Annotated in this window: 230 protein-coding genes, 3 tRNA genes, 1 pseudogene and 1 riboswitch (2 of these 235 cut by a window edge); of the genes and pseudogenes, 111 read left to right on the top strand and 123 right to left on the bottom strand. The window is 62.5% G+C overall.

What is annotated here, in order from left to right; genetic code table 11:
• From yajC to NKJ58_RS08710, 5 genes are all read left to right on the top strand, one after another.
• A protein-coding gene (gene yajC / locus NKJ58_RS08730; RefSeq protein ID WP_023667680.1) for a preprotein translocase subunit YajC crosses the window boundary here: on the top strand, nt 1-293 show its 3' portion. The gene continues 55 nt to the left of window position 1, outside the view; only the last 293 of its 348 coding nucleotides appear in the window; its start codon lies beyond the left edge, outside the window; the stop codon is at nt 291-293.
• Nucleotides 294-346: 53 nt separating this feature from the next.
• Nucleotides 347-1,342, top strand: a complete 996-nt coding sequence (locus NKJ58_RS08725) for a SecDF P1 head subdomain-containing protein (RefSeq protein ID WP_023697614.1) — start codon at nt 347-349, stop codon at nt 1,340-1,342.
• Between the two features lie 217 nt (nt 1,343-1,559).
• Nucleotides 1,560-4,112, top strand: coding sequence for a protein translocase subunit SecDF (gene secDF, locus NKJ58_RS08720; RefSeq protein ID WP_023667677.1), 2,553 nt, complete (start codon nt 1,560-1,562; stop codon nt 4,110-4,112).
• A gap of 11 nt (nt 4,113-4,123) precedes the next feature.
• Nucleotides 4,124-4,513: an Mth938-like domain-containing protein gene (locus NKJ58_RS08715; RefSeq protein WP_023688226.1), complete on the top strand. Its 390-nt coding sequence runs from the start codon at nt 4,124-4,126 to the stop codon at nt 4,511-4,513.
• A 25-nt stretch (nt 4,514-4,538) separates the two neighbouring features.
• A complete protein-coding gene (locus NKJ58_RS08710) occupies nt 4,539-5,357 on the top strand; it encodes a phytoene/squalene synthase family protein (RefSeq protein WP_502902283.1) in 819 nt (272 codons plus the stop codon).
• 36 nt (nt 5,358-5,393) lie between these two features.
• Here the strand turns inward: NKJ58_RS08710 and trmFO are convergent, their stop codons facing one another.
• The 3 genes from trmFO to NKJ58_RS08695 all read right to left on the bottom strand — a co-directional run bounded on the left by trmFO (nt 5,394) and on the right by NKJ58_RS08695 (nt 7,633).
• A complete protein-coding gene (gene trmFO, locus NKJ58_RS08705; RefSeq protein WP_023751546.1) occupies nt 5,394-6,806 on the bottom strand; it encodes a methylenetetrahydrofolate--tRNA-(uracil(54)-C(5))-methyltransferase (FADH(2)-oxidizing) TrmFO in 1,413 nt (470 codons plus the stop codon).
• Between the two features lie 491 nt (nt 6,807-7,297).
• A complete protein-coding gene (locus NKJ58_RS08700) occupies nt 7,298-7,441 on the bottom strand; it encodes a DUF1127 domain-containing protein (protein WP_023667673.1) in 144 nt (47 codons plus the stop codon).
• Between the two features lie 51 nt (nt 7,442-7,492).
• Nucleotides 7,493-7,633, bottom strand: a complete 141-nt coding sequence (locus tag NKJ58_RS08695) for a DUF1127 domain-containing protein (protein WP_006335194.1) — start codon at nt 7,631-7,633, stop codon at nt 7,493-7,495.
• Nucleotides 7,634-7,868: 235 nt separating this feature from the next.
• Here NKJ58_RS08695 and NKJ58_RS08690 point away from each other — a divergent pair, with 235 nt between their 5' ends.
• From NKJ58_RS08690 to NKJ58_RS08680, 3 genes are all read left to right on the top strand, one after another.
• Entirely contained in the window at nt 7,869-8,981 is a 1,113-nt protein-coding gene (locus NKJ58_RS08690) for a DUF2157 domain-containing protein (protein ID WP_023691115.1), read from the top strand.
• Nucleotides 8,978-9,559, top strand: coding sequence for a GDYXXLXY domain-containing protein (locus tag NKJ58_RS08685; protein ID WP_031198171.1), 582 nt, complete (start codon nt 8,978-8,980; stop codon nt 9,557-9,559). The genes NKJ58_RS08690 and NKJ58_RS08685 overlap by 4 nt, the downstream gene beginning before the upstream one ends.
• Before the next feature lie 75 nt (nt 9,560-9,634).
• Nucleotides 9,635-11,083, top strand: a complete 1,449-nt coding sequence (locus NKJ58_RS08680; RefSeq protein WP_023691117.1) for an aromatic amino acid lyase — start codon at nt 9,635-9,637, stop codon at nt 11,081-11,083.
• A gap of 101 nt (nt 11,084-11,184) precedes the next feature.
• Here NKJ58_RS08680 and NKJ58_RS08675 read toward each other — a convergent pair.
• Nucleotides 11,185-11,269, bottom strand: a tRNA-Leu gene (locus tag NKJ58_RS08675).
• Nucleotides 11,270-11,621: 352 nt separating this feature from the next.
• Here NKJ58_RS08675 and tig point away from each other — a divergent pair.
• The 4 genes from tig to NKJ58_RS08655 all read left to right on the top strand — a co-directional run bounded on the left by tig (nt 11,622) and on the right by NKJ58_RS08655 (nt 15,825).
• The gene (tig, locus tag NKJ58_RS08670; protein ID WP_352518672.1) at nt 11,622-13,097 is read left to right on the top strand and encodes a trigger factor; all 1,476 of its coding nucleotides are present in this window, start codon (nt 11,622-11,624) and stop codon (nt 13,095-13,097) included.
• A 260-nt stretch (nt 13,098-13,357) separates the two neighbouring features.
• The gene (locus tag NKJ58_RS08665) at nt 13,358-13,738 is read left to right on the top strand and encodes a c-type cytochrome (protein ID WP_023667668.1); all 381 of its coding nucleotides are present in this window, start codon (nt 13,358-13,360) and stop codon (nt 13,736-13,738) included.
• Nucleotides 13,739-13,891: 153 nt separating this feature from the next.
• Nucleotides 13,892-14,824: a heme o synthase gene (locus tag NKJ58_RS08660; RefSeq protein ID WP_023716235.1), complete on the top strand. Its 933-nt coding sequence runs from the start codon at nt 13,892-13,894 to the stop codon at nt 14,822-14,824.
• 179 nt (nt 14,825-15,003) lie between these two features.
• Entirely contained in the window at nt 15,004-15,825 is an 822-nt protein-coding gene (locus NKJ58_RS08655; RefSeq protein ID WP_023716234.1) for a DUF2189 domain-containing protein, read from the top strand.
• 63 nt (nt 15,826-15,888) lie between these two features.
• Here the strand turns inward: NKJ58_RS08655 and NKJ58_RS08650 are convergent, their stop codons facing one another.
• The 7 genes from NKJ58_RS08650 to NKJ58_RS08620 form a co-directional block, all read right to left on the bottom strand.
• Nucleotides 15,889-16,287 carry a cytochrome C oxidase subunit IV family protein gene (locus tag NKJ58_RS08650; protein WP_023667665.1) on the bottom strand — a complete coding sequence of 133 codons (399 nt, stop codon included), beginning with the start codon at nt 16,285-16,287 and terminating at the stop codon, nt 15,889-15,891.
• Between the two features lie 9 nt (nt 16,288-16,296).
• Nucleotides 16,297-17,019, bottom strand: a complete 723-nt coding sequence (locus tag NKJ58_RS08645; RefSeq protein ID WP_023667664.1) for a heme-copper oxidase subunit III family protein — start codon at nt 17,017-17,019, stop codon at nt 16,297-16,299.
• 13 nt (nt 17,020-17,032) lie between these two features.
• The gene (locus NKJ58_RS08640) at nt 17,033-17,737 is read right to left on the bottom strand and encodes a cytochrome c oxidase subunit 3 (protein WP_023716233.1); all 705 of its coding nucleotides are present in this window, start codon (nt 17,735-17,737) and stop codon (nt 17,033-17,035) included.
• Nucleotides 17,734-19,503, bottom strand: a complete 1,770-nt coding sequence (gene ctaD, locus NKJ58_RS08635; protein ID WP_352852998.1) for a cytochrome c oxidase subunit I — start codon at nt 19,501-19,503, stop codon at nt 17,734-17,736. Before ctaD ends, NKJ58_RS08640 begins: the two co-directional genes overlap by 4 nt.
• 22 nt (nt 19,504-19,525) lie before the next feature.
• Nucleotides 19,526-20,410, bottom strand: a complete 885-nt coding sequence (locus tag NKJ58_RS08630; protein WP_023667661.1) for a cytochrome c oxidase subunit II — start codon at nt 20,408-20,410, stop codon at nt 19,526-19,528.
• 227 nt (nt 20,411-20,637) lie between these two features.
• Nucleotides 20,638-21,564 carry a DMT family transporter gene (locus tag NKJ58_RS08625; protein ID WP_023729892.1) on the bottom strand — a complete coding sequence of 309 codons (927 nt, stop codon included), beginning with the start codon at nt 21,562-21,564 and terminating at the stop codon, nt 20,638-20,640.
• A gap of 132 nt (nt 21,565-21,696) precedes the next feature.
• The gene (locus NKJ58_RS08620; protein ID WP_031203521.1) at nt 21,697-22,338 is read right to left on the bottom strand and encodes a glutathione S-transferase family protein; all 642 of its coding nucleotides are present in this window, start codon (nt 22,336-22,338) and stop codon (nt 21,697-21,699) included.
• A gap of 158 nt (nt 22,339-22,496) precedes the next feature.
• Here NKJ58_RS08620 and NKJ58_RS08615 point away from each other — a divergent pair, with 158 nt between their 5' ends.
• Complete coding sequence (locus NKJ58_RS08615; RefSeq protein ID WP_352852997.1) at nt 22,497-23,411, top strand: LysR family transcriptional regulator; 915 nt, start codon at nt 22,497-22,499, stop codon at nt 23,409-23,411.
• Nucleotides 23,412-23,436: 25 nt separating this feature from the next.
• Here the strand turns inward: NKJ58_RS08615 and NKJ58_RS08610 are convergent, their stop codons facing one another.
• The 5 genes from NKJ58_RS08610 to map form a co-directional block, all read right to left on the bottom strand.
• Entirely contained in the window at nt 23,437-23,793 is a 357-nt protein-coding gene (locus NKJ58_RS08610; protein ID WP_023729889.1) for a cysteine hydrolase family protein, read from the bottom strand.
• 11 nt (nt 23,794-23,804) lie between these two features.
• Entirely contained in the window at nt 23,805-24,056 is a 252-nt protein-coding gene (locus tag NKJ58_RS08605) for an isochorismatase family protein (RefSeq protein WP_023729888.1), read from the bottom strand.
• A gap of 173 nt (nt 24,057-24,229) precedes the next feature.
• Complete coding sequence (locus NKJ58_RS08600; RefSeq protein WP_023681625.1) at nt 24,230-24,628, bottom strand: RidA family protein; 399 nt, start codon at nt 24,626-24,628, stop codon at nt 24,230-24,232.
• Nucleotides 24,629-24,825: 197 nt separating this feature from the next.
• Nucleotides 24,826-25,593, bottom strand: a complete 768-nt coding sequence (gene radC, locus NKJ58_RS08595; protein ID WP_023705983.1) for a RadC family protein — start codon at nt 25,591-25,593, stop codon at nt 24,826-24,828.
• A gap of 113 nt (nt 25,594-25,706) precedes the next feature.
• Nucleotides 25,707-26,540 (bottom strand): type I methionyl aminopeptidase, encoded by an 834-nt coding sequence (gene map / locus NKJ58_RS08590; RefSeq protein ID WP_023705982.1) that lies wholly within the window; start codon nt 26,538-26,540, stop codon nt 25,707-25,709.
• Between the two features lie 279 nt (nt 26,541-26,819).
• Between map and NKJ58_RS08585 the strand changes: the two genes are divergently transcribed.
• The 3 genes from NKJ58_RS08585 (at nt 26,820) to NKJ58_RS08575 (ending at nt 28,539) form a co-directional block, all read left to right on the top strand.
• A complete protein-coding gene (locus NKJ58_RS08585) occupies nt 26,820-27,116 on the top strand; it encodes a DUF982 domain-containing protein (protein ID WP_023667653.1) in 297 nt (98 codons plus the stop codon).
• A gap of 146 nt (nt 27,117-27,262) precedes the next feature.
• On the top strand, nt 27,263-27,538 hold the full coding sequence (locus tag NKJ58_RS08580; protein WP_023681621.1) for a DUF6074 family protein: 276 nt from the start codon (nt 27,263-27,265) through the stop codon (nt 27,536-27,538).
• 332 nt (nt 27,539-27,870) lie between these two features.
• Nucleotides 27,871-28,539, top strand: coding sequence for a DUF2161 domain-containing phosphodiesterase (locus tag NKJ58_RS08575; RefSeq protein ID WP_023705981.1), 669 nt, complete (start codon nt 27,871-27,873; stop codon nt 28,537-28,539).
• A 311-nt stretch (nt 28,540-28,850) separates the two neighbouring features.
• On the opposite strand, the gene NKJ58_RS08570 is transcribed toward NKJ58_RS08575, so the two are convergent.
• The 28 genes and pseudogenes from NKJ58_RS08570 to NKJ58_RS08435 all read right to left on the bottom strand — a co-directional run bounded on the left by NKJ58_RS08570 (nt 28,851) and on the right by NKJ58_RS08435 (nt 55,655).
• Nucleotides 28,851-28,988: a hypothetical protein gene (locus NKJ58_RS08570; protein ID WP_352852996.1), complete on the bottom strand. Its 138-nt coding sequence runs from the start codon at nt 28,986-28,988 to the stop codon at nt 28,851-28,853.
• Between the two features lies 1 nt (nt 28,989).
• On the bottom strand, nt 28,990-30,042 hold the full coding sequence (locus NKJ58_RS08565; RefSeq protein WP_352852995.1) for a tyrosine-type recombinase/integrase: 1,053 nt from the start codon (nt 30,040-30,042) through the stop codon (nt 28,990-28,992).
• 35 nt (nt 30,043-30,077) lie between these two features.
• Nucleotides 30,078-30,191: pseudogene (locus tag NKJ58_RS08560) on the bottom strand (MerR family DNA-binding transcriptional regulator); the annotation flags it as partial.
• Nucleotides 30,191-30,640: a helix-turn-helix domain-containing protein gene (locus tag NKJ58_RS08555; protein ID WP_352852994.1), complete on the bottom strand. Its 450-nt coding sequence runs from the start codon at nt 30,638-30,640 to the stop codon at nt 30,191-30,193. The gene NKJ58_RS08555 and the pseudogene NKJ58_RS08560, both read right to left, overlap by 1 nt.
• 107 nt (nt 30,641-30,747) lie before the next feature.
• Nucleotides 30,748-31,953: a hypothetical protein gene (locus tag NKJ58_RS08550; RefSeq protein ID WP_352852993.1), complete on the bottom strand. Its 1,206-nt coding sequence runs from the start codon at nt 31,951-31,953 to the stop codon at nt 30,748-30,750.
• Between the two features lie 90 nt (nt 31,954-32,043).
• A complete protein-coding gene (locus NKJ58_RS08545; RefSeq protein ID WP_352852992.1) occupies nt 32,044-32,685 on the bottom strand; it encodes a trypsin-like peptidase domain-containing protein in 642 nt (213 codons plus the stop codon).
• 12 nt (nt 32,686-32,697) lie between these two features.
• Nucleotides 32,698-33,009, bottom strand: a complete 312-nt coding sequence (locus NKJ58_RS08540) for a hypothetical protein (RefSeq protein ID WP_352852991.1) — start codon at nt 33,007-33,009, stop codon at nt 32,698-32,700.
• Complete coding sequence (locus tag NKJ58_RS08535) at nt 33,006-33,428, bottom strand: hypothetical protein (protein ID WP_352852990.1); 423 nt, start codon at nt 33,426-33,428, stop codon at nt 33,006-33,008. Before NKJ58_RS08535 ends, NKJ58_RS08540 begins: the two co-directional genes overlap by 4 nt.
• Nucleotides 33,429-33,530: 102 nt before the next feature.
• Complete coding sequence (locus NKJ58_RS08530) at nt 33,531-33,734, bottom strand: Pam3-gp28 family putative phage holin (RefSeq protein WP_352852989.1); 204 nt, start codon at nt 33,732-33,734, stop codon at nt 33,531-33,533.
• Nucleotides 33,731-34,456, bottom strand: coding sequence for a glycoside hydrolase family 108 protein (locus NKJ58_RS08525; RefSeq protein ID WP_352852988.1), 726 nt, complete (start codon nt 34,454-34,456; stop codon nt 33,731-33,733). Before NKJ58_RS08525 ends, NKJ58_RS08530 begins: the two co-directional genes overlap by 4 nt.
• Before the next feature lie 61 nt (nt 34,457-34,517).
• Entirely contained in the window at nt 34,518-37,748 is a 3,231-nt protein-coding gene (locus NKJ58_RS08520) for a hypothetical protein (protein WP_352852987.1), read from the bottom strand.
• Nucleotides 37,748-39,229 carry a hypothetical protein gene (locus NKJ58_RS08515; RefSeq protein WP_352852986.1) on the bottom strand — a complete coding sequence of 494 codons (1,482 nt, stop codon included), beginning with the start codon at nt 39,227-39,229 and terminating at the stop codon, nt 37,748-37,750. Before NKJ58_RS08515 ends, NKJ58_RS08520 begins: the two co-directional genes overlap by 1 nt.
• Nucleotides 39,229-39,906 carry a hypothetical protein gene (locus NKJ58_RS08510; RefSeq protein WP_352852985.1) on the bottom strand — a complete coding sequence of 226 codons (678 nt, stop codon included), beginning with the start codon at nt 39,904-39,906 and terminating at the stop codon, nt 39,229-39,231. Before NKJ58_RS08510 ends, NKJ58_RS08515 begins: the two co-directional genes overlap by 1 nt.
• On the bottom strand, nt 39,906-40,673 hold the full coding sequence (locus tag NKJ58_RS08505; RefSeq protein ID WP_352852984.1) for a hypothetical protein: 768 nt from the start codon (nt 40,671-40,673) through the stop codon (nt 39,906-39,908). Before NKJ58_RS08505 ends, NKJ58_RS08510 begins: the two co-directional genes overlap by 1 nt.
• 107 nt (nt 40,674-40,780) lie before the next feature.
• Nucleotides 40,781-41,203 carry an endonuclease VII domain-containing protein gene (locus tag NKJ58_RS08500; protein ID WP_352852983.1) on the bottom strand — a complete coding sequence of 141 codons (423 nt, stop codon included), beginning with the start codon at nt 41,201-41,203 and terminating at the stop codon, nt 40,781-40,783.
• Nucleotides 41,194-41,613: a hypothetical protein gene (locus tag NKJ58_RS08495; RefSeq protein ID WP_352852982.1), complete on the bottom strand. Its 420-nt coding sequence runs from the start codon at nt 41,611-41,613 to the stop codon at nt 41,194-41,196. Before NKJ58_RS08495 ends, NKJ58_RS08500 begins: the two co-directional genes overlap by 10 nt.
• Nucleotides 41,613-43,625: a hypothetical protein gene (locus NKJ58_RS08490; protein WP_352852981.1), complete on the bottom strand. Its 2,013-nt coding sequence runs from the start codon at nt 43,623-43,625 to the stop codon at nt 41,613-41,615. Before NKJ58_RS08490 ends, NKJ58_RS08495 begins: the two co-directional genes overlap by 1 nt.
• A gap of 68 nt (nt 43,626-43,693) precedes the next feature.
• Entirely contained in the window at nt 43,694-44,392 is a 699-nt protein-coding gene (locus NKJ58_RS08485; protein WP_352852980.1) for a phage adaptor protein, read from the bottom strand.
• The gene (locus NKJ58_RS08480; protein ID WP_352852979.1) at nt 44,392-44,538 is read right to left on the bottom strand and encodes a hypothetical protein; all 147 of its coding nucleotides are present in this window, start codon (nt 44,536-44,538) and stop codon (nt 44,392-44,394) included. The genes NKJ58_RS08485 and NKJ58_RS08480 overlap by 1 nt, the downstream gene beginning before the upstream one ends.
• A complete protein-coding gene (locus NKJ58_RS08475; protein WP_352852978.1) occupies nt 44,538-44,942 on the bottom strand; it encodes a hypothetical protein in 405 nt (134 codons plus the stop codon). The genes NKJ58_RS08480 and NKJ58_RS08475 overlap by 1 nt, the downstream gene beginning before the upstream one ends.
• Nucleotides 44,943-45,035: 93 nt before the next feature.
• Nucleotides 45,036-45,698 carry a hypothetical protein gene (locus NKJ58_RS08470; protein ID WP_352852977.1) on the bottom strand — a complete coding sequence of 221 codons (663 nt, stop codon included), beginning with the start codon at nt 45,696-45,698 and terminating at the stop codon, nt 45,036-45,038.
• A gap of 61 nt (nt 45,699-45,759) precedes the next feature.
• Entirely contained in the window at nt 45,760-46,803 is a 1,044-nt protein-coding gene (locus tag NKJ58_RS08465) for a phage major capsid protein (protein ID WP_352852976.1), read from the bottom strand.
• Between the two features lie 19 nt (nt 46,804-46,822).
• Complete coding sequence (locus NKJ58_RS08460; protein ID WP_352852975.1) at nt 46,823-47,830, bottom strand: hypothetical protein; 1,008 nt, start codon at nt 47,828-47,830, stop codon at nt 46,823-46,825.
• Nucleotides 47,831-47,896: 66 nt separating this feature from the next.
• Nucleotides 47,897-49,984 (bottom strand): hypothetical protein, encoded by a 2,088-nt coding sequence (locus NKJ58_RS08455; RefSeq protein ID WP_352852974.1) that lies wholly within the window; start codon nt 49,982-49,984, stop codon nt 47,897-47,899.
• Nucleotides 49,984-51,624 (bottom strand): phage terminase large subunit, encoded by a 1,641-nt coding sequence (terL, locus tag NKJ58_RS08450; RefSeq protein WP_352852973.1) that lies wholly within the window; start codon nt 51,622-51,624, stop codon nt 49,984-49,986. The genes NKJ58_RS08455 and terL overlap by 1 nt, the downstream gene beginning before the upstream one ends.
• Before the next feature lie 266 nt (nt 51,625-51,890).
• Nucleotides 51,891-52,691 carry a sialate O-acetylesterase gene (locus tag NKJ58_RS08445; protein ID WP_352852972.1) on the bottom strand — a complete coding sequence of 267 codons (801 nt, stop codon included), beginning with the start codon at nt 52,689-52,691 and terminating at the stop codon, nt 51,891-51,893.
• A complete protein-coding gene (locus NKJ58_RS08440; RefSeq protein WP_352852971.1) occupies nt 52,684-54,390 on the bottom strand; it encodes a hypothetical protein in 1,707 nt (568 codons plus the stop codon). Before NKJ58_RS08440 ends, NKJ58_RS08445 begins: the two co-directional genes overlap by 8 nt.
• Nucleotides 54,387-55,655 (bottom strand): hypothetical protein, encoded by a 1,269-nt coding sequence (locus NKJ58_RS08435; RefSeq protein WP_352852970.1) that lies wholly within the window; start codon nt 55,653-55,655, stop codon nt 54,387-54,389. The genes NKJ58_RS08440 and NKJ58_RS08435 overlap by 4 nt, the downstream gene beginning before the upstream one ends.
• A gap of 131 nt (nt 55,656-55,786) precedes the next feature.
• Between NKJ58_RS08435 and NKJ58_RS08430 the strand changes: the two genes are divergently transcribed.
• Complete coding sequence (locus tag NKJ58_RS08430) at nt 55,787-56,554, top strand: M15 family metallopeptidase (RefSeq protein WP_352852969.1); 768 nt, start codon at nt 55,787-55,789, stop codon at nt 56,552-56,554.
• Between the two features lie 408 nt (nt 56,555-56,962).
• Here NKJ58_RS08430 and NKJ58_RS08425 read toward each other — a convergent pair whose 3' ends face one another.
• A complete protein-coding gene (locus NKJ58_RS08425) occupies nt 56,963-57,325 on the bottom strand; it encodes an HNH endonuclease (protein ID WP_352852968.1) in 363 nt (120 codons plus the stop codon).
• 270 nt (nt 57,326-57,595) lie between these two features.
• The gene (locus NKJ58_RS08420; protein WP_352852967.1) at nt 57,596-58,108 is read right to left on the bottom strand and encodes a hypothetical protein; all 513 of its coding nucleotides are present in this window, start codon (nt 58,106-58,108) and stop codon (nt 57,596-57,598) included.
• A gap of 208 nt (nt 58,109-58,316) precedes the next feature.
• On the opposite strand from NKJ58_RS08420, the gene NKJ58_RS08415 reads away from it, so the two are divergent.
• The 4 genes from NKJ58_RS08415 (at nt 58,317) to NKJ58_RS08400 (ending at nt 60,092) form a co-directional block, all read left to right on the top strand.
• A complete protein-coding gene (locus NKJ58_RS08415; RefSeq protein ID WP_352852966.1) occupies nt 58,317-58,505 on the top strand; it encodes a hypothetical protein in 189 nt (62 codons plus the stop codon).
• A 164-nt stretch (nt 58,506-58,669) separates the two neighbouring features.
• A complete protein-coding gene (locus tag NKJ58_RS08410; RefSeq protein WP_352852965.1) occupies nt 58,670-59,035 on the top strand; it encodes a hypothetical protein in 366 nt (121 codons plus the stop codon).
• 126 nt (nt 59,036-59,161) lie between these two features.
• Nucleotides 59,162-59,491, top strand: coding sequence for a hypothetical protein (locus tag NKJ58_RS08405; RefSeq protein WP_352852964.1), 330 nt, complete (start codon nt 59,162-59,164; stop codon nt 59,489-59,491).
• A 79-nt stretch (nt 59,492-59,570) separates the two neighbouring features.
• The gene (locus NKJ58_RS08400; RefSeq protein ID WP_352852963.1) at nt 59,571-60,092 is read left to right on the top strand and encodes an HNH endonuclease; all 522 of its coding nucleotides are present in this window, start codon (nt 59,571-59,573) and stop codon (nt 60,090-60,092) included.
• On the opposite strand, the gene NKJ58_RS08395 is transcribed toward NKJ58_RS08400, so the two are convergent.
• Together NKJ58_RS08395 and NKJ58_RS08390 are read right to left on the bottom strand one after the other, a co-directional pair.
• Nucleotides 60,030-60,560 (bottom strand): hypothetical protein, encoded by a 531-nt coding sequence (locus tag NKJ58_RS08395; protein WP_352852962.1) that lies wholly within the window; start codon nt 60,558-60,560, stop codon nt 60,030-60,032. The genes NKJ58_RS08400 and NKJ58_RS08395 overlap by 63 nt on opposite strands.
• Before the next feature lie 247 nt (nt 60,561-60,807).
• Nucleotides 60,808-62,859 carry a bifunctional DNA primase/polymerase gene (locus NKJ58_RS08390; protein WP_352852961.1) on the bottom strand — a complete coding sequence of 684 codons (2,052 nt, stop codon included), beginning with the start codon at nt 62,857-62,859 and terminating at the stop codon, nt 60,808-60,810.
• A 202-nt stretch (nt 62,860-63,061) separates the two neighbouring features.
• Between NKJ58_RS08390 and NKJ58_RS08385 the strand changes: the two genes are divergently transcribed.
• Nucleotides 63,062-63,313 (top strand): DUF982 domain-containing protein, encoded by a 252-nt coding sequence (locus NKJ58_RS08385; protein WP_352852960.1) that lies wholly within the window; start codon nt 63,062-63,064, stop codon nt 63,311-63,313.
• A 4-nt stretch (nt 63,314-63,317) separates the two neighbouring features.
• Here the strand turns inward: NKJ58_RS08385 and NKJ58_RS08380 are convergent, their stop codons facing one another.
• From NKJ58_RS08380 to NKJ58_RS08355, 6 genes are all read right to left on the bottom strand, one after another.
• The gene (locus tag NKJ58_RS08380) at nt 63,318-63,608 is read right to left on the bottom strand and encodes a hypothetical protein (RefSeq protein WP_352852959.1); all 291 of its coding nucleotides are present in this window, start codon (nt 63,606-63,608) and stop codon (nt 63,318-63,320) included.
• A 70-nt stretch (nt 63,609-63,678) separates the two neighbouring features.
• Nucleotides 63,679-64,566 carry a hypothetical protein gene (locus NKJ58_RS08375; protein WP_352852958.1) on the bottom strand — a complete coding sequence of 296 codons (888 nt, stop codon included), beginning with the start codon at nt 64,564-64,566 and terminating at the stop codon, nt 63,679-63,681.
• Nucleotides 64,563-64,901: a hypothetical protein gene (locus NKJ58_RS08370; protein WP_352852957.1), complete on the bottom strand. Its 339-nt coding sequence runs from the start codon at nt 64,899-64,901 to the stop codon at nt 64,563-64,565. Before NKJ58_RS08370 ends, NKJ58_RS08375 begins: the two co-directional genes overlap by 4 nt.
• Nucleotides 64,902-64,904: 3 nt before the next feature.
• Entirely contained in the window at nt 64,905-65,075 is a 171-nt protein-coding gene (locus NKJ58_RS08365; protein ID WP_352852956.1) for a hypothetical protein, read from the bottom strand.
• The gene (locus NKJ58_RS08360) at nt 65,072-65,728 is read right to left on the bottom strand and encodes a Lar family restriction alleviation protein (RefSeq protein ID WP_352852955.1); all 657 of its coding nucleotides are present in this window, start codon (nt 65,726-65,728) and stop codon (nt 65,072-65,074) included. The genes NKJ58_RS08365 and NKJ58_RS08360 overlap by 4 nt, the downstream gene beginning before the upstream one ends.
• The gene (locus tag NKJ58_RS08355) at nt 65,725-66,441 is read right to left on the bottom strand and encodes a hypothetical protein (protein WP_352852954.1); all 717 of its coding nucleotides are present in this window, start codon (nt 66,439-66,441) and stop codon (nt 65,725-65,727) included. The genes NKJ58_RS08360 and NKJ58_RS08355 overlap by 4 nt, the downstream gene beginning before the upstream one ends.
• A 35-nt stretch (nt 66,442-66,476) precedes the next feature.
• Here NKJ58_RS08355 and NKJ58_RS08350 point away from each other — a divergent pair, with 35 nt between their 5' ends.
• From NKJ58_RS08350 to NKJ58_RS08275, 16 genes are all read left to right on the top strand, one after another.
• Nucleotides 66,477-66,914, top strand: a complete 438-nt coding sequence (locus NKJ58_RS08350; protein WP_352852953.1) for an endonuclease VII domain-containing protein — start codon at nt 66,477-66,479, stop codon at nt 66,912-66,914.
• Nucleotides 66,911-67,108 carry a hypothetical protein gene (locus tag NKJ58_RS08345; RefSeq protein WP_352852952.1) on the top strand — a complete coding sequence of 66 codons (198 nt, stop codon included), beginning with the start codon at nt 66,911-66,913 and terminating at the stop codon, nt 67,106-67,108. Before NKJ58_RS08350 ends, NKJ58_RS08345 begins: the two co-directional genes overlap by 4 nt.
• Entirely contained in the window at nt 67,105-67,794 is a 690-nt protein-coding gene (locus NKJ58_RS08340; RefSeq protein ID WP_352852951.1) for a DUF6378 domain-containing protein, read from the top strand. The genes NKJ58_RS08345 and NKJ58_RS08340 overlap by 4 nt, the downstream gene beginning before the upstream one ends.
• A gap of 398 nt (nt 67,795-68,192) precedes the next feature.
• Entirely contained in the window at nt 68,193-68,696 is a 504-nt protein-coding gene (locus NKJ58_RS08335) for a crossover junction endodeoxyribonuclease RuvC (protein ID WP_352852950.1), read from the top strand.
• Nucleotides 68,693-69,991 carry an SNF2-related protein gene (locus tag NKJ58_RS08330; protein ID WP_352852949.1) on the top strand — a complete coding sequence of 433 codons (1,299 nt, stop codon included), beginning with the start codon at nt 68,693-68,695 and terminating at the stop codon, nt 69,989-69,991. The genes NKJ58_RS08335 and NKJ58_RS08330 overlap by 4 nt, the downstream gene beginning before the upstream one ends.
• 85 nt (nt 69,992-70,076) lie before the next feature.
• Nucleotides 70,077-70,643, top strand: coding sequence for a hypothetical protein (locus tag NKJ58_RS08325; RefSeq protein WP_352852948.1), 567 nt, complete (start codon nt 70,077-70,079; stop codon nt 70,641-70,643).
• A gap of 327 nt (nt 70,644-70,970) precedes the next feature.
• Entirely contained in the window at nt 70,971-71,429 is a 459-nt protein-coding gene (locus NKJ58_RS08320) for an HNH endonuclease (protein WP_352852947.1), read from the top strand.
• A complete protein-coding gene (locus tag NKJ58_RS08315; protein ID WP_352852946.1) occupies nt 71,422-72,696 on the top strand; it encodes a DUF2800 domain-containing protein in 1,275 nt (424 codons plus the stop codon). The genes NKJ58_RS08320 and NKJ58_RS08315 overlap by 8 nt, the downstream gene beginning before the upstream one ends.
• Nucleotides 72,697-72,744: 48 nt before the next feature.
• Nucleotides 72,745-73,389 (top strand): ssDNA-binding protein, encoded by a 645-nt coding sequence (locus NKJ58_RS08310; protein ID WP_352852945.1) that lies wholly within the window; start codon nt 72,745-72,747, stop codon nt 73,387-73,389.
• Nucleotides 73,389-73,646 (top strand): DUF2312 domain-containing protein, encoded by a 258-nt coding sequence (locus NKJ58_RS08305; protein ID WP_352852944.1) that lies wholly within the window; start codon nt 73,389-73,391, stop codon nt 73,644-73,646. The genes NKJ58_RS08310 and NKJ58_RS08305 overlap by 1 nt, the downstream gene beginning before the upstream one ends.
• A gap of 33 nt (nt 73,647-73,679) precedes the next feature.
• Complete coding sequence (locus NKJ58_RS08300; protein WP_352852943.1) at nt 73,680-74,303, top strand: YfbR-like 5'-deoxynucleotidase; 624 nt, start codon at nt 73,680-73,682, stop codon at nt 74,301-74,303.
• Nucleotides 74,300-74,446 carry a hypothetical protein gene (locus NKJ58_RS08295; RefSeq protein WP_352852942.1) on the top strand — a complete coding sequence of 49 codons (147 nt, stop codon included), beginning with the start codon at nt 74,300-74,302 and terminating at the stop codon, nt 74,444-74,446. Before NKJ58_RS08300 ends, NKJ58_RS08295 begins: the two co-directional genes overlap by 4 nt.
• A complete protein-coding gene (locus NKJ58_RS08290; RefSeq protein ID WP_352852941.1) occupies nt 74,443-75,153 on the top strand; it encodes a helix-turn-helix domain-containing protein in 711 nt (236 codons plus the stop codon). Before NKJ58_RS08295 ends, NKJ58_RS08290 begins: the two co-directional genes overlap by 4 nt.
• The gene (locus NKJ58_RS08285; RefSeq protein WP_352852940.1) at nt 75,150-75,689 is read left to right on the top strand and encodes an NUMOD4 motif-containing HNH endonuclease; all 540 of its coding nucleotides are present in this window, start codon (nt 75,150-75,152) and stop codon (nt 75,687-75,689) included. Before NKJ58_RS08290 ends, NKJ58_RS08285 begins: the two co-directional genes overlap by 4 nt.
• Before the next feature lie 13 nt (nt 75,690-75,702).
• Nucleotides 75,703-77,688 carry a DNA polymerase gene (locus NKJ58_RS08280; RefSeq protein ID WP_352852939.1) on the top strand — a complete coding sequence of 662 codons (1,986 nt, stop codon included), beginning with the start codon at nt 75,703-75,705 and terminating at the stop codon, nt 77,686-77,688.
• A 175-nt stretch (nt 77,689-77,863) separates the two neighbouring features.
• Nucleotides 77,864-78,082 (top strand): hypothetical protein, encoded by a 219-nt coding sequence (locus NKJ58_RS08275; RefSeq protein ID WP_352852938.1) that lies wholly within the window; start codon nt 77,864-77,866, stop codon nt 78,080-78,082.
• A 229-nt stretch (nt 78,083-78,311) separates the two neighbouring features.
• Here NKJ58_RS08275 and NKJ58_RS08270 read toward each other — a convergent pair.
• From NKJ58_RS08270 to phaC, 3 genes are all read right to left on the bottom strand, one after another.
• Nucleotides 78,312-78,386: transfer RNA gene (locus NKJ58_RS08270), tRNA-Glu, on the bottom strand.
• 324 nt (nt 78,387-78,710) lie between these two features.
• On the bottom strand, nt 78,711-79,832 hold the full coding sequence (locus NKJ58_RS08265; RefSeq protein ID WP_352852937.1) for a D-Ala-D-Ala carboxypeptidase family metallohydrolase: 1,122 nt from the start codon (nt 79,830-79,832) through the stop codon (nt 78,711-78,713).
• Nucleotides 79,833-80,192: 360 nt separating this feature from the next.
• Nucleotides 80,193-82,028 (bottom strand): class I poly(R)-hydroxyalkanoic acid synthase, encoded by a 1,836-nt coding sequence (phaC, locus tag NKJ58_RS08260; protein WP_023708456.1) that lies wholly within the window; start codon nt 82,026-82,028, stop codon nt 80,193-80,195.
• A gap of 97 nt (nt 82,029-82,125) precedes the next feature.
• Between phaC and NKJ58_RS08255 the strand changes: the two genes are divergently transcribed.
• The 4 genes from NKJ58_RS08255 to recJ all read left to right on the top strand — a co-directional run bounded on the left by NKJ58_RS08255 (nt 82,126) and on the right by recJ (nt 87,241).
• Complete coding sequence (locus NKJ58_RS08255) at nt 82,126-82,536, top strand: hypothetical protein (RefSeq protein ID WP_023667627.1); 411 nt, start codon at nt 82,126-82,128, stop codon at nt 82,534-82,536.
• A 90-nt stretch (nt 82,537-82,626) separates the two neighbouring features.
• On the top strand, nt 82,627-83,844 hold the full coding sequence (locus tag NKJ58_RS08250; RefSeq protein WP_023681615.1) for an LL-diaminopimelate aminotransferase: 1,218 nt from the start codon (nt 82,627-82,629) through the stop codon (nt 83,842-83,844).
• Between the two features lie 50 nt (nt 83,845-83,894).
• Nucleotides 83,895-85,208: a homoserine dehydrogenase gene (locus tag NKJ58_RS08245; RefSeq protein ID WP_023707143.1), complete on the top strand. Its 1,314-nt coding sequence runs from the start codon at nt 83,895-83,897 to the stop codon at nt 85,206-85,208.
• Between the two features lie 248 nt (nt 85,209-85,456).
• Nucleotides 85,457-87,241, top strand: coding sequence for a single-stranded-DNA-specific exonuclease RecJ (recJ, locus tag NKJ58_RS08240; RefSeq protein ID WP_023695459.1), 1,785 nt, complete (start codon nt 85,457-85,459; stop codon nt 87,239-87,241).
• Between the two features lie 15 nt (nt 87,242-87,256).
• Here the strand turns inward: recJ and NKJ58_RS08235 are convergent, their stop codons facing one another.
• The 3 genes from NKJ58_RS08235 to folE all read right to left on the bottom strand — a co-directional run bounded on the left by NKJ58_RS08235 (nt 87,257) and on the right by folE (nt 89,442).
• On the bottom strand, nt 87,257-88,228 hold the full coding sequence (locus NKJ58_RS08235; RefSeq protein WP_023667624.1) for a patatin family protein: 972 nt from the start codon (nt 88,226-88,228) through the stop codon (nt 87,257-87,259).
• A gap of 84 nt (nt 88,229-88,312) precedes the next feature.
• The gene (gene hisI / locus NKJ58_RS08230) at nt 88,313-88,771 is read right to left on the bottom strand and encodes a phosphoribosyl-AMP cyclohydrolase (RefSeq protein WP_023695458.1); all 459 of its coding nucleotides are present in this window, start codon (nt 88,769-88,771) and stop codon (nt 88,313-88,315) included.
• A gap of 35 nt (nt 88,772-88,806) precedes the next feature.
• Nucleotides 88,807-89,442, bottom strand: coding sequence for a GTP cyclohydrolase I FolE (gene folE, locus NKJ58_RS08225; protein ID WP_023710658.1), 636 nt, complete (start codon nt 89,440-89,442; stop codon nt 88,807-88,809).
• Nucleotides 89,443-89,683: 241 nt separating this feature from the next.
• On the opposite strand from folE, the gene NKJ58_RS08220 reads away from it, so the two are divergent.
• Together NKJ58_RS08220 and tolA are read left to right on the top strand one after the other, a co-directional pair.
• Nucleotides 89,684-90,130, top strand: coding sequence for an iron-sulfur cluster assembly scaffold protein (locus tag NKJ58_RS08220; protein WP_023710657.1), 447 nt, complete (start codon nt 89,684-89,686; stop codon nt 90,128-90,130).
• Nucleotides 90,131-90,190: 60 nt separating this feature from the next.
• A complete protein-coding gene (tolA, locus tag NKJ58_RS08215) occupies nt 90,191-90,586 on the top strand; it encodes a cell envelope integrity protein TolA (protein WP_156933737.1) in 396 nt (131 codons plus the stop codon).
• Here tolA and NKJ58_RS08210 read toward each other — a convergent pair.
• On the bottom strand, nt 90,583-91,518 hold the full coding sequence (locus NKJ58_RS08210) for a LysR substrate-binding domain-containing protein (protein ID WP_023710655.1): 936 nt from the start codon (nt 91,516-91,518) through the stop codon (nt 90,583-90,585). The two genes, tolA and NKJ58_RS08210, sit on opposite strands and share 4 nt — an antisense overlap.
• Before the next feature lie 372 nt (nt 91,519-91,890).
• Between NKJ58_RS08210 and yidD the strand changes: the two genes are divergently transcribed.
• From yidD to NKJ58_RS08185, 5 genes are all read left to right on the top strand, one after another.
• Nucleotides 91,891-92,259, top strand: a complete 369-nt coding sequence (gene yidD / locus NKJ58_RS08205) for a membrane protein insertion efficiency factor YidD (protein WP_023695455.1) — start codon at nt 91,891-91,893, stop codon at nt 92,257-92,259.
• 158 nt (nt 92,260-92,417) lie between these two features.
• Nucleotides 92,418-93,233 (top strand): class D beta-lactamase, encoded by an 816-nt coding sequence (gene blaOXA, locus NKJ58_RS08200; RefSeq protein WP_352518667.1) that lies wholly within the window; start codon nt 92,418-92,420, stop codon nt 93,231-93,233.
• Between the two features lie 128 nt (nt 93,234-93,361).
• Complete coding sequence (locus NKJ58_RS08195; protein WP_023681609.1) at nt 93,362-95,125, top strand: adenylate/guanylate cyclase domain-containing protein; 1,764 nt, start codon at nt 93,362-93,364, stop codon at nt 95,123-95,125.
• A 222-nt stretch (nt 95,126-95,347) separates the two neighbouring features.
• Nucleotides 95,348-97,321: a threonine--tRNA ligase gene (gene thrS / locus NKJ58_RS08190; RefSeq protein WP_023667614.1), complete on the top strand. Its 1,974-nt coding sequence runs from the start codon at nt 95,348-95,350 to the stop codon at nt 97,319-97,321.
• An 85-nt stretch (nt 97,322-97,406) separates the two neighbouring features.
• Entirely contained in the window at nt 97,407-98,345 is a 939-nt protein-coding gene (locus tag NKJ58_RS08185; protein WP_352518664.1) for a lysophospholipid acyltransferase family protein, read from the top strand.
• 59 nt (nt 98,346-98,404) lie between these two features.
• On the opposite strand, the gene NKJ58_RS08180 is transcribed toward NKJ58_RS08185, so the two are convergent.
• On the bottom strand, nt 98,405-99,367 hold the full coding sequence (locus tag NKJ58_RS08180; protein WP_023701214.1) for an RgsD C-terminal domain-containing protein: 963 nt from the start codon (nt 99,365-99,367) through the stop codon (nt 98,405-98,407).
• 165 nt (nt 99,368-99,532) lie between these two features.
• Here NKJ58_RS08180 and NKJ58_RS08175 point away from each other — a divergent pair, with 165 nt between their 5' ends.
• Together NKJ58_RS08175 and NKJ58_RS08170 are read left to right on the top strand one after the other, a co-directional pair.
• A complete protein-coding gene (locus tag NKJ58_RS08175) occupies nt 99,533-100,117 on the top strand; it encodes a nitroreductase family protein (protein ID WP_023701213.1) in 585 nt (194 codons plus the stop codon).
• 106 nt (nt 100,118-100,223) lie between these two features.
• Nucleotides 100,224-102,125 (top strand): CASTOR/POLLUX-related putative ion channel, encoded by a 1,902-nt coding sequence (locus tag NKJ58_RS08170; protein WP_023688283.1) that lies wholly within the window; start codon nt 100,224-100,226, stop codon nt 102,123-102,125.
• On the opposite strand, the gene NKJ58_RS08165 is transcribed toward NKJ58_RS08170, so the two are convergent.
• A complete protein-coding gene (locus NKJ58_RS08165; RefSeq protein ID WP_352499631.1) occupies nt 102,122-102,997 on the bottom strand; it encodes an HpcH/HpaI aldolase/citrate lyase family protein in 876 nt (291 codons plus the stop codon). The genes NKJ58_RS08170 and NKJ58_RS08165 overlap by 4 nt on opposite strands.
• Nucleotides 102,997-103,509 (bottom strand): MaoC family dehydratase, encoded by a 513-nt coding sequence (locus tag NKJ58_RS08160; protein ID WP_460221791.1) that lies wholly within the window; start codon nt 103,507-103,509, stop codon nt 102,997-102,999. The genes NKJ58_RS08165 and NKJ58_RS08160 overlap by 1 nt, the downstream gene beginning before the upstream one ends.
• A gap of 91 nt (nt 103,510-103,600) precedes the next feature.
• Here NKJ58_RS08160 and NKJ58_RS08155 point away from each other — a divergent pair, with 91 nt between their 5' ends.
• A complete protein-coding gene (locus NKJ58_RS08155) occupies nt 103,601-104,722 on the top strand; it encodes a DUF2336 domain-containing protein (protein ID WP_023751529.1) in 1,122 nt (373 codons plus the stop codon).
• A gap of 4 nt (nt 104,723-104,726) precedes the next feature.
• Here NKJ58_RS08155 and NKJ58_RS08150 read toward each other — a convergent pair whose 3' ends face one another.
• Both NKJ58_RS08150 and parE read right to left on the bottom strand, forming a co-directional pair.
• Nucleotides 104,727-106,796 carry an FUSC family protein gene (locus NKJ58_RS08150; RefSeq protein WP_023751528.1) on the bottom strand — a complete coding sequence of 690 codons (2,070 nt, stop codon included), beginning with the start codon at nt 106,794-106,796 and terminating at the stop codon, nt 104,727-104,729.
• A gap of 102 nt (nt 106,797-106,898) precedes the next feature.
• A complete protein-coding gene (parE, locus tag NKJ58_RS08145; RefSeq protein WP_352852936.1) occupies nt 106,899-108,953 on the bottom strand; it encodes a DNA topoisomerase IV subunit B in 2,055 nt (684 codons plus the stop codon).
• Nucleotides 108,954-109,210: 257 nt separating this feature from the next.
• On the opposite strand from parE, the gene cpaB reads away from it, so the two are divergent.
• From cpaB to NKJ58_RS08095, 10 genes are all read left to right on the top strand, one after another.
• Complete coding sequence (gene cpaB / locus NKJ58_RS08140; RefSeq protein ID WP_023681601.1) at nt 109,211-110,116, top strand: Flp pilus assembly protein CpaB; 906 nt, start codon at nt 109,211-109,213, stop codon at nt 110,114-110,116.
• Nucleotides 110,117-110,149: 33 nt separating this feature from the next.
• Nucleotides 110,150-111,595, top strand: coding sequence for a type II and III secretion system protein family protein (locus NKJ58_RS08135; RefSeq protein ID WP_502902278.1), 1,446 nt, complete (start codon nt 110,150-110,152; stop codon nt 111,593-111,595).
• Between the two features lie 4 nt (nt 111,596-111,599).
• On the top strand, nt 111,600-111,866 hold the full coding sequence (locus tag NKJ58_RS08130; protein WP_352852935.1) for a hypothetical protein: 267 nt from the start codon (nt 111,600-111,602) through the stop codon (nt 111,864-111,866).
• A gap of 44 nt (nt 111,867-111,910) precedes the next feature.
• Nucleotides 111,911-113,125 (top strand): CpaE/TadZ family protein, encoded by a 1,215-nt coding sequence (locus NKJ58_RS08125; RefSeq protein ID WP_023667601.1) that lies wholly within the window; start codon nt 111,911-111,913, stop codon nt 113,123-113,125.
• Nucleotides 113,122-114,543: a TadA family conjugal transfer-associated ATPase gene (locus NKJ58_RS08120; protein ID WP_352852934.1), complete on the top strand. Its 1,422-nt coding sequence runs from the start codon at nt 113,122-113,124 to the stop codon at nt 114,541-114,543. Before NKJ58_RS08125 ends, NKJ58_RS08120 begins: the two co-directional genes overlap by 4 nt.
• Before the next feature lie 4 nt (nt 114,544-114,547).
• On the top strand, nt 114,548-115,513 hold the full coding sequence (locus NKJ58_RS08115) for a type II secretion system F family protein (protein ID WP_352852933.1): 966 nt from the start codon (nt 114,548-114,550) through the stop codon (nt 115,511-115,513).
• A 1-nt stretch (nt 115,514) separates the two neighbouring features.
• Nucleotides 115,515-116,480: a type II secretion system F family protein gene (locus tag NKJ58_RS08110; protein WP_352852932.1), complete on the top strand. Its 966-nt coding sequence runs from the start codon at nt 115,515-115,517 to the stop codon at nt 116,478-116,480.
• A 146-nt stretch (nt 116,481-116,626) separates the two neighbouring features.
• The gene (locus NKJ58_RS08105) at nt 116,627-117,457 is read left to right on the top strand and encodes a PA3715 family protein (protein ID WP_352852931.1); all 831 of its coding nucleotides are present in this window, start codon (nt 116,627-116,629) and stop codon (nt 117,455-117,457) included.
• Between the two features lie 133 nt (nt 117,458-117,590).
• Complete coding sequence (locus NKJ58_RS08100) at nt 117,591-118,061, top strand: hypothetical protein (RefSeq protein WP_023667596.1); 471 nt, start codon at nt 117,591-117,593, stop codon at nt 118,059-118,061.
• 161 nt (nt 118,062-118,222) lie between these two features.
• Complete coding sequence (locus NKJ58_RS08095; protein ID WP_352852930.1) at nt 118,223-119,386, top strand: GGDEF domain-containing protein; 1,164 nt, start codon at nt 118,223-118,225, stop codon at nt 119,384-119,386.
• Between the two features lie 12 nt (nt 119,387-119,398).
• On the opposite strand, the gene gcvP is transcribed toward NKJ58_RS08095, so the two are convergent.
• The 3 genes from gcvP to gcvT are packed head-to-tail and all read right to left on the bottom strand — an operon-like array spanning nt 119,399 to nt 123,695.
• Complete coding sequence (gene gcvP, locus NKJ58_RS08090; RefSeq protein ID WP_352852929.1) at nt 119,399-122,209, bottom strand: aminomethyl-transferring glycine dehydrogenase; 2,811 nt, start codon at nt 122,207-122,209, stop codon at nt 119,399-119,401.
• Nucleotides 122,210-122,226: 17 nt separating this feature from the next.
• Nucleotides 122,227-122,595, bottom strand: coding sequence for a glycine cleavage system protein GcvH (gcvH, locus tag NKJ58_RS08085; RefSeq protein ID WP_023681591.1), 369 nt, complete (start codon nt 122,593-122,595; stop codon nt 122,227-122,229).
• 5 nt (nt 122,596-122,600) lie between these two features.
• A complete protein-coding gene (gene gcvT / locus NKJ58_RS08080; protein ID WP_023681590.1) occupies nt 122,601-123,695 on the bottom strand; it encodes a glycine cleavage system aminomethyltransferase GcvT in 1,095 nt (364 codons plus the stop codon).
• A 149-nt stretch (nt 123,696-123,844) separates the two neighbouring features.
• A riboswitch (glycine riboswitch) is annotated at nt 123,845-123,931 on the bottom strand.
• 199 nt (nt 123,932-124,130) lie between these two features.
• On the opposite strand from gcvT, the gene NKJ58_RS08075 reads away from it, so the two are divergent.
• Nucleotides 124,131-125,132 carry a hypothetical protein gene (locus NKJ58_RS08075; protein ID WP_352852928.1) on the top strand — a complete coding sequence of 334 codons (1,002 nt, stop codon included), beginning with the start codon at nt 124,131-124,133 and terminating at the stop codon, nt 125,130-125,132.
• A gap of 151 nt (nt 125,133-125,283) precedes the next feature.
• Here NKJ58_RS08075 and NKJ58_RS08070 read toward each other — a convergent pair whose 3' ends face one another.
• The 6 genes from NKJ58_RS08070 to NKJ58_RS08045 all read right to left on the bottom strand — a co-directional run bounded on the left by NKJ58_RS08070 (nt 125,284) and on the right by NKJ58_RS08045 (nt 130,160).
• A complete protein-coding gene (locus tag NKJ58_RS08070) occupies nt 125,284-126,075 on the bottom strand; it encodes a molybdopterin-binding protein (protein ID WP_023681588.1) in 792 nt (263 codons plus the stop codon).
• 1 nt (nt 126,076) lies between these two features.
• Complete coding sequence (locus NKJ58_RS08065; protein ID WP_352852927.1) at nt 126,077-126,952, bottom strand: cytochrome b/b6 domain-containing protein; 876 nt, start codon at nt 126,950-126,952, stop codon at nt 126,077-126,079.
• A 136-nt stretch (nt 126,953-127,088) separates the two neighbouring features.
• Nucleotides 127,089-127,781: a DUF1345 domain-containing protein gene (locus NKJ58_RS08060; protein ID WP_023688301.1), complete on the bottom strand. Its 693-nt coding sequence runs from the start codon at nt 127,779-127,781 to the stop codon at nt 127,089-127,091.
• A gap of 21 nt (nt 127,782-127,802) precedes the next feature.
• On the bottom strand, nt 127,803-128,276 hold the full coding sequence (locus NKJ58_RS08055) for a YaiI/YqxD family protein (RefSeq protein WP_352518661.1): 474 nt from the start codon (nt 128,274-128,276) through the stop codon (nt 127,803-127,805).
• Nucleotides 128,277-128,340: 64 nt separating this feature from the next.
• Nucleotides 128,341-128,910, bottom strand: coding sequence for an S-(hydroxymethyl)glutathione synthase (gene gfa / locus NKJ58_RS08050; RefSeq protein ID WP_023710637.1), 570 nt, complete (start codon nt 128,908-128,910; stop codon nt 128,341-128,343).
• Nucleotides 128,911-129,032: 122 nt separating this feature from the next.
• Complete coding sequence (locus NKJ58_RS08045) at nt 129,033-130,160, bottom strand: S-(hydroxymethyl)glutathione dehydrogenase/class III alcohol dehydrogenase (protein ID WP_023681583.1); 1,128 nt, start codon at nt 130,158-130,160, stop codon at nt 129,033-129,035.
• Between the two features lie 237 nt (nt 130,161-130,397).
• On the opposite strand from NKJ58_RS08045, the gene NKJ58_RS08040 reads away from it, so the two are divergent.
• From NKJ58_RS08040 to NKJ58_RS08025, 4 genes are all read left to right on the top strand, one after another.
• Nucleotides 130,398-132,410: an acetyl-CoA carboxylase biotin carboxylase subunit gene (locus tag NKJ58_RS08040; protein ID WP_352852926.1), complete on the top strand. Its 2,013-nt coding sequence runs from the start codon at nt 130,398-130,400 to the stop codon at nt 132,408-132,410.
• 261 nt (nt 132,411-132,671) lie between these two features.
• Nucleotides 132,672-136,199: a DNA polymerase III subunit alpha gene (gene dnaE / locus NKJ58_RS08035; RefSeq protein ID WP_023729858.1), complete on the top strand. Its 3,528-nt coding sequence runs from the start codon at nt 132,672-132,674 to the stop codon at nt 136,197-136,199.
• A 169-nt stretch (nt 136,200-136,368) separates the two neighbouring features.
• Entirely contained in the window at nt 136,369-136,767 is a 399-nt protein-coding gene (locus NKJ58_RS08030; protein ID WP_023667583.1) for a nuclear transport factor 2 family protein, read from the top strand.
• Nucleotides 136,768-136,917: 150 nt separating this feature from the next.
• The gene (locus tag NKJ58_RS08025) at nt 136,918-137,721 is read left to right on the top strand and encodes a potassium channel family protein (protein WP_023753322.1); all 804 of its coding nucleotides are present in this window, start codon (nt 136,918-136,920) and stop codon (nt 137,719-137,721) included.
• On the opposite strand, the gene NKJ58_RS08020 is transcribed toward NKJ58_RS08025, so the two are convergent.
• Nucleotides 137,696-138,610, bottom strand: coding sequence for a DMT family transporter (locus NKJ58_RS08020; RefSeq protein ID WP_023753321.1), 915 nt, complete (start codon nt 138,608-138,610; stop codon nt 137,696-137,698). The two genes, NKJ58_RS08025 and NKJ58_RS08020, sit on opposite strands and share 26 nt — an antisense overlap.
• 183 nt (nt 138,611-138,793) lie before the next feature.
• Between NKJ58_RS08020 and NKJ58_RS08015 the strand changes: the two genes are divergently transcribed.
• Complete coding sequence (locus NKJ58_RS08015; RefSeq protein ID WP_352852925.1) at nt 138,794-139,300, top strand: hypothetical protein; 507 nt, start codon at nt 138,794-138,796, stop codon at nt 139,298-139,300.
• Between the two features lie 6 nt (nt 139,301-139,306).
• Here the strand turns inward: NKJ58_RS08015 and NKJ58_RS08010 are convergent, their stop codons facing one another.
• The gene (locus tag NKJ58_RS08010) at nt 139,307-140,635 is read right to left on the bottom strand and encodes a DNA polymerase IV (RefSeq protein WP_023667579.1); all 1,329 of its coding nucleotides are present in this window, start codon (nt 140,633-140,635) and stop codon (nt 139,307-139,309) included.
• A 67-nt stretch (nt 140,636-140,702) separates the two neighbouring features.
• Here NKJ58_RS08010 and NKJ58_RS08005 point away from each other — a divergent pair, with 67 nt between their 5' ends.
• Nucleotides 140,703-141,278, top strand: coding sequence for a GNAT family N-acetyltransferase (locus NKJ58_RS08005; protein ID WP_023667578.1), 576 nt, complete (start codon nt 140,703-140,705; stop codon nt 141,276-141,278).
• A 100-nt stretch (nt 141,279-141,378) separates the two neighbouring features.
• Nucleotides 141,379-142,866, top strand: coding sequence for a hypothetical protein (locus NKJ58_RS08000; protein ID WP_023667577.1), 1,488 nt, complete (start codon nt 141,379-141,381; stop codon nt 142,864-142,866).
• A gap of 24 nt (nt 142,867-142,890) precedes the next feature.
• Here the strand turns inward: NKJ58_RS08000 and NKJ58_RS07995 are convergent, their stop codons facing one another.
• Nucleotides 142,891-143,544 (bottom strand): hypothetical protein, encoded by a 654-nt coding sequence (locus NKJ58_RS07995; protein ID WP_023681574.1) that lies wholly within the window; start codon nt 143,542-143,544, stop codon nt 142,891-142,893.
• Nucleotides 143,541-143,840, bottom strand: a complete 300-nt coding sequence (locus tag NKJ58_RS07990) for a DUF3572 domain-containing protein (protein ID WP_023691161.1) — start codon at nt 143,838-143,840, stop codon at nt 143,541-143,543. The genes NKJ58_RS07995 and NKJ58_RS07990 overlap by 4 nt, the downstream gene beginning before the upstream one ends.
• A gap of 239 nt (nt 143,841-144,079) precedes the next feature.
• On the opposite strand from NKJ58_RS07990, the gene NKJ58_RS07985 reads away from it, so the two are divergent.
• Both NKJ58_RS07985 and NKJ58_RS07980 read left to right on the top strand, forming a co-directional pair.
• The gene (locus tag NKJ58_RS07985; RefSeq protein WP_023667574.1) at nt 144,080-144,451 is read left to right on the top strand and encodes a response regulator; all 372 of its coding nucleotides are present in this window, start codon (nt 144,080-144,082) and stop codon (nt 144,449-144,451) included.
• Nucleotides 144,452-144,475: 24 nt separating this feature from the next.
• Nucleotides 144,476-145,849, top strand: a complete 1,374-nt coding sequence (locus NKJ58_RS07980) for a PleD family two-component system response regulator (protein ID WP_352852924.1) — start codon at nt 144,476-144,478, stop codon at nt 145,847-145,849.
• Nucleotides 145,850-146,257: 408 nt separating this feature from the next.
• On the opposite strand, the gene rpmG is transcribed toward NKJ58_RS07980, so the two are convergent.
• The 8 genes from rpmG to NKJ58_RS07940 form a co-directional block, all read right to left on the bottom strand.
• Nucleotides 146,258-146,425 (bottom strand): 50S ribosomal protein L33, encoded by a 168-nt coding sequence (rpmG, locus tag NKJ58_RS07975; RefSeq protein WP_006201775.1) that lies wholly within the window; start codon nt 146,423-146,425, stop codon nt 146,258-146,260.
• Between the two features lie 420 nt (nt 146,426-146,845).
• The gene (locus NKJ58_RS07970; RefSeq protein ID WP_352511631.1) at nt 146,846-147,301 is read right to left on the bottom strand and encodes a YqfO family protein; all 456 of its coding nucleotides are present in this window, start codon (nt 147,299-147,301) and stop codon (nt 146,846-146,848) included.
• 115 nt (nt 147,302-147,416) lie between these two features.
• Nucleotides 147,417-148,592 carry an MFS transporter gene (locus NKJ58_RS07965; RefSeq protein WP_352518654.1) on the bottom strand — a complete coding sequence of 392 codons (1,176 nt, stop codon included), beginning with the start codon at nt 148,590-148,592 and terminating at the stop codon, nt 147,417-147,419.
• Nucleotides 148,593-148,671: 79 nt separating this feature from the next.
• Nucleotides 148,672-149,412, bottom strand: coding sequence for an NUDIX hydrolase (locus tag NKJ58_RS07960; protein WP_352518653.1), 741 nt, complete (start codon nt 149,410-149,412; stop codon nt 148,672-148,674).
• An 87-nt stretch (nt 149,413-149,499) separates the two neighbouring features.
• Entirely contained in the window at nt 149,500-149,952 is a 453-nt protein-coding gene (locus NKJ58_RS07955; protein ID WP_027050375.1) for a DUF983 domain-containing protein, read from the bottom strand.
• Nucleotides 149,952-152,246 (bottom strand): ribonuclease R, encoded by a 2,295-nt coding sequence (rnr, locus tag NKJ58_RS07950; protein WP_352518652.1) that lies wholly within the window; start codon nt 152,244-152,246, stop codon nt 149,952-149,954. The genes NKJ58_RS07955 and rnr overlap by 1 nt, the downstream gene beginning before the upstream one ends.
• A 4-nt stretch (nt 152,247-152,250) precedes the next feature.
• The gene (topA, locus tag NKJ58_RS07945) at nt 152,251-154,914 is read right to left on the bottom strand and encodes a type I DNA topoisomerase (protein ID WP_352518651.1); all 2,664 of its coding nucleotides are present in this window, start codon (nt 154,912-154,914) and stop codon (nt 152,251-152,253) included.
• Between the two features lie 317 nt (nt 154,915-155,231).
• Complete coding sequence (locus NKJ58_RS07940; RefSeq protein WP_023725729.1) at nt 155,232-155,609, bottom strand: COG4315 family predicted lipoprotein; 378 nt, start codon at nt 155,607-155,609, stop codon at nt 155,232-155,234.
• Between the two features lie 217 nt (nt 155,610-155,826).
• On the opposite strand from NKJ58_RS07940, the gene NKJ58_RS07935 reads away from it, so the two are divergent.
• The 4 genes from NKJ58_RS07935 to NKJ58_RS07920 all read left to right on the top strand — a co-directional run bounded on the left by NKJ58_RS07935 (nt 155,827) and on the right by NKJ58_RS07920 (nt 160,941).
• Nucleotides 155,827-156,576 (top strand): cytochrome c biogenesis CcdA family protein, encoded by a 750-nt coding sequence (locus tag NKJ58_RS07935; RefSeq protein WP_023725730.1) that lies wholly within the window; start codon nt 155,827-155,829, stop codon nt 156,574-156,576.
• 122 nt (nt 156,577-156,698) lie between these two features.
• Nucleotides 156,699-158,072, top strand: a complete 1,374-nt coding sequence (gene glmU / locus NKJ58_RS07930) for a bifunctional UDP-N-acetylglucosamine diphosphorylase/glucosamine-1-phosphate N-acetyltransferase GlmU (RefSeq protein ID WP_352518650.1) — start codon at nt 156,699-156,701, stop codon at nt 158,070-158,072.
• 194 nt (nt 158,073-158,266) lie between these two features.
• Nucleotides 158,267-160,090 (top strand): glutamine--fructose-6-phosphate transaminase (isomerizing), encoded by a 1,824-nt coding sequence (gene glmS / locus NKJ58_RS07925; protein ID WP_023701181.1) that lies wholly within the window; start codon nt 158,267-158,269, stop codon nt 160,088-160,090.
• Between the two features lie 92 nt (nt 160,091-160,182).
• Nucleotides 160,183-160,941: a DUF502 domain-containing protein gene (locus NKJ58_RS07920; RefSeq protein ID WP_027050381.1), complete on the top strand. Its 759-nt coding sequence runs from the start codon at nt 160,183-160,185 to the stop codon at nt 160,939-160,941.
• Here the strand turns inward: NKJ58_RS07920 and recG are convergent.
• On the bottom strand, nt 160,893-163,001 hold the full coding sequence (gene recG, locus NKJ58_RS07915; RefSeq protein ID WP_352518649.1) for an ATP-dependent DNA helicase RecG: 2,109 nt from the start codon (nt 162,999-163,001) through the stop codon (nt 160,893-160,895). The two genes, NKJ58_RS07920 and recG, sit on opposite strands and share 49 nt — an antisense overlap.
• 308 nt (nt 163,002-163,309) lie before the next feature.
• Here recG and NKJ58_RS07910 point away from each other — a divergent pair, with 308 nt between their 5' ends.
• Both NKJ58_RS07910 and mfd read left to right on the top strand, forming a co-directional pair.
• Nucleotides 163,310-163,597, top strand: coding sequence for an FAD assembly factor SdhE (locus NKJ58_RS07910; protein WP_023738963.1), 288 nt, complete (start codon nt 163,310-163,312; stop codon nt 163,595-163,597).
• A gap of 10 nt (nt 163,598-163,607) precedes the next feature.
• Complete coding sequence (gene mfd, locus NKJ58_RS07905; protein ID WP_352852923.1) at nt 163,608-167,099, top strand: transcription-repair coupling factor; 3,492 nt, start codon at nt 163,608-163,610, stop codon at nt 167,097-167,099.
• Here the strand turns inward: mfd and NKJ58_RS07900 are convergent.
• Nucleotides 167,096-167,704, bottom strand: a complete 609-nt coding sequence (locus NKJ58_RS07900; RefSeq protein ID WP_502902277.1) for an AraC family transcriptional regulator — start codon at nt 167,702-167,704, stop codon at nt 167,096-167,098. The genes mfd and NKJ58_RS07900 overlap by 4 nt on opposite strands.
• A gap of 271 nt (nt 167,705-167,975) precedes the next feature.
• Here NKJ58_RS07900 and NKJ58_RS07895 point away from each other — a divergent pair, with 271 nt between their 5' ends.
• Nucleotides 167,976-169,349, top strand: a complete 1,374-nt coding sequence (locus NKJ58_RS07895) for a class II 3-deoxy-7-phosphoheptulonate synthase (protein ID WP_352852921.1) — start codon at nt 167,976-167,978, stop codon at nt 169,347-169,349.
• 58 nt (nt 169,350-169,407) lie between these two features.
• Here the strand turns inward: NKJ58_RS07895 and NKJ58_RS07890 are convergent, their stop codons facing one another.
• From NKJ58_RS07890 to NKJ58_RS07880, 3 genes are all read right to left on the bottom strand, one after another.
• Nucleotides 169,408-170,178 carry an RES family NAD+ phosphorylase gene (locus tag NKJ58_RS07890; RefSeq protein ID WP_352852920.1) on the bottom strand — a complete coding sequence of 257 codons (771 nt, stop codon included), beginning with the start codon at nt 170,176-170,178 and terminating at the stop codon, nt 169,408-169,410.
• On the bottom strand, nt 170,138-170,536 hold the full coding sequence (locus tag NKJ58_RS07885; RefSeq protein WP_023681556.1) for an MbcA/ParS/Xre antitoxin family protein: 399 nt from the start codon (nt 170,534-170,536) through the stop codon (nt 170,138-170,140). The genes NKJ58_RS07890 and NKJ58_RS07885 overlap by 41 nt, the downstream gene beginning before the upstream one ends.
• Nucleotides 170,537-170,641: 105 nt before the next feature.
• Nucleotides 170,642-171,712: a GGDEF domain-containing protein gene (locus NKJ58_RS07880; protein WP_023681555.1), complete on the bottom strand. Its 1,071-nt coding sequence runs from the start codon at nt 171,710-171,712 to the stop codon at nt 170,642-170,644.
• 338 nt (nt 171,713-172,050) lie between these two features.
• Here NKJ58_RS07880 and NKJ58_RS07875 point away from each other — a divergent pair, with 338 nt between their 5' ends.
• The 3 genes from NKJ58_RS07875 to NKJ58_RS07865 all read left to right on the top strand — a co-directional run bounded on the left by NKJ58_RS07875 (nt 172,051) and on the right by NKJ58_RS07865 (nt 173,536).
• Nucleotides 172,051-172,470 carry a GFA family protein gene (locus tag NKJ58_RS07875; RefSeq protein ID WP_023667555.1) on the top strand — a complete coding sequence of 140 codons (420 nt, stop codon included), beginning with the start codon at nt 172,051-172,053 and terminating at the stop codon, nt 172,468-172,470.
• A gap of 75 nt (nt 172,471-172,545) precedes the next feature.
• Nucleotides 172,546-172,905 carry a diacylglycerol kinase gene (locus NKJ58_RS07870; protein ID WP_023681553.1) on the top strand — a complete coding sequence of 120 codons (360 nt, stop codon included), beginning with the start codon at nt 172,546-172,548 and terminating at the stop codon, nt 172,903-172,905.
• Nucleotides 172,906-172,948: 43 nt separating this feature from the next.
• On the top strand, nt 172,949-173,536 hold the full coding sequence (locus NKJ58_RS07865) for a hemerythrin domain-containing protein (protein ID WP_023667553.1): 588 nt from the start codon (nt 172,949-172,951) through the stop codon (nt 173,534-173,536).
• Nucleotides 173,537-173,539: 3 nt separating this feature from the next.
• On the opposite strand, the gene NKJ58_RS07860 is transcribed toward NKJ58_RS07865, so the two are convergent.
• The gene (locus NKJ58_RS07860; protein ID WP_023688331.1) at nt 173,540-174,148 is read right to left on the bottom strand and encodes a DedA family protein; all 609 of its coding nucleotides are present in this window, start codon (nt 174,146-174,148) and stop codon (nt 173,540-173,542) included.
• Nucleotides 174,145-174,708 carry a DUF1003 domain-containing protein gene (locus tag NKJ58_RS07855; RefSeq protein WP_023681550.1) on the bottom strand — a complete coding sequence of 188 codons (564 nt, stop codon included), beginning with the start codon at nt 174,706-174,708 and terminating at the stop codon, nt 174,145-174,147. Before NKJ58_RS07855 ends, NKJ58_RS07860 begins: the two co-directional genes overlap by 4 nt.
• Nucleotides 174,709-174,799: 91 nt before the next feature.
• Here NKJ58_RS07855 and NKJ58_RS07850 point away from each other — a divergent pair, with 91 nt between their 5' ends.
• The 6 genes from NKJ58_RS07850 to NKJ58_RS07825 all read left to right on the top strand — a co-directional run bounded on the left by NKJ58_RS07850 (nt 174,800) and on the right by NKJ58_RS07825 (nt 181,849).
• Entirely contained in the window at nt 174,800-175,516 is a 717-nt protein-coding gene (locus tag NKJ58_RS07850) for a DNA-3-methyladenine glycosylase I (protein ID WP_352518646.1), read from the top strand.
• Nucleotides 175,517-175,578: 62 nt separating this feature from the next.
• Nucleotides 175,579-177,294 carry an NAD+ synthase gene (locus NKJ58_RS07845; RefSeq protein WP_023725738.1) on the top strand — a complete coding sequence of 572 codons (1,716 nt, stop codon included), beginning with the start codon at nt 175,579-175,581 and terminating at the stop codon, nt 177,292-177,294.
• A gap of 32 nt (nt 177,295-177,326) precedes the next feature.
• The gene (locus tag NKJ58_RS07840; protein WP_352839082.1) at nt 177,327-178,211 is read left to right on the top strand and encodes an SPFH domain-containing protein; all 885 of its coding nucleotides are present in this window, start codon (nt 177,327-177,329) and stop codon (nt 178,209-178,211) included.
• Between the two features lie 13 nt (nt 178,212-178,224).
• Entirely contained in the window at nt 178,225-179,175 is a 951-nt protein-coding gene (locus NKJ58_RS07835; RefSeq protein ID WP_352811363.1) for a diacylglycerol kinase catalytic domain-containing protein, read from the top strand.
• 264 nt (nt 179,176-179,439) lie between these two features.
• Nucleotides 179,440-179,655 carry a GNAT family N-acetyltransferase gene (locus tag NKJ58_RS07830; protein ID WP_352811362.1) on the top strand — a complete coding sequence of 72 codons (216 nt, stop codon included), beginning with the start codon at nt 179,440-179,442 and terminating at the stop codon, nt 179,653-179,655.
• Nucleotides 179,656-180,043: 388 nt separating this feature from the next.
• On the top strand, nt 180,044-181,849 hold the full coding sequence (locus NKJ58_RS07825; RefSeq protein WP_352811361.1) for an ABC transporter ATP-binding protein: 1,806 nt from the start codon (nt 180,044-180,046) through the stop codon (nt 181,847-181,849).
• Nucleotides 181,850-181,892: 43 nt separating this feature from the next.
• Here the strand turns inward: NKJ58_RS07825 and NKJ58_RS07820 are convergent, their stop codons facing one another.
• The 7 genes from NKJ58_RS07820 to NKJ58_RS07790 form a co-directional block, all read right to left on the bottom strand.
• Nucleotides 181,893-182,306 carry a GFA family protein gene (locus tag NKJ58_RS07820; RefSeq protein WP_023695410.1) on the bottom strand — a complete coding sequence of 138 codons (414 nt, stop codon included), beginning with the start codon at nt 182,304-182,306 and terminating at the stop codon, nt 181,893-181,895.
• Between the two features lie 20 nt (nt 182,307-182,326).
• Nucleotides 182,327-182,791, bottom strand: a complete 465-nt coding sequence (locus NKJ58_RS07815) for an SRPBCC family protein (RefSeq protein ID WP_023688339.1) — start codon at nt 182,789-182,791, stop codon at nt 182,327-182,329.
• Complete coding sequence (locus NKJ58_RS07810; RefSeq protein WP_352811358.1) at nt 182,788-183,108, bottom strand: ArsR/SmtB family transcription factor; 321 nt, start codon at nt 183,106-183,108, stop codon at nt 182,788-182,790. The genes NKJ58_RS07815 and NKJ58_RS07810 overlap by 4 nt, the downstream gene beginning before the upstream one ends.
• Nucleotides 183,109-183,293: 185 nt before the next feature.
• Nucleotides 183,294-183,791 carry an NUDIX hydrolase gene (locus NKJ58_RS07805; RefSeq protein ID WP_023667541.1) on the bottom strand — a complete coding sequence of 166 codons (498 nt, stop codon included), beginning with the start codon at nt 183,789-183,791 and terminating at the stop codon, nt 183,294-183,296.
• A 208-nt stretch (nt 183,792-183,999) separates the two neighbouring features.
• Complete coding sequence (gene gpt, locus NKJ58_RS07800) at nt 184,000-184,500, bottom strand: xanthine phosphoribosyltransferase (RefSeq protein ID WP_023667540.1); 501 nt, start codon at nt 184,498-184,500, stop codon at nt 184,000-184,002.
• A gap of 87 nt (nt 184,501-184,587) precedes the next feature.
• Nucleotides 184,588-185,421, bottom strand: a complete 834-nt coding sequence (locus tag NKJ58_RS07795; RefSeq protein WP_352518643.1) for a universal stress protein — start codon at nt 185,419-185,421, stop codon at nt 184,588-184,590.
• A gap of 97 nt (nt 185,422-185,518) precedes the next feature.
• Complete coding sequence (locus tag NKJ58_RS07790; protein ID WP_023714237.1) at nt 185,519-186,259, bottom strand: competence/damage-inducible protein A; 741 nt, start codon at nt 186,257-186,259, stop codon at nt 185,519-185,521.
• Between the two features lie 173 nt (nt 186,260-186,432).
• Here NKJ58_RS07790 and NKJ58_RS07785 point away from each other — a divergent pair, with 173 nt between their 5' ends.
• Nucleotides 186,433-187,446 (top strand): alpha/beta fold hydrolase, encoded by a 1,014-nt coding sequence (locus tag NKJ58_RS07785; RefSeq protein WP_023714236.1) that lies wholly within the window; start codon nt 186,433-186,435, stop codon nt 187,444-187,446.
• A gap of 51 nt (nt 187,447-187,497) precedes the next feature.
• Entirely contained in the window at nt 187,498-187,770 is a 273-nt protein-coding gene (locus tag NKJ58_RS07780) for a hypothetical protein (RefSeq protein ID WP_023681537.1), read from the top strand.
• Nucleotides 187,771-187,887: 117 nt separating this feature from the next.
• On the opposite strand, the gene NKJ58_RS07775 is transcribed toward NKJ58_RS07780, so the two are convergent.
• The 4 genes from NKJ58_RS07775 to NKJ58_RS07760 all read right to left on the bottom strand — a co-directional run bounded on the left by NKJ58_RS07775 (nt 187,888) and on the right by NKJ58_RS07760 (nt 190,086).
• Complete coding sequence (locus NKJ58_RS07775; RefSeq protein ID WP_023667535.1) at nt 187,888-188,127, bottom strand: DUF2188 domain-containing protein; 240 nt, start codon at nt 188,125-188,127, stop codon at nt 187,888-187,890.
• A 59-nt stretch (nt 188,128-188,186) separates the two neighbouring features.
• On the bottom strand, nt 188,187-188,465 hold the full coding sequence (locus NKJ58_RS07770) for a DUF982 domain-containing protein (protein WP_032891817.1): 279 nt from the start codon (nt 188,463-188,465) through the stop codon (nt 188,187-188,189).
• 84 nt (nt 188,466-188,549) lie between these two features.
• Nucleotides 188,550-188,864 carry an SH3 domain-containing protein gene (locus NKJ58_RS07765; protein ID WP_023681536.1) on the bottom strand — a complete coding sequence of 105 codons (315 nt, stop codon included), beginning with the start codon at nt 188,862-188,864 and terminating at the stop codon, nt 188,550-188,552.
• 124 nt (nt 188,865-188,988) lie between these two features.
• On the bottom strand, nt 188,989-190,086 hold the full coding sequence (locus NKJ58_RS07760) for an NADH:flavin oxidoreductase/NADH oxidase (protein ID WP_023681535.1): 1,098 nt from the start codon (nt 190,084-190,086) through the stop codon (nt 188,989-188,991).
• Between the two features lie 143 nt (nt 190,087-190,229).
• On the opposite strand from NKJ58_RS07760, the gene NKJ58_RS07755 reads away from it, so the two are divergent.
• Together NKJ58_RS07755 and NKJ58_RS07750 are read left to right on the top strand one after the other, a co-directional pair.
• The gene (locus NKJ58_RS07755; protein ID WP_023667531.1) at nt 190,230-190,808 is read left to right on the top strand and encodes an NUDIX domain-containing protein; all 579 of its coding nucleotides are present in this window, start codon (nt 190,230-190,232) and stop codon (nt 190,806-190,808) included.
• Between the two features lie 89 nt (nt 190,809-190,897).
• Complete coding sequence (locus tag NKJ58_RS07750; RefSeq protein ID WP_023681534.1) at nt 190,898-191,869, top strand: ATP-grasp fold amidoligase family protein; 972 nt, start codon at nt 190,898-190,900, stop codon at nt 191,867-191,869.
• Between the two features lie 1,286 nt (nt 191,870-193,155).
• Here NKJ58_RS07750 and NKJ58_RS07745 read toward each other — a convergent pair.
• Nucleotides 193,156-193,377 (bottom strand): hypothetical protein, encoded by a 222-nt coding sequence (locus NKJ58_RS07745; protein WP_352518642.1) that lies wholly within the window; start codon nt 193,375-193,377, stop codon nt 193,156-193,158.
• An 86-nt stretch (nt 193,378-193,463) separates the two neighbouring features.
• On the opposite strand from NKJ58_RS07745, the gene NKJ58_RS07740 reads away from it, so the two are divergent.
• Nucleotides 193,464-194,327, top strand: coding sequence for an ATP-dependent DNA ligase (locus tag NKJ58_RS07740; protein WP_352518641.1), 864 nt, complete (start codon nt 193,464-193,466; stop codon nt 194,325-194,327).
• Here the strand turns inward: NKJ58_RS07740 and NKJ58_RS07735 are convergent.
• The 5 genes from NKJ58_RS07735 to NKJ58_RS07715 all read right to left on the bottom strand — a co-directional run bounded on the left by NKJ58_RS07735 (nt 194,324) and on the right by NKJ58_RS07715 (nt 198,811).
• Entirely contained in the window at nt 194,324-194,572 is a 249-nt protein-coding gene (locus NKJ58_RS07735) for a hypothetical protein (protein WP_352518640.1), read from the bottom strand. The genes NKJ58_RS07740 and NKJ58_RS07735 overlap by 4 nt on opposite strands.
• A gap of 945 nt (nt 194,573-195,517) precedes the next feature.
• Nucleotides 195,518-195,709 carry a hypothetical protein gene (locus tag NKJ58_RS07730; protein ID WP_023667524.1) on the bottom strand — a complete coding sequence of 64 codons (192 nt, stop codon included), beginning with the start codon at nt 195,707-195,709 and terminating at the stop codon, nt 195,518-195,520.
• Nucleotides 195,710-196,954: 1,245 nt separating this feature from the next.
• Nucleotides 196,955-197,040 (bottom strand) — tRNA-Leu (locus NKJ58_RS07725).
• Nucleotides 197,041-197,168: 128 nt separating this feature from the next.
• Nucleotides 197,169-197,831 carry an outer membrane protein gene (locus tag NKJ58_RS07720; RefSeq protein ID WP_352518639.1) on the bottom strand — a complete coding sequence of 221 codons (663 nt, stop codon included), beginning with the start codon at nt 197,829-197,831 and terminating at the stop codon, nt 197,169-197,171.
• A 128-nt stretch (nt 197,832-197,959) separates the two neighbouring features.
• Nucleotides 197,960-198,811 carry an alpha/beta fold hydrolase gene (locus NKJ58_RS07715; protein ID WP_352518638.1) on the bottom strand — a complete coding sequence of 284 codons (852 nt, stop codon included), beginning with the start codon at nt 198,809-198,811 and terminating at the stop codon, nt 197,960-197,962.
• 261 nt (nt 198,812-199,072) lie between these two features.
• On the opposite strand from NKJ58_RS07715, the gene ade reads away from it, so the two are divergent.
• The gene (gene ade, locus NKJ58_RS07710) at nt 199,073-200,884 is read left to right on the top strand and encodes an adenine deaminase (RefSeq protein WP_352518637.1); all 1,812 of its coding nucleotides are present in this window, start codon (nt 199,073-199,075) and stop codon (nt 200,882-200,884) included.
• Between the two features lie 21 nt (nt 200,885-200,905).
• On the opposite strand, the gene NKJ58_RS07705 is transcribed toward ade, so the two are convergent.
• The 3 genes from NKJ58_RS07705 to NKJ58_RS07695 form a co-directional block, all read right to left on the bottom strand.
• Nucleotides 200,906-202,069 carry an alpha/beta hydrolase gene (locus NKJ58_RS07705; RefSeq protein WP_352518636.1) on the bottom strand — a complete coding sequence of 388 codons (1,164 nt, stop codon included), beginning with the start codon at nt 202,067-202,069 and terminating at the stop codon, nt 200,906-200,908.
• 133 nt (nt 202,070-202,202) lie between these two features.
• A complete protein-coding gene (locus NKJ58_RS07700; protein ID WP_023695396.1) occupies nt 202,203-203,276 on the bottom strand; it encodes an alpha/beta hydrolase in 1,074 nt (357 codons plus the stop codon).
• 146 nt (nt 203,277-203,422) lie between these two features.
• On the bottom strand, nt 203,423-204,826 hold the full coding sequence (locus NKJ58_RS07695) for an aminopeptidase P family N-terminal domain-containing protein (RefSeq protein ID WP_352518635.1): 1,404 nt from the start codon (nt 204,824-204,826) through the stop codon (nt 203,423-203,425).
• A gap of 124 nt (nt 204,827-204,950) precedes the next feature.
• Between NKJ58_RS07695 and ilvA the strand changes: the two genes are divergently transcribed.
• From ilvA to NKJ58_RS07680, 3 genes are all read left to right on the top strand, one after another.
• A complete protein-coding gene (gene ilvA, locus NKJ58_RS07690; protein ID WP_023715803.1) occupies nt 204,951-206,207 on the top strand; it encodes a threonine ammonia-lyase IlvA in 1,257 nt (418 codons plus the stop codon).
• Complete coding sequence (locus NKJ58_RS07685) at nt 206,204-206,782, top strand: DUF1697 domain-containing protein (protein ID WP_023713253.1); 579 nt, start codon at nt 206,204-206,206, stop codon at nt 206,780-206,782. The genes ilvA and NKJ58_RS07685 overlap by 4 nt, the downstream gene beginning before the upstream one ends.
• A gap of 145 nt (nt 206,783-206,927) precedes the next feature.
• The gene (locus NKJ58_RS07680) at nt 206,928-207,632 is read left to right on the top strand and encodes an outer membrane protein (RefSeq protein WP_352518634.1); all 705 of its coding nucleotides are present in this window, start codon (nt 206,928-206,930) and stop codon (nt 207,630-207,632) included.
• A 105-nt stretch (nt 207,633-207,737) separates the two neighbouring features.
• On the opposite strand, the gene NKJ58_RS07675 is transcribed toward NKJ58_RS07680, so the two are convergent.
• Nucleotides 207,738-208,031, bottom strand: a complete 294-nt coding sequence (locus NKJ58_RS07675; protein WP_023681521.1) for a DUF2218 domain-containing protein — start codon at nt 208,029-208,031, stop codon at nt 207,738-207,740.
• Between the two features lie 133 nt (nt 208,032-208,164).
• Nucleotides 208,165-208,605, bottom strand: coding sequence for a VOC family protein (locus NKJ58_RS07670; RefSeq protein ID WP_352518633.1), 441 nt, complete (start codon nt 208,603-208,605; stop codon nt 208,165-208,167).
• Between the two features lie 356 nt (nt 208,606-208,961).
• On the opposite strand from NKJ58_RS07670, the gene NKJ58_RS07665 reads away from it, so the two are divergent.
• The 6 genes from NKJ58_RS07665 (at nt 208,962) to NKJ58_RS07640 (ending at nt 212,375) form a co-directional block, all read left to right on the top strand.
• Nucleotides 208,962-209,558 (top strand): cold-shock protein, encoded by a 597-nt coding sequence (locus tag NKJ58_RS07665; RefSeq protein WP_031193130.1) that lies wholly within the window; start codon nt 208,962-208,964, stop codon nt 209,556-209,558.
• 113 nt (nt 209,559-209,671) lie between these two features.
• Nucleotides 209,672-210,244: a DUF192 domain-containing protein gene (locus NKJ58_RS07660; protein WP_352518632.1), complete on the top strand. Its 573-nt coding sequence runs from the start codon at nt 209,672-209,674 to the stop codon at nt 210,242-210,244.
• A 10-nt stretch (nt 210,245-210,254) separates the two neighbouring features.
• Nucleotides 210,255-211,022 carry an alpha/beta fold hydrolase gene (locus tag NKJ58_RS07655; RefSeq protein WP_352852919.1) on the top strand — a complete coding sequence of 256 codons (768 nt, stop codon included), beginning with the start codon at nt 210,255-210,257 and terminating at the stop codon, nt 211,020-211,022.
• Between the two features lie 101 nt (nt 211,023-211,123).
• The gene (locus NKJ58_RS07650) at nt 211,124-211,450 is read left to right on the top strand and encodes a hypothetical protein (protein WP_352852918.1); all 327 of its coding nucleotides are present in this window, start codon (nt 211,124-211,126) and stop codon (nt 211,448-211,450) included.
• A 70-nt stretch (nt 211,451-211,520) separates the two neighbouring features.
• The gene (locus NKJ58_RS07645; RefSeq protein ID WP_352852917.1) at nt 211,521-211,835 is read left to right on the top strand and encodes a hypothetical protein; all 315 of its coding nucleotides are present in this window, start codon (nt 211,521-211,523) and stop codon (nt 211,833-211,835) included.
• 39 nt (nt 211,836-211,874) lie between these two features.
• The gene (locus NKJ58_RS07640) at nt 211,875-212,375 is read left to right on the top strand and encodes a GNAT family N-acetyltransferase (protein WP_352852916.1); all 501 of its coding nucleotides are present in this window, start codon (nt 211,875-211,877) and stop codon (nt 212,373-212,375) included.
• On the opposite strand, the gene NKJ58_RS07635 is transcribed toward NKJ58_RS07640, so the two are convergent.
• Entirely contained in the window at nt 212,372-212,986 is a 615-nt protein-coding gene (locus tag NKJ58_RS07635) for an HD domain-containing protein (RefSeq protein WP_352852915.1), read from the bottom strand. The two genes, NKJ58_RS07640 and NKJ58_RS07635, sit on opposite strands and share 4 nt — an antisense overlap.
• 133 nt (nt 212,987-213,119) lie before the next feature.
• Between NKJ58_RS07635 and cysE the strand changes: the two genes are divergently transcribed.
• Both cysE and NKJ58_RS07625 read left to right on the top strand, forming a co-directional pair.
• A complete protein-coding gene (cysE, locus tag NKJ58_RS07630) occupies nt 213,120-213,968 on the top strand; it encodes a serine O-acetyltransferase (RefSeq protein WP_023667506.1) in 849 nt (282 codons plus the stop codon).
• A gap of 256 nt (nt 213,969-214,224) precedes the next feature.
• A complete protein-coding gene (locus NKJ58_RS07625; RefSeq protein WP_006200852.1) occupies nt 214,225-214,428 on the top strand; it encodes a DUF3126 family protein in 204 nt (67 codons plus the stop codon).
• 289 nt (nt 214,429-214,717) lie between these two features.
• Here NKJ58_RS07625 and NKJ58_RS07620 read toward each other — a convergent pair whose 3' ends face one another.
• Nucleotides 214,718-215,443 carry a hypothetical protein gene (locus NKJ58_RS07620; RefSeq protein ID WP_023805266.1) on the bottom strand — a complete coding sequence of 242 codons (726 nt, stop codon included), beginning with the start codon at nt 215,441-215,443 and terminating at the stop codon, nt 214,718-214,720.
• 110 nt (nt 215,444-215,553) lie between these two features.
• On the opposite strand from NKJ58_RS07620, the gene NKJ58_RS07615 reads away from it, so the two are divergent.
• Together NKJ58_RS07615 and NKJ58_RS07610 are read left to right on the top strand one after the other, a co-directional pair.
• Nucleotides 215,554-215,922 carry a DUF6949 family protein gene (locus NKJ58_RS07615; RefSeq protein WP_023805265.1) on the top strand — a complete coding sequence of 123 codons (369 nt, stop codon included), beginning with the start codon at nt 215,554-215,556 and terminating at the stop codon, nt 215,920-215,922.
• Nucleotides 215,923-216,007: 85 nt separating this feature from the next.
• Nucleotides 216,008-216,535: a gamma carbonic anhydrase family protein gene (locus tag NKJ58_RS07610; RefSeq protein WP_023805264.1), complete on the top strand. Its 528-nt coding sequence runs from the start codon at nt 216,008-216,010 to the stop codon at nt 216,533-216,535.
• 43 nt (nt 216,536-216,578) lie between these two features.
• On the opposite strand, the gene NKJ58_RS07605 is transcribed toward NKJ58_RS07610, so the two are convergent.
• Nucleotides 216,579-217,136: an ankyrin repeat domain-containing protein gene (locus NKJ58_RS07605; protein ID WP_245262623.1), complete on the bottom strand. Its 558-nt coding sequence runs from the start codon at nt 217,134-217,136 to the stop codon at nt 216,579-216,581.
• 174 nt (nt 217,137-217,310) lie between these two features.
• Here NKJ58_RS07605 and NKJ58_RS07600 point away from each other — a divergent pair, with 174 nt between their 5' ends.
• A complete protein-coding gene (locus NKJ58_RS07600; RefSeq protein ID WP_032905114.1) occupies nt 217,311-217,592 on the top strand; it encodes an HNH endonuclease in 282 nt (93 codons plus the stop codon).
• An 84-nt stretch (nt 217,593-217,676) separates the two neighbouring features.
• Nucleotides 217,677-218,336 carry a DUF2726 domain-containing protein gene (locus tag NKJ58_RS07595; protein ID WP_050587444.1) on the top strand — a complete coding sequence of 220 codons (660 nt, stop codon included), beginning with the start codon at nt 217,677-217,679 and terminating at the stop codon, nt 218,334-218,336.
• 188 nt (nt 218,337-218,524) lie between these two features.
• On the opposite strand, the gene NKJ58_RS07590 is transcribed toward NKJ58_RS07595, so the two are convergent.
• The 4 genes from NKJ58_RS07590 to NKJ58_RS07575 form a co-directional block, all read right to left on the bottom strand.
• A complete protein-coding gene (locus NKJ58_RS07590; RefSeq protein ID WP_023681509.1) occupies nt 218,525-219,133 on the bottom strand; it encodes a transglutaminase-like cysteine peptidase in 609 nt (202 codons plus the stop codon).
• A 288-nt stretch (nt 219,134-219,421) separates the two neighbouring features.
• Nucleotides 219,422-220,039: a PilZ domain-containing protein gene (locus NKJ58_RS07585; protein ID WP_023667501.1), complete on the bottom strand. Its 618-nt coding sequence runs from the start codon at nt 220,037-220,039 to the stop codon at nt 219,422-219,424.
• A 124-nt stretch (nt 220,040-220,163) separates the two neighbouring features.
• Nucleotides 220,164-220,802, bottom strand: coding sequence for a PAS domain-containing protein (locus tag NKJ58_RS07580; protein ID WP_023681508.1), 639 nt, complete (start codon nt 220,800-220,802; stop codon nt 220,164-220,166).
• A 118-nt stretch (nt 220,803-220,920) separates the two neighbouring features.
• A complete protein-coding gene (locus NKJ58_RS07575; RefSeq protein WP_155927147.1) occupies nt 220,921-221,160 on the bottom strand; it encodes a hypothetical protein in 240 nt (79 codons plus the stop codon).
• A 42-nt stretch (nt 221,161-221,202) separates the two neighbouring features.
• On the opposite strand from NKJ58_RS07575, the gene NKJ58_RS07570 reads away from it, so the two are divergent.
• Together NKJ58_RS07570 and NKJ58_RS07565 are read left to right on the top strand one after the other, a co-directional pair.
• Nucleotides 221,203-221,970 carry a rhomboid family intramembrane serine protease gene (locus NKJ58_RS07570; RefSeq protein WP_023706620.1) on the top strand — a complete coding sequence of 256 codons (768 nt, stop codon included), beginning with the start codon at nt 221,203-221,205 and terminating at the stop codon, nt 221,968-221,970.
• A 138-nt stretch (nt 221,971-222,108) separates the two neighbouring features.
• Nucleotides 222,109-222,317: the 5' portion of a CBS domain-containing protein gene (locus NKJ58_RS07565; RefSeq protein ID WP_023667498.1), read on the top strand. It continues 223 nt past the right edge of the window; 209 of the gene's 432 nt are visible here — the first part of the coding sequence; the start codon lies at nt 222,109-222,111; the stop codon falls past the right edge of the window.

Here is a 222,317-nt window from a genome sequence, read left to right as displayed (position 1 = left end):
GGGATATCGGCATGATACTCCCGTTCGTTCTGATCTTCGTGATCATGTATTTCCTCATCATCCGGCCGCAGCGCGCCCAGTTGAAGAAGCGCCAGGAGATGATCTCGGCCGTGCGCCGTGGCGACACGGTCATCACCGGCGGCGGCTTCGTCGGCAAGGTGACCAAGGTGATCGACGACAATGAGCTTGAGATCGACCTTGGCGGCGGCACCAAGGTGACGGCGCTGCGCTCGACGATCGCCGATGTTCGGGTCAAGGGCGAGCCGGTGGCCAACCAGAACGCCAAGAAGTAAGCCAGTTTCCCAAGCGGAGCGATCCGCGGGCAGAGCTCTGACAAAGACGGCGTATGGTCCATTTTTCGCGCCTGAAAATGATCCTGATCTGGCTTGCTATGGCCACAATGCTCGTCGACGCGCCCAGTCTTCACGCTGCCGGCGCGGACGTGCTGCTTCGATTGGACGCGACCGATGTGATCGATCGCCGGTTGGAGGCGACGCGTGACGAAATCAGGACGCTGCTGCGCGATGCAAGGATCGGCTATACTGGTCTTGCTAAGTCGGGTCGGGCCGTTCAGGTGCATATCACCGACGCCGCTCAGGTCGGCGCGGCCAAGATGGCATTGGAGGCGGTGACTGATCCTGTCCTTGGCAGCGCTGGTCCGGTCCAGGAAGTGATCCTGGATGATACCGGAGCAGCGTTGCTCAAGTTCACGGTAACAGACACAGGTATCAAGTATCGGATGTCGATCGCGCTTGCGCAGTCGATCGTGGTCATTAAGAATCGCCTGCGTGATCTTGGTGTAGCCGACCCAGTAGTGCGGCCAGAGGGCGAAGACGGTATGCTGGTCCGGACCTCGGGCGTTGCGGATTTGCAAAGGCTGAGGAGAATTCTCACCCGAACCGGAATGCTGACTTTTCAGTGGGTTGATGAGTCGATGCCGGTCGCTGATGCGATCAATGGCCGGACGCCCGCTGGCTCGGTGGTGGTTTATTCGAAGGACGATCCACCGGTTCCCTATCTGGTTGAGAGCCGAACGATCGTTTCCAGTGACGACATTGTCAATGCTCAGGCGACTTCCAACTCCGTCACAAATGAGCCGGCGGTTTCGTTCACCTTCGATTCCAGGGCAACGGCACGCGTTGCGCAGGCGACCTCGCAGAATGTCGGCAAGCTATTTGCGATGATCCTCGACAACCAAGTGCTTTCGGTGCCAGTCGTCCGCGAGCCAATTCTTAACGGCCGCGGCCAGATATCGGGCAACCTTACAAAGGAGAACGCCGATGATCTGGCCTTGCTTTTGCGTTCCGGACCGATGCCTGCACAATTGAAAATAGTCGAGTAGCGCACGATAGCGCCCGGCGGTGATCAGAATTAGAATGGAACCGACAGAGGCGATTGACGCCGAAACCGCTGCCGGCGGCAGCGCCAAATTGACCTCAGCGCGCTCGACAATCGGCGAAGTGCGGGTTAAGGGCGAGCCGGTGGCAAATAAGAACGCCAAGAAATAACCGAATTGTCGGCGGAACGATCCGCCAGTACGCCCTGACGGACAACGCCATATGCTGTATTTTTCGCGCCTGAAGATGATCCTGATCTGGATCGCCGTGGCCGTCACATTCATCCTTGCCGCGCCAAATCTCTTCCCGGCCAGCACATTGGCGCAATTGCCCAACTGGGTGCCGAAGCGGCAGATGACGCTTGGTCTCGATCTGCAGGGCGGTTCGCACATCCTCTTGCAGATGGACCAGAACGACCTGGTCAAGGCGCAGCTGGAAACGACGCGCGACGAGATCCGCACACTGCTGCGCGATGCCAAGGTGGGCTATACCGGCCTTGGCGGCACCGGCAGGACCGTACAAGTGCGCATCACCGATCCAACCCAGATCGATGCCGCCAAGGCGGCGCTTAAGCCGCTGACCGATCCGGTCGCCGCCGGCCTGTTCACCGGTGGCTCCATCCAGGAGATGTCCCTGGATGATTCCGAAGCCGGGCTGCTCAAATTCACCGTCACCGACGCCGGCATCAAATACCGCACCTCGGCCGCATTGGCGCAGTCGATCGAAGTCGTCGAGCGTCGCGTCAACGAACTCGGCACCACCGAGCCGATCGTGCAGCGGCAGGGCGACGACCGTGTACTCGTCCAGGTGCCGGGCCTGCAGGATCCGCAAAGGCTGAAGGAGATCATCGGCCAGACCGCCAAGATGACCTTCCAGATGGTCGATACCTCGATGTCGGTGCAGGATGCGCTGAACGGCCGCCCGCCGGCAGGCTCCTCGGTGCTTTATTCGCAGGACGATCCGCCGGTTCCGTATCTGGTGGAAAATCGCGTCATCGTGTCCGGTGAAGATCTTGCCAAGGCGACGGCAACCTATGATTCCCGAAACAACGAGCCGGTGGTTTCGTTCGTCTTCAACTCGCGCGGTGCGACACGATTCGGCCAGGCGACGCAGCAGAATGTCGGCAAGCCGTTCGCCATCATCCTCGACAATCAGGTGATTTCGGCGCCGGTGATCCGCGAACCGATCCTCGGCGGCAGCGGCCAGATCTCAGGCAATTTCACCGCCGAAAGCGCCAACGACCTCGCCGTGCTGCTGCGCGCCGGCGCGCTGCCGGCAAAGCTGACCGTGATCGAAGAACGCACCGTCGGCCCGGGCCTCGGCCAGGATTCGATCCATGCCGGCAAGGTCGCCGGCATCATCGGCTCCATTCTCGTCGTCGCCTTCATGTTCGTCGCCTACGGACTTCTCGGCTTCCTCGCCAACATTGCGCTCGCCGTGCACGTGGCGATGATCGTCGGGGTCTTGTCGCTGCTTGGCGCGACACTGACCTTGCCCGGCATTGCCGGTATCGTGCTGACCATCGGCATGGCGGTCGATTCCAACGTGCTGATCTATGAGCGTATCCGAGAGGAGCGACGGGCCGGCCGTTCGGTCATCCAGTCGATCGACACAGGCTTCACCAAGGCGTTGGCGACCATCGTGGATTCCAACGTGACGTCGCTGATTGCCACGGTCGTGCTGTTCTATCTCGGCACCGGACCGGTCAAGGGCTTCGCCATCACCTATGCCATCGGCATTTTGACCACGGTGTTCACCGCCTTCACCTTCACCCGTCTGCTGGTGTCGATCTGGCTGCGCCGTGCGCGTCCGAAGGAATTGCCGCGTGCGCCGGTGACCTTCGTTCCGGCCGGCACGAAAATCCCGTTCATGGGCATCCGCCGCTGGACGTTCGCACTGTCCAGCCTGCTGTCGATCGCGTCGGTTATCGGATTCCTGACCATCGACATCAACTACGGCATCGACTTCAAGGGCGGCTCGATCATCGAGGTGCAGTCCAAGCAAGGCGACGCCGATATTGGCGATATCAGAAGCCGGCTGTCGGAGCTCAATATCGGTGAAGTGCAGGTCCAGCAATTCGGCGCGCCGAATGACGTGCTGATCCGCGTTGGCACCCAGGATGGCGGTGAGAACGCCGAGCAGACCGTCATCGACAAGGTGCGCGGCGAGCTGCAGGACAATTACGATTTCCGCCGCGTCGAGGTGGTGGGTCCCACCGTTTCGGGCGAACTGGCCAAGCAAGGCACGATTGCGATGATCATCGCGCTGATCGGCATCCTGGTCTATGTCTGGTTCCGCTTCGAATGGCAGTTCGCGGTCGGCGCAATCGTGGCGACGGTGCACGATGTGGTGATGACGCTGGGCTTCTTCGTCATCACCGGGCTCGAGTTCAACCAGTCTTCGCTGGCGGCGATCCTGACCATTATCGGCTATTCGCTCAACGACACGATCGTCGTCTATGACCGTGTTCGAGAAGATTTGCGAAAATACAAACGAATGCCGCTCCCACAATTGTTGAACAACGCCATCAACGAGACGCTGTCGAGAACGACGCTGACTTCGGTGACGACCATCCTGGCGCTGCTGGCGCTCGTGTTGTTCGGCGGCGAGGTGATCCGCTCGTTCACCATGGCGATGCTGTTCGGCGTCGTCTTCGGCACCTATTCGTCGATCTTCATCGCAGCGCCCTTGCTGATCCTGTTCAGGCTCAGGCCGCAGGGAGCGAGCGCCGATGAGGAGAAGCCGGTTGGTGGCGGCAAGGCCATGGCGACCTGACGGCTGCGCTGGTGGCAAAAGGCATCGTCATCCGCGAGGCGCATTTCCCCGGACGGGCGCCGATCGAAGCCTACGGCAATGGCGGCTTCCGCTTCGCCGACATGTCGCATCGCGGCTCGCTTCTTTGCCTGCCCTCCGGCATCCATGGCTGGGAGCCGGCCGATCCGCTGGCCCTGACGGCGGCGGATTTCGACCTGCTGCTGGCTGAGGCCGGCAAGGTCGAGATCCTGCTGGTCGGTACAGGCAAGGATTTGCGGCCCTTGCCGACAGCACTTCGGGCGGCGCTGAAAGCGGCTGGCATTGGCTCCGACCCGATGTCTACGGGGGCAGCGGTGCGGACCTACAATGTTCTGCTTGCCGAAGACCGCGCCGTGGCCGCGGCGCTCATCGCCGTCGACTGACGTGACCGATACAGCTGACATCGTCATGGAGACGGTGCGCGCCGGCGACCATGACCGCTATGTCAGCGCACTCTATGCACCGGCCAACAAGCGCGCGGCGCTGTTTTCGCTTTACGCCTTCAATGCCGAGATTGCGTCTGTCCGAGACCGCATCCACGAGGCATTGCCGGGCGAAGTGAGGCTGCAATGGTGGCGCGATGTCATCGCTGCTGAAGCCGCAGCCACAGGCAACCCGCTCGCCGATGCGCTGAAGGCGACGATTTCTGCCCATGGCCTGCCCAAAACTGCCTTCGACAACATGCTCGAGGCCCGCATCTTCGACCTCTATGACGATCCGATGCCGTCGCGCACCGATCTCGAGGGATATTGCGGCGAGACGGCGGCCGCGCTGATCCAGCTGGCGGCGATGGTGCTCGATCCCAATCAGGCGCCGCGCTTTGCCGAACTGGCGGGCAGGGCCGGCTGCGCCCAGGCGATGACCGGCCTGTTGCTGCTGTTGCCGCTGCATCGCCGACGCGGGCAATGCTTCGTGCCGGCGGATATCCTTGCAGCGGCCGGCTCGTCGCCGGAGGAGTTCGTCAGCGGCGACGGCGGCCCCGGCGCTCAGCGCGCGGTGGCTGCGTTGATTGCATTGGCGCAGGAGCATCTCCGCGCTTTCGAGCAAGGGGCGTCCGCACTTCCGGAAACGCTGCGTCCGGCGTTCCTGCCGCTGGCGCTGACCAGCGCCTATCTCGGCAAGATGGCCAATGGCCGCTCGCCGCTTGGTGGCGCAGCCCGGCTTTCGGCTCTGCGCCGGCATTGGCTGTTGCTCAGGCGCGCAACGCGGGGTTGGCCAGCGAGTTGACGTAAACGTCAATCGCGTTAGGACTCTGAGACTTGGCTATTCAGCAGCTTCCGATGTTTGCGCCGGCAGCCCTAGCCACTCCCGACAATCTGCCCGCGCGCGTGAGGTGATCGCGTGGCGCTTGGCCACCGTCTTGTCCTTGCCGCGCAGGCGTTTGCCTTCGGTCTTCGGTGCTTCCACCGGCGGGAACAGGCCGAAATTGACGTTCATCGGCTGGAACGAGCGTTTGCCCGGCTCGTCGTCGGAAACGATGTGGCCGCCGGTGATGTGGTTGAGCAAGGCGCCGAAGGCGGTGGTGAGCGGTGGCAGCGATGGCGCGTGGCCGAGCCGCTCGGCGGCGGCGAAGCGGCCGGCGAGCAGGCCGATCGCCGCGCTCTCGACATAGCCCTCGCAGCCGGTGATCTGGCCGGCAAAGCGCAGGCCCGGCCGCGACTTCAGCTGCAGCGAGGCGTCGAGCAAGGTCGGCGAATTGATGTAGGTGTTGCGGTGCAGGCCGCCGAGACGGGCGAACTCGGCGTTTTCCAGGCCCGGAATGGTGCGGAAGACGCGCACCTGCTCGGCATGCTTCAGCTTGGTCTGGAAACCGACCATGTTGTAGAGCGTTCCCAGCGCATTGTCCTGGCGCAGCTGCACCACGGCATAGGCTTTTACCGTCGGATTGTGGGCATTGGTCAGCCCCATCGGCTTCATCGGCCCGTAGCGCAGCGTCTCGACGCCGCGCTCGGCCATGATTTCGATCGGCAGGCAGCCGTCGAAATAGGGCGTGCCTTCCCACTGCTTGAATTCGGTCTTCTGGCCGTCGACCAGCGCCTGTACGAAGGCGAGATACTGGTCCTTGTCCATCGGGCAATTGATGTAGTCCTTGCCGGTGCCGCCGGGCCCAACCTTGTCGTAGCGCGACTGGAACCAGCAGGTGTCCATGTCGATCGTGTCGAAATGGATGATCGGGGCGATGGCGTCGAAGAAGGCCAGCGCGTCGGCGCCGGTTGCCTCGGCGATCGACTGGGCGAGCGACGGCGCGGTCAACGGGCCGGTGGCGATGATCGCCTGGTCCCATTCCGCCGGCGGCAAGCCCGGCACTTCCTCCCGCTCGATGGTGATCAGCGGGTGCGTTTCGAGCCTTTTCGTCACCGCGTCGGAGAAGCCGTCGCGATCGACGGCCAGCGCGCCGCCGGCCGGCACCTGGTTGGCGTCGCCGGCGCTCATGATCAGCGAGCCGGCCAGTCGCATTTCGGTATGCAGCAGGCCGACGGCATTGTTCTCGGCATCGTCGGAGCGGAAGGAATTGGAACAGACGAGTTCGGCCAGCCCATCGGTCTTGTGCGCATCGGTGCCGCGCACTGGGCGCATCTCATGCAAAATGACGGGAACGCCGGCTTGTGCTGCCTGCCATGCGGCTTCGGAGCCGGCGAGGCCGCCGCCGACGATGTGGATAGGATTTTTGCTCATGAGCGCCGGAATAATCGCTTGGCGCGCCGTTTGCAATTGGCCGGTGCGAGCGTGGGTCATTGTCGTGCAACGACGGAGCTCGACTTTCTTATGTCCGCGGCGACGCTCTGATGGCGGCGTAAAGCGCCTCGATCGACTGCATGCGCAATTGAAAAGCCTGCCCAAAAACAACAACACCCGCCGCGGGAGGAGGTGCGGCGGGTGTCGTTTTTGGGGCCGATCCTCGGGAGGAGGTGGGGATCGGCCGTATTCGTCATCGCCGGGGAGGAGGTCGGCTTTGACGAAATTCTTTTCGCCGGATCGAGGGAGGCGAAATCCCTGGAAGGCGAACTGCGTTCACTTTGGAGACGAACTGCGTTCGGTTTGGAAACAGCGCCCGCCGCGGGAGGAGGTGCGGCGGGCGCCGTTTTGGTGGTCAACCCTCGGGAGGAGGTGAAGGCTGACCGTATCCGTCAGGGTCGGGGAGGAGGTCGACCCTGGCGAAATTCTGGTTAGATCGTCGCCCTGCGGGCGATGATCTTGATCTCGTCGCGGACGATGCCGAGATCATGGAGCTGACGGTTCGAAAGGCGACCCAGCTCGGTAACGGTGTCGCGGTAAACGCGCCAGTTACGATAGTTGCGGATCAGGTTCATTGTCGTTCTCTTTTTCAAAACTGGTTCGGACCATTTGCGATCCGAAGAGGATTAGACCGCCTTGCGGGCGACGTAGTGGATGTCGCTGCGGCTGATGCCGAGGTCGGTCAGTTCACGGTTCGACAGGCGGCTCAGCTCGGAGACGGTGTCCCGGTAGCGGCGCCAGTTGCGGTAGTTGCGGATCAGGTTCATGGTAGTGCTCGTTTCGTCTTTCTTCGGATCATTCCGTTTGTGTACGAACAGTAAATAGGCTGGGTTATATCGATTTAAAAGTGCTGTTGGCGCATGGCAGCAATGCAAATTGTGCAATGCAACATTAACGCGCGTTCACGGCTTCGTCATGAAGAAACCCGAATCGGAAAATGACGTTGCGTCAACGATTTGAGCGGATCGGCTGTCAGAAAGACCAAGCTGGGGGAGAAGCGGCATGGCGAGTTATTCGTCACGGGCGAGGGCCGATATCGGGCGGTGGCTGCAGGCTGGCCTGATCGACGCGAAGACGGCCGATGCGCTTAAGCGCGACATCGACGCAAACGAGCGCAAATCGCTGAGCTTCGGCACTATATTGGCCATGATGGCAGCGCTGCTGTTCGGCGCCGCGATCCTGCTCTTCGTCGCCGCCAACTGGGACGCGATCCCGCGGCTGGTGCGGGTCGCGGCGCTGTTTGCCGTCATTCTCGCCGGCTATGTCGGCGGCGCGGTGTTGAAGATGCGCGACCATGCGGCGATCGGCGAGGCGCTGTGGATCGTGGCCGCCGCGGCCTTCGGCGGATCGATCGCGCTGATCGGCCAGATGTACCATCTCACGGGTGACGAAGCCTCGGCCATCGTCACCTGGGGCATCGGCACGGCATTAGCCGCGGTGGCGTTGCGCTCGAACCCGCTGACGGTCGCTGCCGTCGGCATATCCGTTGCCTGGCTGTTCGTGCGCGCGTTCGACTTTTATGACCGCCCCGTATTTCCGGATTTCTTCGTTATCATGGCGCCGGTGCTTTTTGTCGTCTCGTTGTGGACGCGCAGCCAGCCGGCACGCCACCTGATCATTCTTTCGGTCATTTTCTATATCGCGGTGCGCGGCCTGGACCAGAACACGCTCGCCCTGGCTATTCCTCTGGTCGCGGTGTCGGCGCTGCTGTTTGCGGTTTCCATCTTCGCCGCCGGGCCGGCCGACCGGATCTTGCAGCTCGGCGGGCGGCTGCCTTTGCACGCCTTGACCGGCTTTCTCACCGGGCTGGCGATGATCCAGATCGAACTGGGCGATGACAACGCCTTCAGCAACGGCTTTGCCGTCGCCTCGGTTATCGCGCTGGCCGGGATTGCGGCGGCGATCGTTCTGGGCGGGCGCGAGAGCAGGGGGCTGCGCTGGGTTGCCTATGCCGGCTTTGCCTTCGAGCTCGCCATTATCTACGTCGTGACCTTGCAGACGATGCTCGGCACGGCCGGCTTCTTCCTGGCTGCCGCGGTGCTTTTCGGCATCCTGGCTCTCGTCATCATCCGTGTGGAAAAACGCATGAAGGCCCCGGAAGGAGCGGCAGCATGATGTCGGGAAAGAAACTTGTCATCTCGGCGCTGGTCCTGGCGCTCGTCCAGATCGGCTTCCTGAGCTGGATCATCGCCGGCCGCGCGGCGATCCTGCGCAACGGCAAGGAGGTCTTGCTGAAAGTCGAGCCGGTCGATCCGCGCGATCTGCTGCGCGGCGACTATATTATCCTCGACTATGAAATATCGCGCTTGCCGGTGAAGCTGATCGCCAACATCCCGGCCGGCCAGCTCGTGAGCGAGAACACGCCGATCGTGGTCCGGCTGAAGCCGGGTGCCGACGGCTATTGGCATGCGACCACGGCCTGGTTCGGCAAGTCTCCGACGCCAGCGACCGCCGACGAAGCCGATATTGTCGGCCAGGTCGCGCCGGGCTGGACGCTTGATCCTGAATCCACGATCGCACCGCAATACGGCATCGACCGCTTCTACCTACCTGAGGGCCAGGGCATGGCGATCCAGAACGACATGCGGGTGCGGCCATTCGGCGTGCGCATCGCGCTCGCCGCCAGTGGCGAGGCGCAGATCAAGGGGCTGATGGACGGCGACAAGACATTGTTTGAGGAACCGCTCTACTAGAAGACATTACCCAGGGCATGGATTTCGGCAACGATCGATCGCTCCGCCCTCATGCAAACCAGACGGGCGAAGACAATGCCGATTACGGTGACGACGCGCGAAGATATCAATCTCCATGCCGTTTTGCGCGTCGCCTGGAGAAACGACACGGTCGAAATCGGCGACAAGGCCTTGCAACGCATTGCCGAATGCCGCGCCTCGTTCCTGAAACTCATTGAGTCCGATCCGCCGCCGGTCATCTACGGCGTCACCACCGCCATGGGCGAGCTGGCAAGCCGCAAGCTCGAACTTGACGAGCGCGACCGCCATGCGCGCATCAAGGCTTTTGCCGCCGCCACATCCTTCGGGGAGCCGTTGCCCGAGCGCGTGGTCAGGGCGATCGTGCTGGCACGGCTGACCAATTTCATCGAAGGCAATGCCGCCACCACGCCGCGCATCGCGCTAGCCGTTGCGGCGATGCTCGACGGTGGACCGATGCCGGTGGTGTCGTCGCAGGGGCAGGGCGGCGCCGGCGAGATCCTGGCGCTCTATCCGCTGTTTGCCGCGCTTACCGCTGGCCTGGAGCTCGAAGTGAAGGAGCGGGGCTCGCTGATCAACGGCTCGCCCTGCGCTGCCGCCCTTGTGGCGGACGCAGCACTTGCCGCACGCCGTCGCGTCGCGATGGCGCACAAGGTGTTTGCGCTGTCGATCGAAGCCTTTCGTGCGCCGCTCGAGCATTATGATGCCGCGCTCGACGGGCTGTGGGGCGACGCGCACGAAGCGGCCGCCTTGCAAGGGTTGCGGCAATACCTGGTTGGCGCCGGCGACGGCCGGCGCAACTATCAGGCGCCGGTCAGCTACCGCATCGTGCCGCGCGTGCTCGGCCATGCGCATCGGGCGCTGGCGGGCGCCGAGCAGGCGGCGACCGTGTCGCTGGCCTCGATCTCGGACAATCCGGTCTATATCCCGCCCGACGATGCGCATCCGCTGGGACGCTGCATCTCCACCGGCGGCTACCACAATGCCATGGCGACACCGGCATTGGACGATCTGGCGGCGATCTGGGCCGATCTCTGCCTGCTTTGCGACCGCCACGCCTCAAAGCTGCTGAACGGCAAGGTGTCGCTGCTGCCCGATCTGTTGATGACCGGGCGGCATTGGGCCGACAGCGATGGCCATGGCAATGTCGGCTATGTCCCGATGGCGATCACCGGCTATTTCGAACAGGCCAAGCTCGCGGCGCAGCGCACCTTCATTCCGGGCACCGAATCGGCCGGCGCCGGCCAGGACGACGTCGCCACCACCGCATTCTTCGCCTGGACCAAGGAAGCGACGGCCGGCCGCTGCCTCGATGCGGCAATGGCGATGCTGGCCATGATCGCCTCGCAGGCCCTGTACGTGACTGAACGCGCCGCGCCGCCGGCATTGCAGGATTTTGTCGCGGATATCAGGAAGATCGTGCCCCCGGTCGACGCCGACCGGGTGCTGGGGCCGGAGCTGGCGAAATTGGCGGAGTGGTTTACCGGTCAAGTGTTTGAAGTGTAGGCCGTCGCCGCCAGTCCTCCTACGCCACGGCTTCGGAGGACACCCTTCGCTTTATCAAGCTCCTGGGTGGCCTGCCACCCGAAGCTCGATAGAGCGAAGGGTGGTGCGGATGAAGGGACTCGAACCCCCACGCCTTTCGGCACTGGAACCTAAATCCAGGGCGTCTACCAGTTCCGCCACATCCGCATTTGTCGGCAATCCCATGTAGCCATCATTCTGTCAATGTCGGGGCGAAAATGTCTGCCGTTGGGGCGGTCATTCGCTGCAACGCGAAGATGGTTGAAAATTGGCCTCGCCTGTGACAAAAGGCGTGTCAAATGTGACGGGACGCGCCGATCCGCTTCTGCAGAATGTGATAAGAAGTAGGAAAAACAAGAACTTATTCACATCTTGGAACGCAGTTTGGAACAATTTGAGCCGTAATTTCGGTCAAATCGCCAGGTTCCGTACCAAAAGCCATTCCCGGCAAGATTGTACCGGCAGGCTGTGAACGGCAAGACGCCGTGGCAGCCTCTTTGGTGGAGATAAAGGTTTTACGATGCAGGTCACCGAAACGCTCAACTCCGGTCTCAAGCGCGAGATCAAGATCACCGTGCCGGCCGGTGATATGGAAGCCAAGCTGATGGCGCGGCTGTCCGACGCCAGGAACAAGGTCCGCATCAACGGCTTCCGTCCCGGCAAGGTGCCTGTGCAGCATTTGCGCAAGGTCTACGGCAAGTCGTTCATGGCCGAAGTGGTCAACGAAATCCTCAACGATTCGACCCGTTCGATCATCACGGGGCGCGGCGAAAAGGCCGCCATGCAGCCTGAAGTGATCATGACGGAAGACGAGAAAGAGGCCGAGAAGATCCTGGCCGGCGGCGCCGACTTCGAATTCCGCCTCAACTACGAGGTCATCCCGGCGATCGAGATCAAGGATTTCTCCGACATCAAGGTGACGCGCCAGGTATTCGAAGTGCCGGACAGCGAGATCGACGAGCAGGTCCAGCGCGTTGCCGAATCGGCGCGAAGCTTCGAGCCGAAGACCGGCAAGGCCGCCGAAGGCGATCGCGTTTCGATCGACTATGTCGGCAAGATCGACGGCGAGGCCTTTTCCGGCGGCGCCGGCACCGACCAGCCGCTGGTTCTGGGGTCCAAGGAATTCATTCCAGGCTTCGAGGACCAACTGATCGGCGCCAAGGCCGGCGACGAGAAGCAGGTCACGGTCACTTTCCCGGAAAACTACCAGGCAGCGCATCTGGCCGGCAAGGAAGCCACCTTCGACGTCACCGTCAAGGAAGTGTCCAAGCCCGGTACGCTGGAAATCAATGACGAGATGGCCAAGAATCTCGGCCTGGAATCGCTGGAGCGCCTGCGCGACGTGGTGCGCGGCCAGATCGAGAACCAGTTCGGCTCGATGACCCGTCAGAAGGTCAAGCGCCAGCTGCTCGACCAGCTCGACGCGGCCTATTCGTTCGAGGCGCCGTCGAAGCTCGTCGATGCCGAGTTCAACAACATCTGGACCCAGGTCAACCGCGATCTCGAAGCCGCCGGCCGTACCTTCGCCGACGAGGAGACGACGGAAGAAGAGGCACGCGCCGAATATCTGCGGCTTGCCGAGCGCCGCGTGCGTCTCGGCCTGGTTTTGGCCGAGATCGGCGAGAAGGCCGGCGTCACCGTTTCCGACGAGGAACTGCAGCGCGGCCTGTTCGAGCAGGTGCGCCGCTACCCGGCCAACCAGCAGCAGGAAGCCTTCGAGTTCTATCGCAGCAATCCGGAAGCCCTGAACACGCTGCGCGCGCCGATGTTCGAGGAGAAGGTCGTCGACCATCTGCTCAGCCACATCTCGGTCACCGACGTCAAGGTCAGCAAGGAAGAGCTGATGGCTGACGACGAAGAGGGCGATACCGCCAAGGCCAAGCCGGCGAAGAAGGCCGCTGCCAAGAAGGCCGACAAGGCTGAAAAGGCCGACGACGCGGAAGAGCCGAAGAAGAAGGCAGCCCCGAAGAAGAAGGCCGCCAAGGACGCCGAATAAGCGCCTGACGACAAGATCAGAAAAGGCCGCCCCCGAGGCGGCCTTTTTCGTTGTGGCGGATGTGCCTTGAGCCACCGCAGCCCACCTGAACCTTTGTACGGTCGTCCTGTTCTACCTACCGGCCAGATTCTGTGGTACACAAGTGCCGCAATTCCATCTGAGGAGGAGCGGAGAATCTATTCTGCCGTGCAGGGCGCATGCTGGTGCTACCGGCATGTGCAGACCGTCTCAGGCAAATTTGACGATCAGGGAGGAATGCCATGCGCTTGGTTGCGTTTTTCGCCGTCGTTTCCGTTGCAACTTTCATCGCCAATCCATCGCGGGCACAGGACGCCGCGGCGGGCGAGAAGGTCTTCACCAAATGCAAGGTCTGCCACGTCGCAGACCAAGACACCAACAAGATAGGCCCTTCGTTGCATGGCGTTATCGGCCGGACGGCCGGCACGCATCCGGATTTCAAATATTCCGAAGCCATGATCGCGGCCGGCACATCCGGCGTCAAATGGGATGAGCCGACACTGACGACGTATCTTCACGACCCCAAGGCAATGGTCAAAGGGACGAAGATGGCGTTTCCCGGCCTCAAGAAGGACGAGGACGTCGCCAACGTCATCGCCTATCTGAAGCAATTTTCCCCGTAACCTGGCTCTTCGGCCGGCCAGAGCGTTTCACCGTTTCACGGAAACGGCGATCCGCTCGATCTCTTTGTTCTTACGCAATTCCGGATGGAAAACCGCATACACTTTTCCTGGAATTGCTCTAGGCTGCCCGGTTTCCATCGATGGTCGTCTCAAATGTCGGTCAAGGAAAGCCTCAAGGATACCGGCGTCCGCCTCTCGGACGCGACGGCCAGTGATTTCTTTGCGCTCTTGAAGCCTCGGGTCATGGCCCTTGCCGTCTTTACCGCCTTCGTCGGTCTGATGGTGGCGCCCGGCGCGATGAACCCGGTCATCGCCGTGATCGCCATAGGTGCGATTGCGGTTGGAGCGGGAGCGGCCGGCGCGCTCAACATGTGGTACGACGCCGACATCGACGCGCTGATGTCGCGCACATCAAAGCGGCCGGTTCCGTCGGGCCGCGTCACGGCCGGCGAAGCGCTCGGCTTCGGCCTGGTGCTTTCCGCACTTTCGGTCATGACGCTCGGCGTGCTGGTGGGCTGGCTTGCCGCGTCACTGCTGGCCTTCACAATCTTTTTCTACGTCGTCATCTATACGATGTGGCTGAAGCGCTCGACGCCGCAGAACATCGTCATCGGCGGCGCAGCGGGTGCCCTTCCTCCGATGATCGGCTGGGCGGCGGCCACCGGCGCCATCGGCATTGAAAGCCTGATCCTGTTCCTGATCATTTTCCTGTGGACGCCGCCGCATTTCTGGGCGCTCGCACTGTTCAAGGCCGGCGACTATGCCGCTGCCGGCATCCCGATGATGCCGAACGTGGCCGGCCAGGCCTCGACCAGAAGGCAGATCTTCGCCTATTCACTGCTTCTGGCACCGATCGGAGTGCTGCCCTGGGCGTTCGGATTTACGAGCGGGGTCTATGGGATTGTTTCGGCTGCGTTGGGCGCGGGTTTCATCTGGCATGCCTGGAACGCCCTGGTCATCCTCGACAAGGAGATGAAGCCGGCCAAGGCGCTGTTTGCCTATTCGATCTTCTATCTTTTCGCGATCTTTGCCGTGCTGCTTGCCGATACCATCGCGATGCGCGCGTTCATGTCAGCCGGAGGGTGACGGCATGACGCTGTGTTCGGAAACTTCGCCTTCCGGGAGCCTTTTGTAAGAACGGGCGACAAGCTCCAGTCAATGGAGTATATTGATTGCGGTGCAGGTCGCGGTTCGCGTGGCCAGTCATGCAGAACGGCAGCACCGTGATACCGCGACCTTGCCGGACCTGGTCTGGAGGAACGGGCATGACAAGTTTTCACGTGATTGCAGGCGCCAGCGAAACGCTGGAACACACCAAAATCCGAAAAATCAGTGTTTCCGATCTTTTCGATGCGCTCAAGCGCGGTGTTGACGATTTTATGGTCAAACCGTCGCACATCGTCTTTCTCTGCCTGATCTATCCGCTTGTCGGCGTGGTGCTCGCTGCCTGGACTTCGGGTGCCAATGCGTTGCCGATGTTGTTTCCGCTGGTGTCCGGCTTTGCGCTTATCGGTCCATTCGCGGCGATCGGCCTTTACGAGATCAGCCGCAGACGAGAAGCCGGGCTCGACACCTCCTGGACGCACGCGTTCGAGGTCAGGAATTCTCCGGCCCTGCCAGCCATCGCCGCAGTCGGGATCATGCTGGTTGCAATCTTCATCGCCTGGCTTTTGGCGGCGCAGGTGTTCTACGAATATCTCTTCGGCCCGGCTCCGCCTGCATCGATTTCGGGCTTCATCAATGAAATATTTGCCACCGGACGCGGCTGGTCTCTGATTGTCCTCGGGCACGCCATCGGCTTCGTCTTCGCCGTGGTGGTGTTGTGCACGACGGTTGTCGCCTTCCCATTGCTGCTCGACCGCGACGTCGGCGCCTACGAAGCCATCCACACGTCGGTGCGAGCGGTGCTGGCGAACCCGATCCCCATGGCTGTCTGGGGACTGATTGTCGCCGTCGCCCTGATCATAGGCTCGCTGCCGGTGTTTGCCGGGCTGGCGGTCGTGCTGCCGATCCTGGGTCACGCCACCTGGCATGTCTACCGCAAGGTTGTGGAGCCGCCATCGTCCCCGACGCGGGTAGGCCTCTGACCCTGCAGATCAGCTGATGGGAAGCTTCATCTCCGGTCTTTGACCGGAGATGAAGACTGTGCGTCAGGGCCCCGGTCCGAAGAAGGACAACCGGGTGAGAAGCGTGTAGTCCGCTTCGAAGAGCATCATCGCCACGAACACCAATATCAGAAGTGGCGGCAGGATGATCGCATAGGTCAGCGCCAGCCGCTCCCAGGCCATGTGCATGAACACGGCGACGATCAGCCCGGCCTTGAGGATCATGAAGATCAGGATCAGAGACCATCTGAGATAGCCGTGGATGCCGAGATAATCGACCATGTAGGAGCAGGCGCTGAGGATGAACAGCCATGCCCAGACCACCAGATAGAGCTTGATCGGATGTTCCTGATGAACCTCCGCGACGCCGGTCGATGGCCCTTCATGCGCATGATCAGAGTGCAGCGCGTGTTGCCCGAGGCCGTTTGCGGTTGCTTCAGCCATGTCAGCCTCTCACCAAAGATAGAAGAATGCGAAAATGAACACCCAGACCAGGTCGACGAAATGCCAGTAGAGCCCCATGATTTCGACGTTCTCGTAGCGACCCCTGCGGCTGGTGAAGAAGCCGGGACGACCGACGTCGTAGTCTCCACGCCAGACCTTTCGCGCCACGATGATGAGGAAGATCACCCCGATCGTCACATGCGTGCCGTGGAAGCCGGTGATCATGAAGAAAGTCGAGCCGAATTGTGCCGCGCCCCAGGGATTGCCCCACGGCCGTACCCCTTCGGTGATCAACTTGGTCCATTCGAAGGCTTGCATGCCGACGAAGGTGGCTCCTAGCGCTGCCGTCAGAAGCATGAGGATTGCGGTTTTGCGGCGGTCGCGGCGATAGCCGAAATTGACCGCCATGGCCATCGTTCCGCTGCTCGATATCAGCACGAAGGTCATGATGGCAATCAGGATCAGTGGAATGTCCGAACCGCCGATGCGAAGCGCAAAGACCTCGCTCGGATTGGGCCACGGCACACGTGTGGAGACGCGCGCGGTCATGTAGGAGAGCAGGAAGCAGCCGAAGATGAAGGTGTCGCTGAGCAGGAAGATCCACATCATGGCCTTGCCCCAGGACACGTTCTTGAACGCGCGCTGATCCGAGGACCAGTCGGCGGCGATGCCTTGCCAGCCTGCGGGCCGCGTCTCCGTTTGGCCGGTATGCGTCAGTGTCGTTTCTGCCATGCTCCTCGACCTCCTAGGTCAGCAACTGCCGGCAAATATCGATGAACGTCGCGGCCCAGCCGGCTAAAAGAGCGAAGATGGCGAGCCAGACGAAAAGCAGGAAATGCCAGTACATGGCGCATAATTCGACGCTGAGGCGAAGCCGTTCCGGCCGTGCCCCGTTCCAGGCGCCGGCGGTTGTCCTGCTCAGGCCCACCAGCCCTCCCACGATATGCAGGCCGTGCATCCCGGTTATCAGGTAGAAAAAACTGTTGGCCGGATTGGAGGCCAGAAAATAACCATCGGCGGTCAGGTCCCGCCATGCCATGAGCTGCCCGATGAGGAAGGCGATCGCGGTGAGCCCAGCCGCGGCAAGGCCGAGCCTAACCGTGTCCATCTGGCGCTTGCGCGCCGCAATCGAGGCGCATTGCAGCGCGATGCTGCTCAGCACCAGCATGCCGGTGTTGAGCCAGAGCAGGCGTGGGATGGGCAGCGGCTGCCAGTCCGACAGCGCCATACGCATGAAGTAGGCGCTGGTGAACAGCGCAAACAGGCAGCCGACCACGGCGAGGAAGACACCGAGGCCGATCTTGGCGGTCGGCAGGCTCGATCGGTCGAAGGCGACAAAATCTCCTGCCACACCTTGCTCGAGCCATGGTTTCGCCATCAGCCGCTGATGCGAGAGCCACCAGCCGGCAAAGCCGGCGATCACGAGAAGGAAGACCAGGATGACGCTCATGCCGGCTCCCTGGAGGGGCCGAACGTGCCCGGCATGTTTTGCGGAATGAAGTCCTCCTTGGCGCCGGGCACGCTGTAGTCATAGGCCCAGCGATAGACGATCGGCAGATCCTTGCCGAAATTGCCATGCGCCGGTGGCGTCTGCGGCGTTTGCCATTCGAGTGTCGTGGCTCGCCATGGATTGCCACCGGCCTCGCGCCCATGGCGGATGCTCCAGATAAGATTGAACAGGAAAACGATCTGGGCGAAGCCGACGATAAACGCCATGATGCTGATGAACGAGTTCAGGTGATGCGCCGACTCCGTCATGACCGTCACGTCGGTCAGTTCGGCATAGCGCCGCGGCACGCCCATCAGGCCGATGTAATGCATGGGAAAGAAGATCAGGTAGGCGCCGAGAAATGTGACCCAGAAATGGAACCGGCCGAGCGTCTCGTTCAGCATCCGGCCGGTGACCTTCGGGTACCAGTGGTAGATCGCGCCGAAGATGACGACGATCGGAGCAACACCCATGACCATATGGAAGTGAGCGACGACGAACATCGTGTCCGACAGCGGGACGTCGACGACGACGTTGCCGAGAAACAGCCCGGTCAACCCGCCATTGACGAAGGTGACGATGAAAGCCATGGCAAACAGCATCGGTATGGTGAGGTGGATGTCGCCCCGCCACAGCGTCAGCACCCAATTGTAGACCTTGATCGCTGTCGGGATGGCAATGATCAATGTCGTGGTGGCGAAGAAGAAGCCGAAATAGGGGTGCATGCCGCTGACATACATGTGGTGCGCCCAGACCACGAAGCTCAGCGCGCCGATGCCAACGATGGCCCAGACCATCATCCGGTAGCCAAAAATGTTCTTGCGCGCATGCGTGCTGATCAGATCGGAGACGATGCCGAAGGCCGGCAGCGCCACGATGTAGACTTCCGGGTGGCCGAAGAACCAGAACAGATGCTGGAACAGGATCGGGCTGCCGCCATTGTGCTGTAGCTGTTCCCCCATCTCGACGACCGCGGGCATGAAAAAGGAGGTTCCAAGCGCGCGGTCAAGCAGCATCATCACGCAGGCGACGAACAGCGCCGGAAAGGCGAGCAGCGCCATGACGGTGGCGGTGAAGATGCCCCAGACGGTCAGCGGCAGGCGCATCATCGTCATGCCGCGCGTGCGGGCCTGCAGCACCGTCACGACATAGTTCAGACCGCCCATGGTGAAGCCGATGATGAACAGGATCAGCGAGACGAGCATCAGGATGATGCCCCATTCCTGGCCGCCAGGTGTGCCGGTCATGATGGCTTGCGGCGGATAGAGCGTCCAGCCGGCGCCGGTCGGTCCGCCGGGATCAAAGAAGCTCGACACCAGCACCAGCACGGCAAGGAGGTAGATCCAGTAGCTCAGCATGTTGACATAGGGAAAGACCATGTCGCGGGCGCCGACCATCAGCGGGATCAGGTAGTTGCCGAAGCCGCCGAGGAAGAGTGCCGTGAGCAGGTAGATCACCATGATCATGCCGTGCATGGTGATGAACTGGTAGTAGGCCTCGGGGGTGATGAAATCGAACGTGCCGGGGAAGCCGAGCTGCAGCCGCATCAGCCAGGACAGCACCAGCGCGACCAGGCCGATGGCCGTTGCGGTCGCCGAATACTGGATGGCGATGACCTTGGCGTCCTGCGAGAAGACATACTTCGTCCACCAGCTGTGCGGATGGTAAAGCTCCATTTCCGCGACTTCGGCGGGCGGGACGGCATCTGCAGGCGTGATATCGACCATAGGCGGAGCACCTCCGTGCCCTTCAGCGGGACCCGACAGTTTCGAGTTTTGCCGCAACTTCTAGAGCTGACGCCGTCGCGTTGCCCGGCGCCTGTTCCACCGAGCCCGTCTGCTGCGGCGCCGACAACTGCGCGAACGTCTGCTGCTGGTCGAGCCAGGCCACATAGTCCTGCTCGGTATCGACCATGACGATGCCATGCATCATCGGGTGCCCCTGGCCGCACAGTTCGGCGCACAGAACCTGGAAGGTCCCGGTCTTGGTGGGGGTGAACCAGAAATAGGTGACCGAGCCCGGTATCATGTCCATCTTGGCGCGGAATTCCGGAACGTAGAAATCGTGCAACACATCGATCGAGCGCAGCAGCATCTTGACCGGCTTGCCGACCGGCAGATGCAGGTCGGCCGCTTCGACCACGACGTCGTCCTGGCCGCTGGGATCCTTGGCGATCACGCCCAGCGGATTTTCAGCGGTGACGTCGCGGGTGTCGGATGTGCCGAGTTTGCCGTCCTTGCCGGGCAAGCGGAAGCTCCACTGCCATTGCTGGCCGACGACTTCGACCACGGTTGCGTCGCTTGGAACGTTGACGAACCGGCTCCAGACAAACAGGCCGGGAACCAGCATGGCGGTAACACCCACTCCGGTGACGATCGTCAGCCACCATTCGAGCCGCTTGTTCTCCGGTTCGTAGGCCGCCTGGTTGCCTTCGCGGTGACGGAAGCGGAAAACGCAATAGGCCATGAATAGGACGACTGCGGCGAAGACGACGCCGGTAATCCAAAAGGTGATGATGATGGTGTTGTCGATATAGTCCCAATTCGAGGCAATCGGAGTCCACCACCATGGGCTCAGGAAGTGGAACAACACCGAGCCCACGACGATCAAAACGAGTACAACCACTATGGGCATGTCCCGTTCCTCCCGGTATTTCAGGGGGCGCGAAGCCGTCCCGGGAAAATACCAAGTGCATCATGCGTGATTTGCGATCGAAATTCTAGAGCCGGTTGTGGAAGGAGCGAAAAATTGCTTCTGCGGCGCCCGGACCTTGCTTCGTTGGTGACGCCGGAGCGACACCTGACCCCCAAATCAGGGAGGGCAGGGACTGGTTTGATTCGGCTTGCCTTGTTCCAGCGGGATCAAAGCGCCTTGATGATGATGCAGCCGGCCAAAAGCAGCACGACGCCGGCGAGCCGCATGCCGGAGACAAGCCGCTGCGGCAGGCGGAACCAGCCGAAGGTGTCGACGAAGATGCCGGCGACCTGCTGGCCGGCCACCGTCAGGCTGACGGCAGCTGCCGCTCCGATGACGGGGATGGCGGTGAACACGGTCGTGACATAGGTGGCGCCGGCAAAACCTCCGAGCCAGCCCCACCAGGGCATCGACGACAGGCCGGCGAGGCGAGGGCGGGGCGTCTTCGTCAGGGCAAGCGCGATCAGAAGCACCGCGGCCATGGCCAGCATCGCCACCAGGAACGAGATGGTGCCGACCGCAAACGGCGCGCCGCCAAGGTCGTGCCGAAGCAAGGCGTTTACAGCGCCTTGCACCGGAAGCACGGCGCCTGCCAGCAGCGCCAGTCCGATCCACCCTGGTCTTGAGGATGCGGTATTGTCGGCCGCGCCCTTCTGTCCCAGAACGATGAGGGCAGCCCCGGCAAGCAAGACGAGCATGCCGAAGGCAGGCCCGGCTCGCAGTCCGGCGTCGGGGATCCCGAGCCAGCCGAACGTGTCGAGGGCGAAGGATGCAAGCATCTGCCCAGCGATGAAGAGCCCGACGGACACGACGGCGCCAAGGCGAGGGAACAGAAGAATGGTCGAAACAACGTAGAAGGCCGAAGCAATGCCGCCGATCGCATGCCACCATTCGGCTTGCCGAACGGCAAGCAGAGCCGGTGTCGTTCCGGTGAGGGCCGTGATCGACAACAGCACGATGGCGCCGACCGCGAGCTGAAGCGTGGTCGCGGCAAAGGGAGAGCCGACCGCCTTTGAAAGTTGGGCGTTGGCGCCAGCCTGCACTGCGAGCAGGCCACCGGCGACAAGCGCCAGAGGGATGAAGAGGATTTCCACGATCGTTTTCCTTGAATGCGGGGTGCGGCGGCTAGGGCATGATCCCAAAAAGTGGGTGCCGGGTTTTGGAAAAGATCATGCTCCAACAAAGGGTTAGGTCATGATGAGATTTCAACCAAATCTCATCATGATCTAAGCGGCAGCCGATGCTTCGGGCAGGGCGGGAACGGCAATGCCTCTGACAACTGCGGAGCGTCGGCCTATGGCGGCATACCAACGCGCCAGGTCTGGCGCGTCATCGAGGCTGAGGCCGAGCCTGGTGACGGCCGCGTTGATCCATGGCCATGTCATCACATCGGCGATGCCGTAGCTTTTGCCGACAATGTGCTCATGGTGCTTTAGCCGGCTATCGAGAACGCGGAAGACACGTCCGGTTTCGCGCTCAAAACGCTCGATCACGTAAGGGATTTTTTCCGGCGCGAAGACTTTGTAATTCCACAATTGGCCAAGCGTCGGGCCGACATGGGCCGCCTGGAACAAGGTCCAGGTCAGCGTATCGTCCGCTTCCTGCGCGCCCACCGGCTGAAGCTTGCCCGACCGTCGCGCCAGGTAGTGCAGGATGGCGCCGGATTCGAAGACCGTGCGGCGGGCGTCCCGGTCGACGATCACCGGGATCTTGTTGTTGGGATTGAGCGCCAGGAAATCAGGCTTGGTCTGGTCGCCCTTTTCGATGTCGACCAAGCGGACCGAGTAGGGCAGGCCGACCTCTTCCAGCATGATCGAGGCCTTGTGCCCGTTGGGTGTCTGGCAGGTGTAGAGTTCTATCGGCGTCATGGCTCTTCTCCGCGACCGTTCTTTCGTCGTCGGACTCCATATGGCGTGCGCGCATGCGCAGATCGACATGCCGATTCGCCCGCTTGCTCTGCGTTTTTGCACAGTGAAGCGTCATTTGACTCGCAGAGCGCAACGTTTTCTCTTATCTTTCTGCAAGAATGCACAGCTCACGCGATATCGACTGGGAAGATCTGCGCATGGTGCTGGCCGTCGCCGATGGCGCTTCGCTGGCGGCGGCGGCTCGGATCCTGGGCGTGAACCACACGACTGTGCTGCGGCGCGTCAACGCCTTCGAGGCGCGGCTGGGTATCCGCCTTTTCGATCGGTTGCCGACTGGTTATGCCCTCACCCCGGGCGGCGAGGAACTGCTGGGCGCGGCACGCACAATGGCCGAGACGGTCAATGAACTGGCGCGCAAACTGTCGAGGCAGGATCTCAGGTTCGAAGGCAGGTTGCGGGTCACCACCACCGACACGCTGATGGCGTCGGTGCTGCCGCCGATCCTGGCGGCGTTTCATAAGCTCCATCCCGGCATACGGGTCGAGGCGATGACGCAGAATTCCATCGCCAACCTGACGCAAAGGGATGCAGACGTGGCGATCAGGCCGGTGTCGCAACCGCAGGAAATCCTGGTGGGCCGGCGCATTTCGGGCGTCGCCTTCGCCGCCTACGCGACACGTTCCTACGCCGAAAAGCTACCCCCGGAGCCGAGACTGGGTGCGCTGCGCTGGATCGCGCCCGACGACAGCCTGGCCAACACCGGCGTCGCCCGCTGGATGCGGTCGTCGCTGCCCGATGTCGAGATCGCCATGCGCGCCGATTCCCTGGTGACGATGTCGCATGCGGCGGGCGCCGGAATCGGGGTTGCGGCGCTGCCCTGTTATCTCGGCGACAGCCTGCCCGGGCTTGTAAGGGTCGGAGGGCTGATCGAGGAGATCGGCTCGGCGCTATGGGTGCTGGTGCACGACGATTTGCGCCGCACGGCGCGCGTCCACGCCTTCACCAAATTCGTCTCCGGCGAATTGCAGCAGCGGCGCGACCTTCTTGAGGGCAGACTCGGCGCCGGAGCTTGAGACGCACGCCAGCTGACGCGCGGGCTCAGCTCCGCAAGAGGTTCCCAAGCTCGGCAACCGTCATCACGCGCCCGAACACCTTGCCTATGATGTCGAGGGTTGCATTGTGCGATGCCTCGTCCAGTCCGCCATTGGCGTCGCTGATGAAAGCCACCTTGTAGTCGCGCATGAAGGCGCTCCGCGCGGTGGATTCGCAGCAGACGCTGGTCACGGTGCCGATGATGATCACCGTGTCGACCCGGCCTGCGCCACGGATGTTGCGCAACACGGTCTCGAGCTGCGTGTTGTGGAAGGCATCGTAGCGGTGCTTTTTGATGACGACATCCCCAGGCAAGGGCGCAAGCGCGGCGACGATTTCGGCGCCGGCGCTGCCTTCCCGCATGCCTTTGGTTTTCAGCTTCGGCTGATAGCTGGTTCCAGCGGCGAGATATCGAAATGGTCGCTGAGCACATGCTGGGTGTAGATCACCGGGACGCCTTGCGCGCGGCAAAGCTCGACCACCTGCCGCATCGCCGGAATGCGATGGCGGGCCATGGCCACTTCCATGACGGCGCCCTCATCGACGAAGTCGCTTTGCATGTCGATGACCAGGAGGGCTGCGCGTGGCTTGTCGAACGGCCATGGTTCGTCGCCGGGCTGGGGCATTGCGTGTTTCCTGTTTCCGACGTTGATCAGGTGAGCAGCAGGCTCTTCATCGAGACATCGCAATTCCTGCCGATGACGATGTGATCGTGGATGGATGGAGAGATCAAGGTCGTGGCAATCTCGCAGCGAGTTCCGGGATTTGGTTTGGGCGACTTGACGCGTCCTCGCTTGGCCTACGGGTCGATGACCGCGATCGCATCGATCTCTATCAGGTAGCCGGGAGACATCACCGCTATCCCGACCACTACGTTTGCCGGCTTGTGATCGCCGAACAGCTCGATCTGGGCCGCTTCGATGATCGGCACGTGTTCGTCGCGTTTGTAATCGACGATGTAGATCGTGATCTTGCAGACTTGCTCGGGCCGAGCGCCGGCGGCAGCAAGCGCACGGCCAAGATTCCCGAACGCCAGGCGCGCCTGGACTGCGAAATCACCATGGCCAACGAGCTTGCCGTGTATGTCTTCTGGCTGCTGGCCCGAGACGAACACCAGCTTGCTTCCTGTCGCAACGACGACCTGGGAGTACATTTCCGGAATCGGCAGATCATTTGGATTTATGCATTCGAGCGTCATTGAATAGATCTCCTGCAATGGCTGACGGGAACTGGCTGCTTCGTATTCGCGAGTCTACGACATTGTCGCCGAAGCGGGCGCTTCCGTCACAATATCACTTCTACACCGCAAGCGTGGGCGTTTGAGCCAAGCCGGAATGTTGCTGATTGGCTCGCGAGCGGTGGCGTTTGGGTTGACGGCGCCGGCGAGCGTCGGGCTCAGATCAGCAGCAGGCCCTTCATCGAGGCATTGCCTTTCTTGCCGATGATGATGTGGTCGTGGACGGCGATGCCGAGCGGCTTGGCGCTGTCGATGATCTGCTTGGTCATTTCGATGTCCGCACGCGATGGTGTCGGATCGCCGGAAGGGTGGTTATGCACCAGGATGACGGCGCTGGCCGACAGTTCCAGCGCGCGCTTGATCACTTCGCGCGGATAGACCGGCGTGTGGTCCACGGTGCCGACCTGCTGTACCTCGTCGGCGATCAGCACGTTCTTCTTGTCGAGGAACAGGATGCGGAAATGTTCGCGGTTCTCGAACGCCATCGCCGAGCGGCAGTACGCAAGAAGCTGCGTCCAGTTGGACAGCACCTCGCGGTCGCGAACCTCGGTCCGCGCCATGCGCTGCGCGGCAGCGGCAATCACCTTCAGGTCGACCGCCACGGCGGGGCCGATGCCCTTCACCTCCTGCAGCAGCGCCACCGGTGCGCCAAGCACTTCGCCAAAAGTGCCGAAGCGCGCCAAAAGCGCCTTGGCGATCGGCTTGGTGTCGACGCGCGGGATCAGGCGAAACAGCAGCAGTTCGAGAAGTTCGTAGTCGGGCAGGGCGTCCGCGCCGCCGGCAACGAAGCGCTCGCGCAAGCGGTCGCGATGGCCGTGATAGTGTGGCTTGTCCGTCGATTTGTCTCTTGGTGCCTTGTCCTTCGCCGGTGGTTCAAGCCACCGCTCGGAGAAGAACCCCCGTTCGTCGTCACCGCTGTTCCCCATCGACCCCCCACACTCCCCGAAGGCTTCGACGGCAGATTAGAGCGGTAAGCAGCGCGCGGTCGAGTTTTTTCGGCGACGGCGCCTCAAAGCCGCGGCTTGAGGCGATCTTGTTTTCAGCTGACCGGCGGCAGGCCGGGGCGGTCGAGCTTGTTTGGCGACAGGGTGAAAATCTCGCAGCCAGTTTCGGTGACGCCGATCGTGTGTTCGTACTGCGCCGACAGCGAGCGGTCGCGCGTCACCGCCGTCCAGCCGTCCGACAGCACTTTCACATGCGGCCGGCCAAGATTGATCATGGGCTCGATGGTGAAGATCATGCCCGGCCGCATCTCGACGCCTTCCGAGGCGGTGCCATAGTGCAGGATGTTGGGTGCGTCGTGGAACAGCTGGCCAACGCCGTGGCCGCAGAAATCGCGCACCACCGAGCAGCGCTCTGCCTCGGCATAGGTCTGGATGGCGGCGCCGATGGCGCCGGTGCGGGCGCCGGGCCGGACCGCCGCGATGCCGCGCATCAGGCACTCGTGGGTGACTTCGAGCAGGCGTTCGGCGGCGCGCTTGATGGTGCCGACGGGATACATGCGCGAGGAATCCCCGTGCCAGCCGTCGAGGATGTAGGTGACATCGATGTTGACGATGTCGCCATCCTTCAACGGCTTGTTGTCTGGAATGCCGTGGCAAACGACGTGGTTGATCGAGGTGCAGGACGATTTGGTGTAGCCGCGGTAGTTGAGCGTCGCCGGTAGCGCGCCTTGGTCCATGCCGAATTCGAAGACGAAACGGTCGATGGTCTCGGTGGTGACACCCGGCTGGACCATCGGCACCAGTTCATCGAGGCAGCGCGCGGTGAGATCGCAGGCCTTGCGCATGCCGGCAAATCCTTCTTCGGCATAGAGGCGGATCTGGCCGGTATTCCTGAGGGGTGCCGTGGCGGCGTCGAGATAGGTGACCATAGTGTCCGTTTGCCTGTAAGCGGGCGGCGCATACCAGCCCGTTAGAAAATTTCCTCAGATTTGGCACTGCAAGCCGCAAGGTTCAAGGAAGAACTGCCGGCAATGGACTGATACTGGCGATATTCCTAGCTTGCGCGGCCGCTCAGATGACATCCAGGTGCGCGATCTCCTCCGAATGCCGAGATCGCACTGACGACACATTTTCGCGCAAAAGCAGCCAAAGCAACTTTTGACGACGAACGGCGTTGCTGTGGTCGACGCCAGTTCGGGAGATATAGAATGGACAGATTGCAATTCGAGGTGCCGGTGCGCATCGCGCCCGCGCCCGGGCTGCCGGTAGAGGAAATATACAGCGTCGAACAGGCGCTGGATATCCTGCATGACTGGCCAAAGAAGCGACAGGGCAAGGTCTATGAGGCGGCGTTCAATGCCTGCTTCGGGGCCACGGTGGATGTGGTCAAGACTGAGGATGCCTGGCGCGCCTTCATGGCGTTTTGCCGGGTCAGTGGCCTGCTGGCCAGGGATATGATGGTTACGGCCAAGCGCGCCGGCGAGGCGAGGGGCCTGAGGGTCTAGAGTTCTGCTTGGCCTGGAGGCCGGCCAACCGACTCGTTCCAATCGGCGCGGACTCCGCGGCGTTAAGGTTCCGTTTCCGACTTCACAGCTAGGCATGAGCCATAGAGCAGCGTCTGATTCGTTGCGTCGGTTTCATGGTGCAGAACATGTCTTCAGCCAATGTGCGTACCTTCCCGCTAGATCGGCAGACCGTGCTGGTGCGCGAGGTCGCCGCAAGGCTGGGCAGACTGCACGGCGACACGGCCACGTCGTTCTGGAAGGCCACGGCGCGCGAACTCCTCGACAAGGCGGTCGCGGCCGGCTGCGATGCGGCTTCGGCGGCCAACGATGTCCGCCGGTTTTTTGCCGCGGTCCAGGACGAGATGCATTTCAAGGCGGACGATGCCGCACCAGGGCAGCGCCGGACGCGCACCCGCCCCTAGCCTCAAAACACACGCGCTCATCATTGTGTGGCCAACCGTGGACCGGTCTTGGCGTCGACGGATCTCGGGTCCTACGCTGTCGATTGTGCCGTCCCAGCCACGGCGAGCGCCTTGTTGAACGCGAGACAGGCGATGAAATACTGGTCGCGCTCGGCCCTGGCGACGTCGGTCATCGCCAAGGAAATCGTCGAGCGCTATGGCGGGACTATCATGCCGGAGACCTGCCTGACGAATGGCTTTTGCAGATGGTGGGATCGACGCGGTTTAGCGCAAGGCGTCGGCCTCTCGGCCATCCCTGTGCCGACCCGATCCGAATCGGCTATGCCTGCGCGATGCAGGAAACGTCTCTCTACATCCCGGTGAAGCGGTTTCTCGAGAGCCTGGAGTTCACGGTCAAGGGCGAAGTCGGCCACTGCGATATCGTGGCGGTGCGCGACGGCGAGCCGCCTGTGCTGGTCATCTGCGAACTGAAATTGCAGTTCAACCTCGAACTGGTGCTGCAAGGTGTCGATCGCGCCGCGGCATGCGACGAAGTGTGGCTGGCGGCGCGCATGTCGGCGCGTGGCAAGGGCCGCGAGCACGACCGCCGTTTTCGCGCGCTGTGCCGGCGGCTCGGCTTCGGGCTTCTGGCTGTCAGCGGCAAGGGGGAGGTCGAATTGCTGCTCAGCCCGGCGGCTCTGCCGCCGCGCCGCGATCCGAAGCGCCGCTCCCGGCTGATGGAGGAACACCGGCGCCGGCGCGGCGATCCGGTGGTCGGCGGCGGTTCGCGCGCGCCGATCATGACCGCCTACCGGCAGGATGCGCTGGCCTGCGCCGCAGCCATGACCGACGGGCCGAAACGCCCGCGCGATCTGAAAGCGATTTCGCCACGCGCGCCCAGCATCCTCTTGGACAATGTCTATGGCTGGTTCGCCAGGGCCGAGCGCGGCGTCTACGCGCTGACCGAGGGTGGCCACGCGGCGTTACAGCGCTGGCCGCAGGTAGCGCACGACCAAGGGTGAGTGCCGGAGATTGCCGCGAGCAGGCGCCGAGGGAAACCTCGGCACGGCAGCCGCTGTTCGCCGTTTCAACCGATTCGCCGCGCCACCGTTCCAGCCGCTGCTAGTTCGGCGGCTGCCGCGAGGCTTCTTGTTTTCCTGAAAGATCTGGTACGCCCAAGGGGAATCGAACCCCTGTTACCGCCGTGAAAGGGCTCCACGGACCATTCTCCGATACAACGCTACACTGAATTGATTGATAAATTCGGATTTGTAGCGCTACAAAGCGCGACACTAAAAGCGCGCCAATGGCCGGTTAACACGCCACTGGCGCGTCAGAGATTGTGCGCGACCAGGTAGATCAATCCGGCCGCGCAGCCGAGCGCGCCGACCAGCCGCCAGTTGTAGAGCGCGAAGGCGCCAACCACGATGGCGGCTAGGGCCAGGATGATGCCGCCTGCGGTCTCGACCATGTCAATCCTCCAACCGTGACGCCAGGTGCTCGTGCGAGTGGTGGCCGTAGACCCGCTCGACAGTCGCCACCGTGTCACCGAGCAGCCTGGCGACATCATACAGTGATTTGCCCTCCTGCAGGAGGTGGGTCGCGCGAGTGTGCCGCATGATGTGCGGGTGCCGACGGTTCTCATCAATCTCAAGCCGCTCGCACAACGCCACATACTGGCGATAGAAGTTCGACGACACAAAGACGCGCTGCTTGCCGCCGGTCTCTAGCAGCCCCTCGACGAGCGGTTCCATGGTCTTCAGGATTGGCACGATCGGCTGCCGCTTCTTGGTCGTCTTCTTGCCGGCCTGCTGAAGGATGATGCGCTTTTGCGGCAGCTTGATCTGGTCGCGGGTCAGATCCTCGATCGATTTGCGCCGCGCGCCGGTGTAATAAAGTAACTGGACAAATTGGGCCATCTCGCCGTCGGCGGCCGCGAAGATCGCGTCTCGCTCCTCCGTCGAATAGTAGGGCGCCTCGTCGTCCGGGCCAAGGCGGCGCTCCGGCGGCAGGTCGACTTGGATCGGCTTCGTGTGCCGGCCCATCCAGATGGCGTGGTTGGCGGCGGCCACAAGCACGTTCAGCTCGCGCCGGATCGTGGCGGTGGCGCCAGCTTTGACCGTGCGCCGCTTGCCGCCACCGATCTCGCCAGCCTGCCTTGCGGCCGTGTAGCCTTGGCTGGTGGGCACGTCGACATCGGACAGCAGCCTGTCGCCGAAGAACGCCTTCAGGTGCGCGACAGCGTGCTCCTGGCGCTCCGCGTCAGCGCACTTCTTCCTGGCATGCTCTTTGAGGTAGTCGTCGAGGGCTCGCGCAACGGTGATCGCGCCCTTCGGACGCGCGTTGCGGATCTCCTTGCCGTTTAGGAGGAATTCCGCGAAGCGAGACTGCGCTTCGTCAGCGTCGCTCGTACGAAGGCTGAGGCGCTGGGTCTTCCGGGTGACATCGTCATACCAGTGTGCGTAGAAAACGCCTCCGTTATCACGGCGCTCGCACCACGGGGTCGTCCGCGCGGGTCTCGGCATAGCGAATTGAACTCCTTTCCTTTCTCGGGTCCGAATCGCATGTGGCCACCGGCTGTGCGCTCCGTCGGGGTGAATTTTCCTTCGTTCACGTAGCGGGTGACGGTCCTGACACTCGCTCCGACCAGCACTGCAAACTCGCCGATAGACATCATTCGTTCGCGTCTCCCTTCAGTATCTCGAGGATCTTCAACGCGGTGGTCCATTCCACCGGCTGGTTGATGCGCAGCCACGCTTTGCCTTCGCCGAGGTCGCGCACGCCCATCGCGGCATGCTTCTCGCCCGTTCCGGTGACGCCAAGCGCCGGCCGCAATTCGTCCGCTTCGACACCGAGCGCCCGCGCAATCGCGTGCAGCTTGGTGTTGCCTGGCAGGAAGCGCGCGTTAATGTACTTCGAAACTGAATCGCGCGTGACCTCGCCTTTGGCCATCTGCTTGGTCGCTTCCCTGGCCAGGTCGGACTGAGACCAGCCCTTCTTGTCGAGGTGCACCTGCAGCCGTCTAGCAAATTCGAGCGCCACCGCGTCGACCGGGGCGTTGTCTACCAGACCAGCCGGGGCGGCGTGTTGAGTGCGGTGCTGTTTTGCCATCTGTATGCTCATGTGTCGTTGAATCTCCTCTTGCTGTTATCACACAACGATACGTATGTGCAATTTGCAAGAGTACAAGACACGGTCTGATTTTGGACAAAACGGTTAGGAATGTGTGCCTACGCTGCAACAGTGAAGCGATCGACCTCGCCGCGGTCCTTGTGCAGGGTGATCGAAACCATGTTGCGCGGCGACTGGTAGCCTTCGCCAGCGTGCCATGCGTCCTTGGCGGCCAGGGTGTTGAAGCTCTCGGCGCGCAGCCCGCGCAGCGTGTTTACAGCCAAGGACTTTTCGTTGTGGATGTGGCCGGTGTAGCCGTAGCGGAATTTGGTCTTGCCCCACTGCTCCGGCCAGTTGGCGGCGACGAAGCCGGCCATGTCGCCCATCTTGAGCATGTCGCCGTGTGTCGCCGCTATCATGCAGGCGCCGTGCTGGCGCATGTAGAAGCGCGACGGGCTGGTGTCGACGGTGACGCGCTCGTTGTTGCGGAAATGCGCGGCGACGGCGATCGACAGCATCCGGCTCGATTCGTCGTCGTGGTTGCCTGGCAGCTTCCGGTATTCGACGAAATCGTGCTTCTGCAGCGCCAGCTCGACGCATTCGAGGATGAGTTCGAAGCCCATCTGCACGACCTTGGAATATCGCGTGTCGACATCGAGCGGATTGCCGCTGCGCATCGTCCGGTTCATGCTGTTATCGGAGTGGAAGTAATCGCCGAGGTCGAGCACGACGGCGTGCGTCGCGGCGGCCGAGCGCGCGACGAGGTTGTTCATGCTGCCGCGCAGCAGGTCCGACGCGATCGCTATGTCGTAGTCGGCGCCGGTCTCCTTGGCCCACGAGAACATGCCGAGGTGCAGATCCGCGATCGGGTAGACGGTCAGGAGATCGTCGTTGGTGTGGCCTGGCGGCGCCACCAGCGGGGCCGGGTTGTGGTCCTTGAGCGCGGCCAGGAGGGCGTCGGCGAGGATCGGAGTGCCGTCTTCGCGGGTCTTGATCCATTTGGCCAGCACGCGGTCTTCGGCGTCGACCAGAGCGGAAATACCCTTGGCCACATGGCCGGCCGGCATCTCGAAGACCTCTCCGGGCTCCTTGGTCTGCTTGACCCATGCGTCGCCGACCTTGCTGGCGACCGATTTGACGGCGAAGCCAGGCAGGACCGGATCGTAGCCGAGCATGCCGCGTTCCGCGGCGCGGTTGAAGCGTTTATCGAACGTGCCGGGTGCCATGCCGAGCATTCGCGCGGCCGCCGCTTTGTTGTTGCCGGCAGCGCGGTAAGCGTCGACCGTCTGCTGCGCCAGTTCGTCTGAAAGGGGCTGTCCAGCCATTAGCTCGCGTACCTTCTAGCCGTTTCGATGAATGCAAAAATGGCTGCCGCGTCGAACGCCAGCAGCCATTGAAAAGGGGTCATGTTTGAGTCAGACGACCCGGCCAAGCATGCGGCATATGTCGGCGCCGGGGACCATCAGGGTGTACCCTGTGTTCGGCAAGCCAGAAACCAGGATGCCGACCACTTCGCTGGTCGCTTCGTCGTAGACAGGCCCGCCGGAGACACCGAAGGTGCCGGTGAGATCAAGCGGGATGAGGCCATTCCACGGTCCCGCGGTGAAGCCGAAATTCGAAGACACGCGGCCCCAAGTGTTGGCGAATTCGAGGTCCATCGGGTTGCCGACGAGGCGGACGGCCTGGCCAACATATGACGGCGAGCAAGAGAGAGAGGATGCATCCAGGCCGGCTGCTTTCGGCGAATAGACCAGCGCCACATCGTGGCCCTGTCCGAGCACCGCCCACAGCACTTCGCCGGTGTATTTGCTGCCGTCCTGCGCGGTGAGAATGACGCTGGTGACATCTTTGCCGACATGGCCGGCGGTGATGAAGAAGCCGTTGCCGATGTGGACGCCGGAACCGTGACCGCCGGCCACTTCGACACGAACGGCTGACTTGGCCAGATCGGTCGGCGCAAGAGCGGCGCCGGTGACGAAGCTTGCGCCGAGGAAAAGAGAACAAAGAACTACGAGGGCTTTAAGCCAGTTGGCCGGCTCGATCACGAATTTGCGCATGAGAAAATCTCCTTACGATCGAGCTACGGTTCGGTTGTCGAGAAATTTGTCGAGGCGGTCGCCAAGGCGCTCGATGGCCTGCACGACACGTTCTTCGACTTCCCGGATGGATGAGTTGGTTGCGTAGTTGCGCGCGACCTCGAGCTTGAAGTCGCTGATCACCTGCGCGACGGCGGCGAACCGCAGCGCGTTGTCTTCGCGGAGCTTTTCAACGTCCCTGCGGACGGCCATGATCTGCGAATAGAGCCAGCCGCCAGCGCCAGCCAGGGCGCCGGCTACGGTGATGAACGCGAGCACGCTGCTCCATGTAATGGCGTCGTTCATTTGCGGCCTCCGATCGCGTTGGCTATTGCGCCAAGCCCGGCCACGCCGCCGCCGACGTAGAAGATGTTCTGGAACACGACATCGGCGTATTCCTTGAGCTGCGGCGGCAAGGCGGCCGCATCCGGCAGCGCGCCGTTGCAGAGCGAATCCAGCATGCCCCAGCCGAACCACGCCGCTGTCGGCACCGCAGCGATCAGCCATGGAATCCAGAACGACTTGTGCTGCATCCCGGTGGTGACGATGCTGGCTTGCAGCCTCTGCTGCTCGAGCAGTCCCTCGTAACGCTTGATCGTGACATCGGCGGCGATGCGGTCGGCGTCGTTCTGCGCGGACAGCTTCGCCTTGTATGCCCCGTTCAGCCCGGCGATGATCTTCCCGATCGGGTCGACGCCGAGGAGCTTGAGCAGGAAAGCGATCACAACAGCCACGCTCCGGCGATGAAGCCGAGAACCGCGCCGACAGCGAACGGCCACCGCGCCTGAAGCACGTACGCGTAGAAAAGCTCGATCCGGCCTTCCATGTCAGTTGTCCCATCCGAATTTGCGGGCGAGCAGGTGCCAGCCCTCCGTGACGGCGCCCATGGCCAGGCCGAAGCCGGTCTCGAGCAGCATCTGGATGTCGGGGTCGGCGGTGAATGTCGCGGCGTCGTCGGAGCCGAACAGGCCGCGCGCGACGAGCGCGGCGGCGGCATAGCGGAGGACGATGCGGATGAACACGGAGGTCATTGTGCGGCTGCCTCTGCGATGTACGCGGCTGCCCGCGTCTTGTTGATGTGTGCGCGCCAGACCAGGACGCCGGCGATGGCTGCGACAGCGATCACGAGCAGGACGATCGTGGTCACGCTGCCTGTGTCGACGACGGCGTTCGCCGCCGGAGCGCTGACAACCGCGCCACCGGCGCCGGCCGCCTGCTTGCCGGCCTTCTTGCCGGCGGCGTCAGCTTCGCGTTCGAGCACGGCCTTGACGACGGCCGCGTTGCCGGGAAGCGCGATCGCCCACGCGACGCCCTTGGCCTCGATCTCGGCGACACGGCGCGCCCAGCCCTTGCCGAACGTCTTCCAGATTTTCAGGCTCTGCATGAAGCCGAGCCGTTTGGCGCAGAGCTTCTTGACGGTGTCCGCCGGTGAGCCGCCGACAGACGCGGCCAGCCACGCCTTGCCGCGGCCGACGCCGGAATTAACCGATGCGTCGAAGGTCGCCAGATCGACGCCGGCCGCCAGGCTTTCGCCGTTGATCGGCCCCCAATAATCGGTGCGGTAGATCGTGGCGACGTTGTCGTTCGATATGGCTTTCAGGTCGGCCTTCGTCGCCTTCGGATGAAAGCGCCGGAAAGTCCCGATCGTGATGCCTTTCATGGTCGCGCCGCCGGGGTCAGCCGGGTTGTCGGACCAGCCGCCTTCCAGCGGGAGCGTCACATTCAAGCATCTCTGGAAGTTGCCTGCGGCCATTTGCCTTTCCTTTGTAGCGCTACAACATATCCCATAACGCTACAAATAGCGCAAGAGGATATTATTTGTCGTCTTGTTGATCGCGGCCGCCGCTCGATGCGGACAACAGCCTGTTCAGTTTGCCGTTCCACAACGGCACGTCGCGATCGCGCAGCGGCATCTTGAGCAGATGCCCTGCCACTTCCGGGTCGAACCAAATGCTGTCGAGGATCCGGCTAACCTCGTTTTTGTTGTTCGGCAAGGTTTCCAGCGCCAGGTTGATGCCGCGGTTGATGCCGCCGCCGCGCAGCATGCCGAACCAGAGCTTCAGCGCTGCTTCACGCATCTTGCCGGTCTTCCCGCTCTCCTTGGCTGCGTCGTTCATGATCCGGCTGAAAGTGTCGGAGCCCGGCAGCGACTTCACGTCGAGCTTCTTCGGCGCCGTGGCCAGCGCGTGCACTTGGCGGAGCGTGTTCATCTCCTCCGGCGTGTAGAGCTTGGCCAGCGTCTTTTCGTGCTGGTTGAACAGATCCTGCATGCCTTTGGCGTTGACGTGGCGCAGGTCGCCATGCCCGACGATCGCCTTGCCGTCGCCCTTGCGCTGCACGATCCAGTCGCGTGTCGCGGTCTTGAGCCCGTCTAGCGCAGACTTGTCGCCCTGCAGCCTACGGACCATCTCGGCCATCTGCTTCTCGGAATCGCCGGAGCCCATGAGCTTGCCGACGGCGTGCTCTGGATCGTTGTTGATCGCGGCGGAGAGCGCACTGCGGCTCATCTCGCGCTTGGTCTGGTTGAGGTTGCCTTTCGCCGACAGCACGTCGTCGGCGAGCTGCTTCGAAATGAAGCCGCCCTTCTGCGCGCCGGCCAGTTCCTTGTCGATGCGGTCGGCCAGGGTCGGGAACTGGTCGATCGTCGCGCGGTTCTTGTCGGTCCAGCGTTTGAACCGATCGTAGCGGATTTCGGCGTTGTCGGTCAGCACGCCGGACTTGGCGAGGTCGCCAAGCATCCAGTCGTGCGCGTTCTGCTCGGACTGCGGGAACATGCCGCTGCTGCGGCCGCCTTCGCCGGGCAGGGCAGCCTGGCCAGTCGGTTTCGGCGTCAGCGCACGCTTGAGGCTGGCCGCGTCCTCCGGCTTGTTCAGGAACTTGGCCCCGAACTCGCTCGGCCGCGTTGCGCTGCTCTCGCCGCCGGTGCGAACCGCGCGGTCGATCTGCGCGCCGTACTCGCCGGCCTTGCCTTCCTTGAACTTTGGCGCGTAGACGTTCGCGTAGTGCTGCGACGCCTCCGGGTTGGTCTGGTTGGCCAGCGTGCCGACGACGGTGCCGAGGTCTTTCAGTCGCTGCGCATCGGCGCCCGAACCGGCCACCGACTGGCCGGACGCGGTCACGGCCATCTTGCGTGCTTCGGAAATCTGCGCCTTCAGCGCTTTCACGTCGCCGTACGTGATCGGCTTGCCGCCGGCGACCAGCTGCTTCACGCGGCCAGCGATGTTGGCGTACGGGCCACCGGCCAGCTTCTCTGCGTTCGACATCTGCGCGTCGATGCGCTTGATCGCTTCACCGAGGTGAGCGCCGCCGTTCTCGATCGGCGTCTTCGGGTCAACGGCGTCGTAGATCGCGTTCTTGGTCTCACGCGCGGCGTTGCGCGCATTGTCGAATTCACTCGCCAGCGCCACAGACGCCTGCGGCTGATTGGCTCTCGCTGCCTCCAACTCTACGTTCTGGCGAGTGATGTCTTGCTTGGCGGCGGCTTGCGCCTGCTCTGCCGTCAGCACTTGTTTCTCGGCGTTGCCGATCGCTTCGTCGTGCAACCGCGTCGCCGTGTCGGTGAACGCGCGGCCGTCGCCGGCGGGCGTCACGCTGTCGAGCTTCCTGGCTGCAGCTGCTTCGCGCGCGGTGTCGCGCTCGACGAACGCTTGAGCGTTGCGGCCGCGAGCGACGTTTTCGTTCGTCGCCATGCCGACATCATCGGCCAGCATACCCGTCGTCGGCATTTCGTTCGGCTTGACCATCTGGCCGAAGTTCTCGGCGCCCTGGTCGATGTTGGTGATCGTGCGCGCTTTGTCGGTCGGCATGGCCTGCGCGACACGCGCGGCTTCCTCGACATCGGTGCGGCGTGGCCGCAAGCCGGTTTCGGGATTGACCGGCACGGCGAAGTCGCGCTTGCCAGTGACCATGTTCTTGCCGGCGGTGATGCCTGCCGAAGTGAGGCCGGAGCCGATGGCGTCGACCGTGTTCGCGCCGACACCGCCAAGGATGCTGGCGAGCACCTTGCCGATCGGGCCGATCTTTTCCTTCCACTCGTCCGGCACCATGTCTTCATAGGACTGGCCGCCGTAGCCCGCGCCAGCACCGCCGATGGCGTCACCGACGACGGTGCGCATCGGGTTGTCGGTCTTGTACGTCGCGGCCAGCGGCTCGACGAAACGGCGCACGACGTTCGGCGCCTGCGTGAGTTCGCCGGCTTTGCCGATCTTGGCCAAAATGCCGCCGGGCACGAGCGCGCCGATGCCGAAGCGCGCGGCTTCCGCGTTGGCTCTCGTGGACGCATCGACTTCCTCCGGCTTGACCAGCTTGCCGCCGGCGCCTTCGAAAATATTGCCGGAGACATCGGCGATCCTGTCCGACATCGACGGGATGCGGTAATCGGTCAGGCCATGGTCGGGGCCGTAGGCGAATTTGTATGAATTATCAGCGTAGTTGATCGCCGAGTTCGCGTACATGTTGATCAGGTCGGGGATCGCACCGATGAGATCGGCGGGCACCCTTGCGACCTTCTGGCCCATGTACTCCATCGACTTGTCGGGCGTGCCAGCGGGAACGCTGCCGGGCGGGTTGACAGTGCCTTCCGGCAGCGGCTGCACGAAGTCGCCGCCGGGAACCTGCGGAGGCGGGGCGGCCTGCACGTCGGGCGTGTCGAACTGGTCGAACGGGTTGGCACCGGCTTGGGGCTGGGCTGCGCCGTAATGCTGTTCCTGCGCCTTGTGCAGTGCGCCAGCGTACATGTCAGCGTGCTCTGGCGTATCGAACACGCCAAGCGTCTGCTTCGTCTTGCCATAAAGGTCCATCGCATCGCGGTCTGGCAACACCTTGCCGTCCGGTGACACCGTCGGAACCAGGACTTCGCCGCTGTCGTTGCCGAACGACATCGACCGGACAGTGCTGTACGAGCCGTCGGGATTGTTGACGACCGGGCGATGCTCGAGGTCAATGTTGCCCTGCTGCAGCATGCCGGGGAACGGCCCGATCGGGCTGGCCGGCGGCAGCTTGCGCTGCGGCTGGGCGGCGTCGAAAACGTCAAACGGATTGGCCATTACTGACCTCCGAGCACGCGGGCGGCCGAGCCAGCGCCGTACTTCTCATCGAACGCCGGGCCAAGCGCCGGATTGGCGCGCAAGTGCTCGACGGCGGCCGGCGGCGCGATCGGTGGCGCTGCGGCTTCCGGCGCCGGGGTGACGGGCGCGTTCTGACCAAGCGCTTCGCGGTTGATCTCGTCGTAGCCGTTGACGATCTTCTGCGCCTGGCTCAGTTTCGACTGCATCATGGCGGCGCTCGAGAACAGCGACTTGGGGTCGCCGAGGATCTGGCGCATGTTCTTCACATCGGCGTCGGACACGCCGCGGCCGTTCTGTCCGGCCAGCGCCGATGCGCCTTGGTAGACCAGAAGGCCCCACAGCGTATCGACCTTCGGCAGGTTCGGATCGTAGAGTTCAGGGATCAAGCTGGCCAAGCCGTTCTGCTGCGCGAGCACGCGCGCATCGTTGAGCGCTGCGTCGCCGACGGAGCCCTTGCCGAACGCCTTCGCCACACCGGAGACGCCGGCGGCGACCTCCTGGCCAAGCGACCGGGCCAAACCCTGCGCGCCGAACAGCGCCGGATCGCCGGTGAGTTCCATCGCCTGGCCGAGCAGGAAGTTGAACTTCTTGTTGGCGATGACGCCGGACTGCAGGTCGGTGTTGACCGCGTTGGTCACGCCGGCTTCGTTGGCGGAGCCCTGCACGGTGCCGATGTAGCCGCCCGGAGGCAGCGGTTGGCCGGACTGCAGATCGGTCACGCCATCGGAGGTGAGCAGGGTCTGCGTCTTCCCGGCGGCGTCCTTGACGATGTAGTTTTTCGGCGTGCGGTTGCCGCCGGCCGAGCCGGGCAGGGCGCCGAGAACTTCTTTCTGCTCCGGCACGAGGCCAGGCAGATTGTCCCAATTCTTGCCGAGCAGCACGCCCTTCTGATCTGCTTCCGACAGGATCGGCGCAAAGCCGCCGTTCGCGAGATCACCCTGTGGGGCGAAGACCTGCTTGCCCAAGCCGTCGAGCGCGGCGATCGGCTTCTGGCTGAACTCGCGCTGTTGCTGACCGATGCTCTGATCGACGCCGTAGTGGCGATCGCCACTCTGCAAATCATTGTTGCGGCCGACTTCGGCCTGCTTCGCCTGCACGGCGGCGGCGGTGTTGTCATACGACTGGCCGGTGCCGACTTGGAGATTTTGCGTGCGCGGGTCCGCGGCTCCGAACTCCGTCGCGCCGCCGAGCAGCGCTATGTCGCCGAACCTTTTCGGGTCATAGCCCGACAGCACCATTCTTGCCTGCGCGGTGGGGTCGGCCGAGAGCGCCTGCGCACCGCCGCCTGCCGCGAGCATTTTGCCGAGTTCGTCGGTCTCGACGTTCTCGCGCTGAAGGCCGTACAGCTTTTCGTTGTTGACGGCGTTGACCGTGTTGTCGCCAAACATCTGCTGGCCGAGCGAACGCAGCTTCTCGGCGAGAGGATCCTGACCTTGGAACGGGCTGAAAATCTTCACCATCAGGGTAGGTATCCTGCCTTCGGGATCGCGCTCGTATACGACTTCTTCGGCACCGCGCCCCCGCCTCCGCCGTAGGACGAAGCGATCGAGCCGAAGCCCTGCAGCAGCGAGCCGAGCGGGCTGATCGGCTTCGTCGCGTGCTGCTCGGCGATGTCCTGCTGGTAAGGCAGGATCGCCATGTTGCCGGCGGCGTAATTGGCGTTGGTGCCGATGTCGCGGCTGGCGTCGACATCCTGAAAACCCTGATTGAGCCACGCGTCGCCGTAGCCGCCGAGCTTGGCCTGCGCCTTCGCCGAATCGGTGGCCTGGCCGAGCGCGGATGCCATGCGCTTCGCCAGCTCGGATTTAATGACCGTCGGCGCCGAGCCGGACAGGCTGACATCCGCGGCCGCCGGCGTGCTGTCGACTGCCGCCGTCAGATCCTGCGTGCGCTGCTGCGTCTTGTCGGCGCGGTCCTGCTCAATGGCGTCGCCGGTCGCATTCTTCTGGCGCGCGTCGAAGTCGGCGCGGCTCTGCTTGGCCAGCGCGTCGTTCTTCAGCATCGTCGAATTGAGCTTGTCGTTGCGGGCCTTCGCCTGCCGCTCGATGTTGGCCTGCTGCTCTTTTTGCGTGATCATGCCGCCGACAGTCGATGCGGCGGTCCCGGCCAGGGCGATGAGTTCCAATCCCGTGCACATTACCTGATCACCGTGCTTGAGCCGGCGCCGCTGGCGTACGGCGTTTTGTATTGCGCTGTCGGGGCGTTGTTCTTGGCCTGCTGGTAAGCCGACACGCTCTGCAGCGCGTTGGCGAAGACCTGGCCAAGGGGAGAATACTGCGGCGGCGCGACGAGCGAAGTCGCCTGGCCGATCGCCTGCGCGTTGATCGCCTGCGGGTCGGCGCTGGCTTCGTTCAGGCTGTATAGGCTGGACTTCGCGTTCTCGACCGTGCCGCGCAGCTTGTTGGCGGCGTCGAGACCTTCGTTCGCGATGTTGGTCTTCGCTTCGGCGTTCTGCCTGGCGAGGTCGCCGAAATTGTTGGCGCCGATGCTGGAATCGAGCACGCCACGATCGGCAAGCGCCGCGGTCGTCTTGCCGACGGCTTCTTTGTACTGACGGTCGAGCTGCGGGTCGTAGTAATTGTTGTAGTCGGATTTGTACCCGTTGTAGTAGCTGTCGCCGAACTTGGTGAACGCCTTGTCGATGCCGATCTTGCCCAGGCCGACATCGTTCTGCCGCGAGACTTCGCGCATCTCCATGTTGGCGGAGGCGTCAGACTTGATCTTGTTGCCGAGTTTGTCCAACCCACCACCGAGAGCGGCGATCTGCGCGTCAGCCGTCGCCTTGTCGATCGTGCCGTTGGCTAGGGCAGTCTGAATCGCAGCTTTCTGGTCGAACTGCGTCTTCCAGTTTGCGAAATCGCCCTTTTTATAGGCGTCGTAAGGTTGTTTGGCACCGCCACACATAGAGGAGCACCCTTAATAGGGGCGCCGGCGCAGCGAATTCCGACGACTTAACGCTTGCTCTGATCTTCTTATCTACCACGATAGGAAAAAATTCTCAAGTGGCGGAATTACCTACTGTGCAGTTTTAAGTAGGCGATGGCGCTCGCTAGTCTGTCAGTGTCATCTTCAAACTTTCCGAGTCCGATGTTGCAGCGAAAACACAAAATGCCTCGCACCTTGCCTGTGGCGTGGCAGTGGTCGGTTTGCCAACCCCGGCCTCGCGTGGTTCTCGGTTCTGTCGAGCCGCATACCGCGCAGCGATGTCCTTGTCCTTCGAACAACGCATCCCATTGCTCAGGAGTTATTCCGTACACCCGCTTTAGCTTGCTGATCCGATTTTTGGCGCTGTGTCTTTCTTTCGTTCTCTGGTAATAAGCGCTAGGGGATTCGCGATGCGCGTCTCGCTTTTTCTTGTCGTGATTGCGTCTGTACTCGCGCACAAGGTCAGCGTTGTCGGATCGCCACTTCTTTTGTGCTTCGCTTACGGGCATGCGAACTCGAACACGGTGGCGTCGATTTGGCGCGCTCCGAGCAGTTTCATCCACTGCGCGACCTTCGGATGCTCCGAAGCGACGTACGATGTGATCTTGCCGCGCCGGCGCACGGCATCGGCCATGTGGCGGCGGCCGAGCCGCAGCGGGCCAATGCCCTTGTCGAAACACTCTTTCGTCACGCCGACCCAGGTCGTGACGACATCGCCGACGGGTGCGACAGACATGAAGCACTGCGGCTTGCCGTCGAACCAGATGCAGTGCGTGTCGCCAGCCATCATGAAGTGGAGCAGTCGGAGGTTGAAGCCTTCGCTGGGGAAGCCGATCTTCTCGTACTCGGCGCGGTGCTGGTCGGAGATGCGATCCAGGATGCTTTCGATGTCCGCCCACATGGCGACGCGGAGGTCCATCATTGTTTCGCCGCATCAATTTCGTGGTGGACGGCGGTCGACGAGAGCGACGCGTATCCGGCGGCCGAGCATGTCGCCCGGATGGCGAAATGCGATGTCTTTCCAACGCCTTTGATCGCGTCCTTGTTGTACGTCGTGCCGTTCAGGAAGCCCAAATCGGTGTAGTGCTCGATGTTGTTGGGATCTTCCAGCAGCTCGATACGCCACACGTTCTCGGCAGCCATGTCGAAGCCTTCAATCTGCTTCAGCGCCGCCGGGTCTTTGGCGCTGATGAATGGCGTCGTCGCCTCAATTTCGAACTCGTCGATCTCCGGGTAAACGTCGCCGGAGAGCCCGCCGTAGACATAGATCACATCGCCGGAGCGCATGCAGATGTTGCGGTCGACGCGGATCATGTCCGTGATCGTCGCCTCAAAATCGATGTAGCTCCACGCCACGATCTTCGACGACGGGAACTGCGACAGCGTGACGATGTACTGGCCGATCGCCAGCATGAACCGGCCGTCCTTGGCCTCGATCACCGCCGACGCCTTCGACGACACGTCGTCGCCGACTTCGACCAGCAGGGGCTGGATGAAGGTGTCGATCGCCGAGCCCACATCGGACGCATATGCCGACTGCACGGCGTCGCGCGTGCGGAGCGACCGGATGCCGGTCTCGTCGAGATAGAAAACGTCGTTGGCGCCGTAGGAGACGATCGATCGCGGCGCGAGCGTGCCGGTGTTGTCGAGCGCCTGGACGATGCTGATTGTGCTGGCGTCGGCCGCCAAGTCGTAGATAACGATCGCGTTGCGCGCGAAGATGGCGACGTTCCCTTCATACCGGGCCAGGCCGACGATGTAATCCGCGCCGTCGACTTCGTCGGCGACGCTCAACGTCACTGCGCCGGACGAAGGATCGGCGTCGGACCAGTTGGTTGGGTCGTTCAGTTTCGAGCCATACACGATCGGGCCGGCGGGGGACCACACACGCTTCTTGTGCCAGAACGCGAAGGTGCCTGTCGCCGACGCGCGGCCGGTGGACTGGAAGTCGACGCCACCGAGCGTGATCTTCCACAGATCTGTGGAGCCGAACGTCGTGCCGCCGATCGTGACGGTGTTGACCTGCGCAACGGCCGTGACCTTGGCCACGCCGCCGGCCATGTTTGCGTCGGTCGCCGTGACGTTGCCGGCGCCGGTGCTGTCGACGACGTAGCCGTTCGGGGTTGCGCCGGTGCCAACAGCGGCCTGAATGGTGCAGATCGCGCCGGCGGCCGACGCCGTGTAGCCGGAGGTGAACGAATTGTCGTTGATGGCCACGGCAAGCGCGTTGGCGGTCGCGTCGTTGCTGTCGATCCAATCCACGGACGCGGCGAGCAGCTGGACGGCGTTGACCGTCAGCGACGATATCTTGTTGACGCCCGCGCTGTCCGAGCCGGCGGTGATCGTGACCGTGCCGGTCGCGCGCACTTCCGAGACGCCGGCGACGTTGGCTTGAACGACGGCCGCGATGCAGGTCGGCGTGTTGGCGGCGCCGTTGTCGACTGCCGATGCCGCGATCGTAAACCCGGTGCCGGGCGTCGCCGCGGTGATCTCGACGACAGCGCCGGACGCTTTGGCCTTGTAAAGGGTCTGCGCGTCGATCAGCGCCGCGAGGCGCGCGGCGACAGTGTCGAAGCTGGCGGCAGCGTCGGCCAGGGCGTCCCACGCCGTGACGCGGCTGCCGTCATAGAAATGGTAGGTGTTGCCGTCGACGTAGGTGGCGATCGCGTAGACCTTGCCGCTTGGCCCCTTGGCGTCGAGGACGCCGGTCATCGCCGGCGCGCCCGGCGCGGCCAGCTGCTGGTAGCGCACACCGACCGGAATGCCGGCCGGGGTCGATGCGGAGCCGAAAACGTAAAGCTGTCTACGGACAGAATATGCGCTGAAAGTTCCTGCAGGAAGGACGTAGGTGCTTTCAAATTTCTTGGCGCGCTCGATGTCGCCGCCGCGCGTAATGACCGCGTTGAGCAGTTTCCAGAGCGTGCCGGGCACGCCGGACGACTGCGGTCGGCGCCGGTCCATGCCGTACTTGAAATCGGAAATTGCAGTATAGGACACCGCTACCTCACTCGAACGACGGCCTCACTCGGCCGGCGCGAAGACGCCTCGCCAAGGCCGAGCTGGAATGTCTTGCCGGCGCCGGATGAACTGCGCACCTTCGCCAGGCGCAGGAGTTCCTGTCCAAGCTGCAGCTTCGCCTTCTTGTCCGGGCTGGTGTCCGGCAGCAGTTCGGCCGCCGCGTAGAGAACGATGATGTCGCTGTCGAGCCGGCAGGTATCGGTGTCGTTGACCAGCGGCGCATACGCCCACATGCCGACGAACTGCACCGCCTGGGTGCTCGTGTCAGGCAGGGGCCAGTATTCGATCTGCTCTCGGTCGCCGGTGAAGCGAACGTCCCATTTGAGCACCGGCGAACTGCGCACGTCGGCGGTCGAATCGTAGGACATGTAGTCGTCGAAGCTGATGCCGCGCTCTATCGGCTCCGGGATGCCGTTCCACCAGTTGCGCACCTCGATGATGCGCTCGTAGTCGAGCCCGGTCGGAACGTCGTAATAGCGCTGGCCGGCGTTGAGCGTGACGCGGTCGAAATAGGTGAGCAGGTGCGGCCAGTTGTGCGACGCGTAGAGGGTCGCGTAGACGTGGTTGATGGTGCGGCGAAGCGGGCCAGTGTCGTCCGGGCCAGCAGCCGGGGAGTTGGCGCGGCGCAACTCATCGCGCAGATCGGAGATGAGCTGCAGGAGGGTTGCGCCGCGGGCCATTATGCGAATTCCTCATCTTCCAAAAGAATAAAGCAGGGGATGTCGCCGTTGCTCCTTGGGCACTTCCAAATCCGGCGCAACAACTTGTCGAGACGGCCGAGCGTACCCGTGTTGCGGATATCTACCCTGCCGAGAAACACGGCCATCACGCGAATTCCTTCTGGTCGATCGGCTCGACCGGGTCGGGATCGCCGTCGGGTTCAGCGGCCTTCGGCGCCCGCTTGCCGGTCTTCGGCGGGGGTAGGGAGTCGACGCCGGCGACCGTCTGCGGCAGCGGCGTGCCCTCCCAGCCGAGCACCTTCTCGAACGAACCGATGCTCTCGATCTTGAGCAGCGCCGGCTCGTAGGTGCGCTTGAGGTAGGCGCGTTCATCCTCGTCGGAACGATCGACGCGCCTGGTCGCCTTGATGCTGTGGATCACTTCGACGCCGGTTTCCGGGCCGTTGTGGACGGCGGTCAGCACCTTGATCTCGGCGGCGCTGATGTCGAATTTGGGGACTTCGTTCAACGTCGAGCCGTTCAGCCGGACGGTACAGTTGTAGAGTTGCATGAGGGTTTCCTTGTTGCAACAAAGGGACCGGTTTCCCGGCCCCTCTGTATTACCACAAGATGCCACGTATCGGCAACATTTGATCCGAAAACGCTACTTGGCGGCGATTTCGTTGACGCTGTCGAGGTTCTGCAGCTTGATCACCAGGACGCCGTTGCCCTCGACAAAGGCCGTGACGGCCGATGCTTCGAGCGAGATGGAGTCTGTCGCCGTGCCGGTGAAGGCGCCGGTGATGTCGGTGCCAGCCACCGCGGCGCCTGCCGGAGTGCAGTTCGCCGAGGTCAGGGCCACGAGGCCGCCCGTCAGATCGGTGGTGCCGATCTCGAGGTTGAGCGTCGCGAGCTTGGCCGCGGTCGTCGCCGGCTTGATCGTGCGCCAGTCGATGCCGATAATCCTGAAGGCAAAGCCAGGGACGTAGTTGGTGATCAGGTCGCCGGTCGCGATGTCGGCCAGGTTGAGGTTGATCGCAAGCAGCGACACGCCGACTTTCTCCGCCAGCGGGAGATGCAAGACCACCTTGCTGCCTGCCGGGATCGAAGTCGAACCGAGATAAGTGACGACGACGGACGACGCGCCGTAGACCAGCGAGAACTTGCCGGCGCCGACGGTGAGGGTGTCCATCAGGCCACTGGCGATCAGGACTTCGGAGCCCCTGGAATAGCGCGATGCGTTGCCAGTGGGATAGGTGAACGTCATGGTGCCGCTGGTGGCGACAGCCGCCGACGGGTAGAGCGTGATAAGATCAAAAGCGGCCATTGGACCGATCTCCTAGAAAGGGTTGACCCCGGCCGCTATTGGCCGGGGTGATGGGCGCCGCTTACGCGATCGAATACACGCCGTGACAGTTGCGCTGGTCGCAGACCAAGCCGCCGACCCAGGTCTGCGCGCGGTAGAACACGTACTTGTTCTCCGGGCGGGCCGGGGTGTGCTTCTTGGCGTTTTCGCCCTGCACGACCTTCGGGAAGATGTGCTTGGTGTCGAGCACGTAGCCGTACTTCGACTTCGACAGGTCATCGAGCGTCGGGTCGTACTGCACCTGCAGGCCCTTGAACGAGATGTCGGCCATGCCGGCGTCGGTCTTGCCCTTGGAAGTCCAGCCCTCGAGGGTGTAGTTACCCTTCGAGCGCAGTTCCTTCTCCATCCACTCGATGAAGTCGGAGCCGGCCAGGAACAGATCCGGGCGGCCGCCGTAACGGCGCAGCTGGCGGAACTCCTTCTGCAGCCGGGCCACGAGGCCCTGCAGCGACGCGTCGGACGAGGCGATCGCCAGCGACGCGCGATTGCGCCACCAGGTGTTCACCGACTGGTCGATGCCGCCGACAACGGTTGCGGTCGTCGGGTCGTCGAGGATGAACGAGAGCAGGCCAGGCACCTGCTTGGCGTCCTGGGTGCCGTCACGCCAGAACATTTCGTTCATGCCGCGGTCGGTGCCCTCCATCATGTCGTCGACCTTGTCTTCGAGCAGGTCGACCAGAACGATCTTCTCGTTCTCGGAGTGGCGGGTCTCGCCCTTGCCGGTCGCGCTGTCGCTGATCGAAATGCCGGCTTTCAGCAGTTCGTGCATCGTGAACGAGATACCGGAGTGGATGAGCTTCCACGGGTAGGTGGCGGTCTTCAGGTTGGCCGGATTGCCGTAGGTGACGGCATCGTCGTGCTCGAAGCCCTGAATGGTCGTCGAGTAGACGCCCTTGACGCGGACGGTGATGTTGTCCTTGCCACCGGGAAATTCCTTGGTGTTGTCCCGCATCTTGGCGAGAAGCGGCTTGTCCTGAAGGGTCTGAGCAGTAACGTTGGGAACGTTCTGCTTGTACTCCATCACGGCCTGGCCGATATTGTCGAGTTCTTGAGCGGAGAAAGGCATTGCGGTAATCCTTCGCGGATTACTCGCCCAAAGCTACATTCACCGCGTCCATCAAGGACTTGGGCTGCGTCTTCGAGCGAGGCAAAGCGCTACCGCCAGTTGGGGATGGACTGATCGCTTTCGGGGGCGCCTTGAACCGGCTGATCCCTTTTTCGACCTCCTTCTTCACATCCGCCAGGAGCGTCCGAACCGCAGCTTGGGTCCGGGGGTAGCCCTGTGGGCCGAGGCGAAGAAGTTCCAATTCCATCCGTTGCGTGACAAGTTCGCGCTTCAGGTTCCATTCTGGATCCGTCGTCGCCTGTTCCTGGTTCCACGCTTCGGCGGCACTGACCGCCGTGTGCACCATCGTCTGAGTTTCGCGCTGCTGGCGCTCGCTCTCCGACTTCGCCTTGTCCTGCGCGGCTTGCTCCGTGGTCCGCTGGACCGTGGTCTGCGCCTTGTGCAGGGCCTTCGCGTCATGCTCGGTGATGTAACCGAGTTCGACCTTCTTCTGAAGGTCGGCCGGAAGCGTCTCGCCTGCTGCTGACCGGACCTGCGTGAGCAGGTTTTCGAGGATCGGCAGCGCCCTGTCGTAATCGCCCCTGTTGATGAGGGCGGTCAGTCCAAGTGCGTTGTCCAGGTGCTCGGGCGCGACGTTATTCTCGCGCATGTAGTCCAGCATCTGGTCCATCTGCGCCGCTTTGGGCTTGACCGCTTCCAGTTCCTGACGGAGTGGTTCGGCCTCGCTCTTGGCGGTGCGGTTCGCTTCCACAAGCTCGCGAATGCGGCGTTGTGCTCCGGGACCGTACGTCTTGATTTCCTGTTCGGAGATTTCGGGCGCAGGCTCGGATGGATTCGGAACAGGTTCCTTCGAACCCGGTTCAACCGAGGCCGGCGCTGCCTCTGGCTTTTCCTCACCGAGAGCGGTGTTAACCGCGTCGAGAAGGGAGCCTACGCCTTGATTCTGCGTCTCGGTGGACGGTTCCGAGGTAACGTCCGGGGCGGTGATGGCATCTTCGACTGCAAGGTCCGTTGACGAATCCGGCATTACGTCTCCTGTATCGCATGTAGCGCGATGTAGTTAGGCTTTTTATCCTATAACGCTACGCAAAAGTCAAGCGGCATTTGGCGCCGTGTAAGCCGGCTGCGCGCCGGGCTCGTTTCGCTGGGTGCCTGGCGCGTTCTGGCCGCCTTGCCCGCCCTGGCTGGACGGATCGGTTGCCGGGTTGCCGGTCTGCGCAGCACCAGCCGCTCCCGGCCCGCCAGCTGCGCCGCCCATCTTGGCCATCATCGCGTTGATCGCCGTGATCGACGGCATGCCGTCGGCGAGCGCGTCTTCGACATCGATGTCGAGCAGCGGCAGATATTTCTTGGCCAGAGCCTCCGGCTTGATGCCGGGGATCTGCATCACATACGGCACGGCGCGCTCGAGGTTGGCGAGATCGGCCGCACGGTTCGGCCGGCCAGAACTGCCGGCTTCAACTTCGAGATAAAGCTCCTTCGCCGCTTCCTCGCGGCTCTCCGGTGAATCGGGCCAGACCGCGCCGTCGCCGACGATCTCCATCACCGTCTGCTTGTCGACGTTGAGCAGCATGACCTGCGCCATTGCCTGCACCAGTTCCGTCAACACCTCGTCGAGGTCGTCGACGTTGTCGCTCTGCGCGCTCGACTGCGACTGCTGTGCGATCGAGCTTTCCGTCGCCGTGGCGCCGGACACGCCGCCGATCTGCGCTTCTTGGAAGCCGATCACGCGCGTCAGGTCGGTGAAGTGCGATTCCAGCTCGTAGAGGTTCGGGTCGATCGGCGCTGCTGGGCCGCGCTGCAGCAGGTCTTCGATCTTCTGGCCGGTGCCGAGCGTGGCGAGGGTGACGACCTCGTGGGCAGCGTGATCGGCCAGCTTGGCCTTTTGCGTGTCATCCATGCCGACGCCTTCGACCCAATACGGCCGGGCGGCGATGCGGTGCTCGCGCAGCCCCTGGCGGCCGCGGTTGTATTCGTTCTGGATGTCCTTGGCCTGCTCGGCGTCGGACAGCGGGTAGATCTCCTCGTGGTGCTCGACCTCGTTGAAGACGATCGGGAACACCGGCCAGAAGCGTTCCGTGTAGACCACTGGCGTCGCCGGCTCCTTGGCGAAATCCTTGTAGCCCTCGACGACGACGAGTTCCTGCAGGTTCTCCTTGTCGAAAATCTGGTAGACGCGGCAGCACGCCTTCTTGTCGGCGGTGGCGCCCTTTTTGTACGCCTTGCCGTCTTTGCTGTACGGCGTGAAATTGCTGCCGACATCGCACTTCCAGATCGACTTGACCTTCGCGGGCGACATCTCGAACTCGTGCGCGATCCAGTTGGCGCCGGTCAGCGACTTCAGGTGCGTGCATTCCGGGTCGACGATGATCTGGTCGGCCTTGGGGAAGTCGAGCACCGGACCTTCGCGGGCGATGATGTGCTGGTCGCGCTTCAGGTCTTCCAGGTTGAGCCGCAGTTTTTCGGCGTCCGCCGACTGCTCGTCGAGTTTGTCGCCAGCCATCCCGGCCAGCGCGCTCTGAATGCTGGCGAGCTTGCTCGTCGCGTCGTTGATCTGCGCCGAGACCTCTGGCCGCTCCTCAAGCATGCGCTGGTAGCCGAGCTTGATCCACGCGACCTTGCACGTCTTCACGCGGCGGACGGCGGCCTTGATCTGCTGCTTGTAGTTGCGGCCCTGCTCGCCGAGATAGTAGTCGCAGAGGAATTGAAGCGTCTGGCCCATGCGGTCCAGCATCAGGTTCTGCTGGCGCACGGCCAACACTTCCTGAACCAGGGCCAGCGCCGTCTGGTCGCCGACGACAGCCGACTCCATGGCGGCCTGCAGGGTGTCCGACCGGCCGTCCCAAAGCTTGTACATCAGCTTCTGCCGGCGCTTGAAAACCGACTTCGGATTGCGGGCATAAAGCTGGCTGACGGTCTGGTTGATGTAGCGCGGCAGGATCGGCACGGTGTAGTTGCCGGCCTTGCGCCACGCCTTCTCGGATCCGTACATGCAGAAGTCCATGCTCTCGCGCATGGCCTTGAACACGTCCTTCCAGTGCGCCTTGGCGTCGCTGACCTTCTCACACCACTCCTTGACGAGAGCCGCGCGCGCTTCGGAAACTTCTGCCTTTTCCTCCGCGCCCGAAGCGGGCATTCCCGTTTCGACCGGCGCAGCCGCATTGTCCTGTTCGTAATCCATCACCAGCCCTTTGTCGCTTCAGCGCGTTTCTCTGTCCGGGCGCGCGCCTTCGCCGACCGGAGAATCCATTCGATCGAACCGGTTGCCGGCTCGTTGACGTTGTCCGCCTGGTGCCGCGGCGCGCCGCGCGCAGCCAACAGGCCCATGCCGATGTGCGACAGCCAGTCGACGAAGTCGTCGTGGGCGCCGTACGGGAATTGAAGCAGTTCGCGCCGGGCATCCTGATACCAGGGCGCGAAGCGCGGGAAGCGCACCTTGCGCATGCTCATGCGGCCCTGGATGGCGCGCGCACGGGTCTGCTTGTCCTTGCTTGGCACGACCTGCTGGATGGTCGTGTAAATCCGCTCCTCGATCATGCGCTTGTGCAGGAACGGGCCGAACGACTTCGAGATCAGCTCGCTTTCCATCCACCAGAGCTGCGGCTTGCGAATTTTAAACTGCAGCAACAACTCCTCGACGACCTTGTCGGTCTGCATGCGGTCCCACACGAGATCGGGCAGGATCCAGATGTCGTCATTGTCGTCCACGCCGACGCAGCCGAGCACGTTCGGGTCGCGATTCTGCTTGGTCGTGACGGCGTGGTCTGACGCGCCGTAAATTTTCAGGTCGGTTGGCAAGTCCTCCGGCCCGTATTCTACGATCATGTCGGCCTTGAAGTAAGCGCCTTCGTCGGCCGTCGGCTTGCCCATGTAGAGCGCGTTGAAGGTGCGCGAATCCATGCGCTTGGCTTCGGCCAGGAACTCAAGCCCCTTGCGCTCCGGCCAGAGCGACGAAATCGGCTTCTGGCCGAATTGAGAAACAACGCGCGGATCGGTCTGCGCCTCGAGCGTCAGGCCAAGGCTCTCCGCCAGGTCCGGGTCGTCGACCACGGCCGGCAGGTTGATGTATTCCCAATCATCCGCAATGCCGGCATATTCCTTGTGGCGCTCCGGGTGTTCCGGGTCGCAGAGCCGGCCGATCAGGTCGTCGGTGTGCCAGCGGGTGTGGACGACCACGATGCCCGATTTCGAGTGGCAGCGTGTGAAAACAACCGAGTTGAACCATTTCCATATCTTGTCACGGTAAAGCTGGCTCTGCGCGTCCTCGTCCGACCGGATCGGGTCGTCGACGATGAAGAAGTCCGCGGGCTTGCCGGTGCCGGAGCCGCCGACGCCGACGAACGCGGTCTTGCCGTTCTTGTCGGTGATCAACAGGTCGAGCGCGCTTTTCTGCAGCGCATGTTCGGGAAACACGGCGCGATGCCGCGGGCTCTCGATCTTGGTGCGGACCTCGCCACCGAATTCTTCAGCAAACGTCTGGTTGTATGTGCCAAGCATCAGGTTGCGGTAAGGGTCTCGGCCGGCGGCCCACGCCGGGAATGCGCGAGAGAGCACTTCCGACTTGCCGAGCTGCGGGCCGATCGCGACGGCCACGCGCTTCTTCTTGCCGGCCTCGACCTGCTCCATGATCTGGCAGAGCATGCGCGCCTGGGGCGTCGCGGTGAAACGGGTTAATTCAGGATCGTCGAGATCCTGCGGATCGGGCATCTGGATTTCGAGGTAGCGTAGCAGGCTGTCGCGCGCGCTCTTGTAAGCCAACTGACGCTTGACCAAGCGCTGCTGCTGGCGCAGGAGGTCCAGAATGTCTGCGTCTTGGGACATTATTCCTATCTACAGCAAATCGTCAAACGATACAAGATATCGGCTTGAAAGAGGTCGGATTCGGTGCGAAATTGCGCAAATGCTCAAAGCTTGGAAAAGCGTTTGCCTGTGGTTCGATCTGCTCGGTCTGCGGATTGGGCGCATAAACCCCGCCAAATGGCACAAATGCGACTCTCGGATGCGCCGGAGAGTGAACGGCCAGTGGCAATTCCGCGAAGAAACCGAGGCCGAACACCGCGCCAGCCTCGAATTCATGACCTGGTGAGCTAGAAAATCACGTCGATCGCGGTCTTCCACAAGGTCGCAGCAGCATCCGCGCCGGCTGCCTTGAAATGCGTGTTGTCCGCCTGCCGGTTAACCGCTGTACCGGTCAGGCTGTCCGTGTCCGCTCCGACATAAATCTGAGACGGGCCAGAAAGGATGCCCGCTTGAGCGTTCTGCACATTTGCTGCGACAGTGCCGCTGATGTAGGAGCATTTCGCGATGAACCAGGGTGCATTGGCCCCAAGCGCGCGTGGTTGGGCGATGACTTGCGCCAGCGATGCCGCATAGGCCGCCTGTGAGGTCGCCCCAGTATTGTCGCTCTCGCCCTGCTGCCAGCAGAACAGTGTTGGCGACAGACCAACCGCAGTGAGCCGTCTGACTGCGTTCGGGATGCGATTGGAAAGTGAGCCGGCGCCCCACGTCGCGACCGTGGTTCCATCCCAGCAGAGCGGGACGAGGATGACCCGCTGGAATATCCCGGCCGTGATCAGCTTGTCGGCGACCCGATAGAACATATTGCCGGAACCGAGGGTTGACGGCCCGGTGCAGCCATTGAGCGGCTCTGAGGCCACATAGGTGCCGCCGTCATTGTGGTTGAAGTTGGCGATCTTCGTCGGGTTGGTTGCCGTATACGTGGTGTCGACATTGTTCGCGCCGTTCGATTGACCGGCGGCGACCAGAACGGCGGTGACTTCGCCCGCCGCTATGACCGGCGTCGAAAACGTCTTTGGCTGATTGTAGCTCGCCCCGTCATAGGGCAGGAACGGGTCTGCGGCTGACCTGGTAAAACCCCTGTTAAGCATAGACGGTACCCGTAAGCCCGCCGACCCATGGGCCAACAGTTCCGTACCATGTCTGCGTTCCCGCGCCCGCGCCGTATTCAAGCTGGGTCAGCACATGATACCCGAGGCCGGGGTTGCCGACATAAGATGCGGAAAGGTTGCTGAAAGAAGCCGATGAGACCTGACCGAGATCAGAGTTTGTGGACGAAAAGGCCACGGTGGAATCAAGGCCGATGCCAGCAACAACATTCCTGACGGTCGCCCCCGCTTCCGAGACAGGCGTTGTCACCTTGGCTTCGGCCATAGCCCCCGCCAGACCAAACAGAAATCCGACTTGATTGGCCGCATTAGCGTTTGATTGGCGGATCGTTGCCGTCGAGTATGCCCATGAGACGGCCGGGTCTGCCCGGCGCATCAGGCGCGGCGCCTGATTGTATGTGTTGTAGAGCAGGCGAAGCAGAACCGTGTCGGATGCCTGACCATCTGCCGTGGCGCGGAAAGAGCCAACATAGGTTCCCTGATTGGCCGAGACGGCAACGGTATTGCCCGCCGCCGACCCGAAGCGAGCCGTCGCCAGCGAGTTCTTGTTGGTGTAAATGCCGTTTTTCAGTTCGAGCTCGGTCGTGCCGGCGCCGGTGCCGCGCGCCGTGTCGGAAGTCCAAGCCGGGCCGTTTGCCAGCCGGATCGTGCCGGCGTCGCTGATGACGAACAGGTCGAAGATTTTGGCAGACTGCTGATAGCCGGTATGGGCCGCGTTCGAATCCAGCGCCAGGGTCAATTCGGTGAACACGGTAGAGGTCCAGCGCGTGCCATTGTATATCGGAACGCGATCCCCGGCTGCTGGCGTGTAGAAGATCGAGGTTGCGCCGGCCACATCAGCCGTGGTGACTGGAACGGCGGTCGTAAGCGTCAAGCGGCCATTCGGCATGTCCAGCGGAATGACGCTTTCGAAGACGGCAGAGCCGGTTCCGAGTTCATCGGTGAGAAAAGTTCGAAGAGCAGCAGATGTCCCGCCGGTCACCAAGCCATCGAAATTCGCGGCCCGAGTGAGCGCAGCCCATGAAGTCAGATCGGCATCGAGAGGCTGGTAGGCTGCCGCAATGGCGGCTGTGTTCAAATAGGCAGACGGGTTGACCGCCGCCCACGCCGTGAGATCCGCATCGTACGCCTGGACGGAAACGCCAACAGCCGCGGCGATCCGCGCGTCGGCGGCGGCCGAGAAATTCGAGATCGTCGACGCAAGCTGCGTTCCGGTGTGGTTGGTCCGCGCAAACACGTCCGCGGCAATGCCGGTTGGATCGTAGGTGATCGTGTCCATCTTCCCGGCGATCGGCGGCAGGAAGTCAGCCAGAAGCTCCCAATCGAGCGCCGACAAATCGGTAGCGAAGGTGCCGGACGTATGGGCGATGAGGCAGCGGTAAAAGCCGGTGTCGTGGAAAACGGTGTCGCGCGCCGCGTAGACGTGCGCCGTCACCCAAACCGTCGGCGGCTCGAAGCCGAGGGACACCTCGTCCTTGAATTGGTCGTAGCCGACGCTTTTATTGGCCAGCGCCAGGTCGTCGCGCTGGATGAGCGCGATGCGCTCCAACACCTCGTCCATGACAGACGCGATGGCGTCCAGTTCGGCGTCGACCTTGTCGCCAGGCAGGGGCGTCTTCGGATGGCCGGACTGGAAGCCGGTGAACGAGTAGTCGCGCTCGTAGGGGAGGGGTTGTGTCATGCCCATGCCCTCACGACGAGACGCCAACTACTGTTCGTAATATCATTAAGACCATTACGAGCCCGGTTCAAAATCTTTAAAGAACTGCTCGCCGTGCCTATGCCCACGTTGATGTTAGTGGCATCAGGGAGCATGTAGATACCCTGCACCGTGGCATCGGTGGTGTTCAACATGGGGTTAAGAAGAACTTCTTCACCAACCGCGTAGCCCAAATTGGTCGTGGTACACTGCAGATATGCCAAGTAAAGCTTCGGCTGAACTCCAAGCCCGTGCGCGAGAGTAAGAGTGCCGCCGGCCGTGATCGTCTGCTGCGCGCTTTCGAACGATTGGGTGAACGGCAAAGTTGCCCATTGAGGCGCTGTTGCGCCGGCGTTCATCTGAAGAACCTGGGCTGCGGTGCCTTTCGCCAGCCGCGCCTTGACCTTGGCGCCGGTGAAATACTCGACATCGCCAGCGGCCGTTGAAGCAGGGATCGGAACAAAAAGCTTCGTCGCCGCGCCATCGCCGATGGCGATCACGTTGTCGTCGGTATCCCACTGGATGTGACCTTCGACGGTTGGTGCAGGCGCCGCGCTCTGCTCTAGCGTCATGGTCGGCGTGGGTATGATGGCGCCCGTCAACGTCTTTCCCGACAGCGTCTGCGCATCGGTCGTGCCAACAACGACGCCAGCGGGCGTCGCCTTGTTCTGCCACGTCGTCAAATTGGCGTTGTACGCCTGGACATCGGTGCTGATGCGGACGCCGAGCGTCGCGCGAGCTGTCACGGCGTCGATGTCGTCGAGCAGCGTCTTCGCAAACGCCGTGACGGTGAACGAAAGTCGCGCGTCCGGCAGCGTGCCGCTGGTCAGGAACGACGCATCGGTCACGGCGGCGATCTCGGAGAAGTCGGCGATCAGTTCCCAATCGCCGGCGTCGAAATCGTCGTCGAAAGTGGTCGAGATGTGCGAGATGAGCGCCTGGTAGAAGCCGGAATTCGCAAAAACGGTGTCACGGACGATGTAATTCGTCGCTGAAGCCCACGCGTGCGGCGGATTGAAGCCGAAGCCGTTCAGTTCGGCCTTGAGCTGGTCGTAGCCGACGGAAGTGTTGGCTAGGGCCGTATCGTCGCGCTGAATCACGCGAATCACCGACCGGACTTGGTCGAGAACGGCCTTGATGCGCCCCAATTCCTCGTCCAGCTTGTTTCCCGGCAACGGTGAAGTCGGGTTTTCGGCCTGATAGTTCGAGAAATTGTACGCCCGGTTGTATGGGGTCGGCTGCGTCATGTCGTACGCCTAAGCTGGCGCCGCTCGCGACACGGCCATACGACAGATCAGGGCCTTTGTAGCACGTTTGGCTTTCGTAGCGCAACGTTTTGTCGTATAAGGCTACAGGAAAATATTCCTGTGAGACGAAAATGGCCACAATCGACCTTTCGAAGTTCGCCGTCGGCGGCGCAACCCGGCCGGACAGCTTTTCCGGGCTCGATCCGGCGTTCCTGCAATCGCTGCAGTCCATGATCGAATCCGCTCCGCCGGAAATTCAGCAAAATCTGCGGCTGATGTCGGGCTATCGCTCCGTCGAGCGCCAGCAGCAGCTTTTCGACGCCTCCGACAAGTCCGGCCACATGGTCGCCCGGCCTGGCCATTCGCAGCACAATTTCGGCCACGCCGTCGATTTCAAGTTTCTCGACCCGGCAGCTCGCCAGTACGCGCACGACAACGCCGCGAAGTACGGACTGAACTTCCCGATGTCCTGGGAGCCGTGGCACGTCGAGCCGATCGGCGCGCGCAAGGGCGGTGCTCCTGCGCCTGTCGTCTTGCCCGACGGCCCGAAGGGGCAGGAAGTCGCGCCACCGCCGCTGACGGCCGGCAAGCCAATCAACGATTACCCGGTCGCAGGTCCGCCGGCGGCGATGCCCTCGATCGACGTTGCGGGGCAGGGCGCGCCAGCACCGGAGAGCGGCCTGTCTCGAATATTCGCAGCGCTGGCGCCAATGGCGGGCTCGATGGCCGGTGGCGGCGTGCCACAGGGCGGGCCAGCACAGTCGTTCGGCAGCGGGGATCCAATGGGCGCGACGATTGCCGCGGCGCAGGCGGCTGACCGGGCCAAGGGCCTTGCGGCCGGGCTCGCGCCGAATATCGATCTGCTGATGGGCTTGGGGAAACGTCCGGCTCTCACCTGAGATTTAATCCGCGGACGGGCCGTTTGACCACAAATGCGGAACCGGATTTTCCAGCATTCCGGTTTATCCATCCGGCGCTTGAAAACTGACTGTCGCGTATCTGAGATGCGAGAAAGTTGCCGGGCTTACACCGACGGCAGGTCTTGCGGCGCCCTCGAGGCCGTCTTTCCACTTTCACGCGGCTGAAGCCGCCGGAGAGTGGAAAACTGAAATCAGACTGAACCGCTCATTACACACCCCCTGTGTGAGAAATCGAAGTGGGCCGGAGCGGTGCTGAAAGGAGGAAACATTCCCGCTCCGGCCCACAGGCGACGAGATTGAAATCCCATCTCCTGTAGCAAGTGGGCTGCTTGTAGCCGATGTAGCGTTTGGATGCAAGAGACAAAAGATACAAAATTCCCAAAAATTTTATGCGGCAGAACGCCCGTGGTTTCCGTGGAAGTCGTATTTCAACTCACCTTCCCACCTCGCAAGAATCGCCTCGTCCTTCGAGTGGAAGGCGCCGAGATTGACGTATGCCCCGTCGACCTTGATCCGGGCCCGCCAGCGTTGATCCCGCTCGTGCCAGGCCACACCTGGGACGCCAGACGTGTTGTTCTTCTGCAGCGTTCGGTTCCGCTGGTTGACCGTCTGCGTCGCGTCGCGGAGATTGGCCCAACGGTTGTCGCCACGGTCCTGGTTCTCGTGGTCAATCTGATCGGTCGGCCATTCGCCCGTTATCAGCAACCAAATGATCCGGTGCTCCCTGTAGTTGCCTTTTTCGATCTTCACGCGTCGATACCCGCGTTGGCCGAGAGTGCCTGCGCGGCGGCAGGTTGCGCGCCAAACGAGGATCCCGGTGAGCGGATCGTAGTCGAAGGTGCGCCGTACAAATTCAGACGTGAGCATGGCACACATAAGGGGTGGGAAAGGTTAAAAATCTACAAATTTAGTGAAGCTGGCCTACAGGCTTGCAGCTACCGTGATCCGGTGGGGGGTAGGGGGTGGGGTCGGCCTCCGGCATAGCCCAGGGTGTCGACACCGCCTAATCAAGGCGCTATTTTATGGATACAAATCAACGTCTTGCTCTGCGCTTGGCGCGTCAACTGGCGTTATATCACGCATTTTGGCTACGATTTGGGCCTCGAGCTTGTCGATCTGCTGCTGCAGCTCTGTCGTCGTCATTTGGCTAGGGTCTTTGCCAGCGCCTTCGGGCCGTTCGTGGCGTTTGGCGCTGAATCCGGCGCGATCCAACACGCCTAGCGCCAGCGTCGCCTTGACGCCTGGCGGCGTTGCGTTGTCGGCCAGCATGCGCGAGATGGTGTGAATCGCTGCCGGCGCCAGCTCGCCGACCATGAAGCGATCCATTGCGGCAGCCAGCACCGCCTGCACTCTGGCTTGGCGAAACACAGACGTTCCAGAGGTCGCGGGGTAGCCGCCAGCAATGGCTGCCTCAATTTTACTCTTGCCATTGAGGTACTCAAATACCGCGATTTGTTGCCGCTCGTTGAGGTCGCCGGCCACGATAATGTCGGCTACATCGCTCGCCGCGCCCTTTATTTGACCTTCCGGCATTTTCCCTCTTGCAAATTATTTGGCGTGGTTTATGTGTATCGTTATCGGACTGATTGTAGCCGATACAACACGAAAGGGAAACACCCATGCTCTTCCTCGCTTTCCTCGCTTTCCTCGCCATCGCAATCCCGACCGCAGCCATCACGCTCGCAATCAACTGGATCGGCAACAAAGGCGCCTGGTAGGCGCTGAAAGGGAGTTCAGAGAAATGAGCCGCTACACAAAAACAGGCCGCTTCATCTACGCCGCCGCAAAGACCCGCGCTCGCGCCGAAGCTATTATCGAAGACATGTTCGCCGACGGCGAGGTGTCGCAAGGCGAAGACCCGCAAATCGAGCGTCTCACCGACCATCATGGCAAGGTCACTGGCTACGCCGTAAGCCTTCCACTCGCCTAACCCGTATCGTTCAAAGACACAAAGGAGACACCACAATGAAACACGATCACAACCAACACTCCACCTTCGCCAAGTCCAACGCCGGCCGCACCCGCCGGTTCACGCGCCGCGCCGCTATCGCGCGCAAAGCCTATTTCCTGACGATGATTTGAGGGAGAACGACAATGGCCGACATTTACGACCAACACAAAGCCGCTTTCGCCAACGTCGCTGCCTACGTGATCGCAAAGGACGGCAAGCGCGTTGCGACGATCGCTTTCAAATACCCCAAGGACGGCGCCGGCAGGCTTTACGCCTACGTTCATTGGCTCGGCGCCGAGATGGTGCGTGGCCATGCTGGCGGCTACGGTTACGACAAGCACAGCGCCGCGGTTTCCGACGCAGTGAAGCGAATCACCCCTGGCGCACACATGTCATCCGAACAGGCTGAAAACGCAGGCCGGTTCGCTGCAGAGCTGATTGGAGACAACGGCTCGTATTGGTACAGCCGCCTTGAGGCAATCGGCTTTGACGTGTGGTCAGCGGTCTGATGCGTGACTTCATCCAAGACGTTGCCAGCTTCCTAGCCATGGCGACCTTCCTCTACGCCGCATCGCTATTCCTCGCGCATTTCGCGCCTGGCTTGTAGCGTTTAAAGATCAAAAGGAGATACGACAATGCAGACCGCTCAAATCCACATCACTGGCTATCTGGTCGGCAATATCTGGATGCCGAACGCTGAATGCTGGAAGACGCTGGACTACGACGCAACCGCCAAGTCCTGGAATTGGGGTGAGAAGGGAACGCTCCGCGAGCATGTGCTCGCCGCAACCAACGATGGCGATTTTCAGTCCTGCGTCATCGCGCAAGGCGAAGTTGTGATTACGCACCGCAAAGGCGCGCGCAAAGTGTCGCGGTCTTTTCCGCTCACCATGTTCAAATCGATCTCCGATTGCGTCCACTCAGACCCTGACTGGTTTCCGGACTTTGGCGAGGAGGACGAATGATCCACCTCGCGCACGTCGCCTTCCGCACCGTCGCCGTTCTCACGCTGCTGGCGCTGATCCTGGCGCACTCTGCATCGCTATGATCACCGCAGAGTATCTTCGCTCCCGTCTCGATTATGATCCCGAGACGGGAGTTTTCGCGTGGAAGGCAAAACCTGGTGGCTCGCGTTACGCGGACCAATGGAACGATCAATTCGCGGGAAATCGCGCGGGCTCCCCAGCCAAGCGCGGCTATCGTCAAATCATGATCGACGACGTGAACTACCGCGAGCATCGACTCGCGTGGCTCTACGTCCACGGCAAGTTCCCCGAAGGGTCGCTTGACCACAAAAATCTCAATCGGTCTGAGAATTGGATTGACAATTTGCGCCCAGCCACCAGCTCGCAAAACAGCGCGAACCGTTCGAAGACGAAGCAAAACAAAAGCGGGCATAAAGGCGTTAGCTGGAACCGCCAAAAGCAAAAATGGGACGTAAGGCTTACCGTCGCTGGACGCCGCATTTTCCTTGGTGCTTTCGACGACGTGACCGAAGCTGCACTAGCCTATGCCTGTGCTGCCGCGAAGCACTTCGGAGAGTTCGCACGATTCGACGGCCTCTGAGTTGAGACCAAGTTGCCGACGCCACTCAGCGCGCGCCTGTGTGGCGCCTGGCGCTATTGCGTAAAGATACCTGGGAACGTTTTGCATCGGGTTCGCTGGATCCAGCTGCCAATCGGGATTGCCCGCCCGCTCTATCGCACCAGCCTTGACCGCCTTGAGCCAGAGCCACGCCTTGACGCTGCCACGCGGGAATTCAGACATCAGTGCGTGAATCTCGGTCGACGTGTACCAGGTGCCTGGCTCCATGCGCGCGACCATGACTTGCCATCCGGGCAATGCGTAGCGCGGTCGCTGCCATTCGCCTTTCAAGCTGATGGCGTTCGCTGCGCGCACCGCCGCCGCGCGTTCGGCAGCTCTGCGTTTGATCGTTGCCTGTGTCGCCATCGTCGCCGCCTTGCGCTGCCGCGCCTTCCTGGCATCGAGCCGGGCCATCGCCTTGTCGATCGCCTTGCGGCTGGCCGGCGTCACCTCGAATATCTTTCCCATCTATCTCACCATGTCCAAAAAGTCAGCCTCATGCCGCGCCTTTATCCCGCAGGTCCAAAAAGTCCGGGCCAGGGACGTAATGCTACGAGGGCCGCCCGCAAAGCGGCCTCTATACGTAGTATAGGGGTTGAAGACACACCCCTCTGAAGTCAATGAAATCAATGGTTTGTACCCCTCTGAAGACCCTCTGAAGATCGAGGCGTGAAGAATCCCAGATTGCTCAATGATTTCATGGCTTTGCAGAGTCATGCGCCTGACCCTCTGAAGGGGTCTGAAGGGGGTCTGAAGATGCATGCAATTCACCTCTTGCAAACACGATATTCTTTTGCAAACGGCTCGGCGGACCAACCGTGACGACTTCGATCGAGCCCTTTTCAAGCAGTGAATTGAGCGCGATCTCGAAGAAACGTTCCGGCACGCCAGCATGGCGATGATGTCTTGCAAATAGCATCGGCGCGTAGTTTGCGCCCTTCGAAGGGCTGATGTGGCGCTTCTCCTTGTTGAAGCGATCGACCATTTCGAGGAACACCCGCTCGGCCCGCTCGACCTTGGTCTCAGGGTCTTCCATGCCTTCGACATCGCCAAACTCGAATGCCGCGGTTGCGACGAACCGGCCGGCCTCCCACCGCATCTCCAACTCCTGGCCGATGCCGGCGTAGTTGGCCTTCTTGGTCTCGAGGATGCGCACGTTGGGGTCGATCTCGACGCCGGCATCGTCCTTGTCGCGCTGCAGGTAGAGCCGCGAGCGCACGCTGTTGTTCCACGCGACGTTGCCGGACGAGCCGGATCCGCTGGCCATGCCGGAGAGCGATGGGTGGGCGAGCAGCAGGATCGCGCAATCGAACTCGATCGCGAGCCCGCGCAGCATGCCTATGAACTGCCTGGCCAGCGATTTCACGTTCTCGTTGCCACCGAAGATGTCGGCGAGGTTGTCCAGCACCAGGAGGGCAGGGCGCAGCTCCGCAAGCGTCGCGCGCAGGGTCGAAAAGAGCTTTGTCTTCTTGAGCACCGCCGCGTCATTTTCACCGGCCACGGCAAGCAGGCAGTCCTTCCCGGCCATCACAGCGACATGCAAACCGCCCAACGTGTCCAGCGCCAGGTTCTCGCCGGCGCAGATGTCCTTCAGCCGGATGTGCGTTTCGTCCTCGTCATCCTCAGCCGAGAAATAGAGCGCTGGCCCTGGCTTCACATCGCGTCCGATCCAGCGCGAGCCCGACGACATCGCCACGCAGAGCTGCATAGCCAGCAGCGACTTGCCGGTGGCGCCGTCACCGTTGAGCGTCGTCACGTTCTTGTCGGGGATGAGGTCGGCTACGACGAATTGCCGCACCGGCTTTTCCTGGTCGGCGAAGCTGGCGGCCGAGCGGATGTTGAGGGCAGAAACGGGAATAGTTTCGCCACGCTGATCTGCAGGACGGATTGGCGCAACACCAACATCGATGTCGACAGCACCGAACTCGCCGCCGGCCGTCTTGTAACCAGGTGCGCCTTGGCCGTGCTCGAAGCCGTTCCTGACTTTGACGGCCAGTTCGTCCGGCATCCATGGCGGGGATGCTTTGACCTCGTTCCAGTGGTCGAGCATCAGGTCGAGCGCTGTCGCTTCGGCAACGCCGAACGCCCTAAGCTCGGCCGCAACGGAATATGTGACCGTGTCACCGCCGGCGCCTTCAACAGCCTCCGGTGCGTGGTTGACGAGCCAATCGACAGCCCTGGCTATGTTCTCGGCCCTGTCGAGCTCGATCAGCGCGCTGCCGTCTCGCGGCGCGTGCGTGGTGCGCCTGTCGAGCGTGTCCTCGAGCCATTGTGGCGCTTTATCCGGCTTCGCGTATACTTCGGTTTTATACGCTTCTCCGTCTATTGTGCTGCCCGGCGCCAGCACATAGCCGCGCTCGCCCCTGAGATCGATGCCGGGGAAATCGGGAATGGTGTCGGCTCTGTTGCCGAACGCTTTGGCGGTCCGGAGGTAGACGTGCACGCCGCCGGATGGCGTGGTGGCCCGGAGCGATTCTGGCAAACCCATCATGTCAAGCATGGCGAGCGAATCGAGACCGGACTTGCCCTTCTTGCAGTCCGCGTCGATGACGGTCACGCCGCGGCCAGTCGCGATGCCAATATTGTAGTTCGGGTTTTCGGCCCACCAGGCGGTGATGGCCTTGGCTGCGCTCGTTGCAAGATCCGGCCAATCGTCGATCGCCGGCACCTTGGAGTTCGGAATTACGGGAAAAACCCGGAAGCCGTTGGCCGCGGCTTCGAGAGCGGCGGCAAGCTTGGTTGGCTGCATGAGGTGTGCCGTCGCCTTTATTGTTCAGGGCCGTGCGCTACAATAGATCGCACAAAGATACAAACGAGGCAAGCCGCTACGGCTTGAGGGCGTCGTCGAGCGCTGCAATCTGGTCCGGCGCAAAGTCGCCTGGCTTGTGCGAAGCGCAGCCGGTTGGCAGGAGAAGCATTGCCAAAACGACGGCGCCGACTAGATTTCTCGCATGGCCTTTCACAGCTTCTCCGCGCCCGTCGCCATCCTCTGGTCTCGCGGCACCGCCCACATAGGCGATGTGGAACGCGCGCTTGAAGAAATGCAAACCTGGGTGCGCGACAAAGGACTGAGCCCGGCTATCGAGGCGGCCTATCCGATCTGCTACGGAGCGATTGCAGACCCGCCAAGCTCGACTGTTGAAGAGGCGCGCGCTGCGTTCATTGAAGCAGCGAGAGAACAGGGGAAGTTGCGCGGGGAGTAGCATGTCAGGCGGGCTCGTAGGTGGCCGCGAAAATGTCGGGCTTGCACGGGTACAATTCGCCCTTGATTCCGCGAATGATCCAGTCGCCAGCCATGGCCTTGTGCGGCCCTTCCAACGTGCCGATGTACAGTTCGCCGGGGCCAGCAAAGACCTCGCCGGCCCGGACAGCCTTCCAGTTCTCCGGGTTGATCTGCTGGACGACCGCCGGCAACCACTCAGGGCAGCCGCCAACGATGGTGCTGCCGTCGAACTGCACGGCTTCGATTACGACCGGCTTTTTGCGATATTTAGGCATCATGCATTCCTTTCATCAAAGAGGCTGGCGTAGGGAGAGAGTGGTCCGCTTCCCCCAGGGATGCGAATGGTCATCGGGATGCCTCACGAGCGGCGGGAATGGCTTGGATGCCCAGTTTCATTGGGTGATGAGAAGACGGCATCCCTTCCACCATGTTCCGCACCATAGCATCGGCCTGCGCGGCGTCGAAAAGGTTCGTGCCGACCGGCTTATGCTTCATTGGCCAAGCCGTGTTCTCGTTGAAGTCAGCCTTGAAGCTGATCCCCGCATCTGGTCGGAAGTTCTCCGGAAGACGCCACATCAGGAACCGGTCAACCATATGCTTGATCTGTGCGTCGGTTGGCACGCTCGCTACCGGTGCGACAGCGGGGGAGGCGCGTTCGACCAGCAATGCGTATCGAACAGCATGCTCGACATGAACCCGCATGACCGAATAGGGCGTGACGCCAACCGTATCTGCCGCCATGCGAGCAGCTTGGACAATATCGGGCGGCGTTTCCTGCCACGCTACCGGCTCCTTGCTCGGTGCCGCTGCTACCGGTGAGGCCGGTTGAGGCTGCGCATCGAACTCGTCGCCGAACGACTGGCCGGATATCGGGCCGCTATCGCCCCACGTCACCCCCACCACTTCAGGGTGATCAACTGGAGCGGCGAGAGCGGCGCAGATTGGCTGCAACGCAGCGGTTACATCGGATAGGCGAACTAGGTCGCTGTTTTCGTCGGGGCCATTTTCAATCCCGCGATATCCACGGAGCGTCGCTGCCCCTCTGGCAACGAACAGCTTTCCAACGACTGGCAATTCCAACTGCTCAAGCTTTCTCAGATCATCTTCCGTAGTGGTGTGGGTGGCGAGAGCGGCGTCGATGCGATGCACAACGCCCCACAAGAGGTCTTCTGCTGGCGCGAGTAGAAACTGTCGCGCTTCTTTCAGCGCCTCAACCATAACGCTGTTCGTCATGACTGCACCGCCTTGCGGGCGATGTCACCGCAATCGCATATCTGCTGCCCGTCTTCCTTCGTGACCGGTATTGCCTTGGGGGTGATGCATTCCGGGTCGCCGTCCCACGACGGAGTATCGACCCAGTTGGCCGGGTCGGCGTAAAACGTCAGCGCCTTGCGCACCGCATCCAGTTCTCCACTTCCTACCGTATTGGTAGGGGTGCGGTAATGCCGGTTCTGGAACCATTCCGAAGCAGCGAGGTAATAGGCTGTCTTGTCTTCGGCGCTGTTCGTCTTGAACGCTGCCAGGCGAAGGCGATCGATCTCGATCTCGCGCTGTGTGTCGCTTGTCATGATTTAATCCATCAAATGCATGAGCGCAGCAAAGGCGGTGAAGGCGAGACCTGAACATCCAAGGGCGGTGACTGCTGACGCCGCCCCCATCTGCAACAGCAAAAGGCCAAGGGCGGTGATGATGGTGAAGGCCCACCAAAAGATGGCGAGCCATGTTCCATAGGCGAATGTCATGACTTTTCTCCAGTTGTCGAGAGGGCGGCATCACGACACGCCGGATAATAGCCCTCACAGTTGCAGTATCGGTCGGGGTGTTTCTCGCAGGGCTTGAGGGTCTGCATCTCTGTTGATGCAGACGCCATGTTCAACGTGACGGTCGCTACCGGTGCGACAACGGGAGACGCGAAGAACAGCGGCTCAATTCGCGCGCCAGTGCATCCCCGCAGATACTTCCGAAAATTACTGGCCGTCCGCTCAGCATCTACTCTGTCGCGGCAAATGAACCACTGTGGGCCCGGCTCCGCTATGATGTACCAAAAGGCCGGCTGGTCCCCCGCTGGAGCGGCGAGGGCTGCTACCTCGGCGGCGAACTCGGAAAAATGCTGCTTGATTACGAAGTCCGGCACCCCGACTATTCGACCATACATTGAGGTCGCGTATTTATCGACCATCTGCGCCAGCCCCGCCGCATCCAGTTCTCCACTTCCTACCTTGGGAGGGGCGCGACGGTTCCATGCTGCGATGGCTTCATCTTCGGTCGCCGCAATCATCGCGCCGCCGCAATCATAGCACTGAACGTCACCTTGCTCCGGTGGGTACGAATGTCCATGGCCCAAGGCTTCCCCGCCGCAATGCGGGCAAGGCAACAGTTGTGTGTCGCTTGTCATGGCTTATCTCCTGCGAGGGAAAGAGCGGCGCGGGCGTCTTTGCCTTCTGGCTTATCGGTGACGCGCGCGGTGCGGCTGTTCATTCCTACATCGTGGCCGCTGTCACCTGCGCAAATCGGGCAGGCAGTCGAGCGACATTCGTAGTCGGCTCTGTGGATGACATCGAAGCCGCATTCGGGGCATTCGTAGTAGGTAAACCCCGGCTGTTCCGCCACCCCCGCCTCAAGGGCAGGGCTATCTGAGGGTTGGAGGGCGGGAGGGCTGGCGTATAATTTGCGCGTCTCGATCTCTAGCCTATCCCCGCTCCATGATGATCCGAAGGTTGCGTAGGGATTGTCCGGGATGGGGCCATGGTTCCAACCATACATGCCGGTTGGCGTTTTAAACCGCCACTGCTCCCCCACCACCTCAGGGTGATCGACGGGAGAGGCGAGGGCGACTTCGGCATAATGTTGCATCCGCATGTCCTGCTGCCTAGTCCCAAGCAGATGGAAATCGTCTATGAACGGATCGGCTCGCATTGCCTCGATAGCTACGCGCACTCTCGCCGCATCCAGTTCTCCACTTCCTACCTTGGGAGGGGTGGGGCTGCGAATAATGACCGCGCCTTGCCCCGTACATTTCGGACATTGCTGATTGGGCGCATTGCCTCGACCGCTACCGGCGCAGCGCGGGCAAAGTCCGGCGCTTGCTGTCATGTCGTCGCTTGTCATGGGGCGGTCCTCCTTGTCTGATTTGTATCGTTCGTATGACGCGACATTTACTCTTGCAAAGCTACATGTCAAGGTGTATATCGAGATTCATGACAGATAACCAAGGACCGGCGCGCAAACAGGCGTACGACGCCAAGTGGCGAAAAGAGAACAAGGCGCGGACGCAAGAATACTTCCGTGATTGGTACAAAGCTAACAAGGAACGTAGGAGCGCCAGCGAACGCAAGCGCAAATACGGTCTGACCGCTGAGCAGTGGGCAGCTGTGTTTGACGCCCAAGGCGGTAGATGCGCGATATGCTTGCGGGATACACCAGGCAGTAAACGCGGATGGAACGGCGATCACTGCCACACTATGGGGGTATTTCGCGGCATTTTGTGTCGCCAATGCAATCACGGTCTCGGCAACTTCCAAGACAACATCGACAATTTGCGGCGCGCAACCGCATACCTTGAGAGGCACATTTTCGCGTGACAAATTCAAAAGCACTCGACCCGCTGGCGCCTCGCATCGAGGAAGCCCTTCTGATGTCCGCGATGAGCCAGACCAAGTTCGGCTACGTCCACTTCGGCGACCCGGCGTTCGTCAAGAAGATGCGTGAAGGCCGCGGCTTCCGCCGGCCGATGATCACGAAGATCGAAAACCTGCTCAAGGAGATTGGCGTATGAGCCTGCGGATCGAAGAAGGCTGTTTCTACAAGCAGCGAGACGGACTGATGGTGGGCCCTGTAACCCGCAACGGCAGATGGTCGACGTGGCCTTGGACGACAGGCGTCGGCAAAGGCCGCATGTGGCGCGATGACGGTACTTATGGTGCCGAGATCGGTATCATCCACTCGAAAGACTTGGTCGAGAAAGTCGAAGCGTCGTCGTTGAATGTTATATTTTGCGATGCCACAGATCGCGGTAACGAAACGGAAACCATAATTGTTAACGACAGAAATACTTCGTTGACGAATGTCGAAAACGTACCGACAACGGTCTTCAGGGACAGTTTGGAAGTGAAGAATGGGTCGGCCGAAGTAGCCGATCTCGCCGGGGAGACTTTCGCGCCACTCGATACTTTGACGATGCGCGCGACGGATATTGCCGGCAAAGCGTCAAACCTTGTTGGTGGTGATCGAGATCGCCAGCACGGCGCCAAGCGCGACAACTTTTCTCGCATCGCGACCGCATGGAACGCGTGGCTGCACATCCGCAAGGATCCCGCAGCGCCACTCGACGCCCACGACGTGGGCGTGATGATGACCATGATGAAACTGGCCAGGACGCAGTCCGGCAACCTGAACATCGACGACTACATCGATGCCTGCGGCTATGCCGCGTGCGCCGGTGAGGTCGCCCAGGCGGCCTGAGAATAATTCGAGCATTGTCACAAAACGTTACTGGCTGAAACACTTGCGTAAACTAGGGCGGCTGATAAAGACCATATCGGGCTTAGTAACCCGGATCGAGACTAGAGAGCGGCCTGATGGGCGCTTTGACAAGTGCGCCTGCTTGGCGGCCGCGCACGCTTCCTGGCCTTTTGGCCGGGGGCGGCGCGCGAATGTCCAAGCGCAAGCTAAAGGCGCGCCGGCCCGTCGTCTCGACGTGTTACTAACCCCCGGCTTTGCCCCAGCCTAGCGGATATCGTACAACGAGTACGAAACAAGAACAGCCGTTGACTAACGGTGCGGCAAATCGTACGATCGTGCATTGATTTTCGTACACTTTGTACAAATTAACATCTTCTTTGGGATCGGAGCTGACGGGCATGAGCAGTGTTAAGTTGATGAATCTCGACCTCGGCACGAAGACGGGGTTTGCTGTGGGCGGCGCCAACCACATGGTGAGCGGCACCTGGAATCTCAAGCCAGGCCGGTTCGACGGCGGCGGCATGCGCTTCGTGAAGTTCAGGCAGCGGCTCGACGAGGTGTATGCGGCGTACGGCTTCACGCACGTCTTCTTCGAGGAAGTGCGCCGGCACGCCGGCACCGACGCCGCCCATGTTTACGGTGGGCTGATGGCGACTCTCACGGCGTGGTGCGAGGAGAAGAAGCTGCCGTACCAAGGCGTGCCCGTAGGAACCATCAAAAAGGGATTCACGGGTAACGGGAACGCTTCGAAAGACCTGATGATCGCTGAGTGCGTGCGCCGTGGCTTCCAGCCGGCTGACGACAACGAAGCCGACGCGATCGGGCTGCACGATTGGGCGCTGAAGGAGATGGGGCTGGCGCCGCCGAAAGAGCCCGCGTCCGCGGTGAAGGCGGCTGCTTGACCCTTCTCGACCTTGCCTACCAGGACGAGGGCGCAGCCTTCCTCGCCAGCCGCAAGACGGCGCTGCTGGCGGACGACCCGCGGCTCGGCAAGACCATCCAGTCGATCCGCGCGGCCGACATCGCCCAAGCGCTCAAGGTGCTGATCATCTGCCCCGCTGGTGTGGTGGAGAACTGGCGCCGGGAGATCGCAAAGCACCGCCGCGGCGACTGGTCGGCTTTCGTCACGTCCTTCGAGAAGGCGGCCGGCTCCGACTACAAGCGGATCCTCGCGCAGGAGTGGTGCATCTGCATCGTCGACGAAGGGCATTATCTCAAGAGCCTCACCGCGAAGCGCACGACCGCCGTCTACGGCGACAAGGCGAAGATGGGCGCTGACGCCCTGGCTGGCCGCGCCGCGCAAGTGTGGGTGCTCACTGGCACGCCGATGCTCAACCACGCCGGCGAGATGTTCCCGCACCTCCGCGCGCTCCACACGGCCGCCGTCACATCCGAGCGCACCGGCCAGCCGTGGACCTACCAACAATTCATCGTCTCGTACTGCCAGATGCAGTCGAATGGGTTCGGCGACAAGATCGTGGGCAGCAAAAACGAAGCGAAGCTGCACGCCAAGCTCGACGGCTGGATGCTGCGCCGGCGCAAGAAGGACGTTCTGAAGCACCTGCCGCCGACCCGGTTCGAAGACCTGTTCATCGAAGGCGACGTGACCGGCTTGCCGGGCGACGAAATCGAACTGGTGCGAAAGGTGCTGGCGGAGGAGGGCATCAAGGGGCTCGGCCGTGTGGCGGCCAACGGCAGCGTGTCGACGCTCCGGCGGCTCGTCGGCATGGCCAAGGTGCCGGCGATGCGCAGCTGGCTCGCCGACTGGCTCGAGAGCAATCCGCCAGAGGACAAGATCGTCGTGTTCGCGCACCACCACGAGGTGATCGAAGCGCTCTACGACAAGCTGCACGTCTCCTTCGTGCGAATCAATCGCGACACCAAGAAGGCCGAGCGGCAGGCGGCGATCGACCGCTTCCGCGACGACCCGAAGGTGCGCGGCATCATCGCTAGAATGAGCGGAGAGGGCGTCGGCATATCCCTGGCCAGGGCCGACGAGATGATCGTCGTCGAGCCGTCATGGGTGCCTGGCGTGAATGACCAGGTCTACGAACGCATCGTCGATCTCGGCAAGGTCAATCCGAATTTCGTCCGCATCGCCATGATCGCTGGCTCGATCGACGAGGACATCCAGAACGCGTGTTCCAGGAAATCGTCGTCGATTGGCGCCGTGATCGATGGCTCGCCAAAAATGTAGCGATTGAAGATATTTTGTATCTTGCAAAGCGCTACAACTCAGTCTACACCTGCGTTAACAAAACCCAACTAACGGAGAACCAAGCGTGTCCATTCGCATTGAAATCACCGGCGAGAACACCCAGGAAATCGCGCAGAGCATCCTTCAGATGGCGTTCATGATCGCGCCACGGCTGGCGGCGTCGCAGGCGGCACCAGCGGAAGCAGTCGCCGAGACCGTGCAGCCCGTCAAGAAGCCGGCCCGCGCGAAAAAGGCCGATGCGCCGACGATCGAACATGACGAGAGCGAGGTGAAGACCGATGTGCGTGCCGATACAGCATCTGAGCAGCCTGGCAGCAGCGCAGCACAACCAAGCGGAGATGCTTCGGCAGAGGCAGATGGCGTTTCGGCCGGTGCCGCGCAAGACAACGAAGCTGCGGCCGAAGTGGATGCGGTGGCCGAGCCGGCCCTGACCATCGACCAGCTGCGCGCCTTCACGATCAACGAATATCTGAACACGGTGTTCGAGAAGCAGGAGGACCGGAAGAACGCGTACGGCGCGCTGCTTGAGCGCTTCCAGATCAAGGCGATCACGGCGCTGCCCGTTGAGAAGATCAACGAGTTCAAGGCCGCCGTCGACGCCAAGATCGCGGAGGCGTTGGTCGGCAAATGAGATCGCTTCACCTAAGCTGGCTTGGCGCGGCTGCTGCAATGTTCGCGTCGTCAATGGACGCGGTGAGCGCGTCAATCATCTCGACGCCTCAAGTTCCGAACGGCGTCAAGAACCGCCACCGCAACGTTCGCAGTAGCCGCTACATGCCGCACCAGGGCAAGCAGGAGTGCGCGCGGCGCATCCGGCAGGGGTTGGGCCAGTGATCAGCGGCGGCTCAGACGACGACTTCCGCAGCCTGCGCAACACGCTGCTGATCCTGTGGGCCATGTCGTTGGTCGGCGCCTTCGCAATTGGAGCTTTGTTGTTCTGATGAGAGTTGTCCCGTCGATGCCAGACTACGCCGTGACCAAAGACGGTCGCGTGTTCCGGGTGACACAGTACGCTCACGGGCGCGCAGTGCCTTTCGAGATGAAGCCTCGACTGGACAGCGACGGTTATGTGTTGGTCGGCCAACACCACAAAGTCCATCGCATGGTGGCGGAGTCTTTCGTGCCTAACCCCGACAATTTGCCGGAAGTGCGTCACAAAGACGGTGTGCGCCACCACAACTCGGAGGACAATCTCGAGTGGGGGACGCATCTCGACAACATGCTGGACATGGACCGCCACGGCACTAGGCCGATCGGAGAGCAGAGGAAGATATCGAAGCTCACCGTCGATCTGGTCCGCGAGGCGCGCATCCGTGCGGCGAAGGGAGAAAGTCACGTCGATATCGCGCAGGACATGCCGGTAGATCGAAGCGTGCTTTCCCGTGCAATTCGAGGAGACACCTGGCGCCATGTCTGAAACACACACTGCCAGGAAACACGCCAAGCTGGCGCCGTCTGCGGCGAAGAGATGGATAAATTGTGCGGGGTCCGTCCGCGCAACCGACGGCCTGCCGGACGAGACATCGTCGGCGGCGGCCGAAGGAACGGCAGCTCACGAACTTTGCAGCCACTGCCTGACGACCGGCGATGACCCGGCGGCGTTCCTCGACATGTACGTCGACATCCACGCCGCTGAAGGCAAGCCGCGCTTCGTCAGCCTGTCTGAGGAGCCCACCGGCGAGAACGCCATGCGCTTCTTCCCGGTCGATGACGAAATGGTCGACGCGGTTGAGATGTACGTGTCCTTTGTCCGCGGACTGCTCGCCCAGGAGCCTGACGCCGAGATGGAAGTCGAACAGCGGCTCGACATGACGCACCTTCACCCAGCCATCTTTGGCACCGGTGACGCGACGGTGTTCCTGCCGATCGAAGCGCACCTGCATGTGCCAGACTTCAAATACGGCAAGGGCATCGCAGTCGACGCCGACGAGAACCCGCAACTGCTTCTCTACGCCGCCGGCGCCGCGCGCCGCTACCACAACCGCAAGATCGCCAAGCTGACCGCGCACATCATCCAGCCGCGCGCGCCGCACCGGAAGGGGCCGATCCGGTCCTACGATATCGACCTGCTGGACCTGTTCGAGTTCGAGGACATGCTGGCGGCCGCCGCGGCTGCGACGGACGATCCGAACGCGCCGTTTTGCGCGGGCTCGTGGTGCCACGACTCATTCTGCAAGATCGAGGGCACCTGCCCGACAAACAGGGTCAAGCGGTTGGCCGACGCCGGCGCCGAGTTCGGCGATGTCGAGACGGAAGCCAAATTCCCGGCGATCGACACGATGACCGTCGAGCAACGCTCCGCAGTGCTGCGCGAAGCCGACGGGCTGCTGTCCTACGTCAAGGCGGTCCAGGAAGCCGAGCATGCGAAGGCGCTCGCTGGCAATGGGCTGCCGGATTTCAAGCTCGTGGCGAAAAGAGCCGTGCGCAAATGGAAGGACGAGAAGGCCGCCAAGAACCATCTCTACGATCTTGGCGCCACCAACGACGACATCATGACGGAGCCGAAGTTCCGTAGCCCCGCGCAGCTCGAAAAGCTGTTCCCCGGCAAGAATGCGACGCTGCGCCAGGCCGCCATGGCTGACCTCGTCGTCAAGCAGAGTTCCGGCCTCAATCTGGTGCCGGCATCCGATCCCCGACCGGCCGTCAAAGTTGATGCGGCGTCCGAGTTCGAGGTTGTGGAGTAACCGGGCCTGCCACCACAAAGTGGCCCATCATCCTGTAAGGAACCACTCATGCCTAACATTCCCGATAGCCTGAAGAAAGCATTCAAGTCGGACAAGTCCGGCAACATCATTCTCCCGGCGGCGCGCATGGTCTATGCCTCGCTGTTCACGGCCACCCGCCCGTCTAAGAGCGAGACGGACCCGAAGCGCTTCCAGTACGCCAACACCGTGCTCGTGCCGGCTGGCGCCGATATCTCCGCGCTCGAAGACGAAATCGACCGCATCTTCAAGGAGAACGTGCCGGAGGCCAAACGCGCCACGACCAAGTGGAAGCGTCCGATCCTGCTGACGGCCGATCAGGGCACCCTGGCCGGCTACGCGGACGACTATCCGATCACGCTGCGCGCCAACTCGAAGGCGTTCCAGAAGGACGGCAAGCCGCGTCCGGCGCCGGATGTCATCGACAACGCCGGCAACCCGGTCGACAAGGCCGACGAACCGCAGCAGACCTACAACGGCCGCTGGTGCAGGATGTCTTTGAATCCTTACTGGTATCCGGCCAACGACGGTCAGCCTGGCGTTTCTCTCGGTCTCGTCAACGTGCAGCTTCTGTACCACGACGACCCCCTGGCCGGGGGAAAAGTGAAAGCCTCGAGCGATTTCGAAGCGATCGCCGATGCCGACATGGCTGATCTGGACAAGGAGTTCGCGTGATGGAGTCGGCCACGATCGGCCACAACTCCATCGCCGGCAAGGAACTGACTGCGATCATCGAGCGCATCGAGCGTTTCGAGGTCGCCAAGAAGGACATTGCCGACGAGATCAAGAACGAGTTCACCCAGGCCAAGGGCAAGGGGTTCGACGTGAAGATCATGCGCAAGGTCATTCGCATGCGGAAGATGGACCAGGCCAAGCGCGAGGAAGAACAGGCGCTGACCGAAGCCTATCTGCACGCCTGCGGCATGCTCTGATTGTAGCGTTGTAGGATAGAAAGGAGACTTCCTATGGAACTGCACCAACTGATGGCCGGCGGGAAAGTTGAAACCTCAACCGCGAAGGTCGGCCCGGATTGGCTCCGCGGCGACTGGATGGAGACCTGGACCGGGAAGCAGTTTTTCCCGTTTCAACCGACTGTTGAAAGTGTCGACATCCTCGACATCGCCCACGCGCTTTCGATGACGTGCAGATACGGCGGTCATTGCAAGCAGTTCTACAGCGTCGCGCAGCATTCGGTGCTCGTGGCCAGCAAGGCGCCAGCGCACCTCGCGCTGCGCGCTCTGCTCCACGATGCACCGGAGGCGTACACCGGCGACCTCATCCGGCCCATCAAGAAGCACCCCGAAATGGCTGCCTTCGAATGGGTCGAGCAGATCGTCGAGCGCGCCATCTGTGCCGCGCTCGACGTGCCTTTCCCAATCATGACGCCGGAGATCAAGCGGCTCGACAACCGGATCCTGCTCGACGAGCGGATGCAGGTCATGTCGGCGTCCGGCCACGAGTGGACGCTGTCCGAGGGCGAACCGCTCGGCGTCACCATCGAGCCATGGAGCCCGGAGACGGCGCGCTGGAAGTTCCTGAACGCCTACGAGCAATACCGCGCGTGGCACAAGCTGACGGTGGACGCATGACCACCGTCACGATCTACGCGCTCACCATGCCGCCGTCGGCGGTGTTCCAGCGATCGTTCGCCAGGCCAGCCGACGCGCGCGACTACGCCGCGTTCTTCCGCGGCTTGGGCTCGTGCCACGTCAAGACGAGGAGAGACCGATGAGCGGCGCAGCGAGGAAAATCGAACTCGGCACGATCAGCGAGCGCACCAGTTGGCAAGCGCTGTTCGAATACGCCTGCGAGCTTGAAGGCATGGTCAAGACCCTCACGGAGGCGACGACCGAAAATGTGCTGCACCTCCTGCAGCGGGCGTTCCACCTGACCGGCAAGGAGGCGAAGATGCTGGCCTCCCTGGCGGACGGCCGGACCCACACGAAGGCGCACATCCTCGACGCGATGTATTGGGACCAGATCGACGACGCGCCAGAGCCGAAGATCATTGACGTGTTCGTCTGCAAGGTCAGGAAGAAGATTGCCGGCTCCGGCGTCGGGATCGACACCCTTTGGGGCAACGGGTACGTGCTGACCGGGGTCGAAACGCTCCGGGCCATAATGTCTGGCGCCGTTCCTGTCCTCGCCGAGGGGGCCACGGCAGAGCAGATCGTCGGCCGCCACCCCGGCACCTTTGGTCGCCGCTACGGGACCGTGCGCGACGCGGTCATCGGGTTCCTGCAGGAGCGGGCCGACCAGGACGGCGTGGTCGTCGTCACGTCGCGCGAGGTGAGTGCAGGGGCCGGGCTCAACGGCGCCGGCTCGGTGAACATCCGCAACTTGGAGAGGGCAGGCCGTCTCAAGGTTTTGAAAGCGGCTGAGAGGCAAGGGGCGATCGGTTGCGGTCTCTGGACCTTGAAGCTGGCGGAGGCCGCGTGAGCGAGAATTGGCGCACCATTCCCGGCTTTGAAGGGCTGTACGAGGTCTCTGATCTCGGTCGCGTGCGGAGCTTGGACCATGTGGTGCTTCGAAACAGTCCGTACCACGGCGGGCTCATCCCGACGCGGCGCAAAGGCAGAGTTCTGAAACCCTGCGTGACTGACGGCTACGAATTCGTGAACATCTACCGCGACGGCGAGATGCATCGTTTTGCAGTGCATATTTTGGTCGCCGCAGAATTCATCGGCCCCAGGCCGGAGGGGCTTGTCGTTCGACATTTGGACGGGGTCAAAAGGCACAATCTACCGGGCAATTTTTGCTACGGCACGCCGAAGGAAAATTCCGAAGATAGCGTGAAGCACGGGACGTTGTCGCATTCTGAGGGGCACCACAAAGCCAAATTGACACGCGAAGACGTAGCTAAAATCCGCGCGGCGCGGGGGGCTGAACGACAAATAGATTTGGCCGAGCGCTTTGGGGTTTGTCAGACCGTCGTAAGCAGCATCCAGCTCGGAAAGATTTGGCGACATGTCTGAATCGTCGCTTCATGTGGATTTCGAGACGAGAAGTGCGGCAGACCTCAAGCGTTGCGGCGTTTACGCCTACGCCGCGCACGCGACGACGGACATCTGGTGCCTGGCCTACGCCTTCGACGACGGGCCGATCGAAGTCTGGACGCCGGGCCAGCCAGTGCCGGCCGACATCGTCGAGCACATCATGCTCGACGGCGTGCTGACGGCGCACAACGCTGCGTTCGAGCGGATCATCTGGCGCTACATCCTGGCGCCACGCTACGGCTTCCCGGAGCCCGCCACGGAGCAGTGGCGCTGCACCATGGCGATGGCATATTCGCTGGCGCTGCCTGGCAGCCTTGAGAATGCTGCGCCCGCCGCCGGGCTCGACATGGCCAAGGACAAGCACGGCCACCGGCTGATGATGCAGATGGCTAGGCCGCGGAAAACCGAGCCGGAACTGATCTGGTGGAACGAGCCAGAGAAGATCGTTCGGCTGATCGAATATTGCAAGCAGGACGTTGCGGTCGAGCGTGCGCTGGAAAAGCGCTTGCGGCCGCTGTCGGTCTCCGAGTTGGCGTTGTGGCATCTCGACCAGAAGATCAACGACCGTGGCGTGCTGGTCGACGAGACGTTGGCGCTGGCCGCCAAAGGCATCGTCAAGCAGGCGCAGGCCGACCTCGATGTCCGAATGCGCGCGCTGACCGACAACGAGGTGTCGGCATGCTCGAACCGCAACCAGCTCGTGAAGTGGATCCGGGCCCAAGGCGTCGATTGCGACAGCATCAACAAGGCCGCGATGGAAGTGCTGCTCGAGGAAGACAACCCGCTGCCGCCGCAGGTGCGCGCCGTGCTGCTGGTCCGGCAGGAGTCGGCGAGGGCATCCGTCGCCAAGATTGACAGCTTGCTGAATGGCAAGTCGCCGGAAGACGATCGCGCCAAGGGACTGCTGCAGTTCCACAGCGCATCGACCGGCCGGTGGGGCGGGCGCCGCTTCCAGCCCCAAAATTTAAAACGTCCCGACGAGGAAGACATCGACACGCTGATCGACATCGTCGCGACCGGCGATTTCGACTACCTCTCGATGTCGTACCCCAATCCGCTGTCCGCCGTCGGCGACATCCTGCGCGGGCTGGTCGTGGCCGCACCTGGCCACCGCATCGTGGCGGCCGACTATTCGAACATCGAAGGCCGTGTGCTGGCGTGGCTGGCGGGCGAGCAGTGGAAGCTGGATGCGTTCCGGGCGTTCGACGGAGGGACAGGCCATGACCTTTATAAGATCACGGCCGCCGGTATCTTGGGGAAGGAGCCGAGTGCGGTCACAAAGGACGAACGTCAGAGCCACGGCAAGGTGCCAGAGCTTGCCCTTGGGTATCAGGGCGGCGTTGGTGCGTTCTCCACTATGGCGGCAAATTATGGTCTCACTCTTGAGGTGCCGGTCATCGAGGCCATCCGCGACGGCTGGCGCGAAAAGCATCCCCGGATCAAGCAGTTCTGGTACGGCATGGAAGAAGCGGCGGTCGACGCCGTCCAGCGGCGCGGCGAGGTCACGCGCGTCGGCAAGATCGCGTTCAAGGTCGCCGGCAGCTGGCTGATGATGAGGCTGCCGTCCGGCCGCTACATCGCATATCCCCGGCCGGAGATCCGGGAGTTCGACGTGCCGTGGGGCGGTACGAAGGCGGGGCTCACCTATTTCTCGACGATCGACCCGGCCAAGAAGGGCAAGATCATCGACGATGACGCCAACAGCACGACGTGGGCGCGGATCAAGACCTACGGCGGCATGCTGGCGGAGAACGCGACGCAAGCCGTTGCGCGCGATGTGCTCGCCGACGCGATGCCGCGGCTCGAAGCCGCCGGCTACCCGATCATTCTCACCGTGCACGACGAAGTGGTGTGTGAGGTGCCGACGGGCCACGGCTCTGTCGACGAGATGGAAGAAATCATGTGCGACCTGCCTGCGTGGGCTGCCGGCTTGCCGGTGGCCGCGGAAGGCTTTGAAGGGGAGAGGTATCGGAAATGAGATACGATTGTGATGCCCGCCGCGAACGCAAACAGGAATGGCACCGATGGTTCGCGTGGTGCCCGGTCAGAGTGGGGCCGAACGACTGTCGGTGGTTGGAGTTCGTTGAGCGAAAAGGCGAATATGTCTGCTCATGGGGCGACTGCTGCTGGTTCTTCACATATCGGAGCGTCCAGTGAGACTCGCATCGCTCGCCCAAGGTCTTCGCGACACATCTGAACGTTTCGGCGGGATCAAGCACTACCTCGAAGCCGCCGGCCAGCTCGATCGCGCGGCGTCGGCGTTCAGTCGCAACCAGGATCTCGATAGCCTGAAGGCGCTCAACGGCGCCGTGGCCAGGGCCAACCGCTACAAGATGGAGACTGAGGTCGAGAAGGGGCCGGTGGCGCTGTGACCAAGCGGGCTGATGTCAACGACGAAGACAAGCTGACGCTGCCGACCATGGTCATCTATTCGACCGGGTTCAAAGGGCCGTGCGGCTTCGTCGTTCACGCTCCGTCCGAATCAGAGGCCAAACCGGCCAAGCGCCGCAAGAAGCTTAACGCGCCAGTGGCGCGTCAACGTCGCTCTCGCGCTACAAAGTAACTTTCCGGCCTAATGATTTGTTTTCCTTGAGAGATTTCTGGTACGCCCAAGGGGAATCGAACCCCTGTTACCGCCGTGAAAGGGCGGTGTCCTAACCGCTAGACGATGGGCGCGCTCAGACGAAGCGGCTTATAATTGCGTTGTTGCCAACCGGCAACCCATCAGCCGCCAGATGCGGAAACTTTTTTCAAGAGGGGCGAAAACGGCCAGTTTGGTGAGCCAGCGCAGGTTTTCTGGCCTCGCGTCGTTGCACATCTTTGGACGAACGCGCCGCGCAGTCGTCATCCTCGCGTCTGCGCTGCGTCGCTGCGCTCCTTGCTTCGCCATAGGATGACGAAGTCGCGGGTGCCTCGGCTAATCTCGAACGTCGCTGATAGGTAATCGGAAAAAACGGCGGGCTGCTAACAGCCCCTCGGCCCGTTTGCCGAATGGGGATGCTACCCCCGCCGGCGGCAGCGCCAATTCCAGTCGCGCTCGGGGCCGACGTCGACGTGAACGGATTCGGTATGGCAGTAGGTGCCGACGCCGCCGCGGCCGGGCATGGTTCGGATGTAGCTCGCCAGTTCCCATTTGGAGACGCCGGGAACCTGGATGTCGGCGGCGGCGCAATACATGTGCAGCGAATTCTTGGCGCCGTTGGCGCGCCGGTTGCGGGCCGGGTCGCGGTAGCCTGATGTGACCATCATCTTGCGGCCGTAATGGCCTTCGATGGTCTTCAGCACACGCACCAGCGACGGCTTCAGGCAGGCGACGTCGACGCTCTCGTTTTGCTTCAACAGGCCATTGGGCGCCAGCCGGGCGAGGCCGGCGGCGGAGGCCACCTGATAGGCGCCGCCCGAACCCTCGTCCTCGTTCAGGTCGACGTCGCTTTCGTCGTCGAGGCCGGATTTGCGCTTGATCTCGAACAGCGCCGTCTGGCGCACGCCGGGCAAGGCATCGCTGCCGGTGATGTGGTTGCTCTCGTTGCCAAGCGAGGCAAGCTGCAAGGGCTTGTCGGCGGAATTGGCTGACGCTAGCGTGATGATCGGCTTTGCCGGGACGGCCTTCTGGGAAGCAACCGCAGGCTGTTCGCCCGAGCGCGAGTTGACCAGCGGAGCAGGTGCCGCGGAGGCTGGCATGGTGCTGAACAGTGAGGCCAGGAAGCCCTTCTTCGGCGTGTCGATCTGCTGGGGCGCGGCGGTCACGTAGACCTCGTTGGTCGCGGGTGCCGCTGCCGTCGCTTTCGGTGCGGTCACGCCGGCATCGGCGGCGGCGATCTTCTGCGCCACGGCGTCCGTTGCGGCCGCGGTCTGTGCTGACTGCTGCAGCGACTGCGGCGTCTGGCCGACAATGGTTTCGGAGCCGGCGGGAACATTGACCGGGAAGCCGGTGCCGGGCTTGGCCACCGGCACATAGGCGACCTGCTCGGGCAGTGTCGCATCGCCCGCTGCCGTCATCATCATCTGCGGCCCGGTGGATGTGACCTGCACGGTCGAATCGCCCGGCGCCGCAGGGCTGGCGCCGGAAGCCGCGGAGATGTCAGAAGCGGTCGCGTTGTAGCCAGGCATGCCGACGGACATTGTGGGGTCGCCAGCGGAGGTGCAGGACGCCAGAAGCACGGAGAAAAGCGCTGCCGCTATAGTGCGACCTTCTCTCCCCGCGAGACGCGATCCTACTGATTTCAAAACTAAATTCCCCCTCGGTGTCCGGTCGGCCTGCTATTGGTGCGGCGTCGAAACGTTCACATCCAATAACGTTGTGTTCCCAAACCGGAAACGAGACTTGTGTCAATTCTGCAAGCCTCTGAATTATTTGCTCGTTGGAGGCCAATTGAGGCTTCTTGAAGGTTGACGATACCATTTCGCCCCGTTTTGCCGGCTCGTCAACTCACCAGACATTACATTCCGTTACACACAGGCACCTGCAAAAGGTGCCGGCCGTTACACACGCACCTTCACATAGGTGCCGGGGGCATCACCCAGGGTTTTCATGTGCTTGCCCGGTTTGCGGGCCGGAACGAGGGTGTCGTCCTGGGTCTCGATCCAGTGCTGCCAATGCGTCCACCAGGAGCCGGGATGCTCCACCGCGGAGGCGAGCCACTGGTCAAAATCGCCTGTCGGTTTGCCGCCGGTCCAGTACTGGTATTTCTTGGCTGCCGGCGGGTTGACGACACCGGCAATGTGGCCGGAACCAGCCATCACAAACTCGACCTCACCGCCGAAATATTGCGAGCCGAGAAACACGGAAAGGGCCGGCGCGATGTGATCTTCCTTCGACGCCAGGTTGTAAACCGGGATGGTGACGTCGGCCAGCGACAAAGTGCGGCCGGCGAGTTCCATCACGCCACGCGTCAGATTGTTCTCGAGATAACAGTTGCGCAGGTAGAAGGAGTGGTTGGCGGCCGCCATGCGGGTGGAATCGGCGTTCCAGTAGAGCAGGTCGAAGGGAAGGGGATCCTTGCCGCGCATGTAATTGTTGATGACATAAGGCCAGATCAGGTCGCCCGAGCGCAGCATGTTGAAGGCGGTCGCCATCTTGGTGCCGTCGAGGTAGCCCTTTTCGTTCATCGATTTCTCGACCGCTGCCACCTGGTCCTCGTCGACGAAGACTTTCAGGTCGCCGGCATGGGTGAAGTCGACCTGCGTGGTGAAGAAGGTCGCCGATTTGATGCGGTTGTCGCCTTCCTGTGCCAGCAGTGCGAGTGCGGCCGCCAGCAGCGTGCCGCCGACGCAATAGCCGATGGCGTTGACCTCTTTCTCGCCGGTCGCCTTCTCGATCGTGTCGAGGCCGTATTGCAGGCCTTCCCGTATGTAAGCTTCCCAGCCCTTGGCGCCGTGCCGCTCGTCGGGATTGATCCAGGAGATGACGAACACGGTATGGCCTTGCTCGATCGCCCAGCGGATGAAGGACTTTTGCGGGTTGAGATCGAGGATGTAGAACTTGTTGATCCAGGGCGGGCAGATCAGCAGCGGGCGCTTGAGCACCGTCTCCGTCGTCGGATCGTACTGGATGATTTCGGCGACATCGCTGCGCCCGACCACCTTGCCGGGAGATGTCGCGACGTTCTTGCCGATCTCGAAGGGCGAATAGTCAGCTTGTCTCAGCTTCAGGTCGCCCTTGCCGGCGGCGATGTCTTCGGCCAGCATCTTCATGCCGCGCACCAGGTTTTCGCCATTCGAGGCAACGGTTTCTCGAAACAGCTCCGGATTGGTCAGGATGAAGTTCGACGGCGAGATGGCATTGGACACCTGCTTGACGTAGAAGCTGGCCTTATGGCGGGTGTGATCGTCGAGGCCTTCGGCGTGCTCGACCAGGTCGGCCGCCCAGCGCGAGGTGACGAGATAGGCCTGTTTGAGGAAATCGAAGAAAGCGTTGCGACCCCATTCGGGGTCTTGAAAACGCTTGTCGCCGCGCTCGGGCTTGACCGCATCTTCGGGCGCCTCGGCATTCGGGCTAACCTTCTGGATGGCGTTGCCCCAGACCGTCATGTAGCCGGCGAACAGTCGCGTCTGCGCTTCCAGCGCGCGTTGCGGGTCGGCCAGCCAATATTCGCTGAGCTTGGAAAAGGTTTTTACCATGTCGACCACGGGTTCGGCGACATGATCGCGCACCTCGCCCTTTTCGCGCGGCTCGGCCCAGGCGGAGGCGGCTTTGCCGGCCTGTTCGACCATACGCGCCATGTTCAACGCGAAGCGTTCCGGGTCTTTCACCAGATATTGCTCGACGGTCGAAGATTGATCATCTTCCGCTTTGCTCGAATCAGGTGTTTTGGACATGGCTCGCGGGGTTCCTCCCGAGGCGTTTTCTTGACATATTATCATGGGACATCTGACCGGGTCCAATGCGCTGTACCCCGGCTGCCAGGAAAACAATATGACGATTAACACCGGCGAGACCATTTTTTCGGGGGCAGGCCGCTTTTGCCGCATCGCGGTTGCAATCGCCTGTCTGGCGCCAGGGCTGCTGGCGGCAAGTGGCTGCACGAGCGCCAACACCGGCAACGGGATGAATGTCGGCCTGACCCAGGGCGCGCAGGACACCGGCTCTTATCCCAATCTCAACATCCCACCGCAGGTGGCGGCAAAGCAACTCACCCCTGAGGAGACGCAGGCCAAGCTTGCCCAGTTGAAGGGCGAACAGCAGGGGCAAGTGGCCAAGGGCGGCGGCGGTGCCCCGTCCACCAGCCCGGCGGCGCTGAATTCGCTGGCGAAGAACCATGGCAAGGACACGCTGAAGCAGATCGAAGCCAAATGCGATCCCGCCCTCGACCCTACCTGCAAATAAGGCTATATCGCGCGCCGAAAGCGGTCTTTGCCAAGGGCGCCTAGCCAAGCCAACTGTGCTAAAGCCAATCTTAAATCGTCTGGAACTGACATGGAAGAATTTCACAAGGTCCGCCGGCTTCCGCCCTACGTGTTCGAGCAGGTCAACCGGCTGAAGGCCAGCGCCCGTTCGCGCGGCGCTGACATTATCGACCTTGGCATGGGCAATCCCGACCTGCCGACTCCGAAGGCGATCGTCGACAAATTGTGCGAAGTGGTGCGCGATCCGCGCACGCATCGCTATTCCTCCTCGCGCGGCATCCCAGGTCTGCGCCGCGCCCAGGCCGCCTATTATCAGCGCCGTTTCGGCGTGAAGCTCAATCCCGACACGCAGGTGGTGGCGACGCTCGGTTCGAAGGAAGGCTTCGCCAATATGGCGCAGGCGATCACCGCGCCGGGCGACGTGATCCTGTGCCCCAACCCGACCTATCCGATCCATGCTTTCGGCTTCATCATGTCGGGCGGCGTCATCCGTTCGCTGCAGGTCGAGCCGGATGACGGCTTCATCCCGGCGCTCGAGCGCGGTGTCCGTCATTCGATCCCGAAGCCACTGGCATTGATCCTCAACTATCCGTCGAACCCGACGGCGCTGGTCGCCTCGCTCGATTTCTACAAGGACGTGGTCGCCTTCGCCAAGAAGAACGACATCATCATCCTGTCGGACCTTGCCTATTCGGAGATCTATTTCGACGGCAATCCGCCGCCTTCGGTGCTGCAAGTGCCGGGCGCCATCGATGTCTGCGTCGAGTTCACCTCGATGTCGAAGACCTTCTCCATGCCCGGCTGGCGCATGGGCTTTGCCGTCGGCAATGAGCGGCTGATCTCGGCGTTGACGCGGGTGAAGTCCTATCTCGACTACGGCGCCTTCACGCCGATCCAGGTGGCGGCGGCGCATGCGCTGAATGGCGACGGCGCCGACATCGCCGAAGTGCGCGAGGTCTATTTGAAGCGCCGCGACGTCATGGTCGACGCCTTCAGCCGCGCCGGCTGGACCATTCCGGCACCGGCTGCCTCGATGTTCGCCTGGGCGCCGATCCCGGAGCCGTTCAAGCATCTCGGCTCGCTTGAGTTTTCCAAGCTCCTGATCGAGCACGCCGACGTGGCGGTGGCGCCGGGCATCGGCTTTGGCGAGCATGGCGACGATCATGTCCGCATCGCGCTGGTCGAGAACGAGCACCGGATCCGGCAGGCGGCGCGCAACATCAAGCGCTTCCTGGCGTCCAGCGCCAAGCAGCCGAACAATGTGGTGCCGCTCGCCGCGCATCGCTAAAGTCGCCGCACATCTTATTCGAGCAGATTTTTTGAGGGGCGTCGCCGGGCATGGCTGAAGCGTTGCGTGTTGGAATTGCCGGTCTGGGTACTGTCGGTGCCTCGGTGGCGCGCGTGCTGCGCGACAAGGCAGCGGAACTGACGCGCCAGTGCGGACGCGATGTCATCGTCGCGGCCGTTTCCGCGCGTGATCCCAAGCGCGACCGTGGCGTCGACCTCAGCGCCGCCAAATGGTTCGACGATCCGATCAAGATGGCGCAGGCCGCCGATATCGACGTCTTCGTCGAACTGATCGGCGGCGATGAAGGGGCAGCGCGCGCGTCGGTCAAGGCAGCACTTGAAGCCGGACGTCATGTCGTCACCGCCAACAAGGCGCTGTTGGCCAAGCACGGCGTGGCGCTTGCCGAAATCGCCGAGAAGAAGGGCGTGCTGCTCAACTACGAGGCGGCAGTTGCCGGCGGCATCCCGGTCATCAAGACGATGCGCGAGGCGATGGCCGGCAATTCGGTCACTCGCGTTTTCGGCATCCTCAACGGCACCTGCAACTACATCCTGACCCGCATGGAGGCCGAGGGCATCTCCTTCGACGAGTGCCTGAAGGACGCGCAACGGCTGGGCTACGCCGAAGCCGATCCGACTTTCGATATCGAGGGCCATGACACGGCGCATAAATTGTCGATCCTGACCAGCCTGGCCTTCGGCACCAGGATCGCCGCCAACGACATCTACATGGAAGGCATTTCCAATATCAGCCAGGCCGATATCCGCGCCGCGGGCGACCTTGGCTACCGGATAAAATTGCTCGGCGTCGCGCAGCGCACCGACAGCGGCATCGAGCAGCGTGTGCACCCGACCATGGTGCCGACCGCGTCGGTGATCGCACAGGTGCATGGCGTTACCAATGCGGTGGCCATCGAAACCGACATTCTGGGCGAACTGCTGCTCTCCGGCCCGGGCGCCGGCGGCAACGCCACCGCGTCCGCCGTGGTCGGCGATATCGCCGACATCGCAAAGAGCCGGCCGGGCTTCCAGCACGGTCCGGTGTTCGGCCTGCCGGCCAAGGAACTGCGCCCCTACAAGAAGGCGCAGATGCGCAGCCATGCCGGCGGCTATTTCATCCGGCTGACCGTGCACGACCGCATCGGCGTCTTCGCCGCGATCGCCAAGCGCATGGCGGACAACGACATTTCGCTGGAATCGATCGTCCAGCATGCCGTCAGCGGCGAGACGGACGCGCAAAAGACGGTGATCCTGGTCACCCACGAGACGACGGAAGCAGCGGTGCGCAAGGCTGTCGACGGCATCACCAAGGACGGCCACCTCACAGACAAGCCGCAGGTTATCCGCATCGAGCGTGCGGGCTAGGCCAAGTCATTTTTCTCCTTTAACCGATTGATGCTGCTGCTGAAAATGGTTTCGGACGCCATAATGCTCTCTCTCTTTGATTTGGAGCCGGATTGAGATTTCAGGTCGAACCCACCAGTCATCATCGGGTTCTGGCGGAGGCGTGAGCCGCGAGATCAAGGCGCGTCACCAGGAGGTGGAAAAGTTGAGACTTTCCTGTTTAGCCGTCGCATATTGCCGGAAATGACAATCTGTAGACTACGCCTCCTATGACGGGCGACAAACGCTTCTTCCTCGACGTCAGGCAGTCGGCGACCGGTGTTTCCTGGGAACACCGGTTGAGCGAGCGGCAGGACATGACTGCGCTGGCCATAGCGCAGGGCCACGGCGTGCCCGACATTGTGGCTCGCGTGCTCGCCGGGCGCGGCGTCACCGCGGACCAGGCCGAGCGCTTCCTCGATCCGACGATCCGCAATCTGTTGCCGGATCCGGCTTCGCTGACCGACATGGGCAAGGCTGCGACCCGCATCGCCGAAGCGGTCATGGCCAAGGAGAAGGTGGCAATCTTCGGCGACTACGATGTCGACGGCGCCGCCTCTTCGGCGTTGCTCAAGCGCTTCCTGACGCATTTCTCGGTGCCTTCGGAGATCTACATTCCCGACCGCATCTTCGAGGGCTACGGCCCCAATCCGGAGGCTATGCGCGAACTGGTCTCGCGCGGCGCGACGCTGATCGTCACCGTCGATTGCGGCACCAACAGCGCTGTCTCCATCGATGCCGTCAAGGCCGCAGGCGCCGATGTGGTGGTGCTCGACCACCATCAGGTCGGCGGCCCGCTGCCGGAGGCGACCGCGGTCGTCAATCCCAATCGCGAGGACGACCTTTCCGGGCAAGGCCATCTGTGCGCCGCCGGTGTCGTCTTCCTCACTCTGGTGCAGACGGCGAGGGTCCTGCGCAGCCGATTGCCCGACGCAGCGCCACCGGACCTGTTGTCGTTGCTCGACTTGGCGGCGCTGGCCACGGTTTGCGATGTGGTGCCGCTCATCGGCGTGAACCGCGCTTTCGTCGTCAAGGGACTGCAGATGGCGCGGCAGCAGAAGAATGAGGGGCTCGCCGCACTGGCGCGGGTGTCCCGCATCGGTGAGCCGATAAGCACCTTTCATCTCGCCTATCTGATTGGGCCGCGCATCAATGCCGGCGGCCGCATCGGCGATGCAGCACTTGGCAGCCGGCTGCTCGCCACCGACGATCCGGTTGAGGCCGGGACCATTGCCGAGACACTCGACCGGCTCAACCAGGAACGCCAGCAGATGGAGCTGGAGATGCTGGCAGCGGCGCGCGCCGAGGCTGACGCCGAACTTGCCGGCGGCAACGGGCCGGCCATCATCGTCACCGCCAGCACCAATTGGCATCCCGGCATTGTCGGCTTGATCGCCTCGCGGCTGAAGGACCATGCGCGGCGGCCGGCCTTCGCCATCGCCTTCAACGCCAATGGCATCGGCACCGGCTCTGGCCGTTCGGTGTCGGGCTTCGATCTCGGACGGCTGGTGCGCGCAGCCGCCGATGCCGGGCTGATCGTCAAGGGCGGCGGCCACGGCATGGCCGCCGGCATCACGGTGGAACGCGCCAAGCTCGGCGAACTCCGTGCTTTCTTCGAGGAGCGCGCGGCGGCCGAAGTGTTCCGGCTGCAGGACGAAGAAAGTCTGGCCGTCGACGGCGCGCTCGCCGCCGAGGGCGCGACGATTGCTTTGCTCGATGCATTGGAAAAGGCCGGGCCTTTCGGCGCCGGCCATGTCGCGCCGGTGTTCGCGCTGCCGCGCCATCGGCTGGCCGACGCGCGGGCTGTCGGCACCAACCACATCCGGGCTGATCTGCAGTCGGAAAGCGGCGGCCGCATCCAGGGCATCGCCTTTCGATCCGTCGATACCGCGCTGGGCGAATTCCTGTTCAAGAACAGGGGCAACACGATCCATGTAGCCGGCTCGCTGTCGGGGAATTATTGGAACGGCAACCGCACGGTGCAGTTCCGCATCACCGATGCGGCCAAAGCCTGACATTGCCGAACTGGTTTAAGCGAGAACCGTCTGCAGCCGCTTCAACTCGCTGATCTGCGCCATCGTCGCCTGGTAACCGACGCTGATCGCCTCATCCGCGCGGTGGAATTCGGTCAAGCCGATATGGCTGAGTTTCGGTTGCAGCGACATGTCGGGCGGATCGCCCGCCAGCCTTGCGCGTGAAATCCGGTCCTGGATGATGTTAAAGGCTTCGACCATGACGCCGGTGATGCCGAGACGGCTCTGGTGCGGCTGGTGGTCGGGGCTGGCCTGGCCTGGCCGGGGCGCGTCCTTCTCGATGAGCAGTTCGCCGGCGCTGTGCTTGATGACGGCGGCGCGGCCGAACAGATCGTAGTGAAGGTTGACCGCGACGACCAGCGGCTGCTCGTAGGCGCGGCAGACCGAAACCGGAACCGGGTTGACCAGCGCGCCGTCGACCAGAATGCGGCCGTTGCAATTCACCGGTTCGAACACGCCGGGCAGCGCATAGGAAGCCCGCATCGCGGTGATCAGCGAACCGCTGGACAGCCAGATCTCATGGCCGGTGCGAATTTCGGCGCCAACGGCGACGAAGGGTTTCGTCAGATCCTCGAAGCGGATGCCTGCCATGTGCTCGCGCAGCCTGACGTCCAGTTTCATGCCGCCGAACAGGCCGCTGCCGCGCAGATTGAGATCGAGCAGGCCGAAGATGCGCCGCTTGGTCAGGCTGCGGGCGAACTCCTCGAGTTCGTCCAGCTTGCCGGCGAGATAGCAGCCGCCAACCAGCGCGCCGATCGAGGTGCCGGCGATCATTGAGACTTCGATGCCGGCTTCGTCGAGCGCGCGCAGCACGCCAATGTGCGCCCAGCCGCGTGCGCAGCCGCCGCCCAGCGCGAGCGAAATGCCTGTCTTGCCCGCGGGTTGCGGGTCAGGCACGCCGCCGGACGATGAGGGGCCATTGGCCTCCCGCACGTCCGGTCTGCTACGCAATGACGCCCACTCGAGCATCATGATCTCCCTTGTCCCGCGTCCGTTCTACAGGAAGGACGTTTGAGAATAGTGAATATGAGTGGTTTGCGACTGTTGAATGGTTCACGCGGGCTTCCGATAGGTTTTTTCCGCATCGAACAGCGGCGTGCTGCCATCGTCGGCAAGCGTTGCCTTGCCGCCGATTAGCCCCACCGTCCGATAAAAACATGAACGCCGGCCGGTGTGACAAGTTGCGTCGTGGCCCAACACTTTGACGCGCAACCATATGGCGTCCTGGTCACAATCCGTGAGCATCTCGACGACGGTCTGAAAATTGCCTGATGTTTCGCCCTTCTTCCACAGCGTGCTGCGCGAGCGCGACCAGTAGTGCGCGATGCCGGTTTCGAGCGTCAGCGCCAGCGCCTCGGCATTCATATGCGCGACCATCAGCAGCATACCGTCAGCGGCGTCAGTGACGACGACGGTGACCAGCCCGGCAGCATCGAAACGCGGGGAAAACACCGCGCCTTCTTCGAGGGCCTTCTTGTCTGATGGAGCCTTGGGAAATGTTAGTGCCGACATCGCCGGTCCTTGATCTAGCGATGCCGGCGAGGGGCTTACGCCCCGAGGCCGCGCACCATGGTGACGAAACGGACCTGTTCCTCGGGCGTGTCCTTGAACACGCCGGTGAAGGTCGAGGTCAGCGTGGTGGAGCCCTGCTTGCGGATGCCGCGCATGGCCATGCACATATGCTCAGCCTCGATCATGACGGCGACACCGCGCGGATTGAGCACGTCCTGGATGACGCCGGCGATCTGTGCGGTCATGGCCTCCTGGGTCTGCAGGCGATGGGCGAAGATATCGACCACACGGGCAATCTTGGACAGGCCGACGACCTTGCCGTCCGGGAGGTAGCCGACATGCGCCTTGCCGATGATCGGCACCATGTGGTGCTCGCAATGCGAGTGGAACTGGATGTCCCTGACGATGACGAGATCGTCATAGCCGGCGACTTCCTCGAAGGTGCGGCCGAGTTCTTCGGCCGGGCACATGTCATAGCCGTTGAACATTTCGAGAAAGGCCTTGGTGACGCGCTTGGGCGTGTCGATCAGGCCCTCGCGGTCCGGATTGTCGCCGGTCCAGCGCAACAGCGTGCGCACGGCGGCCTCGACCTCGGCTTCGCTCGGCCTGTCGGTGACCGGCCTGTCCAGATAGTCGGAAGGGGGCATGATTTTCTTGATGACGGCATCCATAAAGGCGTCTCCCGTAGTTCCTCTCTCAGGAGGAACGAGTTGAACGGACCACGACCTTTCGGGTGCTGAAAACTCGCCCGGTTTCCAGCCCGCAAGCGGCGTGAACGAAATGGGCAAGGACGATGGCTCTTCGTTGCCTTGTCGATACCCGACTGCCAGCATTATATATGGTCGTGCGCAGCGAATGAAAGACGTCACAGCGGCAATCGCTGTTCGCTTGGCGGCGACGGATTGGAAAAATATGATTGACGACGTCTACAATGCGAAAATTCTGGGTTTTGCCGGAAACATCGCCCGCATAGGCCGGCTCGATCATCCGGATGCGAGCGCCAAGGCTCATTCCAAATTGTGCGGCTCGACGGTAACCGTCGACCTCAAGATGGACAATGGCGTCGTCACCGATTTCGCTCATGACGTGAAGGCCTGCGCCCTCGGCCAGGCTTCGTCCTCGATCATGGCTCAACATGTCATCGGCGCCAGCGCCGACGAATTGCGGGCGGTGCGCGACACCGTGCTGAAGATGCTCAAGGAAAACGGCGCGCCGCCGCAAGGCCGCTTTGCCGATCTGAGATATCTGGAGCCGGTGCGCGACTACAAGGCGCGCCATGCCTCGACCATGCTGACCTTCGATGCGGTCGTTGACGCCATCGGCCAGATCGAGAAGAAGCGCGCGGAAGAGGCGGCGTGACCCTTGCCATTTGATCGCCAAAGCCTGGTGTTCGCCGCGAGCCTTGCTGGCGCAGTTGCGTTGAGCAGCGGCGCGAGCCGGGCGGACGTGGCGGTCCAGCGCGATATCGGCGAGTATCTCAAGAAGGCCATCCAGCTCTGCTGGAGCATACCTGTAGACGCCCACAGCATAGTCCGCGTCCAGTTCAGCCTGAACAAGGACGGTTCGCTCGCCGGTCCGCCAAAAATCCTCAGCCCTGCGCCACCGACGCCGGACAAGGTTGCCGAGGCCGCTGTCCGGGCCATCTCGCGCTGCGCACCATTTTCCAGGCTGACATCCTATACGGCCCATTATGATCTGTGGCGTGATGTCGTGCTGACATTCGACCCGGGACAGGATACTTCGGACAGGGCTCTGGGCATCGATGCGAAGGAGCTCGACCAAGCCCTCGAAAAATTCCGCAAGAAGCCAAATTAGCTGAGGCCGGTCAGGCGGCTCTTGGTTTGCTGCGCCCGTCTGCTTTCGGCAAATTCGCTTCTCACCCAGTCGGCGAAGGCCTTGGCCGGCTCCGCCAGGTCCTTCAAACTCCTGCCGACCAGCCAGTAGGCGCCCGATGCGACATCAATGTCGAACGGCTTGATCAGCGCGCCGGATGCAATCTCCTCGCCGATCTGCAAGAGGTCGCCCAGCGCCACGCCGTGGCCGAGCAGGGCCGCCTGCTTCGACAGCGACACATCCGCCAGCATAGGGCCGCGCGCCGGAATGGTGTCGGCTGCCACGCCGGCTGCCTCGAACCAGCGCGCCCAGCCTTGACGATTCTCCTCGTGCAACAGCGTGTAGCGGGCAAGGTCGAGCGGCTTTTCGAGGGCAGGGCCCGATGCCAGCAAGGCCGGCGACAAGACCGGTGAATCGACGGTCGAGGCGAGCCATTCGGCCTCGCTGCGCGGCCATGAGGTGGCGCGCGCGCTGAAGCGCAAGGCGAGTTCGGGCTGATCGCTGCGGAACTCGATCGGCCTTGGGTCGACTTCGAGGGAAACGTCGATATCGGGCCGCAACTGGCTGAAGCGGTTGAGCCGCGGCAACAGCCATACAGAGGCCAGCGACGGCTCGACGCTGACGCGAACCACCGACTGCGCCGGGGCCGCCACCAGGTCCGAAAGCAGCCTGTCGATGTCGTCGAAACTCCTGACCAACTGATCGAGCAGGCGCTGGCCGGCTTCGCTCAGCTCGACGCGACGGTGATGACGGTGGAACAAGGGCTGGCGCAGGAACTGCTCGAGTTCGCGGATCTGCCGGCTGATGGCGGCCTGGGAGACGAACAGCTCCTCGGCGGCCCGGCTAAAGCTCAATTGCCGGCCGGCTGCCTCGAAACTTCGCAATGCCGTCAGGGGCAGCCGTCCGCGCTTCATTTCGCATAACCCGAAGTTATCTGAACCGGAAATTATACTCGTTTGAAGGCGAAGGCCAGCGGGCGTCTAATCCGTCTCAAAGGAGATGCGGCCATGATCCAGTTACTGGAAATCTTTTGCGATGTGATGCGGATCGCGACATTTCAGTGGCATGGCGACAGGCAGCATCATGTGCAGCGCACCGAGCAAAGGCCGGCCACCCGCTGGGCGGCTCCAGCGGAGCGGCATCCCTTTCGCCGCTCGCGACCCTGAAGCCGACAAAGAGGCGAGTGAAGAGGATTGCGTTTGCCGGCCGAAGCTCACATCTATCGGTTTGGAAACGCAAGCTGACCCGGAAGCCGGTTTCGGGGTCGCGTTCGGAAAGAGACTGCGGTGGGCGACCAGCATCGGCATGTGCATGCCGCCGGACAGACCCGGCGCGGGCGCAACTGGCCCGGTCCCTGGCGCAAAACACCCGGCCGCATTTTCGGCACGTCGCTGGTGCGCTTGTACCAGCTGACGCTGTCCGGCTTTGTCGGCAATTCCTGCCGGCATCTGCCGACCTGTTCCGAATACGCGCATGAGGCAATCGCCCGCCATGGCCTGTGGGCCGGCGGCTGGATGGGGCTTTTTCGCGTGCTGCGCTGCGGGCCGTTCGGAACGCATGGTGTCGACCGCGTGCCGGAGGTGCTCGCTCCGAGCTACGTCTGGTTCACGCCATGGCGTTATTGGCAGATCGGCAGGAAGCGCGGCGAGGCCTGACGGCGGACGCGCTGGGTCCCTGATATAGATCGCCAGGGCGGCATTTCTTTACGATCCGGTAGGGTTAACAACGGCCTGCACAAAGACTGCGCATTTGAGTCAAAATCGAGCCAAGACACTTCGCTAAGCGCCTCCTGTTCATTCCCAGGAGAGCCCACATGCGTCGGATCGAAACCCATCCCTTCATCATTGCCGCGGTCCTCTTCCTGCTGGCCTGGTTTCTGGGATTTCCGATGCGGGCGCAATCGGCGCCGCTTGGCGATTTCGCCTGCACGCTTATCCAGGACGCGGCGAGCGGCGAGACGCTCTATCAAAGCGGCGTCTGCGACCAACGCGTCAGCCCGGCGTCGACCTTCAAGGTGCCGCTGGCGCTGATCGGCTACGACAGCGGTGTCCTCAGCGACGCGCATACACCGAGCTGGGACTACAAGCCTGAGTTCAACGCCGTGAAGCGCGACCACAAGGCCGTCGACCCGACGATCTGGGAGCGCGACTCGATCGTATGGTATTCGCGCGAGATCGTGCGCCGGCTCGGCGCAAAAAGCTTTGCCCTCTACGTCTCGAAATTCGGCTACGGCAACATGGATGTCTCGGGCGATGCCGACAAGGACAACGGGCTCACGCAATCCTGGATAAATTCCTCGCTTGAGATATCGCCGGTCGAACAGACAGCCTTCCTGCGCCAGCTGCTCGCCGGCAAGATGCCGGTTTCTGCCAAGGCGCATGAGATGACCCGAGCCATCCTGCCGACTTTCCAGGCCGGCGGCTGGACGGTGCGGGGCAAAACCGGCAGCACCAGGCTGGGAAACAGCAAGGACAAGCGCGCGCTGGGCTGGTTCGTCGGCTGGGCCGAAAAGGGCGGCCGGCGGATCGTCTTCGCCCGGCTGGTCGTCGATACCAAACCGATCGACACACCGAAGGGCTTGGCGACACGCGCGGCGTTCCTGAAGGATTTGACGCAGCTGGTGAAGTGAGTTGCCGCGACAAACGGCTGTGCCAATGACCGCTGCGGAAATGTATCAGTCGACGTTCCGGCTCGTGGACTCTGTCGGCCGTCGCCCTTACAATCCCGGTCCTGTTGCTCTTGAAAGCAATGCACCACATGACCGAAGGACGCGTCCAACGCCGTCTTGCCGCAATTCTGGCCGCTGATGTGGTGGGGTATACGCGCCTGATGGGCAGCGACGAGGCCGGCACACTTGCCCAACTGAAGGAGATACGGGCCCACCTTATCGACCCAAATATGGCCGAGCACCAAGGTCGCATCTTCAAAACGACTGGCGACGGCATCCTCGCCGAGTTTCCAAGTGTCGTGAACGCCGTGGCTTGTGCCGTTGCTATGCAGCGTGCCATGTCGGGTCGCAGCGCAAAACTGTCCGAGGACCGAAGAATACAATTCCGCGTTGGGATCAACCTCGGTGACGTAATCGTCGAGGATGACGATCTGTTGGGTGACGGCGTGAACGTGGCGACAAGGCTCGAAGGCATCGCTCCTGTTGGAGGTGTTATGGTTTCGGGCACGGTGCGAGATCACCTCGGAAACCGGCTTGAACTGCAATTCGACGACATTGGTGAGCAGATACTTAAAAATATTGAACGCCCCGTGCGAGGTTATGCGGTGCGCCTCGACGGTCCCGAAGCGGCCCCCACTTCGCCGGCGTCGCTTGCTGATAAGCCATCCATCGCTTTGCTGCCGTTCGTCAATATGAGCGACGACCGTCAGCAGGACTACTTTGCGGATGGGATCACAGAGAACGTTATCACCGGATTGTCTCGGTTTCGCGATCTTTCCGTCATCGCCAGTAATTCGACGTTTGCTTACAAGGGCAAAGCCACGAAGATACAGGATGCCAGCCGAGAGCTGGGTGCCCGCTATATCTTGGAGGGCAGTGTACAGAGGTCGAAGGACCGGGTCCGGATTACCGCCCAGCTCATTGACGGCAAGACTGGGCGGCACCTTTGGGCAGAGCGCTACGACCGAGGCATCGAGGACATCTTTGCCGTGCAGGACGATGTCACTGAAAGAATAATCGGCAGTTTAGCCACAGCGTACGGAGGCCGACTGTTAAAGGCGTGGCAAGAGCGCCCGGAAGTCGCGGGGACGCGGAATTTTGAGGCGCTGGACTATTTCGTGCGCGGCATGGAGTCTCTCAACCGCTACACAAAACAAGACAACTTGCGTGCTCGGGAACTCTTTGAGAAGGCGGGCGAACTCGATCCGAAGTTCGGAAAGGCGTTTGCGAAGCTCGCTTGGACGCACATGATCGACGCAAGCGACGGTTGGAGCGCGAATCCCGAGGCTTCACTGGCATGTGGCCTGAAATACGCCAATTTGGCGATCGAACGGGACGACGCCGAGGCATGGGGGCACTATGCGCTCGCAGGGCACTGCCTATTTTGCGGACAATACGAACGCGCTATCGTTGAGTATCAACGCGCCCTTGAGCTTAATCCAAATGACGCCGACGTGCTGTTGGATTACGGTTCCTGCCTAAGCTATTGTGGGAGGGCACAGGAAGGCCTTGAGACGGCGCAAAAAGCCATGCGTCTCAACCCTCACTACCCCGAGTGGTACATCCTACAGATTGGCCAGATTTACTACGACGTTCGCAGATATCGTGAAGCGATCGCGGCGTTGGAAGGTCTACGAACCCTCGACACCGTATACCAACACTTATACCTGGCAGCGAGCTACGCGGCTTTAGGGAGCGAAGACGAAGCGCAGCAGGTCATCGAGCACATTTTGCAGCTGGAGCCGCGAGCCACAATCACGATGAGAACGACCTCGGACATGGCGCCATACAAGAACTCAGGTGACTTGGAACATCTTCGCGAGAACTTGCGCAAGGCAGGCCTGCGCGAGTGAGTGAAAGCTCGCGCTAGCCTTGAACGGCTGCAAAGTGGCGGTCCTTGGTCGTTCCGATCGGGGAGGCCAATGGCAACGTTCCAACTGGAATTCAAACTGACACACTACCAGCGCTCTTTACCTCACACCGTGCTGCCTCTAAAACCCGCCCGCTGCCGGATGCCTCCGGCTTCACACCACGACCACCCGCGCTCGTTTGCGGGACTGGATAGGAGATACCCGATGCTGAATTCCGTTTCCCTGACATTTCCCGATGGCTCCGTCCGCGACTATGACGCGGCGATGACCGGTGCGGGCCTCGCCGAATCGATCTCGAAGTCGCTGGCCAAGAAGGCTGTCGCCTATGCCATCGACGGCACCGTTCGCGATCTTTCCGACCCGCTTGGCAAGTCCGGCAAGGTCGAGATCATCACCCGCAGCGATCCGCGCGCGCTGGAGCTCATCCGTCATGATGCAGCACACGTGCTGGCGGAGGCCGTGCAGGAACTGTGGCCGGGAACGCAAGTGACCATCGGGCCGGTGATCGAGAACGGATTCTATTACGACTTCGCCCGCAACGAGCCGTTCACGCCTGACGATTTCCCGGTGATCGAAAAGAAGATGCGCGAGATCATTGCGCGTAACAAGCCGTTCACCAAGGAAGTCTGGTCGCGCGACAAGGCGAAAAAGGTCTTTGCCGAGAAGGGCGAGCGCTACAAGCTCGAGCTGATCGACGCCATTCCCGAAGACCAGGATCTCAAGATCTATTCCCAGGGTGACTGGTTCGACCTCTGCCGCGGCCCACACATGGCCTCCACCGGGCAGATCGGCAACGCCTTCAAGCTGATGAAGGTGGCCGGCGCCTATTGGCGTGGCGATTCGAACAACCCCATGCTGACCCGCATCTACGGCACGGCCTGGGCCGAGCAAGCTGAACTCGATGCCTACCAGACGATGCTGGAAGAGGCAGAGAAGCGCGACCACCGCAAACTCGGCCGCGAGATGGACCTGTTCCATTTCCAGGAAGAGGGGCCGGGCGTCGTCTTCTGGCACGCCAAGGGCTGGAAGATGTTCCAGAATCTGGTCAACTACATGCGCCGCCGCCTCGACGAGCAGGGCTACCAGGAGGTCAACGCACCGCAGGTTCTCGACAAGAGCCTGTGGGAGACGTCGGGCCACTGGGGCTGGTATCGCGATGCCATGTTCAAGGTGACGGTGGCCGGCGACGACACCGACGACGACCGCGTGTTCGCGCTGAAGCCGATGAATTGTCCGGGCCACGTGCAGATATTCAAGCATGGGTTGAAATCCTATCGCGATCTGCCCGTAAAGCTTGCGGAATTCGGCAATGTGCATCGTTACGAACCGTCCGGCGCCTTGCACGGGCTGATGCGCGTGCGCGGCTTCACGCAGGACGATGCGCACATCTTCTGCACCGAGGAGCAGCTGGCCGCGGAGTGCCTGCGCATCAACGATCTGATCCTGTCGACCTACGCCGATTTCGGCTTCGACGATGTCAGCGTGAAGCTGTCGACGCGGCCGGATAAGCGCGTCGGCACCGACGAGGCCTGGGATCATGCCGAGGCGATCATGGGCAACGTGCTGGATACAATCAGGACGCGCTCGGGAAACCGCATCAAGACCTCGATCAATCCGGGCGAGGGCGCTTTCTACGGGCCGAAATTCGAATATGTGCTGAAGGACGCCATCGGCCGCGAATGGCAGTGCGGCACCACGCAGGTCGACTTCAATCTGCCGGAACGCTTTGGCGCCTTCTACATCGGTTCGGATTCGGAAAAGAAGCAGCCGGTGATGGTGCATCGCGCCATCTGCGGTTCGATGGAACGCTTTCTCGGCATCCTGATCGAGCATTATTCCGGTCATTTCCCGCTGTGGTTCGCGCCGCTGCAGGTGGTTGTGGCGACGATCACCTCGGATGCTGACGACTATGCGCGAAAGGTCGTCGCACAGTTGAAGGCGGCAGGACTTTTGGCCGAACCGGATCTGCGCAACGAGAAGATCAACTACAAGGTGCGTGAGCATTCGCTGGCCAAGGTTCCTGTGATCCTCGTATGCGGCAAGCGCGAGGCGGAGGAGGAGACGGTCAACATCCGCCGGCTCGGCTCGCGCGATCAGGAATCGCTCAAGCTGGCCGACGCGCTGAAGCTGCTTTCCGACGAGGCTGTTTCGCCCGACCGAAGGCGCAGCGCGGCCTGAGCAATCAATATTTCGGAGAAATGGCGGTGGAGCGATCCACCGCCATTTTCACATGCCTGTCACGCCAACCTTGTAACGAGCCCCCATGCTCAAGCTGAAGATACGGGAAAGGCCGTTTCCCGAACTCTCCTACGCTAATGCGAGCCAGCCGGCGCTGACGCGCTGGTTCATCCATTCCATTGAAGGTCTGTCGGGGCGCGACCGGTATGCCGCGCTCTATGATTTCTGGCGCCGCCAGGTGGCGCCGACGGGCGAGCGGGTGTTCAGCCGCATGCTGGAGCTGATCGACGTCAAGGTGCGCAGCACCGATCGGTGGCCGCCGGCGGGGCTGCCGGACACGCCGCTGGTGATCGTCGCCAACCACCCGTTCGGCATTGGCGACGGCATTGCAGTGCTGTCGCTGGTCGAGCAGCTCGGGCGTCCGTTCCGCGTCATGATCCACAAGGATCTGCTGAAGGTCCGCGAAATGGAACCGTACTCGCTGCCGATCGACTTTTCCGAGACCAAGGACGCGGTGAAGAACAACATGGCGGTGCGCCACGAGGCAGTGCGGCTGTTGAAAGAGGGCGTCACCATAGTGGTATTTCCGGCCGGCGGCGTCGCCACCGCGCCGAGAGGCTTTGGCCGGGCGCGCGACCTGCCGTGGAAGATGTTTCCGGCGCGCCTCGTGCAGGACGCCAAGGCGTCGGTGGTGCCGATGCATTTTTCCGGGCAGAACGGCCGGCTGTTCCATCTGGTCAGCGGCCCGATGAACATGGGGGAGCGCGAAGGAAGGCTGGCGAAATTCGTCGGCAAGGCGTCGCTGACGTTGCGCCTTTCAATGCTCATCCGCGAATTTGCGCGGCTGTCCGGCAAGGCGATCGACGTGCGCGTCGGCGATGTGCTGAGCTGGGATGAGTTGGAGCCATTGCGCGACCGCAAGACGCTGCTCGACCGTCTTCATCGCGGTGTCTTCGACCTAGCGCCCGACGCGCCGCGCGGCCGGGTCCACTTCCTGCAGCGCCGCCTGTGCAAGGCCGCCTGACGTAGCCCTGAACTACCACTTCAACTGAGCAGCCAAACCGATGCCAATGGGCGCGCCGGTCAGTCGGCGCCTTCCTCCGGATCGATCGCAGAGGCATCAGTGGCCAGCACCTCGATCTCCTGGTTCTGCCCAGCGACCACGGTGAAATCCTTCTGGTAGATGCGGTCGCGGTTCTTGGCGATGATGGTGTATTGGCCTTCGGCCAGCACCATCGAGGCGAAGGCGCCGACGGCCTCCTTGATCGGATCGCCGGATTCGTTGAGCAGCGACCAGGATGTATCGGCGATAGCCTCGCCGCCGGTCTCGCGCACCAGCTTCATGGTCTCCTCCGCCGCGCGATGCTCGACGGTGGCTTCGGTCAGCTTGCCGGCTTCGACACGGATGTCGGAGCGAATGACGGCATTGACCGCGCCATAGGTGGAGACGACATGATAAACGCCGGCGTTGAGCCGCACGACGCTGTTCGGCTCGACATCGGGAATGATCAAAGCGCGGTCGCCATTGGCCTCGGCGGTGCCCTCATAAATGGAGAAGCGCAGTTTTTTCGGCGGAATACGCGCGCCGCCCGACAGCACCGCGTCGAGCTTGAGGCCGCCGGCATCGAGCACCAGGCTTTCGCGCCTGGCGTCCTTGCCGACGGTGATGCGCTTGGTGGCGCCGGCGCGTCCGTATGAGGCGTGGACCAGATAGCTGCCGGGTTCGAGCTGGAACACGGCGCTGCCGCCATGCGCGGAAGCCACCATCGGCAGCTTGCCGTCGCCGGCGGCCTCGGGCTTGAAGACGCGCCAGACGATGCCGCGCGTGATGTCGGCGCCCTTGTCGGTCAACTGCGCCGACAGCGTTATGGCACCGCCGCCACCGAGTGCCAGCGGCGTCTCGCCCTTGGGCGGTGCATAGCTCGAAATATCGGGGAGTTTCAGATTGCCGATGCCGTCGGCATTCTGCGCCATGGCCATCGAGGCCGGCGCAAACAGCGCTACGGCGAGCCAAATCAGGAAAAGGCGCGATCTCCCCTCAAACATGCCTTGCGTTGAAGCCCAAGGCGGTGGCAATTTCAAGGCTTAAGAGTCCGACCGCCTTGGCAACAGGTTCTTTCGTCCGGCGCGCCCGCGCCAATGCCCGAGCCGCCCCGATCCGCAATGGCGCGCTTCAGCTCAAAATCGAGTGCTTTAGGAGACCTGGCCCCCATGGCGTCGCCGATCATCGACTTCCTGCTGACCCGAAACTCCGCACCGATTCCTGAATTGAAGGAACCGGCGCCCAGCGATGGCGATATCGCGACCATGATCGCGGCTGCAAGCCGTGTGCCCGATCACGGCCGACTGGAGCCGTGGCGCTTCATCCTTTATCGCGGCGAGGCGCGATTCGAGATCGGCAGGAAGCTGGCGGCGCTCGCCGAACAGCGCGAAGGGCCGCTGCCGGAAAACCGCCGCAACCAGGAGCTTGCGCGGTTTTCCCGCGCGCCGCTGGTGATCGGCGTGGTGTCGGTTCCGAAGGACAATCCAAAAATCCCGCAATGGGAAATGTTCCTGTCCGGCGGCATGGCGGCGCTGAACCTGATGATTGCAGCCAATGCGCTGGGCTATGGCACCAACATGATCAGCAACTGGTATTCCGATGTGGCCGAGGGCAGGGCGATCCTGGGGTTGGCGCCGCAGGAGCGCGTCGTCGGCTTTATCCATATCGGCTCCTACCAGGGCCCGGCGCCGGAACGGCCGCGACCCGATCCGGCAAAGCTCTATGCCGATTATGAGGGGCCGTGGAACGGCTGACACCCGAAAGCGATTCCCCTTTATTTAAACACAGGCTAAGACAGCGGCTTCGGCGAGCGTTGGGGTTGGCGCATCGACCATAGGGATATTGGGGGACGCCGGCGACATGAAGAAACGAGACTCGCTGGGAACCCGGCTGCGCTACGGGTTTGACAAGAGCATGGCCGCCGGCCCTATCGCGCTGATCGGCTGGCTCGCCGTCGCTTCCCTGCTGATCATCATCGCCGCCGCGGCTTTCCTTGCGGTGACCCGCATCGCGCCGGAGGGCGGCGAACCGCTGAACTTCTTCGAAGCGTTCTGGGAATCGCTGATGCGCACGCTCGATTCGGGCACGATGGGCGGCGACACCGGCTGGGCCTTCCGTCTCGTCATGTTGTTTGTCACGCTTGCCGGCATCTTCGTCGTGTCGGCCCTCATCGGCGTGCTCAGCGCCGGCGTCGACAGCAAGCTCGATGAATTGCGCAAGGGTCGTTCTCGGGTGCTTGAGAGCGACCACACCATCATCCTCAACTGGTCGCCGTCGATCTTCGACGTCATCTCCGAACTCGTCATTGCCAATGCCAGCCGCCGCCATCCGCGCATTGTCGTCATGGCCAATATGGACAAGGTGGCGATGGAGGACGAGATCGCGGCCAAGGTCGACAAACTGGGCAATACGCGCATCATCTGCCGCAGCGGCGACCCGACCGACCTCTACGACCTAGCCATCGTCAACCCGCAGAGCTCGCGCTCGATCATCGTGCTGTCGCCGGAGGGCGACGACCCGGATTCGCAGGTCATCAAGACAGTGCTCGCGCTGGCCAACGACCCGAACCGGCGCACGGCGGCCTACAACATCGCCGCCGAGATCCGCGACGGCAAGAACGCCGAGGTCGCCCGCGTCGTTGGCGGGGCCGAGGTGCAGCTTGTGCTGGCCGACCAGCTGATCTCGCGCATCGTCGTGCATTCGAGCCGGCAGTCGGGTCTCAGCGGCGTCTATTCGGAACTGCTCGATTTCGACGGCTGCGAAATCTACACGACCGAGCAGCCTGATCTCACCGGCAAGACCTTCGGTGAGGCGGTGATGGCGTATGAGCATTGCACGCTGATCGGGCTCTGCGACCAAACCGGGCGCGTCAATCTCAACCCGCCGTCGGATCTGGTGATCGGCAAGGACATGCGCGCCATCATCATTGCCGAGGACGATGCCGCTATCAAGCTGGGAGGCGCGGGGGCCAAGATCGATACCGCGGCAATCCTTCGCCATCAGCTTGTCGAGGCGAAGCCGGAGCGCACGCTGATCCTTGGCTGGAACCGGCGCGGTCCGATCATCACCTATGAACTGTCGCGCTACGTCGCGCCGGGTTCGATCCTGACCATCGCCGCCGATACGCCAGGCCTCGAGCAGGAAGTTGCCGGCCTGCCGGTCGTCGGCGACAATCTGTCGGTTTCCTGCCGCATCACCGACACGTCGAGCAGCACAGCACTGGCAAGCCTGGACGTGCCTTCCTACGACCACGTGCTCGTCCTTGGCTACAGCGAGACCATGGCAGCGCAGCCCGCCGATACGCGCACGCTGGTGACGCTGCTGCATCTGCGCAAAATCGCAGACGATGCCGGCACGCACATCTCGATCGTCAGCGAGATGATCGACGTGCGCAACCGCGAGCTGGCGGCGGTGACTAAGGCCGATGATTTCGTCGTCAGCAACCGGCTGGTCAGCCTGATGCTGGCGCAGGCATCGGAGAACCAGCATCTCGCCGCGATCTTCGATGATCTGCTCGACGAGGAGGGCTCCGAAATCTACATGCGTCCGGTCGGCGACTATGTCGCCATCGACCATCCGGTGACGTTCTGGACGATCGCGGAATCGGCGCGTCTGCGCGGCGAGATCGCCATCGGGCATAGGCGCGTTCGCGCTGCGCAGAATGATGAGCGGGCTCTGGGCGGCGTCACCGTCAACCCGTTGAAGTCGCAAGCGCTGGCCTACCTGCCGGAGGACCGGGTCATCGTGCTGGCGCGGGACTAAACCCCGGCTGCCTTGGCGCGAGCCAGAAGCCGTTCGGCGAGCCTGAGATGCGGCCGGTCATACATCTTGCCGTCAATGCCGACCACGCCGGGATTTCCGGCCGCCTCGAAGGCCGCGACGATGGCCTGCGAGCGTTGCACTGCCTCCGCCGATGGCGTGAAGGCGGCGTTGATGACCGGCACTTGCGCCGGATGGATTGCCATCTTGCCGGTAAAGCCGTCACGCTCGGCCTCCGTGCATTCGGCTTCGAAGGCGGCCATGTCGCGAAAGGCAGGGAAGACCGTGTCGATCGCCGCGACTTCGGCTGCGCCGGCGGCGAGGATGGTCATGGTGCGGGCAAGGCGGAAGACATCGGTGTATCGACCGTTGTCGTCGCGCGCAGCCCGCGCACCGATCGCCGCGGACAGATCTTCGGCACCCCAGGTGAGGCCGGCAAGCCGGGCGCTTGCCCCGGCATAGGTCGCGGCGGCCAGCAACCCAGCAGCGGTCTCGGTAATGATCGGCAGGATCTTGATCGCGCCATCCGGCAATCCGTTTTCGGCCTCATGTACGCGGAGCTTTACGGATAGCTGCTGGACATCCTGGCCGCTGTTCGACTTCGGCAGCATGATGCCGTCGGGTTTGACCGGAACCAGGGCGGCCAGATCGTCGTCGGTCAACCCGGTCGAGAGATCGTTGACGCGGATATAGATGGCGGAGCTTGTCTGCTGCCGGTTGCCGCCGATAAAGCGTGCCGCGATGTCGCGTGCCGACGCCTTGTTTTGTGGCGCCACGGAATCCTCAAGGTCGACGATGACCACGTCGGCGCCGGCGCCAAAGCCTTTGTCCAGCTTCTTTTCGGAATCGCCGGGCACAAACAGCAGCGAGCGCATCAGGCCGCCTTTTTCATCATCATCGCCTGGCGCGTGCATTTGGCGACGAGCACATCGTTCTGATTGTAGGCGCGATGCTCGAACTCGACGATGCCGCGGTCCGGCTTGGATTTCGATTCCCTGACCGAGATCACAGTCGTTTCGACACGGATGGTGTCGCCATGGAAGACCGGGTGCGGAAACACTGTCTCCCTCATGCCGAGATTGGCAATTGTGGTGCCGACGGTGATGTCATTGACGGAAATGCCGATCATCAGGCCGAGCGTGAACAGCGAATTGACCAGCGGTCTGCCCCATTCGCTCTTGGCGGCGAAGTCGAAGTCGATGTGCAGCGGCTGCGGGTTCAGCGTCATCACCGAGAACAGCATGTTATCGCTTTCGGTGACGGTCTTGCGCAGCGTGTGCCGAAAGACATGTCCGACGACGAACTCTTCGAGATAAAGCCCGGGCATCGTTTTTCTCCTCCGCTGCCTGACGGTTGATAGGCGCTGCCCATGCCACCCGCAAGCCAGTTAATAAACATGGTGAACCGTTCGTAAACCATTTCTGCCTAGGGTCATTCCTGGGGCCGGAAGCTTTCCGGCAAGGGGCGTAGCAGGCAGTATGGTTGTCTCGCATTTTCTCAAATGGATCTACACCGCGAGAGTTTCGGAGCGCGCCGCGGCGGCAAGCGCGCTGGCCCGCGCCTACGTCAATTCCGACCTGCCTTTCGAAGACCGTTGCGCGGCCGAAGCGGCGCTGACGCTGCTGCTCGACGACGCCTCGTCGAAGGTGCGGCTGGCTATGGCCGAAGCGCTGTCGATGAGCCATCACGCGCCGCTGCAGATCATCAGCGCGCTTGCCTCCGATCAGCCGGAAGTGGCAGCCCTGGTGCTGGCGCGCTCCCCGCTGCTGACGGACGCCGACCTGATCGACCGCGTCGCGGCCGGGCACAAGGCGACGCAAAAACTGATCGCCGACCGGCCGGTCGTTTCGATGGCGGTTGCCGCGGCGATCGCCGAGATCGGCGAACCGGAAGCGTGTGCGGCGCTGCTCGCCAATGACGGCGCCGACATAGCCTCGCTCTCCTTCCGCCGCATCGCCGAGCGGCATGGCCATATCGCTCATTTGCGCGAGGCAATGGTCACGGATGTGCGGCTGCCGGCCGACTGCCGGCACATGCTACTGGTCAAGCTCGGCGAAACGCTGAAGGCTTCGCCGCTGGTGATGGCGCTGATGGGGGCGGCCAGAGCCGAGCGCGTCACGCGCGATGCTTGCGTCAAGGCTTCGGTGCGGCTGGTCGAAGGCACGCGCGCGGAGGAACATGCGGCACTCATCGAACATCTGCGCCTGCGCGGCGACCTGACCGCAAGTTTCATCATCCGCACCATTGCCCACGGCAAGGTCGACTTTTTCGGCTCGGCCCTGGTCGCGCTCAGCCAGCAGTCGGAGCAGCGGGTGCGGGCCTTGCTCGCCGGCGGCCAGGACCTTGCGTTGCAGGCGCTGTTCCGCAGCGCCGGCCTTGCCGCTTCCACCCATGCCATCATCCTGCGCGCGCTCAAGATCTGGCGCGAAGTCGCCAACGGCAAGCGCCTCGCCGGCGTGCAGGAAGTCAGCTGGCTGATGCTGAAGGAACTCGGAGGTCAATCCACTGAGGGCGATCTCGCCGGCCTGGTCAAGTCGATCCATCTCGACGCGCTGCGGGAAAACGCGCGCGGGCATGCGCTGGCGATAGCCGCGGCCTGACGCCCTAGCCACGGCCCCTGGTGAAGAAATCCGGGAAATCCTCGATCGCGGCGGCGATGATGCGCAGCGAGGCTGCGATCTGCAGCATATCCGCACCGCCGCTGCGCTCTGAAAGGCTGGCTGCATATTGCCGGGCCACAGTGACAGTTGCTGTCTGTGGATCGCCGGTTGCGCGAAAGAGCAGTTCACGCGCGAGGCCGCGCAGGAAATTGGCGATCGAGAGCGCGGTGTCGGTAGGAGTGGACGGGCTCTGCTGCGCGGCGCGCAGACGCAGGATTTCAAGGCCGACGGTAACGGCGGCGACCCCGCCGCCCAGAATCGCATCGCCTTTCCTGCCGGCATTTTGCAAGAGCGGCATCAGCTGGTTGATGCGGTCATAGGCCAGGCTCTCGAAGGCCGAACGCCGCGGCACCCGCTCATGCAGGCACAGCCGCGCCAGATCCTCGCGCATGGCCCGCACGATGCGGTTGGCCGCGCGCCATGGATCCACCGGCAGCACCACGATGAAGACGCCGATCGCCAGCAGGATGCCGACCAGCACCGACGCCGAGCCGGCGAAAAACGGGCCTGGGGCATAGGTCATCGCCTGATGCGGGCTGAGGAAGGCGAGGAAATTGATGGCAAAGGCCGTCGCCACGCCGACGGTGCGCGGATTGGCCATGCCCAGCGCCGTCGGTACCAGGATCGGCACGACAAACAGCGTGAACCAGCCGAAGCCGGGCAAAGCAGGCAGCGCGACCTGGCCGACAAGGAAGGCAAAGGGCAAAGCCAGCAGCGTTCCCTTGAAGAAGCCCCAGGACACCCGCACCGGGTCAGGCCGCGCGGCGAAAAGACTGGAGACGACGGCAACGAGGATGACGGTGCCGGCCGCGTCGGACCATTTCGTCGTCAGCCAGAAGGCGGCGACCGCCAACGTGGCAAGGCCGGCGCGTATGGCATTGCGCGAAGCCCCGGGATAATCGCGGTGCACCACCAGCGCAGGCGGCTGCCTGTTGCTCCGGCTGGGGCCCGTCACCGGTGCGCGCAGGGCGTCGAGGCCGCGCAGCACCTGCTTGAAGGCTTCGGCGAAATCGGCGGCGATGGTGAGGCGGGTTATGGTGCCGACCCTGTCGTCGCCCTGATCGGTTGAGGCGTCGGGCATTTGCCGGGCCTTGCCGGCAATCGCGTCGAGCCGCGTCACCCAGGGCGACGTGTCGTCCAGCGCCTCGGGCGTCGCTGCCAGCTCGCTGACCAACGACTGCAGTTCGGAGCGTACCGGAATGAGCGCTGCGTTTTTCGGCGCGGCATGCGAATGCAGCGCGCGCGCCGCCGACAGCGCCGAGAGAAGCTGACCGATGGTTAGGCGGACCGGATGGGCGCGGGTGGCGAAGCTCGGTGCTTCGAGCCGGGCATAGGCGCGCATCTCGGCCAGCATCTGGGCGTCGGTGATCAGCTTGCGGTGCAGGCCGGCCAGCGTCGCCGGGTCGCCACCGGAAAAAGCGCCGCCTGCATAGGTTGCAAGGTCGAGGATGCTGCGCTTCAGCCTGGAGATAATGGCGTCAGCGGCCAGCTTGGGCAGGATCAGCCGGCTGGTCAGGCCGGCGCAGACGATGCCGAGCACGATCTCGGCGCAGCGCGCGACAGCGAGATCGACGACCACGTGCGGCTGGCCGAAAGCCGGCAGCCCAATGATCATCGCGGTATAGCCGGCAAGTGCGGCGCCATAGGCTTCCGGATTGCGCAGCAGCGACGAAACCAGCGTGCACAGCCCAATCCAGACGGATAGCGCCGTGACCAGCAGCCAGGGATTGGTGCCGAAAACCGAGGTGATGCCGATCGCCGCAAGTCCACCGGCCAGCGTGCCGAGCAGCCGGTAAAAACCTTTCGCCAGCACCATGCCGGCGACCGGCTGGGCGACGATGAAGACCGTCATCATCGCCCATTGCGGGTGGTCGAGTTTCAACGCGTAAGCAGCGAGAAGCGCGATCAGACCGGCCGAAACCGTGCGCAGGGCGAAAATCCAATCCGAGCGCGTCGGCTGCGTCAGGCCCGCCAAACTGGTTTCGAAGTAGCTCTTCAGCCGCGCCCGGATCACAAGCTGGTCTCCGTATCGGAAGTGCAGGCTAGAGCAATTCCAGGAAAAGTTTGAAACGGTTTTCCGCCCGGAACTGCGTCAAAACGAAGAGTCGGCCGGCGCTCAGATATCCAGCACTTCCGTCGCGGCGAATTCGGCGCGTTCCTGGATGAAGCGGAAGCGGGCTTCCGGCTTGGTGCCCATCAGCGCGTCGACAGCATCCTTGGTCGCCGCCACGGCGTCGATGACATCGACCCGGAGCAGCGTGCGCTTCCTCGGGTCCATGGTGGTTTCCTTGAGCTGCGCGGCCATCATTTCGCCCAAGCCCTTGAAACGGCCGATCTCGACTTTGGCGCGGCCGGTGAATTCGGTGCGCAACAGCTCGTCCTTGTGCGCATCGTCCCTGGCATAGGCAACCTTGCCGCCTTGCCGGATCGAATAGAGCGGCGGCACCGCCAGATAGAGATGGCCGCCATTCACCAGGTTCGGCATTTCCTGGTAGAAGAAGGTGATCAGCAGCGAGGCTATGTGAGCGCCGTCGACGTCGGCGTCGGTCATGATGATCACGCGGTCGTAGCGCAAATCCTCGTCGCGGTATTTCGAGCGCGTGCCGCAACCGAGCGCCTGAATCAGGTCCGAAATCTGCTGGTTGGCGGCTAGCTTGTCGTTGCCGGCGCTGGCGACGTTGAGGATTTTTCCGCGCAGCGGCAGCACCGCCTGGCTGGCGCGGTCGCGCGCCTGCTTGGCCGAGCCGCCGGCCGAGTCGCCTTCGACGATGAACAGTTCGGCGCCCGCGGCGGCATTCTGCGTGCAGTCGGCGAGCTTGCCGGGAAGGCGCAGCTTGCGCACCGCGCTCTTGCGCGACACTTCCTTTTCCTGGCGCCGGCGCACCCGCTCGTCGGCGCGCGCAATCACCCATTCCAGCAGCTTGGAGGCTTCCTGCGGATTGTCGGCCAGCCAGTGGTCGAAGGGATCGCGGATGGCGGTCTCGACAATGCGAATGGCTTCGATCGTTGCCAGCCTGTCCTTGGTCTGGCCGACGAATTCCGGCTCGCGAATAAACACCGACAGCATGCCTGCCGCCGAGATCATCACGTCTTCGGAGGTGACGATCGAGGCGCGCTTGTTGCCGACCAGGTCGGCATAGGCCCGAAGCCCGCGCGTCAGCACATTGCGAAAGCCGGCCTCATGCGTGCCGCCTTCGCCGGTCGGGATTGTGTTGCAGTAGGAGTTGACGAAGCCGTCACCGCCGAACCAGGTCACCGCCCATTCCAGCGAACCGTGGCCGCCCTGCTTCTCGCTCTTGCCGGCGAAGATTTCGCGGGTCACCTGGAAGTCGTCGCCAAGCGATGCCTTGAGATAGTCCTTCAAGCCGCCGGGGAAATGGAACTCCGCCTTGGCGGGCGTCTGGTCCTTTTCCTTGATCAGCGATGGGTCGCAGCTCCAGCGGATCTCGACGCCGCCGAACAGATAGGCTTTCGAGCGGGTCATGCGATAGAGCCGCGCCGGCTCGAAGGCGGCGCCCTTGCCGAAAATCTGCTCGTCGGGATGGAAGCGGATTTTGGTGCCGCGCCGGTTGTGCACTTCGCCGAGCTGCTCCAGCCCGCTCACCGGAACGCCGCGCGAGAACCTTTGGCGGTAAAGCTGGCGACCGCGCGCGACTTCGACTTCGAGATGGTCCGACAGCGCATTTACGACCGAGACGCCGACACCGTGCAGACCGCCGGAGGTCTCATAGACCTTGCTATCGAACTTGCCGCCCGAATGCAGCGTCGTCATGATGACTTCGAGCGCCGGCTTCTTGAATTTCGGATGCGGATCGACCGGAATGCCGCGGCCATTGTCGGTAACGGTCAGAAACCCGTCGGCCGACAGCTCAACATCGATGAAGGTGGCATGGCCGGCGACCGCCTCGTCCATCGAATTGTCGATGACCTCGGCAAACAGATGGTGCATCGCCTTGTCGTCGGTGCCGCCAATATACATGCCGGGACGGCGCCGCACCGGCTCCAGCCCCTCCAGCACCTCGATGTCGGCGGCGCTATAGCCCTCGCTGCCGTCCTTGGTCGCAACGGAACGTTTCGTGGCCTGCACCAGCGGGTCGGCCGGGCGCGAAGGTGTCCGAGCCGGTTGGGGCTGCTTTTCCAGATTGCCGAAAAGATCGTTGTTGTCGTCCATGCCTGCCATAGAATCCGGTGCCGCGAATCACCCGTCGATACTGCCACGCTTTTCGGCGCCAAGCGACGGAAGTTCCTGTTACGTTCGGGGATTAAACCCTTCTTATCCTAAAACCTTTCGATAACCAAGCCGGCGGAAATAGGTCCAGCGAGAGCGGCCGCGATTCCTGAATCTTTAACAAAGCGGCCTAGCGTCGCCTCAACAAAACAAAAGACCACGAATGTCAGGGGTTGGTTGTGAGGGGCAAGGCCATAACGATGATTGGCATCGCTGCCGTCTTCGGCGCGATTTCAATCTTTGCCGCGGATTTCTGGGTGAAAAGCCAGGCCAAGGCCGATGCCGAAGAGAAAACGGCGTCGATCCCGGCGCCCGCCGTCCCCAAGGTCGTCTTCAAGACCATCGTGGTGGCCAACGCGCCGCTGCGTTACGGCATGGAGCTTGACCGGGCGCAGCTCAGCGAAATCCCATGGTCCGAGGATTCGGTGCCGCAGGGCGCGTTCACAACAGTCAATGCATTGCTCGCCGAAGGCAGCCGCGTGGTATTGTCGCCGATCGAGATCAACGAGCCGGTGCTGATCAGCAAATTGTCGGGGCCGAACGGCCGCGCGACGCTGTCCAACATGATGACGCCCGGCATGCGGGCGGTGACAATCCGCACCGACGAGATCGCCGGTGTCGGCGGCTTCGTCATGCCGGGCGACCGGGTCGACGTGGTGCTGACACGCGATGCGGGCGAAATCCAGGAAGTGGCCAAGAACGCGCAGGGCGCTGCCGGATCGACCGTTACCTCCGAGATCGTCGTCTCCGACGCCAAGGTGCTGACCGTGGGGCAGGGCGCCGACGAGCGCCAGACCACACCGCAGATCGCCAATTCCGTCACCATCGAGGTGACGACCGAAGGCGCGCAGAAAGTGGCGCTTGCCCGCACCGTCGGCACCTTGTCGCTGTCGCTCCGCTCGGCCGCAGACGGAGGGGCCGCCAAGGACGGCGTCACCACCATTTCGTCCTTCGGCGGATCGGTCGCCTCCGGCGTCCAGGCCGCTGCCGGCGCGCTGTTCACTGCCGCGACCAAGGAGCCTGAGAAGCCGAAATTCAAGACGATCATCGTGACGCGCGGCACGCAGGTCGAAGAATACCAGGTTCCTGCGCGGGACCAGCAATAACTGCCGGTGGGGACCGGGCGAGGGACGGGACAGATGTCGGGACTTCATGCATTTCGAACGACGAAAGGGCTGCGCACAATGCGGGCGCTTACGGTGGGGGCTTGCCTCGCCGCGGCCGCAATGCTCGGCCTCAGTGCGCCAGCCAAGGCCGACAACGATATCGTCCATGTCTCGTCGACAACGAATGCGTCGATCAAGGTAGCCAAGGGCAAGCCGAAGACGGTCATGACCAATGCCGCCTTCTACCAGATCGTCATCGGCGATCCGGAGATCGCCAACGTCAATCCGCTGACCGACAAATCCTTCTATGTGCTGGGCAACAATCTCGGCACCACCGGCATCGCGCTGTTCGACGAGAACAAGCAGTTGGTCGGCACCGTCGACATCGAGGTGACGCTGGACACCGACCAACTGGCCAGCACCATTCGCGCCAGCGTGCCGGACGCCAAGATCAAGGTCGGCTCGGCCAATGGCCGCGTCGTGCTGTCGGGCGAGGCCGATGACGCGGTCGCCGCCGAGAAGGCAAGCAAGATCGCCAGCCGCTTCTCTGGCAATGAAGAAGTGATCAATTCGGTCAACATCTCGTCCTCGCAGCAGGTTCAGCTCAACGTCCGCTTCGTCGAGATCAATCGCCAGGCCGGACAGGATCTCGGCGCCAAATACAGCGCCAATTTCGCTTACGGCATTGGCGGGCGCGACGTCACCCTCGATCCTGGCACGGTGCCGGGAGCCGGCAATGGCGAGATCATCGGCCGGCTGCTGTCCAATGGCCTGTCGATCGACGTCGCCATCAAGGCGCTGGAGGAACGTGGTCTCGCCAGGCGGCTGGCCGAGCCGAACCTGATCGCCCGCTCGGGCCAGACGGCAAGCTTCCTCGCCGGCGGCGAGTTCCCGATCCCGGTCTCCGAGGACAATGGCAAGATTTCCGTCAGCTACAAGAAATACGGCGTCAGCCTCGACTTCACGCCGACGGTTCTCAAGGACGGGCTGGTGAGCCTCGACATCGCGCCGGAAGTGTCCTCGATCGATGCTTCGGCCTCCTATAATATCGGCAATATCTCGGTGCCGGGCTTTATCGTGCGCCGCGCCAGGACATCGGTAGACCTGAAGAACGGCCAGAGCTTCATGATCGCCGGCCTGCTGCAGTCACAGAACGACATCACCACGTCGCGTCTTCCCGGCCTCGGCAAGCTGCCGGTGCTCGGCTCGCTGTTCTCCTCCAAATCCTATCAGCGGCGCGAGACCGATCTGGTGATCATCGTCACCCCCTATCTGGTCAAGCCGGTCGATCCGTCAAAGAAGCTGCTCGAGCCGACCGACGGCACGCAGCCGGCCAGCAATGTCGACTATTTCCTCAACAACACCGAGGAAGTGAAATCGTCCGAAGCCAATCGTGCAGTGGCAATGGCCAGCGGCAGTACGGCACAGCCGGCCGCGGTCACCACCGTCGGGCATTTCCTCGACCTGCCGAAGGATTGAAGCCATGCGCGTGGAATCATGCATCGCCCTGGTGATCGCCGGCCTCGCCGGCGGCTGCACCAGCGACGACTATGTCCGCTCCGAGGGACCGACGATTGCCGCCGGCAACGCACAGGCCGCCAATACGGCAATGCAGATGGTCGATCCCTGGAAATACGGCGTCCAGAACACCAGGCTGCTGGTGCCGGCGCAGCGCAGTGAGGCGGCAGTCAACGCCGCCGACCAGGCTGCTGCCGCCAAGGCCGTGCAACCGACAGCGACAACCGATTGATTTGCCCGGTGATTTGACCGGGAATGACCTGACAGGCTGACAAAATGGCAAGCGGCATCAAGACCAAGAAGATCCTGCTGGTGTCCAGCGACCGGACCTTTGCGCAGGATACGCGCACCGCGTTCGCGGCCTCGGAGGTGATCCAGCTTTCGACCGTCGAGAAGAACATTACCGAACTGCGCGGCGAGGTCCAGGAAGCCGATTTCGGCGCGCTCATCGTCGACATGGATGCGGCAAAGCTGGAAGAGATCGAGTCGCTGCAGCGCATCATGCGCCGGCTCGAAGGCCGCGTTCCCGTGGTCGTCGTCACCCAGGAATTCAACGCCGCCGCGGTGCGCATCCTGGTGCAGCTCCAGGTCGCTGATTTCCTGGTCAAGCCGATCACCACCGCCGATCTGGTGCGGTCGGTCGTGCGCGCGCTGCAAGGGCCGGGGCGCGAGGAAAACACCGAGTCGCAGATCTATACCTTCATGCCGGCCGCCGGCGGCGTCGGCACCACGACGCTGGCGCTGCAGACCGCCTTCCAGCTGCATCATTCGGTGACGCGTGGCGCGTCGACCTGCGTGGTCGACCTCAATTTCCAGCAAGGCGCCTGCGCCGAATATCTCGACCTGGAGCCGCGCTTCGACATCACCGAAATCGAGAACCAGCCCGAGCGCCTCGACCGTCAGCTGCTGGACGTGATGCTGTCCAAGCATGCGAGCGGGCTCTGCGTGCTGGCGGCGCCCACGCATCCGTCGGAAATGCGCTCGTTCAAGACCGATGTCGTGGTGCGCATGCTCGATCTCGTCTCGGCCTATTTCGACAACGTCGTCATCGACATGCCGCGCACCTGGTTTCCGTGGACGGAGACGGTGCTGCTCGGCTCCAACAAGCTTTACATCGTCGCCGAAATGACGGTGCCGTGCCTGCGCCATACGCAGCGGCTGATCCAGGCGGTCTACGAGACGGCAGGCAAGGAAGTGAAGCCGAACGTGATCGTCAATCGTTTCGAGCAGAAGATGTTCGACAATGGCATCAAGCAGGCGGATGTCCAGGAAATCCTGGGCGAGCATTTCGTCGGCGGCATCTCCAACAATTACCGGCTTGTGCGCGAAGCGGTCGACCGCGGCGTGCCGCTGCATGAGATCGATCCGAACGCCAATGTCGTCAACGATCTGAAGAGGATCATCCTGCCGGAAGAAGCCGTGGTGACGCCGGAGAAATCGCGCTCGCTGTTCGGCATCGGCAGGGGCCTCCTGAAGAGGAAAGCCGGATGACCAGCCGCTTCTCGACCCTGCAGAACCGTGACGTCCGCGCGCTGAAGCCGGCCGAGGCGGCGCCGGTCGCGCATCACGCCGTGGTCATCCCGACGAACCGCAAGGCCTTGCCGCCGAAGCCGGAGACAACACCGGGAAAAAGTGCCAACAAGGTGCTCGATGCCCGCGTGCGCATCCACCGGCTGCTGCTGGAGGAAATCAACCTGGTCGCGCTGGAGCGCCTGCCCAGGGATGAGATGCGCCGGCAGGTGCAGGAGTTCGTGTCGGAAAAGACCCGCCAGGAGCGTATGGCGATCAACACCGTCGAACTTGAAGCGCTGGTCGACGACATCGTCGACGAGATGGTCGGCCTCGGCCCGCTGGAACCGCTGCTCAACGACCCCGACATCAACGACATCCTGATCAACGGCCACCAGAACTGCTTCGTCGAAAAGCGGGGCAAGCTGCAGCAGGTCCATATCCCGTTCAAGGACGAGGCGCATCTGTTGCGCATCGTCAACAAGATCGTCGCCGCCGTCGGCCGCCGGGTCGACGAATCGCAACCGATGGTCGATGCCCGCATGCTCGACGGCTCGCGCTTCAACGCCGCCATTCGCCCGGTCGCCGTCGACGGGCCGCTGGTGTCGATCCGCAAGTTTTCAAAGAACAAGCTCGGCCTGCACAAGCTGGTCGAGTTCGGCGCCATCACCCAGAACATGGCCGAGGTGCTGGCGGCTGCAGTCCACGCCCGCAAAACGACCATCATCTCGGGCGGTACCGGCACCGGCAAGACGACGATGCTCAACGCATTGTCAGCCTTCATTCCGGAAGACGAACGGTTGATCACCATCGAGGACGCGGCCGAACTGCAGCTGCAGCAGCCGCATGTCGCGCGCATGGAAACGCGCCCCGCCAACATCGAAGGTCATGGCGAGCTGAAGCAGCGCGACCTGGTCAAGAACGCGCTGCGCATGCGCCCTGACCGCGTCATCCTCGGCGAGTGCCGCGGCGAGGAGGCCTTCGACATGCTGCAGGCGATGAACACCGGCCATGAAGGCTCGATGGCGACCATCCACGCCAACACGCCGCGCGACGCCATTTCGCGCCTCGAGCAGATGCTGGGCATGACCGGCATGCCGATGACGGTGCAGTCGATCCGCAGCCAGATCGCCAGCGCGCTCGACCTTATCGTCCAGCTGACGCGACTGTCGGACGGCAAGCGCAAGGTGACCAGCGTCGCCGAGGTGACCGGCATGGAAGGCGACGTCATCCAGATGCAGGAGATATTCCGCTTCGTGCGCACCGGCATGGAAGCCGACGGCAAGATCCTCGGTCACTACGAGGCGACCGGCATTCGCCCGCGTTTCCTCGAGGACCTGCGCAATATGGGCATTGAATTCCCCGGCAAATATTTCGAACCCGGCCGGCCGCAGGAGTAGCCTTGTGTTCGAGAATTTCAGCCCGATCTATGTCGTCTATGCCGCGGCAGCGCTGACCGGCATCATGATCGCCGAAGGCTGCTATCTGCTCTATGCCGGCCGCAGCGACAAGCGCCTGGCTATCAACCGGCGCATGAAGCTGCAGGAAAACAAGATCAGCCAGGAACAGGTGCTGATCCAGCTGCGCAAGGAACGCGGCCTCGATTCCGGCACGTCATTCTTCTCGCCCGACCGTTTTCGCGCGCTGCGCACGCAGTCTGGCATGGTGATGCCCTTGCCGAAATTCCTGACGATGACGACGGGCGTGGCGCTGGCGATGATGCTCGTCGCGCTCTGGAACGGCCTGCCGCTGTTGCTCGCCATTTTGCTGTTTGTGGTGCTGACAGCGCTGCTGCCGGTAATTGTGCTGCGTTCCAAGCGTGCCCGGCGGGTGAAGCGTTTCGGCGTGCAGTTGCCGGAGGCGCTGGAATTGATCACGCGCGGCTTGAAGGCCGGGCATCCGGTTCCCGTGGCGATCTCGATGGTGTCGCGCGAGATGCCCGATCCGATCGGCACCGAATTCGGCGTTATCTCCGACGAGGTGACTTATGGTTCCGACCTGGTTTCGGCGCTGAATTCACTGTTCGACCGCGTCGGCCAGGAGGATCTGCCGCTGTTCGTCACCGCGGTGTCGATCCAGACGAGCTCGGGTGGCAATCTGCGCGAGATCCTCGACGGGCTGTCGACGACGATCCGCGAACGCGGCAAGCTGCGCCGCAAGGTGCGCGCCATTTCGACCGAGGGCCGTATGTCGGCCTATATTCTGACGGCGGTGCCGGCGCTGCTGTTCGCCGCCATCATGGTGATGATGCCGCAATTCTATCAAAGCGTCTGGGATGTGCCGAAGACCTGGTATCTGCTGGGCGGTTCGGTGACATGGCTGATGCTGGGCAACATCATCATGTTCAAGATGTCGAACTTCCGGTTCTGAGATGGAGCAGGTGATCCAGTTTCTTGCCTCGCTGGCGCCGACGTCGCTGATGCCGGTAGCCGCGATGCTGCTGGCATTGGGCGGCAGCGCGGTGGCATGGCCGCTGGTGGTGGCCAAAGGCGACCGCAACGATCTCAAGCGCCGGCTCAAGATCGACGACAGCAAGACTCCCCAACAGGCCGAGGTGGCGCCGAAGAAGAACCAGAGCGTCGTGCGCGAGAAGGCGGTGAAGCGGGCGCAGGAATTCTACGCCAAGAGCGATCCGGAAAATGTCGCCCGGCTGCGTATGAAGCTGATCCAGGCGGGCTATATGGAGCCGCGCGCGGTCGGCACATTCTTCCTGATCCGCTTCGCCTGCCTGGTGGGCGCAGCGATCGGCGCGTTCCTGGTCAACCATTGGATGGGCAACGCCGATTCCACCGCGACCAGCCGCTGGACCTTCATCATCCTGTCGGGAGCCGCCGGCTATTTCGTGCCCGGCCTGGTGCTCAGCCAAAAGGTGCGGGAAAAGATGCGCGAATACCGCAACGGCTTTCCCGACTTCATGGATTTGATGATCGTCTGCTCCGATGCCGGCATGAGCATGGAGGCCGGCATCGAGCGCGTCTCGAAGGAACTGGCCAAGACCTATCCGTCGCTGAGCCAAAACCTGCAGCTGGTGTCGCTGGAACTCAGGGCCGGCCGCAGCCTCGACGATGCATTGAAGGCGCTCGCCGACCGCCTCAGCCTGGACGAGGTGCGCTCCTTCGCCACGCTCTTGCAGCAGTCGAAGGAACTCGGCACCAGCCTCGCCGGGGCGCTGCGCGTGTTCTCCGACGAAATGCGCCACAAGCGCATGTCGCTGGCCGAGGAGAAGGCACATGCCTTGCCGGCCAAGATGTCGGTGCCGGTGGTGGTGTGCATCCTGCCGGTGGTGCTGATGATCGCCGTCATCCCGATCATCGTCAAAATGACGGCGGTTCAGTAGATACCAAGGCAGTGGATACCAAGTGGCCGCCCGGCGGCTTTCTGCGGTTACTCACTTCAACTACGCTTCGCCTGGATGTCATATCCGGCCGGTTTGGCCGCTCTCCTTCGGCAAAATCCGCAAAAAGCAAAATGAGTGAGCCGTCCATGCGAATAGTCTTGTGCACCGCCTTCCTCGGCCTCGCCGCGGCCAGTCTGTCGCTGGCCTCGGCCGCGGCCGACGATTGCGGCGACGCTGCCGCTCTGGTGCAGCAGGCCTATCCCAGGGCCCAAAAGAGCGCAGACGGCGCCTCGTTCACGCTCGAACCCCATACCAGCATCGCCGTGACGCTCCCGGATACGCCGTTTGGCCTCGTCTGCAAGATATGGCCTGCCCATGACGATCTGTTGCTGGTCGCGGTGCCGCTCATCGACAGCAGCCAATCCAGCGACGACGGGCATGTCGGCGATGTCGACCTTCTGGTCGTCGACAGGAAGACCAGGCAGGTGCGCCAGCGCCTGCTCCAGCCCGGGCTGATGACCGATGATGCCATCGCCATCAACAAGGTCGAATTCGATACCGGCCGCTATGGCCTGGCGCCCGGTGTCACCGGCTTTGGCCTGCGCATCCAAATGGCGAGCCATTCGCGGCCCAATCCCTTCAGCGAAACCGACCTGCGGCTCTATGCCCTTGACGGCGGTGATCTGCGCCTGGTGCTCGACGGCATCATCGTGGCCGGCTTTGGCGGCGAAGGCGACACCAATTGCGCAGGATCCTTTCAATCCAGCCGGGTCAGCCTGGCGATGAGCCCGGCGAGACATCACGGCTATCACGACATCACAGTGTTCGAGCGGTTGGACACCGACAATCCGTCTGTCGACAAGAATGGCGAGTGCCAGTCCCATCCCGGCAGGTCCATGAAACGAACCTACCGGCTGCGCTATGACGGCAGGCGCTATCAGTTTCCGGCGGGGCTCAAGGCGCTGGAGCCGGAATAGGCTTCGGTTGGTTAATGGCTTCTGTGCCCGAAACCAAATTTTAGGCGCGTTTCCGCACTGAAGTTTAATCGCCCTGTTGTAGTCTGCTTCCTCAGAGAACGACCCGGTAAATCGGGCGATTGGGGCCAGGGGCATGCGTCACAGAAGTTTCACGGCAATGGCCGCGCTAGCGGCGGTCTTGATGGTCGGCGGCTGCACGACCGACAACGTCGACAAAACCAAGACCACATCGATCCAACCGGTGGCAAAAGACGTCAGCACCTCCGACCTTGCGCAAGGCAAGGCGCAGTTCCGCGAGGCCAATTACGGCCTTGCCGAACAGCATTTCCGCAAGGCCGTGGAACTGAAGGCCGACAGTGCCGAGGGATGGATGGGGCTTGCCGCCTCCTATGACGAACTCGGCCGCTTCGACTTCGCCGACCGCGCCTACGACCAGCTTTTGAAGGTTGCCGGGCGCAAGCCGCAGATTGTCAACAATATGGGCTATTCGCAGCTGCTGCGCGGCAACAAGAAGAAGGCGAGAGCGCTGCTCATGGAAGCAAGGGCCGGCATGGCCGACCCGAGCGTGATCAACGCCAATCTGGCGCTGCTCAACAAGGGCTGAGACTAGGGACACTCGCGTGCCGAGCTTCGCGGGACGGCAGTCGACGCTTTGTAAACCCTGTCGGCAGGTTGCTTTGAAAACCGGCCGAAAACGGTATCTCCGGCCGGTTGCATGCCTATGATGCGCCACAAATCGAAGATCCCAAAGGTTGCCGCTCATCCATGCTGGATTTCAGTTCGCTATTGCTGGCGGCTGCGCTGTCGGGCACATGCCTGAGCGTCACCATGTTTGTGATCTGGTTCACGGCGCCGCGTGCACGCTTCGTGCTGACGGTGGCGTGCGGCATTCTCGTCCTTGTCGCCCACGTCATCGTCTTCTGGCGCTACACGAGGGAGCCCAGTCCGTTGCTTTGTCAGGCAGCGCTGGCGCTGCTCAGCCTCGGTTTCCTGGCGCTTTCACTTTCGGCCATGCAATATCTTGGTGTGCGCAATTACAGCCGCGCTGTCCTGCCGGCCATGCTCGCGATCGCTGTCTGCGCCGGCGTGACCTATCTCGGTTTCGATGGTGTCGGCTTCATCCTCACCTATACGACGGTAACAGTGCTGCTCGCCTCGATCGGGGTGATGTTCTGGATCAAGGGCGGTCAGGATCGCGGCATTCTGCTGGTCGTTTCGGCGCTAAGCGGCGTCTGCGGCGTATCCTTCGGGCTCTGCGGCGCCGTGCTTCTGGTCAAGGGCCAGTGGGTGCTCGGCGTCGCACCCGACAATTGGGCCGAGCGGTTGAATTCGGTCGTGGCGGTCGCCTGCATGACGGCTCTCGGCGCGCTGACGCTGTCGCTGCATCATCTGCAGGCACAGATCGAACTGAAGGCCGAGACCCTGACCGACCCGTTGACCGGTCTGATGAACCGGCGGGCTTTGAACTCGCTCTATCGCGAGCGCGTCTTCGGCCCGTTCATGTCGGTCGCCATGTTCGACCTCGACCACTTCAAGCGAACCAACGATGTCTATGGCCATCCCGTCGGCGATCGGGTGCTCTGCCGTTTCGCCGCAGTCATCAAGAAGTATGACAGGGTTGGCGTCGACGCCTTCCGGCTGGGCGGCGAGGAGTTCGCGTTGGTCATGTCTCGGATGACCGAAGACAAGGCCTACGATCTCGCCAGCAGGATCGGCGTCGCCTTCGGCACGGAAGTGGTGCCGACGCCGCGCGGGCCGTTGCGCAGCAGCGTCAGCGGCGGCATTGGCTTTGGCAAGGAAGACGGCAGCAGCCTGGATGAAGTGCTGGCCGAGGCCGACCGGGCGCTCTACGCGGCCAAGAACGACGGGCGAAATCGCGTGCTTGTCCTCAACGGCAAAGCCGACGGACCGGCCCTGCGCTCAGCCTGACAGGCCAGAGTGTTATTCGGCGGCGCCGAGATATTCCGACAGCGGCGGGCAGGAGCAGACGAGGTTGCGGTCGCCGGCGACATTGTCGATGCGCGAGACCGGCGGCCAGTATTTGGCCGCTTTGTCGACATCGCCGGCGGGGTAGGCCGCTTCCAGCCGCGAATAGGGGTGAGTCCACTGGCCGGCAAGGGTTTCGGCCGCCGTGTGCGGGGCATTGACCAGCGGGTTGTCCTCGAGCGGCCATTCGCCCTTCGCCACTTTCGCTGCCTCGCCGGCGATGGCGATCATCGCCTCGCAGAACCGGTCGAGTTCGCGCTTGGGCTCGGATTCGGTCGGCTCGACCATCAGCGTGCCGGCGACAGGGAACGACATGGTCGGCGCGTGAAAACCGTAATCGATCAGCCGCTTGGCGATATCGTCGACGCTGATGCCGGCGCTCTCCTTGAGGACGCGCATGTCGAGGATGCATTCATGCGCGATGCGATCGTGCCTGCCCTTGTAGAGAAGCGGGAAGTGCGGCGCGAGCCGCGTCGCCACATAATTGGCCGAGATGATCGCCGTCTCCGTCGCCTGCTTCAGGCCGGCGGCGCCCATCATGCGGATGTACATCCAGGTGATCGGCAGGATGGAAGCGCTGCCGAACGGGGCAGCGGACACGGCATGCGCCGAACGTTCGGTGACATGACCCGGCAGATAGGGTTTCAGATGCGCCCTGACGCCGATCGGACCGACGCCCGGACCGCCGCCGCCATGCGGGATGCAGAAGGTCTTGTGCAGGTTCATGTGGCAGACATCGGCGCCGATATCGGCGGGCCGCGCCAGGGCGACCAGCGCGTTAAGGTTGGCGCCGTCGAAATAGACCTGGCCGCCATGTTCGTGGATGAGAGCGCACAGGTGGCGCGCGCCTTCCTCGTAGACGCCGTGCGTCGAGGGATAGGTGAACATCAGCGCCGCGAGGTTCTTCGAATGCTCGTTGGCCTTGGCCCGCATATCGTCCATGTCGATATTGCCGTCCTCCAGGCAACGCACGACGACGACGCTCATGCCGGCCATCGCCGCACTCGCGGGATTGGTGCCATGCGCGGACTGGGGGATCAGGCAGATGGTGCGATGGCCTTCGCCACGCGAACGGTGATAGGCGCGGATGGCGAGCAGGCCGGCATATTCGCCTTGGCTGCCGGCATTGGGCTGCAGGCTGACGGCGTCGAAGCCGGTGATCTGCGCCAGCCAGCCTTCCAACTCGCCGACCATGGCGCGATAGCCGGCCGAATGGCTGGCCGGCGCGAAGGGATGGAGGTTGGCGACAACAGGCCAGCTGACCGGCATCATTTCGGCCGCCGCGTTGAGCTTCATGGTGCAGGAGCCCAGCGGGATCATGCTGCGGTCGAGCGCCAAATCCTTGTCGGCTAGCCTGCGCAGCAGGCGCATCATGTCGGTCTCGGAGTGGTTTTCGCGGAAAACCGGCTGGGTCAGAAACTCCTTGCCGCGCGGCTTGCCGGGCATCGCGCCCGCCTCAGTAGCGCCGGACTTGGCGCCGAACAGGGCGGCGATAGCCTCGAGATCCGCCTCGGTCGAGGTTTCGTCGAAGGCGATGCTGATGCGGTCGGCATCGATGACGCGCAGCAGCCGGCCACCTTTTTCAGCGGCAGCGGCGATCGAAGCTGCCTTGCCCTTCACTTCGGCCGTCACCGTGTCGAAACGGCTTGAGCCGAGCACGGAAACACCAGCGGTTTTCAGGCCTGCTGCGAGGCCGTTGGCGAGCTCATGAATTCGGGCTGCGATCGCCTGCAAACCAGTAGGCCCGTGCCAGATCGCGTATGCGGTCGCCATGTTGGCAAGCAGCGCCTGCGCGGTGCAGATGTTGGAGGTCGCCTTGTCGCGGCGGATATGCTGTTCGCGCGTCTGCAGGGCGAGGCGATAGCCGGGACGGCCCTTGCTGTCGATCGACTGGCCGACGAGGCGGCCGGGCATCAGCCGGGTCAGCTTGTCGGAGACGGCGCAATAGGCGGCGTGCGGGCCGCCAAAGCCCATCGGCACGCCAAAGCGCTGCATCGGGCCGACGGCGATGTCGGCGCCAAGCCTGGCCGGCGCTTCGGTCAGCGTGAGCGCAAGCGGATCGGCGATGAAGACGACCACGGCGCCGGTGGCGCGAGCCTTCTCGATCGCCGCCTTGTGGTCGCCATAGACGCCAAACGTGTCCGGCCAGGAGACCAGCAGGGCGGCGGTGTTGTCGTCGATGGTCTCGCCATCGATCTCGATGCCGAGCGGCTCGGCCCGGGTGCGCACGACGTCCAGCGTCTGCGGATGCGGCGTGCCGGCCAGCGCCACCTTGGTGCGCTTGTCGCGGTGATGGCGCAGCGCGATGCCGACCGCTTCGGCCACCGCCGTCGCTTCGTCGAGCAGGGAGGCCGAAGCCACCGGCAGGCCGGTCAATTCGGTGACCAAGGTCTGGAAGTTGAACAGCATTTCCAGGCGGCCCTGGCTGATCTCGGCCTGGTAGGGCGTATAGGCGGTGTACCAGGCCGGGTTCTCGAACAGGTTGCGCTGGATGACCGGCGGCACATGGACGCCGTGATAGCCGGCGCCGATGAAGCTCTTCAGCACCCTGTTTTTTGCCATGGTCGCAGCCAATTCGGCCAGCGCTTCGGCTTCGCTCGCCGGCGCGGGAAGGGCTAGCGGCAGATCGAGGCGGATCGACTGCGGCACGGCCTGGCTGATCAGCGTCTCGACGGAGGGAACGCCGATCACGGCAAGCATGGCTCTGACGTCGTTTACATCAGGACCGATGTGGCGGGCCGAGAAGGGGGTAAGTGCTGCGCTCATGGCAATAGGTCCTGATGTCAACCGATATGGGCTTTGTAGGCGGCCTCATTCATGAGGCCTGCGAGTTGGCCTTCGTCGGCGAGCTTCATCTTCCACAGCCAGCCGTCGCCGGTCGCAGCGGAGTTGACCAGCGACGGGTCCGAGGACAGCGCGCCGTTGGCGTCGGTGATCTCGCCATCAACCGGCGCATAAACATCGGATGCCGCCTTGACGGATTCGACGACCACGGCGGTGTCGCCCTTACTGAGTTTGGTGCCGATTTGAGGCAGTTCGACGAAGACGAGATCGCCAAGCTGTTCCTGCGCATAGTCGGTTATCCCGACGGTGGCGATGCCTCCCTCGACGCTCAGCCATTCGTGATCTTGTGTGAAATAGGTTTTTGCCATCGGAATTATCCTTTGCGGTAGCGATGAGGAGTGAAGGGCAAGGAACTGATATCGACCGGGATTTTCGTCCCGCGAACGTCGGCGAACAGTTTCGTGCCCGGCTTGGCCAAGGCCGTTGACACATAGCCCATGGCGACGGGATGGCCGGCCGACGGGCCGAAGCCGCCTGATGTCACGTAGCCGGCCGGATCGCCGTCGGCATCGAACAAAGCAGCGCCGGCGCGCACCGGCTGGCGGCCGTCCGGCTTCAGGCCGACGCGCTTTTGCGACGGCCCGCGCTCCAGGATGGACCGCAGCGCATCGGCGCCGATGAAGGACCCGCCGGCGCGGAGATCTTTGGGGATCGCCCACATCAGGCCGGCACTCGCCGGATCGATCTCCGGCGTGATGTCCTGGCCGTGCAGGCACAGGCCGGCCTCCAACCGCAGCGAGTCGCGGGCAGCAAGGCCGATCCACAACACACGCTCGTCCTCGAGCAGTTTCGTGACCAGAGCGCGCGCATCCGCCTCCGGCAGGCCGATCTCGAAGCCGTCCTCGCCGGTGTAGCCGGAGCGGCTCATGAACCAGTTTTGCTTCGGCTCGATGCCATGCATGAACAAGAGCGAGCCGGTCTCGATGCCGGCGCGGGACAAGGCAGCCCAGGCTTCCGGCCCCTGGATCGCCAGGAAGACGCGGTCGAGCGCATCGACTTTGACGTCGAAGTCCGCGGCCAGCGCACGCAAATGCTTCTCGTCCTCGACCGCATTCCCGGCGTTGGCGACCACCATGAAGCGCTCGGCGCCGAGCCGGGTGACGATCAGATCGTCGATGATCCCGGCGGCCTCGTTGAGGAAGAAACTATATTTGGACTGTGAAATCTCAAGCGCGCCGGCATCGAGCGGACTGGCGCGGTTGAGCAGTGCCGCAGCGCCCGGTCCGCTGACAGCGAACAGCTTCATATGCGAAATGTCGAACAGGCCGGCATGTTCGCGGGTGTGAAGGTGCTCCTTCATCACGCCGGCCGGATAGGTCAGCGGCATCGACCAGCCCGCAAAGGCGCCAAAGCGTGCGCCGGCGTGCAGATCTTCGAGAGGAAGGTGTTTGGTGTCGTCGCCCGTCATGTCATCTCCAGAGTCGCACGCAATCGGCCGCTGCTGGCGACCAGTCCGTGCCCCTCTGTCTGAAGCCTGAGAGACTCGCGCAACCGGAACTCTGTCGGCGACGCTTACACCTTCGGCGCGGGGGCAAGCCCCGACTTTCCAGAGTGTCTTTCCCGTCTACGGTTCTTTTGCCTGAGAGATTTCGGGCGATTTCCCCTTCGGCGGCAGCTCGCGCTGCTCTCTCCCGCAAACAGGTAGGACTCAAAACTTAAGCCCTCGACGCGCCATCCATAGCTTGTCGGCGACACCTTGTCACCTGCCAGCGACACGTAAAGCGCGTCGTCTTTACAGTCTTCGCTAACCACGCCGTTTGCCGGTTTTTCAAGACAATGGCGATATTCTGGGCTGACGGTTTGGCCGGCAATTGCGTTGGGCACGGCGGATGGGGATTGACAGATGGGCGAACGGATCGGGAGCGCGCCGGTGGTGGGGCTGGCCTCGAAGGACCGCATCACGGCGGAAGATGTGGTCATGCTGCGTCGCGAAGTGTTCGCTGACGGCGTGGTGACGCGCGGCGAGGCTGAAGCACTGTTCGCGCTCGATGCGACAGCGACGGACAAATGTCCGCAATGGCCTGAATTCTTCGTCGAGGCCGTTACCGACTACATCGTCCACCAGGAAAAGCCGGCAGGCTATATCTCTGAAGACAATGCCGGTTGGCTGATCCAGACCATCTCGCGCGACGGAATGGTCGACAGTGTGACCGAACTGGAGCTGCTGGTGCATGTGCTGGAAAGGGCGAAATCATCGCCCGGCCGGCTCTCCGCCTATGCGCTCGAGCAGGTCGCCAACGCGGTGGTCGACGGCAAGGGACCACTGATGCTCGGCGGCGCGCTGGTTCCCGGGCTGGTCGCCAAGGCAGAGGTCGATCTGTTGCGCCGCATTCTCCATGCCTATGGCGGCGACGGTAACATCGCCATCACACGGGTTGAGGCCGAGGTGCTGTTCCAGATCAACGAGCAGACCGCAGCGACCCACAACGACCCGTCCTGGAACGACCTGTTCGTCAAGGCGCTCGCCAATTTCGTCATGTGTTCGGCCGGCTACGAAGCGCCGACGCGCGATGTGGCGCTGCGTCGTGACAGTTTCTTGGACCAGGCCGAGCCCGAAATTGGTGGCTTCTTCAGCCGCATGGTGTCGGGCGGACTGGCCGGCATCATGGAAGCCTATCGTTCGCCCGGCGACATCGAGGCCGAATGGGAGTCGAAGAACCGTGCCGCCGAGGCACTCGCGCGCCGCGCCGAGACGATCGACGCGAGCGAGGCGAAATGGCTGGCCGAGCGCATCGGCACCGACCGCCCGCTGCGTGACAATGAACGCGCGCTGCTGACGCTGATCAAACTCGCCTCGCCGGAGATACATCCGGCGCTCAAGCCACTGCTCGACAAGGTTGCTTAAGCCGCGCCGTTTTCTGCGACCGTTTTGCAGAGGACGATATTGGAGTGTCTTCAGGCCAATCGCCAAGTTCGGCCACGCGATCGAAACCGGCTTCCTCAGGCAAGCTCGGTTCGGTCGGAGTCAGATCGTGCTCGGTCAGAATGCGAGGCCATCAAATCCCGCCATACCAGTCATAGCCATTGTCTTCCCAATAGCCGCCGCGGCCGCCGCCGATATTGGCAAAACTGTCGACGAGCTCGATCTTGTAGAGATACTTCGGCATCTTGTAGCCGAGCTGTCGTTCGACGCGCACGCGCAGCGGCGCGCCGTTTTCGACCGGCAGCGGCTTGCCGTTGAGGCCGTAGGCGAGGATCGTCTGCGGGTGGCGGGCATCGATCAGGTCGATGGTGCCGTAATATTTGATTTCCCCGGAGAGGCTGCGATCGATCGTATCGAGGCAGTGGAACATGACATAGCGGGCCTGCGGCTTGACCACAGCCTGGTCGAGCACCAGCGACAGCGGGGTGCCGGTCCATTTGGCGATGCAGCTCCAGCCTTCGACACAGTCGTGGCGGGTGATCTGCGTGCGGCTCGGCATGTTCTCCAACTGCTCGCGGCTGAGCGACAGCGGCTTTTCGACCAGGCCCGTTACCTCCAGCCGCCAGTCGGCGAAATTGTTGGCGAGCAGGCCCTTGTAGGTGTCATCGTCGGGCGCGGTGACGCCGTTCGGCCGCTGCGGCTGGCGGATGTCGGCCTCGGTGAATTCCGGCGCCAGAGCATCGCGGCCGGCAAGCCAGCGTTGCGCGCGGTAGGTCAGGCCATTGGCGTTTTCGAGGAAACTGCGCAGGCCGTCGCCCATGCCGAGCTGGCTGTCGAAGGCATCGCAGCCCGACAACATGATGCCGGAAACGCCGAGGCCGGCGCCCGTCAGGAACTTTCGGCGGCTGATCTGGAATTTGGCCATCTCACGCACTCCTCTCGGTGTCGCCATGCCTTGGCGGATCGGTGCGGTACCAGCCGGTGATGATCGAGCGCAGTTCGTTGATCGGGCCGGCGGCGAGGATCATCATCATATGGACGATGAAAAAGCCGACCAGCAGCACCATCACCGTGAAATGGATGGTGCGCGCCGTCTGCCTTCCGCCGAGCAGTTCGTTGAGCCAGGGCAGCACCGAGTTCATGCTCGGCGACATGGCAAGGCCGGTGATGATCATGAGTGGCAACAGCACGAACAGTACGCCGCCATAGGCCATTTTCTGCAGCGTGTTGTATTCGCGTGTGTGGTGGAACCTGAGCTTGGCGTGCTCGATGATGTCCTGCGGCAGCCGCTTGAGATCGTCAAGGCGCGGCGCCAGATCGCGGCGCAGATGGCCGTTGACCAGGCTGGCGACCAGCCAGACGACCAAGGTGGTTGTCAGTATCCAGGCGAAGAAGAAATGCACAACGCGGGCGGTGCCGAGATGGTAATAGGACGGGATTGTCGCCCAGGACGGGAAGGCACGCGACGTTTGCTGCCGGGCCGGGCCCGACCAGCCGAGCACGCCTGTGGTGTCGAAGCGATGGCCGAAGATTTCGGTATAGCCGCGCGGGCCGGTGGCGGTGTTTTCGGCGCCGATGGCAAAGACGGTGTTGTTGTACTCGAAGCCGGATTGCTTGCCGATGTAGAGCTGCGGCCGGGCATTGAAGATCTGCAGGCCGGATAAAAGCAAGAAGAACAGCGAGATCGCCCACAGCCAGTGCGTCAGGCGGGTCCAGCGCGATTGCCGGTAGATCAGCGTCGCATCCTTCGTTGAGGCGGCATCGACGCCTGCGCCGGGCTGACTCATGGTAATGGTTTCCATCTTTTCCTCGCCTCCGGCTGCGCGATCCTGGGATGGCCGCGCTCGTCCTTGTCCTCCCAATACGTCGCTATCGAAAGCGATGTTTCATGCGGTCACGTTTTTATTACGGGCACGGGTTTATCGCGGGCACGGATACTCAATTGCCGAGGCTCACCGCGAGATTGACGACGGCGGCGACGATGACGGCGTTGAAGAAGAACGACAGGATCGAATGGACAAGCACCACGCGGCGCATATGCGAGGTCGTGATCGCGGTGTCGGCGGTCTGCGCGGTCATGCCGATCACCGTCGCGAAATAGAGAAAGTCCCAACCGTCCGGCCGTTTGCTGCCGGGAAAATCGAGGCCGCCGACCGGTATCTTCTTCTTGGTTTCGGCATCGATCGCGTCGCCGTCCATCCAGTAGACATGCGCATAGTGGAGGGCGGCCATGGCATGGATGGTGAACCAGCCAAGCGGGATCGACAGCATGGCGAAGCCGAGTTCGATGGGGTCGCGATCCTTGTGATTGATCAAAAGGAACAGCAGGACAATGGCCATGGCGACGATGCCGAGCGTGATGGCAAAGATGCCCAGCACTGGGAGGTCCAGTTCGCGCGCGTTCTTGCTGAGATAGCGGCCGGACAGCAGCGGCATCTTGGCGATGACGAGCGCGATGAAGACGACGAAGAAGGAATCGGCGGCAATCGAGATCGAATAAGCAAGCCGCGTGGAGACGGGGAGCGATCCAATCAAAGGCAATACCGCGGCAAATACGACCAGACCGACGGCTAGCGACACAAAGAACTGCTTGTGCCGCTGCAAGGGGTTATTCGGCGATGTGTCGGCCATAGCCCGACCTCGGATGATGCTTCACGTCTGGTCGGGTGTGACGGATTTCAGAGCCCGCCGCAAGATACGGTCGAGCTCACCCAGGAAACGCGAGCGATCCTGTGGCGCAAAGCTGGCATTGTAGCCCTTGCTCTCGCCGGTTTCGCGCAGATGCTGCTTCAAATCGCGCATTGCAACCGCCATGCCGATGGTCTCCGGCGTGAACGGCCGGCCGGCTGGCCCAAGCACATGCGCGCCGAGCGCCACGGTGCGAGCGGCAAGCGGGATGTCGGCGGTGATCACGATGTCGTTGGGTTTTGCGTTCTCGACGATCCAATCGTCAGCGGCATCGGCGCTTTTAGAGACGACGACGTTGCGAATCATCGGATCGCGCGACGGACGCAGCCCGCCATTGGAGACGTAGGTGACGACCACGCCATGGCGCTCGGCGACCTTCTCGACCTCGGCTTTCACCGGGCAGGCGTCGGCGTCGACGTAGATGGCGGGTGCCGGCATTATCTCTCCAAAACGGACATGGGGCCGGCATGTTACCCGGCCCCATGCCAGAAATCTCGTACTGTCAGGCCGGCCGCGCGCCCGACTTCTTCGCCGTCCAGGTGGCAATGTAATCCATCAGGCCGGGGTTGAGACAGTCATAGGGCTCGAGGCCCATCGACTTCAACTGGCCGCGGATGCCGTCCATGCGCTTGGGGTCGACACCGGATTCGATGATCGACGAAACGAAAGCGGTGAAGCCCGGCGGTGACCAGCCGTCTTCCTGGAAGCGCTCGGGATGGATGAAGGACAGACCTTTGAACGGATGGTCGCGCTCGACCGGTCCGTGCATATGGACACCGCAGCCGGTGCAGGCGTGACGCTGGATAAGTGCCGAGGGGTCGACCACTTTCAGCTTGTCGCCGTTTTCGGTGACTGTGACATCGCCGGTGCCGGCTACGGCCACGACCGAGAACACCGCGCCGTCAGGCTTCCAGCATTTGGTGCAGCCGCAGGCATGGTTGTGGGCGATCTGGCCCTTGACCGTCACCTTCACCGGCTTGCTGGTGCAGGCGCAGACCAGCGTGCCGCCGGCAAAGCTTGCGCTCTCCTTTGGCAAGCCATTGTCGATTTTGGGATGCAGTTTCTCAGGCATTGTCTTCCTCCCTTGTTGAACCTGTGCAACTTCAGTCGCTGGCCCTTCGGTCGGCGGCTTGTTCTTCCTCCGTTTGGTGTGCGATCGGACGCAAAACCGGGCGCCACTTTTGCTGATCGCACTTAGTAAACGACGACGCTCCTGATCGACTTGCCCTCATGCATGAGATCAAAACCCTTGTTGATGTCCTCAAGCTTCAGCAAATGGGTGATCATCGGGTCGATCTGGATCTTGCCGTCCATGTACCAGTCGACGATTTTCGGCACGTCAGTGCGGCCGCGTGCGCCGCCAAAGGCGGTGCCCATCCAGGTGCGGCCGGTGACCAGCTGGAACGGCCGGGTCGAAATCTCCTGGCCGGCGCCGGCCACGCCGATGACGACCGACTTGCCCCAGCCGCGATGCGAGGCTTCCAGCGCCTGGCGCATCACCTTGGTGTTGCCGGTGCAGTCGAATGTGTAGTCGGCGCCGCCGATCTGGTCGGCGCCGCGCTTGGTCAAGTTGACGAGGTGAGGAACGATGTCGCCGTCGATCTCCTTCGGATTGACGAAATGCGTCATGCCGAAGCGCTCGCCCCATGCCTTCTTGTCGTTGTTGAGGTCGACACCGATGATCATGTCAGCGCCGGCGAGCTTCAGGCCCTGGATGACGTTGAGGCCGATGCCACCGAGACCAAAGACGACAGCAGTCGCGCCTTGCTCGACCTTCGCGGTGTTGATGACCGCGCCGATGCCGGTGGTGACGCCGCAACCAATGTAGCAGATTTTGTCGAAGGGCGCGTCCGGGTTGACCTTGGCGACGGCGATCTCGGGCAAAACGGTGAAATTGGAGAAGGTCGAGCAGCCCATATAGTGGAAGATCTTGTCCTTGCCGATCGAGAAGCGCGAGGAGCCATCGGGCATCAAGCCTTGGCCCTGCGTGGCGCGGATGGCGGTGCACAAATTGGTCTTGCGCGACAGGCAGGATGGGCACTGCCGGCATTCCGGCGTGTAGAGCGGGATGACGTGGTCGCCCTTCTTGACCGAGGTGACGCCCTTGCCGACATCGACGACAACGCCAGCGCCTTCATGGCCGAGGATTGCCGGAAACAGGCCTTCGGGATCGGCGCCCGACAGGGTGAACTCGTCGGTGTGGCAGATGCCGGTCGCCTTGATCTCGACCAGCACCTCGCCTTCGCGCGGTCCGTCGAGGTCGACCTCCATGATTTCCAACGGCTTTCCGGCGGCGACAGCGACAGCGGCGCGGGTTTTCATCAGGCAATTCCTCCCAAGGCGATTGGTCTTCAGGCTTTCAGGGTTTTTATACTGTTTCAACCCGATTTGGCGACCAAATATGGCGCAAATCTTGGCCCAGTCGTCGGCGAGCCCAACCTTCGCCCCTCGGCACGGGCCTGGCGGGCAGGGAGTGTCTTGATGGGTGCGCTGCCGGCGGTGCTTGAGCCCGGCTGCCGAAGCCCATAAGAAGGACGAAAGACCGAGGAAACGCCTTCGATGTTCACGAAAATCCTGATCGCCAATCGCGGCGAGATTGCTTGCCGCGTCATCAAGACGGCGCGCAGGATGGGGATTGCCACCGTAGCGGTCTATTCCGACGCCGATCGCGACGCCGTGCACGTCGAAATGGCCGACGAAGCCGTGCATATCGGGCCATCGCCTGCCGCGCAAAGCTATCTTCTGCCTGAAAAGATCATCGCTGCCTGCAAGGAGACGGGCGCGCAGGCCGTGCATCCCGGCTACGGTTTTCTGTCGGAGCGGGCCGCCTTCTGCGAAGCGCTTGAGGCTGAGGGCATTGTCTTCATCGGTCCGAAACCCAAGGCTATCAAGGCGATGGGCGACAAGATCGAATCGAAGAAGTTCGCCAAGGCCGCTGAGGTGTCGACGGTTCCCGGCTGGCTTGGGGTCATCGAAAATGCCGACCATGCCGAAAAGATCGCCGGCGAGATCGGTTATCCCGTGATGATCAAGGCCTCGGCCGGCGGCGGCGGTAAAGGCATGCGCATTGCCTGGAGCCAGTCGGAAGTGCGCGACGGCTTCGACCGGGCGCGCTCGGAGGCGAAAAGCTCGTTCGGCGACGACCGAGTCTTCATCGAAAAGTTCGTCGTCGATCCGCGTCATATCGAAATCCAGGTGCTGGCCGACGCGCATGGCACCGCCCTCTATCTCGGCGAGCGCGAATGCTCGATCCAGCGCCGGAACCAGAAGGTTGCGGAAGAGGCGCCGTCGCAATTCCTCGATGCCAGGACGCGCAAGGCCATGGGCGAGCAGGCCGTGGCGCTGGCCAAGGCGGTCGACTACCAGAGCGCCGGCACCGTCGAGTTCATCGTCGATGCTGAAAAGAACTTCTATTTCCTTGAAATGAATACACGATTGCAGGTCGAGCATCCGGTGACGGAGCTTGTTACCGGCATCGACCTGGTCGAGCAGATGATCCGTGTCGCCGCCCGCGAGAAGCTGGCGATCGAGCAGAGCGACGTCAAGCTGAACGGCTGGGCGGTGGAAAGCCGGCTCTATGCCGAGGATCCCTATCGCAATTTCCTGCCCTCGATCGGCCGGTTGACGCGCTACCGGCCGCCGGAGGAGGGCAAGTTCGGCGATGTCTTCATCCGCAACGACACCGGCGTCACCGAAGGCTCCGAGATTTCGATGTTCTATGATCCGATGGTGGCAAAACTCTGCACCTGGGCGCCCACGCGTATCGAGGCCATCGATGCCATGTCGGAAGCGCTGGACAGTTTCGTCGTCGACGGCATCGAGCACAACATCCCGTTCCTGGCGGCGCTGATGCAGCATCCGCGCTGGCGCGAGGGGCGGATATCGACGGGCTTCATCGCCGAGGAATATCCTGACGGCTTCGCGCCGATCGTGCCCAATGGCGATGAAAAGGCAGTGCTGGCGGCGATCGCCACCGCGGTCGAGCTTCTGCGCCGCGATCGGCTTGACCGGCTGGGCGGGCGGCTGGCGCCGCATTCGGGCGCACTCAAGCGCGATTGGGTGGTGAAGCTCGGCGACGACTATCTCCAGGCTTCGATCATCGAGGGCATGATCTCCATTCCGATGGAAATCGATCTGTCGGTCGATGGCGGCAAAGCGCTGACCGTGGCGTCCGACTGGCGGCCGGGCGACCTCATCTGGCGCGGCACTGTCGGTGCCCGCAAGGTCACGGCGCAGATCAGGCCGGCGCCGAACGGCCTGCGCATTGCCTGGAAAGGCATGTCGGTGACGGCGCGCGCCATGCTGCCGCGCACGGCGGAGCTGGAAAGGCTGATGCCGGAGAAGGTGGCGCCGGACACGTCCAAGATGCTGCTTTGCCCGATGCCGGGCCTGGTCGTGTCGATCGCAGTTGCCGAGGGGCAGGAGGTCAAGGCCGGCGAGACGCTGGCCGTGGTCGAGGCGATGAAGATGGAAAACGTGCTGCGCGCCGACCGCGATCTTGTCGTGTCGAAGCTCAACGCCAAGCCGGGTGACAGCCTGGCTGTCGATGCGGTGATCATGGAGTTCGCCTAGAGATTGTTTGGAAATTCTACTCCGGCGGCCATCTGAAGGTGGTTTCTGCGCTTCCCGTGCTCACGGACCAATGGCCGCTGCGCTCCGGTTCTCGAAACCACCATCATTATGACTCGCCAGAGCGAATTTCGAACAATCTCTGAGCCGTGCGGCTGGGTACGGAAGCCTGTGGTCGGTGGTCATTTGTGCTGGACTGGCATCGCCCGGTCCGGGACAATACATCTCCATCGACTCAAAGCCCTTCGAGCAATTTGAAACATCATGGCGGATGACAAACTTCCACGCGATCCCCTGAGGCGCGAAGCAGCGCTCGCTGCTGCGCGCCCGGAGGCACCGGCGCGGCCGTTCATCCATCTGCGCGTGCATTCGGCGTATTCGCTGCTCGAGGGCGCCTTGCAGGTCGCCGCCGTTGTCGGTCATGCAGTCAAGGACGAGTGCCCGGCAATCGCAGTCACCGACACAAACAATCTGTTCGGCGCGCTGGAATTTGCCCAGAAGGCGGTGAAGGAAGGCATCCAGCCGATTATCGGTTGCCAGATCGATCTCGCCTTTTCCGGCGAGACCAGCGACGCGCAGCGCGACCGCCGCCGCCATGGTCCGGAGATGCACGCCGTGGTGCTGCTCGCCGCCACCGAGGCCGGCTACAGCAACCTCGTCAGGCTGGTCAGCCAGGTCTATCTGGAGACGCCGCCGGGCGAGCCCGTGCATCTGACGTCAGCAATGCTGGAAGGCCATAGCGATGGCCTGATCTGCCTCAGCGGCGGGCCGCGCGGCCCGATCGGCCGGGCGCTGAAGGAGGATCGCCGAGATCTTGCCGAGACGCGGCTTCTGGCACTCAAGGCGCTGTTCGGCGACCGGCTCTATGTCGAGCTGGACCGTGTTTCCGGTTATGACCGCGCTATCGAGAAATCATCGGTCGACCTTGCCTATATCCATGATCTGCCGCTGGTCGCCACGAATGAGGCGTTCTTCGCCGCCCGCGACGACTATGACGCGCATGATGCTCTGATCGCCATTGCCGAGGGTTCGGTGGTTGCCGCCGACAACCGTCGCCGGCTGACTTCGGACAATTTCCTGCGCAGCCAGGCGGATATGGCGCGGCTGTTCGCCGACCTGCCGGAAGCGATCGACAACACCGTCGAGATCGCGCTGCGCTGTTCCTATTATCCCAAGACCCGCAATCCGATCCTGCCACGCTTTACCGGCGGCGATGTCGCCGACAATGAGGTGGCGCTGAAAGCGGAGGCCGATGAGCTACGCCGGCAGGCGCATGAGGGGCTGGAGGCGCGGCTGGCTGCGCATGGGCCCACTTCCGGCTACACGGTCGAACAATACCGCGAGCGGCTCGATTTCGAACTCTCCATCATCGAGAAGATGAAGTTTCCCGGCTATTTCCTGATCGTCGCCGACTTCATCAAATGGGCCAAGGCGCAAGGCATTCCGGTCGGGCCGGGCCGTGGTTCGGGCGCCGGATCGCTGGTCGCTTATTCCACGACCATCACCGACATCGATCCGCTGCGCTTCTCGCTGCTGTTCGAGCGCTTCCTCAACCCCGACCGCGTGTCGATGCCCGACTTCGACATCGACTTCTGCCAGGACCGGCGCGAAGAGGTCATCCGCTACGTCCAGCAGAAATATGGCCGCGACCAGGTTGGGCAGATCATCACCTTCGGTACGCTGCAGGCGCGCGCGGTGCTGCGCGACGTCGGCCGCGTGCTGCAAATGCCTTACGGCCAAGTCGACAAGCTCTCCAAAATGGTGCCGCAGAACCCCGCCAATCCGGTCAAGCTGGCGGATGCCATCGCCAACGAGCCGCGCTTTGCCGAGGAGGCCGAGAAGGAGCCAATCGTGCAGACGCTGCTCGATATGGCGCAAAAGCTGGAAGGGCTCTACCGCCACGCTTCGACGCACGCCGCCGGCATCGTCATCGGCGACCGGCCCTTGTCGGAACTGGTGCCGATGTACCGCGATCCGCGCTCCGACATGCCGGTCACCCAGTTCAACATGAAATATGTCGAGCAGGCCGGGCTGGTAAAATTCGACTTCCTCGGCCTGAAGACGCTGACGGTGCTGGAGACGGCGGTGAAGCTGATCCGCCGGCGCGGCATCGAGATCGACCTGGCGACGATCCCGCTCGACGATCCTGAAACCTACGCCATGCTGTCGCGCGGCGAAGTGGTCGGTGTGTTCCAGGTGGAAAGTGCCGGCATGCGCAAGGCGCTGATCGGCATGCGGCCCGACTGCATCGAGGACATCATCGCGCTGGTGGCGCTCTACCGTCCCGGCCCGATGGAGAACATCCCGACCTACAATGCCAGAAAACATGGCGAGGAGGAGATGGCATCGATCCATCCCAAGATCGACCATCTGGTGAAGGAGACGCAAGGCGTCATCGTCTACCAGGAACAGGTGATGCAAATCGCGCAGGAGCTGTCGGGCTATTCGCTCGGCGAAGCCGACCTGCTGCGCCGCGCCATGGGCAAGAAGATCCGCGCCGAAATGGACAAGCAGCGCGAGCGCTTCGTCACCGGTGCGGTCGAACGCGGTGTCGGCAAGCCGCAGGCCGACTTCATCTTCGACCTTCTGGCCAAGTTCGCCGACTACGGCTTCAACAAATCGCACGCGGCCGCCTACGCCGTCGTGTCCTACCAGACCGCCTATCTCAAGGCGCATTACCCCGTCGAGTTCCTGGCGGCGTCGATGACGCTCGACATGGGCAATACCGACAAACTCGCCGATTTCCGCCAGGATGCGCTGCGTCTCGGCATCGAGGTGGTGGCGCCGTCAGTGATGACCAGCTTCCGCAATTTCGAGGTCGGCGAGAACCGCATTTACTATTCGCTGGCGGCCCTCAAGGGCGTCGGCGACGCTGCGGTCGAGCACATCGTCGCCATGCGCGGCGAAAAGCCGTTCAAGAATCTCGCCGATTTCTGTGAAAGGGTCGATCCCAAGATCGTCGGCAAGCGCGTCTTCGAAAGCCTGATCATGGCCGGCGCGCTCGACTGCTTCGGCCACGACCGCGCCCAGATGATGGCCGGCGTCGAACGGATGATGGGGCTGGCTTCTCTGGCGCAGCAGAATGCCATTTCGGGCCAGCACGACATTTTCGGCGCGTCGCTCGGCGCGCAGCAGCAGGCGCTCAATTTGCCGCAGACCGATCCGTGGCTTGCCGCCGATCGGCTGCACCGCGAATTCCAGGTCGTCGGCTTCTATCTTTCGGCGCATCCGCTCGACGAGTACAAGGCGGCCCTGCAGAAGATGCGCGTGCAAAACTGGGGCGAGTTCTCGGCTGCGGTCAAACGCGGTGCCGCCGCGGGCCGGCTCGCCGGCACCGTCACCACCAAGCAGGAGCGCAAGACCCGAACCGGCAACAAGATGGGCGTCATCGCCTTTTCCGACACATCTGGCCAATATGAAGCCGTGCTGTTTTCGGAAGGGTTGGCGCAGTATCGCGATCTGCTCGAGCCCGGACGTTCGGTGGTGATCACCGTTTCGGCCGAGGATAGGCCCGAAGGGGTCAATCTGCGCATCCAGACGGTGCAGTCGCTGGAGGATGAGGCCAGCCGTATCCAGAAGGCGCTGCGCATCTTCGTTCGAAATGACGGGCCTGCGTCGGCGATTCAATCGCAGCTTACCCAGCGTGGGGAAAGTCAGGTAAGCATTATCGTCATCAAAGAAGAGGCGCAGGGCGAGATCGAGATCGAATTGCCCAACCGCTACCGCATCTCGCCGCAGATCGCGTCGGCCATGCGCGCGGTGCCGGGTGTGGTCGAAGTCGAGCTCGTCTAGGCTGCGCTGATATACACGGCAATCGCATCGACGTCGGCCAGTGCATCACGGCCTAAAGATGCTCTGGGCCTGACATTGCAGCCGATAGGGCCAGCGTGCGGGGCGTGGTTGACCTGACCTTCCTTTGAACCACATGCGTTGAGCAGAAACTTCACAGGAACGCACAATCATGCCCAGCCGCGAACGCGTCGAAGCCTTCCTCAAGGAGGTGGTCGAAGGCAGCCACGTCAAAGCGATCGCCGACTTCTACCATGACGATGCCACCATGCAGGAAAATCTCGGCGTCCCGCGGCGCGGCAAGGAAACACTGATGGCGCATGAGCAGGCAGCACTCGACCGGATCGAGAAGATGCACACCCATCCTGTCCAGACATTCCTGGTCGATGGCGACAATGTCGCCATCCGCTGGACCTTCGACCGTGTCGACAAGGCCGGCACCGTGCGCCGGCTGGAAGAGGTGGCCCTGCAGCGCTGGCGTGGTGACCGGATTGCGGAGGAGCGGTTCGTCTACGACACCGCCTCGGCCTGGCGCCTTGTCGGGCCGGACGGCAAGGTGGTGGAGGGGTGACGATCACCGGGTCAGATCATGATGAGATTTGGTTGAAATCTCATCATGATCTAACCCTTTGTTGGAGCATGATCTTTTCCGCAAACCGGCACCCCATTTTTTGGGATCATGCTCTAGACGACCCCGGCTGGGACCGTTACGCACTTGGTGATGAAAGCAGCCGAGAAGGACGGATTGCAGCAAAGCTCAGCGATGGCGCGGCTGCGTGACAGGCTGCGCAAGCTCTATCACGGACGCACGCCGGCGGCGTTCCGGTTTCAACTGGCGGCGGTCATCATCGACCTCGCCATCATCGCCTTCTTCGTTGCCACGCCGGTGCTCCAGGACAAGCCGTCATTCCTGTGGCTCGACTATACCGTCGCCGCATTGGTCGCCGCCGACCTGATTGCCCGGCTGTTAGCCTCCAACGACATGCTGCGGCTGATGAAACAGCCGACATCCTGGGTCGATGTCTTCATCCTTTTGACGCTGCTGATGCCGACGGCGCTGGCAAATCTGGCGTTCCTGCGCATCCTGCGGCTGTGGTCGCTGTCGCGCAGCGGTTCGCTGTGGCAGCATTTCGAAATGCGTGGCTTGAGGCCCTGGCGCGAGGCGAGCCACGCGGTCATCAACCTGTTGACGTTCCTGTTCGTCATCACCGGCTTCGTCTACACCTTCTTCTTCCGCACCGGCGCCGGCCTCGAAAACTACATTGATGCGCTGTATTTCACCGTTGCCACGGTGACGACGACCGGTTTCGGCGACATCGTGCTGCCGGGGATCGCCGGCAAGCTGACCGCGATCGCCACCATGATCATCGGCATCTCGCTGTTCGTCAGACTGGCGACGGCGATTTTTCGACCCGCCAAGGTGTTCTTTCCCTGTCCGCAGTGCGGACTGCAACGGCATGAGCCGGACGCCGTGCACTGCAAGGCCTGCGGGCATCTTCTCAACATACCGGATGAGGGGAATTGACCGACCGCTCCGAGGCCGCGACCTCGGCCGGCTTTGGCGCCTTGCGCTGCAGGTTGAGCAGGTTGCCCATCAGGATCAGCAGGGCGCCGCCGGCTGTAAAGATGTCGATCTGTTCGCTGTAGAGCAGCCAGCCGATCAGCGCCGACAGTGGCACGCGCAGGAAATCCATCGGTGAAATCACCGTAGCGTCGGCATAGGTGAGGGCACGCGCCATGCAGAAATGCGACGACATGCCGGTGAAGGCAATCAGCAGGATCCATGGCCAGAGTTCGAGCGGTGGGTTGCGCCATTCATAAAGCGCCGGGATCAGGCCGACCACTGACTGGATGATCAGCATCCAGAAGATGATGCGCACGACACTGTCCGTGCGGGTCAGCGACTTGACCAACACCACCGATACGCCAAAGCACACGGCCGCGCCGAGAACGACGAGGTGACCCGGATCCATGGAGCCGACGCCGGGGCGAACGATGACCACCACGCCGATCAGGCCAAGCACGACCGCCGCAATTTTCGGGCGGGAGAGCCTTTCGCCAAGAAAGGTCACCGCCAGGATCGCGGTCCAGATCGGCGTGGTGAATTCGATCGATATGAGCACCGCAAGCGGGATCAGCGTCAGCGCATAGAGCCATGCCGCCTGGCCCGTATAGTGGATGACATTGCGAGCGATATGGGCCAACGGGCGCTGCGTGCGCATTGCGGCGAATCCGCCGCTCATCGTCACCAGCGGCAACAGGATGAAGAAGCCGATCACCGAGCGCAGTTCCAGCACCTGGAAGACGTTGAGCTCGGCGGTGGTTGCGCGGCCGGCGACCGACATCGCCAGAAACGAGGCGATCGACAGCGCCATCCAGAACGCGGCTTTGGGGATCGATGGGGAAGGTGCCATAGGCGCTATGTCGCAAGCCGGGACTTCTATCGCAACCGTTAGGCGACGCATTCGACTGGGCCAGACCCGTTGCAAAACAGCCATGCTGGAAGTGGAACCTGACGCAACGGCAGGCGTTGGTTCCCGGTATTGGCCAATTGCTGGACGCATCGTTTCTTCAACATCAACGGGGGAGAGATTCCGATGAAATCATTCGCGCGGTTTCTGCTAGCCGGCTGCCTGGTAACTGCAAGCGCCACGGCCGATGCCGACGAGGCGAATTTTCTCAGCTCCTTGCAAGGGAATTTCTCCGGCAAGGGGACAGTCAAGGTCACCACCGACGCACCGACGGTGAATGTGTCCTGCACCTTCAATTCCGACGCGACCTCGAGTTCATTGTCGCTTGACGGCAATTGCCGTGGTCTTGTCGTGGTGACGCGCGCCATCAGCGCCAATCTGAAGGCCCGCGGGGCGAAGTATACTGGCGTCTATGTCGGGTCGCGCACCGGGCCGGCACAGCTCGCCGGCAGCCGTTCCGGGAACGCGATCAGTCTCGCCATTCGCTGGGCGGCGGAGGTCAATGGCGATCGCAAGGCGCGGTTGACGGTCGAGAAAACCAGCGGCGACGGAATGCGGTTGACCGTTACCGACGTCGATCCGAAAACCGGCAACAACGTGGTGACGAGCCGCATCGATCTCAAGCGTATCTAAGCCGTCTCACTCCTCGATCGGCTCCGGCGGGTTGGCGTTGCGGCCTTTACCGAAGGTGTAGCCGGTTTCCACCGCCTTCTTGCCGAACTTGTCGCGCAGCGTATCGATGGCGCTTTCGGCCATGGCGCGCTTGCGCGAGCCGACGTCGACGAGATCGGGCGGATCGGCCTTCTCGTCATCCGAGAGATCGCTGACACCGATGCCAAGCAGCCGGTACTTTGTCCCGTCCGCCTCCTTGCGCAACAGGTCGAGCCCGGTCTGGAAAATACGGTCGGCCAGCCTTGTCGGGTCGCCGAGCTGGCGGTTGCGGGTGCGCAGCTTGAAATCCTGCGTCTTCAGCTTCAGCACCACGGTGCGCCCGGCAATGCCTGACTTCTTCAGCCGCGCCGAGACCTTTTCCGACAATCCCCTCAGCACTGGAACCAGTTCGCCCATTTCAGCTATGTCGGTGTCGAAAGTGGTTTCGGCCGACACACTTTTCGCATCCTGGTCGGGATCGACACGGCGGTCGTCCTGGCCGCGCGAGAGATGGTAGAGCCGGGTGCCCATCACGCCATAGCGGCGCATAAGATCGGCGCGCTCCATGCGCTGCAACTGGGCGATGCTGCGGATGCCGTCGCGTTCTAGCGTTGCGGCAAAAGCCTTGCCGACGCCCCAGATCAGCGTCACCGGCTGTTCGGCTAGGAAACCCAGCGCCTCGGCTTCGCCGATCACCGAAAAGCCGCGCGGCTTGCGGAAATCGGAGGCAACCTTGGCCAGGAACTTGCAGTAGGAAAGGCCGGCCGAAACGGTGATGCCGATTTCCTTTTCGACGGTCTGCGCAAAGCGTGCCAGCACCACTGCCGGCGGCATGCCGTGCAGGCGCTCGGTGCCGGCGAGGTCGAGAAACGCCTCGTCGATGGAGAGTGGCTCGACCAGCGGCGTCAGCGCCTGCATCAGCGCGCGGACCTCGCGGCCGACGCGGACGTATTTCTCCATATTGGGCGGGATGACAACCGCTTCCGGACAGGCTTCGAGCGCCTTGAACATCGGCATTGCCGAGCGCACCCCCTTGATGCGGGCGATGTAGCAGGCGGTGGAGACGACGCCGCGCTTGCCGCCGCCGATGATCAGCGGCTTGTCCTTCAGCGCCGGATTGTCACGCTTTTCGATCGCCGCATAGAAGGCGTCGCAATCGATATGCGCCAGATGCAGCTGGTAGAGCTCGGGATGGCGGGTGAGTCGAGGGCTGCCGCAACGCTCACAGCGCCTGGTATCGCTGCGCTGAAAGGTCAGGCAGTCGCGGCAAAAACCGTGCTCGGGATTGTTGACAGGGGCCGCCATCGCTGCGAACATAAAGAGAACAAATGCAATGGTACGTCAGGACGGAAGCCGCCACAAGCGGTTAGCCGGGAGAGAACTCATGAGCACCACCATAGCGCCGCTGGCGCCTGACCTGTGGGCGGATTTCGAGGATCTTTTCGGCAAGCAGGGCGCCTGTTACGGCTGCTGGTGCACGCATTTCCGGATGGCGCCGGCGGTCCGACGGGCCAGCGACAAGCAGCGCAACAAGGATCATATCAAGGCGCGTATCGAGGCCGGGCCGCCGCCGGGGCTTTTGGCCTTCGAGGACGGCCAGGCGGTCGGCTGGATGCAGATCGGTCCACGCGCCGACGTGCCCGAATGGAACAATCGGGGCCGGGGCTCGGCGCCGGTCGATCCAACCGACGCCGTAGATCCCGGCGTCTGGGCCATCTCCTGCTTCTTCATCCGCGCCAGCGCGCGCGGCCGGGGCGTCAGCCACCGCCTGGTCGAGGGCGGCATCGCTTTTGCCCGCCAGAACAAGGCGCGGCTGGTCGAGGCGTGTCCGATCGACGTGTCGCGCGATTCGCGTTCGATCGGGCTGTTCGTCGGCTCGTCGCGTGTGTTCGAAAGGGCCGGCTTCGAGCGGCTTGTCGAACGCAAGGCCGGACGGCCGCTGATGCGGCTGGTGTTGTAGTCTAATTACCCGTCGGCGTTTGTTGATGTCCTGTGGAAGCTGTAGGTTGGTTTCATAGCAGACGAACGAAGCGTTCCTTTTTGGTCAAATGGAGAATTTTGTGAACCGTGTCTTGCCGCTTGCTTTCCTTCTCGCCCTCAGCGCTCCTGCCTTTGGCCAGGCTGTCGATGCCCAAGGTGCCAAGCAACTTTCCGATGAGCTCTCTCGCTATGTCGGCAAACAGGCGCTCAATGAAGGCATTTTGAAGATCTCAGCCGAGGAGGGTGCCTACAAGATCACCTTCGATGTGATGGCGCTTGTGGCGAAGATGCCGAAGCAGGATCTGAAGCGGTTCGATTTCCCGCCCGTCACGCTGCGGGTCAAACCGCGCAGCGACGGAGGCTGGGATGTCGCCTCGGATTTCTCTACGACTGGGTCCATCGAGGTAAATGGCCCAAATGGCCTGAACACCGGGCAAATCGTTGTCAAGGATGGCAAGTTCACGGGCGTCTATGACCCGGAACTGGCGGCATTTACCAGCGGCACCAGTTCGATTGCGGGCATGACGATGACGTCGCGCCAAGTCAGTCAATTGACCGATTTGAGCGTGGGGCTGGGCTCTTCCAAATTTGACGCCAGGAAGTCGGCCAACGGCGGCGTCGATCTTAAACTCACACAGGCGATGGCGGACTTCGTCGAAACGGTCAAAATCGATGACCGGTCAATCGCAGCGCTCCGGGCACCGGAGCTCGCTGTGAACGTGACCGCTAAGGCCATTCAGACCAAGCCGCTTCTGGATCTTTTGGCGTTCGCCGTCGCCCATGAGGACGAGGCCCGGCTGAAGGCCGATCAAGCAGAGTTCAAAACGCTTCTGCTCGGTGCGCTGCCGCTATGGGAACGGATCGATGGGACCTACGCATTCAAAAACCTTGCCATTGAAACATATGCCGGCAATTTCGGCGCGGCGCAGCTGAACACCGTTGTCGGCATGGACGGCATCAGCAAGGACGGCAAGATCAGCTACGCATTCAAGGTTTCCGGCCTGACAATACCGCAGCAGATGCTGCCCAGTTGGACCGTTGCGTTGCTGCCGACGGATCTCGACCTGAATTTCGGCGGCGCCAACATCGATCTCGACAGTATGGCCAGGAAAACCATCGACACCCTCGATTTCAGCAAGGATCCACCGCTGCCGCCAGATTTCGGCGACGAGATTTCCGCCAATTTCCTGGCCAAGATACCAAAATTCGTTCTCGGGCACAGCACGGTGAAGAACGGCGACATCGAGGTCGCCATGGAGGGCGAAATGACGTTCCCCGGCAAGAAGCCGGATGCGAGCGTGACCGTCAACGTAACCGGCTACGACAAGATCGTTGAAACCTTGCAGGCGGCGGCTAAATCTGACCCGGAGGCCTCGCAGGCTTTCACAGGGGCGCTTGCGATTAAGGGATTCGCCAAGACGCTGCCGGACGGCCGTATCGAATGGGTGATCAACGCCAGGCATGATGGGTCGGTGACGGTCAACGGCGCGATGCTGAAGGGGCCTGATCCGGTCGTGGAAGACAACGCCGATCCGGATGCGATCCCTGGGACAGCAACGAAGCCTTGAGCACTGACCTCGGGGGCGGCTAACTCAGAGTCCCAGCGCGCTAGCAATCTTTGGCGCGGCTTCGTGCCAGTCCTCGACGGAGATGATGTCGTCCGGCACCGGCGGCAGGAAGGCGCGCAGCGAATTGTCGGCCATCAGGTGGAAGAGATGGGCGTCGGCAACCGAGTTGCGTGCCGAGATGAGGTTGGCGGGCTGGTCGTCGACAAAGGCTACCGGCCGGCCTCTGCTACCACGCAATTTGGCCACCGCGGGTCCCTTGGCCATTTCGGTGGTCAATAGCGGATAGGGCAGACCGAGCGCATCGAGATGGGCGCGGCGGGCGGCGCGATGCCGGTGCGGCATGGCGGTCAAAAGGACGATCTCGACGCGGTCGCTGAGGCTGGCAAGCGCTTGTTCGGCACCGTCGGTAACGCTCTGCCAGTCGGCCTGCGTATCGAAGAAATCTCCGAGAAGTGCCGTCACCTCCGGCTGTTCGATCAGCCGGCCGCTCGCCGTTTCGGCAATGTTGCCGGTGAGACGGAAGGAGGCCAGGGTCAGGCCGAAGCCGCGCGATTTCAGGAAATGCGGAAACGGCCGGATGAATTCGAGCACGACATCGTCGACATCGAGGATCAGCAGAGGCCGGTCGTCGGCTGCAAGTTCGGCGATCTGGCGTGCCGTCTCGGGATCGTCGCTCATATCGAATGCTCATGGTCGTCGCCGCCAAGAGGCAGCGCGCGCAACGCCTTGCCGACTGAGGCAGGCGGGGTGCCGGTTTCCTCGGCAAAGCGCAGCAAGGTCGGCTCGTGGGCGAGGATGAACTGCAGCACGCCGGCAAGGAATCCCGGTTCGGCCGCGGCGCGGCGGATGGCGGACGCCTCGATGCCGGTGATGGCCAGGAAGCGCGGCAGGAGTTCGGGGTCGGCGGCGACGAAGCCCAGTGCCTTCACGGCAATGGTTTCCGCTTCCTCGCGCATTGACGCTGCGTTTGCCATCACTACTTTCTCGTTGCTGAAATGAGTCTCTTTTCCGCAGTAATCGCAAGCGTCGCCTGCGGCAAGCCACAGCCCCGATCCAATGTGGTTTTCGAGGTGGAATCCGAATGGCTTTTGCCGCTTCGGGTTTCCATTTCGTCAATCATATTGCCTTAAGAGTGGGCGAGGGTTTGGTGTGCTTCGACAAGGGCGCATAGCGGCAGGGCTTCGGGCAGAAGCCTGGCCGGGATGGGAAATCGATGCCTAAGAAGGTCATGATCGTCGAGGACAACGAGCTCAATATGAAGCTCTTTCGCGACCTCATCGAAGCCAGCGGTTATGAAACGGTGCGCACGCGCAACGGGCTCGAGGCGCTCGATCTGGCGCGCCAGCACAGGCCCGACCTGATCCTGATGGACATCCAGCTACCCGAAGTGTCGGGGCTGGAAGTGACGAAATGGCTGAAGGAGGACGACGACCTCCATTCCATTCCGGTCATCGCCGTCACCGCCTTCGCCATGAAGGGCGACGAGGAACGCATTCGCCAGGGCGGTTGCGAGGCCTACATCTCCAAGCCGATCTCGGTGCCGCGTTTCATCGAGACCATCAAATCCTATCTCGGTGATGCCTGATGCCTTCAGCCGGAGCCTTGTGACATGACCGCGCGGATCCTCGTCGTCGACGACATCCCTGCCAATGTCAAACTTCTCGAGGTTCGGCTGCTGGCCGAATATTTCGAGGTGCTGACGGCCTCCAACGGGCCGGACGCGATCGAGACCTGCGAAAACGGCAAGGTCGATGTCGTGCTGCTCGACGTGATGATGCCCGGCATGGACGGGTTCGAGGTCTGCAAGCGGCTGAAAAGCGATCCGGCGACCGCGCATATACCGGTGGTCATGGTGACCGCGCTGGGCCACGTTGCCGACCGGGTGCGCGGCCTCGAGGCAGGCGCCGACGACTTTCTCACCAAGCCGGTCAACGATCTGCAGCTGATGACGCGGGTGAAGAGCCTGGTCAGGCTGAAGTCGCTGACCGACGAGCTGCGGCTGCGCGCATCGACCACCCGCAACATCGGCATCGAGGCGCTGTTGAGCCGCAGCTTCGCGTCGGAGGACGCCACGCCGAAGGTGCTGTTGATCGACGAGCGCAAATCGTCGGTTGAGCGCATCCAGAAAATGCTGCGCGGCAGCGCCAAGCTCGACATTGCGACCGATCCGCATGCCGGCTTCTTCCAAGCCGCCGAGGCGCCCTATGAGTGCGTGCTGATCTCGACCGGTTTTGCCGATTTCGATCCGCTGCGGTTGTGTTCGCAATTTCGTTCGCTCGACCGCACCCGCTTCCTGCCGATCATCCTGATTGCCGATGGAGGCGAGGAGGGGCGCATCATTCGCGGGCTCGAGCTCGGCATCAACGACTATCTGATGCGGCCGATCGACCAGCAGGAGCTGACGGCGCGGCTGCGCACCCAGGTGCGCCGCAAGCGCTACAACGACCAGCTGCGCGCCAGTGTCACCCAGACCATCGAGATGGCGGTGACCGACGCATTGACCGGGCTGCACAACCGCCGCTACCTCGACAGCCATTTGCAGACGCTGTTCGACCGCGCCGTGGCGCGGCGGCGGCCTCTGTCGGTGATGATCACCGATCTGGACCGCTTCAAGACCGTCAATGACTCGCATGGCCATGATGGCGGCGACGATGTGCTGCGCGAGTTCGCAAGGCGGCTGCGCAAGAACGTCAGGGGCATCGACCTTGCCTGCCGCTTCGGCGGCGAGGAATTCGTCGTTGTGATGCCGGACACGGACGGCGCGGTGGCGGAGAAGGTTGCCGAGCGCATTCGCGCTGAAATCGCCCAGCTGCCGTTTGCCATCGGCCCTGAAGGCAAGGCGATCGAAGTCACGGTCAGCGTCGGCGTGTCATCGGTTCTGAAGGGCGCGGACACGGTCGCGGCGTTGATGAAACGTGCCGACGTGGCGCTCTACGAAGCCAAAAGTGGCGGCCGCAACCGGGTCGTCGCCAAGGCAGCGTAGGCTAGACCACCGATTATGCAGTCAATCGGACAGGGTTAGGAATTTACCTTAATCCAAGCGATTCGGCAGGCTTGGTTAAGAAACTATTGATTTTCAAACATTGTTGCGCAAATGTGCGGTGCAAGAACAAGGGCGATGCGGGCACGAGGGTAGACAGCCGCATCGCTTCGCCGAATACCCCATGATGCTCAGGTCCGCCGCATCTCCTGGGTCCGTGGGGTCGGCCGGCCGGCGCTGGCACATAGTGGCCTCCTCGTACCGCTGCCATACGCCGACCGGCCCCCTTTTTTGCCAAAAAATGAGATGAGCACTTCGCGCCAAACAGCGGAGGGTTCTGGCTTTCGGGGCCTTGAATCAAAAACGCCGCCCGAAGGGGCGGCGCTTTTGACAGAGCGTATGAAAACCAGATTACTTGATCTTGGTTTCCTTGAACTCGACATGCTTCTTGGCGACCGGGTCGTATTTGCGGAACGACAGCTTGTCGGTCTTGGTACGGCTGTTCTTGCTGGTCACGTAGAAGAAACCGGTGTCGGCGGTCGACAGAAGCTTGATCTTGATGTTTGCGGCTTTGGCCATTGTATCAGTCCGTTATGTTCGTGGGGTTCTGGCCGCTGGAGCGGGGGAAAACACCCGGACGCGGGAAACTTGGCGCGACACATAAAGAACGTGCCCGGAAAGTCAAGCCCGACGCCTTGCCTCTGTCGTAAGCACATGAGTTGTCCGGATTAGGTAGCACGTGAGTTGTCCGGTTTTATCATCGGCGCGATGGAGGCTGAGGACGAGACGGACAGCATGGCTATGGGCCGGCGAATGCCGGGACGCAGCGAAGCGGCGGGTTGGGCAGGGTGGATTGTCACCCCCGCCCAATTCTTCGCAGGCTCAGGGCGTTCGAATCTCGAAAAACCAAGCAATTGGCTTTTCGTCCGCTACGGACCGCTTCTCACCTCACAACGGGAGAAGGTAAGGCCGGTGCTTCCCCTCAGCGGGGCCGGATTTCTAGGCTTCTTCCTTAACTGGAAGCGCTTTCTTCCAGTCCCCGGTGGTGTTCCACCAGCGATTCGGATTGGCGCGGTCGTCCAGGCCCTTGGAGCGGCTGGCGAGGATTGGCTGGATGCGGATCACCGGCTCCTGGTAGGAATGCGCCTGGAAAATCGCCTCGACGACGCGGGCGGCGAGCGCCTGGTCGTCGGGCAACTCGAACGAGACCTCGACGGTGCCGGGGCGGCGGCGCAGTTCGGTTTCGACGCCGGCGGCTGCACCTTCCAGCGGTCGGTAGCGTTCGATGCCGTGCGCGGTTTGATAGGCGTTGCGGTCGTATTTGCCCATTGCCAGCGGCGCGATCGCGACCACGGCGTCCATGATGCGGTCGACATCGGCTGCCGGGGCCTGGAAGCTGACAAGCAGCAGAAGCGTCATGCGCAGAGATGTGGTTTCAAAGCCGCTGTCGATCATCGCCGTATCCTCAAACTCGGGTTTTTTGGGACACCCTTTTAGCTGAGGTCTCCTGACACGGTTCTGTCAGCAGCGGCGACATCCCGTCAGGATTGCGCAGGCTGCGGCGGACAGGCTACCAGATCTTGCGGATCAGCCTGGCGCTGACCAAGGCGATATAGGCGGCAAAGAACAGGCCGAGCGACCAGCCGAAGCCGGAGGGCCCGAAGGCATCCATGCCGATGCCGATCGCCTGCGGGCCAAGCACCATGCCGACGCCGTAGCAGAGCACGAAGGCGGCGTTGGCCGAGGCCAGTTCATGGCCGGAAAGCTGCGAGCCCAGATGGGCAAGGCCGATCGTGTACATGGCGGCCACCACGCCGCCCCAGACAAACAGAAGCGCCGCCATCAGGTGCCAATTGCCGGCGAAGAACGGCATGAAGATGGTGCCGGCAAGTCCGACCGTGGCGCAGGCCAAAAGCAGATAGCGGCGGTCTGAGACGCGGTCGCTGATCATACCGATAGGGATCTGCAACAGCACGTTGCCGAGGCCGATCATGGTGAGCAGGAGGGCTGCATCCGCCTCGGAATAGCCGATGCGGTTGCCATAGACGGGGAACAGCGCAAAGCCGCCGGTCTCGACAGCGCCGAACACCAGCACGGCGGCGGTCGCTGTCGGCACCAGCCAGATATAGCGCAGGAAGTTGCTGGTTTCGCCGTCAACCACGATTGTGGGACTTTCATTCCGTGCGGCCAGCACCGGGATTGCGGCCAGCGCGACCAGGACGATGATGACGCCAAACGGCAAGAAGCCGGTGCTGCCGATATGGGCGAAGATCCATGGCCCGGCGGCGAAGCCGAGCGACAGCACTGTGGCGTAGATGCCGAGCACCAGGCCGCGCCGGCGCGGCGGCGCCGAGGTGCTGATCCAGAATTCCGACAGGATGAACAGCACCGTCAGCGCGATGTGCAGCACGACGCGTAGTGGGAACCACATCCAGAAGTCCGGCGCGAAGTGGAAGCCGACAAAGGCGAGCGCGCCGGCGGCGATCATGGCGATCATCGTCCAGGCGACGCCGAAGCGCATCGCCAGCGGCGTGGCCAGCGGGGCGCCGGCGATCGAGGCAAGGCCGGCGACCGCGGTGTTGAGGCCGATCATCGATGCCGAGTGGCCGCGGCTCTCGAGAATAACGCTGAGCAGCGGCATGCCGAGGCCTATGGCGATGCCGACGACGCTGATCGACGAGATCGCGGCGATCATCGGTAGCCAATGTACGCGCTCGTCGCCCTCTTGCTGGGTATCGACCGTCATGGGATGCCTGAATACTCTGTCTGTTTGATATTGCGTAATTCCGGACGGAAAACCGCGTCACACTTTTCCTGGAATTGCTCTAAAGAATTTCGCGAACAAAGCGGTTGCGGATAAGCCGGTAGAACGGCACGGACCCACCGGGTCGCAGGCGTGGATCGCCGGCAAGCCGCGTCTCCAACTCCTGCAAGATCGTTCGGGTGATGTCGGGGATATTGGCCTCTCTGGCCTTGGCAAGCGGCAGCCAGATCAGTTCTTCCAGCTCATTGGTCGGGCCGCCACCCGGCAGTTCCACGGCGACATCGCTGCGCCAGGCGCTGAAGAAGCGGGTGTCGAAACGACGCACGCGATTGGGCGGGGTGATGGCGCGGGCGAGGAAGCGCAGCGGCGCCAGCGAAGGCTGGACGCCGTGCTCGACAAAGCCCTGCCAGTCGCGCTTGTCGGTCGCGAAAGAGCCTTTGCGGCCGATGAGCAGGCCGGCTTCCTCATAGGTCTCGCGGATGGCCGAGAGCGCGATGGCACGGGCCCGCGACGGGCTGATGCGGCCGACGCCGGCGGTCAGCCTGGCTTCTTCCTCCGGAAGCAATGGGGTGGCAACGGCAATGCGGCTGTCGGCCGAATCGGTGCGGCCGCCGGGAAAGACGAACTTGCCGGGCATGAAGGCGTGGCCTGCATGGCGCCGGCCCATCAGCACCAGAATCTCGTCGCCCTCGCGGTCGAGCAGGATCAGGGTGGCGGCATCGCGCGGGCGTATGGGCAGGCCGCTGTGGGCGGCTGCGCCACGGTCCATCCTGCTGACTTCCGCCTTGGTCATACCTTCCATGCGCAGGACCTAGCGGAAACTTCTGGCAAACGAAAGTGGCCTTTCACGGTCGGCATGTTGCGCCAGGCGACATTGCCCTGACGCAAACTAGGTTCCGGGATGCGGCTCGGTGCCGTCTTTTTCGCCGCCGAAGCCGTGCATATAGAGCGCCCATTGCAGTCCGATGACGGCGCCCTTGACCGGTTGCAGCAGAGCGACCGACAGCACGATGGTCAACGGCACCCAAATGGCGATGTGCTGCCACATGGAGAGCGTCGACGTCGCCTCGACGCCCATGAAGGCGCCGAGAACGATGTGGCCGACGATGACGATGACGAGATAAGCGGGCAGGTCGTCGGCGCGGTGGTGGTGGAACTCCTCACCGCACGCGGCGCATTTGTCGACGCTTTTGGTGAAGCCGGCGAACAACCTGCCTTCGCCGCAATGCGGGCAGCGGCCAAGGGCGCCGCGCTTCATCGCCGTCCACAGCGGGCGGGCGACTCGGCCCGAATGATGTTCGCCGCCGAAAACCTGCTTCTGGATTCCCATTTCGCTTGCCATTATCGTCTCCTGCCGCGCGATTGCGACGCGCGGGCGCGGCCTTTTGCCTTGTGAAACGACCGTTTGGAGCCGGGCAGGGGCTTCGGGTCGGTCAGCATCTCGAAACGCATCGCGCCGGCCATAGGCGCCACCTCGATCAGGCGAACCTCGACGCGGTCGGCAAGCTGATAACCCTTGCCGGTGCGTTCTCCGAACAGCGATCGCGCGGTTTCGTCATATATATAGTAATCGCCATCCAGACTTGACACCGGGATGAAGCCATCTGCGCCAAACTGCGGCAATTGGACAAATAGTCCCGATTTGGTGACGCCCGAAATGCGGGCGTCGAAGCGGTCGTCGATGCGCTCGGCGAGGTAGGCAGCGATCAGCCGGTCGACGGTGTCGCGCTCGGCCGCCATGGCGCGGCGCTCGGTGCCGGAGATCAGCACCGCGAAGTCTTCCAGCTGCGTCGCTTCGTCCTGCGTCAGCCCGCCAGGGCCGAGCCCAAGTGCGGCAATCAGCCCGCGATGCACGATCAGATCGGCATAGCGGCGAATCGGCGAGGTGAAATGCGCGTAGCGCTTCAGGTTGAGGCCGAAATGGCCGATGTTCTTGGGCGAATATTCGGCCTGACTCTGCGAGCGCAGCACCACTTCGTTGACCAGCCCCTCATTGTCGGCGCCACGCACGCGCTCGAGAATGCCGTTGAACTGGGCGGGCCGCATCTGCGCGCCACGCGCCAGCGACAGGCCGAGCGTCTGCAGGAACTCGCGCAGCGATTCCTGCTTGGCCAGCGACGGCGCATCGTGGACGCGGTAGACCAGCGCCTGCTTCTTCGCTTCCAGCGTTTCGGCGGCGGCGACATTGGCCTGGATCATGAATTCTTCGATCAGCTTGTGGGCGTCGAGCCGCTCCGGGACGACGACGCGGTCGACGGTGCCGTCCGGCTTGAGCAGGATCTTGCGCTCGGGCAGATCAAGCTCGAGCGGCTGGCGGCCATCGCGGCCGCGCTTGAGGATGGCGTAGGCGTCCCACAGCGGCTTCAGCACCGTATCGAGGATCGGGCCGGTCTTGTCGTCAGGAAGGCCGTCTATCGCGGCCTGGGCCTGCGGATAGGCGAGCTTTGCCGCCGATTTCATCATGACGCGGTGGAAGGTGTGACGCAGCTTGCGGCCATCGGCGGCAAAAATCATGCGCACGGCAAGCGCGGGACGGTCCTGGCCTTCTCGCAGCGAGCACAGGTCGTTGGAGATGCGCTCTGGCAGCATCGGCACGACGCGGTCGGGGAAATAGACAGAATTGCCGCGTTTCAGCGCCTCGCGATCGAGTGCGGTGCCATAGCGGACATAGGCTGCAACATCGGCGATCGCCACCGTGGCGATCACGCCGCCGGGGTTCTTCTCGTCGAGGTCGGGCGTGGCGAAGACGGCGTCGTCATGGTCCTTGGCGTCGGCCGGGTCGATGGTCACCAGCGGCAGGTCGCGCCAGTCCTCGCGGTGAGCAAGCGTCGCCGGTTTTACCGCCTCGGATTCGGCGATGACGTCGGCCGGGAAGATATGCGGAATGTCGTGCGCGTGGATGGCGATCATCGAGACCGCCTTTTCGCTGGTCAGCGAGCCCAGCACAGCCAGCACTTTTGCGCGCGGCAAACCATACCGGGAGGCCCGCGCCGGCTCGACCTCGACAAGGTCGCCGTTCCTGGCGCCGTTCTGGAATTCCTTGTCGACGATCAGTTCGGGCTGGCGACGTTCGACCGGCTCGATTCGGAAGGTGCCGTCCCTCAGGATACGGAAGACGCCCAGCACGGCATCTGTCCGCTTCTCGAAAATCTTCATTACGCGGCCCGTATAGGCAGGCCCGGTCGCCTCGTCGGTCGGGAAGGTCTTGGCCAGCACACGGTCGCCAATGCCCGGCTGCGGGCCATTGCCGCCGCGGGAGACGCGGATCGAGACGACAGGCGGTTCGCCGGTGCCTACGGGCTCGGCAGGATGCGCCAGCAGGATGCCGTCGCCATCGCGGCCAAAAATGTCGAGTACGGCGACATGCGACAAGGCGCCGACACGGGCCAGCCGTTTGCGCTCCTTGGTCAGGATGCCTTCGTCCTGCAGGTCGCGCAGGATGTCCTTCAGCCAAATGCGGTCGTCGCCGCGCAAGGCAAAGGCCTTGGCGATGTCGCGTTTTCCCGCGCGGTCGGGGTTCTCGGCGATGTAGCGCAGGATTTCGTCACGCGACGGGCGATAGTCGTCCTTGACCTTGGCGCGGGTATCGGCGGTGCGCGGATCGCCGTGGCTTCTACCGGTGATCCTGCGCGCCACGCTGCTATCCCTTTTTCTTCGCCGCCGGCTTCTTGGTCGCCGATTCCTTGGCTGTGGTTTTCTTGCCAGTGGTTGTCTTGCCAGTGGTTGTCTTGGCTGCGGGGGCCTTGGCGGCTGCCGCCTTGCGGAACGGCTTCTTGCCGCCGCCTTTGGCTTCCTTCTCGGCAATCAGCGCCACCGCGTCCTCGACGGTCACCGACTGCGGATCCTTGCCCTTGGGCAGTGTCGCGTTGACCTTGCCGTAGTTGACATAGGGCCCGTATTTGCCATCGCGCACGACGATCTTGCCGCCGCCATCGGGATGGTCGCCGAGTTCCTTCAGCGCCGCCGCGGTGCCGCCATTGCGGCCGCCCTTGCCCTTCAGCTGCTTCTCGGCGATCACGGTGACAGCGCGGTTGAGGCCGATCGAGAACACATCCTCTATGCTGTCGACATTGGCATAGGTGCCATCATGCAAAACGAATGGACCATAGCGGCCAAGCCCGGCGGAGATCATCTTGCCGGATTCAGGATGCTTGCCGATATCGCGCGGCAGCGACAGCAGCGCCAAGGCCTTTTCATGGTCGATCGAGTCGGGCGTCCAGCCCTTGGGCAGGCTGGAGCGCTTGGCTTCCTTGCCGTCGCCGCGCTGGATATAAGGACCGAAGCGGCCTGAGCGCAGCGTGATTTCCTCTGCCGTGTAGGGATCGTTGCCGAGCACCTTGGTGCCGTCCTCGCCGCCGCCATTCTCGCCATTCGGGTTGGCGGCATCGCCGAGTTGGCGGGTAAAGGAACATTCCGGATAGTTGGAGCAGCCGACGAAGGCGCCGAACTTGCCGAGTTTCAGCGACAGATTGCCGGAGCCGCATTTTGGGCAGATGCGGGGATTCGAGCCATCCTCCCGCGCGGGGAACACCAGCGGCGCCAGTTCCTCGTTCAGCGCGTCGAGCACGTCGGTGACGCGCAGTTCCTTGATGTCGGCGACGGCGCCGGAAAAATCTTTCCAGAAGTCGCGCAGCACGTCCTTCCAGGCGAGCTTGCCGTCGGAAATCTCGTCAAGTTTTTCCTCCAGTGAGGCCGTGAAGTCATATTCGACATAGCGCTCGAAGAAGCTTTCGAGGAAAGCCGACAGCAGCCGGCCCTTGGCCTGCGGCACCAGCCGGCGCTTGTCGATGGTGACGTAGTCACGGTCTTCCAACGTCTTCAGGATCGCGGTGTAGGTCGACGGACGGCCGATGCCGAGCTCTTCCAGCTTCTTGATCAGCGACGCCTCGGAGTAGCGCGGCGGCGGCTCGGTGGTGTGCTGGGTGGCATTGATCGCCTGACGGGCCAGCTGCTCGCCGGCACGGATCTCGGGCAGGCGACGGTTTTCCTCGTCTTCGGCGTCCTCGTCCTTCTGGTCGGTGTAGGCGGCGATGAAGCCGTCGAAGCGAACGACGGAACCGACGGCGCGAAGCTCCGCGGTGCGAGCGCCATTGACCGCCTCGATTTCGACCGTGGTACGCTCGATCTCGGCCGACTGCATCTGGCTGGCGATGGCGCGCTTCCAGATCAATTCGTAAAGCCGCAGCTGGTCGGAATCGAGATACTGCCTGACCGAAGCCGGCGTGCGCATGAAATCGGTCGGGCGGACCGCCTCGTGCGCTTCCTGGGCATTCTTGGCCTTGGCTGTGTACTGGCGCGGCTTTTCCGGGAGGTATCTTGGGCCGAATTCCTTGGCGATGGTGTCGCGGGCGGCGTCGATCGCCTCCGGCGCCATCTGCACGCCGTCGGTTCGCATATAGGTGATCAGGCCGGTGGTCTCGCCGCCGATCTCCATGCCTTCATAGAGGCGCTGCGCCACTTGCATGGTGCGCGTCGCCGAAAAGCCGAGGCCCGACGATGCCGCCTGCTGCAGCGTCGAAGTGGTGAAGGGCGGGCCAGGATTGCGCCGCGTCGGCTTGGCTTCCACCGACAGAGCCTTGAAGGTCGCGCCTTCGAGCATGCCCTTGATATCGTCGGCCTGCGCCTTGCTGGCGATGTCGAGCTTCTGCAGCTTCTTGCGCTCGAACGCGGTCAGCCGCGCCTCGAAGCTGTCGTTACGTGGCGTGCCGAGGAGGGCAGCGATCTGCCAGTATTCCTCGCGGACGAAACGTTCGATTTCGGATTCGCGGTCGCAGACCAGGCGCAGCGCCACCGACTGGACGCGGCCGGCGGAACGGGCGCCCGGCAATTTGCGCCACAGCACCGGCGACAGCGTGAAGCCGACGAGATAATCGAGTGCGCGGCGAGCCAGATAGGCATCGACCAATGGCGCATCGATCTGGCGCGGATTGGCCATCGCTTCCAGCACCGACGACTTGGTGATGGCATTGAAGACGACGCGGCTGACCGGCTTGTCCTTCAACACGCGCTTCTGCTTGAGCACCTCCAGCACGTGCCAGGAAATGGCTTCGCCCTCGCGATCCGGATCGGTGGCGAGGATCAGGCCATCGGCATCCTTGACCGCGTTGGCAATGTCGGCGAGGCGCTTTCCGGAAGCGGTGTCGACCGCCCAGGACATGGCGAAATCCTCGTCGGGACGCACCGAACCATCCTTGGCCGGCAGATCGCGGACATGGCCGAACGAGGCCAGAACCTTGAAGTTCTTGCCGAGATACTTGTTGATTGTCTTCGCCTTGGCCGGCGATTCGACGACGACGACGTCCATGAGGTCTCATATCAGCTGTGGGCGGCAGAAGAATTCCGCTGCGTGACGCATTTTTGTTGCCGCTCACATGGCCGCGCTTTTGCGATCGGTCAAGGGCAAGCGGCCAAAATGCGGAGGCGTCCGCCGCAATACACTCTATGAGTGTATGGAGAAGACCACAAAATTTTTGCTTGGGACGGTTCGTGTTTGGAGCCACTGGGTAAGGCGCGCCGCGACCGGTTCGCGCTGCCTGTAAATGCAGAACTGGCCGCCGGGTCGCTTGGAGCCGGCGGCCAGCCGAGTCCCGCCGATGGGGTGCGGGATAGAGGTTCGGACGATCAGTCGGCCTTGACGATGTGCCAGACTTCGCCGACGCCGTCGCCCGTGATGTCACCGGCCTTCTTGTCCTTGATGAAGGTGTAGACCGGCTTGCCGTCATAGGCCCACATCTTGGTGCCGTCGGTGCGGTCGACGATGGTCCATTCGTCGTCCGCCTTAGCGCCGTCCTCGGCCTTCAGCGGCGGCCAGTTGGTGGCGCATTTGTCGTAGCAGTTGGTCTTGCCCTTCTCGTCCTTGTCATAGGTATAGAGCGTCATGCCATTGGCATCGGTGTAGATCTTGGTGCCACCGACTTCGGCTTCCTTCCACGCTTCGGCGGCGAAGGATGCGGCGGTGCTGAGCAGAAGGGCGGCCAGGCCGACGGTGATCGTTTTCATGGAAATCTCCCTGGTGATCCGACGAAGCGCGCAGAAATCGCGGCTTCGCTCTGTGAACGCTCGGCGAGGGACATTTCTTCCCCGGCTTGGTCAACTTGGGATTGGCCGCCAACAATTCGTCCGCCGGACCGTATCTGTAGCCAAATGCCACACGATGGTGATTGGCGAACACGGGTTTGCACCGCTATATCGGCGCCAGGGAATCTGGAGTTCTGGAATGCCATTGGACGTCGGCTATGTCAGCGCGGTCGGAGCGGGGGCGATCTCGTTCCTGTCGCCTTGCGTGCTGCCGCTGGTGCCTCCCTATCTCTGCTACATGGCCGGCGTGTCGGTCGACGATTTTCGCGGTGACGATGCCGGCGTCACGGCCAAGGCCGGCGCCCGCGGCGCGCTCATCTATTCCTCGCTCGCCTTCGTACTCGGTTTCTCCACCGTGTTCGTGGCGCTTGGCGCCGGCGCCTCGACCATCGGCCACTGGCTGCGCGTCTGGCAGGAGCCGCTGGCGATGGCTGCCGGGGTGCTGATCATCCTGATGGGGCTGAATTTCCTCGGCATCCTGCGCATCCCGCTTTTGTCGCGCGAGGCGCGCTTCCAGTCGCAGGGCAAGCCCGCCAGCATGGTCGCCGCCTATGTCATGGGGCTGGCCTTCGCCTTTGGCTGGACGCCGTGCATCGGCCCGGTGCTGGGGCCGATCCTGACCTTGGCCGGCGGCCGCGAGACGGTGGGCGAGGGCGCTCTTCTGCTTGCCGCCTATTCGCTTGGCCTCGGCATTCCGTTCCTGATTGCTGCCCTGTTCTCCGGCGCCTTCATGCGCTTCCTCGGCAAATTCCGCGTCCATCTCGGCCGCGTCGAAAAGGCGATCGGCGCGCTGCTGGTCGTCGCCGGGGTGTTCTTCCTCACCGGCGGCGTGCAGACGGTGTCCTACTGGCTGCTGGAGACCTTTCCGCTGCTGGGCCGGCTGGGGTAGAGATCCGCTGATCGAGAGTGAACTGCCTCATCACCTCACCGGAATTTAACCCCATTGGTGCAGCATGGCGCCAGATGCTACCACTCTGCGATTCCTGATCCCATTCATACGGTTGTCCTTCCATGAGCCAGAGATCCTGCTTGTCCGTCATTCTCGCCGCCGGTGAAGGCACGCGCATGAAGAGCGCGATGCCGAAGGTGCTGCACCAGATCGCCGGACTGCCGATGGTCGCCCATGTGGTGAAAGCGGCCGAGGCCGCCGGCGCCCGCAGCCAGGCGCTGGTGATCGGCCATGGCGCCGATGATATGCGCAAGGCGGCGGCGAAATTCGCGCCCAAGGCCGAGACGTTCGTGCAGGAGAAGCGGCTCGGCACTGCGCATGCCGTGCTGGCTGCGCGCGATGCGATATCAAAGGATTATGACGATATTCTCGTGATGTTCGGCGACACGCCGCTGATCGATGCTGAAGCCCTGGTGGCCGCGCGGCAAAAGCTTGCCGATGGCGCGGCTGTTGTGGTGATCGGCTTCCGCCCGCCCAGCCCGGCCGGCTATGGCCGGCTGATCGAAAAGGGCGGCAAGCTCACCGCCATCCGCGAGGAGAAGGACTGCTCCGCCGAGGAAAAGAAGATCGGCTTCTGTAATGCCGGCATGATGGCGGTGGCGGGCAAGCATGCGCTCGAACTGCTCGACAAGGTCGGCAACAAGAACGCCAAGGGCGAGTTCTATCTCACCGACATCGTCGAGATCGCCAGTGCGAAAGGGCTCGATGTCGTTGCCACCGAAACCAGCTTCGAGAGTGCGCTAGGCATCAACAACCGGGCCGAGCTGGCGCAGGCGGAAGGCATCTGGCAGGTGCGCCGGCGCTACGAGGCCATGCTGTCGGGCGTAACGCTGATCGCGCCGGAGACGGTGTATTTCTCGCACGACACCGAAATCGGCGCCGACACGATCGTCGAGCCCAATGTCTGGTTCGGCCCGGGCGTGAAAATTGCAACCGGGGCCAAGATACACGCTTTCAGCCACATAGAGGGCGCCACCATCGCCTCCAATTGCGACGTCGGTCCGTTCGCGCGGCTCAGGCCTGGCGCCGATCTGAGGCAAAAGGCCAAGGTCGGCAATTTCTGCGAGGTCAAGCAGGCGGTCATCGAGGAGGGCGCCAAGGTCAATCATCTGACCTATATCGGCGATGCCCGTGTGGGCGCGGGGGCCAATATCGGCGCCGGCACCATCACCTGCAACTATGATGGTTATTCAAAGTTCTTCACCGATATCGGCGAGGGTGCCTTTGTCGGCTCGAACTCGTCGCTGGTGGCGCCGGTTTCCATCGGCAAGGGTGGCTACATCGCCTCGGGCAGCGTCATCACCGAAAGCGTGCCGGACGATGCGCTGGCCTTCGGCCGCGCCCGCCAGAAGACCATTCCCGGGAAAGGCAAGGAATTGCGCGAGCGCTTTGCCTCGGCCGCTGCGGCGAAGAAAAAGGCCGGCACCGACCATTAACCGCCGAAGCAATTGAACAACCGAGGAATTGCGGTAACCGGATTGCAAGAGCGGTGTGTCATGGTGCATCGGGTTGAGAAGCGTTCCGTTACACCAGACGAAATGCAAAGTGACTTTCGCGGCGGGCCGGCAATCCCTAGATAACGCTGGTTTTCCATCGGGACTGGTTTTCCAGGTGAATCGGGGGCAGGCGCATGTGCGGTATCGTCGGAATTGTCGGCCAGAGCCAAGTCGCGCCGCTCATTGTCGATGCTTTGAAGCGGCTTGAATATCGTGGCTATGACTCCGCCGGAGTCGCCACCGTCGAGAAAGGTGCGCTCGGCCGCCGCCGCGCCGAAGGCAAGCTCATCAACCTCGAACGCCGGCTGAAGGAAGAACCGCTCGACGGCACCATCGGCATCGGCCACACGCGATGGGCGACCCATGGCGTGCCCAACGAGACTAACGCCCATCCGCATTTTTCCAACGGCGTCGCCATCGTTCACAACGGCATCATCGAGAATTTCGCCGAGTTGCGCGATGAGCTGATCCGCGACGGCTATTCCTTCTCGTCGCAGACCGACACCGAGGTCGTAGCGCATCTGGTGGCGCGCGAACTGGCCAAGGGGCTGAAGCCGATCGAGGCCGCGCACCAGGCGCTGAAGCGGCTGGAAGGCGCCTTTGCGCTGGCCATCATGTTCACCGGCGACGAGGACCTCATCGTCGGCGCCCGCAATGGTCCGCCTCTGGCCGTCGGCCATGGCGATGGCGAGATGTTTCTGGGCTCCGACGCCATCGCGCTGGCGCCGTTCACCAATTCCATCACCTACCTCGAAGACGGCGACTGGGCGGTGGTGCGCCGCGATGGCGTCACCATCTTCGACATCGACGGCAAAGAGGTTGCCCGCAAGCGCCAGCAATCACTGTCGACCAGCTTCATGGTCGACAAGGGCAACCGCCGCCATTTCATGGAAAAAGAAATCCATGAACAGCCCGAAGTGATCTCGCATACGCTGGCGCACTATGTCGATTTCGTCTCTGGCGTGTCGAAGCCGCTGGAACTGCCGTTCGACTTTGCCAAGATTGGCCGGCTGGCGATCTCGGCCTGCGGCACCGCCTATCTAGCCGGCCTGATCAGCAAATACTGGTTCGAGCGCTATGCGCGGCTGCCGGTCGACATCGATGTCGCCTCGGAATTCCGCTACCGCGAAATGCCGTTATCGGCGGATGATGCCGCCTTCTTCATCTCGCAGTCCGGCGAAACCGCCGACACGCTGGCCTCGCTGCGCTATTGCCGCAAGGCGGGCATGAAGATCGGCGCCATCGTCAATGTGCGCGAATCGACCATGGCGCGCGAATCCGACGTCGTGCTGCCGACGCTGGCCGGGCCGGAGATCGGCGTCGCCTCGACCAAGGCTTTCACCTGCCAGCTTTCGGTGCTGGCCTCGCTGGCGGTGCGTGCGGGTGTGGCGCGCGGCACGATCTCGAAGGATGAGGAAAAGACGCTGGTGCGCGCTCTTTCGGAGGCGCCTCGCTACGCCAACCAGGTACTGAAGCTCGAAGAGCAGATCGAGCGCATCGCGCGCGAAATCTCGCGCTACAAGGACGTGCTCTATCTCGGACGCGACACCAATTTCCCGCTGGCCATGGAAGGCGCGCTGAAACTCAAGGAAATCTCTTACATCCATGCCGAGGGTTATGCCGCGGGCGAACTGAAGCACGGGCCGATCGCGCTGATCGACGAGAACATGCCGGTCATCGTCATCGCGCCGCATGATCGCATCTTCGAAAAAACCGTGTCGAACATGCAGGAAGTGGCGGCGCGCGGCGGCAAGATCATCCTGATCACCGACGCCAAGGGCGCGGCGCAGGTCAGCGTCAAGACGATGGAGACGATCATCCTGCCCGACGTGCCGGAAATCATCTCGCCGATCATCTATGCGCTGCCGATCCAGATGCTGGCCTACTACGCCGCCGTGTTCATGGGGACGGACGTCGACCAGCCGCGCAACCTGGCGAAATCGGTGACGGTGGAGTAGTCGGCGCTCATCGGGGGTCTAAAAAACTTCGCAGTTCCAAAGCGCCGTCCGCTTCACTAGTGTGGCGCTGCAACCCGCGTCCCCGGTGAACCATGTCCGATGCTCCCAGAACTTCAGGCATGACCCGGCTGAGGAACTATTTCCTCACAGGCTTTATCGTCTGCGCGCCGCTGGCGATCACCGCCTATATCGCCTGGTCGTTCGTCGGCTGGGTCGATTCCTGGGTGAAGCCGTACATTCCGGCGCGCTACAGCCCCGACACCTATTTGCCGTTTCCGGTGCCCGGCTTCGGCCTGATCGTGGCGCTCGTGCTGATCACGCTGATCGGCTTCATGACCGCCAACATCGTCGGTCGCGCCATCGTCAATTTCGGCGAACGGCTGCTTGGCCGTATGCCGCTGGTGCGCGGCATCTACGGTTCGCTGAAGCAGATTTTCCAGACGGTGCTGTCGAACAAGGGCGATATGTTCCGCCAGGTCGGGCTGGTCGAATATCCGCGAAAAGGCGTCTGGTCGCTGGTCTTCGTCGCCAGCGAGAAGGAAACCGAGATCAACCAGAAGCTCGACCATGCAGGCGACCCGATGATCGCCGTGTTCATGCCGTGCACGCCGAACCCTACCACCGGTTTCCTGATGTACGTGCCGAAATCCGACATCGTGCTGCTCGACATGACGATCGAGGACGGCGCCAGGCTGATCGTCTCGGCCGGGCTGGTGGCGCCCGAAGTCAAGCCGAAAATGGTGACTATGAACGGCCAGCCGATCGACGGAGATCTCGCCAACCCGCCGCTTGGCGCTTTGGCTCAGCCGGCACGCAAGAGCCGCACGGCCTCGTCGCGGCCGAACAAATAGAGCAGCAGCCGCAGCGCCTCGCCGCGCTCAGACTGTAGTTCCGGATCACGCGACAGGATCAGCCTTGCATCGTCGCGGGCTGCTTCGAGCAAGTCGGCGTGCACCTCGATGCGCGCCACCTGGAAGCCCGGCGTGCCGGACTGGCGGGTGCCGAGCAATTCGCCTTCGCCGCGCAGCTTCAGATCCTCTTCGGCGATCAGGAACCCGTCCTCGGTCTCGCGCATCACCGACAGCCGGCGCTTGGCCGTTTCGCCGAGCGGGTCCTTGTAGAGCAGCACGCAGGAAGAAGGCTTGTCGCCGCGGCCGACGCGGCCGCGCAACTGGTGCAGTTGCGCCAGGCCAAAACGTTCGGCATGCTCGATGACCATGATGGTGGCGTCCGGCACGTCGACGCCGACCTCGATGACGGTGGTGGCGATCAGGATGCGGGTTTCGCCGGCCTTGAACGCGCGCATCGCCTCGTCCTTTTCGGCGCCCTTCATGCGGCCGTGGACGAGGCCGATGCGATCGCCGAACAAGGGCTGCAGCGAGGCAAAACGGTCCTCGGCCGACATCAACTTGATCTCTTCGGATTCCTCGACCAGCGGGCAGATCCAGTAGATCTTCTGGCCGTCGGCAACCGCGTCCAGCATGCGACCGACCAGTTCGTCCAGCCGTTCCAGCGGCAGCGTGACGGTGCGGATCGGCTGGCGGCCGATCGGTTTTTCCGTCAGCTTGGAGACGTCCATGTCGCCGAAGGCGGTCAGCACCAGAGTGCGCGGGATCGGCGTCGCCGTCATCACCAGCATGTCGGGGGCGTCGCCCTTGGCGGTGATGGCAAGCCGCTGGTGGACGCCGAAGCGGTGTTGCTCGTCGACCACGGCAAAGACGAGGTCGTGATAGGCCACCGTTTCCTGGAACAGCGCATGGGTGCCGACGACGATGTCGATCTCGCCGCTGGCGAGACCTGATAGCGTTTCAGTGCGTTCGCGGCCCTTTTCGCGGCCGGTCAGGATAGCGACGCGCAGGCCGGCCTGTTCGGCCAAAGGCGTGATCGTCGCCAGATGCTGGCGCGCCAGGATTTCGGTCGGCGCCATCAAGGCCGCCTGGCCGCCGGCCTCGACTGCGCGCCCCATGGCCAGCAGCGCCACCACCGTCTTGCCGGAGCCGACATCGCCTTGCAGCAGGCGCAGCATGCGCTCGGGGTCGGCCAGATCGGCATTGATTTCGGCAAGCGCGAATTCCTGGCTGCCGGTCAATGAATAGGGCAGGGCTGCGCGCAGTTTCTCGACGATGCGACCGTCGCCGATGAGCGGCCGGCCCGACAGGCGGCGCACTTTTGCCCGCACCAATGCCAGCGAGACCTGGCCGGCGAGAAGCTCGTCATAGGCAAGGCGGCGCCATGCCACCCCCTCGATGGCGACATCGATCGGGTCCGCGGGATAGTGGATGCGGGCGAGCGCGTCGGCGAAGGCGGGGAAAGTCTGCTTGCGCATGAAGGCGCCGTCCTGCCATTCCGGCAATTCCGGCAGCCGGCCGAGCGCCTGGCCGATGGCGCGGCGCAGCACCTTGCCCGACAGGCCGGCGGTCAGCGGATAGACCGGTTCGACCAGCGGCAGTGTTTCCGCCTCGCTCACCAGGGCGATATGGTCGGGATGGACCATGGTCGGGCGGCCGTTGAACCATTCCATACGGCCGGAGACGACGACATGCTCGCCCACCGGCATCGCTTTTTCGAGATAGGCGGCATGGGCGTGGAAGAAGGTCAGGCCGATCTCGCCGGTGTCGTCATGGGCATAGACGCGGTAAGGCACCGACCGGTTGCCGCGCGGCGGCGGCTGGTGGCGGTCGATTCGCACGTCGAGTGTGACGATGGCGCCTGCAGGCGCAAGCGCGATGCCGGGACGATTGCGACGGTCGATGACGGTGTGCGGCAGCACGAACAACAGGTCGCCCGCGCGCGCCGGCCGTTCGCCGAGATCGGCCGCCACCACCTTCTCGATCAGAGCGCCAACCTTGGGGCCGACGCCGGCAAGCGAAGTGATGGGGACGAAGAGAGGGTCGAGGAGGGAGGGGCGCATGCCTTTACCCTCCCCCCTGTGGGGAGGGTCGATCCGCGAAGCGGAGCGGGGTGGGGGTAGGTGCGCGTCTAACTTCAGAAGAAGGCGGCGCACCAGCGCCGCACCCCGTCTCACCCGCTTCGCTTTGCGAAGCGTGCTCACCGACCCTCCCCACAAGGGGGAGGGTGAAGTGCGGGCGGTGTCCGGCACCAGCGTTGTCAGGAGTGTTCTTCACACCCGGGATGTTTAGTCGCCCACCGGCCTGTTGCAAGGCTGACACCGCCCTCTATCCACGCTATATGCGCCGCACCAAGCAGGGATGCGGCACGATGACCGGGACGAAACGATCGAGCGAGGGGCTGGATATCAGGCGTCGCAAGCTGTTGTTCCGCTCCTGGCATCGCGGGATGCGCGAGATGGACCTTATCCTCGGTACCTTTGCCGACAACGAAATCGGCGCCTTGACCGGCGATGAAATCGACCAATATGAAAAGCTCCTCGACATTCCCGACACCGAATTCCTGCCCATGGTCACCGGCGAACGCCCGGTTCCCGGGAATATCGACTGTGCCGTCCTGCAAAAGATCCTGGCATCGCGCCGGACCATGACATTTTAAACGTGCAACCATGAGCCTCATTCCCAAAATCGGCCTGCCGAAAGGCCGCGCCGGCCAGTTCATCGTCGACGGCGTTGCCGATGGCTACGAAGCCTTTGCGCTGGTGCAGGCGATCCATGAGATTGCGCCTGACAAACCCGTGCTGTTTGTGGCGCGCGACGGCCAGCGCCTGCCGTCGATCATCGAGGCGCTGACCTTTGCCGCCCCCGGCCTGCCGGTGCTGGAGTTGCCGGCCTGGGATTGCCTGCCCTATGACCGCGTTTCGCCAGGCTCCGATGCCGCTGCCAAGCGGCTCGATGCGCTGACGGCGATGATCGCGCTGGCGAAAAAGCCGCATCGCGCCGTCATCCTGACCACTGCCAATGCGCTGCTGCAGCGCATTCCGCCGGCCGATCTGGTCGAAGCGCAGACTTTCCACGCAAAGCCCGGCAACCAGATCGACATGAACGCGCTGGTGTCCCGGCTGGAGATTTCCGGCTTCGAGCGGGTGCCGACGGTGCGCGGTATCGGCGAATTCGCCGTGCGCGGCGGCATCCTCGACCTCTACGCACCCGGCTGGACGGAAGCACTGCGGCTCGATTTCTTCGGCGACACGCTGGAATCGATCCGCGTCTTCGACGCCGCCACGCAGCGCACCACCGGCCAGCGCAAGTCGATGGCGCTGCAGGCGATGAGTGAAGTGGCGCTGACCCCCGAAACCATCAGCCGCTTCCGCCGGTCCTATATCGAAGCCTTTGGCGCACCGCAGCGTGACGACGGGCTTTATGCGGCGGTGAGCGAGGGCCGGCGCTTCGCCGGCATGGAGCATTGGTTGCCGTTGTTCTACGAGCGGCTGGAGACGGTATTCGATTATCTGCCTGATGCGCCGGTGATCTTCGACCACCTGGCGCACGAAGCGCTGGCTGAGCGTCACACGCTGATCCTCGACCACTACGAAGCGCGCCGCAAACAGGCCGACGCCGCCTTGAAGGACGCCGTGCCCTACAAGCCGGTGGCGCCGGACCTGCTCTATCTCTCACCGGAAAACCTCGTGGCGTCGCTCGGACCGCGCGAAGCCATCGACTTCACCGCCTTCGACGCGCCCGATGTCGGGGCCAAGAAGGTCTTCCATGGCGGCTCGCGCCATGGCCGCAGCTTTGCCGAGGAACGGGCTGACCCAAACATCAACGTCTTCGATGTCGCCGTAAAACACATCGCCGACGAGCGCGCGGCGCGCCGGCGGGTCATCGTCGCCGGTTGGACCGAAGGATCGCTCGATCGGCTCGGCCAGATCCTGGCCGAGCATCATCTCGGCAATCTGGTGCCGGTGGCGACGTTGGCCGAGGCGGAAAAACTCGAGCCGGGCCAGGCGGCGCTTGCGGTGCTGCCGCTGGAATCCGGCTTCGAGACCGAACAACTGGTCGTCGTCGCCGAACAGGATATTCTGGGCGACCGGCTGATCCGGCGCTCGAAGCGCAAGAAGCGCGCCTCCGATTTCATCGCCGAGGCGTCGTCGTTGTCGGCGGGCGACATCGTCGTCCATGCTGATCACGGCATTGGCCGTTTCATCGGCCTGCGCACCATCGAGGCGGTCGGCGCGCCGCATGATTGCCTGGAAATCCACTATGCCGGCGACGACCGGCTGTTCCTGCCGGTGGAAAACATCGAGCTTCTGTCGCGCTACGGCTCTGACACAGCCGAGGCGACGCTGGACAAGCTCGGCGGCGGCGCCTGGCAGTCGCGCAAGGCGCGGCTGAAGAAGCGCCTGCTCGACATGGCCGGACAGTTGATCCGCATTGCCGCCGAGCGCCAGATGCGTACCGCGCCGCCCATGGTGCCGGCGGAAGGGCTTTACGGCGAATTCTCGGCGCGCTTTCCCTATGAGGAGACCGACGACCAGCAGGGCGCGATCGATGCCGTCGTGGACGATCTCGGCGCCGGCAAGCCGATGGACCGGCTGATCTGCGGCGATGTCGGCTTCGGCAAGACCGAAGTGGCGTTGCGCGCCGCCTTCATCGCGGCGATGGAAGGGTTCCAGGTCGCGGTCGTGGTGCCGACGACGCTGTTGTCGCGCCAGCATTTCAAGACTTTTTCGCAGCGCTTCTCCGGCCTGCCGATCCGCGTCGGCCAGGCCTCGCGGCTGGTCGGCGCCAAGGAACTGGCGGAAACCAAGAAAGCCATCGCCGAGGGGCAGGTCGACATCGTCATCGGCACCCATGCACTGCTCGGGTCGGCGATCTCGTTCAAGAATCTCGGCCTGCTGATCATCGACGAGGAGCAGCATTTTGGAGTCAAGCACAAGGAACGGCTGAAGGACCTCAAGACCGACGTCCACGTGCTGACGCTGTCGGCGACGCCGATCCCGCGCACGCTGCAGCTTGCCTTGACCGGCGTGCGCGAACTGTCGCTGATCGCCACGCCGCCGGTCGACCGCATGGCGGTGCGCACCTTCATCTCGCCTTTCGACCCGCTGGTCATCCGCGAGACGCTGCTGCGCGAACGCTACCGCGGCGGCCATTCCTTCTATGTCGTTCCGCGCATCAGCGATCTCGCCGAAATCCATGATTTCCTGCGCGAATCCGTCCCCGAGCTGAAGGTGGCGGTGGCCCATGGCCAGATGCCGCCGGGCGAACTCGACGACATCATGAACGCCTTCTATGACGGCCAGTACGACGTGCTGTTGTCGACCACCATCGTCGAATCCGGGCTCGACATTCCGACCGCCAACACGCTGATCATCCATCGCGCCGATATGTTCGGCCTGTCGCAGCTCTACCAGCTGCGCGGCCGCGTCGGCCGTTCCAAGGTGCGGGCATATGCGTTGTTCACGCTGCCGGCCAACCGCAAGCTCACCGACACGGCCGAGCGCCGGCTGAAGGTGCTGCAGTCGCTGGACACGCTTGGCGCCGGGTTCCAGCTCGCCAGCCACGACCTCGACATCAGGGGCGCCGGCAATCTACTCGGCGAAGAACAATCCGGACACATCAAGGAGGTCGGCTTCGAGCTTTACCAGCAGATGCTGGAAGAGGCGGTGGCCGAGGTGAAGGACTCCGGCGAGGTCCAGGACGGCGGCTGGTCGCCGCAGATCGCGGTGGGCACGGCGGTCATGATCCCGGAAAGCTACGTGCCGGACCTGCAGCTCAGGCTGGCGCTTTACAGGCGCCTTGGCGATCTCGAAAATACGGAGGAAATCGACGCCTTTGGCGCCGAGCTGATCGATCGATTCGGTCCGCTGCCGGAGGAAGTAAAACATCTGCTCAAGATCGTCTTCATCAAGGCGCTCTGCCGCAGGGCCAATGTCGAAAAGCTCGATGCCGGCCCCAAGGGCGTCGTCATCCATTTCCGCAAGCGCGAGTTTTCCAACCCGGTCGGGCTGGTCAAGTACATCGGCGAACAGGGCTCGCTGGCCAAGATCAGGGCCGACCACAGCGTGGTCTTCATCCGCGACTGGCCGACAGCCGAGAAGCGTCTGGCGGGCTCGGCTGTCGTCATGACGCAGTTGGCGCGGCTGGTGGCCACCTAGACTTTCGGATGGAAATTCGACTGCAACTGCAGGTCGGATGCCGAGAACGTGCCGGCGCCGACGATGACGTGCCCGGCAGGCACGGTGAAGCCGCGCGCGGCGCCGGCGCCTTTCAGCAATCCGGCCCGGCGGTCGGGGTCGGACTCACGAAAACTGCCGCCCGGTTCCAGCCGACAACTGTCGACGGTGATCGCGCCGAGAAGCTGGCTGCCCGAACCGAGCACCGTCTCACCGAACACCGCCGCGCCGCTGAGATAACGGCCTTCGTCGCCGATTTCGATCGAGGCTCCCGGCCTGTTGGCCTTTGCAGTAAAACCGCCTTCGCCAAACTGGTTGCGTGAGCCGACGCGGATTGCGCCGGCGGATGCTTCGAACAGCGTGTTGGCGTGGAAAATGTTGGCGTCGCCGATCTCCAGCGTCCCACTGTCGGTGCACAACAGGTAGACGCCGGGGAAGAAGACGTTGCTTCGCCCGATGACGGCGCGTGCGGAAATCAGCGTGGAGTAGGGGTCGTAGATCACGTTGCCGCGCTCGGACAGGCCAACCACCTCGTCGATCGTCAACAGGCCTTGCTCGCGGCGCACGCGGTCAAGGTAGGCGGACACGGACATAGGGACTCCATGGCGAATTGTTGCGCGGCGGACGATGACCGGCGCGACTAGATCGGTGAGGATCGATTCTGGCACCAAGCGATATTGCACAGCCGTCGCGAAGATAAGAAGCCAAAGTGGGTCGCGGCATGGCGCTCCCCATCATTCGCCAGCGCTTGAATTCCGGTCTAGAATAGGAAATCGGCTTCGTGTATGGAGCCGCGATTGCCATATGGGGCGGGAATGGCGGGCAAAAGCCTGCTGGAAAGAGCGTTTGGGTGCAGCGATGACGAAATGGTCGCCGAATTCTTGGAGAGCGAAGCCGATCAAGCAGGTTCCTGCCTATCCGGACCTTGCCTCCCTGAAGAGCACGGAAGCCCAGCTCGCCACCTTTCCGCCGCTGGTTTTTGCCGGTGAGGCGCGCAAGCTGAAGAAGCAGCTTGCGGCTGTCGCTGCGGGTGATGCATTCCTTCTCCAGGGCGGCGATTGCGCCGAGAGCTTCGCCGAGCATGGCGCGGACAACATCCGCGACTTCTTCCGTGTATTTTTGCAAATGTCAGTGGTGCTGACCTTTGCCGGCGCGCAGCCGGTGGTGAAGGTCGGCCGCGTTGCCGGCCAGTTCGCCAAGCCGCGCTCCTCCGACAATGAGACCAAGGGCGAGGTGACGCTGCCGAGCTATCGCGGCGACATCATCAACGGCATCGAGTTCGACCCGAAGTCGCGTATTCCCGACCCAGCCCGCCAGGAGATGGCCTACCGGCAATCGGCGGCGACGCTTAACCTGCTGCGTGCCTTCGCCCAGGGCGGCTATGCCAGCCTGGAGAACGTGCATCGCTGGATGCTCGGCTTCGTGTCCGACAGCCCGCAGGGCGAGAAGTATGGCATGCTCGCCAACCGTATCACCGAGACGATGGACTTCATGAAAGCCGTCGGCATCACCTCGGAGACCAATTACGCGCTGCGCGAGACCGACTTTTACACCAGTCACGAGGCGCTGCTGCTCGGCTATGAAGAGGCGCTGACCCGCGTCGATTCGACCTCCGGCGACTGGTACGCAACGTCGGGCCACATGATCTGGATCGGGGACCGTACCCGCCAGCCCGACCATGCGCATGTCGAATATTGCCGCGGTATCAAGAACCCGCTCGGCCTCAAATGCGGCCCGTCGCTGACGACTGACGGCCTGCTGGAGCTCATCGACCTGCTCAATCCGGAGAACGAGCCGGGCCGGCTGACGCTGATCGCCCGCTTCGGCTCCGACAAGGTCGCCGACCATTTGCCGAAGCTGGTGCGCGCGGTGCAGAAGGAAGGCCGCAGCGTGGTATGGTCGTCCGATCCGATGCACGGCAACACCATCGAGGCAGCCGGCTACAAGACGCGGCCGTTCGACCGCATCCTCAAGGAAGTGCAGACCTTCTTCGAGGTGCATCGCGCCGAAGGCACGCACCCCGGCGGCATTCATGTCGAGATGACCGGCAAGAACGTCACCGAATGCACCGGCGGCGCCCGCGCCATCACCGCCGAGGAGCTGCAGGACCGCTACCACACCCATTGCGACCCGCGCCTCAACGCCGACCAGGCGATCGAGCTGGCATTCCTGGTGTCGGACCTGTTGAAGAAGAGCCATCCGGTCCAGCACAAGCAGGTGGCTAACGGCTGAACCTGTTTTCAGATTGAAGTGGAAAAGCGCCGGAGAAATCCGGCGCTTTTTCGTGTGATCAACGCCCGCGTTCCCAGCGCAATCCGTTGAGCCGGGGATCATTGGCGAAGGCGGTTCTGGAAAACTCGATGCGCCTTTCCGGAAATTCGCAGATCGCCTGGACGCCGAGGGAGCCCAGCCGGATGCGCCATGTGTGCGGCTCCAGCGGCTTGGCCTTGGTAAAGCCGCGGCATGTCAGCAGCGCCACATTGACGCCCTTCGGGTCGCGCGCCGAACGGTAACGGATCGCCGCCAGCCCGACCTCGCGAGCGACATCGGCAATCGCCTGGCAGGCGGCGTAGTCGGTCGGATGCGTCCACTCAGCCTCATCGCGGTCGAGCGGCGGCCGCGTCAGGTCGACAGCTTTGTCGGTGCGGATCGCTGCAGCGAAAGCGGTGTATTCCGCGGCGTCATGCGGCCATGGCGTGTCGGGCGAATCGGCGAAGAACAACAAGCGGTAGAAGGTCATTTCGGCGACCGCCGCCATGATCGTCTCCGCGGCATAGTAGACACCCAGGGTGCGGCCAGCGCGGCGGAAGCGCGAGCCGTACGGATAGATCGACCCGTAGCGGAACGGCGTCGCCAGGAGGTAGTGGAGATGCCGGCACTCCATGGGGATTTGCGGCTTGGTTTCCTCGATCAGATCCTCAAGCAGCGCCTGTTCATCCAGCGTGTCGACGACTTTCAGCGTCGAGACCCTGTGCTGCGCCTCGACCATGCGCCAGTATTTGCCGTCGAGCCGGACGGCTTCAGACGAGAGCGCGTCGGGAGTCCAGATAGGCAATGACATCGACAAGCCCGGTAATGGTGAGGATCTTTTCAAGCGGGCTGCCATCGAAAGCCGTGTTGGCGTTCTTCAGCCATGCCCGGGCTATCGTCTCGTCACCGCCGACAATGGCATCGAGCGAACGGAACAGCCGCACGAACAGCACCGCGAGTTCGAACGGCTTGGTGCCGCGCTCCAGCAGGAATTCCTGCCTGCGCATGCGTGAAACCGTGGCTTCCGAGACGCCGATGATCGACGCAAGCACCCTGGCGGTTATATCCAAGAGTTCGGCGGCGCGCAGCGTGGCCTTGGTCAGAACCGCGTTTTCGGCCGCCTTCGCGGTCAGATCAGGGGCGGCAGCATTGGGTTGTGTAACAGACATGGCCTCTCTCTTTCCATGGAAAATATAGTCCACGGAAATTCATATGGAAAGAAGCGAGATCCGATAAATTTGCCTGTGCCCGGGAATTGGCTGCACGCCGAAGCGTCAGTCTTTCTTGTATAGCAGCCAGTTCTTGCCGGTGCGGCCGGCCATTGTCGAGTGCCGGGTGACGCGGTTGCGCCCGCCAACCTTGGAGCGGTAGAGCGCCCGGTCCGCCTTGGTGTAAAGATCCTCCGGGCTTTCCGCTTCGGAAGCCATGCAGATGCCCATGGAAACGGTCACTGTGCCGTAATTGGCGCCGGTCTGGCTGCTGGTGAACGGCGTCTGTTCGATCAGCACGCGGATGCGTTCGGCGATCTCGTAAGTGGTATCCTCGCTGGCGCCCTCGACGATCAGCGCGAATTCCTCGCCGCCGGTGCGGGCTACGAACATGTCTTCACGGATGCTGGTCTGGAAGATTTCAGCGACGATCTGGATGATCTTGTCGCCGACCGGGTGGCCGTAGCGATCGTTGACACCCTTGAAATGGTCGATGTCGGCAAGGATCAGGGCGTTGAACAGGATCCCCTTGTTGGAGGTGTAAATCGCCGTGATTTGCTTGTCGAAGGCGCGGCGGTTCCAGATATGGGTCAAGGGGTCGGTGTCGGCGAGCCGCTTGTACTCCTCAAGCTTCGACTTGACGCTCTCCAGTTCCGCCGTCTTGTCGCTCAGCGTGGTTGCAACCTGCTTGCCGTGGTCGAGGGTCGAGTTGGTGGCCGCCGCCATGGCGCTGGCGACCTTCTGCAGCAGATCCTGCGAAAGCAGGCTGCGGTTGGCGAGGCCGCTTGACGTCTCATCGAGGATCTTGCCGTATTTCTCGATATGGCTACGTTCGCTGCGCAGCAGCAAGGCGATGTCCTCGAGTTCCCTGGCCAGCACGTCGCGCGCCTGCTCGACAATGCCGGGACCGTGATGCTGGGCAAAGAAAGCGCGGCCGATGCGGTCGAGATCGTCCTGCGTCGGCTGGTTGCCCAGCGCGACGACGGCCAGGCCGAGTTCGCGATTGGTGCCTTTCAGTGCTTCGTAGAAGATTTCGTAATTGCGCGGCAGGCCAAGCACGCCGAGCTGACGCATGGTCGCCACAACGGCTGTTGCAATGTCGCTGTTTCGGTCGGTCTGGACGGCTGCCGGCTGCATGTTCTGTTCACTCTGCCTCTGGGAACCATCGCAGACCGTGCGAGATGCCGCCGACCGGAGAGTGCCAGCCGTATTTCGGATCATCCTGCGAAAGACACGTCCCCAATCGCGACATTCGCTTGGCAACGACCATAGATGCGCCGGCGCTAAAGTTTCCTTAATTTGCCGCCAGGTAACGCGTCCGTTCTACCGCAGGCTGCAGAAATGGTTTGCAAAGATCCTGAGGTCAGGTCCGAACACGCCCACCCCATGTCGCATTTGCCGGTGCCCGGCTGCGGCAAAACTGAAATCCTCTCGGCCAGCGGCGAAGCCGTGGACGATGGCTGGTGGAGGTAGGGATGAGCAACAACCACAGCGGATCTTGCCTGTGTGGAGCCGTGCGTTTCCAGACGCGAGGGCCGTTGCGCGGCGTCATTTATTGCCACTGTTCGCAGTGCCGCAAGCAGAGCGGGCATTTTTACGCCGCGACCAACGTCGCCGACGGCGACATCACGATAACCGGCGCCGACAACATCAGCTGGTACGAATCGTCTTCCTTTGCCAAGCGCGGCTTTTGCAAGATCTGCGGCTCGGTGCTGTTCTGGAAGCCGGGTCAGGATGCCTATGTCTCAGTTCTGGCCGGATCGTTCGACAACCCGACCGGGCTCGAAGGCCAATGCCACATCTTTGTCGGCGACAAGGGCGATTACTATACGATCGACGATGGACTGCCGCAGTTCGAGAAGTCGACGCCGACGATCAAGGTTGCGGAGGAGTGATTTTGCGGCGGCTGCCTTATTCCCTTGATCCAGCCATTGCGATATCCCCTGCCGGTGATTCGAAGGGGATGCGGCATGCAGCGGCTGATCGGTGCTTACTTCAATTCTGTGCGAGCCTTTCGCAAGCTCGCCGCCAGCGAAAGGGCATTTCAGCAGGAACTGATGCTGCTGGTGCTGGCGCTGCCGCTCGGCTGGTTCGTCTCGGTCTCGTGGCGCGGCTACGCGCTGTTGATCGGCGCGGTGCTGCTGCTCATCATGGTCGAAGTGCTGAACACCGGCATCGAGGCAGCCTGCGATGCCTTCAGTCGCGAGTTCAACGTCGACATCCAGCTCGCCAAGGACTGCGGCTCGCTGGCGGTGCTGATTTCGGTTATTATCGTCGCCGGCGTCTGGGGAATCGCCCTCATCGAGCGCATCACGGGACTACCGATCTGATCTGAACGCTCCCATATGTTAGTCACCAAAGGAGACTGACGTCGTGGAAGCCAATTTTCTGCTGCTTGAAAGAGCCGGCCTGCCGGAAGACCTGCGCTGGCTGGCGGAAAAATATCCGCGCGAGACATGGCAGGGCCACGCCAACATCCACGGCATGGCAAACATGTGGCTGCAGCGGCACGACATGTTCCGAGAGCTGGGCGGCATGCTCACCAACGGCATTGGCGACTATCGCGAAGGCAGGCTGACGGCGCCGGATTTCGCGCGCTGGTTCGCGCCGCGGCTGAACCACTTTCTCGGCAATCTCGACGGCCACCACAATGTCGAGGACTACCAATATTTCCCGGCTTTCGCCAAGGCGGAGCCGCGCCTGAAGCGCGGCTTCGAAATCCTCGATGCCGACCATCACACCATTCATGAGGGGCTGGAGCGCAACGCCGAGACGGCGAACGCCTTCATCCGCACGCTCGAGGAGAGCGAGGACAGGCAGCGCTTCGCCGCCGACGCCTATGCGGACGAGAACAGCCGGCTGATCGCCATGCTGAAGCGGCATCTGGCCGACGAGGAAGATCTCATCATCCCGCTGATCCTCGATCGCGGCGACCGGGCTCTGGTCGAGGACGACGACTGAACCTTACGATGTGGTTTCGCTGTCGCGGGCGTCCTTGGCGCGCTCCTTGCCGGCGACGGTGCGGGCGATGAGCCAGGCAAGGATGGCGACACCCAGACCTATGGCAAGCGCGATCAGCAGCCGTTCGTGATGGAGCAGTGCCTTGCCTATCATCTGCTCGGCGCCGAGGCCGAAGACGTAGCCGATGCCGCAGAACAAAGCCGCCCAGACCAGCGACGACACCGCGTTGAGGATAACGAAGCGCGCTACCGAAATGCTGGCGAAACCGGCCGCGATGCCGCCGACCAGGCGCAGGCCATAGATGTAGCGGTTGGACAGGACGAATATGTTGGGATGGGACGAGACGAGACGGTAGGCGTGGTTGAAGCCGGGCCTCGCCTTCAGTTTCAGCACCCTGGGATGGTCGGCAAAGCTGCGGCCGAGAATGAAGAAAAACGTGTCGCCGACGAAGGCGCCAATGGCGGCCGTGAGGAAAGCCTTCCAGAGGATGAAGACATGCTGATGGGCGAAGAAGCCGCCGAGGATGGCCGCACTTTCGCCTTCGGCGACACAGCCCAGGAAAACCGCGATCAACCCATATTGCTCGATGAGGTGATGGACGATCCCGGTCATTGAGAGGTTTGCCGGCCCGACAGTTTTTCGTCTATGCGGTTCACCTGTTCGGCCAGGCGCGCGATGTCCTCGCGCACGCAGATGATCTGGCTGTGGCGCAGTTCGTCCAGCTTTTCATGCAGAGCCATGATCTCGATCTCGGCCTTGAGGTTGACCTCATAGTCATGCGCGGCGTCGATGCGGTCGCGCGCGGCCTGGCGGTTCTGCGACATCATGATCACCGGCGCCTGCAAGGCGGCGATCATCGACAGCACCAGGTTGAGGAAGATGAAGGGGTAGGGGTCGAACGAGTCTCGCCCGAGCAGCCACCAATTGGCGCCGATCCACAGCACCAGGAAAGCAATGAAGGACAGGATGAACGTCCACGAGCCGCCGATGCGGGCAATGGCATCGGCGATCCGGTCGCCGGCGCCCTGAAGGCCGGTGAGGCTGTCGTTGATATCCTGCGAGATGGGCTTGCGATCGACAGTGCTCTGCAACACCCGCCGCTCGAGCTCGCTGAGGCCCTCCGGCGTTCGCTTCAGCCAGCGGTTGGCCAGTTCTGGCACGGTCTTGTGCATGGATGTCTCCATAGGAAAAGCGTCGGCTTGGCAGCCTCGTTTGCATATAGGAAGATGGCGTTTCGTCAAAAGCGCGGCGCGAGGATGCAGGATGCCCGATTTCGCGAAGATTCGCGCCCGTGCTGCAAAACGCAAAGGCGGCGACGCGGTGCTGACCTCGCTGCTCGGGCCGGCGCCTGACAATGCCGCCGTGGCTGACATTACGGACGATCGTATCCTCTCGACAATGGCCGAGCGGGTGTTTGCCGCCGGCTTCGTCTGGCGCGTTATTGAACAGAAATGGCCCGGGTTCGAGGACGCGTTTCTCCATTTCCAGCCGAAACGGCTGTTGTTTCAGCCTGATGACTTCTGGCACGACCTGACGGCTGATCAACGCATTGTGCGCAACCCGCAGAAGATCAAATCCGTCCGCGACAACGCCGCCTTCGTTGAGCGTGTGTCGAAGGAACATGGCGGTTTCGGCAAATTCCTCGCGGAGTGGCCTGACGACGACCAGGTCGGGCTGATGGCGTATCTCGGCAAGCATGGCAGCCGGCTTGGCGGCAACACCGGCCAGTATTTCCTGCGCTGGCTGCAATGGGACGCCTTCGTCATCTCGGCCGATATGGTCGCGGCTTTGCGTGACGCCGGCCTCGACATCGCCGAAAGTCCGACGTCGAAGAGGGATCTCGACAGGATTCAGGCGCAGATCAACAAATGGGCGCAGGAAACCGGCCTGCCGCGCCGGCACATTTCGCGCATTCTGGCGATGTCGATCGGAGAGAACCATTCGCCGCAATCGCTGCGCGAATATATGGGCGATGACTGATCACCGAATTGGTCCAAACGAACGCCATTGCCCGGGCAAATTTGCCGCGCTAAACCGCAGGCATGACCCAGAAGACCGCACCCGATATTCTGCGCATCGCCGTTGCCCAGCTCAACCCGACGGTCGGCGATGTCGCCGGCAACCTTGCCAAGGCGCGCGAGGCGAGGGCCGATGCCGCCCGCCAGGGCGCCGACATCGTGCTCTACACCGAGCTTTTCCTTGCCGGTTACCCGCCGGAGGACCTGGTGCTGAAGCCGGCCTTCCTCAAGGTTTGCGAGAAGGCCGCGCAAGACTTCGCCGGAGATACCGCCGATGGCGGGCCGGGCGTCATCATCGGCACGCCGCTGAAGCGCAAGAGCGGCACCCACAATTCGATCATCATCGCCGATGGCGGCAAGATCCTCGCCGAGCGCTACAAGCTCGATTTGCCAAACTATGGCGAGTTCGACGAGAAGCGCGTCTTTCAGGCCGGACCCGAGGCTCAGGGACCCGTCAACTTCCGCGGTGTGCGCATCGGAATTCCGATCTGCGAGGACATCTGGGGCGACGTCGGCATCTGTGAAACCCTGGCCGAAAGCGGCGCGGAAATCCTGCTGGTGCCGAACGGCTCGCCCTACTACCGCGCCAAGATGGACGTGCGCCATCAGGTCGTTATCCGCCAGGTCATCGAGACCGGTTTGCCGATGATCTATGCCAATCAGATCGGCGGCCAGGATGAGCTGATCTTCGACGGCGCCTCTTTTGCCATAGGCGCCGACAAGACGCTTGCCTTCCAGATGAGCCAGTTCGAGGAAACTGTCGACGTCACCACCTGGAAGCGCAACCGCGTCGCCGCAGGCGCGCAAAACGCAGAAGAGTTCGACGGCTGGGTCTGCTCGGAAGGGCCGATGTCGAAAATCCCCGAGCGCGAAGAGGCGGACTACCGCGCCTGCATGCTCGGCCTGCGCGACTACGTCAACAAGAACGGCTTCAAGAACGTCGTGCTGGGTCTCTCCGGCGGCATCGATTCGGCGATCTGCGCCGCATTGGCCGTCGATGCGCTCGGCGAGGAGCGGCTGCGGGCGGTGATGATGCCCTACCGCTATACCTCGGAGGATTCGCTGAAGGATGCCGAGGATTGCGCCCGTGCGCTTGGCTGCCGCTACGACATCGTGCCGATCTTCGAACCGGTCGAGGGTTTTCTGCATACGCTGACGCAGCTTTTCGAGGGCACCAAGGAAGGCATTACCGAGGAAAATTTGCAGAGCCGCGCGCGCGGCACGATCCTGATGGCGATCTCCAACAAGTTCGGCTCGATGGTCGTCACCACGGGCAACAAGAGCGAGATGTCGGTGGGCTACGCCACGCTTTATGGCGACATGAATGGCGGCTTCAACCCGATAAAAGACCTCTACAAGATGCAGGTCTATGCGCTGTCGCGCTGGCGCAACAGCCATGTGCCGCCGGGCGCGCTCGGTCCCTCAGGCGAGGTGATCCCCAGGAATATCATCGACAAGGCGCCGTCGGCGGAATTGCGCGAGAACCAGACCGACCAGGATTCGCTGCCGCCCTATCCGGTGCTGGACGACATTCTGGAATGCCTGGTCGAGAACGAAATGGGCGTCGACGACATCGTCGCGCGCGGCCACGACCGGGCGACGGTGACGCGCGTCGAACATTTGCTCTACATTGCCGAGTACAAACGCCGGCAAGCGGCGCCGGGTGTGAAGATCACCCGGAAGAATTTTGGCCGCGACCGCCGCTATCCCATCACCAACCGTTTCAGGGATCGCGGCTGAACTTCGTTTAATTAGAGAACCTTGGGGCTTTCATGTTTTTCAGCTATTTCAAGGGAACGCCTGAATATCACATCCTGCGCTTCAAGAACGGCAAGGTCCGTGAGCAGGGGCGCGGCATCTCCTTCTGGTACGGCACGTTCGGCACCACGATAGCGATCGTGCCGGTGACGTCGCTCGATAACCCCTTCATCTTCACCGAGACGACGGCGAATTTCCAGGATCTGGCAATCCAGGGGTCGGTCAGCTACCGCATCATCGATCCGCTCAAGGCAGCCGAAGGTTTTGATTTCAGCGCCAAGCTCAGCCGTTCCGACGTTGTTGGCGACGGCCGTGAGAAGATCGCCGAACGCCTGGTGCTGGCGATACAGAGCCGCGCCCGCGCGGTGGTTTCGAGCATGACGCTGGAGCAGGCGCTGGCCGAGGTGACCAAGCTCGGCGGCAATCTCGCCGAACTCCTGCGCAACGATCCGATTGCGGCAACCGCCGGCCTGTCGATCGAGGAGGTCCACATCACCGCGGTCCAGCCGACGCCGGAGATCCGCAAGGCGCTCCAGACCGAATATCGCGAGGCGCTGCAGCGCCAGGCCGATGCCGCGATCTATGGGCGCCGTGCCTGGGGCGTGGAGAAGGAGCGCGAGATCAAGCAGAGCGAACTGGCGACCGAAATCGAGCTTGCCGAACGCAACAAGCTGCTGGTCGACACCGAAGCGCGCAACAAGCTGACGCTTGCCGAGGCGCAAGCCAAGGCGCAGCAGCTCGAACTCACCGTCTATTCGTCGGCGCCCGCCCACGTGCTGACGGCGATGGCCTTCAAAGCCTGGGCGGAAAAGGGCGGTTCGGTCGGCAATCTGTCGATCACGCCTGATATGCTCACCAGCGCGCTCAGCCAGCTTTCCACGCCGAAAGCCGGGTCCTGAAAGGCAAGCTCGGGTGGCAAGCGACCAGAGCGGCAGGCCGATCGACCGGGTGATCGTCGTCACCCGCAAGACCGAGCTGGATGAGCTGACGACGCGCTTCAACACGCAGGGACAGGCGCGCTTTTATCTCCGGCAGGCCGGCATGAATTTCGACCCGGTCAAGGCAGCGCATGACGCCTATCACCAAGCGCTCGACCGGGTGATGGGTTCGCTTCCCCAAGGCCTCAAGCAGTTGCGGCTCGACCGAGAACTGGTCCCGCAGTTCGAATTCGGCTCCGACGCGGTGATCGCGCTCGGTCAGGACGGGCTGGTGTCCAACACCGCGAAGTACCTCCCGTACCAGCCGCTGATCGGCATCAACCCGAACCCGGCGCTTTTCGACGGCGTGTTGCTGCCGTGGAATGCCGACGATACCGAAAAGGTCCTCGGCCTGACGATCGCCGGCAAGGCGAAGCGCCAGGCGGTGGTGATGGCCGAAGCGCGCTCCAATGACGGACGCCGGCTAATCGCCTTCAACGATCTGTTCGTTGGCGCCTCGACGCATATCTCGGCGCGCTACGAATTGACCTATGGCGGCAGGACCGAGCGCCAGTCGTCGAGCGGCATTATCATCTCCACGGGCGCCGGCTCTACCGGCTGGCTGCGCTCCGTGATGGCGGGCGCCGCGGGACTGGCCGCGGCCTATGGTGACAACTCCGTGCCGACCGTGCCGCCGCAAGGCTATGACCGCGAAGGCGAACAGCTGTTCTTTTCGGTGCGCGAACCGTTTCCGAGCAACACGACCGGCGTGTCGCTTGTGCATGGCGTCATCACCCGCGACCGGCCGCTGGTGGTTTCTTCGCGGCAGAGCAGGGGCGGCGTCATCTTCAGCGACGGGATGGAGCTCGATTTCGTCGAGTTCAATTCCGGCACCGACGTGACCATCGCGATCGCCGACCAGAAGGCCTATCTCGTGGTGCCATAAGCGCGCCACGTGGGCAGCCAAATCACCGGCCGGACTGAATTCGGCCGCCCTCCATTCTTTGCGAGGCACCATGCCCGACTGTGAGATCAGCTTCGACATGTCACGGATCGATTTCCGGGCGACCTCCGACCTGTTGATGGCAAGTTATTGGGGCGCCGGCCGCAGCGATGAGTTTCATCGCCGCGCCTTTGCCAACTCGTTCTGCACCGCGGCCTATCTCGACGGGAACCAAGTCGTTTTGGCCGGGCCATCACCGACCGTACGGTGTTTGCCTATCTCGCCGACATCATCATCTGGCCGCAGCATCGCAGCCAAGGCATTGGCTTGCAACTGGTGCAGGCGCTCATCGACCACCCTGAACTCAGCACGGTCTCGCACTGGAGCCTGTCGACCAGTGACGCGCATGGCCTTTATGAGAAGCTGGGCTTCAAGGCATCGACCGACGGCCGCTACATGCGCCTCGATCGCAACCCGGAATGAGGCATAGCGAGGGGGTTGACCGGCTGTTGTTGCAAAATAACCTCACTGGTTGGACCAGTTACGCTTTGCCACGTGCCCGGCCTTGGCGATCCTTCATGGCGTCTCTATAAGGACCGCTCCGCAAGTGTCGTGCGGGAGGTCCGAATGGCAGTATTTCACATGGTAATGCGAGGCCGCGAAGCCTAGGTCTCACCTGGCGTCCGGCGAAGGTTTGTCCTTCGCGCCGATGCCGGGTCGAGTACAGGCTTCTGCCGATGCCGGTCGCCACCCGACGAATCGGGCGCGCCGCCACCTATGCCGAACCTCCGCAGCCCCGGGCGAATTGCCCAGCGCGGTTTTCAATTTCAGACCTTACCGGGACCGGGCAGATTTGCGCCCGGATGACAACATGGCTCGTTTCCGAATCGATCTGCGTGCAAGCGCCTTTCGCAGCGTTCTTGGCTTCACGCTCAGCCACTGGCGGCGCCAGCCGTGGCGGCTTTCGCTGATCATGGGCAGCTTCCTGCTGTCGACCCTGGCCGACGTCTTGACGCCGCTCTATTCCGGCCGGCTGGTCGACGCCGTCGCCAGCAGTGCGTTGGCTGACGATGTCGCGTGGAACGCGGCAATGGCGGCGTTCTTCGCGCTCATCGCTTTGGCGCTGACCGGCGTGGTGCTGCGCAACCTCGCCTTCATGGGCATTGTCGAGCTGACGCTGAAGATAATGGCCGACATCGCCGCCGACGCGTTCTATCGCGTGCAGCGCTTCTCAACCGACTGGCACGCCAATAGCTTTGCCGGATCGACGGTGCGCAAGGTTACGCGCGGCATGTGGGCTCTCGACGTGCTCAACGACACCATCCTGATTGCGTTGCTGCCGTCGGTCGCCATGCTGGTCGGCTCGACGTTGCTGCTCGGCTGGTTCTGGCCGCTGATGGGGCTGGTCGTGGCAGTCGGCTCGCTGCTGTTCATCACCGTGACGGCGCTGCTGTCGCTCGGCTATGTCGCGCCCGCGGCACGGCTCGCCAACAGCTGGGATACGCGGCTTGGCGGCTCGCTTGCCGATGCCGTGAGCTGCAATGCCGTGGTCAAGGGTTTCGGCGCCGAGACGCGCGAGGAAACGCGGCTTGCCAAGGTCGTCGCCAAATGGCGCGCGCGGACCAGCCGCACCTGGGCGCGCGGCACCATCAACGGCACGACGCAAGGCGCCATGCTGCTGGTGCTGCGGACGGCAGTAATCGGCCTGTCGCTGATGCTGTGGGCCTGGGGCCAGGCAAGTGCGGGCGATGTCGCCTTCGTGCTGACCTCGTTCTTCGTGCTGCAGGGCTACCTCAGGGACATCGGCACGCATATCCGCAATTTGCAGCGTTCGGTCAACGACATGGAGGAACTGGTCGATTTCCAGTCGCAACCGCTCGGCGTCGAGGACCGGCCCGGCGCCAAGCCGATCCGGATCACGCATGGCCACATCGCCTTCGATAACGTCACCTTCCACTATGGTAGCCATCGCTTGCCGCTCTACCGCGACTTTTCGGTGGAGATAGCGGCGGGCGAGCGGGTCGGACTGGTCGGCCATTCCGGCTCGGGCAAGACGACCTTCGTGAAGCTGATCCAGCGTCTCTATGATGTCAGCGGCGGCAGGATCCTGATCGATGGCCAAGACATCTCCCAGGTTGCACAGGCGTCGCTGCGCGCGCAGATTGCCATCGTCCAGCAGGAGCCCATCCTGTTCCACCGCTCGCTGGCGGAAAACATCGCCTATGCCCGTCCGGACGCCACGCAGGCCGAGATCGAGCATGCCGCCAAGCTCGCCAGCGCGCACGACTTCATCACCGGCCTGCCGAAGGGCTACGGCACGCTGGTCGGTGAACGCGGCGTGAAACTGTCGGGCGGCGAGCGCCAGCGGGTGGCGATCGCGCGCGCCTTCCTGGCGGATGCGCGCATCCTGATCCTGGACGAGGCGACATCGAGCCTCGATTCGGAATCGGAAGTGCTGATCCAGCAGGCGATGGAGCGGCTGATGGTTGGCCGCACGACGCTGGTCATCGCGCACCGTCTGTCGACGGTGCGGGCGCTGGACAGGCTGCTCGTGTTCGACCGTGGCAAGATCGTCGAGGAAGGCTCGCATGACGAGCTGATCCGGCTGAAGGGCGGCATCTACCGCCGCCTGTTCGAGCGGCAGGCGCTGGAACTGACCAAGGGCCTGGTGATCTGAGCTGAACGCAGAGCCCTATCCGAGGGATAGGGCTCTGCCTGGTTCATCCAGGCATTCGCTCGAATGGCTGAAGCGCTGGGTCGATCGTGTCCCAGGCGTGGCCGCGCACGGTGTAGGTGACCGCCTGCGGGTCGAACTGGCCGGGATCATCGAGGCTCGTGGCCTGGATAGCCGTCACCTCCGGCATGGCGACGAACGTTACGTAGACCGGCGTGCCGCAGGTCGGGCAAAAGGCCTGGGCTTTTTCATTGCCGCTGTCGGCGATCATCCGCCACGTGCTCGGCTCGCCGGTGATCTTTACGTCAGCGCGCCGGCCGAAGGTCACATAGGAACAATGGCCAGTACCGCTGCGCTTTTGGCAATCGAGGCATTGGCAGTGGTTCTGAAAGATCGGCTCGCCGCTGGCCTCATAGCGGATCGCGCCGCAGGCGCAGCCGCCGGTAAAGTGCCTGGTCATCATCGTTCTCCGCGGTTGCTTCAGGCCGATTTCGGCTTGGCGAACAGGTCGATGCCTGTGCCGGTTTCGAGGAAGGATTTCATGCTGGACAGCACGGCCGGCCAACCTTGGCTGATGCCCTTGGCCATGCCGCTGCCGGCTTCGAGCTCGTCATGGCTGACGGTCAGCTTGACCATGGTGTCGTATTCCTCGATGGCGAACGTCACCTGGCTGTGCTTGGTCGGATCGTCGGCCTGCGAGGCGTTGGCCCAGCTCATGACCAGCCGGGTTGGCGGCGAGATTTCGACGACCTTGCCAACGAGTTCGACGGTCCGTTCGTCATTGGCGCGGATGTGTTCCCATTTCGAGCCGGGCTTCCAGTCGGAGACGTTTTCGTGGCCCCAGTAGCGCTTGGCGATATCGGGCCTGGTGATGGCTTCGAACACCTTTTGTGGCGTCGATCTGATGTAGGTCACGTAGACAAAACTGGTGGTTTCCCGGGTCATTGGTCGTCTCCTTCGAGTTCTTGTTTCAGGTCGTGCAGCAGGTTCAGCCGCTGCCGTTCGAATTTGCGCACCCACCGCTCGTAGACTTCGTGCAGCGGCACGGGGTTGATGAAATGCAGCTTCTCTCGGCCACGCTTGACCGTGCTGATCAGATTGGCCGCCTCCAGAAGATCGATGTGCTGGGTCGCGGATTGCCTTGCCATGTCGAGGTTTTGGCAAAGCTCGCCGAGCGTCTGGCCGTTCTTCTCACACAGAAGATCGAGCAGCCTTCTGCGGGTCGGGTCGCCCAGCGCTTTGAAAACCTTGTCGGCGTCCATCGGTCTCACTCATCTTGAAGACACAATATGCAGGTAAATACCTGCATGTCAAGCTGTGGCTAAGCTTGGCCTGAAGGGGAGGGATTTATAGTGTCGGATTGCTGGCGCGCGGAGCGAAGCACCGAGCCCGGAATCGGGGCAAGAACCGGTGCGGGCGCGCAGGACTATGCAGCGGTGGCTGTGAGCTAGGCTCTAACGACGAACTTGTCGGGATCGGCGCAGAAATGGGCGATGATCTGGCAGAGGTCCGGCTCGTTGACCATGCGTACGGCCTCGGCCCCATTGACCCATTTGCGGGTGCGCGCGCGCTTTTCCTTCCAGCGGTCGGCAACGTGCTCGACCTGCAGCGGAAACACCAGCACTTCGCAAGGGACTTCCTCGCCGGACGCGAGGGCCTTGGCGTAGAAGTAACGACCGGCCTCGAAAAGCGAAATCTTGCCACGCAATCCGGCTTCCTCGCCCGCCTCGCGCGCCGCTGCCTCGCAGAGCGGCTCCCTGGCCTCGGGCCAGCCCTTCGGCAGCACCCAACGCCCGGTGTCTCGGCTGGTGATCAGCATGATCTCGACGCCGTCTTCGTTATTGCGCCATGGCAAAGCGGCAACCTGCAGGCGACAAGGCGAAGTGCCGAAGAGCTTGCGGACCCTTTCAGCCAGATGGTCGTGTGTCGCCGGTGTCGTCAGCATCAGTGAAAGCTACCCCAGCCCTCAGAATCGTTAGCCGCCGTATGAATCTTACCGACAAGTGTAAGTCTTAAAAGTAAAAAACATCACACCGACCCGTCAAACTCCGCCAACAGCTGTCGATTCGACAGAATATTGTCCCTTCCAGTGCCTGTTTTCATAGCAGACGGGCGGGTTTGGCCGTCTGGGCAGAAATGGGGGCTGGCGCGAATCAGCCTGCGTGATCGTCGGCGATCGGCTTCTGGTAGGTAAAACCCATGTCCCAGGGAAAGTAGATCCAGGTGTCCTGACTGACTTCGGTGATAAAGGTGTCGACCAGCGGCCTGCCTTTCGGCTTGGCGTAGACGGTGGCGAAATGCGCCTTGGGCATCATGGCGCGCACGATGCCTGCCGTCTTGCCGGTGTCGGTGAGGTCGTCGATGATCAGCACGCCCGCGCCATCATCGGCGAGCAGCGCCGGGGTGATCTCCTTCAGCACCTGCAACTGCCCTTGGCTGGTGTAGTCGTGATAAGAGGCGACGCAGACCGTCTCGATGACGCGTATTCCGAGTTCGCGCGAGATGATGGCGGCGGGAACCAGGCCGCCACGGGTGATGCAGACGATGGCCTTCCACTGTCCCTTGTTGGCGCCGGCAAGCCGCCAGGCGAGCGCCCGGGCATCGCGGTGGAACTGGTCCCAGGAGACCGGAAAGGCTTTTTCGGGAAGGGACATTCTGCACTCCGCGCGCACCATTGTGGAATGCGCGCGGAATTAACTGGAAAGTCAGGGCATTGGCAAGGGCGGGGCCAGTCTGTGGAGTTACCGCGACAAAAAGGCCGCAACCGGCACGCTGCGCAACACGGTGCGCGTGACGCCGCCGAACAAAAGCTGACGCAGCCAGGAATGGCTGTAGGCGCCGAGCACCAGAAGGTCGGCTCCGGTCTCGGCGATCCGGGTCTGGATGACGTCATCGACCGAAGCATTACCCGATTTCTGCACCGACACGCTGACCGTTGCGCCATGCCTGGAGAGTGCCGCGGCGATCTCGGCGCCGGCGGCTTCCGGGTTGTCATCCAGCGTATCCGGCGGATCGATGACCAGAATGTCGGTCTTTTCGGCCTCGATGATGAAGGGCAGCGCGTCGAAGGCGGCACGCGCCGCCTCCTTGCTGCCGTTCCAGGCCAGCAGCACATGTTTGAATGTGGTGACCAACGGCCCCTCATGCGGCACCACCAGCACTGGCCGGCCGGCATCGTAAACCAGCGTGTCGACATCGGCGCTCGTGTCGCCCCCGGTCTCGCGCTGCGCGGCAATAATCAGATCGGCGGCGCGCACGCTGGAAATACCCGTCAGCGCGCTGTCGCCGGAAAAGCTCTCGAGGCTGCGCCATTCGAAGGAAAGGCCGGAATTCTCGATCCGCCGAACGAAAAGCGTCTGCAATTTCTCGGCGCGCTCGCGGTTCATGTCGGCGGAGACCTGCAGGAACTCAGTGTCGGGGAAGCCGGTTGCCGAGGTGTAGGGAACGGGCAGCGCTTCGGCATGGATGCCGATCAGATGGCTCTCGAACCGATCGGCAAGCGGGATGGCGCAGTCGAGCACGCGTTCGGCGTCCTGTTCGTTCTGCAATATGGCGACGATGGTCTTGAAGCGCATGCGAAATCCCTCAAATCTGCCGCGCGTGCTCCGCGCGAGGGAAAACGTGGGAGTGCGGTGCTTGGTTCCGGCCCGGCGATGGGCCGCGAACCCAGGGTCAATTGGCGGCGGTGAAGCCGGCCACCATCGCCTCGACGTCCCTGCGTGCCGAATCCAGCGCCTTCTGGCTGCGGGCGCGGACGACCAGCTCCGTCCAGAACTTGCCGTCGCCATATTTCGGATACGAGCCGATGATGGCGTCGGGATGCGCCTTCTGGATATCGCCCAAGGGACCACCGATCAGGCCTTCGCCGAACGGGCAATGGACGGTGGCCGACAGCATCTTGGTGCCGGCCTTCAGCGTCGGCACGACATTGTCGAGCATGGCCTGGAAAATCGCCGGCACGCCGGCCATGACATGGACGTTGCCGATGCGAAAGCCGGGCGCGACGGAGACCGGATTGTCGATATGGTCGGCGCCGCGCGGCATGCGCGCCATGCGCTTGCGGGCCTCGGTGTATTCGATGCCGCGCGCGGCATAGCTCTCGCCCAGCATGGCATAGGCCTTGGCGTCGTATTCGCACGGCACCCCAAAAGCCTTGGAAATCGAATCGGCGGTGATGTCGTCATGCGTTGGGCCAATGCCGCCGGTGGTGAAGACATAGGTGTAGCGGGCGCGCACGGCATTCACCGCAGCGACAATCTCGTCCTCCTCGTCGGGAACGATCCGCACTTCCTTCAGGTCGATGCCGATGGCCGTCATGACGTCGGCGAGGTGGCCGATATTTTTATCCTTGGTGCGGCCGGACAGAATCTCGTCGCCGATGACAAGCATGGCGGCAGTGACGATTTCAGGCATGGAAGGCTCCGGCAAACAGGCCCGTTGGCAGACAAGGTCGCCTGAGGCAGAAAGAAGGTCGCCTGAGATAGCGCGACATCGAACTGGCGGCAATGCCGACACAAGCCGCCATCTGCCTTGCCGAGCGTTCGTCAGTGGGTGATGGTGCGCGCCGGTCCGCTCCCGGGTGAAACATGCTGGTATCGATTCTGCTGTGGCTTGTTGCCGGCCTGTCCGTGCTGGCTCTCGTCATCGTGGCCTGCCTGGTCGCGGCAACGCTCTGGATTGCCGCCAAGGCCGAAAGGCTGGTGCCGGCCAGCGGAAACTTCGTCGAGATCGACGGCAGCCGCATCCATTATGTCGAAACGGGCGAGGGACGGCCGATCCTGTTCGTGCACGGACTTGGCGCCCAGCTTCATCAGTTCCGGCACACGCTGTTCAACCGCTTCGGCCCCGGTTGCCGGCTGATCGCGCTCGACCGGCCGGGATCGGGCTATTCGGTGCGGGCCAAAGGAGCCACCGGCCGCTTGCCTGAGCAGGCCGAGATCATAAGGCGCTTCATCGAAACGCTCGCGCTGGAAAGGCCGCTTGTGGTCGGGCATTCCCTGGGCGGCGCCGTCGCGCTGACCCTGGCCGTGGAACATCCCGGCGCGATTTCCGGCATCGCTTTGCTGGCGCCGCTGACGCATCTGGAAGCCGGCGTCCGCGAGAAAGCGGGCCTGCTCTATATCCGTTCGCGGCTTTGGCGCTGGATCATGGCCTACACCGTCGCGATACCGACAAGCCTCAGATATGCGCGGCAGACACTGGAGTTCATCTTCTCGCCGCAGGCCGTTCCCGCCGACTACATGATCGATGGCGGCGGATGGCTCGGGCTGAGGCCAAGCCATTTCCATGCAACCTCCACCGATTTCGTGGCGGTCGAAGAGGATCTTGGCCGCATCGAAGAGCGCTATGGAGAGATCGCCATGCCGGCCGGGATTTTCTTCGGGACAGCCGATCGCGTCATCGCCATGCGCATACATGGGGAGCCGATGAAGGACAGGATCGAAGGCCTCGATTTCGAGGCGGTCGAAGGCCTCGGCCACATGCCGCAATTCGTCGAGCCGGACCGCGTCATCGCCTTCATCAAGCGCATTGCCGAGCGGGCATTCGCCGCCAAGACCTCACCACAGCCTCACAACAATTTCACTGAACCATTCGGCTGATATCCGGTTTACCCCGTGTCGCACCCAAGGCGGCGGATACGGAGTAATTCAATGTACAGGAAAGTCTTTGCAGCATCCGTGCTGACGATCGGTCTTGCCACATCGGCGATGGCGCAGTCATCGGACGGCACGTATTCCAACCATCACAGCTGGTGGCCGTTCGGGAACGACCAGTCATCGACCGTCGACCAGACCACCACCGGCAGCATCAATGCCGACGGCAGCCAAGGCTATGGCGGCGCTACGGGGCCGTGCGCCTCCGACCCGTCAGGACCCTTCGGAAATGTGAGGCCCAACGTGAACGATCAATATTGCGGCAAGTGATCAAGCCACGGCTTCGACTGACCGGCAGGATGTCCCGCCTGTTTGTTTTGACGCAATTCCCAAGGGAATTGCTTAGGCGAGCATCCACGGCCGGCAGCGAAAGCTGAGGGGCAAGGATCAGTCGGAAACTTCAGTCTGCGGCCGGTCGCGGCCGTCGGCCAGTTCGTCGTGCCACTTGCCTTCGGCATCCTCATACTGGATGCCGTCCGTGGCGCCGGCGATCTGCTGTTCGGCCGAGGCGATCTCGGCGGCGCGCAGCGCATCCTGGTGGGTCGGGAATGTCTCCGAGAATGTCGAACCGACCTTGTAGGCCCAGCCCCCGTCATGCTCGACGATCTTGTAAGTCAGCTTCGCCATGAAATCCTCCGGTTCGTCCGTCCGCTCAATGCGGCCCGTTTTTCATTGCAATTTGGGCTTCAATGCAACTTGGCGTCTGGCAGCCGGTCTTCGGGAACCAGCACTTCCGATTCCTTGGCCGCTTCGATCAAGGCCCTGCGTGCATCGGCCGTCGAACGATAACCTTCCAGCACTTTGAGGCAAGTGTCGAGAGCATCACGATGGCGCGGGCCGCGATTGAGCGGCCACACCGTCATCAGACACTCCGCCGCTTCCTGGGTGCTGCGGATCTGGCGATATTTGCCGACATGGCCGAGTTCGACCACGACCGGGGTTTCAAAAGGTTTGTTATCCATGATGGCCGCAACGCAAAGCAGCCAATAGGGTTGCAAAAGTGGCCGTCAGCCTGCGCCCAAACGTCTCACCAACCGCAATCGTTGGTCTCAGTAACCGCAGTCGTTGCGCAGCCAGTGGGCGTTGGCCCAGCCGGTCCGTCCGCCGATTTCGACCTGGTACCAGTTGCCCCGGCGGTCGAAAATCTCCGTGTGGTCGCCGTTGAACAACTGCCCGATCATGCGCGACGACGAGTTCGGCCGTGCGCGCACGGCGAGAAACCCGCTGCCGGAATCCAGATCGTAGTGCCTGGACAGGCCGTGCACCGTGCCTTCGCAATATTGCGCGCCGACCGGAGACGACGCGGCGAACGACAGTGCGACCACCAGAGCGGCTGCCGCCGGATAGATTGCCCTTGATGCCATGGACTTTGCTCCCAATCCGGCCGCCAAGGCGGCCTGCCCCCAGGGACTATAGCGGGCGGATTAAAGCGAAGCTGCGGCAATCTGTCCAGCAGATGCGTTTGGCGCATCCGTCGGCGCTGCCTGTTCAGCCCTTCGTCCAATGCTGCATCGTCGTCACCGAGCGGGCAAGCTGCGGCGCGGGATGGATTTTTTCGCTGAAGGTGGCGGCGGCGCGCCAGCCCCAGCGCGGATCGGCGAGGAAGGCGCGGGCCAGCGCCACCATGTCGGCGCGGCCGTCGGCGACGATCGCCTCTGCCTGCGAGGGATCGTCGATCAGGCCGACAGCCCGTGTCGGGATGCCGGCGCCCTTGCGCACCGCTTCGGCCAGATGCACCTGATAGCCGGCGCCGGTCGGCAGCTTCTGCAACGGCGAATTGCCGCCGCTCGAACAGCAGATATAGGCAACATTAAGCGCCTTCAAGGCTTTGGCCACCTCGATCGCCTCGTCGACCTCGAAACCGCCATCGACCCAGTCCTTCACCGACAGGCGGGCGCCAAGCATCAGGTTTGGAACTGCCTTCCTCACCGATTTGGCGATCTCGATGAGGAAACGCATGCGGTTTTCCAGCGAGCCGCCCCAGCGGTCGGTGCGCTGGTTGGAAAGCGGCGACAGGAACTGGAAGATCAGATAGCCGTGCGCGGCGTGCAGCTCGAGGAAGTCGAAGCCGGCGCGCTCGGCCCGCCTCGCGGCTTGAGTGAAGCGCTCGACAAGCTGCAGGATTTCATCTTCCTCCAGCGCATGCGGCACATTCCAGCCGGTGTCATAGGCGATGGCCGAGGCTGAGACGGTCTGCCAGGGATCCTCGCCCGGCTGCAATGGGCCGCCGCCCTCCCAGGGCTTTCGGTTGGATGCCTTGCGGCCGGCATGGGCAAGCTGAATACCGAATTTCGTTTCCGGCGCGGCGACGCGCCTTGCTGCATCCAGCGTGCGCCGGGCGGCCGCCTCGTTGTCGTCGGAATAGAGGCCGAGGCAGCCATGGGTGATGCGGCCGCGCCGTTCGACGTCGGTCATCTCGACGGTGACCATGCCGGCGCCCGACATCGCCAGGTTCATCCAGTGATAGAGATGCCAGTCGCTGGCCGAGCCGTCTTCGGCGGAATACTGGCACATCGGCGCCACCGCGATACGATTCGGAAAGGTCAGGCCATCGAGGGCGATCGGCTGGAAAAGCGCTGCGGTCATCAAAAAACTCCGGAGAGGGACTGCAGCTATTTAGGCGATGGCAGTTGCCGGCACCAGACACGAGGCGGTGAAAGCTTCGCCGTTTCGGTTGCGCGCAAAACCGTTCGCGGTTACGCCATGGCGCCGACAGCTTGGAGCTCATCATGGAAGATCGTATCCGCATCCGCTCGGAGGAAGTCCTGTCCGACGACTGGGCGGTTCTGAAGAAGACCGTCCTCGATTATCGCCGGCGCGACGGGCAGTGGGAGACGCAGATTCGCCAGACCTACGACCGTGGCGACGGCGCGGTGATCCTGCCTTTCGATCCCGAGCGTCAGACGGTGCTTCTGGTGCGGCAGTTCCGCTACCCCGCCTACGTCACCGGCCACCGCGAACCGCTGATCGAGGCCTGCGCCGGCCTGCTCGACAAAAACGATCCCGAAACCGCCATCCTCAAGGAGGCCGAGGAAGAGCTCGGCTATCGCTTACAGAACATCGAGCGGCTGTTTTCCCCCTATATGAGCCCAGGCAGCGTCACCGAACGGCTGTGGTTCTTTGTGGCGCGCTATTCACCCGCCGACCGCATCTCGGCCGGCGGCGGCGCGGCCGACGAGGGCGAGGACATCGAGGTTCTGGAAATGCCTCTTGATGAAGCGCTGGCCGGCATTTCAGACGGCCGCATCATCGACGCCAAGACGATCATCCTGATCCAGCATTTGAAACTGTACCCGATGAAGGGCTAGCTCGGCGAAGCTCGACGTGCCTCACTGCTGCGGGCAGGGTGGCACGTCCACTTCGCGGATGAAGTTGCGCAGGTTGCAAGGACACCGGAATGGCGCGTGGCGCAAAGGCATGGCTGAAGCGAAACAGCGCGCGGGCATCTCTCCTGTTGCTGAACGCCGCGCTGCTTGTCCGCTACCGCCGGTTGACCCAGCGTTTCCTTGAGCGGATGCGGCATCTGCCGAATTTTGCAGCCCCGGTGACGTTCACGGAAAAGATCCACTGGCGCAAGATTTTCGATGACGATCCTCGCTTTACCGGTCTTCTCGACAAGCTCAAGTCCAAGGAAATCGTCAGGGAGCGGCTTCCCGGGCTCGCCATCCCTGAGGTGCTGTGGCAGGGCGACGATCCGCGCCAGATCCCCTTCGATGACCTAAAAATCCCCTACGCCGTCAAATGCAACCACGGTTGCGCCATGAATGTCATCGTTCGCGATCCGGCCAACGCCGACCGGGAGGCGATCATTGCCGAGATGACGGAATACCTTGGCCAAACCTATGGCGCCCGGAAGCTGGAGCGCAGCTATGCGCACATAGAGCGGCGGGTTTTCGTCGAAGCACTTGTGGGCAAGGACCAGGGCTATGACCCGGTCGACTACAAATTCTGTGTGCTGGCTGGCCGCGTCGCCTACATCGTCGTCGTCGCCTTCCGTTCCACGGTCAAGAATACCGCCCACCTGGATCGCGATTGGCGCCCGCTGAACATTGCCCAGGGCGCGATCGACTCGAGCCTGGAAATTCCCCCTCCCAAGAGCCTGGCGCGGATGATCGAGGCAGCCGAGGCGCTCGGCAGCGAGTTCGACATGGTGCGTGTCGATTTCTACGAGGAGGAGGGGGAGCCGATCTTCGGAGAATTCACGGTCTACCCACGCAGCGGCTTGCTGCAATTCGACCCGGCTGCCTTCGACCGCGAACTGGGCGCGCATTGGGATATTGGCGCGTCAGCTTACCTCAGTCGTTTGCCCAGCCGATTTGCCCGGCGATATAAGGCAACGCTGGTCGCCGCCGGCTATCTCGACGTTTGACGGCTACTGGGTGGCCTGCCACCCCGAAGCTCGAAGAGCGAAGGATGGTGCGGAGAACCCATACGATTAGAGATCGAGGGAAACTGATAGCTCAGCAGGTCAATAGCCGTGATTTCGAAGTGCTGCCTCAACTGAGCCGTAGCGGTCAATTTGCCCTGCTGGGATCAATCTTCGTGAGCCGCTGCCTGGTCTCGACCACGCGCCTTTGCGCAGATCGGATTCGGCAACACAAAGGCGAGATTCATAGCGACGCCGCAGTCTTCATGGAGCAAGTTTTCAGCGCGCTTCCTGCTGCGACTCGGCCGATTACCGCTAAGGTTACCGGCAAGCTCTCCCACGTCCGGACTGGGTCGAGATCATTTGAAGAACTCTTTCAGCTTGTTGAGTCGACTGTCGCCAGAGGCCCTCCGGTCTTCAGGACTCGGCGCCTCGCCGATCGTATCCTGCTGGATAAAGCGAGGTTCTCAGCCACCATTTTCTCGCTGAGTACCAGCGCGAACTCGGTCTGTTTGATGCGCTGCTGAGCATCAGCGAGTTGCATCGTGAAAAGATCGGTTGCCATTGTTGATCCGGGATCCGCGAGATTCATGATTGCGTAACACATGGCGGCCGAAATCGTTCCTAGTTGTCGGGCGAAACCGGTGCCGCAAAGGGCGGCTGAGTTTGAACTTCCCACCCGACCAGACGTCCGCGAGCGCCAAGGCATCGAGAGCCCAGTGATCGGAGGGCCACTACGAGCGGGCGCAACCCGACCACTTAAGTGATCAGCCTCGCTACAGCCTTGACAGGTACAGTCGCGGCCTCATCAAGGGGAGGTATCAATGGTCTCGGCGATTGGAAACCAACATCGGCAGGCAGCTGAAACTCGACCGAAACCCGCAAAGACAGAACCGGGCGAAGGATTTGCGCCAGGCAAAAGCGCAGACAGCGTAGGACATCGCGCCAAGGCAATGGCGGCAGAAAGTGGCGACACGGATTCTGGCGCCCAGGGGCGCGCCGCATCGACAATCGCCAGGATGGATATCACCGTTTTGGCTCCACAGAGCGAAGAGCCGCCTTTGGAGTAGCCCGGGCGGCCGTGCCGCTGCCTCGGTCCTTGTGCAGCACAACGCGCGCTGGCTACGCTCGGTGGACATCGTCGTCTCGAAACACTTCGGGCGTTGCACTGCCGCGAGCCGCCTTCGCTGCTGGTCGAGGGGCTGTAACCCTTGGTGAGGCCGGCATCGCCTCGCCGGTCGTTGCGAGCCCACGATCGCGCGGCCAAGCGACCTTCCCTGTGTCGGTCTCTATTTGATACTAGGGGACGGCGGTTTCATCACGGGCAATTGCAGCTGGTCAATGGTTGCGACGATGCCGGCGGCAATGGCTTCCGCCTCATGGATCAGTTCCGGACCATAGAGCCCATTGACCACCTCTTCGCTCGGCAGCACGCCAGGAGGACAGTGCTCTTCCATTGTGCGCCGGATGAGCGTCAGCGCTGCCCGGCATTGGTCGGCTTCGATCTTCATAGCCCTTCAAACATCCAATTCGTCTAAAATGTTCCGGAACTAATTTAGCGATAGCTAATTGAAGTCGTGGTTCTGCGAGTCAGTGCATGCGTCTGAAATTCATCAAGCCTATGGAACCCGAACTGGTCGACACGCCGCCGATGGGCGATGATTGGATTCATGAGATCAAATTCGATGGCTACCGCACCCAGGTCATCAAGGATGATGACGGGATTCGGCTGATCACCAAGAACGGTTATGATTGGACGGGCCGCTACATCCAACTTGCCGGTGAGGCGGAAGCGATCGAGGCGAAAGACTTCATCATCGACGGCGAGACCATTACGATCAATGAGGCTGGCCTATCCGACTTCCATGCGCATCAATCAGCCGCGACCAGCCGCAAGCCGTCGCGCGATCTGTATCTGCTAGCATTCGACCTCTTGCATCTGAACGGGCATGACTTGCGGAACACGCCGGTGGAAGACCGTCGCGAGATCCTCCGGGCGTTGATCCCGGACGGCGGCCGAATCCAGTTCAGCGAAGCGATGCCGGGCACTGGCGACGCCGTCTTTCATCTGGTCGACCAGGCTGGGCTTGAAGGTATCGTTTCAAAGCGGAAGGGCAGCAAGTATCGGTCGGGTCCGACGACGAACTGGCGCAAGATCAAGTGCTATGCCGAAAAGGAGATGGACATCATCGGCGTGCAGCGCGAGGCCGGCAAGCCTGCCATGGTGCTGATGGCCGACAAAGGCCACTATGCCGGCGGCGCCTTCGTCACCTTCAAGGCGGACAAGCGCCAGCGCCTATGGGACCGCGTGCAAGGCAAGATTGGCGGGACGGCGCCGAAAGGGCTCAAGAGTGACAAGGCCGAATGGCTAAAGCCGGGCCTGGTCGGCCGCGTGCGGTTCCTAAAGGGCGAGGAGAAGCTTCGCCATGCCAAGCTGCTGGATTTCCGGGAGGAGACTTAGCCCGGAGGCTTGTCCCGGGGCTGTGCCGGTCCTGTCCCGTTCCACTGGATGAACTTCGCCTTCTGGCCGGTGATGGTCTCGATCGACTTCAACAGGGGTCCATGGACCTTACGTAGAGCTTGGTAGTGCTGGCCGTGGTACGCAAGGAGCGGCCCGACGATGCTCTTGTGCAGCGCTTCGGCTGCCGCCAGGAAGCGCTCGATTTCAGCCCGGGAAAGTTGTTCCGAAGGTTTGGTTCTGGCCATTGGCGCTCTCCATTGAGGGGTCGCCGCAACGAGGACTATAATCCTACATGCCGGACTGCCTGACAAGAGGGCTCGCCGGCCTTACCCCGCAGGTAGCAGTAGGGCGACGGCGTCAAGCGCAGCCATCAGGAGCAACCACCAGCAAAGATGAGCAACGGCAGGCCCGGCGACCTCCTTTGGCACACGGGACAAACAAGAAGGTCGCCGAGCCTTACCGGCGCTGCTTTGTGAGGGAGACGACGCCGGATGAGATGAGAGTATGCGATCGTGCTAATCTCTGCGAACCATGCGAACGAAGGAAAGCCTTGTGGCACGGACGTTGAGATCAAGGTCGGCGGGGCGCTGATGCAGGATTCTTCCAAAGCGGTAGTGAGTCCAGAGCGGAACATTAGCGTCGGCCAACGGTTAATTCGGCAGTGTTCCGAACCGTGATTGGTAGAGCGATGGTGACGTTTCATCTTGTCTATTTTTCCGGCCTCACGGCAGACCAGCTGCTAGGCAGCGCCGTTCCTATCCTGGCGTGTTTGCTGCTTTATAACGCTCTGGCTACGGACGCCTAACTGATGGGTCGGCCAGCGGCCGGCCTCCTTGGCAGCCGGCGATTGCCATCCCGATGCCAACTTCAAGACCTATCACGAGGCCAAAGACAAGCTTGCCGACGAAATCAATGGCGAGGGCCGGACAGGACGCCACACGTCCAGGCAGGGCTCTCTGACGGCATTGGCGATGGCCCGTTGGCAATTCGGGGGTCCATTGTTCCCATTTCTGTTTCTCCCAAAACTGCCCGCTGCCTCACGGTGGCGAGCTTTTTCGTTATAGGGCCCTCCGCGCTGGGCAATCTGTTCCAGGAGCTTCTGTGATGCCTCTATGACGCGGCAAACCTTGGAAAAGGTTTCCGTGGCAGGACCGGGGTACGATTCTAACCAACTACCGCTGTATAGGCCACTAGCGCCCGACGATCCGGCTAATCATGTCGTCATCAGGTGCGCTGTCGGTGAATTCCCGTAGCAGCGCCTTCGCGTGGTCTACCCAATGCTCTTCAGCCAGGTTCAGCTCCCGAACGGACCTCCTGAAGGTCTCGCACACCACATCGAAATCGAAGGCGTCAATGCTGTAGCCTTCCTCGTCATGGTCCATCGGCAGCTCCCCCAATGGGGGAAACTGTACGGAATCGTACGAAGCAAGTGCAAGGGCATTCAAAAGCAATTGGCTGATGCCGCCCGATCGTTCCACAATGTGTTGCTAATATGCAGCACCGACTGAATCTCCGATCAGCGGCACTTGTGGTTGGTTCCAACAGCTGCACGTTGACGGCAAGATGCCAAAGCCAACGACATGCGGGCGACGAAGATGGACAAGCGACAAAACACAAGAAATGTTGAGTTGGTCGGTCTTCTGGCCGTGCCGTTGTCAGTTCTAATCACGCTGCTGATAGCTGGAATGATCCTTTGCTGAAATGTTTGAGTGGCAAAAGGCTGGGGCGGCGGGTTTTTCCCCTTTGAAAGAAGTCACGATGTCCCAATCCGTCGAACCCCCGATATTACCAGAGGATAGCCCAGACCGTGAGGTGAACTGTGAAGTCGCATTAGAAGCCGCGTTTGCGGCCTTGGTGACTGCGTCAGAAGCGCAAGGTTGGACGCCACAGGAAACGGCTGCAACTCTTCTTAAAATCGCGACGGAGCATGCCCACCGGGTTGAGGCCGCTGCGGCCCCAGCCGGCTCCCAAGGGAGTGCTTGACCTGGCCCGCGCGGTCGGTCGCTACCGACAGGAGTGTTGCAGCAGGTATTCCAGCAAGAGTGTTAAACCTCTTCAGTTTTGTCCCTCTCCTCTGCCAATGCGCTTTTATCAAAGCCAAGCCCCAGTGGCATCGGCATGATAAGGTCTGTGAGTTGCGGCTTACACTCGAAGAGGATTGCCCTGGCCAATACGTGGCCGGCTCGCAAAGGTCTTTGAGACGTTCTGCAGCCACATCCTCTATGCCGACATGCTCCATAGCGTATGAAGAGCTACTAGCACGCTTGTAATATAGCTTTTGATCGCTGCGGTGTGGTCGACGTTCCGACCGTGGCACGTCAATGACTATGAAACCGGCATTTTGGTCGGCATTCGATGCAAGTCCGGCGACACGGATACCGTCGTTTTTCGGCTGCATTAGATCCCCAACTGCCGAGCTTACGACCGAAAGGGCTACAGGTTCGGGATTTGGCTCAAGCGCAGTTGCGCCCTCAGCCCCGTCACTGTTCTTACGGCAGCCAATACCGAACACCAAAACTCCAGCATGGCAGTTCCCGGCTTTGTATCCCGGCTCTACGGCTACCCGCGTCAGCCTTTTCTATGGTAGCCAGTGAGTTCTTACAGAACGAATCCTAAGCATTTCAATTTGGTGCGGACGACGGGAATCGAACCCGTACGATCAGAGATCGAGGGATTTTAAGTCCCTTGCGTCTACCAATTCCGCCACGTCCGCAGGCGAGCCCTTTTCAAACGCCAGCGAAAACCCGTCAAGCCATCTTTTGCCGAGTGTCGAACTCATGAAAGATGGTTCGTGATTTCAAAAACAATTGGTTGTCGCGAAATCTCAATCGCCGAGAAGGCTCAGAATTTGTAGCTGAGATTGATACCAACCGCGTTCAGCTTCACGTCCTGATCGCGATCGTTGAAGGGTTCCGCCACGTCATAGTGCTCGGAGCCGAAATCATAATAGCGATATTGCGCGCCGACGATGAATTTGTCGGTCAGCGCATAGTCGACGCCGGCACCCAAGGTCCAGCCGACATTCGTGCGTGTGCCGGCGAACGACGCGCCTGCGACTTGCGACGTTTCGATGCCGGCAAAGGCGACGCCGCCGACGCCGTAGACCAGCAAGCGGTCCATGGCGAAGCCCGCTTTGGCGTCGACAGATCCGAACCACTTGATGTCCGTGCGGAACGTGCTGCCAAGGCCTGATACGGCCGTACCGTCGATGGCGGAATAACTGAGCTCCGCCTCGGCGCCGAGCACCGCCTGATCGAACTGCCACAGGCCGGCGACATGGCCGCCGACGAAACCGCCGTCAATGTCGGGCGAGATGGAAAACGGCGCGCCTTCCGTCACTGATATGTCGGACTGGCCCCAGCCGTAGCCGGCCTGCAGGCCGGCATAGTAGCCGGTCCAGTCGAAGCCTGGTTCGGTCATCGGCACCGCCATCGGGTCGGCGGCGAATGCCGGTGCGGCCAGAGCAATCAGAAATCCGGCACTGGCAATGGTCAGACAGCGCATCGAGTTCTCCGAAAGGCGGTTCAGAAGGCGCCTTGCCGGAAGGTAATCCTATTCGCCGCAAAACGGAACCCATTGTTCAACAATCGGAATGCACCCGTTGCTGCGCTGGGGTGCTCTAGCTGGGGGCGCTATTTGGCGTCAATGAAGTCCAGCGCCGCCTGGCTATATTCGTCCGGCGCCTGCAGCATGGCGAAATGACTGGCGTTGGGCAGGATGATGAGCTTGGCGCCCGGAATGACGGAGGCCATGTATTCGGTGTGTTCGCGCTTGATCGCCTCGTCATGGTCGCCGGCAACGATCGCGGTCGGCGTGGTTATCTTGCCGAGCTGTTCCTTGGTCCAGGCCGGCTCCGACTCCCACATGTGGCTGATCTGCGCCACGAAGGCATCGTACTGGTCGGGAGTCTTCGACAGTCTCTTGTAGTCGCGTCCCGAGCGGTCGATATAGGCGGCAAAGGTCTTGTTGGTCAGCACACCCGGATCGACGCCATCGGTGGTGACGTTGGCGGCCTGCGCAAAGAGCCTTGTCAGCCGCTCCGGATGATGCAGCGCGATGTCGATGCCGATAATGCCGCCGTCGCTCCAGCCGACAAGAGCGGTCTTGTCGATCTTGAGATAGTCGAGCAGCGCAAGATAGTCCGACGCCATGAGGTCATAGCCGTAAGCTTGCTCGGTGCGGGTAGAGCGGCCATGGCCGCGGCTGTCGGCGATGATAACCTTGTGCGTCTTGGACATCGTCGCCACCTGGCTTGCCCAGATGTCGCCATGGCCAAGGCCGCCATGGATCAGGAGAATCGGATCACCGGCGCCGAAAACGGCATAGTACATCTGAATGCCGTTGACCGGCGCATATCCGCTCTGTTCAGGCTTGGGCATGGCCGCCGGTTCGGGCAGCGTCAGCCAGCGCTCCTCGGCGGATGCAAAGCCGGCCGAGATCAGGAACAGGGTGACGAAGGCGAGTGCTTGCAGGATCCGGGTCATGACTTACCTCAGGAGGTTTCGGCCTCATCACAACAAAAACCCGCCTCGCGGCGGGTCGTCGGCGCAAATCAGCACCATCGCCAGAATGGTAGCATAAGTGCCGGCACAAGCCAAACTGAATGACCGCACCGTTGATGCCTGCCGTCGGTGTGAACAGGTGCGGCGCATCCGCCAGGGCGAGTTCTCATCGAGCGGATTTCGTCCGTGATCGCTGGCCAAAACCTTGCCGGCTTGGCACAGTCGGGCAAACAGGAGTCTTTCATGGCCAAGCAACCGTCGGCGACGAAACCCAGGCCCTGGACCGAGATGGCGACGCATCTGGTCGACGTCGCGACGGGGCGCAAGCCTGCCGATCTCGTCATTCGCAACGGCCGCTGGGTGAACGTGCACTCCGGCGAAATCATAGCCGGCACCGACATCGCCGTTGCCGGCGGCCGCTTCGCCTATTGCGGGCCGAATGCCAGCCATGCCATCGGCCAGGGCACCAAGGTGGTCGATGCCGGCGGCCGCTATCTCGTGCCCGGCCTGTGCGACGCGCACATGCATGTCGAGAGCGGCATGGTGACGGTGACCGAGTTCTGCCGCGCCGTCATCCCGCACGGCACCACCTCGATGTTCATCGATCCGCACGAGATCGCCAATGTGCTGGGTCTGCCCGGCGTGCGGCTGATGCATGACGAGGCCGTCGCCATGCCGATCAACGTCCATGTCCAGATGCCGTCCTGCGTGCCGTCCGCGCCGGGGCTGGAGCATGCCGGGGCCGAACTGACGGTCGCCGATGTCGCCGAGGCGATGACCTGGGAAAACATCATCGGGCTCGGCGAAGTCATGAATTTTCCCGGTGTCGTGGCCAACGATCCGGTCATGTCGGGCGAGATAGCCGCCACTGTGAGAGCGGGCAAGACGGTTGGCGGCCACTATGCGTCGCGCGACCTCGGCCTGCCGTTCCATGGCTATGTCGCCGGCGGGCCGGAGGACGACCATGAAGGCACGCGCGCCGAGGACGCGATCGCCCGCGTGCGCCAGGGCATGAAGGCAATGCTGCGGCTGGGCTCGGCCTGGTACGATGTTGCCTCGCAGATCAAGGCGGTGACCGAGAGCGGTCTCGACCCGCGCAACTTCATCCTGTGCACCGACGACAGCCATTCCGGCACGCTGGTGCATGAAGGCCATATGGACCGGGTGGTCCGCCACGCCATCCAACAGGGATTGAAGCCGGTGACGGCGATCCAGATGGCGACGCTGAATACCGCCCAGCATTTCAAGCTGGAGCGCGAGATCGGCTCGATCGCGCCGGGACGGCTGGCCGATCTGCTGATCGTCTCCGATCTTGCCGCCATGACCATCGACGAGGTCTATGGCCGCGGTATCAGGCTGGCCAAGGGCGGCAAGCTCGAGATCGACATCCCGGCCTATGATTACCCCAAATCGGCGAAGAACACCGTCAAGCTCGGCAAGAAGCTGAAGCCAGGCGACTTCGACATTGCGGCGCCCAAGGGCGCCAACGAGGTGCGGGTGCGGGTCATCGGCGTGATCGAAAACCAGGCGCCGACGCGGGCGCTGGAGGCCGACCTGCCGGTCGAGGACGGGCTGGTCGCCATGGACCGCCGCAACGACATCTGCCAGATCGCGCTGGTCGAGCGCCACCGCGGCACCGGCGGCGTCACCAATGCCTTCGTCTCAGGCTTCGGCTATATGGGCGACTGCGCCATTGCGTCGAGCGTCGCACATGATGCCCACCACATCATCTGCGTCGGCACCAACAAGGAAGACATGGCGCTGGCCGTCAACCGGCTGGGCGAGGTCGGCGGGGGCGTGGTGCTGTTTTCGAAGGGCAAGGAGCTTGCGCTGGTCGAAATGCCGATCGCCGGGCTGATGTCGGACGAGCGGGCGGAAATCGTGGCGGCCAAGGCGGAGAAACTGACCGAGGCGATGCGCAAGATGGGCTGCTCGCTCAACAACGCCTACATGCAGCACTCGCTGCTGGCGCTGGTCGTCATTCCGGAGCTCAGGATTTCCGATGTCGGCCTGATCGACGTGACGACGTTCCAGAAGGTCGATCTTTTTATCTGAGATCAGCCCGCTGCTTGGCTCTCATCCGCCGGTGGCGATGGTCAGCACCTTGAATGGCGTCGTGATGATGATCTCGGCGACGGATCCGACTGCCTTGCCGAGGCCTCGGCCGAGATTGTCGATCTGGCCCTGCGTGGGTTCGTCCGATGCCAGGCCGGCTGGAGCGCGCAGACGGTCGCCGAGCAATTGCACCAGGAACGGGTTGTCGGCGAATTTGGCGTGGTTCAGGCGGTCGCCGCCCTTGATCTGGCTGAGGTCGGCCACGACCACGCCGTAGCTGGCAATGTCGGCGGCGTTGCCGTAGTCGCCGACGCGCGGCTTGTCGCCGGATATCAGGCTGGACAATCGCAGAGCACGGTCGTCGGCGGAAAGCAGGATGACGAACGGCCTGTCGGGCTTGCCGTAGCGGATCATCTGCTTCTTGAAGACGTCGACATCGATATCGGGCGATGCCAGGACGACACGGCCGAGCTTGCCGTCGAGATCGCGGTCGCCGGTGATGGCGAGCTGGCGCAGCGCTTCCATCGTCACCCAGGTTCCCATCGAATGCGCGATGATGTCGATGCTCTTGACCTTTGTCTTGGCGAGCATCCTGAGCGTCGCCTCGAGGTCGTCGCGCGCGGCGTTGGCGCTGTCCTTGTCGTAGATATAGCCCGTGGTCTTGCCGCTCGAAGCCCACGAAAACAAGATCGGCGTACCCGGATATTCGGTGTCGTGGGCGATCTGCGTCAGCCGGTAGACCCCATCGTCGAAGCCGTTGTTGAAGCCGTGGACGAAGACCAGCGCGCGGTCGCCATTCATGGTGATGTTGGCGCCGACGGCCTTGGCGAATTGCGAGGCGTCGCCATAGTGGACGACGTCGGTGGCGGTGAATTGCTTGGCCGGGTTCGAATTGGCCGAGCCCTTGGCGCGCTCGATGGCGCCGACCTGGTGTACCTTCGGCACGGTGACGTCGACGCGGGCGTAGCTGGTGGTCAGCGAGCGATCGCCATCGAACACCTGGCGTGGGTCCTTGGTCGCCTGCTTGCGGGTGGTGGCGACGAAGATTTCGTGGGTGGCCGCGATGTCGGAGGCAGGCACCGAAACCGTCGTCTCGTTCAACAGGTCATGGGTGTTCGGGCCGGCGCAGCCGGCGGCAGCGAGCGCGAACGCAAGGACCAGGACAGTCTTCCAACGCTCGTTCACGCGGGCTCCCGCTGGCGCATTGGCGCCGATTTCAATGTCGTAGAGGCAGAGACCGGCCCGGTCCAGTTGAAAGTGATCGGGCCGAGCGGCATTCGCGACCTCACGCGGCGACGGTCGCCGCAAGGCGACAGCCTTATTGTCCGAGCGCGCTGATACGGTCGGTCACCGTCTGGTCGCTGGCAAAGCCGTCATCCTCGCGCAGCCGCTGGCCGATCATCTTCACCAGTTCGGGATTGTCGGCGAATTTGGTGTGGTTGAAGCTGTCGCCTCCCTTGACCTTGGAGAGGTCGACCACGGTGACGCCATAAGCGGCGAGGTCGGCGGCATCCTTGTAGTCGCCGACGCGTGGCCGCGAGCCGGCGATCAGGCCTGAGAGCCGCAGCGCCCGGTCGTCGTCGGAGAGCAGCAGGATGAACGGCTTGTCCGGCTTGCCGTAGCGGCGCATCTGGCTCTTGAAGACGTCGACGTCGATGTCGGGAGAGGCCAGCACGACATCGCCGAGCTTGCCGCCGAGATCGCGGTCGCCGGTGATGGCCATCTGGCGCAGCGTTTCCATGGTCACCCAGGTTCCGAGCGAGTGGGCGACGATGTCGATGCGCCGCGCGCCGGACTGCTGCAGCATGCGCAATGTCACCTCCAGCTGATCGCGGGCGGCGCTGGCGCTTTCCTTGTCATAGACATAGTCGGTGGTTCTGGCGCCCGATGCCCAGGAAAACAGCACCGGCGTGCCGGGATAGCCGGAATCGTGGACGATCTGGGTCAGGCGGTAGACCGCGTCGTCGAAGCCGGTGTTGTAGCCATGCACGAAGACCATGACGCGGCCGCCGCGCGCGGCAATGTCGGCATTGAGCGCGCTTGAGAATTGAGGCTGCGCATCGTAGCCGACGACCTCGGAAGCCATGAAGTATTTCGCCGGGTCGTTCGACTTGCCGCGCGAGCGGCGCTCGATCTGGCCGGTCTGGTGGGTGCCGGGAACGGTGACGGTGACGCGGGCGTAGTTCAGCGTCGCCGAGCGTTCGCCGTCGAAAACTTTGTTGGGATCGTCGGATTTCTTGCGTGTGGTCGCAATGAAGATCGAGTGATTGCCCGAGATTTCGGTCACCGGCGTGGACATGACGGCGCTGCCGAGCAGTTCCTCGGTTTTGCGGCCGCCGCAGCCGGCGATCAACAGGGCAAGTGCAAGAATGCAAATCGTCTTCAAACGCACGTCAAAAATTCCAATCGAAAGATGAATTCACTTAGAATTCACTTTGAGGCCCAAAGGCCTGTCTACCCTCGGCCCGTCTACCCTCCGCGACACCTCCCGGACAGTGAGAGTGCGGCAGAAGTAAGTCGTGTCCAGCCGAAATGTGGTCAGCGTCGGGCCACAGCCATCGCACTGTTGCGCGAAAGCCAGAATGGCGGCAGGAACGCCGGAATGTTGGAGAAGGGCAATACCTCGGGTTTGAGCCTGATGCCCAGCACGTCGCGCATGAAGGCGCGGCGCGCCTCGATGCGGCGCCATGCCTCGGGATAGCGGGCCGCGATCTCCTCGCGCAGGGACTCATCGGCAAGCGCGATACCGTCTTCGATGTTGGTGGTGAAATAGCTGGTTCCGGTCGCCGGAATGATGTCGACCTGCAGCGCCATGCCCGATTGCAGCTTGATGTCCGAGCCGGAAAACACCGGCGAATGCATCCATTCGTCGATGTGGACGAGATGGCCGGGATTGAGCGAGACGCCGAAGAACGGGTCGCCTATGCGGTCGTGCACGGCTTTCCACAGCACGCCGCCGGCAACGCCGATGCCGATGGTCTCGTACCAGTCGACGACGGCGGCGAAATAGGGCGCGACCAGCTTGTCGACATAATCGTCTATCTCGCGCGGCAGTTCCGCGGCGCTCTCGACCAGGAAGCCAGCGCGGGCGTTGAGCGAGCCCTGGATGCCATAGGCCATGGTGACGGGATCGCCGCGCTTGATGATGTCGAGGCGCGGGCTAGGCAAGCCGTAGGGCGCACGCCTGCCGGCGGACAGCATCGGGTGGCAGCACAGGGGCAGGCCGTTGATCCCCATCAGCCGCGTGGCCTGCAATTCGCTCATGCCGGGCTCGATACTCCCAAGCACGTTGCGCAGGCCCTGCGAGGAGAAGGCGGCGGCGAATTCGAAGGCCGCCAACTGGTCGGCCTCGTTGATGGCGCGTAAGCCGTCGGATGGGTTCATCAGAAGATTGGCGGCGTTCACCACCGCGCCTCTGTCGCCGGCCAGTGTGCGCAGCGTATCGGCGATGAAGGACGGCAGGTCGAGCGTCGTCTCGCCAAAACCGCCATCGCCGGGGCCGAACGGCTTCCAGCCGATGGCGCCGATCTTCTGGCCGGCCTTCAGGCCGCAGGCGGCAAGCGTGTCGGATAGAGAGGCCGAGCGGTCGCGTGGCTGCGCCGGCAGCGAGAAGGTCTGGTAGAGGACGCGCTCGTAAGGCCCGTCGCAGATTTCGGCATAGCCCCAACCCTCATTGCCGACGAGAAGTTTTGGCTGGCTGCCGGGAACGATGACCAGCAGCGTCTCCTCGAAACGCGGATCGTAACCACTGAGATAGGCGACATTGGCCGCGTGCTCGCGGTCGCCATAGACGGCAAAGGCGTCGAGCCCGGCCTCGGCGCCGCGCGCCAGCAGAGCCTCGATGCGCGCTTCGTAGGTCCGCCGCTGAACCAGCGGCATCACTGTTGGTTCGCCGAATTCAGGAAGGTCTACGGTCTTCAGGGCGACAGCCGAAACAGGCATGAAGATGGCTCCAATGGATTTCCTGCTGGCGCGTCAAAGCGGCCGCGCCGCATCGGTGGCTGCAAACGGCGAATTGTGCAATAGGCTTCGCCTTCGAACCATTCGATCCAGAGGTGACGGCGCCATGAACAGTTTCTCCTCCCGTGTCGCCACCGCCGCAGCCGCGATCCGCGAGATCTTTCCCGAAACGCCGCTGCAGGAAAACGACTATCTGTCGAAGAAGACGGGGGCTCGGGTGCTGTTGAAGCGCGAGGATCTTTCGCCCGTGCGCTCCTACAAGATCCGCGGCGCCTTCAACTTTTTCCGCAAGGCGCTTGCCGCCGGCAATGAGGCCGAGCTGTTCGTCTGCGCCTCCGCCGGCAACCATGCGCAAGGCTTTGCCTTCGTCTGCCGCCATTTCGGCAAAAAAGGCGTGGTGTTCATGCCGGTGACGACGCCGCAGCAAAAGATCGACAAGACGCGGCTGTTCGGCGGCGATTTCGTCGAGATCAGGCTGGTCGGCGACTTCTTCGACGACTGCTACCGCGCCGCCTTCGAATTCACCGAAAGTTCCGGCGCGCATATGGTGCCGCCCTTCGACCACAAGGATATTATCGAGGGGCAGGCGACGGTCGCCTATGAGATCGCCGACCAGATGCCAGGCGCGCGCATGCCCGACATCATCATGCTGCCGGTCGGCGGCGGTGGCCTGGCCGCGGGGGTGACGCACTATTTCGCCGATCAGCAACGTGACGCGCGCTACGTCTTTTGCGAACCGGCCGGTGCGCCGAGCCTGCATCAGAGCCTCGCCAGCGGCAAGCGCGTCCGGCTCGCCAATGTCGACAATTTCGTCGACGGCGCGGCGGTGGCCGAGATCGGCCGCGAGCCGTTGCGCCACCTCAAGGAGTTCGCCGCTCAGGCGGTGCGGCTGATCCCTGAGAACCGGCTCTGCGCCACCATGATCGAGATGCTCAACATCGAAGGTGTGGTGCTGGAGCCGGCCGGTGCCTTGGCGATCGACGCGTTGAAGGATTTTTCGCGCAAGGAAATCCGCGGCAAGACCATCGTCGCGGTGGTGTCGGGCGGCAATTTCGATTTCGAGCGGCTGCCCGACGTGAAGGAGCGGGCGCTGCGCTTCGAGGGGCTGAAGAAATACTTCATCATCCGCTTTCCGCAGCGGCCGGGCGCGCTGCGCGACTTCCTCGAACTGCTCGGTCCCGACGATGATATCGCCCGCTTCGAATATCTGAAGAAATCGGCACGCAATTTCGGCTCTGTGCTTATCGGCATCGAAACCAAAGACCGGCGTAACTTCGATCTGCTGAGGGCAAATTTCGAGGCCGAGGGCGTGCACTATCAGGACATCACCGACAACGAGACCCTGGCCGGGTTCATCATATGAGCGGTACAGCCTGCCACCCGAAGCTCGAAGAGCGAAGGGTGGTCTTCGTCGCGCTGTTTTCCGGCATCAACGTCGGCGGCAACCGCATCGTCAAGATGGCGGAGTTGCGAGCGTTTTTTGAAGAGTTCGGTTTCTCGGACGTCGCCAGCTATGTACAGAGCGGCAATGTCGTGTTCCGGGCCAGGAAGGGCGACGCCGCCACGCTGACGAAACAGATCGAAGCCGCTTTCGAGAAGAAATGGGGCTTTCATTCGCGCATCATGGTGCGCGATCTCTCCTGGTTCGAACGGTTGGTGAAGGAGAATCCGTATCCGGAAGTCGCCGGCGATCCGACCAAGCTTCACGCCTACACGCTGGAGCGCCAGCCGACGGCGGACGAGATCGCCAGGCTTGCCGAAAAATGCACCGGCCCGGAAAGCTTTGAGGTCAAGGGCGACGTGCTCTACCTCAAGGCGCCGGACGGGCTCGGCAAATCGGTGTTCGCCGGGCTGATCCCGCGCATGCTGAAAGTGCCGGGCACCGCGCGCAACTGGCGCTCGGTGCTGGCGCTGCTGCAGATAGCGCGTTCGCTTTGAACCGCTTCTGCGTTGCGGTCGCGATGCTAATTAAGCCTCGGCTAAACAGTTGTTTTTCTGCAACAATTTTCGATTATCCGGCCTGGGCAGCTTAATGAATACTGCATGTCTGTGCTATGCTCTTTCCGACACATTGGGGAGTTTCGTGAAACGTCTGCTTCTGGCATTCACTTTCCTGATTTCGGCTTGCGGCGCGACGTTCGCCGCCGACGTGGTTGAGACCGTACCGGCAGGGTTTGTCTGGTCGGGTGGCTATGTCGGCATCAACGCCGGCTATGCCTGGGGACGCGGTGACGCGGTCGACCAGACGGATTCCTTCTTCGACGAGGAGCTTGGTCAGACCCATGACGTCGATACCGACGGCTTCCTCGGCGGCGTTCAGGCCGGTTACAACTGGCAGTCCGGAGCATTCGTCTATGGCGTCGAAGCCGATCTGGGCTATCTCAGCATCGAGGGCGACAGGACTATCGTCGAAGAGCCCGACAATTTCGGATCGGCGAAACTGGGCGTCTATGGCGATCTGACGGCCCGCCTAGGCTACGCCACCGACAGGCTGCTGATCTACGCCAAGGGCGGGGCGGCGGCGACTCACTACAAATTGAGTTATGGCGATACTTTCGATTTTGACGGGGTGCCCGATCCGGACAGCAGCGCATCGAGGAGCGGAGGCCGCTTCGGCTACACGATCGGTGGCGGTGTCGAATGGGCCTTCGCCGACAAATGGACCACGAAGCTGGAATACCAGTACTTCGACTTCGGCAAGGTCCGTTTGACAGATATCGAGGGCAACGACGCAAAGGTGAAGATCGACGCCCATACGATCAAGATCGGCCTGAACTACAAGTTCTGAGCGATCCGTTGTTCCGACGGTTCAGATGGCGTCGCAACCAAGTGACGCCATAACGTTGTCCGGGGCTGGCAGCTTCCGGCGTTCGGCGTTGCGGCTGACAGCAGATCAGGTCGCCGGAGCCTGCTTCCACTCGAAAGTCAGCTCCTCGCGGAAGGCAAAGCGCTTGATGTGATCGGCAACGACGCTCTCCATGCGCTCCAGCGATCCGCTTTCATCCGTCGACACCGTGATATGCAGCGCTGCCGCATCGGCATCGAGAACCGTGCGGCCGAGCGACAGATCGATGGTGCCGTGGTTCGGATCGAACTCGACGGGAAATTTGTGCGCCCAGTGCTTGCACAGCTGCTGCAAATAGCGGCTGGCATATGCGGTGGTGACATCGGCACGGCTGGTCGGCATGAACGAATTCTCCTGGATGAGGCACTGGCTTTGCTTGGCTGGCGCGACAGGCAGGTAAATAGGTGCCGTTGGTCGAAATGGCAAAGGCGGCCGGCTTGTCGGCGCGGCCGCCTCGCTCAAGATGGCGTGATCGCTACCAGGTGCCGGTGTTCGGCATCGATGCCCACGGCTCGGCCTTGGGTTTGGCCGGGCCCTTCTGCAGCAGTTCGAAGGAGATGCCGTCCGGCGACTTGACGAAGGCCATGTTGCCGTCGCGCGGCGGCCGGTTGATGACGACGCCATTGTCCATCAGATGCTGACATGTGGCGTAGATGTCGTCGACCTCATAGGCGAGATGGCCGAAATTGCGGCCGCCCTTGTACTCCTCCGGATCCCAATTGTAGGTCAGTTCGACCAGCGGCGCCTTCTCAGTGATGCCGCTTTCTACATCCTCGGAGGCGGCGAGGAAGATCAGCGTGAAGCGGCCCTGCTCGTTTTCGTAGCGGCGCACTTCCTTAAGGCCGAGCTTGTTGCAGTAGAAATCGAGCGAGACATCGACGTCGGCGACACGGACCATTGTGTGGAGGTAGCGCATGGGATTTCCTCGGGGATGTTTGGGTTGCGAGGCAACATAAGGTCCACCCCGCCGAAGGGCAACGAGCATCGGACTGAAAGTGGTCACCGGTTTTGGAAAAATCAGATGGCTCTGACAAAAGCGCCGGACACAAGTGGTTGCCGATTGCGGCGAAATCCCTTGCAAATTGCCGACCGGTTGACCGCCTTGATGGATCGTCATTGCTGTCGGCAGCGACGCCGGCAAACAACAAGTCAGCTATTCCTGTATTCAACCGCGAAAAAAGGCACGGCAGGTCTTGCACACCCCGGAAGCGGCGGTGTTAATCTAATGTCAAGAATCACTTGCGGTTTTCTTGAAAAAAAGGGGGCGTTCTTATGGGGGATAAGGCCTCTTTCACGAGGCGGGATGAGAACCTTGACGACGCCCTGAAGAGTGACAGTGGCGGCGATAGCGCCGACCTTGTCGAAATCGCCGGCGCCATCAAATGGTTCGACGTGGCCAAGGGCTACGGTTTCATACTTCCCGATGACGGTTCTTCGGGCGACATCCTCCTCCATGTCACCTGCCTTCGAAAGGACGGTTTTCAGACTGCATTGGAGGGCGCGCGTGTCGTGTGCCTTGTCAAGCACGGCGACCGTGGTTTGCAGGCGTTCCGGGTGCTGTCCATGGACACCACTACGGCGGTCCATCCGGCCGAGATGCAGGAACAGCGCACCCATGTGGCGGTGACGCCGGAAAGCGGGCTCGAGCGGGCGCTGGTTAAGTGGTTCAACCGCACCAAGGGCTTCGGCTTTCTGACGCGCGGGGAGGGCACCGAGGATATCTTCGTCCATATGGAGACGCTGCGCCGCTATGGCATCACCGAGCTCAGGCCCGGACAGGTCGTGCTGGTGCGTTTCGGACGCGGTGACAAGGGCCTCATGGCTGCCGAGATTCACCCCGATATGGGCACCTTGCCGGTCGCGCATTAGGACGCGAGCCTTCCTGAGGAAGTCAGGACGGCGTTTTTCTTGGTTTCACCACGATCTTATCCGAATACCTGAGACCACTTTTAGGGATCATGGTCTTTGGTCGAGGATTTCCAATGGCGTACAGGAACTGGCTGACAGCGGGCGCGCTCTGCGTCATCGTTGCGGTAGCCGCAGGCGCTTACTTCTATTCCGGGCAGCCGACCGCATCCCAGCAGACGATCGCCGGCGGTCAGGCGATGATCCTTCCCGTCGATCCGACACCCTTGGTCGTGGCGACGAAAGGCGGCGATAAATCCTTTTCGATCGAAGTCGCCGACACCGACTCGGAACGCGAGGCCGGCCTGATGTATCGCCAGGATATGGCCGACAATCATGGCATGCTGTTCGTCTTCGAGATGCAGAAGCAGGTCGGCTTCTGGATGCACAACACGCCGATGCCGCTCGACCTGATCTTTGTTGGACAGGACGGCAAGGTCCGGGCGGTCAAGCACGGCACTCCAATGTCCGATGCAGTCATCTCGCCGGGTGTGCCAGTGCGCTTCGTGCTGGAGCTCAAGGCCGGCACCGCCGCCAAAAACGGCATCGACCATGGCGATCTGCTGCGCCATCCGGCCGTCGGCACGGTGTCCGGCCCCGGCATGCCGCCATCGGACAACGGCAACGCGCCCACGCCCGGCGCCGGCTGAGCCGCTCCCGATGCAATTCTTCTCCCATGACGGGTTCGACTTCGCCTTCCTCGACCGCCGGCCGGCGTCGGGGGCGGGCGATCCGGTGCTGATGATCCACGGCTTTGCCTCCAGCCACTATGTCAACTGGGTATCGCCCGGCTGGTTCAAGACGCTGAACGATGCCGGCTATCGCGCCATCGCCTTCGACAATCGCGGCCACGGCTCGTCGTCGAAAAGCTATGACGAGGCCGACTACACCCCGGCCAAAATGGCTTCGGACGCGGCGGCCCTGCTCGACCATCTTGGCATCGGCCGCGCGCATGTCATGGGCTATTCGATGGGCGCGCGCATTTCGGCGTTCCTGGCGCTGTCGGATCCGGACAAGGTGGCGACGCTGGTCTTCGGCGGGCTCGGGATCGGCATGGTCGACGGGGTCGGCGACTGGGATCCGATCGCCGAGGCGCTGCTGGCCGACGATCCGGCCGCCACCAGCCATCCGCGCGGTCGCTCCTTTCGCGCCTTTGCCGATCAGACGCGCAGCGACCGCCGGGCATTGGCTGCCTGCATCGCCACGTCGCGCGAACTGCTCAGCGAACACGACATGACGCGCATCGCCCAACCGACGCTGATTGCGGTCGGGACGACAGACGATATCGGCGGCTCGCCCGACGAGCTCGCCGCGCTGATGCCGAATGCCAAGTCATTTCACATCGACGGCCGCGACCATATGCTGGCTGTGGGCGACAAGACCTTCAAGCAGCGGGTTTTGGAGTTTTATGCCGAAAATCCGCTTTAACCGGTAAGCGATTTTCGGGCGATATGGATTGGGCGGCCGGCGAGGGGTGGCAAACAATGGCACAATGGGGAAGAAGCGCCGACGCTCTGCCGGGCTCCGTCGTGACAAGCAAGTTCGGCAAGCGTTCCGTCATCCTGGCGCTGCTCGCCTTCGGTGCCGGTGTGATAGCGCTGACCACAATGGTGGCGCTGCCGACCCACGCATCCGAGCGTGCCCAGAACATCGCCACGGGTTTCTTCATGGCGGTTTTCCTGCTGGCAGGGCCGTTGGCGCATATTGCCGGATTGATTTTCGGGCTGATGGCGCTGGTGCGTTCGAACGATAGCCGCGCGCTTGGGGTCGTCGGCATCCTGCTCAACGGCGGCTCCCTGGCGGTTGGCTTCCTGCTGCTTGTGGCAATGGCATCGACGATAGGCGCTTTCACCTGATCGGGGACGAGTAATGGCCGGATGGGGAAGAAGCACGATAGCAATGCCCGGCGTGGTGGGGCGGAGCAGCTTGGGCAAACGCTCGGTGATCCTGGCCCTGCTGGCGTTCGCAATGGATTTTGCGGCGGTGGTCACGCTGGCGTTGATGCCAGGCGAGGCGTCGCTGGCCGCTCAAAACGTCCTCGGCGGGGTTTTTCTGGTGGTGTTTCTCGTTGCGGCGCCGCTGGCGCACATCACCGGCGTGGTTTTTGGCTTGATGGCACTGGGACGTTCAAACGACAATCGTGTCCTCGGCATCGTCGGTATCATCCTCAACGGGCTGTCGTTGGTGACCGGCCTGTTCTTTGTTTGGGCGGCGACCAAGTCCGTTGGCGCCTTCAGGTGATCGATCTTCGTCTGGCTTGCAGCCGGAGGCGGTGCCGCTTTGGTTGACCTTCTCGTCACCTATATGGACATGCGCCCGCGCGATTTGGCGCCTGCACGCGTCAGCCCTGCAGCAGCGACCACGGTGGCGCTGGAAAGGCTGGACAGCGCCGCTTACATCGACCTCTACCGCGCTGTCGGCGAGCCGGTGCAGTGGGACCAGCGGCTGCGCATGCCGGCGGAAGACCTCGAGCGCCTGCTGGCGCTGCCCTCGACACATGTCCATGTGCTGCGCGTCGAGGGCGAAGCGGCTGGTCTGTGCGAATTCAACGGCGTCGGCCAGCCTGAGGTCGAGCTGGTTCATTTCGGGCTGGCTCCCGCCTTCCAGGGTCGCAGGCTCGGCCCGTTCCTGCTCGACCAGGCGCTTCGCGCCATCTGGTCGCGGGCGCCGCAAAGGGTCTGGCTTCATACCGACACATACGACCATCCGGCCGCGCAATCGGTCTACAGGCGCGCCGGTTTCAAAGCCTATGCGCAGCGCATGGAGACATTTCCGGATTAGGATTTGAGCGTTTCTAGAGACCGCGCCAGGTTTTGCCTGGCCTGGGGCTCGAACCTGTGGCGGAATTCCTGCGTGTGAAAAATATGCTGGCGCGCGAGGAAAGTCTTGAGAATCGCGCCGCGGCCGGCGCGCCACATAGGCTCCTCGACCCAGCCATGTTCGCGTCGGACCGCTTGTTCATAGGCGTCGAAAGCGTCGGCTGACGCACCCAGTATCGCCAGGTCCATGTCGAGGAAAAGCGCTGCGTCGCGCAGGGAGTTCTGATCGGCAAGGCCCCGTGGTTGAAGGCTGGGCAGTTCATGCGTGGCAGTGGCGACGATCATCGCCGCGATGCGGCCGAGGCGCTCCGGATCGGTGCGGGCGGCAAGTTTGTCCTGCGCAAGTGCTGCACTCCTGGCCTCGTTGTCCTTGGCGCGGCTGTCATATATGGCGTCATGGAACCAGATTGCGGCTTCGACGGCGCCGGAATCATGCAGCGATGCTCGATATTCGTCCGCCAGCGCCAGCAACGCCTCGATATGGGCGAGGTTGTGATAGTGGCGATCCGGAGCTTGATAGAGCGCGGAGAGCGCGCGTTTCAGCGGAGCGTCGATCAAGGGTTCGTTTTCCATGGCGGCTTGAATTTCCGTGAACCAAATCCATTTCACCGAGCACTAAGGAAAATTGAGTTCAATCGTGCTATGATCTGGCTTATATGTGCCGCCGGAGAATAGGCAAGCGGCCAGGACGCAGGACAAGACGTCGATGAACAGCATCAGCATTTCCCGCCCCACAATGGTCCAGCCGGTCGATCCGATCTGGCGTTCGGTCCGCGACGAGGCGATGGAAGCGGTCAACCGCGACCCGCTTCTGGCGGCGTTCCTCTATTCGACCATCCTCAACCAGGAGAGCCTGGAGGAAGCTGTCATCCATCGGCTCGCCGAGCGGCTCGCGCATCAGGACATCGGCTCCGACCTCATCCGCCAGACGTTCAAGTCGATGCTGGCCGACGACAAGGAATGGTCGTCGATCGTGCGTGTCGACATCCAGGCCTATTACGACCGCGATCCGGCCTGCGACCGCTTCATCATGCCGGTGCTCTATTTCAAGGGTTTCCATGCGATCCAGACGCACAGGCTGGCCCATTGGCTGTGGAATCAGGGCCGCAAGGATTTCGCGCTCTATCTGCAGAGCCGCTCGTCCTCGGTGTTCCAGACCGACATCAACCCGGCCGCTCGCATCGGCAAGGGCATCTTCATCGACCACGCCACCGGCCTCGTCGTGGGCGAGACGGCGGTGATCGAGGACGATGTGTCGATCCTCCATGGCGTGACGCTGGGCGGCACCGGCAAAGCCGGCGGCGACCGTCACCCCAAGATCCGTTACGGCGTGCTGATCGGCGCCGGCGCCAAGATTCTCGGCAATATCGAGATCGGCCATTGCTCGAAGATCGCGGCAGGCTCGGTCGTGCTGTCGCCGGTGCCGCACAACAAGACGGTTGCCGGCGTACCGGCCCGCGTCGTCGGCGAGACCGGCTGCGACCAGCCTTCGCGGCAGATGGACCAGCTTTTGCCGTCGCAGTCGATGGATCAGGTCGTCAGCTTCGACATCTGATTTGCAACACCCGGCGCGCCGGACTGAAGTCCGGTTGCCGGCGCCATTGCCTCTGGAGCATGATGCCGAAAAGTGTGAGGCGGTTTTCGGACGACATCATGCTCTACCTCCTTGATTTAGAGGCGGATTTGGATTCGACCTGAAATCATCCGGCCCCAGGGTTCGCGTTCTATCCAGCCGGCTTGCCTTTACATCGCCATTGTCGACGTGCCAGAAGCGCGTTCCAACGAGCAAGCCCGACGATCGGAGAAGACTTTTGAAGCCGGACGAAATCAGAAAGCTGGACGCCTATTTCAAGCGCGTCTTCCAGAATCCCAAACTCGAGGTGAAGGCGCGGCCGCGCAAGGAAGATTCCGCCGAGGTCTATGTCGGCGACGAGTTCCTCGGCATCGTCTTCAAGGATGAGGATGACGGCGACTACAATTTCTCGATGGCGATCCTCGACATCGATCTGGCCTGATCGCGGAACTGGGGATCGGAGTTGCCTATCTCCAACGAAGTGGGGAGATGAAGAGCAAGCCTCGGCGATCCTTCCCACCCCCCTCTGTCCTGCCGGACATCTCCCCCGCAAGGGGGGAGATCGGCAGTTCCTCGGCTCTTCTTCTGCAACCTCGATAATTGGCGAAAGCAGTGATGGGGGCGTAATCTCCCCCCTTGCGAGGGAGATGTCCGGCAGGACAGAGGGGGGTGCTGTCCCGCCAACGTTCGTAAACTTCTGCGCCGCTTCGCTTCGCCCGAACAGAGGCAGGCTAGCGCCCCGTCTTCAGGACGCGCGTGGCCTCGGCGACGATAGCGGCGTCAAGCGCCGGCCAGTTGCCCAGCAACTCCCGGGGAAAGCGGTAGGTCAGGCTGAGGCTGTCGCCGACCTGGATGTCGCGCTCGCAGGGCGCCAGCGATTCCTCAGCGCTCGGTCCGCTCAGGCAGCGGGCGACGAACGGGTCCTTGCCGGCCCGGCCGGCGACCGCGAGCACCTCGTTGAGATAGCCTGATTTTTCCGTAAAACCGTAAATCGTCGTGCCGCCGGGGCCGGGCGCGCCGGGCTGGCTGATGAGCGCGCTATAGATCGGCGCGAAACGGCCGCTCATGTCGCGCGACATCATCTGCGGTTCAAACGACAGGAAGATGATGTTTTTGGCGGCCCCCGTGTGGTTGAAATCGTCGCGGGCGGCTTCGCTGTAGCCGTCCATCTGGGGATAGCGCAGATAGAGGTCGAGGCGCGAAGCGATGCCGTCGCGCCGCGCCTGCAGGAAGCGGATGGCGTTGGCCGGCACGGCAATGACATTGTTGCCGATCACTACCCTGTGGACCGTGATGTCGTCGGTGTAGCCGGCCATGGCGATCGAGCGGCCGAACCATTTTCCGCCAAGGCTGATCGCCAGCGACAGCAGCGCCAGTGCGGCAAAAGCATAGAACACCCGCTTCATCAGCACGGAATCGACGACGTTGAACTCTTCTGCGGTCGCTGCCTGCTTCATCGCAATCCCCATAGTCGCCGCCCTCTGTCCCTGGGCGGCACACATGCCGCGGCATGGCTCTTGCTGCGCTGGACGCGACTGTGCGATTTCATGGTAAACGGAAGGTAAAGATGAGCCTGCTGCTACCCGTTCTCTTCGCTTTTGCCGTCGGGCTCACCGCCTGCGGGCTCGCTGGGTCCGTGATGGTACTGGCGGCGGGCCGCCGGCTTGCCTTTGCCGAGCCTTATGTGTCGCCGGCGTACATCCTGCGCTCGCTGGCCACGACCGCTTGCGCCGGGCCGTTCATGCTCGCCAACGATGCGCTCGATGCGCGGCGCGAAGGCCGCATTTCCACGCTCATGCTGATGTCCTGCGGCTGCACGGTGATCGCCTGGGCGCTGGTGCTGGGCATCGTGCTGATCGCCATTGCCTCCTGGGGCATCAACTCTCCTGGTGCGCTTCTGCTTTTGGTGGAATCGCTGGCGCGGTATTTGCCTTGAGGCAAATGCGGGAGAAAACCGGCACGCGGTTTTCCTCGGATTGTTCTAGGGTTTGTCCCGGCCTGCGACGAATCGGAGACTGCAAATGCCGACCTACGCAATCGACGGAAAAGCGCCCCGTTTCGAGGATGCCGACAGCAACTGGATCGCGCCCGATGCGACGTTGATCGGCGACATCAGCGTCGGCCGCAATGCCGGCTTCTGGTTTGGCGTGGTCATCCGCGGCGACAACGAGGCGATCATCATCGGCGCCGACAGCAATGTCCAGGAACACACGGTGATGCACACCGATCCCGGTTTTTCCCTGACGATCGGGCAGGGCTGCACGATCGGCCACCGCGCCTTGCTGCATGGCTGCACGATCGGCGACAACAGCCTGATCGGCATGGGCGTCATAGTCCTCAACGGCGCCAGGATCGGCAAGAATTGCCTGGTCGGCGCCGGCGCGCTGGTCACCGAAGGCAAGGAGTTCCCCGACAATTGCCTGATCGTCGGCTCGCCCGCGCGGGTGATCAGGACGCTGGACGACGCCGCGGTCGCCAGGCTGCGCGCCTCGGCCGCGCACTACGTCGCGAACGGCAAGCGCTTCAAGGCGGGGCTGAAAGAGACGTAAGGCCAGCCGGCCAATCTTGTCCCGACGGTTCATTGCGCCCAACTCACTGTCCGTCGGAGCCGCGCCCGGCCATCGCATCGCGCAACAATGAAGCGCCGTCCTCAAAGCCGGCATTGTCGGCTTCCTTGAGGGCTGTCGTATAGTCATCAATGCGGGTTTCGAGTGCCGGGTCGGCACCCACCGCCAAAAGCAGGCGGATCGCATCGACACTGCGGATGGCCACAGCATAGTGAAGCGGCGTCCAGTCGTTCACGCCCCGCATGTCGGGGTCGGCGCCACCGTTGACCAGCACCTGGGCGATTTCCAGTCTGTCGGTTCGGTCGGTGGACAGAGCAGCAATGATTGCCGGAAACCCGCCATGATCCGGATAATTCGGATTCGACCGGCATCGAGCAAGGTCAAGATGAACCCGACGGGGCTTCAATAGATCGCATACTCCAGCGGGTGCCCGAGGCCGATCTCGAACGGCATGTGCTCGTCGAACCAGCGGGGCGTGCCGCAATGCCACGCCGAGCCCCGCGAAATCGCCGGTCTTGAAGGCACCGTCGATCGCCTCGAACAGGCGATGGCGCTCGCAGTGATCTTCGGGGATTTCCAACATCGCCGCGATCCAGAAGGCGAAACTAACGGCCTATAGTGCCTCGATCTCCTGCGTGGAAAGGCGGTCGTTAGATGCGCTTGGCGGGGGCGATAGGGAGGTGTCGACTGTGCACGGTCCCTTACAAGAGACGGATTGACGTTTGGCCGCTGCCATAGTTCCCTGTTGCGGGGGGATATGACGGATCTAAGAAACCTTCAGTATCGTGCGTGGGTGCGCCGACATTTGGCTAAGAGCCAAGGCGGGAAATGTTGCTATTGCAAGCGCCAGTTCACGAAGAGCGGCTCGACCCGTTTCACCATTGAACACAAGAAAGCTCGAATGGACGGCGGCTCTGACGATCTGAGCAACCTTGCAGCCGCTTGCTTCCATTGCAATCAACATCGCGGCCTACAAAAGAACCGTGCCCGGCAAAAAGCGCAGCGACAAGTTCAAACTGACCCCACTACCCAAAATTGACATCGCTGGCCCCTTGGCCGCTTATTGTTGCAACTGGAACTAGGCCGTCAATGAATAATCTAGTCGTGGAGGTAGCTTACTTGCATGCCACCGGATTACGTTGAGCTAATCGCGAAACCTCTTCTGCCAACCGCTATTTTCCTTGCGGGCGTTTTCGCTGGCATGGCCCTAGAGCGTTTCGTGTCAAGAATTCGAAGGCAGGCATGGAGGAAGAGAAACCGCTGGCGGTGGGCGAGAGAGCGCAGTAGTGGTGACATCCTTAGTGGCCTGTGGACCGCCTCGAAGCCTGTTTCCGCGCCACCGAAACCAATTGATCCAGCTGACCAGTTGCGAATTGTCATGGATGCGAACTTCACCGTTCAACCGCTTCTCAACAAGAGTGAAGCGCGCGTCTTCAAGGAACTCGACCGTATGGTTATTGGCTGTAATCCAGCATGGCAGGTTATGGCACAAGTGTCTTTGGGGGAGATCCTGCGCAGCAAGGACGCGGACGCCTACAGCTGTATCAACTCGAAACGCGTTGACCTCCTCCTTGTGGACGAGAATTGTTTGCCTCGACATGCCTTGGAATACCAAGGTCACGCGCATCATCAGGGTTCGGCTGCGGCGCGTGATGCGGTTAAGAGGGAAGCCTTGCGAATAGCGGGTATCAGTTACCACGAGATCGTCGGTGGCCACACTACACCTTCCGAACTCAAGCGGCTGGTTGAGAAACTCGTGGACAAGCCCCTAGCAGCTCAATAGCTGGCCTGTGCCAGCTTCGGGAGCTTGGCTGATCTTCTAGCCATCCTCCAGAAATGGTGGAGCCGGCCCGGGGACGGGGCCGGCTCCTTAAAACCCGGTCGTTGGGGACGGGGAGGGTGGGGACTCGACCGGGCTTTCTCGTTAGGCACGTCGCATTATTCGATGTGCTTGACCTCTGTGATGGCGTCCTAGCGGACGCTGGCAACCGCGTCGGCGCGACCGTCATTGATCGTCACCCACACGCCGGAATTCTGGTCGGACTGGCGCTTCAGGTATGTATAGTCGGTGTCGGTCCAGGACAGCACCTTGGACTCCAGATTGTCGAGGATGAACTCGCCGAGGCTGGTGCGCACGGTCAGCACCGCGTGGCCGTCGCCATTTTGTTGGCGCGCCACGGTCATCAAGAGATTGCCGGCGGGAACGCCGAGCGCCATCAATTCGCGGCGCTTCTCCAGCGCATAGTCCTCGCAGTCGCCGAAGCCGCTGTCGGGATAGGACCAGACCTCTTCCTTACCCCACATTTCCATATCGGTGCGCGGCACGATCCGGGTGTTGACCGAATTGTTGACGTCGACGATCGCCGCCCACAGCTTGCGGGTCAGTTCGACCGGTGCCTGCTTCGGCGTGCGCTGAGCGCACTCCTGCGGCAGCTTCTGGCAGAATTCGTAGTGACCGACCGGCTGTGTCGTGCGGCCGCCAGTGTGCATGTAGGCCGGTCCTGCTGCTTGCGCCGTTCCCCAAGCGGAAAGCTGCATCGCCATTGCCAAGAGCAACAGCTTGCCCCAAATCTTCGCCATTGGTCAGTCTCCCCGTTTGAGGAGACAATGACAGCGCTGGATTTATTTGACGCAAAAACCCGAAGTAGACATTGAGTAAAAGCTCAATAGAATACGCGTAAAATTTGACCTATTTTAAAATAAAATCGTTCAGGTCTCGGCGTAAAACCGCGGTGTCGGGGCGCGGATTTCCGGGTGGAGCCGTGGATTTGCTGCGTGCCGCTACAAGCTGGAGAGGCAGGCGGAACGCCGGCAACAAAAAACCGGCCGCGCAGGGCCGGTTCGTTTTTGCTGCCTGTTGCCGATCGTTCAGGCGCGCGGGGCGTTGAACTCGGAATCGAGCGTTTCCGGGCGTTGGATGACGGCGAATTCGATGGCGACGCCATCCTCGAAATGACGCACCACCTGGCCACGCATGGTGCCTAGCATCACCTGGATGCCGAGCGCCGGCTTGACGTCGATCTCGACCGCCGCGCCCGATAGCGACAGGTCGATGATGCGGCACTGATACTGGCGCCCATCGGTGAGCTGCAGCACGCTTGTCGGGTTGCGCGGCGCCACGCGTTCGTGGCGACGGTCTTCCGGCAGGTCGAGTTCATGCTTGTTGGCGAGCCAGGTCAACTGCGCGGCAAGCTTGTCCTTCTTGCGATCCGAGGCAATGACGGTCATGGCGAAGCCGTCCTGCGAGGTGCGCGTCACCACGCCCTCGATGCGGCCGATATGATCGATATAGGCAATGATTTTTTCGCCCGGCATGCCGACGCGCTCGGTGCGCAACGCGACATTGCCCGGTGACATATCGACGACCTGGCAAGGGTGTTCGGTGCGGTCCTCCAGCATGAAGCGCCCGTAGATCTTGACCCGGACGCGCTGAAAGTTACGCCTTTCGGCGCGGGACGGTGCGTATTCGACCGCCGCTGACCTCATGACTGCCTACACCCCGTTGGCATTCCCGCGTCGTGCGTGGAATCTCGGCCAAAACTACAGCCAAGCAGGTTAACAAAGGAGAAAAGTGGGTCGCCGATAGTTAAGATTAGCGCCGGCTTGGAGACTATTGCTCGCGCCCGCCGTCGAACACGACGAGGTGGCGGATACGGCGCGACCGACCGAGCGCCGAGATGGTCTCCGCCGCTTCGAGTTCGGTGGGAGCCAGCGAAGGAACGGATATTTCCGGACGGTTTTTCAGGAACATCGGTTCCTTGTCGGGAGCGATGACGCGGATGGCGTCGATCAGCGCGTCGGTGATCGGGTCGGCGCCCAGCCAGAACGGCTTTTCCACGGCGCTGATGACGCCGAGGCAGCGCGGGTTCTCGACGCCGCCATCGAGCGGCAGCGCAAGCAGTTCGAAGTGGTTGGACCGGCCGCTGCGGCTGAACCCCTCGTAAGTGATCAGCACAACGGATTTCTGCTCGAAAACGCCATGAATGAGGCGCGACACCAGCCGCTGGTCCTTGTCACGCCAAAGCGAGGGGAACGAAAATCCCTTGAGCTCGCGGCCGTAGCCGGCGCAAAGCCTGGTGCCGGCGAGCCGGAACACCGCTTCGCCGCGCGTATCCCTTTCCAGGATGAAGGTGTCGGCCAAAAGCGCCTTGATGTCGGCCGGTTCGACTTCCGAACGCTTTGGGGCAGGACGTCCATGACGCAGGCGATTCCAATAATGGAACAGCGCGATTGATCCGTTCTGGTTCATGCTATTAAACTCCGCGCATTCTGCCGTCTGATGGTCCCATCGGTGAACAGAAAGGGCGCCCTCCGATGACCTACATGCGTTCCGGAGCAGGATGCGTGCCAGCGTCGTTAAGACTTGTTCACGGGTCGGGGGCGTTAAGGTTAACAAGTGGTTTACGTTGCGCGCGCAGGCTTGCCATGGCACACCAAAACCACTCCAGAAGCGGTCGTTTCGCGACGACCAACAGCACTTCGGTCAATAGTTTTAGGGGAGCAGGGGGCTCGACCAGCCGTTCAAGGGAAACCTTGGACGGCTTCTTTTTGATTCGCGGTTTGTGATTCGCGCTTTGTGATTCGTAGTTTGTGATTTGTCCGGGCATGGCCTAGATGCTCGCGACACGCAAATCCCTGGATCAGAGCATATGAGCGAACCGGCCGGCCCCCTGGAGACCGAACAGACCGCGGAGGCGCCGCCGCCGCGCCGCGAGCCGGTGTTCAACCTGCCACCGGCGGTGCTGGCGGTGATCGGCATCTGCGTTGCCGTCTTCCTGCTGCAGCAATATGTGCTGACCGAAGAGCAGCAGATAACATTGCTCACCGACGGCGCCTTCATTCCGGTCCTCTACACCGGCCAATACGGTTTCGACTGGTTCCTTTTCACCCGTCCTTTCACCTATGCCTTCATGCATGGTGGCGTTGCCCACATTGCCATCAACATGGTTGCGCTGGCCGCCTTCGGGTCGCCGCTGGCCAACCGTCTCGGCTGGTTCTGGTTCGCCTTGTTTTTCGCCGCCACCGGGCTGGCCGCGGTGGTGCTGTTCTGGGCGGTCCATCCATACGGCGAAGCACCGCTGGTCGGCGCTTCCGGGGCGATATCGGGCATGATGGGTGCGGCGGCTCGCTTCGGGTTCCGTACCGACCGCTCCTCCGGCAGGGCGGCCTTTGCCGGTCCCGTGCTGCCGATCGCAGTCGTTTTGCGCATGCGCGGCGTCGTCAATTTTCTCGGCGCCTGGATGGTCATCAATCTCGCCACCGGCCTTTACGGTCTCGGGCTCGGAGAACCCGGCCAGATCGCCTGGGAAGCGCACATTGGCGGCCTCGTCGCAGGCTTCTTCGGATTGCGCTGGTTCGACCGGCGCTGGCGGGCGCCTGAATGGGAGATCCCCGACGACCAGCGCACCCCCCACTAGCGCACTCTATTGGCGCACCCCACTGGCACACCCCACTGGCACACTTGAAAAGCAACCGATCACGGCGCACGATGTTCACTCTTATGTGAAGCCGGTCAGGGCGGGAGCTGGCTAGCCAAGCAGGAGGAGGAGGACGCCATGACGGTTAAGGCAATTCTCGAGAGAAAAGGCCATGACGTGTTCACGCTCGGGCCGAATGTAAAGCTCAGCGAAGCCATTCGAATCCTGGCCGACCACAAGATCGGTGCACTGGTCATCACCAACGGCGATCGCAAGATCGTCGGCATCCTTTCCGAGCGTGACATCGTGCGGGTCGTTGCCAGGGAAGGCGCTGCCGCACTTGATAT

This window comes from Mesorhizobium sp. M0139, assembly GCF_040322455.1.
In the GTDB taxonomy this organism is placed as follows: domain Bacteria; phylum Pseudomonadota; class Alphaproteobacteria; order Rhizobiales; family Rhizobiaceae; genus Mesorhizobium.
The sequence above is the reverse complement of the archived record's forward strand: the minus strand, read 5'-3'. Positions and strand labels throughout refer to the sequence as shown.

Bases quoted from the DNA above. Each gene is read 5' to 3' on its own strand.
- NKJ58_RS08340 (WP_352852951.1), top strand. From the start codon at position 67,105: ATGAGCCTGCGGATCGAAGAAGGCTGTTTCTACAAGCAGCGAGACGGA.
- NKJ58_RS08180 (WP_023701214.1), bottom strand. From the start codon at position 99,367: ATGTTTGAGGGGAGATCGCGCCTTTTCCTGATTTGGCTCGCCGTAGCG.
- NKJ58_RS08410 (WP_352852965.1), top strand. From the start codon at position 58,670: ATGGCCGACATTTACGACCAACACAAAGCCGCTTTCGCCAACGTCGCT.
- NKJ58_RS08235 (WP_023667624.1), bottom strand. From the start codon at position 88,228: ATGCTCGAGTGGGCGTCATTGCGTAGCAGACCGGACGTGCGGGAGGCC.
- NKJ58_RS08290 (WP_352852941.1), top strand. From the start codon at position 74,443: ATGAGCGGCGCAGCGAGGAAAATCGAACTCGGCACGATCAGCGAGCGC.
- parE (WP_352852936.1), bottom strand. From the start codon at position 108,953: ATGGACGACAACAACGATCTTTTCGGCAATCTGGAAAAGCAGCCCCAA.
- NKJ58_RS08055 (WP_352518661.1), bottom strand. From the start codon at position 128,276: ATGCCGGCACCCGCCATCTACGTCGACGCCGACGCCTGCCCGGTGAAA.
- gcvT (WP_023681590.1), bottom strand. From the start codon at position 123,695: ATGACGGGCGACGACACCAAACACCTTCCTCTCGAAGATCTGCACGCC.
- NKJ58_RS07765 (WP_023681536.1), bottom strand. From the start codon at position 188,864: ATGGCATCAAGGGCAATCTATCCGGCGGCAGCCGCTCTGGTGGTCGCA.
- NKJ58_RS08400 (WP_352852963.1), top strand. From the start codon at position 59,571: ATGATCACCGCAGAGTATCTTCGCTCCCGTCTCGATTATGATCCCGAG.
- dnaE (WP_023729858.1), top strand. From the start codon at position 132,672: ATGGCGGATGACAAACTTCCACGCGATCCCCTGAGGCGCGAAGCAGCG.
- NKJ58_RS08610 (WP_023729889.1), bottom strand. From the start codon at position 23,793: ATGCGGGAAGGCAGCGCCGGCGCCGAAATCGTCGCCGCGCTTGCGCCC.
- NKJ58_RS08135 (WP_502902278.1), top strand. From the start codon at position 110,150: ATGTCGGGACTTCATGCATTTCGAACGACGAAAGGGCTGCGCACAATG.
- NKJ58_RS07610 (WP_023805264.1), top strand. From the start codon at position 216,008: ATGCCGACCTACGCAATCGACGGAAAAGCGCCCCGTTTCGAGGATGCC.
- NKJ58_RS07810 (WP_352811358.1), bottom strand. From the start codon at position 183,108: ATGGACGCCGACAAGGTTTTCAAAGCGCTGGGCGACCCGACCCGCAGA.
- NKJ58_RS08245 (WP_023707143.1), top strand. From the start codon at position 83,895: ATGGCTGAAGCGTTGCGTGTTGGAATTGCCGGTCTGGGTACTGTCGGT.
- NKJ58_RS08520 (WP_352852987.1), bottom strand. From the start codon at position 37,748: ATGGCCAATCCGTTTGACGTTTTCGACGCCGCCCAGCCGCAGCGCAAG.
- NKJ58_RS08390 (WP_352852961.1), bottom strand. From the start codon at position 62,859: ATGCAGCCAACCAAGCTTGCCGCCGCTCTCGAAGCCGCGGCCAACGGC.
- NKJ58_RS08530 (WP_352852989.1), bottom strand. From the start codon at position 33,734: ATGACCTCCGTGTTCATCCGCATCGTCCTCCGCTATGCCGCCGCCGCG.
- NKJ58_RS07805 (WP_023667541.1), bottom strand. From the start codon at position 183,791: ATGCTGACGACACCGGCGACACACGACCATCTGGCTGAAAGGGTCCGC.
- NKJ58_RS08070 (WP_023681588.1), bottom strand. From the start codon at position 126,075: ATGGCCAAATTCCAGATCAGCCGCCGAAAGTTCCTGACGGGCGCCGGC.
- NKJ58_RS08045 (WP_023681583.1), bottom strand. From the start codon at position 130,160: ATGAAAACCCGCGCCGCTGTCGCTGTCGCCGCCGGAAAGCCGTTGGAA.
- NKJ58_RS08585 (WP_023667653.1), top strand. From the start codon at position 26,820: ATGGACAGATTGCAATTCGAGGTGCCGGTGCGCATCGCGCCCGCGCCC.
- NKJ58_RS08305 (WP_352852944.1), top strand. From the start codon at position 73,389: ATGGAGTCGGCCACGATCGGCCACAACTCCATCGCCGGCAAGGAACTG.
- NKJ58_RS08300 (WP_352852943.1), top strand. From the start codon at position 73,680: ATGGAACTGCACCAACTGATGGCCGGCGGGAAAGTTGAAACCTCAACC.
- NKJ58_RS07890 (WP_352852920.1), bottom strand. From the start codon at position 170,178: ATGTCATTGCCTATCTGGACTCCCGACGCGCTCTCGTCTGAAGCCGTC.
- NKJ58_RS08350 (WP_352852953.1), top strand. From the start codon at position 66,477: ATGACGCGACATTTACTCTTGCAAAGCTACATGTCAAGGTGTATATCG.
- NKJ58_RS08540 (WP_352852991.1), bottom strand. From the start codon at position 33,009: ATGAACGACGCCATTACATGGAGCAGCGTGCTCGCGTTCATCACCGTA.
- NKJ58_RS07755 (WP_023667531.1), top strand. From the start codon at position 190,230: ATGGAAGATCGTATCCGCATCCGCTCGGAGGAAGTCCTGTCCGACGAC.
- NKJ58_RS08645 (WP_023667664.1), bottom strand. From the start codon at position 17,019: ATGGCAGAAACGACACTGACGCATACCGGCCAAACGGAGACGCGGCCC.
- NKJ58_RS08335 (WP_352852950.1), top strand. From the start codon at position 68,193: ATGAGCAGTGTTAAGTTGATGAATCTCGACCTCGGCACGAAGACGGGG.
- NKJ58_RS08525 (WP_352852988.1), bottom strand. From the start codon at position 34,456: ATGGCCGCAGGCAACTTCCAGAGATGCTTGAATGTGACGCTCCCGCTG.
- NKJ58_RS08315 (WP_352852946.1), top strand. From the start codon at position 71,422: ATGTCTGAAACACACACTGCCAGGAAACACGCCAAGCTGGCGCCGTCT.
- NKJ58_RS08075 (WP_352852928.1), top strand. From the start codon at position 124,131: ATGGGCGAACGGATCGGGAGCGCGCCGGTGGTGGGGCTGGCCTCGAAG.
- NKJ58_RS08360 (WP_352852955.1), bottom strand. From the start codon at position 65,728: ATGACAAGCGACACACAACTGTTGCCTTGCCCGCATTGCGGCGGGGAA.
- NKJ58_RS07860 (WP_023688331.1), bottom strand. From the start codon at position 174,148: ATGACCGGGATCGTCCATCACCTCATCGAGCAATATGGGTTGATCGCG.
- NKJ58_RS07845 (WP_023725738.1), top strand. From the start codon at position 175,579: ATGACCCAGAAGACCGCACCCGATATTCTGCGCATCGCCGTTGCCCAG.
- NKJ58_RS07745 (WP_352518642.1), bottom strand. From the start codon at position 193,377: ATGAAGATCGAAGCCGACCAATGCCGGGCAGCGCTGACGCTCATCCGG.
- NKJ58_RS08500 (WP_352852983.1), bottom strand. From the start codon at position 41,203: ATGCCCGTAAGCGAAGCACAAAAGAAGTGGCGATCCGACAACGCTGAC.
- NKJ58_RS08440 (WP_352852971.1), bottom strand. From the start codon at position 54,390: ATGACACAACCCCTCCCCTACGAGCGCGACTACTCGTTCACCGGCTTC.
- radC (WP_023705983.1), bottom strand. From the start codon at position 25,593: ATGGGGAACAGCGGTGACGACGAACGGGGGTTCTTCTCCGAGCGGTGG.
- NKJ58_RS07595 (WP_050587444.1), top strand. From the start codon at position 217,677: ATGCCACCGGATTACGTTGAGCTAATCGCGAAACCTCTTCTGCCAACC.
- NKJ58_RS08130 (WP_352852935.1), top strand. From the start codon at position 111,600: ATGCGCGTGGAATCATGCATCGCCCTGGTGATCGCCGGCCTCGCCGGC.
- NKJ58_RS08060 (WP_023688301.1), bottom strand. From the start codon at position 127,781: ATGGCCGACACATCGCCGAATAACCCCTTGCAGCGGCACAAGCAGTTC.
- NKJ58_RS08475 (WP_352852978.1), bottom strand. From the start codon at position 44,942: ATGCAACTCTACAACTGTACCGTCCGGCTGAACGGCTCGACGTTGAAC.
- NKJ58_RS08545 (WP_352852992.1), bottom strand. From the start codon at position 32,685: ATGCGCAAATTCGTGATCGAGCCGGCCAACTGGCTTAAAGCCCTCGTA.
- NKJ58_RS08420 (WP_352852967.1), bottom strand. From the start codon at position 58,108: ATGCCGGAAGGTCAAATAAAGGGCGCGGCGAGCGATGTAGCCGACATT.
- NKJ58_RS08430 (WP_352852969.1), top strand. From the start codon at position 55,787: ATGGCCACAATCGACCTTTCGAAGTTCGCCGTCGGCGGCGCAACCCGG.
- NKJ58_RS08405 (WP_352852964.1), top strand. From the start codon at position 59,162: ATGCAGACCGCTCAAATCCACATCACTGGCTATCTGGTCGGCAATATC.
- NKJ58_RS08010 (WP_023667579.1), bottom strand. From the start codon at position 140,635: ATGTTCGCAGCGATGGCGGCCCCTGTCAACAATCCCGAGCACGGTTTT.
- gpt (WP_023667540.1), bottom strand. From the start codon at position 184,500: ATGTCCCTTCCCGAAAAAGCCTTTCCGGTCTCCTGGGACCAGTTCCAC.
- gcvH (WP_023681591.1), bottom strand. From the start codon at position 122,595: ATGGCAAAAACCTATTTCACACAAGATCACGAATGGCTGAGCGTCGAG.
- NKJ58_RS08025 (WP_023753322.1), top strand. From the start codon at position 136,918: ATGAAAGCAGCCGAGAAGGACGGATTGCAGCAAAGCTCAGCGATGGCG.
- NKJ58_RS08570 (WP_352852996.1), bottom strand. From the start codon at position 28,988: ATGGTCGAGACCGCAGGCGGCATCATCCTGGCCCTAGCCGCCATCGTG.
- NKJ58_RS08495 (WP_352852982.1), bottom strand. From the start codon at position 41,613: ATGGACCTCCGCGTCGCCATGTGGGCGGACATCGAAAGCATCCTGGAT.
- NKJ58_RS08600 (WP_023681625.1), bottom strand. From the start codon at position 24,628: ATGACGCTCGAATGCATAAATCCAAATGATCTGCCGATTCCGGAAATG.
- NKJ58_RS08100 (WP_023667596.1), top strand. From the start codon at position 117,591: ATGCGTCACAGAAGTTTCACGGCAATGGCCGCGCTAGCGGCGGTCTTG.
- glmU (WP_352518650.1), top strand. From the start codon at position 156,699: ATGAGCCAGAGATCCTGCTTGTCCGTCATTCTCGCCGCCGGTGAAGGC.
- NKJ58_RS08210 (WP_023710655.1), bottom strand. From the start codon at position 91,518: ATGAAGCGCGGACGGCTGCCCCTGACGGCATTGCGAAGTTTCGAGGCA.
- NKJ58_RS08680 (WP_023691117.1), top strand. From the start codon at position 9,635: ATGCCGATTACGGTGACGACGCGCGAAGATATCAATCTCCATGCCGTT.
- NKJ58_RS08175 (WP_023701213.1), top strand. From the start codon at position 99,533: ATGGCGTCGCCGATCATCGACTTCCTGCTGACCCGAAACTCCGCACCG.
- NKJ58_RS08125 (WP_023667601.1), top strand. From the start codon at position 111,911: ATGGCAAGCGGCATCAAGACCAAGAAGATCCTGCTGGTGTCCAGCGAC.
- NKJ58_RS08655 (WP_023716234.1), top strand. From the start codon at position 15,004: ATGACAAGTTTTCACGTGATTGCAGGCGCCAGCGAAACGCTGGAACAC.
- mfd (WP_352852923.1), top strand. From the start codon at position 163,608: ATGAGCCTCATTCCCAAAATCGGCCTGCCGAAAGGCCGCGCCGGCCAG.
- NKJ58_RS08415 (WP_352852966.1), top strand. From the start codon at position 58,317: ATGAGCCGCTACACAAAAACAGGCCGCTTCATCTACGCCGCCGCAAAG.
- NKJ58_RS07965 (WP_352518654.1), bottom strand. From the start codon at position 148,592: ATGACGGTCGATACCCAGCAAGAGGGCGACGAGCGCGTACATTGGCTA.
- NKJ58_RS07720 (WP_352518639.1), bottom strand. From the start codon at position 197,831: ATGCGCTGTCTGACCATTGCCAGTGCCGGATTTCTGATTGCTCTGGCC.
- NKJ58_RS08095 (WP_352852930.1), top strand. From the start codon at position 118,223: ATGCTGGATTTCAGTTCGCTATTGCTGGCGGCTGCGCTGTCGGGCACA.
- cysE (WP_023667506.1), top strand. From the start codon at position 213,120: ATGAACAGCATCAGCATTTCCCGCCCCACAATGGTCCAGCCGGTCGAT.
- NKJ58_RS08485 (WP_352852980.1), bottom strand. From the start codon at position 44,392: ATGGCCCGCGGCGCAACCCTCCTGCAGCTCATCTCCGATCTGCGCGAT.
- NKJ58_RS07580 (WP_023681508.1), bottom strand. From the start codon at position 220,802: ATGAACCAGAACGGATCAATCGCGCTGTTCCATTATTGGAATCGCCTG.
- map (WP_023705982.1), bottom strand. From the start codon at position 26,540: ATGGTCACCTATCTCGACGCCGCCACGGCACCCCTCAGGAATACCGGC.
- NKJ58_RS08690 (WP_023691115.1), top strand. From the start codon at position 7,869: ATGGCGAGTTATTCGTCACGGGCGAGGGCCGATATCGGGCGGTGGCTG.
- NKJ58_RS08155 (WP_023751529.1), top strand. From the start codon at position 103,601: ATGGTTGTCTCGCATTTTCTCAAATGGATCTACACCGCGAGAGTTTCG.
- NKJ58_RS08555 (WP_352852994.1), bottom strand. From the start codon at position 30,640: ATGAGCATACAGATGGCAAAACAGCACCGCACTCAACACGCCGCCCCG.
- NKJ58_RS08510 (WP_352852985.1), bottom strand. From the start codon at position 39,906: ATGTGCACGGGATTGGAACTCATCGCCCTGGCCGGGACCGCCGCATCG.
- NKJ58_RS08015 (WP_352852925.1), top strand. From the start codon at position 138,794: ATGAAATCATTCGCGCGGTTTCTGCTAGCCGGCTGCCTGGTAACTGCA.
- NKJ58_RS08110 (WP_352852932.1), top strand. From the start codon at position 115,515: ATGGAGCAGGTGATCCAGTTTCTTGCCTCGCTGGCGCCGACGTCGCTG.
- NKJ58_RS08220 (WP_023710657.1), top strand. From the start codon at position 89,684: ATGATTGACGACGTCTACAATGCGAAAATTCTGGGTTTTGCCGGAAAC.
- NKJ58_RS08040 (WP_352852926.1), top strand. From the start codon at position 130,398: ATGTTCACGAAAATCCTGATCGCCAATCGCGGCGAGATTGCTTGCCGC.
- NKJ58_RS07695 (WP_352518635.1), bottom strand. From the start codon at position 204,826: ATGCCTGTTTCGGCTGTCGCCCTGAAGACCGTAGACCTTCCTGAATTC.
- NKJ58_RS08250 (WP_023681615.1), top strand. From the start codon at position 82,627: ATGGAAGAATTTCACAAGGTCCGCCGGCTTCCGCCCTACGTGTTCGAG.
- NKJ58_RS08320 (WP_352852947.1), top strand. From the start codon at position 70,971: ATGCCAGACTACGCCGTGACCAAAGACGGTCGCGTGTTCCGGGTGACA.
- NKJ58_RS08460 (WP_352852975.1), bottom strand. From the start codon at position 47,830: ATGCCGGATTCGTCAACGGACCTTGCAGTCGAAGATGCCATCACCGCC.
- ade (WP_352518637.1), top strand. From the start codon at position 199,073: ATGGCCAAGCAACCGTCGGCGACGAAACCCAGGCCCTGGACCGAGATG.
- NKJ58_RS07735 (WP_352518640.1), bottom strand. From the start codon at position 194,572: ATGGCCAGAACCAAACCTTCGGAACAACTTTCCCGGGCTGAAATCGAG.
- recG (WP_352518649.1), bottom strand. From the start codon at position 163,001: ATGCGCCCCTCCCTCCTCGACCCTCTCTTCGTCCCCATCACTTCGCTT.
- NKJ58_RS07665 (WP_031193130.1), top strand. From the start codon at position 208,962: ATGGGGGATAAGGCCTCTTTCACGAGGCGGGATGAGAACCTTGACGAC.
- NKJ58_RS08575 (WP_023705981.1), top strand. From the start codon at position 27,871: ATGCAGGAAACGTCTCTCTACATCCCGGTGAAGCGGTTTCTCGAGAGC.
- NKJ58_RS07935 (WP_023725730.1), top strand. From the start codon at position 155,827: ATGCCATTGGACGTCGGCTATGTCAGCGCGGTCGGAGCGGGGGCGATC.
- blaOXA (WP_352518667.1), top strand. From the start codon at position 92,418: ATGCGTCGGATCGAAACCCATCCCTTCATCATTGCCGCGGTCCTCTTC.
- NKJ58_RS07575 (WP_155927147.1), bottom strand. From the start codon at position 221,160: ATGCCCGGACAAATCACAAACTACGAATCACAAAGCGCGAATCACAAA.
- NKJ58_RS07615 (WP_023805265.1), top strand. From the start codon at position 215,554: ATGAGCCTGCTGCTACCCGTTCTCTTCGCTTTTGCCGTCGGGCTCACC.
- NKJ58_RS08020 (WP_023753321.1), bottom strand. From the start codon at position 138,610: ATGGCACCTTCCCCATCGATCCCCAAAGCCGCGTTCTGGATGGCGCTG.
- NKJ58_RS07660 (WP_352518632.1), top strand. From the start codon at position 209,672: ATGGCGTACAGGAACTGGCTGACAGCGGGCGCGCTCTGCGTCATCGTT.
- NKJ58_RS08105 (WP_352852931.1), top strand. From the start codon at position 116,627: ATGCGAATAGTCTTGTGCACCGCCTTCCTCGGCCTCGCCGCGGCCAGT.
- NKJ58_RS08170 (WP_023688283.1), top strand. From the start codon at position 100,224: ATGAAGAAACGAGACTCGCTGGGAACCCGGCTGCGCTACGGGTTTGAC.
- NKJ58_RS08120 (WP_352852934.1), top strand. From the start codon at position 113,122: ATGACCAGCCGCTTCTCGACCCTGCAGAACCGTGACGTCCGCGCGCTG.
- NKJ58_RS07980 (WP_352852924.1), top strand. From the start codon at position 144,476: ATGACCGCGCGGATCCTCGTCGTCGACGACATCCCTGCCAATGTCAAA.
- NKJ58_RS07760 (WP_023681535.1), bottom strand. From the start codon at position 190,086: ATGACCGCAGCGCTTTTCCAGCCGATCGCCCTCGATGGCCTGACCTTT.
- topA (WP_352518651.1), bottom strand. From the start codon at position 154,914: ATGGACGTCGTCGTCGTCGAATCGCCGGCCAAGGCGAAGACAATCAAC.
- NKJ58_RS07635 (WP_352852915.1), bottom strand. From the start codon at position 212,986: ATGGAAAACGAACCCTTGATCGACGCTCCGCTGAAACGCGCGCTCTCC.
- gfa (WP_023710637.1), bottom strand. From the start codon at position 128,910: ATGCCTGAGAAACTGCATCCCAAAATCGACAATGGCTTGCCAAAGGAG.
- NKJ58_RS08385 (WP_352852960.1), top strand. From the start codon at position 63,062: ATGGCCTTTCACAGCTTCTCCGCGCCCGTCGCCATCCTCTGGTCTCGC.
- NKJ58_RS07655 (WP_352852919.1), top strand. From the start codon at position 210,255: ATGCAATTCTTCTCCCATGACGGGTTCGACTTCGCCTTCCTCGACCGC.
- tig (WP_352518672.1), top strand. From the start codon at position 11,622: ATGCAGGTCACCGAAACGCTCAACTCCGGTCTCAAGCGCGAGATCAAG.
- NKJ58_RS08455 (WP_352852974.1), bottom strand. From the start codon at position 49,984: ATGGATTACGAACAGGACAATGCGGCTGCGCCGGTCGAAACGGGAATG.
- terL (WP_352852973.1), bottom strand. From the start codon at position 51,624: ATGTCCCAAGACGCAGACATTCTGGACCTCCTGCGCCAGCAGCAGCGC.
- NKJ58_RS08165 (WP_352499631.1), bottom strand. From the start codon at position 102,997: ATGCGCTCGCTGCTGTTTGTGCCCGGCGATTCCGAAAAGAAGCTGGAC.
- NKJ58_RS07785 (WP_023714236.1), top strand. From the start codon at position 186,433: ATGCTGGTATCGATTCTGCTGTGGCTTGTTGCCGGCCTGTCCGTGCTG.
- NKJ58_RS07895 (WP_352852921.1), top strand. From the start codon at position 167,976: ATGACGAAATGGTCGCCGAATTCTTGGAGAGCGAAGCCGATCAAGCAG.
- NKJ58_RS08380 (WP_352852959.1), bottom strand. From the start codon at position 63,608: ATGCCTAAATATCGCAAAAAGCCGGTCGTAATCGAAGCCGTGCAGTTC.
- NKJ58_RS07675 (WP_023681521.1), bottom strand. From the start codon at position 208,031: ATGCCGACCAGCCGTGCCGATGTCACCACCGCATATGCCAGCCGCTAT.
- NKJ58_RS07970 (WP_352511631.1), bottom strand. From the start codon at position 147,301: ATGATCGACAGCGGCTTTGAAACCACATCTCTGCGCATGACGCTTCTG.
- NKJ58_RS07870 (WP_023681553.1), top strand. From the start codon at position 172,546: ATGCAGCGGCTGATCGGTGCTTACTTCAATTCTGTGCGAGCCTTTCGC.
- NKJ58_RS08185 (WP_352518664.1), top strand. From the start codon at position 97,407: ATGCTCAAGCTGAAGATACGGGAAAGGCCGTTTCCCGAACTCTCCTAC.
- NKJ58_RS07620 (WP_023805266.1), bottom strand. From the start codon at position 215,443: ATGAAGCAGGCAGCGACCGCAGAAGAGTTCAACGTCGTCGATTCCGTG.
- NKJ58_RS08580 (WP_023681621.1), top strand. From the start codon at position 27,263: ATGTCTTCAGCCAATGTGCGTACCTTCCCGCTAGATCGGCAGACCGTG.
- trmFO (WP_023751546.1), bottom strand. From the start codon at position 6,806: ATGAGCAAAAATCCTATCCACATCGTCGGCGGCGGCCTCGCCGGCTCC.
- NKJ58_RS08550 (WP_352852993.1), bottom strand. From the start codon at position 31,953: ATGGCTGGACAGCCCCTTTCAGACGAACTGGCGCAGCAGACGGTCGAC.
- ctaD (WP_352852998.1), bottom strand. From the start codon at position 19,503: ATGGTCGATATCACGCCTGCAGATGCCGTCCCGCCCGCCGAAGTCGCG.
- glmS (WP_023701181.1), top strand. From the start codon at position 158,267: ATGTGCGGTATCGTCGGAATTGTCGGCCAGAGCCAAGTCGCGCCGCTC.
- NKJ58_RS07910 (WP_023738963.1), top strand. From the start codon at position 163,310: ATGACCGGGACGAAACGATCGAGCGAGGGGCTGGATATCAGGCGTCGC.
- NKJ58_RS07815 (WP_023688339.1), bottom strand. From the start codon at position 182,791: ATGACCCGGGAAACCACCAGTTTTGTCTACGTGACCTACATCAGATCG.
- NKJ58_RS07740 (WP_352518641.1), top strand. From the start codon at position 193,464: ATGCGTCTGAAATTCATCAAGCCTATGGAACCCGAACTGGTCGACACG.
- NKJ58_RS07685 (WP_023713253.1), top strand. From the start codon at position 206,204: ATGAGCGGTACAGCCTGCCACCCGAAGCTCGAAGAGCGAAGGGTGGTC.
- secDF (WP_023667677.1), top strand. From the start codon at position 1,560: ATGCTGTATTTTTCGCGCCTGAAGATGATCCTGATCTGGATCGCCGTG.
- NKJ58_RS08615 (WP_352852997.1), top strand. From the start codon at position 22,497: ATGCACAGCTCACGCGATATCGACTGGGAAGATCTGCGCATGGTGCTG.
- NKJ58_RS08265 (WP_352852937.1), bottom strand. From the start codon at position 79,832: ATGTCCGTCGGCATGCCTGGCTACAACGCGACCGCTTCTGACATCTCC.
- NKJ58_RS08065 (WP_352852927.1), bottom strand. From the start codon at position 126,952: ATGGAAACCATTACCATGAGTCAGCCCGGCGCAGGCGTCGATGCCGCC.
- NKJ58_RS08565 (WP_352852995.1), bottom strand. From the start codon at position 30,042: ATGCCGAGACCCGCGCGGACGACCCCGTGGTGCGAGCGCCGTGATAAC.
- NKJ58_RS08710 (WP_502902283.1), top strand. From the start codon at position 4,539: ATGGAGACGGTGCGCGCCGGCGACCATGACCGCTATGTCAGCGCACTC.
- hisI (WP_023695458.1), bottom strand. From the start codon at position 88,771: ATGTCGGCACTAACATTTCCCAAGGCTCCATCAGACAAGAAGGCCCTC.
- NKJ58_RS07715 (WP_352518638.1), bottom strand. From the start codon at position 198,811: ATGACCCGGATCCTGCAAGCACTCGCCTTCGTCACCCTGTTCCTGATC.
- NKJ58_RS08370 (WP_352852957.1), bottom strand. From the start codon at position 64,901: ATGACAAGCGACACACAGCGCGAGATCGAGATCGATCGCCTTCGCCTG.
- NKJ58_RS07940 (WP_023725729.1), bottom strand. From the start codon at position 155,609: ATGAAAACGATCACCGTCGGCCTGGCCGCCCTTCTGCTCAGCACCGCC.
- NKJ58_RS08470 (WP_352852977.1), bottom strand. From the start codon at position 45,698: ATGGCCGCTTTTGATCTTATCACGCTCTACCCGTCGGCGGCTGTCGCC.
- NKJ58_RS08465 (WP_352852976.1), bottom strand. From the start codon at position 46,803: ATGCCTTTCTCCGCTCAAGAACTCGACAATATCGGCCAGGCCGTGATG.
- NKJ58_RS08355 (WP_352852954.1), bottom strand. From the start codon at position 66,441: ATGACAAGCGACGACATGACAGCAAGCGCCGGACTTTGCCCGCGCTGC.
- NKJ58_RS08295 (WP_352852942.1), top strand. From the start codon at position 74,300: ATGACCACCGTCACGATCTACGCGCTCACCATGCCGCCGTCGGCGGTG.
- NKJ58_RS07590 (WP_023681509.1), bottom strand. From the start codon at position 219,133: ATGGCGAAGATTTGGGGCAAGCTGTTGCTCTTGGCAATGGCGATGCAG.
- NKJ58_RS08695 (WP_006335194.1), bottom strand. From the start codon at position 7,633: ATGAACCTGATCCGCAACTACCGCAACTGGCGCCGCTACCGGGACACC.
- NKJ58_RS07850 (WP_352518646.1), top strand. From the start codon at position 174,800: ATGCCCGATTTCGCGAAGATTCGCGCCCGTGCTGCAAAACGCAAAGGC.
- NKJ58_RS08310 (WP_352852945.1), top strand. From the start codon at position 72,745: ATGCCTAACATTCCCGATAGCCTGAAGAAAGCATTCAAGTCGGACAAG.
- NKJ58_RS07820 (WP_023695410.1), bottom strand. From the start codon at position 182,306: ATGACCAGGCACTTTACCGGCGGCTGCGCCTGCGGCGCGATCCGCTAT.
- NKJ58_RS07920 (WP_027050381.1), top strand. From the start codon at position 160,183: ATGTCCGATGCTCCCAGAACTTCAGGCATGACCCGGCTGAGGAACTAT.
- NKJ58_RS08480 (WP_352852979.1), bottom strand. From the start codon at position 44,538: ATGGCCGTGTTTCTCGGCAGGGTAGATATCCGCAACACGGGTACGCTC.
- NKJ58_RS08650 (WP_023667665.1), bottom strand. From the start codon at position 16,287: ATGGCTGAAGCAACCGCAAACGGCCTCGGGCAACACGCGCTGCACTCT.
- NKJ58_RS07750 (WP_023681534.1), top strand. From the start codon at position 190,898: ATGGCGCGTGGCGCAAAGGCATGGCTGAAGCGAAACAGCGCGCGGGCA.
- NKJ58_RS07585 (WP_023667501.1), bottom strand. From the start codon at position 220,039: ATGAGGTCAGCGGCGGTCGAATACGCACCGTCCCGCGCCGAAAGGCGT.
- NKJ58_RS08620 (WP_031203521.1), bottom strand. From the start codon at position 22,338: ATGACGCCGATAGAACTCTACACCTGCCAGACACCCAACGGGCACAAG.
- NKJ58_RS07730 (WP_023667524.1), bottom strand. From the start codon at position 195,709: ATGGACCATGACGAGGAAGGCTACAGCATTGACGCCTTCGATTTCGAT.
- NKJ58_RS07995 (WP_023681574.1), bottom strand. From the start codon at position 143,544: ATGAGCGACGATCCCGAGACGGCACGCCAGATCGCCGAACTTGCAGCC.
- NKJ58_RS08605 (WP_023729888.1), bottom strand. From the start codon at position 24,056: ATGCCCCAGCCCGGCGACGAACCATGGCCGTTCGACAAGCCACGCGCA.
- NKJ58_RS07600 (WP_032905114.1), top strand. From the start codon at position 217,311: ATGACGGATCTAAGAAACCTTCAGTATCGTGCGTGGGTGCGCCGACAT.
- NKJ58_RS08375 (WP_352852958.1), bottom strand. From the start codon at position 64,566: ATGACGAACAGCGTTATGGTTGAGGCGCTGAAAGAAGCGCGACAGTTT.
- NKJ58_RS07960 (WP_352518653.1), bottom strand. From the start codon at position 149,412: ATGGAAGGTATGACCAAGGCGGAAGTCAGCAGGATGGACCGTGGCGCA.
- NKJ58_RS08665 (WP_023667668.1), top strand. From the start codon at position 13,358: ATGCGCTTGGTTGCGTTTTTCGCCGTCGTTTCCGTTGCAACTTTCATC.
- NKJ58_RS08725 (WP_023697614.1), top strand. From the start codon at position 347: ATGGTCCATTTTTCGCGCCTGAAAATGATCCTGATCTGGCTTGCTATG.
- NKJ58_RS08700 (WP_023667673.1), bottom strand. From the start codon at position 7,441: ATGAACCTGATCCGCAACTATCGTAACTGGCGCGTTTACCGCGACACC.
- NKJ58_RS08435 (WP_352852970.1), bottom strand. From the start codon at position 55,655: ATGACGCAGCCGACCCCATACAACCGGGCGTACAATTTCTCGAACTAT.
- folE (WP_023710658.1), bottom strand. From the start codon at position 89,442: ATGGATGCCGTCATCAAGAAAATCATGCCCCCTTCCGACTATCTGGAC.
- NKJ58_RS07795 (WP_352518643.1), bottom strand. From the start codon at position 185,421: ATGCGCTTCAAGACCATCGTCGCCATATTGCAGAACGAACAGGACGCC.
- NKJ58_RS07605 (WP_245262623.1), bottom strand. From the start codon at position 217,136: ATGTTGGAAATCCCCGAAGATCACTGCGAGCGCCATCGCCTGTTCGAG.
- NKJ58_RS07790 (WP_023714237.1), bottom strand. From the start codon at position 186,259: ATGCCTGAAATCGTCACTGCCGCCATGCTTGTCATCGGCGACGAGATT.
- rpmG (WP_006201775.1), bottom strand. From the start codon at position 146,425: ATGGCCAAAGCCGCAAACATCAAGATCAAGCTTCTGTCGACCGCCGAC.
- NKJ58_RS08685 (WP_031198171.1), top strand. From the start codon at position 8,978: ATGATGTCGGGAAAGAAACTTGTCATCTCGGCGCTGGTCCTGGCGCTC.
- NKJ58_RS08515 (WP_352852986.1), bottom strand. From the start codon at position 39,229: ATGGTGAAGATTTTCAGCCCGTTCCAAGGTCAGGATCCTCTCGCCGAG.
- NKJ58_RS07875 (WP_023667555.1), top strand. From the start codon at position 172,051: ATGAGCAACAACCACAGCGGATCTTGCCTGTGTGGAGCCGTGCGTTTC.
- NKJ58_RS08505 (WP_352852984.1), bottom strand. From the start codon at position 40,673: ATGTGTGGCGGTGCCAAACAACCTTACGACGCCTATAAAAAGGGCGAT.
- NKJ58_RS08005 (WP_023667578.1), top strand. From the start codon at position 140,703: ATGAGCACCACCATAGCGCCGCTGGCGCCTGACCTGTGGGCGGATTTC.
- NKJ58_RS08195 (WP_023681609.1), top strand. From the start codon at position 93,362: ATGACCGAAGGACGCGTCCAACGCCGTCTTGCCGCAATTCTGGCCGCT.
- NKJ58_RS07855 (WP_023681550.1), bottom strand. From the start codon at position 174,708: ATGCACAAGACCGTGCCAGAACTGGCCAACCGCTGGCTGAAGCGAACG.
- NKJ58_RS07825 (WP_352811361.1), top strand. From the start codon at position 180,044: ATGGCTCGTTTCCGAATCGATCTGCGTGCAAGCGCCTTTCGCAGCGTT.
- recJ (WP_023695459.1), top strand. From the start codon at position 85,457: ATGACGGGCGACAAACGCTTCTTCCTCGACGTCAGGCAGTCGGCGACC.
- NKJ58_RS08255 (WP_023667627.1), top strand. From the start codon at position 82,126: ATGACGATTAACACCGGCGAGACCATTTTTTCGGGGGCAGGCCGCTTT.
- NKJ58_RS07840 (WP_352839082.1), top strand. From the start codon at position 177,327: ATGTTTTTCAGCTATTTCAAGGGAACGCCTGAATATCACATCCTGCGC.
- NKJ58_RS08630 (WP_023667661.1), bottom strand. From the start codon at position 20,410: ATGCCCATAGTGGTTGTACTCGTTTTGATCGTCGTGGGCTCGGTGTTG.
- NKJ58_RS07985 (WP_023667574.1), top strand. From the start codon at position 144,080: ATGCCTAAGAAGGTCATGATCGTCGAGGACAACGAGCTCAATATGAAG.
- NKJ58_RS07880 (WP_023681555.1), bottom strand. From the start codon at position 171,712: ATGCAGCCGGCAGCCGTCCAGACCGACCGAAACAGCGACATTGCAACA.
- NKJ58_RS07885 (WP_023681556.1), bottom strand. From the start codon at position 170,536: ATGTCTGTTACACAACCCAATGCTGCCGCCCCTGATCTGACCGCGAAG.
- NKJ58_RS08365 (WP_352852956.1), bottom strand. From the start codon at position 65,075: ATGACATTCGCCTATGGAACATGGCTCGCCATCTTTTGGTGGGCCTTC.
- NKJ58_RS08660 (WP_023716235.1), top strand. From the start codon at position 13,892: ATGTCGGTCAAGGAAAGCCTCAAGGATACCGGCGTCCGCCTCTCGGAC.
- NKJ58_RS07670 (WP_352518633.1), bottom strand. From the start codon at position 208,605: ATGCGCTACCTCCACACAATGGTCCGTGTCGCCGACGTCGATGTCTCG.
- NKJ58_RS08445 (WP_352852972.1), bottom strand. From the start codon at position 52,691: ATGCTTAACAGGGGTTTTACCAGGTCAGCCGCAGACCCGTTCCTGCCC.
- NKJ58_RS08030 (WP_023667583.1), top strand. From the start codon at position 136,369: ATGCCCAGCCGCGAACGCGTCGAAGCCTTCCTCAAGGAGGTGGTCGAA.
- NKJ58_RS07955 (WP_027050375.1), bottom strand. From the start codon at position 149,952: ATGGCAAGCGAAATGGGAATCCAGAAGCAGGTTTTCGGCGGCGAACAT.
- NKJ58_RS07990 (WP_023691161.1), bottom strand. From the start codon at position 143,840: ATGGCAAACGCAGCGTCAATGCGCGAGGAAGCGGAAACCATTGCCGTG.
- NKJ58_RS07570 (WP_023706620.1), top strand. From the start codon at position 221,203: ATGAGCGAACCGGCCGGCCCCCTGGAGACCGAACAGACCGCGGAGGCG.
- NKJ58_RS08640 (WP_023716233.1), bottom strand. From the start codon at position 17,737: ATGAGCGTCATCCTGGTCTTCCTTCTCGTGATCGCCGGCTTTGCCGGC.
- gcvP (WP_352852929.1), bottom strand. From the start codon at position 122,209: ATGAGCGCAGCACTTACCCCCTTCTCGGCCCGCCACATCGGTCCTGAT.
- cpaB (WP_023681601.1), top strand. From the start codon at position 109,211: ATGATTGGCATCGCTGCCGTCTTCGGCGCGATTTCAATCTTTGCCGCG.
- ilvA (WP_023715803.1), top strand. From the start codon at position 204,951: ATGAACAGTTTCTCCTCCCGTGTCGCCACCGCCGCAGCCGCGATCCGC.
- phaC (WP_023708456.1), bottom strand. From the start codon at position 82,028: ATGTCCAAAACACCTGATTCGAGCAAAGCGGAAGATGATCAATCTTCG.
- NKJ58_RS07775 (WP_023667535.1), bottom strand. From the start codon at position 188,127: ATGGCGAAGCTGACTTACAAGATCGTCGAGCATGACGGGGGCTGGGCC.
- thrS (WP_023667614.1), top strand. From the start codon at position 95,348: ATGCTGAATTCCGTTTCCCTGACATTTCCCGATGGCTCCGTCCGCGAC.
- NKJ58_RS07780 (WP_023681537.1), top strand. From the start codon at position 187,498: ATGTACAGGAAAGTCTTTGCAGCATCCGTGCTGACGATCGGTCTTGCC.